Here is a 177084-nt window from a genome sequence, read left to right as displayed (position 1 = left end):
GGAACCCGGCGAAGGCGCCGACCTGCTGGCGCAGATCCTCACCCAGCGTGGGTGTGACGTGAAAGACACCGAAGTCGCTCCACCTGAGCCGCTGTTCCTGCCGATTGCCGAATTCGAGACCGAGCTGCTGCCACCCGCGCCGGCGCCGTTCCCTGACGAAGACATCATCGCCCAGCAACGCCAGCAGCATTTCGAAAGCGGCTGGGTACGGCCGATTGTCTTGAATGCGGGCCAACCCGTCGCTGAACCTGGCCCGGCGCCGCAGCCCCGCCCGCTGCATCTGCCGATTGCCGAGTTCGAGCTGGACTTGTTGCCACCGCCCGCGACCCCGTTCACCGAACAGGACCTGGTCGAACAACAGAAGGCCCTGGATTTCGACTACCACTGGGCGCGTCCGTTGATCGTCAACAACCTGCGCCTGGCCGCCTGACGCTTAGCGACACACCCACCAGCGTCCCATGTCCAGATGAAAATGGTTACGGTGTGCAGCGTTGTAGTCGGGGCTCAACACCCCGTTGAACGCGTTACACGCGCTGTCACGCACCTGACGCAGAAACCGTGCGTCAGCGTCGTCGCCCGGCCAATCCTTGAGCACACTGATACGGCGTCCATCGGCCAGGCGAAACCCGGCGATATCCAGGGCATTGGCCGAGGCGTGCTGACTGAGGCGGCCTTCGGCGCGGTTGTAGATATTGCGACAGGCAAAACTGCCCAGGTGATCGACCCGCGTCACCGCCTCGCCATAGATCGCCTGAGCCGCCGGCTGCAGGCTGTGCCGCTCGAACAACGCAAAGGCTACGGCCAACGGGCAACTGGCCAGAAAACTGCTGCTCAAGCCCACCTCCCCGCCCTGTACCCGCAATGTGTTGCGCAACGGGCAGGCGGCATCAGGGGCTGAGTCCGCCTGGCGGGTCACCCGCAACCCCGAGGTTTTCAGCACCTGGTCGCACAGCAACGGATCATCCTGCAACCGCCCCAGCTTGTAGCGCGTCAACAGGTTCGGACTGGCGCGTACATCCAGCGGCGCCCAGGGGTTCCACTCCTTCGGCACCGGCACCCAGCCCCGCCATGCGCCCACCGCAACAGCGCCGCCGAGCACCAGCAACGCGCCCATCCACCCGATCGACCGCACGGCTTAGCCCTTGAAGAATTGATTGGCCTGGTCGAACGGCATCTTGCGCTCGGTAAAGGTGAAGGTGCCCGATCCATAGATCTCCTGCGCCGCCCGATAAAACTCGCCATAGGCCGCCAGGGCCAGGGCCGAGCCCACGCTGATGCGCCGCACGCCCAACTCACTCAACTGCGCGACGCTGAGGTTCAAGCCACCGGACATCAACACGTTCACCGGCTTGGGCGCGACGGCCTTGACCACCGCCAACACCTCTTCGGCACTGCGCAGGCCCGGCGCATACAGCACATCGGCGCCCGCCTCGGCGTAGGCTTGCAGGCGGCGAATGGTGTCGGGCAAATCCAGGCGGCCATGCAGGAGGTTTTCTGCGCGAGCTGTCAGCGTGAAGGGAAAGGCCAGGCTGCGGGCAGCGGCAACGGCAGCCTCGATGCGCTCGACGGCCAGGTCGAAGGGGTAGATAGGGTCGGCGGCAACGCCCGTGGCGTCTTCGATGGAGCCACCGACGATACCGGTGGCGGCGGCTCGCAGAATGGTCTGGGCACAGCCTTCTGGAGTGTCGCTGAAACCGTTTTCCAAGTCGGCGGCGACCGGCAGCGCAGTCGCCCGGACGATGCTGCCGGCATTGCCCAGGGTGTCCTCCAGCGACAGCGCGCCTTCGGCATCCGGCCGCCCCAGGCTGAACGCAAAGCCAGCGCTGGTGGTGGCCAACGCTTCGAAGCCAAGGCTGGCAAGCATGATGGCGGAACCTGCGTCCCACGGATTGGGCATCACAAAGGCACGATCACGTGTGTGCAGGGCTTGGAAGGTTTCGGCGCGAAGGGTTTGGGCATCCATGACGGGCTCCTGGCGGGGAAAAGAGCCCTAGAGTAACCCCAGTTGCTCCGCCACGGGTTCTCGATGCAAGGTCGGCAGCGGTGCAAGCCCCGGCAGACGTGCCATCAACTGGTCATGGAAACGCAAGGCCAATTGGGCGGCGAGGCAGTTGTCCGAGGTGTGCAGGAACATGTAGGGGGTGCGCCCCTCTTCGATCCAACTGGCGATCTTTTCGACCCAGGGCATCAGGAACGGATCGTTGGCTTCAAGCTCGGGGTGCCCGATAAAACGCACTTGGGGACATTGAGTCAACGCCGCCGGGCGCGGTGGCACCCTGGGCTTTTTCGATTGGGCATGCAGGACGGCCGCCGAGGTGGAGGTGCAACTGAACAGTGCGCGCGAATCGAGGCACACGCGCTCGACGCCACGGTCACGCAACAAGCGGTTGAGCATGCGCTCGGCCTCGCCTTTGGCGAAGAACTCATCGTGACGCACCTCAACCGCCAGGGGACGATCAATGCCATCGAGGAATCCGGCCAGCTCTCCGAGACGCTGCGGTGTAAAGCCTTTCGACAGTTGCAACCACAACGGCGACACACGCTCGCCGAGGGGGCTCATCAAGCCGATAAAGCTTTCCGCCGCCGGCAGTTGTTCGCGCAAGTCACCGGCATGGCTGATATCACCCGGGAATTTGGCGGTGAAGCGAAAGTCATCGGGCATGATTTCAGCCCAGCGCTGCACGGTTGCGGCCGAGGGTCGAGCATAAAAAGTGGTGTTGCCTTCAACGGCGTTGAAGACCTGGGAATAGAGGCCGAGGTAATCGTTGGCGCGTGCATCGGCGGGGTACAGGTACTCGCGCCAGGCGTTTTCACTCCAGGACGGGCAGCCGATGTAGTAAGGCAGGCGCATCAGATGTGGATATCGAGACCCAGCACTTCCATATCCCATTCGACAAAACCGGCGGTGGTCAGGTAGCTGGCCAGGGCCGTCGCGACGCTTTTGCTCATGGAGCGGGGGAAGACCATGTCTTGCTGACGGGCGGGAAGACCGCTGATGCGTGCTTGAGTGCCGGCCTGCGCGTCGGACTGGACTTCGATGAAGTCCGGCGAGTCCTCGACGGAATCGTCCACCGTCGCGTTAGCCTTGCGCGGCTTACGCTTGATCGGGTACGACTGTGAGGAAAAGCCATCAATACGCATGGACGCGAACTCGCTATCAATAGTGGCATTTTAGTGGCGCAATCCGTAACGCGAAAATGCTCTGGTGATAACTAGAACACATAATTGGTAAAAGGTTTAAAAACCGCTGCAAATTCTGACGATTGGCGAAATTTGCCTCAAAATGCCATCATTTTTGGCGTCAAATAATCCCGCGTTCCGCCTTGGTTTGCGCAACCTTATCGCGCAAGTACACCGGCGCCGCCTGATCAGCGGCAATGGCCTCGCCACGCTCGAATGCAAAGCGCGCCAAGGTCAGCAAATCCTCTGCATGGGGCAGCATCGCAGGGTCCTGGCCGACCAACTGAACGCCGATCCGCTCGCCATACCCCCAGCCGGTACCGGCGCCGAACCAATCGCCGCTGGCATCTTGCGGCAACACCGATGACTCCGGTGCCTGCACGGCCTCAACGCCCACCAGGCGCATTTCACCGGCGCTCTCGCGATAGCACCCCCAATACACTTCATCCATCCGCGCATCGATCGCCGCCGCCACCTGGGAAGTACCGTGTTCACGCAGCGCACGTTGGGCCAGCACCGCGAGGTTGGACACCGGCAACACCGGACGCTCCAGCGCAAACGCCAGGCCCTGCACCACGCCAATGGCAATGCGCACGCCGGTAAACGCGCCAGGGCCACGGCCGAAAGCGATGGCATCCACGGCCGCCAGGCTGGTGCCGGCGTCTTCCAGCAGTTGCTTGATCATCGGCAACAGCTTCTGCGCGTGCAGGCGCGGGATCACCTCGTAGTGGCTGGTTACTTTGCCATCGTGCAGCAAGGCAACCGAGCAAGCTTCAGTCGCGGTGTCCAGGGCCAGCAGGGTGCTCATGGGTGTGGGTGTCCAAGTCGAAAAAAGTGCGCCAGTATAAACAACAACGGCCCGCAAGCGGGCCGTTGTCAATGCAGCCGATCAACGCATCAGCTCAGTGCTTGCAGCACCTTGGCTGTAATCGCCTCCACGGAGCCGACGCCAGGGATATGGCTGTACTTCGGCTTGCCCTGGGCAGCGGAGAGCTTCTGGTAGAAGTCCACCAGCGGCTTGGTCTGGGAATGGTAGACCGACAGGCGATGACGTACGGTTTCTTCGGTATCGTCCTTGCGCTGCACCAGGTCTTCACCGGTGACATCGTCCTTGCCTTCAACCTTCGGTGGGTTGTAGACGACGTGGTACACGCGGCCCGAGCCTTCGTGCACGCGACGACCGGCAATGCGCTGGACGATTTCTTCGTCCTCGACGGCGATTTCAACCACGGCGTCCAACTCGACACCGGCTTTGACCAGGGCTTCAGCCTGGGGAATGGTGCGCGGGAAGCCGTCAAACAGGAAACCGTTCTTGCAGTCTTCCTGGCTGATGCGTTCCTTGACCAGGTTGATGATCAGGTCATCGGAGACCAGGCCACCGCTGTCCATCACACTCTTGGCGATCAGGCCCAGCTCGGTGCCGGCCTTGACGGCCGCGCGCAGCATGTCGCCGGTGGAGATTTGTGGAATGCCGAATTTTTCAGTGATGAACTTTGCCTGAGTACCTTTACCGGCCCCGGGAGCTCCCAGCAGAATGACGCGCATCGATGTGCTCCTCAATTTTTTATAGAGATGACGCTCGGATTCGCCGCGTGGGGCCAATCTCGTAAAAATGTGGTTCCAGGCCGATCAAACGGCCAAAGGCTGATCAAGATACACAGCGGGCCCTTGCCACACAAGCCGCCCAAAGTAGGAGAAACCCGCGCCAGGCGTGCGTCGGCCAACGGGTTTGCCTGAGCGCAACCCCGCCCCTCAAACAACGACCGCCCTTTTCCGGGCGGTCGTCGCAGCTCATTCGCAAGCCGTTGAGAACACGCGAAAAACCTCAACCGGTGTTGCGCAAACCTGCGGCAATACCGGCTACGGACACCAGCAGCGCCTGTTCCAGAGGGCTGTCCTGCGCCGCTTCGCGTTGGCGCGAGCGGGCGAGCAATTCAGCCTGCAACAGATGCAGGGGGTCCAGGTAGGTGTTGCGCAGGCGGATGAACTCCAGGGTGTCCGGGCTGTGGGCCAACAGTTGCGACTGGCCGGTCAGGCCAAGCACCACCTCGCAGGCCTGCGACAATAGGTCGCGTAAATGCGCGCCCAATGGCAGCAAGTCAGGCTGCACCAGGCGCTCATCATAGAGCCGGGCGATATCGGCGTCGGCCTTGGCCAGCACCATTTCCAGCATATCGATGCGGGTGCGGAAGAACGGCCACTGTTCGCGCATCTGCCCAAGCAACTCACCCTCGCCGCGCTCCAGGGCCTTGCTCAATGCCGCTTCCCAGCCGAGCCAGGCGGGCAGCATCAAGCGGGTCTGGGTCCAGCCGAAGATCCATGGAATCGCGCGCAGGCTTTCAATACCGCCGGCACGCCGCTTGGCCGGGCGGCTGCCCAACGGCAAACGGCCCAGCTCCTGTTCCGGTGTGGACTGGCGGAAATACTCGACGAATTGCGGATTTTCCCGCACCACCGCGCGGTAGGCGCTGACGCCGTCGGCGGCCAATTCGTCCATCAAATGACGCCAGGCCGGTTCCGGCGGCGGTGGTGGCAACAGCGTGGCTTCGAGCACTGCGGCCAGGTAGAGGTTGAGGTTCTGCTCCGCAATGTCCGGCAGGCCGAACTTGAAGCGGATCATCTCGCCTTGTTCGGTGGTGCGGAACCGCCCCGCCACCGAGCCCGGCGGCTGCGACAGAATCGCCGCATGCGCCGGGCCACCGCCACGGCCGACGGTGCCACCGCGACCGTGGAACAACAGCAACTCCACTTGCTGCTCACGGCAGATGTCCACCAAACGCTCCTGCGCCCGGTACTGAGCCCAGGCGGCGGCGGTGGTGCCGGCGTCCTTGGCCGAGTCCGAATAGCCGATCATCACTTCCTGCGGGCCTTGCAACCGCGCGCGATAGCCCGGCAGCTGCAACAACCGCTCCATCACCGGCCCGGCGTTATCCAGGTCGGCCAGGGTCTCGAACAGCGGCACCACACGCATTGGCCGTTGCACGCCGGACTCTTTGAGCAGCAGTTGCACCGCCAGCACATCCGAAGCGGCACCGGCCATGGAAATCACATAGGAGCCCAGCGATGCGGCCGGTGCAGCGGCGATTTCCCGACAGGTGTTCAAGACTTCCGCCGTGTCTGCCGACGGCTTGAAGTAACCCGGCAGCAGCGGTCGACGATTGTCCAGTTCCTTGCTCAGGAAGTCGATGCGCGCTTCTTCGTCCCAGTCCTCATAACGTCCCAGGCCAAGGTAGTCGGTGATTTCAGTCATGGCCGACGCGTGGCGAGTGGAGTCCTGGCGCACATCCAGGCGTACCAGGAACAGGCCAAAGGTCACGGCGCGGCGCAGGCAATCGAGCAACGGGCCATCGGCGATCACGCCCATGCCGCACTCATGCAGCGACTGATAGCACAGTTGCAGCGGACCGAGCAGGTCGCGATTGTCCTGCAACACCTGCTCCGGTGCCGCTGCGGTGCCATTCAACGAGGCATGGGCCCACTGGCGCGTGGCGCGCAGACGTTCGCGCAACTGCTTGAGCACCGCACGGTAGGGTTCGACGCTGTCTCCCGCCTGGGCCTGCAATGCCGCGCTGGCCTGTTGCATGGACAACTCGGAGGCGAGTTGATCGATATCGCGAAGATACAAATCCGCCGCCATCCAGCGCGCCAGCAACAGCACTTCACGGGTGACCGGCGCGGTGACGTTCGGGTTGCCGTCACGGTCGCCGCCCATCCACGAGGCAAATCGAATCGGCGCCGCCTCAAGCGGCAGGCGCAAACCGGTTGCGGCATGCAAGGCCTGGTCGGCCTTGCGCAAATAATTCGGGATGGCCTGCCACAAGGAATGCTCGATGACGGCAAAGCCCCATTTGGCCTCATCCACCGGCGTAGGCCGCACGCGACGGATTTCCTCGGTGTGCCAGGCCTCGGCGATCAAGCGTTGCAAACGTTCACGGATGTGCTCGCGTTCGGCGCGGGTAAGGTCACGGTGATCCTGCAGCGCCAGCTGGGCGGCGATCGCGTCGTACTTCTGGATCAGGGTGCGACGTGCGACTTCGGTGGGGTGGGCGGTGAGCACCAGTTCGATTTCCAGCCGCGCCAATTGGCGCGCCAGGGATTCATCGCTGTGCCCTTCACGCTGCAGCCGGGCCAACAGTTCCGGCAACACGCGGGACTCGAAGGGCGCCGGTTGCGACTCATCGCGCCGGTGAATCAACTGGTACTGCTCGGCAATGTTGGCCAGGTTGAGGAACTGGTTGAAGGCCCGGGCTACGGGCAGCAGTTCGTCTTCCTGCAGTTGATTCAGGCTCGTGCTGAGTTCATCGCCCGCGCCGCGCCGGTCAGCCTTGGCGCCTTTACGGATCTGCTCGATCTTGTCGAGAAAATCACCGCCGTATTGCTCTGCAATGGTGTTGCCCAACAGTTCACCCAGCAGGTGAACATCCTCACGCAAGCGTGCATCGATATCACTCATCAGCCACTCTCCAGCCAGAAATCCGGGACGCGCAGGGGGTCCAGAGTGCCGTCGGCGCAGGTTTCTGACAAGACACTTTAAACCTTGCCGCTTCCCGCTAGTCTCAACATCAGGTCGCCGCGTTATGCACACCGGCGGCTGGACACTCATTATTGAGGTTGCCATGAAAATTCGAGACCTGCCCCAGCATTGGGAAGAGACCGCCAAGGGTCAACTGACCAAAACCGAATACGCCATTCATCTGGATGTGGAGGCCGCCGCGAGACTGGCCGCCCTGGCCGAGATGTACCCCAAGCGTCACGCCGAAGAACTGCTCGGCGAGCTGATCGGCGCCGCCCTTGAAGAATTGGAAGCCAGCTTTCCCTACGTCCAGGGGCAGCAGGTGATTGCCACCGATGAGGAAGGCGATCCGCTGTACGAAGACGTTGGGCCCACACCGCGATTTCTGACCTTGTCACGCCGCTATCTGCATGATTTGTCAGCCGGTAATGACGAACAGCAGCACTGATCACTGTTTTACCCCCCCCAATTTAACCCCTGTATTCCGGGCCTTTCAGCGGCCCGGAGTACCGTTGTGCGTGGTGAAAGTTCCAATTTTCTAGAGCTGACCAATCAGTCAGATATTTTTTTAGGCAAATCGCCATCTTCGCTGAACTTTTGAAAAAAGCCTCCGGTCACAGCCAGTAAGCCATCACTTGGAACGCTCGTTTGAACTGGCGTCATGTGCTTTACCGCCGGGCCCGCAAACGAACACCAAGATGGATTTTGATGTTTTTCAGGAGCTACCCAATGGAGTTGAAGACGATGAAGACCAGCACTGCCAAATCCTCGTTTAACCACCTGCGCGGGCTTAAATTGGCCGCGCTGGCAATCGGCACCAGCTTCGTTCTGGCAGGTTGCGCCGGTAACCCGCCGACAGAGCAGTACGCAGTGACCCAGTCTGCGGTCAACAGCGCGGTCAGCGCCGGTGGCACCGAGTTCGCAGCCGTGGAAATGAAGTCGGCCCAGGACAAGCTCAAAGAAGCTGAAATCGCCATGCACGACAAGAACTACGACAAAGCCCGTATGTTGGCTGAACAAGCCGAGTGGGATGCTCGTGTCGCTGAGCGTAAGGCCCAGGCTGCCAAGGCCGAGCAAGCGGTGAAGGATTCCCAGAAAGCAGTTGATGAGTTGCGTAAGGAAGGCATGCGCCCAGCTGCTATCCAGCAGAAGTAAGCCGCTGCCCCTTGATTGCATCGCACCTGATATCGAATTGAAAGGACGACACGACTATGCGTAAACAATTGATGATCCCTGCCCTGTTGGCGATGAGCGTTGCCCTGGCAGCCTGCTCCACTCCGCCGAACGCGAACCTGGAAAACGCACGGACCAACTTCACGGCCCTGCAAACCAACCCGCAGGCGACCAAGCTCGCAGCCCTTGAAACCAAAGACGCCAGCGAGTGGCTGGACAAGGCAGACAAGGCCTACCGCGACAAGGAAGACGAGAAGAAAGTCGACCAACTGGCTTACCTGACCAACCAGCGTGTAGAAGTGGCGAAAGACACCATTTCCCTGCGTGAGTCCGAAGCCAAGCTGAAAAACGCTGGCGACGAACGTGCCCGCGCCCTGCTGGACGCCCGTGACGCGCAGATCAAGCAACTGCAAAACAGCTTGAACGCCAAGCAAACCGATCGCGGCACCCTGGTGACTTTCGGTGACGTGCTGTTTGCCACCAACAAGTCCGACCTGAAATCCAGCGGCCTGGTCAACATCACCAAGCTGGCTCAGTTCCTGCGCGACAACCCGGACCGTAAAGTGATCGTCGAAGGCTACACCGACAGCACCGGTTCCGACTCGTACAACCAGAGCCTGTCCGAGCGCCGCGCCGCTTCCGTACAGCGCGCACTGGCCCAGCAAGGCGTGGACATTTCGCGCATCGTGACCCAGGGTTACGGCAAGGAATACCCGGTTGCCGACAACGGCAGCGTCTCCGGCCGTGCGATGAACCGTCGCGTCGAAGTGACCATTTCCAACGACAACCAGCCAGTCAAGCCACGCTCGTCCGTTGCTAACTGATTGATTGAAGCGGCATAAAAAAACCCACCTTATGGTGGGTTTTTTTTCGGCTCGTCGAACTGTACGGTTCGACCGGTATCTTCAGCCGGCATTTGAATCTGCGGGCCCGCCTGCTTGTCTGCCTGGCTCTCAAGCCTGTTGCGGCGAGCAGCTTCCTGTTCAATCGCCACATGCTGCCTTGCCATGATCAGCATATTTTCCAGCACTGGAATCTTGAATTCCATCCTCGCCTCAAACCGTGTGAGTGACACGCTTTGTGTGGTATCTGACGAAATAAGGTTCCAGGCATTCCTGCCCAGACCGACGACTGGCCATCCGATGCACGAAAAAAAACCGCCCCTGCAGGCTAATGCCGTTCAGTTAAGGCTTTTTGTAGGAGCGAGCTTGCTCGCGAAAAACCACAGGCGCCGCGTTCAACCAGGAAACACGCGTTATCGTTGACGTTTTTCGCGAGCAAGCTCGCTCCTACAGAGGGCGATGTACGCTTAACTGAACAGCATTAGCCCCTGCAGGCGGTTTTTCCATGAGGCTTGATCAGTTGCCGATTTGGCCTGAACCTTGATAGTCCGGCTGCTGGATCTGCCCCTGCCCCTGGCCCGCGCTCTGCCCACCGCTTTGGCCATCTTCGGCACCTTGACCGCCCTGGGCACCTGGAGCGCCCTGCGCACCGCCCGCCTTCTGCGCGAGCAACTTCTTCAGCAGCTCCTCCAATTCCTTGAGGGGATCTTCACCACCGGCACCACTATTTCCCTGGCTGCCTTGAGAACCTTTGGCTTCAATATCCTGGATCTGCTTTTGTACATCTTTAATCTGCTGGTCGAGGCCTTGCGAGCTTCCCTGGCCATTGCCAGCGCCGCCCACACCCCCCATGCCACCCATGCCACCCATGTTCCCGCCGCCCGAGATACCGTTGATTCCTGCCATAAATGCTAACTCCAACCTATGAATTAAGGGACCGATCAGCCTTGCCAATCAGTGAATAATCAGTGGTGGGTGAGTCAGGATGGTTCCGGCCTGTCGAGTGGCTGACATGCGTGAAATCAATAGTCTGTAAAGACTAGGGTGGTTTCCCACGGCTGGGAGGCAGAATTCACTGTTGCAGTTGTGGAGTTTCTTGCCCGATGCAACGCACTGCCTGTTTCTTGTTGTTCACCAGTACGCCGCTCAGGCCTTTCTGGTCGGTATCGAACATCACCAGCACACCGTCCACACACTGCGCCACTTGAGCGGCGGGGGTCAGTGAGACTTTGTAATCCTCCCCCGGCACGGTCTTGAGCATCGTGAATTCACTGAGCAGCAGCGCATCTTCCGGCTTGGCGAAGTGCAGGTAGCCGTAGTACCACAAACAACCGACCGTACCGATGATGGTGCCGATCCCTGTGAGAATCAGCGGGATCATGTTGCGCTCTTCACTCATTGCGGGCTCTCTGATGGGTCAACCTTGGAAAGGGGGTAATTCGGTATTTCGCCCAGACGCCGCAGGCCGTTGAAATGCTGCGGGTCATCCAGGTAACGCAACATGACGGTTTGCCAGGTCTTGTCGGCAAACGTCTGCACATGCCCGCCCCGCGTCAGCTGCAGCACCCTGGGCGGCGGCGCCGCTTGGTACAGGCGTATGCCGTTGGACACGGGCACGATCGGATCATCCAGGCTGTGAAACAGCAGTTTGGGAACGCCCTTGAGCTGGGGCATGGCGTTGATCGCGCTGTCGGCGTCAGGTACCAGCCAGGACAGAGGGACCTGAAACGGCCATGTTAACCAGGATGTGCTCAGGGCAAATTGTCCCACGTCACGATAACTGGCGGGCACACCGTCCAATACCAGGGCCTTGAGCCGGGACTGGCGCTCGGGGTGAGCCGCCAGATAATGCACCGCCAATGCGCCGCCCAGGCTTTGGCCAAGCACGACCAACGGCTGCCCCTGGGCTTCGGGCGCCTGATCCAGCCAACTGAAGGCTGCGTCCACGTCCTGGTAGATAGCCGGCAGTGACGGCTTGCCTTGCGAAAGCCCATAACCGCGATAGTCGAGCAACAGCACCTGGTAGCCCTGCTCCGGCAACCACCAACTGCCGCCCAGATGCCACGCCAGGTTGCCGCCGTTGCCGTGCAGGTGCAGCACCGTGCCTTTGAGGGGCACGCCAGGCTTGGCCGGCAGCCACCAGGCGTGCAGTTTCACGCCGTCGGCAGTGGTGAGGGTGACGTCGCGATACGCCAGGTGGGCTTTTTCCGGCGTGAACGGCAGGCCGGGCTCGGGGTAGAACAGCAGGGAGCTGCAGCCGTTCAATGTGAGTAGCAGGCACAGAATGCCGAGGATTCTCATCCGTTGAGCCTCGTGAGTGAGATGAAATGGGCGGACGTGGGAGATCCCAGGTGAGTCGACGTCCGGTCAAAGGATATTGGAATAGTCCGCCTCGATCCGGTCCAGGCTCAAATGGTTGAGGAAGTTGGAAAAGCACATCCAGGCCGCCAGTGCGTTCATGTCGCGAAACTGTTCGGGCAGGTACTTGGGCGGCACGACCAGGCCTTCGTCGACCAGTTGACGCAAGGTGCGCATATCTTCGAGGGTGGTCTTGCCGCAGAACAGCAACGGCACCTGTTCCAGCTTGCCCTTGCGCACGGCCAGCTGGATGTAGTTGTAGACCATGATAAAGCCCTTGAGGTAGGACAAATCCTTGGTGAACGGCAGACCGGTCGGTACCGAGCCACGGAACACCCGACTGGCGTTGCCGTAGCTTTCCGCCATTTCAAAGCCCTGCTCGCGGAAGAACTCGAACACCTGCAGGAAGTCGGCGCCCTCCTCCACCATATGGATGGCGCGGGTGCGGTTGGTCAGTTTGCGCAGCCGGCTGGGGTAGGAGGCAAACGTGATGATCTCCATCAGGATCGCCAGGCCTTCCTGGGTCACGGTGGACGAGGGTGGCCCCTTGGACAGGAACGTGCAGATCGGCTGGTTCTGGCCATTGAGGGTGGTGCCCACATGCACCAGGCCTTCGTGCACTTCCAGGGCGCGCACGTCACGGTCGTTGAACATCGCGTCGGCGCGGATCTTGATGTAGTCGGCGCCCGCGGCTGCGTCGGCGACGATGCCATCGGACTCGAATACGCGAATGGTCTCCTCGGCCTCGCCGAATACCTTGTTCAAGCGGGTCTGCAGCAGGCTCACCGCATCCTTGGCGGTCAGGGTCTTGGCTTCGTCCTTGAGGTCGCCCCGGCCATCGATGTTGTTCAGGTAGTCCGAAAGCATCAACCCCAGGTCCGCCAGCGTCGGGTCGCCGGCGTGGAAGGCGTCGGAAGCGGCGCCGTAGAGTTCCTGGGAAATCAGGCCGAAGTCCTCGGTGCCACGGGCTTCGAGCATCCGCACGACCATGCGGTACTCCCGGCACATGCGGCGCATGATCTGCCCCACCGGGCTGAACTGGCCGAGACGGCGGGTAATGTCGCGCTCGATGTTCTGGAACTCCAGCTTGACCGCGCTGGAATCGAACGACAACGGCCGGTTCAGGTAGTAATCGCGATCCACGGCGGGCATGGCCTTGCCCTTGGCCTTGAGAAAGCCCTGGCGAATGTTCTCGTCCCACTTCACCGCGTCGAGGACGCGGATCGGTGTTTGCGCCAGCACAATGCGATCGGACAAGCTGCGTATCGTCTGCTGGTAATCGTCCACCCGGTGCTTCCTCTTTGAACGTGGCCTTTCTGGTATCAGACTGAAGCCAATACCAGGTGCATGTAACGCTTGAGTATCTCCAGCATTTCTTCACCGGTCAGCGGCTCTGCGCCGCCCAACAGGCCCTGATATTCCATCCGACTGATAATCGCCGTCAACACCTTGGCATCCTGCTGCGGCTCGCGGGAGCCCAAGACCTGGAAAAACTGCCCGGTGCCTTGCAGCAGGATCTGTTGGTGGGAGCGTACCAGTTCGGCAAGGCGCGGATTGAGCAAGGCTTCCTGGCGGAAGGCCTGCTCGGCCATCAGGTATTCGCGACGGTTGATCAACTGGCGCTGCACATAGTCGGCGGTCAGCCGCGCAATGTCATCGGCCAACTGCGAGCGCGACGCCGGACTGCCGTCGCCGTAAGCGACCATCTCGCGCAGCAGGCCTTCGTTGCGCACCCACAGCTTGCCCATGAACGCGGCGCTGCGTTCGACGTATTGGGCGAAGGTGTCGGTGAGCAGGTCATCGATATCCTTGAAGTAGTAAGTGGTGGCCGACAACGGCACGCCGGCCTCCGCCGCCACGGCCCGGTGCCGCACGGCACGTACGCCATCGCGTACCACGATGCGCATGGCCGCATCGAGAATGTCCTGCCGGCGCTGTTCACTGCCCCGGCGGCTGGCCTTGCGGCCTTGGTACTGGACGCTATCGGCCACGGCAGCGGCAACGCCGGCGGCGCCTTCTTGAGCCATTACGCGGTTCACCACATTTCCCTCTTCTAAGTGTGACGCGCAGCGTCACAGGATGCATTCCCACGCAGAGCGTGGGAACGAGCAACCGATCAACAAAACCTGGCGCTATTTGTTTGACGCGAATTTACGCCACATAAAAAAGCCGCCTTATAAAAGGCGGCTTCGGATTTCGCTACGGTTACGCTTGTGGCCGCATGTGCGGGAACAAGATCACATCGCGGATCGACGGCGAGTTGGTCAACAGCATCACCAGCCGGTCGATGCCGATACCTTCACCGGCGGTGGGCGGCATGCCGTATTCCAGGGCCCTTACGAAGTCGGCATCGTAGTGCATGGCTTCGTCATCACCGGCGTCCTTGTCGGCCACCTGGGCCATGAAGCGCTCGGCCTGATCTTCCGCGTCGTTAAGCTCGGAATAGGCGTTGGCGATTTCACGGCCGCCAATGAACAATTCGAAACGGTCGGTAACGTTCGGGTTGTCGTCGTTACGACGCGCCAGCGGCGACACTTCGAACGGGTACTGGGTAATGAAGTGCGGCTGTTCCAGCTTGTGCTCCACCAACTCTTCGAAAATCATCACCTGCAACTTGCCCAGGCCTTCGAAGCCCAGCACTTTGGCGCCGGCCTTCTTGGCGATGGTGCGAGCCTTGTCGATGTCGTTCAGGTCGTCAGCGGTCAGCTCAGGGTTGTACTTGAGGATCGAGTCGAACACCGACAGACGCACGAACGGCTCGCCGAAGTGGAACACTTTGTCGCCATAAGGCACGTCAGTGCTGCCCAGCACCAGCTGCGCCAGTTCACGGAACAGTTCTTCGGTCAGGTCCATGTTGTCTTCGTAGTCGGCGTAGGCCTGGTAGAACTCCAACATGGTGAATTCAGGGTTGTGCCGAGTCGAGACGCCTTCGTTACGGAAGTTGCGGTTGATCTCGAACACCTTCTCGAAGCCGCCGACCACCAGGCGCTTGAGGTACAGCTCCGGCGCGATCCGCAGGAACATTGGCAGGTCCAGCGCATTGTGGTGGGTTTCGAACGGCTTGGCTGCGGCGCCACCGGGGATGGTCTGCAGCATCGGCGTTTCCACTTCCAGGAAGTCACGCTGGGCCAGGAAGCTGCGGATGTGGGCGATGACCTGCGAACGCACGCGGAAGGTCTGGCGCACGTCTTCGTTGACGATCAGGTCAACGTAGCGCTGGCGGTAGCGCTGCTCGGTGTCGGTCAGGCCGTGGTGCTTGTCCGGCAGCGGGCGCAGGGACTTGGTCAGCAGGCGCACGCTGGTCATCTCGACATACAGGTCGCCCTTGCCGGAACGGGCCAGGGTGCCCTCGGCGGCGATGATGTCGCCCATGTCCCAGGTTTTCACCGAGGCCAGGGTTTCTTCGGAAAGGGTCTTGCGGTTGACGTAGACCTGGATGCGCCCGGTCATGTCCTGGATCACCATGAACGAGCCACGGTTGAGCATGATGCGACCCGCCACCTTGACCGGGATCGCCGCTTCTGCCAGCTCTTCCTTGGTCTTGTCCGCGTACTCTTTCTGCAGGGCATCGCAGTAGTTGTCGCGGCGGAAGTCGTTGGGGAAGGCGTTACCCTTGGCGCGCTCGGCAGCAAGCTTTTCCTTGCGCAGGGCGATCAGGGAGTTTTCTTCCTGTTGCAGGGCTTGCGGGTCGAGTTGTTGGTCGCTCATGTCTTAAATTTTCCATCAGGTTCGTTGTCCCCGGCCAGTGGCCGGGGATCGCCTACAATCTTTACAGCCCCGATTTCAGGCTGGCTTCCAGGTATTCGTCGATATCGCCGTCGAGCACCTTGTCGCAGTCGCTGCGCTCGATGTTGGTGCGCAAATCCTTGATCCGCGACGCATCGAGCACGTAGGAACGGATCTGGTGCCCCCAGCCGATGTCCGACTTGGTGTCTTCCAGCGCCTGGGACGCGGCGTTGCGCTTCTGCATTTCCTGCTCGTACAACTTGGCCCGCAGCATTTTCATGGCGGTGTCCTTGTTGGCGTGCTGGGAGCGCTCGTTCTGGCAGCTGACCACGGTGTTGGTCGGTACGTGGGTGATACGCACGGCCGAGTCGGTGGTGTTTACGTGCTGGCCACCGGCACCGGAGGAACGGTAGGTGTCGATGCGCAGGTCGGCCGGGTTGATCTCGATTTCCACCTTGTCGTCGATCTCCGGGGAGACGAACACCGCCGAGAAGGACGTATGGCGACGGTTGCCGGAGTCGAACGGGCTCTTGCGCACCAGGCGGTGCACGCCGATCTCGGTACGCAACCAGCCAAAGGCGTATTCACCCTTGATGTGCACGGTCGCGCCCTTGATACCGGCCACTTCACCGGCGGACAGCTCCATGATGGTCGCGTCGAAACCGCGCTTGTCGGCCCAGCGCAGGTACATGCGCAGCAGGATGTTGGCCCAGTCCTGGGCCTCGGTGCCGCCGGAACCGGCCTGGATATCCAGGTAGGCGTTGTTCGGGTCCATTTCGTGGCTGAACATGCGACGAAATTCAAGCTTGGCGAGGTTTTCCTCGAGACGGGCCAGCTCGGCGACAACATCGCCCACGGCGCTTTCGTCATCTTCCTCGACGGCCATGTCCAGCAGGTCACGGCAGTCGGCCAGGCCGGTGTTCAGTTCGTCGAGCGTGTCGACGATCTGCGCCAGCGCAGCGCGCTCGCGCCCCAGTTCCTGGGCGTACTCAGGTTTGTTCCAGACACTCGGATCTTCAAGCTCGCGATTGACTTCGGTCAGACGCTCATGCTTTTGATCGTAGTCAAAGATACCCCCGAATAGTTTCGGAGCGCTCGGACAGGTCCTTGATGGTGTTAAGGATCGGGTTGATTTCCATGGCGGGCAGCACTCGTTGGCGAACTTTTGAAAGCCGGCGAGTATAACGGCAAACGCCTGGAAACGGCAGTCCACCCGGCCGAAAAGGCAGAGGTTTGTACACAATCCCAAGACCGATGAAGAGCCCCCTCCCACGGGTTGGCGATACCCCGCGTTAGAAAACCAGCACTACTACTAGCCAAAACTACTAGCCAAAACTGACCGTTCATCTGTTTATATAAATATTCTGAAAATCAAAATTAGGGACTGCTTGGAAGACCACAAACCAGCCCACTTCAACAAAAACAAACAATTAGGTTTCTTTCAAAATTATCCTAAGACTTGAACTGCAAACATACAGGAATACAAACACACCAGTTTCAGAACCGTCTTACAAAGCCTCCTACAGACATCAAGTCAAACCAAAACGCCATCAGTTTTTAATTCCGCCCCTCTCAAATAAGTTTGATCAAAGCAACTGAGATTTTTCTTCAGGACGAACAAACTTTCGAACCCGATCACGCTTACATACGGACGGAGAGACCCCATGGCACAACAAGGGTGGCAGCCAGGACAACCGTTACAACTCAAACCGACAATAATTACCGCCGGGAGACGAAATACTTATTGGGGTGGTGAAGGTGGAGGCTACGTAGGAAGTGGAGATGGGTGGGGCCTTCAAGAGGGGCCACGTCGAGGCGAAGGAGACCGTAGCCGCTTCAAGCATTTTGACTTCCCTAGCACCACCGCCGATTTCATTGGAGAGCAAAAGTACAACCAATCCTTGATTGACGCAGAGTACAGTGCACGGTTTGCGACGCTCGCCGCTGAAACTGAACGCGAACTCGCAGAAAAACAGCAAGCAGCGAAACTTTCACAGCCACTCACAGAAAGTGCCTCAGCCATTATCGATCAAAAAATCACATTTGAAATAATCGACGCAAAAAAAACCAAATACACACGTACTGCACCACTCATTTATGGGCTCTATGATCAAAGCCCTTTTTACCTGATGGAAAACCTAACCTATACAAAGCTACGTGAAACACTTGCCTCTTCTGACCCGATAACAAATCTGGGCGGCGCGTACGCACTTTACGACAACGTATGGAGGGCCGCACAGGAACTCAAGGCTCTCTCGCTCTCCATAGATATTCTGACTAAAAAACTTTCAGGGCTGGCAAAGACCAGGCAAGCGCTGGAGACCCACTTAGCCGAACATGATCCCGCCTGGACGAATTTACACATTGAGTATCTGAAGACCATTGCAGATGAATTGGACATTCACGTGCAGTTGCTGCCGGAATACCTGCAGGTGGAACTCGCTTCTCTTGCCGGTTCGGTCGTTGGATTGACACCCGACCAAACCCTCATGCTTTACAAAACCACGCTGGACAAAATGATCGAAGAAACGATGGCTGCGATCAAACCTATTGATCCACCGTTAGCCATAAACCAGAACGGGTTGATCATTTACTACGCCGCAGCCAACCCACTGGTTACACCGCCATTGAGCAAACCTGAGCTTGAAGGGCTGAAACAACTTATTTATCTGCAGCAGAACACCACGCTTGGCGTGAAATGGCTCAGTCATCATGATTTTGTGCTCAAGTCAGAGTCCGCGAGGTATCTGGCCAATGCCTCCAATGCAATCAGTGACCTCGCAGAACGTGCGCAGCAGGTAGCAACGGCGCAGGCGCGTATTGAAGCGGTACGAGTAGCCAATACCTATCGCCTGTCGGGCCCCGCTTCTGCGACTCAAGCGGTAGTCATGACCTCAGTTGGGACTATCGCTACAGCGGAAGGGATTACTGTCACGCTGCAAGCCGCCATTCGTGCAGCCGTGGCCGCATTGACGGAGTTGGTTGCCAGTACCTCCAGTGGCTTAATGGTAGGTGTTTCAGCTCTGATCTATTCCCCAAAACTCGCGAATGGAGAGCTTCCAGAGCGTTATGCGCTTGGCACACCGGTCTCAACCTTCGTAGCAGACCTTAACGAGTCAACGATAACCTCGGCAGTCAACGGCACAATTGACCTTCCGGTTCGCATGAGCTCGAAGACGGCTGCGGATGGGCGCTCACAAGTATTCGTGGTCAACGCCGACGGTACAAGCGTGCCTTCCAAGGTCAAGGTGGTTGCTGCGACCTATGATCCAGCGCAGAAGGTGTACACCGTTACTACGGGTGACGCTCCACCAAAATTCTTGATCTGGACACCTGTCGTCGTCCCTGGGAATAGCTCAACAACACTGCCCGCTAATCAGTCTGAGCCGTCCATTTATATTGGTGCTACGGTCACTCCGGTTGAAGGCAGAATTGATTCGTTTCCAGGAGTCAGTGAGGCGAGCTTTGATGACTTCATAACAGTCTTCCCTATAGATTCAGGACTACCTCCGCTCTACATAATGTTCAGGGATCGGCGGGAAGATCCCGGAATTGTGACAGGTGGCGGGCAAGCTGTAACGGGTTCTTGGCTAGGAGCGGCCTCACAAGGTGAAGGTGCCCCTATACCATCGCAAATTGCCGATAACTTAAGAGGCCAGGAATTTAAAAATTTCAGAGCGTTTCGCGAAGCCTTCTGGAAATCGATTGCGAACGACTCGGAACTGGCGAATCAGTTCAACCGTCAAAACCTACTAAGAATACTTAACGGCAAAGCCCCATATACGAGCAAACTTGAGCATGCAGGAAAATCTGGTAAATTCGAGCTCCACCATAAGATATTCATCTCCAAAGGCGGAGAAGTTTTCGACATAGACAACATCTACATAGTCACTCCAAAACTCCACAAACAAATTCATGGCAAAGGTGATTAGGATGAAAACTTCAATTTCCGAGTACACAGAAACCGAATTTTTAGAATTCGTAATTTCCCTTTGTGACGCGAGTGCTCGTACTGAGGAAGAAGATGACGAAATGCTATTAGAGTTCACGCGCCTTACAGAACATCCTGACGGATCAGATCTCGTCTACTATCCAAGAGCTGACAGAGAAGACAGCCCGGCGGGCATTGTAGAAGAAGTTAAACAGTGGCGTGTGGCTAATGGCAAGCCTGGATTTAAAATAGAATAATCTCTCTGCTACCTCCTGCCATCGACTCTACATAGATGGCGGGCTTCTTCGTCCAACCACGTTCATGTGCACTTAATTTGGATGAATACCAAGCTCACAATGTGGGAGGGAAGCCCCTCCCACATTTAATGGGTTACAGTCTGAACTCACTCGATGCCGACTTGATTACGCCCATTATGCTTGGCCATATACAGTCCCTTGTCCGCCGCCATGATCAACTGCCGGCAATCGGTGCCCTGTACGGGTGTCAACGTCGACAGGCCAATGCTGATGGTCAGGCTCGAACCTTCCGCCGGCGCGATATGCGGGATTTTCAGGGCGGCCACCGCCATGCGCAGTTTTTCCGCCACCAGCCGCGCACCGCCCGGCGAGGTGTTGGGCAGCACCAGCGCGAACTCTTCGCCGCCATAGCGTGCCGGCAGGTCCGAGGGACGGCTGCTGGCTTCGCGGATGGTATTGGCGACTTTGCGCAAGGCCTCATCACCCTCGACGTGGCCAAAGCTGTCGTTGTAGGTCTTGAAGAAGTCCACATCGATCATCAGCAAGGAGAGCTGGGTCTGGTCGCGCATGGCTCGGCGCCATTCCAGTTCCAGGTATTCGTCGAAGTGACGGCGATTGGACAGCCCGGTCAGTCCATCGGAGTTCATCAGCCGTTGCAGCACCAGGTTGGTGTCCAGCAACTGTTGCTGGCTGACCCGCAGCGCACGGTAAGCCGCGTCGCGCTGCAACAGGGTCATGTAGGAGCGCGAGTGATAGCGAATGCGCGCCACCAGTTCGATATTGTCCGGCAGCTTGACCAGGTAATCGTTGGCCCCGGCCGCAAACGCTGCGCTCTTGATCAGCGGGTCTTCCTTGGTGGAAAGCACGATGATCGGGATATTCGCCGTGGCCGGGTGATTGCGGTACTCGCGCACCAGGGTCAAGCCGTCGAGGCCGGGCATGACCAGGTCCTGCAGGATCACGGTCGGCTTGATGCGAATTGCCTGCGCGATCGCCTGGTGCGGGTCGGCGCAAAAGTGGAAATCGATGTTTTCTTCATGGGCCAGGCCGCGCCGCACAGCTTCGCCGATCATGGCCTGGTCGTCGACCAGCAGCACCATGGCGGCGTTTTCGTCGGTCTTGAAGTCGTCAAGTTGTAGATCATTCATGTGCGGTCACCTGAATTACGCCTGCAAACCAGCACGGCGGGAGATTGTCGATCATGTTGCAAAGACCTCCTGCAATCGCGGCGCAATTCTTTCCAGTGGGCGAATTTCAACAGCGGCGTCAATCGCCGCCGCTGCTTTGGGCATCCCATACACCGCCGAACTCGACTGGTCTTGGGCGATGGTCAAATATCCTTGTTCGCGCATCAACTTGAGGCCCTGGGCGCCGTCGCGCCCCATGCCGGTCAGCAGTACGCCGACGGCGTCACCGATCCAATAGCTGGCGACACTTTCGAAAAATACGTCGATGGACGGCCGGTAAATCTCGTTCACCGGCTCTGCGGTATAGGCTAGCGTGCCATTTTTCAACAAGCGAATATGGTGGTTGGTACCGGCCAGCAAGACCACGCCGCTCTGCGGTGGCTCACCCTCTCGCGCCAGGCGCACCGGCAGGCCGGACGCACTGCTCAACCACTCGGCCATGCCCGCGGCGAACACCTGGTCCACATGCTGGACCAGCACGATGGCGGCGGGAAAGTTGCGGGGCAAACCCTTGAGCAGGACTTCCAGAGCAGCCGGGCCGCCCGCCGAAGAACCGATCGCCACCAGGCTCTGGCGTTTGCCGGTGCTGCGCTCGGGCGCGGTTTCGGCGCGCACACGGCTACCGCGCTGGCCGATCAGCCAGCCGATATTGAGGATCTTGCGCAACAACGGCGCTGCCGCATCCCTGGGGTTGCCCACGCCAAGTGCCGGGGTGTCCACCACATCCAGGGCGCCGTGGCCCATGGCTTCGAACACCCGGCTCATATTGGCCTGGCGGTCGACGGTCACCAGCAGAATCGCGCAGGGCGTCTCGGCCATGATCTGCCGCGTGGCCTCCACGCCGTCCATTACCGGCATGATCAAGTCCATCAGGATCAGGTCCGGCAGCCGTTCGGCACAGCGCTGTACCGCTTCCAGGCCATTACTGGCCACCCATACCACCTCGTGCGCGGGTTCCAGGTTCAAGGCGCGCCGCAACGCCTCGACGGCCAGGGGCATGTCATTGACGATCGCAATCCTCATGCCCGGGCGCCCCCGATCAGCTCAACCACGGCGTCGAGCAAGGCATCGTCGTGGAAGCTGGCTTTGGCCAGGTAATAGTCGGCTCCGGCGTCGAGGCCTCGGCGTCGGTCTTCTTCCCGATCCTTGTAGGAAACCACCATCACCGGCAACGATTGCAGGCGACTGTCACGGCGCAAGAGTGTGACCAATTCAATACCGTCCATGCGAGGCATATCAATATCAGTGATAAGCAGGTCGAAATCCTCGGAACGCAATGCGTTCCAGCCATCCATGCCATCGACCGCAACGGCCACTTCATAACCGCGATTGAGTAATAACTTGCGTTGCAGCTCACGCACGGTCAGCGAGTCGTCCACCACCAGCACCCGCTTGCGCGGTGCTTCGGTGGCCTGCTGGGTGCGCCGGGCGATGCGTTCCAGGCGGCCGGTGTTGAGCAACTTGTCCACCGAACGCAGCATGTCCTCCACGTCGACGATCAGGACCACCGAGCCATCGTCGAGCAAGGCGCCGGCGGAAATATCCTGGACCTTGCCCAGGCGATCATCCAGCGGCAATACCACCAGGGTGCGCTCACCGATAAAGCGCTCGACGGCGATCCCATACACGGCATCGCGCTCGCGTATCACCACCACTTTCAAGGTATCGCCAGGGGTTTGCCCCGGTGGACGCTGCAACAGCTGACTGGCGGCGACCAGGCCGACATGCCGGCCCTCGTGCCAGAAATGCTGGCGACCTTCCAGTTGCACAATGTCCTCGGGCGCCAGGTCGCACATGCGTTCGATGTGTGCCAGCGGGAAGGCGTAGGCCTCTTCACCGACCTCCACCACCAGGCTGCGCACCACCGACAAGGTCAACGGCACCTCAAGATGAAAGCGACTGCCCTGCCCCGCCGTCTGCTCCAGCACCACGGCGCCGCGCAGTTGACGCACCATATGCTGCACCGCATCCAGGCCGACGCCGCGACCGGACACTTCGGTCACCTTGTCGCGCAGGCTGAACCCCGGCAGGAACAGGAACGTGAGCAGTTCTTCCTCGCTCAGGCGCAACGCGGTTTCCACGGGGGACAGGTGCCGGTCGACAATGGTGCCGCGCAGGCGCTCAAGGTCGACGCCGTTACCGTCATCGCTCAACTCCAGCACCAGCAAGCCGGCTTGATGGGATGCGCGCAGGCGAATCAAGCCTTCCGCCGGCTTGCCCGCCAGCAGCCGCTGCTCGGGCATTTCAATGCCATGATCGACGGCATTGCGTAATAAATGCGTGAGTGGCGCCTCGAGCTTTTCCAGCACATCGCGGTCGACCTGGGTCTTTTCGCCCTCGATCTCCAGGCGCACTTGCTTGCCCAGGCTGCGGCCGAGGTCACGCACCATGCGCACCTGCCCGGCCAGCACGTCGGCAAACGGGCGCATGCGACAGGCCAACGCGGTGTCGTAAAGCACCTGGGCGCGCTGGCCGGCCTGCCAACCATACTCATCCAGCTCGGCGTTCTTCTGCGCCAGCAGCGCCTGGGCCTCACTCAACAAGCGGCGGGTATCGGCCAGGGCTTCCTGGGCTTCAAGATTCAGGTCGATGACCTTGAGGTGGCCGTCCAGGGTATCCAAGGCGCGCAGGCTGTTGCTTTGCAGGCGCTTGAGGCGCTGCAGGCTGGCCAGGTAGGGCTTGAGTCGCTGGGTTTCCACCAATGACTTGCTGGACAGGTCCAACAGGCTGTTCAAGCGTTCGGCCGTGACCCGCAGCACGCGCTCACCGCCTTCGGTCATGCGTTTGCCGTGGCGCGGCGGCTCGCTGATGACGGCGGGCACCGGCTCAGGTTCGGGCGCCGGCGCTTCGATCACCGGCATGGGAGCCGGTTCGGGTTTCGGCGCGACCATGGCGCTGGGTTGCGACGGGTCCAGCAAGCGCTCCATCAGCGCCACATAGGCCTGGATATCCGCCGCCCCTACGTTATTGCCCGGGGTGGCGATGCGCATCAGCAAATCCGTACCCTGCAGCAACGCGTCGATATGTTCGGGCTGCAGGTACAAGCGCGCTTCCTGGGCGCTGACCAGGCAGTCTTCCATGACATGGGCCACGCTGACGCCGGCATCCACCCCGACAATCCGCGCCGCGCCCTTGAGCGAGTGCGCGGCGCGCATGCAGGCCTCAAGCTGGTCGGCCTGGGTCGGGTTGCGTTCCAGGGCCAGCAGGCCTGCACTGAGCACCTGGGTCTGCGCATCGGCTTCCAGGCTGAACAGTTCCAACAGCGAGGCATCGCGCATCTGGTCGGGGGTCATGCGAGGCTCCGGGTCACGGCGGACAACAATTGAGCCTCGTCCAGCCAACGCAGGCTGCGGCCTTTCCACTGCAATACGCCCTGGGTGAAGCGCGCGCTGGCCTGGGTACCGGAGGCCGACGCGGCGCTCAAGGTGCGCTCATCGATGGCATGGATGCCATCCACTTCGTCCACCGGCACGACCACCGGGCCATCCTGCGCGGCAATGATCAGCATGCGCGGCATGATTCGCCCGCCGGTGGCGCCGGTATTGGCGCTGTCCAGGCCGAGCAGTTCCACCAGCGACAGGCAGGCCACCAATGCGCCGCGTACGTTGGCCACGCCCAGCAAAGCCCGGGAGCGCTGGTGCGGCAAGGAGTGGATCGGTTGCAGGGGCGCGACTTCCACCAGGCAACGGGTCGCGATGCCCAGCCACTCCTCGCCGAGGCGGAACATCAGCAAGGAGCGGGTGACCACCTGGCTGTCGAGCTCGCCGGCGGCTTGTGCGGGACGCTCGTCCTGCGCCAGCGCATAGCGGTCGAGCAGGCGCGTGGCCGCGGCCGAATACACCGAGCAGTTACGGCAATGGATGTGCTCCACCAGCAAGGGGCAGGATTTGTCGCCATGGATGCCGATGCGGTTCCAGCAGTCGTCGATGGCTTGGGTGTCGGCCAGGGTCAGGTCCAGGCCAGCGGTATCCAGCGCGTCAGGGCTACTCATCGTTTGGACTCACTGTCAGCTCGCTCGCTACGCGCGGCGCGCGCCTGCAAACGACGCGCCCCCGCACTGTCGCCCTGGGACTCGAGCAACGCGGCCAGGTGCATCAAGGCCTGCGGATGCTGCGGTTCCAGGTATAAGGCTTTACGGTAATACCCTTGGGCTTGCGGGGCGTTGCCGGCTACATCGCTGAGCAAGCCCAGCCAGTAGAACACCTGGGCCACCGGCGGATGGCTGCCCAGATAGCGTTCGCACGCAGCGCGGGCCTCGGCACTCTTGCCCTCATTGGCCAAGGTGGCGATCTGGTTGAGCAGCTCGCCGGCCTCCGTATGCGCTGCCTTGACCGGCGCCGCCTGGGCGCCAACCGTACTGAACGGGCGCGGCTTGAGCGTAACAGGCGCCGCACTGCGCGGCGGCGTGGGTGCCGGTATCGGTGCAAACACCGGGGCTGGCGCGACCGACTCCGCGTGCCGGCTGAACGCAAAGGATTGCGGCACACCAATCGAACGCATGCCATGGCGTCCCAGCAGGCTGCCTTCGGCCGGGCCGATAAACAACACGCCGTCCACGTGGGTCAGTTCCTTGAGCACATCGAAGACTTGCTTCTGGGTGGGCTGATCGAAATAGATCAGCAGGTTGCGACAGAACACAAAATCATAACTGGACTCATTGGCCAACAGCGCCGGGTCGAGCAGGTTGCCGACTTGCAGGCGTACTTGCTCGCGCACCCGGTCGGCGATGCGGTAGGCGCCGCCGTCTTCAGTGAAATGACGGTCGCGAAATTCAAGGTCGGCACCGCGAAAGGAGTTCTTGCCGTACACACCGCGGCGGGCACGCTCCACGGACAACGGGCTGACGTCCATCCCTTGCACTTTGAACTGGTGCGGCGCCAGGCCGGCGTCGAGCAGGGCCATGGCAATCGAATAGGGCTCTTCGCCGGTGGAACACGGCAGGCTGAGAATGCGCAAGGCGCGCATCTGCTTGATCTCGGCCAGGCGTGCATGGGCCAGGCGGGCCAGGGTCGCAAAGGACTCGGGGTAGCGGAAAAACCAGGTCTCGGGAACGATCACCGCTTCGATCAGCGCCTGCTGCTCATCGTGGGAGCTTTGCAGGAGCTGCCAGTACGCGTCCGCTGTGGGCGCCTGGGACAGCTGGCAACGCTGGCGCACCGCACGCTCAATGATCGCCTCGCCCACCGACGCGACGTCCAGGCCGATACGTTCCTTCAGGAAGGCCGAGAAGCGCGGATCACTGCTCATAGGCTCAACTCGCTGGAAAACAGCAACGCACGCACGTCATCGCTCAACAACTCGGCCACGCCGATCCATTGCATCAAGCCCAGCGCATCTTCGCGCACCGGCCCCAGGTAGGGCGCCTGGCGGTTATCCAGGCCATAGGGCTGGAACTCGGCGGGGTCGCACCGCAGGGTGTCGGTGGCCTGCTCCAGGATCAGGCCCAGCCACCGCGCCTGGCTCCCGGCTTGTGGCTGATAATTGACCAGCACCAGCCGCGTACTCGTACGGGCCTGGGCCACGGTACCGAAGGTCAGCGCGCTCAGGTCGATCACCGGCACCAGCGCGCCGCGATGGGCAAAGATGCCCGCCACCCACACAGGTGCCTGGGCGATGGGTTTGAGCGGCAGGCGCGGCAGTACCTCGACCACTTCCGTGGCCTTGAGGGCAAAGCGCTCAGTGCCGATGTGGAACACCAGGAACAACGCCTTTTTCGCTGCCGTAACGGCGCCGCGTTTAGCCGCGAAGTCGCTCATCAGACTTTGAAACGCGACACGCCGCTGCGCAGACCCACCGCGACCTGGCTCAGTTCATCGATGGCAAAGCTGGCCTGGCGCAGGGACTCGACGGTCTGGCTGCTGGCATCCCCCAGCTGCACCAGCGCGTGGTTGATCTGCTCGGCGCCGGTGGCCTGGGCCTGCATGCCTTCATTGACCATCAACACCCGCGGCGCGAGGGCCTGCACCTGGTGGATGATTTGCGACAGTTGCTCGCCCACTTGCTGCACCTCGAACATGCCGCGGCGCACTTCCTCGGAGAACTTGTCCATGCCCATCACGCCCGCCGACACCGCCGACTGGATCTCACGCACCATCTGCTCGATGTCGTACGTCGCGACGGCGGTCTGGTCGGCCAGGCGGCGTACTTCGGTAGCGACCACGGCAAAACCGCGCCCGTACTCACCGGCTTTCTCGGCTTCGATGGCGGCGTTGAGGGACAGCAGGTTGGTCTGGTCAGCCACTTTGACGATGGTCACCACCACCTGATTGATGTTGCCGGCCTTTTCATTGAGGATCGCCAGCTTGGCGTTGACGAGGTCGGCGGCGCCCATGACCGAATGCATGGTTTCTTCCATGCGTGCCAGGCCCTGTTGACCGGACCCGGCGGCGACCGAAGCCTGGTCGGCGGCGGTCGACACTTCGGTCATGGTGCGCACCAGGTCCTTGGAGGTCGCGGCGATTTCACGCGATGTGGCGCCGATTTCAGTGGTGGTGGCGGCGGTTTCGGTGGCCGTGGCCTGTTGCTGCTTGGAGGTGGCGGCAATCTCGGTCACCGAGGTGGTGACCTGCACCGACGAACGCTGCGCCTGGGAGACCAGCGCGGTCAGCTCGGTCATCATGTCATTGAAGCCGGTTTCGACCATATTGAATTCGTCATTGCGCTCCAGGTTCAGGCGCTTGCTCAGGTCGCCCGTGCGCATGACTTCGAGGATATCGACGATACGTTTCATCGGCGCCATGATTGCGCGCATCAACAGCAGGCCACACAGCGCGGCGGCAAGCACCGCCAGCAGCAGCGAGACGCCCATGCTGATCTTCGCGGCCTCGACCGCGTCATCGATGGCGGCGGTGGCCTCGTCGGCGACCTGCTTGTTCTGTTGGATGATGTCATTGAGCTTCATGCGGCCTGCGACCCAGACGGGCGTCAGTTGCTCGCTGAACAACCTGACCGCCTCGGCGGCGTTGTTGCTCTGCTGAGCCTGGAGCACTTGGGCGAGGATCTGGTTGTAGTTCTGATGCATTTTTTCGAAGGCATCGAACTCGCTGCGGTCCTGGGTGAAATTGATCGTCTGGGCGTAGTCGGCCATGTATTTCTCAAGGCGAGCCTCGAAGGACTTGTAGTCCTGCTTGTCCTCCTCGGAAATGCCCTGGTTTTTGTGGATGCCCACCAATTCCTGGGTTTGCAGGTAGCTGTCGACCCAGGCGCTGCGAATCATCGAGCTGAAAAACACGCCAGGCACAGCGTCATCGCGCACGGAGCTCTCACTGGTTTCGATTTTCAACAGGCGCGAATACGAGAGCACGACCATCAGCAGCATGATCGCGATAATTACCGCAAAGCTCGCCAAAATCCGTTGGCGCAGGGTCCAGTTCTTCACAGTAATTCCTCGCAGATCCATTCAAATGGAGGGGAGTATAGCTGAGCGATGGCGTGTATTAACCAATGGTTTGCGGGGACACTGCAGGTGCCGTCGCCGCCTTGCGGCAGGCGCCCTGGCGCTTTGAACCAAGCCGGGTTTGAAGGTGGGAGCAGGCCCGCTCCCACCTGTGGACAGGTAGGCGGTTTTATTCGAGGTTAAGGCGCACCTGTTTCTCCAGCTCCGCCTTCAGGCCCGGCTCCAGCTTCAGCTGGCGCGCCAGTTCGTCCAGGTAGGCCTTCTCCATGAAGTTTTCCTCGTCCACCAGCATCACACTGGCGATGTACATCTCGGCGGCCATTTCCGGAGTACCGGCGGCGCGGGCGACATCGGCCGGGTCGAGGGGTTTGTTCAACTCGGCGTGCAGCCAGGCTTGCAGTTCGCGGTCATTGTCGAGCTTGGTGAACTCGCCTTCGATCAACGCCCGCTCACGCTCATCCACATGCCCGTCGGCCTTGGCGGCAGCGACCAGCGCCTTGAGAATGCCCTGGCTGTGTTGCTCGACCTGGGCCGGCGGCAGACGATCAATGGTTTGCGGCTCGCCCTGGGGCGCGCTGGCCTGTTGTGCCTGCCAGTTGCCGTAGGCTTTGTAGGCAATGACTCCCAACGCGGCCAGGCCTCCGTAGGTCAGGGCCTTGCCGCCGAACTTGCGCGCCTTCTTATTGCCCATCAGCAAGCCCATGGCTCCGGCCGCCAAGGCACCGCCGCCTGCGCCACCGAGCAGACTGCCGAGCCCGCCACTGCCAAGCAGCCCGCCAAGGGCGCCTTTGTCAGTTGATTGACGCTGGCCGCCGGCCTTGTTCTGCAACATATCCTGGCCAGACTTGAGCAACTGATCGAGCAATCCACGGGTATTCATTCGTAGCCTCCAGACACTTGGGTTCGTAGGACCAATAGGCCCTCAGCGTAAAACTAAGTGCCAAAAACGCTCTATCTAGAGTGCTTCCAGATGTAACGCCCTGCCCTGGCGTCGGAAATGTCTTGTTGCACAGCGGCGCCATCATGCTGCCATCAATGATTTTTCCTTCACCATCGAACCGCTTAAGCTATCCGGCGTCTGTTTATTGTCCGTTGCGTTTGGCCGAAGGCATGTCCGAACCGTTATTTCTGATCCGTTACGTGCCAGGAACGGCGCGGGATTCGCTCACGACAGGTTGTCTCTATGCACCGCAGGAATTTGCTCAAAGCGTCCATGGCCATTGCGGCCTACACCGGTTTGTCGGCCAGTGGCCTGCTGGCCGCGCAGGCCTGGGCCGGGAACCGTGCCGCCGACGGCAAGGCCGTGGCATTCGATTTCGACACGCTCAAGGCCCAGGCCAAACAGCTCGCCGGCGCCGCCTACAAAGACACCCGGCAGGTGCTGCCGCCCACGCTGGCAACCATGACCCCGCAGAACTTCAACGCCATTGGCTACGACGGCAACCATTCGCTGTGGAAGGAACTGAACGGGCAACTGGACGTGCAGTTTTTCCACGTCGGCATGGGCTTCAAGACGCCGGTGCGCATGCACAGTGTCGACCCCAAGACCCGCGAGGCCCGCGAAGTGCATTTCCGCCCTTCGCTGTTCAACTATGAAAAAACCACCGTTGACACCAAACAGCTGACCGGCGACCTGGGCTTCTCCGGGTTCAAACTGTTCAAGGCGCCGGAGCTTGACCGCCATGATGTGCTGTCGTTCCTGGGTGCCAGCTACTTCCGCGCCGTCGACTCCACCGGCCAGTACGGCCTGTCGGCGCGCGGCCTGGCGATCGACACCTACGCGAAAAAACGCGAGGAATTCCCCGACTTCACCCAGTTCTGGTTCGAAACCCCGGACAAGGACGCCACCCGCTTCGTGGTCTACGCCCTGCTCGATTCCCCCAGCGCCACCGGCGCCTATCGCTTCGATATCGACTGCCAGGCCAATCAAGTGGTGATGGCGATCGATGCCCATATCAATGCGCGCACCGCCATCGAACAATTGGGCATTGCGGCCATGACCAGCATGTTCAGTTGCGGAACCCACGAACGCCGGATGTGCGACACCATCCACCCGCAAATCCACGACTCGGACCGCCTGGCCATGTGGCGCGGCAACGGTGAGTGGATTTGCCGTCCGCTGAACAACCCGGCCAAGCTGCAGTTCAACGCCTTCGCCGACACCAACCCGAAAGGCTTCGGCCTGGTGCAGACCGACCACGAGTTCGCCAGCTATCAGGACACCGTGGACTGGTACAGCAAGCGCCCCAGCCTCTGGGTAGAACCCACCACCGCCTGGGGCGAAGGCTCGATCGACTTGCTGGAGATCCCCACCACCGGCGAGACCCTGGATAATATCGTGGCCTTCTGGACCCCGAAAAAGCCGGTGATGGCGGGCGATTCGCTTAACTACGGCTACAAGCTCTACTGGAGCGCCCTGCCGCCGGTGAGCACGCCGCTGGCCCAGGTCGACGCGACCCGTTCGGGCATGGGCGGATTTACCGAAGGCTGGGCCCCAGGCGAGCATTACCCCGAGGTGTGGGCACGTCGCTTTGCGGTGGACTTCAAGGGCGGCGGTCTGGATCGTTTGCCAGCCGGCACGGGCATCGAACCGGTGGTCACCTGCTCGCACGGCGAGGTGAAAGACTTCAGCGTGCTGGTGCTCGACAACATCAAGGGCTATCGCATTCTGTTCGACTGGTACCCCACCAGTGACAGCGTGGAGCCGGTAGAGCTGCGTCTGTTTATCCGCACCCAGGACCGTACTCTGAGTGAGACTTGGCTGTATCAGTATTTCCCGCCTGAGCCGGCGAAGCGTAAATACACCTGAGACGGCGGCCCACGCTGTGGGAGCAATGCGCTCCCACACGGTGTCCGCCCACCCTTCAAAACCGCGACACGGTTTTCATCGCCCCAATCAAATACCGCATCGCAACCTGATCGCTCTCGGTCAGGGTGCGATAATGCGCCAGCAGTTCGACTTCATCCGAACTCAACCTGCGGCCACGCAAGGACATCCTGCGGATCAGAAAAGACGCCATCACACCCGCTACACCATAGGACTTGGCCATGGACTGCTTCTCCTGATATCGATCCAATACTCCTGCTGCCCATTATCCGCGTGACGTGAAGCGGACTGACTTCCTGGGCCGAAAATCAGGCTTACCTTAAGCGTAGAAACAATCTGGTTACGTGTGGGATTTTTTTAGAGTATTCACTTAAATAATTGCGTCGGTAATAAATACCTACAACCCTTTCTCACGCCTTCACCGACCACTCAGATCGATCTGCGTCATCACCACGAGCAAAAAAAACCCACCGTGTCAGGGTGGGTTGTGTGGGCATACGCTAAGGGTCAATCCCTGAGATCCGATTCATGAATCGGCTGGTCGCGGTGCGTCGCCCGTTGATATTGCGCCGGCCAGATCGCCTTGCGCCCGCCCAGGTCATCGTCGGCATGCAGCGGCCAGTACGGGTCGCGCAACAATTCGCGGGCCAGGAAGATAATGTCGGCCTGGCAGGTGCGCAGGATGTGTTCGGCCTGGGCCGGTTCGGTGATCATGCCGACCGTGCCGGTGGCGATGCCCGACTCTTTGCGTACCCGCTCGGCAAAGCGCGTCTGGTAACCGGGGCCGGTAGGGATTTCGGCGTTGGCGGCGGTGCCGCCGGAGGACACGTCGATCAAGTCCACGCCCAGGTCCTTCAGGCGGCGCGCCAGTTCCACGGTTTCATCGGGGTTCCAGCCGTCTTCCACCCAGTCGGTGGCTGACACGCGCACAAACAGCGGCAGGTTCTGGGGCCAGACTTCGCGCACCGCGCGGGTCACCTCCAGGACCAGGCGGATGCGGTTTTCGAAGGAGCCGCCGTACTGGTCCTGACGCTGGTTACTGATGGGCGACAGGAACTGATGCAGCAGGTAACCGTGGGCGGCATGGATCTCCACCACTTCGAAACCTGCGGCCAGGGCACGCTTGGCGGCGGCGACAAAATCGGCGATCACTTGGCGGATCTGTGCCTCATCCAGCGGCTTGGGTTGCGTGTGCTGAGGGTCGAATGCGATAGGCGACGGGCCTACCGGCACCCAGCCACCGTCCTCTGGCTTGACGCTGCCATGCTTGCCGATCCACGGCCGATAAGTGCTGGCCTTGCGCCCGGCGTGCGCCAATTGAATACCGGCCACCGCGCCTTGCGCCGCGATAAAGCGTGTAATGCGTTGCAACGGTTCGATCTGTTCGTCTTTCCACAACCCCAGGTCCTGGGCGGTGATGCGGCCATCGGCGGTCACGGCGGTGGCTTCGGTGAAGATCAGCCCGGCGCCGCCCACGGCACGGCTGCCCAGATGCACCAGGTGCCAGTCGTTGGCCAGGCCATCATCGCTTGAGTATTGGCACATCGGTGATACCGCGATGCGGTTCAGCAGGGTGAGTTGACGCAGGGTATAGGGTTCGAGCAGCTGACTCATGGCGCACCTCTTCGGGTTCTGTGGGCAAGCTCCAAGGCTCTCTTTCATGGTGCTTAGAGCCTAGTCGACAACGAACAATCGCACAGGGTTCCAGAGGTAAAGGGCTCCAGAGGTAAACCGGGAGCCGATTGCCGGCCCCCGTGCTGCAGCGCCTTACATCTCGACCTGAGTGCCCAGCTCGATCACCCGATTGACCGGGAGTTTGAAGAAGCGCAGGTTGCCGTTGGCATTCTTCAACATGAACGCGAACAACGCTTCGCGCCAGCGCGCCATGCCTTTGATACGCGAGGCGATCACGGTTTCGCGGCTGAGGAAGTAAGTGGTGCGCATCGGGCTGAAATCCAGTTCGTCCAGATGGCACAGTTTCAGTGCCTCGGGCACGTCCGGCTCATCGGTAAAACCAAAGTGCAGGATCACCCGGAAGAACCCCTCGCCATAGGCGTCCACTTCGAAACGCCGCGTCGCGGGCACACGCGGGATGTCTTCGTAGACCACCGTCAGCAGCACCACCTGCTCGTGCAGCACCTGGTTATGCAGCAAGTTGTGCAGCAGCGCATGGGGCACGGCATCGGGCCGGGCTGTGAGGAAGACCGCCGTGCCCTGCACGCGATGGGGCGGCTGCACGCGGATACTGCCGATAAATATCGGCAGCGGCAGGCCGCCCTCGTCGAGGCGCTCGACGAGCAATTGCTTGCCGCGCTTCCAGGTGGTCATCAGCACGAACAGCACGATCCCCGCCAACACCGGAAAGGCGCCGCCCTGGATGATCTTCGGCACGTTGGCGGCAAAGTACAGCCCGTCCACCAACAGACAGCAGAGCAACACCGGCACCGCCAGCACCGGCGGCCATTTCCACAGCAGCAGCATCACCGCAGACACCAGGATCGTGGTCATCAGCATGGTGCCCGTCACCGCCACGCCATAGGCGGACGCCAGCGCACCGGAGGATTCAAAACCCAGCACCAGCAGGATCACGCCCACCATCAGCGACCAGTTCACCGCGCCAATATAGATCTGGCCCTGTTCGGCGCTGGAGGTATGTTGAATGTGCATGCGCGGGATATAACCCAGCTGGATGGCTTGGCGCGTCAGGGAGAACGCACCGGAAATCACCGCCTGGGAGGCAATCACGGTGGCCAGGGTCGACAGCACCACCAGCGGAATCAGCGCCCAGCTCGGCGCCAGCAGGTAGAACGGGTTGCGCGCCGCTTCCGGATCGCCCAGCAACATGGCGCCCTGGCCGAAATAGTTGAGCACCAGCGCCGGCAGCACCAAAATGAACCAGGCACGGGCGATGGGTTTGCGGCCGAAGTGGCCCATGTCGGCATACAACGCTTCGGCGCCGGTCAGTGCCAGCACCACCGCGCCGAGGATGGCCACGCCGATGCCGGGGTGAGCCTCGAAGAAGCGCACGGCCCACATCGGGTTCATGGCGCTGAGCACTTCAGGGTGCAGGGTGATGCCATACACGCCAAGGCCGCCCAGCACCAGGAACCAGGTCACCATCACCGGCCCGAACAGCTTGCCGATGCGGTCAGTGCCGTGTTTCTGGATCAGGAACAGCGCCACCAGGACCACCAGCGCGATGGGCACGACCCATCGTTCCAGGCCGTCGAACGCCAACTCAAGGCCCTCCACGGCCGACAACACCGAAATCGCCGGGGTGATCATGCTGTCGCCGTAGAACAGCGCCGCTCCACACAAGCCGCACACCACCAGGAAACTGCGCAATTTCCTGCGCTCCCCGGCCGCACGACGTGCCAGAGCGGTCAGCGCCATGATGCCGCCTTCGCCCTGGTTGTCGGCACGCAGCACGAACAGCATGTATTTGATCGACACGACCCAGATCAGCGACCAGAAGATCAGTGCCAGGATCCCCAACACCCCGTCATGATTGACCTGCACCCCATAACCGCCATTGAACACCTCTTTAAGGGTGTAGAGCGGGCTGGTCCCGATATCGCCATACACCACCCCGACCGCTGCTACCAGCATGCCAATCGGCTTGGCGTTCGAATGCTCGGCACCCGCTGCCTGACTACTTGCCTGACCCATCAACCACTCCTGCCCTTTGACCTGAGGTCGCTTATAAACAACGTGCTCAAACTGACCGTAGCATGCGCTGTTTTACTTCTCGTAACAGACGTTTTGTTGACCTTCGGATTTTACCTACGCGCAACGGCGCGAAGCATAGCGCAGCGCTGGTCGCATTTCTCTGCATTAAAACAGGCGTCTTTTTGCCTGCATTGACGTCACTGAGTACCAACGCTACGTTTTCGCGTGTTAAAGGCACCGTGATTCCGACGTATGGGGGGCCGGGCGTCACGCTTGGAGCAAAAAGCGTTTGCTCGGTTTTGACGGGTTGATCCATACTCAAGACGTAGCCACAACGTAGCTACATTTTTGATAGGGAGTCACGATATGTCTGCATTACTGAAAACCACTGATGTGCGTTGTCGCATAGACGAGGATTTGAAGGAGCGTGCCACTGCTGTGCTCAATGCCTGTGGGCTTAGCCTCAGTGACGCCATGCGTCTTTTCCTCCGTCAGGTAGTGACGACGCAAGGGCTGCCTTTCGAGGTACGCATCCCTTCGGAGAAAACCGCTCGCGCCATGAAGCAAGCGCATGCTATCCGTCGCCAGTTCGACTCGATCGATGACATGCTAAGGGACGCCGATGGCGAAGCAGGAGAAGAAGCAAAAACGCGCTGACATACCCAAGCAATGCGCACAGACACCTGAGTTTAAAAAATCCTGGGAGCGCTATAAACGCGCCGGGCGTCGAGACATGAGTGAGGTCAGGGTAGTGATGGTTTCGCTTTTTTTGGGCGAACAACTACCCGCCGAGTATCGAGACCATGCGCTTACCGGAAACTGGGACGGGTTCAGAGAATGCCATATTGGTGGTGATTTCCTGCTGATTTACGAACATTCACGGGCTGACCTGATCACCTTTGTAGACTTGGGGAGCCACGCTGAATTATTTGCTTAGGCATTGGGGTATTGAAGAGCACAGCGCTCGTCGCATTTCCCCGCATAAAGCTGGTCAAGCGCGCTGCCCGCCCTTCACGGTGGCGGCGTCATTCGATACCGAGGTTAGACATGTCCACCACCATCGAAAAAGCCAACCCCAAGGTTGGCTTTGTTTTCCTGGGTTGCCCCTAAGATCTTTACTCTACACTTCATTTTCTTGATCTTTAGTAACACCCCCTTAAAGGCAAGGCCATAGGCGGTTAGCAAAAATGGGATAGAATGAAGGCTGACGGAGGAATACAGAGTGAACAAAGCAGCTCAGCAAAAAAAACATACCCGAATTACGCACGGCAAAATGGTGTCAGTGACCATTCGTGGCCGGAACGGAAGCTTCAAGGCTCTCCTTTCAAGCGCGGACGATGTAGTTGAACGGCATGTCACGAAAAGCCTCTCGAGCAGCGTGTTGAATCAAAAAGACTCAACGCATCGTCCAATGCGTGCGCCCCACCTGTCGGGCCTTGAACGCGATCTGGAAGAGTTGAAGAAGGTTGTTGCAGCACTGGCCGTGCGCTCTGTCGCGCATGAAGAGAAGGCCGCTGATTTTGATGTCGAGGGCATAACCGTGCTTGACGCCAACACAGCGTACCAACTCCTAGATAATCCCCCTGAGCCCACTGACACACTCCGCAACCTGCTGGCCTTGCGCTAAGGGCTTTCAATGGATTTCATCACCGTCGACTTCGACAGGTCGATTGACCGCTCTGCATTTGATTGCGGGCCGCACCCAGCCTTGAACACGTACATTGCCCAGCACGCAGGGCAAGACCAAAAGCGAAACGTCTCCCGCACATTCATGTACGTCGAAGATGGGGCACTGCTGGGCTATTACACCCTAGCGAATGCCTCTGTAGCCCTGCAAGAGCTAAGCGATGACCAAAAAAAGAAAATGCCTCGGTATCCTATGCCGGCAGTGCTTTTGAGTCGTCTGGCGATCGACAAGGGCACTCAAAGCAAGGGGCTCGGCCAGAGATTGATGTCTGACTTCTTCCGTCGCGTGTACACGGTTTCCAAGCAGTCTGGTGTAGCGTTTGTGATCGTCGATGCAAAAGACCAAGATGCTGCGGATTACTACCAGCGTAAGTTAGGGTTTGTGCCATCCACGAATAACCCCCTTCGCTTGGTACTTTCTACCGCAACCTTCATCCAGACGTTAGAAAGTAACTTGCCGCAGGCATAGCTCGTACCTGGTCATCCACAGGCCAGCAATGTGCACATTTGTGCAAACCGGTGAACCTGGAACATTTGGCGATAGACCACGTAAACCGTGGTCTTCCTTCTCCCAAGCCATCTACCAAGCTTTGACTTAGAGCGCCTTTGCGCAAAGAGCTCGCCAGCAGTGCTTTGGCTTATGCGGTGAATAAAGCGTCTTGAAGAGTCAGGCAACGTTTAAGCGAGAGCTTTATGTGCATATGCTGGTCACACAGATGCGGTGCAAGGGCGTGCCGCTTACACCTCAAGAAAGGCGTCGTTACCCGCCCATAGCAGGAGACATGCGCGTAGACTCGGCGATATCCGGCGAGTTAGGGCGCAGCTCTAATATCCGATGCATGTACGGATAATTGCCGATCTAGCGCTCGTCGCATTTCCCCGCATAAAGCTGGTCAAGTGCGTTGCCCGCCGCTAGAATTGCGCACTTTTTGATCAGAGGCGCACCAAGCGCCCGTCCGCTGCCTGCCCTTCACGGTGGCGGCGTCATTCGATACCGAGGTTAGACATGTCCACCACCATCGCAAAAGCCAACCCCAAGGTTGGCTTTGTTTCCCTGGGTTGCCCGAAAGCTCTGGTCGACTCCGAGCGCATTCTCACGCAACTGCGTATGGAAGGTTATGACGTCGTCTCCACTTACCAGGACGCGGACGTGGTGGTGGTCAATACCTGTGGTTTCATCGACTCGGCCAAGGCGGAGTCCCTGGAAGTGATCGGCGAAGCCATCAAGGAAAACGGCAAGGTCATTGTGACCGGCTGCATGGGCGTGGAAGAAGGCAATATCCGCAACGTCCACCCAAGCGTGCTCGCCGTGACCGGCCCGCAGCAGTACGAACAGGTGGTCAACGCCGTGCACGCCGTGGTGCCACCGCGCCAGGACCACAACCCGTTGATCGACCTGGTGCCGCCGCAAGGCATCAAGCTGACGCCGCGTCACTACGCCTACCTGAAGATTTCCGAAGGCTGCAATCACAGCTGCAGCTTCTGCATCATCCCGTCGATGCGCGGCAAGCTGGTCAGCCGCCCGGTGGGCGATGTGCTGGACGAGGCCCAGCGCCTGGTCAAATCCGGCGTGAAAGAGCTGCTGGTGATCTCCCAGGACACCAGCGCCTACGGCGTCGACGTGAAGTACCGCACCGGTTTCTGGAATGGCGCGCCGGTGAAAACCCGCATGACCGAACTCTGCGAAGCGCTCAGCAGCCTGGGCGTGTGGGTGCGCCTGCACTACGTTTACCCGTACCCGCACGTGGACGAGCTGATTCCCTTGATGGCCGCCGGCAAGATCCTGCCGTACCTGGACATCCCGTTCCAGCACGCCAGCCCCAAAGTGCTCAAGGCCATGAAACGCCCGGCCTTCGAAGACAAGACCCTGGCGCGGATCAAGAACTGGCGCGAGATCTGCCCGGAACTGATCATCCGTTCGACCTTTATCGTCGGCTTCCCCGGTGAAACCGAAGAAGACTTCCAGTACCTGCTGGACTGGCTGACCGAAGCCCAGCTGGACCGCGTCGGCTGCTTCCAGTACTCGCCGGTCGAAGGCGCGCCGGCCAACCTGCTGGACCTGGCCGTGGTGCCGGACGACGTCAAGCAGGACCGTTGGGAGCGTTTTATGGCGCACCAGCAAGCGATCAGCTCGGCGCGCCTGCAACTGCGCATCGGCAAGGAAATCGAAGTGCTGATCGACGAAGTCGACGAGCAAGGCGCGGTCGGCCGTTGCTTCTTCGATGCGCCGGAAATCGACGGTAACGTGTTTATCGACGATGCCAGCGGTTTGAAGCCGGGCGACAAGGTCTGGTGCACCGTGACCGATGCCGACGAATACGACCTGTGGGCGCAAAAGCGCGACTAAAGCTGTAAAAAATTGAAAAAGCCCTGCTTCTGGACAAGATGCGGGGCTTTTTTAGGTCTATCGTTTTGCCCATTGTTACCTGATTAAAAAAGAGACCGCAGGCATGCGTGAGCATTCGGTTATCCACACCCCCAACAATAGCGATTACCCCGAGCTGGCGAGGATCTGGGAGGCCTCGGTGCGCGCCACTCATGACTTTTTGCCGGAAAGTTACATTGTGTTGCTCAAAGAGCTGGTGCTGACGCGCTATCTGGATTCAGTGATGCTCGTGTGTACCAAGGATTCGAGCCAGCGCATCACTGGGTTTGCCGGCGTAGCGGCGGGCAAGGTGGAAATGCTGTTTATCGACCCCCTGCACCGTGGCCAGGGCCTGGGGCAGCAATTGCTGCGCTACGCGATCAACTGCATGAATGCCGATGAGCTGGATGTGAATGAGCAGAATCCGCAGGCGCTGGGTTTTTACCTCAAGCAAGGCTTTGAGGTGATCGGACGCACGGAGCACGATGGCCTGGGCCAGCCCTATCCGTTGCTGCATCTGCGCCTGCGCCAGCAGCAAATACGCAGTGGCTGAAATGGGGCCGGGATTAACCGGCGCCAGGCAGGTACAATAGCCGCCCCCTTTTGTTACGGCCCTTGTCATGACTGACCCCATACGCCTCTCCAAACGCCTTATCGAACTGGTCGGTTGCTCCCGTCGGGAGGCTGAGCTGTTTATCGAAGGCGGCTGGGTCTCGGTGGACGGTGAAGTGATCGACGAACCGCAGTTCAAGGTCACCACCCAGAAGGTCGAGCTGGACCCCGACGCCAAGGCTACCGTGCCGGAACCGGTGACCATCCTGTTGCACGCCCCGGCGGGGATGGATGCCGAGACGGCCATGGCGTCGATCAGCGCCGAAACCTTGTCGGAAGAACACCGCTTCAGCAAGCGCCCGCTAAAAGGCCACTTCCTGCGCCTGACCGCCAGCGCCGATCTGCAAGCCAAGGCCAGCGGCCTGCTGGTGTTCACCCAGGACTGGAAAATCCTGCGCAAGTTGACCGCCGATGCGGCCAAGATCGAGCAGGAATACGTGGTGGAAGTCGAAGGCGACATGGTCGCCCACGGCCTCAACCGCCTGAACCACGGCCTGACCTACAAAGGCAAGGAGCTGCCGGCCGTGAAAGCCAGCTGGCAGAATGAAAACCGCCTGCGCTTTGCGCTGAAAAACCCGCAGCCAGGCGTTATCGCACTGTTCTGCGAAGCCGTTGGCCTGAAAGTCGTCGCCATCCGCCGCATCCGCATTGGCGGCGTGTCCATTGGCAAGGTGCCGGTGGGCCAATGGCGTTACTTGTCCGGCAAAGAGAAGTTTTAGGCCGTTACCCTTTTCCCGACACCGCCTGATTGGGCGGTGTCTACCCGCTGAAAACCAGGATTGCCCACCATGATTCACAACGACGTACTGCGCAGCGTGCGCTACATGCTCGACATCAGCGATAACAAGATGGTCGAGATCATCAAGCTCGGCGGCATGGACGTGACCAAGGAAGACCTGCTCACCTACCTCAAGAAAGATGAGGAAGAAGGCTTTGTGTTCTGCCCGGATGAGGTGATGGCGCATTTCCTCGACGGTTTGGTGATTTTCAAGCGCGGCAAGGATGAAAGCCGTCCGCCGCAGCCGATCGAAACCCCGGTGACCAACAATATCATCCTGAAAAAACTGCGCGTGGCCTTCGAATTGAAGGAAGACGACATGCACGCCATCCTCAAGGCCGCCGAGTTCCCGGTGTCCAAGCCCGAGCTGAGCGCGCTGTTCCGCAAGTTCGGCCACACCAACTACCGCACCTGTGGCGATCAGTTGTTGCGCAACTTCCTCAAGGGTCTGACGCTGCGGGTCCGTGCGTAAGCCATGAGTTATCAGGTCTCGCCCATCGGCTTCGTACGCTCCTGCTTCAAGGAGAAGTTCGCCATCCCGCGTCAACCGCAACTGGCCCCGGCCGCCCGCGGTGTGCTGGAGCTGGTGGCGCCGTTCGATGGCGGCGAGGCGGTGCAGGGACTGGAGCAGGTCAGCCATGTGTGGCTGCTGTTTCTGTTTCACCAGGCGCTCGAAGACACGCCACGCCTTAAAGTGCGACCGCCGCGCCTGGGCGGCAATACGTCCATGGGCGTGTTTGCGACCCGCGCCACCCATCGCCCCAACGGGATTGGCCAGTCAGTGGTCAAGCTGGACAAGGTGGAAGCGGGCCGGCTGTGGATTTCCGGGATCGATTTGCTCGATGGCACGCCGGTGCTTGATATCAAGCCGTATGTGCCGTACGCCGATATCGTCGACACGGCCACCAACAGCATCGCCAGCGGTGCGCCGCCCCTGATTGGCGTGCAGTGGCTCAAGACCGCGCTGCAACAGGCGCAGGGCCATGCCCAGCGTCTGGGTGAGCCGTTGGTGGAGTTGATTGACCAGTGCCTGGCGCAAGATCCACGGCCGGCGTACCAGACGCCCGGGCCGGAGCGCGAATACGGCGTGCAGTTCTGGGATGTAGATGTACGTTGGCACTATCCCGAGGCAGGGATGATTTGCGTATTGGAAGTGGTGCCTGCTGGATAAACCGGAACCCAAATGTGGGAGGGGGCTTGCCCACGATAGCAGTGTGTCAGTCAACTCATCTGTGACTGATCCACCGCAATCGGGGGCAAGCCCCCTCCCACATTTTTTTGATCGCGTTTATTTTTCGACGAACGCACGCTCAATCAGATAGTCACCGGGCTCACGCATGCGTGGCGAAACCTTCAGGCCGAAGCTGTTCAGCACTTCGCTGGTTTCGTCCAACATGCTCGGGCTGCCGCACAGCATGGCGCGGTCGTCCTCGGGGTTGATCGGTGGCAGGCCGATGTCGCTGAACAGCTTGCCGCTGCGCATCAGGTCGGTCAGGCGACCTTCGTTTTCGAACGGCTCGCGGGTCACGGTCGGGTAGTAGATCAACTTGTCACGCAACGCCTCGCCGAAGAATTCGTTCTGCGGCAGGTGCTCGGTGATGAACTCGCGGTAGGCGACTTCGTTGACGTAACGCACGCCGTGGCACAGGATCACTTTTTCGAAGCGCTCGTAGGTCTCCGGGTCCTGGATCACGCTCATGAATGGCGCCAGACCCGTACCGGTGCTGAGCAGGTACAGGTGCTTGCCCGGCTTCAAATCGTCAAGCACCAGGGTGCCTGTCGGTTTTTTGCTGATGATGATCTCGTCGCCTTCCTTCAAGTGCTGCAACTGGGAAGTCAGCGGGCCATCCGGCACCTTGATGCTGAAGAACTCCAGATGCTCTTCCCAGTTCGGGCTGGCAATGGAGTAAGCGCGCATGAGCGGGCGGCCATTGGGCTGTTGCAGGCCGATCATCACGAACTGACCGTTCTCGAAGCGCAAACCCGGATCGCGGGTGCACTTGAAGCTGAACAGAGTGTCGTTCCAGTGATGAACACTGAGGACACGCTCGTGGTTCATGTTGCTCATGTACGGGGGACTCCTGGAAATGGGTCTGCGCCAAATGTGAAGTGCGCAATTGCACAGCATTCTAATGGCGGCGACAATATCTGTTAACTGGATTATTAAGATAAGGGTTATCGGTTATATCGATATGCGATTTACTCTCCGTCAACTGCAAGTCTTCGTCGCCGTCGCCCAGCAGGAAAGCGTGTCCCGCGCTGCTGGCCTGCTGGCCTTATCTCAATCCGCCGCCAGCACCTCGATCACCGAGCTGGAGCGTCAATCCAGCTGCCAGTTATTCGACCGCGCCGGCAAACGCCTGAGCCTCAACGCCCTCGGTCATCAACTGTTGCCCCAGGCGGTGGCACTGCTGGACCAGGCCAAGGAGATCGAGGACCTGCTCAATGGCAAGTCCGGCTTCGGCTCACTGGCGGTGGGCGCCACCCTGACCATCGGCAATTACCTGGCGACCCTGTTGATCGGCAGCTTCATGCAGCAGCATCCCGAGAGCCAGGTGAAGCTGCATGTGCAAAACACTGCCCATATCGTGCATCAGGTGGCGCATTACGAAATTGACCTGGGTCTAATCGAAGGCGACTGCAGCCACCCGGACATCGAGGTGCAAACCTGGGTGGAGGATGAGTTGGTGGTGTTTTGCGCACCCCAGCATCATTTGGCCAAACGTGGCGTGGCCAGCATGGATGAGCTGACCCATGAAGCGTGGATCCTGCGCGAACAAGGCTCGGGCACGCGCCTGACGTTTGATCAGGCCATGCGCCATCATCGCAGCGCATTGAATATCCGCCTGGAGCTGGAGCACACCGAGGCGATCAAACGGGCAGTGGAATCAGGTCTGGGGATTGGCTGCATTTCGCGGCTGGCACTGCGCGATGCGTTCCGGCGTGGCAGCCTGGTGCCGGTAGAAACCCCGGATTTGGACCTGGCCCGGCAGTTCTACTTCATCTGGCATAAGCAGAAATACCAGACCTCGGCGATGCGCGAGTTCCTGGAGCTGTGCCGCGCGTTTACCGCCGGGGTTCAGCGCAGCGACGAAATCGTACTGCCGAGCATCGCCTGATCGTCAGATCAGAATCACCGCCCACACCAGCGTGATCATGGTCAAGGCCACGAATTGCGCGGCGCTGCCCATGTCCTTGGCGTTTTTCGACAGTGGGTGGCGGTCCAGGGAGATGCGGTCGATGGCCGCCTCCACTGCTGAATTGAGCAATTCGACGATCAGGGCCAACAGGCACACGGCAATCAGCAATGCGCGTTCGACGCGGCTGACCTGCAGGAAAAAACTCAACGGAATCAGGATGACGTTCAGCAGCACCAACTGACGGAACGCCGCCTCGCCGGTGAAAGCCGCGCGCAGGCCATCCAGGGAATAGCCCCCTGCGTTGAAAATACGTTTGATACCGGTTTGACCCTTGAAAGGCGACATAGATGTAGGCAACTGAACCAAAAGGAGTGGGAAAACTAGAGCACGCAAAGTCAAAAAAGCGTGAATCGGTAACAGCTTAATGCTGCGAAATTGACTCAAGTTGTTGCAGGAGTAACGCCGCCTGGGTGCGCGTGCGTACGCCCAACTTGCGGAAAATAGCGGTGACATGGGCCTTGATCGTCGCTTCCGACACGCTCAGCTCGTAGGCAATCTGCTTGTTCAACAGGCCTTCGCAGACCATGGTCAACACGCGAAACTGCTGAGGCGTCAAGCTGGCCAGGCCATCACGGGCCGCCTTGGCTTCCTCGGACACGTTGATTTCTTCAAATGCTTGCGGTGGCCAGGACACATCACCGTCCAATACCGTGCGCACAGCCTTCTGGATATCTTCCATCGCACTGGACTTGGGAATGAAGCCGCTGGCGCCGAACTCCTTGGAACGCACCACCACGTCAGCCTCTTCCTGCGCCGAGACCATCACCACGGGTATCTGCGGATATTGCCCGCGCAGCAGCACCAGCCCCGAAAAACCGTAGGCGCCGGGCATGTTCAGGTCGAGCAGCACCAGGTCCCAGTCGGATTTTTCGGTCAAGCGGGCTTCCAACTCGGCAATGCTGGCGACTTCGACCAGTCGCACATCCGGGCCAAGGCCCAGGGTTACGGCCTGATGCAGCGCACTGCGAAACAGCGGGTGGTCATCGGCTATCAGGATGTCGTATGTGGCCATTGATTAAATGATCCTGTTTTTACGGGAGCCCTGATGGGTTCAGGGTTCACCAGTACACAAGGCAACGGCCAGGCAGCCATCGCCACGGGGCACGCTCAACGTCAAAAACACGCAAAACAACGTCGAAAAACCAAGGTAGCGCCCCAATCGGCGCCCAGCATGCCCAGCGCAGCCTGGGGGGTCAAGCACTACGCCCATGGGGATTTTAGCGGGTTGCGTGATTAAGGTGCCATCATGCAAACGTCGATGGGTCATACCGCCGGGATATAGGGCGCCAAACGTGTGTGGACAATGTCCGTCTCATCCACAGGCAACTGAAACTTGGCGGCCAGGTAGTGCGTGCTGAAAACATCGAGGTAGGCGTCCAGCACTTCGCTGGCGGCCTGATCACCGGCCAACTCCAGGCACAACGCGGCCACCTCGGCGGTGCAGAAATGATCATCACGCTTGGAACGGCGCAACTTGTAACGTGACAACTGCTCCGGCGCCAGGCTCAGCACCGGCAGATGCTCCAGGTACGGGCTCTTGCGAAACATCTTGCGCGCTTCGCTCCACGTGCCGTCCAGCAAGATGAACAGTGGGCGCTTGCCCTCCTCTGCATCCACCACGCTGACCACCCGTTCAGGCGCCACAAATTCCCCGGGAAACACGATGTACGGTTGCCATTGCGGGTCGGCGAGCAGGGTGAGCAGAGCCGGGTCGACCTCGGTCCGCGACCAGGCAAACGCGCTGGTGTCGTCAATGACATCGGCGATCAGCCAGCCGGTGTTGCTGGGTTTCATCGGTTCGACGTCGTGCATCAACAGGCACATCGCCGATTTGGCTTGAACCGTTGGTCGCCACGCGCACAAGCAGTACTCGGGAATCACTCGGCAGCCGGTGCACCGCTCGGCGCGCGATCCCCGATTCAGGAACGGCCTGACGGCTCGGGCCAGACGCTGGGTGCGCAAGCGGGAGACAGCGTGGCTCATTGGATACGCCACAGAAACGGGTCAATCGACACTGGATAACTCGAAAGCAATTGGAGTGGGCGCAGTTTACCAGCGATACGCCTGGCTGTAGTGGCCGGCGCTCACCTATAATTGCGCGCCACTGAACGCACAGCGCAGTGGCTGGTCTATGCACCAGTAACCGAATCAGGAGAATTTGATGCTGCGTTCCATGCTGCGCCTCGTTGCCCCATCCGTCGCTATTGCGCTGGCCTTGCCCATGGGCGCCCACGCGGCCTCGCTGCTGGAGGCTCAAATGAACCGTAAGCTGCAAAGCGTCGCGACCGAAAGCAACAAGGACCTGCCCCGGGAAATCGATGAGAAAACCCTGGAAGTGGCCTACACCGTTGAAGGTATGCAACTGATCGATCATCTCAGCGTGCAGCCAGACCGCGCCGAGCAGATGCGCGCCAACCCCAAGGCCGTGTATTTCCAACTGGGCCGCAGTGTCTGCACCAACCCAGGCTACCGCGAGCTGATGGCGAAGGGCGCGGTCATGCGCTACGAAATCACCGAGAACAAGACCAACCGTCCTGTCGCATCGGTCAAGTTCGCCGAAGCCGACTGCCCGGCTCCGTCCAAGAAGAAAAAGTAACCCTGCCTTGCACCTTGCGCGTTGCTGCCCGGTGACGCGCCACTCCCCCGCTCCAGCGCCCGCCTGCACCTGAACGCCGTGATCAATCACCAATAAGCGGTTGCCAGCCAAGGGTTTTCCAGCCCATGATCAGCTCATCCCATGCGCCCGCCAGAGCAGTCTTCCCTGCTGTGCTGTAATACTTTCAGGGCAAAAGAGGCCTGCCCTCCTGCGGCAAGCAACGACACATGCAGTGTCGTGCCCCCCTGACGACACGCGTCGGCTGGCCAGGCCCTGTGAAGAAGGAGAAAGTCGAATGCCTCATGAATCCAACGCCCCCCTGCTCGATCTTTTTGAACACAACGGTACCGACCTCACGCAGCAGGTTGACGCGCAGCTCCAGCTGGTCGCGCCAAACAGCCCGAACATTCCCCTTTATCGCGACATGATTCTCACGGTCCTGCGCATGGCGCAGGACGACCGTGACCGCTGGAATGCCAAGATCACCCTGCGTGCGATCCGTGAGCTGGACCACGCTTTCCGCGTGCTCGAACAATTCAAGGGGCGACGCAAGGTGACGGTGTTCGGTTCCGCACGCACGCCCATCGAAAGCCCGCTGTATGCATTGGCTCGAGAAGTCGGCGCCGCATTGGCACGTTCCGACCTGATGGTCATCACCGGCGGCGGCGGCGGCATCATGGCGGCGGCGCACGAGGGTGCGGGCCTTGAGCACAGCCTGGGGTTCAACATCACCCTGCCGTTTGAACAGCATGCCAACCCGACCATCGATGGCACCGACAACCTGCTGTCCTTCCACTTCTTCTTTACCCGCAAACTGTTCTTCGTCAAGGAAGCCGACGCACTGATTCTGTGCCCGGGTGGTTTTGGCACCCTGGACGAAGCCCTGGAAGTGCTGACCCTGATCCAGACCGGTAAAAGCCCGCTGGTACCGGTAGTGCTGCTGGACGCTCCAGGCGGCGGGTTCTGGCAAGGCGCCCTGGACTTTATCCGCAGCCAGTTGGAGGCTAACCGCTACATCCTGCCGACCGACCTCAAGCTCATACGCCTGGTCTACAGCGCAGAAGAAGCCGTGGACGAGATCAACCGGTTTTATGCCAACTTCCATTCAACCCGCTGGCTCAAGCGTGAATTCGTGGTGCGTATGAACCATCCGCTCAGTGATCAAGCCCTGGCCCATTTGCAGGATGAGTTTGCCAGCCTTCGACTGAGCGGAGAATTCCAGCAGCTTGCCTACACAGGCCAAGAGCATGACGACCCCAGGTTCAGTCATTTGACGCGGCTGGTCTTCAACTTCAATGGCCGAGACCAGGGGCGTTTGCGCGAGTTGGTGGACTACATCAACTTGCCGGAAAATTGGGTGCAGCCTCAGGGTGAAGTGCAACAGCGAGGGATGCCACAGCCTGCGTGATTTTTTGCAGGCGAAAAAAAAGGCCCACTATTTTCATAGTGGGCCTTTTGTTTGATCGTTCCCACGCTCTGCGTGGGAATGCCACCTGGGACGCTCTGCGTCCTGCTTTCAGCGAAAAAAATCAGGCACCTGCGCAATGGTGACGCGGAGCGTCACGGGATGCATTCCCACGCAGAGCGTGGGAACGATCAGTCAGGCTTTCGTTTTGCGCTCAGTCGTCCATATCACGGCCGCTTAACAAGCGACTGATCATGTCCATCGAAAACCCACGATAACTCAGGAAGCGCCCCTGTTTCGCACGCTCCCTGGCGTCAATCGGCAGATGCCCAGCAAACTTGCGCCGCCAAGTCTCTTCCAACTGCGACTGCCAACTGATACCGCACTCGCGCAAAGCAAGGTCGATATCGGCACGTTGCAGGCCACGCTGGCTCAACTCTTCGCGAATCCGCGCTGGGCCATAACCGGACCGCGCGCGGTAGGACACAAAGCTTTCGAGGTATCGGGACTCCGACAACAGCCCCTCTTCCGTCAACCGGTCAAGGGCTGTTTCGATCATTTCAGGCTCTGCGCCGCGCTGACGCAATTTACGCGTCAGCTCGACTCGACCATGCTCGCGGCGAGCAAGCAGGTCCATTGCAGTGCGCCGAACGGCGACGAGTGTATCCAGTACAACAGTCATCGTTTGCTTCAGATGTCAGTGTCGGCTTCTTCCATCTCGTCAACCGGCTCGCGGTTGGCGGCGGCCTTGACGTCCGGTGCTGGGGTGAGCAGCTTGTCGCGAATCTGCTTCTCAAGCGTGGCAGCGATATCCGGGTTGTCTGCCAGGAACTTGGCCGAGTTGGCCTTACCCTGACCGATCTTGCTGCCGTTGTAGGCATACCAGGCACCGGACTTCTCGACAAAACCGTGCAGCACACCCAGGTCGATCATCTCGCCATTCAGGTAGATGCCTTTGCCATAAAGAATCTGGAACTCTGCCTGACGGAAAGGCGGGGCCACCTTGTTCTTCACGACTTTAACGCGGGTTTCGCTACCGACAACCTCGTCACCTTCCTTCACCGCGCCGGTACGACGGATATCCAGACGGACCGAAGCGTAGAACTTCAGCGCGTTACCACCAGTGGTGGTTTCCGGGCTGCCGAACATCACACCGATTTTCATACGGATCTGGTTGATGAAGATCACCAGGCAGTTGGCGTTCTTGATGTTGCCGGTGATTTTACGCAGCGCCTGGGACATCAGACGGGCTTGCAGGCCCACGTGCATGTCGCCCATTTCGCCTTCGATTTCTGCCTTCGGTACCAGCGCTGCCACGGAGTCGACCACGATCACGTCGATGGCGTTGGAACGCACCAGCATGTCGGTGATTTCCAGGGCTTGCTCACCGGTGTCCGGCTGCGAAACCAGCAGGTCGTCAACGTTGACGCCCAGTTTGCCGGCGTATTCAGGATCCAGGGCGTGCTCGGCGTCGACGAACGCGCACGTGGCGCCCATTTTCTGAGCCTGGGCAATCACCGACAGGGTCAGGGTGGTTTTACCGGAAGATTCAGGACCGTAGATCTCAACGATACGGCCTTTTGGCAGGCCGCCAATGCCGAGCGCGATATCCAGACCCAGAGAGCCAGTGGAAATAGCCGGGATCGCCTGACGGTCGTGATCGCCCATACGCATTACGGCACCCTTGCCGAATTGACGTTCGATCTGACCCAGGGCCGCAGCCAAGGCTTTCTTCTTGTTGTCGTCCATTAAAGTCCTCACGTAATCAATAAGGCCTGACGGCCAACACCTGTATAAGTAGACAGTATTGTTCCACAAAGATCGAAGATCGCCTACCCCTGATTGTCTATTTCTGCTGCAGCTCGTCGCAACAAGCCTTCGAGCGCGGCCTTTACCGTTTGTCGACGGACCTCGTCGCGGTTGCCGGGAAAGTGCGCACGTTCGGCCGTGACCTCATCGCCCACGCCAAACGCCAGCCATACCGTGCCCACCGGCTTGTCCGGCGAACCGCCGTCCGGGCCCGCCACGCCGCTGACCGCCACGGCAAAGCGCGCCAGGCTTTTTTCCTGCGCCCCTCGCGCCATGGCTTCCACCACTTCCTGGCTGACGGCGCCGACTTTGGCAAACAGCTTTTCCGACACATTCAGTTGCCGGGTCTTCTGGCGGTTGGAATAGGTGACATAGCCCGCCTCGAACCATGCCGAACTGCCCGGAATCCGCGTAATGGCTTCGGCAATACCGCCGCCGGTGCAGGACTCGGCGGTGGTGACATGGGCATTGAGCACCTGCAAACGGCGCCCCAGTTCAGCAGCCAGTTGAGTGATTTCCTTCACGGTCGTCTCCAGGATTGGGCGGGGGTTCGCCTACCCTACAGCAGCCCATCGGCCATGCAAGTTGCAGAGTGCATCAAAAGACTAACGCGTGACGGCTCGCACATAGGCCTGACAGGCACCCAAGGCGATCAAGGCGTTATCGCCGTCGTCGGTGATGCGGATAATTCGTTGAGCATGCGCCGGGTCAAGTCGGGCGCGTGGGGCTGCATGAACCACGCCGCCGGGGGTGGTGGCGGCTGGCACTGGCGTGCAGCCGGCGGTATCGGTGGCGTCGAGAAGGACTGACAGCCGCACATCAGCAGTGGCCAGGCGGTCGCGCAAAGCAGCTTGGTGACGTTGGGCATCGCTCAACTCCTGAGTGTGTTGTTGGTCGCTGGTAGTGAGTTGGCGCTCCAGGGCCAGGCGCTTTTGCTGTTCTGCCTGTTGCTGTTCGAACGCGGCCTGCTGTTGCTGGCTGAGCGCCAGCGCCTGCCCGGCCGCCTGACGCTCCAGCTGCGCGCCATAGCGCCAGGCCTGTACTTGCCACACCAGTGCAAGCAGCAGGCAAACGCCGACCCAACGCAACGTGCCTAGCCAACGCATAGCACCGCCTTCGCCCTCTCCCACAATTGCACGCGCGCCTGCAGGCCGTTAAGGCCGCCGTTGATACGCCGGGTAATGGTGGTGAATTGATCTTTATCCGCCAACTCGTTGAGGCCGTTGCTGTGCCAGAACCAGGCGGCGGACTCACACGCCCACTGCGGTTGTTCCAGCAATTGCGGTTGTTGCAACAGGCGCTCATCGCCAAACAGTGCCTGGCTGCATGCCAGGTAGTTGCGCCGCCCCGTGACCTGGATCAGCCCCCTGCCCCGGTATTTCTGGCCATCGCCATCCGCCTCGGGGGTATTGCCCAGGCGGGTGGCCAGGGTGCCGGTGTCGTACTTGCTGAGGTATTGATCGCTGCCCAGTTCGCGTACGTAGCGCAGTTCGGCGGATTCGTGACCGATTTGGGCGAGGAAGGCGGCAATGCGCCTGGCACTGTTGAGCTCGTACCGTACGAAAGCTGCATTTAACGGGGACAAAAAAATGCCCGCTCGAAGGCGGGCTCCCGGCATCACATCAAGAAGCTGGGTAAGGGTAATCTGCATGGGATCTACTCTGAAAAAATGTCTACACCGACAAACCACTGGCCTGGATCGTGCTTCGGTAGCCGCCGGTGCGTTTACCGCTGGCCGTCACCGTCTTGATCGACCAGCGTCCCTGCATGAAGCCCGGCCACGACTCGTCCAGCAGCAGCAACCCTTCAGCGGCCAGCGACGGGTTACCGGGGCACACCACATCGATCTGCAGTACTTCTCGGCCCACACGGCGCATCTCGCCCTGCGCCGCCGAGCGCGCTTCGTCCTCGCTTGGATAACGCTGCGCCACCACCTTGAACGGTGCGATCCCCAGCTCTACCACCTGCTTTTTGCCGCCCGCCGCATCCCACCAGGACGTCTGCACGCCTTTATATTTGGCGCGACTGGTTTCGGTAAGGGTGGCGCTGATGAAGGCGTGGTCGCCCGGGTGATTGTCACGGGTGACGGACAAGCGCACATCCGGCAGCGCCTTGCCCGACAAGGACTTGATCTGACCTTTGCGCCCGAGCACATAGAGCGCGTCCACAGGCTTGGCCACTGCATCGAAGCGTTTGGCCAGCCGGGTCAGAAATGCCATGTCACTTTCGTGGGTCTGGTCGATATGCGCGATCCGCTCGCCATCGAGCTCAGGCGCCACACGCGGGGAAAACCCGTAGCGACTGGTCAATTGACGAAACAGTGCGCCCAGGGTTGTCGGCCCATGGCTGGCGGTGCGGCGCTGTTTGAACCCATGCTCATCGAACGGCGCCGCCGTGGCCACCAGCACCAGGCGCATCGGGAACAGCGACGGCTTACGCTGAGTGATCTTGAACATGCCCTTATCCAGCAAGCCGGACTCCAGATAACCGACGCGCAAGCCGACTTTCCCGCCCAGATCGGGCAGGCCTTCAAGGCCCTCGATGTCGAGAGTCAACTTGAGTTGGTCGGACACAAATCCCGCCGTGTCAATATGCTCCCACTCCAATAGCCGCTCGTTGAACAAGGCGGCATTGGCGCCGTAAAGCTCCACCACCGGTGTGAATCCAAGTGCCATGATCGCTCCTTAATCCCAGGCTGAAACCGGCCGACTCGCGACAGGTTTTGCATCCAGTTCGGGCACCAGCACACTGACGCCGGCTGGCAATATTGCGCCCTTCTCCGCCAGCTCCGGATTCAAGCGCCACAGCGCCTCCTCCGCAGCATCATCACAGCGGCCGAGCTCTCGGTAGAGCAGCAGGTTTACCGAATCGCCCGCAATACTTCGCACTCTACGCATTGACGAACTCCTCCAATACCAGCAACCAGGTAATCGCCATGGCGGTGCCGTCGTCGATGACGCTGGTTTGTTTTTCGCTGATCGACTTGATGGTCCACAACCCCCAGTTGCGCCCCAGGCCGTCCACCAGAGGCAACGGCACGCGCAGGTCCTGCAGGGCCCGCAGTTCATCCAGGCGTTGCATGCCATTGGCCCGCGCGGCCTTGCCGCCCACTGCCAATGTTTCGAGGCCCTGCCCCACCTGGCTGGATTTGGGTTTGCCGGCGATGATGTCCAGGCTGACCCACCCACCACTGCTCCCACGATCAAGGCTGTCGTAGGCGAACCCGCGGGACAGCCCGAAAATAAACGTGCCCAACACCATCTGTTGTCGCATCACACAGCTCCATCGGTCAGTGCTGCGCCACGTCGCGTCGCCAGCAGGTTGTCCATCGACAGCGGCGTAAATTGCGCTTCGATCTGTTGCACCACGAGTGTCGCCAATTGCTGATAGCTGGCTTGTTCCGGCGCGTTGATAGTGATTTGCGGGGCAAAATTGATTTGACGGTTATCGGCTTGGGGGTTGTTGAGGTTGTGGCTGACATCCGTGGGAGACGGCAAGCGATCCCCGGAACCCATTACTTTCTCGGCAAGCCATGCCCCCACGTCACTGCCGACAAACGTACCGACGGCGCCGCCCACCACGTTGCCGATCGCGCCACCGGCGACGCCGCCCATAACCCCGCCCAGCACCGTACCGGCACCCGGCACCACCGAACCGATCACCGCTCCGGCAAGCGTGCCGACCGCTCGGCCAATCGCCATGCCGGCGAACTCACCGGCAACGCCACCGGCGACGGCGCCGCCTACCGAACCCACGCTGGAGCCCAGCGCTTGACCCGGATTCCCCGTCAGCGCGCCCTGTGTGACATCAACTCCGGCCTGTGCCAGCACCAACCCCAACGAAGCCTGTCCGGCGACTTTGCCGGCCTTCTCCGTTTTGCTTGGCCGGTCAGGACCGGACGCCGAACCCGGCGTGGGTTTACCTGTAGGGGTGTCGTCACTCCGGGTGTGCTGCGGGCGGGCGGAAGGGTCAGCGGCAGGCCCTTCGCGGAGAATTTTCCCCGCGACCTTTTCAAACACCTTGTCCTTCATGGCATCGAACACACCGGAAAGCACAGCCCCCAGTGCAGCCCCTGCCACCGTGACGGCGGCGGTGGTGTGAGGCAGCGCTTCAGCCAAGCCACTCACGCCGTTGACCAAACCGGTCATCGCTGTCAGCGAGGCATCCACGGCGGGCGCCAGGGCCACATCGGAGGCAGTTTGCAAGCGCGTGGTACTGGCCTCATAGGCCTGCCGTCGAGCCTGGGAGGAATCGGCGCGAATCGCTGCAACGCGCTGAACAGAGCCTTGATCGCCTAACGCCGAGGTGGCGTAGGTGGACGTTTCGGCCACCTGCGAAAAGGCGTGTTTAACGCTGTCAATAATCGGCACCAGGCTCAGAATCGACTGGTTACCGTCGAACAGTTGCGCCGCCAGCGCCGCCTGCTTTTCAGCCGGTTGCGACTTGAGTGCCTCCAGCACGGTAACCAGGGTCTGCGGGGCATCCTGTTTCATGCCACCGGCCAGCTCTTTGGGATCAAGCTTGAGCGCTGCCCAGGCACTGCGCTGCGCGGGAGAAGCGCTGTCGCCTTTGGCCAGGGCGAGACTGATTTTTTCCAGACCGAGCTCCGCAGCACCTTTGCTGTTACCGGCACTCAACAACACCGCCGAAAGCGCTGCCGCCTGCTCGGGAAGCATGCCCGCAGTCGTTGCGGCGGCGCCGCGACGTTGCACGATCGCTGCAATGTCCGCTGACTCGGCCTTGAGCGAGACATCGTTGCCCAGCACATTTGTCGCGTCAGCCAAATCCAGGGCTTGGGCGCGGTCAAGGTGCATAGACTCACGCCATCCGCCGATGAGTTCGCTGGCATGCTTCACATCGATTTTGAACGCCGTCGCCATGATCGCGGCGTCGCGGGCGAATTGCTGCAAGTCTGCCTGGCGCCCGGCTTGGTCGATATTGCCTGACGCGTCAACTCGCTCGCTGCCGATACCCGACTTGGCCGCAACGTACTCGACCTTCGCCAGGTCCACCGCGCTCGCGCCGCTGGCCGCCACCATGGGCTCGGTCGCCATGGCGAGGTTGGCTTCGCGCATTGACTTGCGCTCACGCCCGACGAAGTGCAGCAGTTGGTCCAGGTCGGTCATCGCGGCATCCAGTGCCTGCGATGGCGTACCCGCGGGGGCCGCCGTGCGGGTGCTCGTATCGCCCGTGCCCGCCGCCTCGATGGCGTCGGCTTGCCGGGCGTCCATCATCTTGAGCAATGAGGCGTTGAACAGCTCAAGCGTGTCCACAAGCCGCGCCTGGCCTTCGGCCAAATGGTTGATCTGCAGGCTGGCATCGGCCAATGCCAACACCAGGTTCGCGGCACCTCCCGGCACCGCCTCAGCCGGACTCGCCAGGGTTTGCGCGATGGGGTTGAGGCTGGCCTGTGCGCCGGCCATTTCGGGTGAGCGCTGAATCATCACGCCGTCCCTGGCGATGGCTGACTCAGCGCTTTTATTACTGTCTGCCATCCCGCTCTACTCCTGTTTAACGCCAAGGCGATTGATCGCGATGTCGTAGCGGCGCAATGCCTTGCCGGCGTCCCAGTCGAGGATTTCCGCTTCGGTTACTGAGTAAACCAGCGGTACTACATCGAGGATCACTTCGATGTCGCGTTCCGAAAGAAGTCCGCCGGTTTGTTTAAAAAATCGTCGATGCGCCCCTGCAGTTCGGTCCAGTCGGGCACGGTCAAGCCGGCGAGATCGGGAATCATCAGGCCGGCGCAATGAGCGGTGATGAACTCGGCACGTTCTTTGTTGGTGGGCAGTTTTTTCATCACTTTGGTGGCGCGCAGGGCGGGCATTTCCAGGGTGACGTGGGTGAGCGTGCGACCGCTTGCCTGAAGGGGAAGCAGCAGCGCGACCTGCTCGCTGGTCAGCGATTGGCGCGGCACATCGGCCTGATCGAGAAAAAACGATGCAGGCTGGGTCGACATCTCGTGTACGTATTGCGCAATGCTGACGTAGTCCGGGCGCTTGAGTTGGTCGAGTTCTTTTTCCGACAGGCCGGTGGCGAGCTTGGCCAGTTCGAAAAACTGCTCATCTTCATCGTCGCCAGCGCGCGCCAGGGCTTCTTTCTGTGGCGCGTAGAACAAGGGTTTGAGTTGAATCTGCTCGATCACGGCACCGGTGTCAGCGGTGATCGGGGACAGCAGGACGTGTAGCGCAGGCATCCAGGCCATGGGGTGATTCCTTGATCAGGTATGGGGGCGAGCGAACCCGCCCCCGGGGGGTTACGGCATCAGCACGGCGCGGCGGGCGTCGCCGAGAATGTCGACGCCGTTGAGCACGAACTTCTGGGTGCGCACGTCGATATCGATCACCGAAATGCCGTTTTCCAGACGGTTATAGGTACGGCAGGACAGTTCCAGGGTGGTGACGGGCTTGGCATTCATCGTCAGCGCGGTTTCGGTCAGCGTCTTCAACTTGCCGCCCACGGTGTGGTAGGTGAAGTAGGTCTTGCCATCCTGATCCTGCCCGGCTTCGCGCACGTTCAACAGGATGTCATCGCCTCGCGTGACGCCAAGCGCCAGCAACACTTCTGCACCCACCCCTTGCAGTACCAGGGTTGCGCCCATCACCTTGGCGCTTTTGGCCACCTCCTCGGCGATGAAGCGCCCGCCGGTCATCGGGTCCATTTCGAACTCGATCTTCGGCGGCGTAAAGGAATCGACCGTGGCCGACAACGGCAGGCCTTGGAGGGTGGCCGCAATGGCCTGTCTGACTCGGTTGGTAAACATTAGAGAACGTCCTCCAGGAACTGCTCGATGATTTCATCGCGGGCGTTGAGTTGATAAACCATGTGTTCGTTCGGCGCGTAGCGACCGTAGTCGATGACGATGAACCAGGTGCCGTTCTTGTACTTTTCGACGCTGTTCAACTCCGGGTGCAGGTAGACGCTGCCGCCAGGGATGGTTTCGTCGGCCACCAGGGTTTGCAGCCAGTCGTTGATGCGCTTGACCTCCTGGTCCATGAAGGATTTGGTGAGGTTCTTGGCCATGGCCTTCTGGCCGGCCTTGACCAGCTTGCGGCTGATGGCGTCTTCCAGGCCGACATAGCTCATGAACTTGCCGGTGATGGAACGGTTGCCCAGCAGCGAGAAACCGCCGAGCACCGTGCGGGCGTAGTAGCTCACGCCATAACGGTTGAGCAGGTCGCCTTCGGTGGAGGTGTCGAGGATGTTGTACTCGACGACGCGGGAAACGTCTTCGGCGAAGGTCACCTGGTTGCCCGGGCTTTCCCATTGCTTGACCTTGGCCAGCGCAGCGATGGCCAACGAGGACGGCGAGAGGAACACGTTCTTTTTCGCAGCCTTGGAATACACCGACGGCATGTTGTGCACCAGCAGGCAACGGTCGAAGCCCAGGTCTGCACCGCCCAGTTCGCCGCTGTAGGTCACTTGATCGGCGACCGAAGCGTCCTTGCCATCGAGTACCACACGGGCCTTGATGCGCTTGCCGAAGGAGGCGAACTCGCCGGCCACGGCCTTGGTGCCGGTGAAACCCGGGGCACCGATGATGGTCAGGTCTTCAGGCACGCTGCTCAGGGCAGCCAGGCCGAGTTTGCGACCGGTGACCGGGTCGTTGCCGCCGATCACATTGTTGAGCGTGTCGGCCGGGGTGGCGCCTTCTTCGACAATCACCACGTAGACCGGCACCTTGACCACTTTGAGGATCTGGTACACCGCCTGGAACAAGGTGCCCGACTCGGTACCGGTCGGGTCGAGCAGTGCCTGGGTGGTGAAGCTGTTGATACGAAACGGCGCGTTTTTCGGGATCGACGCATGGGCGTTGGGGGCAGTGCCCACCAGGCCGATGACGTTATCGCCCAGGCCACCCATGGCCTCGGGCGATTCGGTGGCATTGACGGTAATGCCGTTGTGCTCGAAGTTCAAAACCTCAGCCATGATTATTCAGCCTTCTTGGGGGTGGAATTGAGGACGCTGGTCAGTTCCAGACGGCCGGCGGTGCGCAGAGCGGATGCTTCGACGTCCAGCAGTTCAAGCTCCTCGCCAGCGGTGGACCAATGGCCGTTACCGATGGGAAAAGGGATGAGGACGGTGTAGGTTTGGCGCGTGGGCATGGGTAGGATTCTCCGGGTGAGAAATGCCAAAGCCCCTGCGGGAGGGGCTTTGGGGAGGCGAAAAAAAACCGCTTTCGCGGTGGGTTATTTCAGGAAGGTAGGCAGTACGGGCCACCGCAGTGCCGATGGTTCAGCTGCCTGCTCTGGAATATCGCGCAACGCTTTACGATAAGATGCAACTTCAGCTCGCTGCGCATCAGAGGCGGGATAATCGGGCAGTTGAGTGAAGTCAGTTGCCCTTAGTAACTGATCCCGACGCGCGCGAATGGCAGCCCATTCAATTTCAGGTGTCGGCGTAGCAACCTTCAATGTTGGATTTTCGACATTAGACATTTACCGTTTCCTTAACTAAAAATTACGGTGTCAGCCAAGGACACTTTGGTTTTGAGATCGCCGAGATTAAACAGACGCCCATTGCCGACACGCATGGTGTCGATACGGATAGTTGTATAATAAATATTTGGAATCAAAATCCGCATGACAATATTGCCGTTTGCATCTACGTAGACTGCCGGCGTCATATTTCCGAATGTTGACACATTGTGGAGAGTACGGTTCGGCTGGTAGCAATAACCAACGACCGTTTCATCGATGATTTTTGCCGTGCCATAACTGTAACCCTTGATGTTGAACCAGAACATCTCGGAGTTGACATTAATATTCAGAGGGATTTGGAAGTGAATATAAACATTGAGACTTGCCCCCAAGTCGGTCGCCTTGAAATCACCTATAGCCATAGACTCATAAACGCCGCCAGTGCCGTAGACATGGCCTTGGAGAATGCTACCACGTATGGTGCCTGGATAATTTGGATCACCTTCGACATCCTTTAGACTGCGCCATTCATTGAACTGAGATAGTGCACCGGCCATCGTCGCATTGATACTCCCAATTTTACCATTGACCGCAGCAGTCAAATTATTCGCCGCTGTCACCAGCGACGTGATAGTCGTTTCTAGACTCACGTTGTAACTCCTTAATTTGTCGATACCTTAACGGCCCGCTTCCAGCGTTATTACACGAAACAACAACTCGGTGTGCCGTGCCATATTGTCGATATTCGCAGTAGCGAGTACGGCAATATCGTTTCCCAGCAAAATATTCAGATTGTCACTTCCTACCACAATCGTCACGCTATCCGCCGGCAACGGCGAAATATCCAGCGTGAACTTCTGCAGTACCCGAGCCGCCGCCGCTTTATACGTCAGCAACTTCCCCGCTACGGAATACACCGCCAGCAAGGTCCCACTGGCGAGGTAAAAGCCGAACTCGCCAATTTCATACTCATCGTCGCCGTCAAACAGCGCGGCCATCCTGAGTTGGCGCTCGCCCAGGTCTTCGTAATCCACAATGGCGACCCGTTGGCGCTCATCGCGCAAGGCCACTTCCGTGCCATCGGGGTTGTAGCGGCCGGTACCGGCGCCGATGTGGGTGATTTCGCCTTTGAGGCCCTGGTTCCTGGCCTGCAGCACTTCATCCAAACCCTTGGAAGTGAAGCGCACCAGGCGCGTGATTTCATCTGTCATGGCTGCGCCCTGAGGTCGTAGTCGTTAATGGTGTAGTGCCGGGCAACCCCGGCACTGTTCAGCCGGGCGCCAAGCCCGAGTTCCGGCAGCACGCCTTCAAGCAGCAACTCGCCATCGTTGAACGGGGCGTGAGTGGCGCTGCTGAGGGAGAACGCACCGTGTACTTTCATTTCGGGCAAGGCGCCGGGCGGGCTGTCTTCGCCGATGCTCAAACCAGGATCAGCCGCGCCAGCCAGTCGCACACCCTGGGAGGTTTCATGCACGATGGTAATCGTGGCCTGATCCCGCTCGCTCTTGGCCGCGTTGACACGGCGGATCAGCCGGTTGTGGTCGCCACTGGACCAACTGCGCCCAATGATCGCCTGCACGTCAAAGGTGTAAGGCATACCGGTTGGCCGCTGCTGATACCAGGCGCTGATGTTGGGAGTAAACCCCAGTGACTCCACCGCATGGCTCAAGGCCTTGGGTGTGCCGGCCTGGCGCTGGATCTGCCAGGACAAGGCCACGGTCAGGCGCTTTTCCGATTCGCTGGCTTGGGCATCCCATTCGCTGACACCTCGGTCGGCGGCCAGGTAAGGCAGAAATTCGCTGGGGGTTTGCAGCGGGTTCATCAACGCTGGAAACGGCGGTGCGACCCGGTCAAGCAGCTTGCCGAACCCTGTATCCAGCGCTTTTTCCAGCGGTGAACTGTTGGCCGGCAATAAACTCGCTTTGGGTTCACTCATAGCGTACGCACCTCCACCTCGACACCTGTGCAATACGGGGCCTGGAACGCGCTGCTGACAATCGGCGCCAGCGGCTCCAGGATTTGCAGTTGCGCCGCCCCTGCACTGTGAATGGCGTAGTCGATCCAACTCGGGTCGACGCGCCCTTCCAGGCGATGGCAGGAGTCAGCGTAAGTCTGCAGCAGTTGCTGCGCCGCCATTTGGGTCAAACCCGAGTCTGGCCCGGCGTTGATCCTGGCGATGACGCGAATCTTGTAGGGTTGAATCTGTGCGCCCTGGACGGTGACGAGATCGGTTTCCGGGCGTACATCAGGCCGTGCGAAATGTCGGCGCACACCGTCAAGCAAATCGGCGGATGGGGTACCGTCGCCGTCACGCGACAGCACGGTGACCATCACTTCGCCGGGCGCGATGCGTCGGCCGTTACCGTCCTTGACCTGGGCCGCATAGCCGTCCGGATCGAAGGTGTAGTTGACGGTCACCACGCCCGGCGATGCGCTCTGGACCTTGACCGCCGGCCGCTCGCCGAGGGTGAACACTTCGCGGCGGTACTGCATCCGCGAACCCGCCGCCGGAGCATGGGGTGCCAGGTAGTAGCGCAGGCGGGCATCGTCGTCGCTTTCCAGGATCGGCGGCACCGGCGGGAAAGCCGCAGGGTCACCGGGGTCGAGTACCTGGCGTTCCAGGCCCATATCCGCCAGCCGTGCATCCAGGTTACTGCCGGTGGCCCACCACGCCAGCATCTGCTTGATGCGTGCATTGTATTTGCGCTCATGGGTTTGCAGGCGCACGCAGAAAGCTTCCAGCGCCAGGGTCAGCAGCTCGCTTTCGTTGTCGAGGCTGACCTTGAGTTTGGCCGCGCTCTGCGGCGCACTTGCTGCAACGTAGTCGACCACGAAGGCCTTGAACTCGGCCAACAAGGGTTCGAACTCGTCAACCGCGATAATCGCCGGCTCGGCCAGTTGGTTCTGGCCAGGGATCAGCATGCTCATGTCACGACCTCAAAGGTTTGTTGGCGGTTTTTCCAGGTGCCGGCAAAGCGCAGCAGCAGGCCGGCGCCCTGGCGGGTGGCGACGATGACCTGGGGCTGAAAGTCGCCGATGCCGTTCTGAGCGTTGTAGAACGCCTGGGCGGCATGGCTCTGGGCGAGCAGCAGCAGGTCGTCGCCCAGGTTTTGTCCGAGCAACTGCGGGATCAGCGAGCCATACAGCGGACGCTTCTGCCGTGTGCCAATGGGCGTGGTCAGCGCTCGGGTGGCGCGCTGGACGAATTGCAGCCAGTCATCGACGGCCGCCCCGGTGTTGCGATCGATGCCAATCATGGAGTGTCCTTGTCAGGGGCTGATGACCCGACCTTGGTGGTCTATCACCGGGCCGCTGAAGTGAGCACCGCCGGCATCCAGCAACAGTGCGGTGCCGCCGATTTGCAGGGTGATGCCCTGCGGGTTGAGGGTCAGGCTGGCGGCGCCGACCTTGAGGTCGACCTGTTCGCGAGAACCGGTGACCATCGTCGGCCCGTTGGCCCAGTTGAAGGTGTGGCTGGCGTCGTCGTAATCGCTTTGGGTACCGTCTTGATGGCGTCGTCGGGTCACCGAGGGAACCGTCGAGACTGGCGGAAAGAGACTACTGTTGAGGCCGAAAAGAGCCACGGACTGCGCCCCCCCTTCCCCACCGCCGTAGTTGAGCAACAGACATTGCTCGCCTACGGACGGAATACGGGTTTCGGTTTGCGCACCGGCGCTGGGGTTGAAAAAGCGGATGGCCGGCGTGAGCAACTCACCGTGGCTGACCCGGCAGGTATTGCTGGCGGCGTCGACCTGTTGGCAAACGCCAATCCGGCAGAAGCTTTCAGCGCGGCGGTACAAGTCCTCCAGCTGAGCCTCCATCTCCGCCAGCCGCTCGACGATTGGCCCCAGTTGCATGCGTAACAGCGCGTCGAACATGGGCTACTCCGCCAGTGGTCTGTATTGATCGGGGTCATCGATGTTCAAGACGTCCCAGGTGCAGGCAAATAGCGCTTGGCCCGTAGGATCGTTGAGTAATTCGGGCCCGAGATAGAGGGTTTGAGTGAAGGAAACAGTCCAGGTGTCGTAGTTCGTCGCTACGGTGGAAACCATAGAAGGAGCGGCGACCATATTCGTCGGCAAATCGCACTGGGACTGAGGCAGGTTCCAACGGTTGTCCAGCACCAGGTCCATCAGTTGGCTGGCCAGGTCACAGGCATCGAACGGCAATGCGCCGGGGGCAACCATGGCCCTGAGCGAAATGGCCAGGACATGGGCCTTGCGCCCTTCGCGGGAGCGAATGCCCGGACCGTTGCCTTCAACCGTGATCATGACGCCGGTATTCTCCAGGTCACTCTGGAAGTCCCGGTGGCTGCCGACCTTGAGGTCCGGGTAGGCCGCATGCAGCGCCGCGCCGATAGCCTGGGGTAGTTGGGATGGCTTTTCGATAAGGGTCATTTGGGTAGCGTCCTTGCGGTTACTGCGGGTCCTGACGAGACCCTTCATTGATCCCGATGCGCTTGGCTGCCCAGCGCTCATACAGGCCGATGGCCACGTCGGCGCCGGCCATGGCGGTCAGGCAACCAATGGCGCCGGCAGTCCAGATCGACATACCGGCGGCATAACACAGCATCAGGGCCGAAACCCCGCAGACCATGCACGCGCCGGACCTGAGCGCCAGACGGCGGATCAACGACCAGCCGCGGGCGCCCTCCTTGTCGGCGCGCCACATCTCTCCGGAAACGCCGCCGACCAAGGCCAATATGATCACCAGCCAGATAGGCATTTCCGCTAACGCTTGTTGTTCGTTTGTCATGTCACGCCTCCTGGCTGAGCACTGAATAGTCCGTTTTTCAATTACACACACTTCGATAGGTAGGCATTCCAAAAAGCCCGGTAGCCCGGGCTTTTCAGTAATGATGTCCTCGGACTTTCGGCGCTACTGGCGCGGTACGGTCCTTTCCTGAATGTTTTTCCGACCACGATCCCTGTCTGCCGGATAACTGCTTCTGGTGCTTTACGCTGCACACCCGGGTCAGTTGCCAACCCTCTGAACCGTTAAGGCCGGTTCATCGCTGCCTGTTTTTGAAGCTGGGTGAAACTAAAGAGCGTCGGCATCCTTGCCGGTGTTGCCTGGCATCCCTGCCACCGCTTCGATGGCGTCCTTGCCGATGTTGCGTGCCTTCCTTGTCTTCCTTGGCGGCATCCTTGCCGCCTCCACCAGGCCTTGTTGGCTGGCTTGAGATGAATAATATGCATGTATGCATATAAAGTCAATGCATCAATGCATTTATTTTTCCGGCAAATATGCATTGGCGCATTCAAAGTCTTATGTGCTCGGGGTTTGGAGGTGTTCTGCAGGCGAAAAAAAACCCGCTCATGGGCGGGTTTCGTCTTACGCGATGAGGTTAGCGGGCGTACATCCCCCACCAGAAAACATGACCGAGGATGCTGATCTGCTCATCCTGAATATCCTGGAAGCTATAGTCTTCATCCGGATGCTCATCACGGTTGAAGCTGCGCAGGCGAATCCCGGAAGGCAGACGGTAGAGCTGTTTCACCCGTAGCTGGCCATTATGATTGATGGCATACAGGTCACCATCGACGATGTCGCCAATCCCGCTCTTGCCGGCATTAACCCCCACCGTCGCGCCATCGCGCAGCACCGGCAACATACTGTTGCCGCGCACCGTCACGCATTTGGCCTGATCGAACTGCACGCCGTTATGCCGAAGGCTGCGCTTTCCAAAGCGCAGGCTGGCTTTCTCACTTTCCTCGATGACGAATCTTCCTGATCCAGCAGCCAATTCAACCTCGCGCAGAAAGGGGATCGACACCTCGTCATCATTAACGGGCGTGTCGTCGTCCCACAGGCTTATGTCCTTGAGCTCCGAATGCATCGGGTCGCGCCCATCATCTCGCAAAGCACCCATACCGGCACCGGCGCGCCCACGCAGGTGATCGGTGCTGACGCGGAAATACTCGGCGATGCGAGAGATGTGTTTGTCCGACGGGTCAACGATCTTGCCGCTGAGGATCCGGGACAGTGTGGATTGAGGCACACCGGTGCGTCGGTGAAGCTCCGTGGGGGAGATCCGATCGCGATCCAGCAGCTCTTTCAAGACGATAGAAACGTTGCGTTTTTGCATAACGCGGATATTGACGGGAGTCTTGAAGGTTGGCAAATGCTAATTTGCATATTTATGCATTAAACACACAATTTTGTTTAGATTGAAACAAAATACTGTATATGCAAACAGTTAATTGCTTTCTATCATTCAGAACCGCTTGATATCGCCGCAGGGTAGCCTGATGCCACACCGAGCGGATGGACAGGCGCCCTTGCTTATCGACAATTCAGGGCCTATGTATAAGACTCTGGAACAACATGGCCAGCAACGACGGAGGTGCTCATGGCTTATTCAGCGCTAGCTGTCGCTAACGCCTTCATTGAACGCGCGAAGGAAGGCAAGCTTTCGGGCCTGACGCCCATGAAGCTGCAAAAACTGCTGTTCTACACGCAGTCCTGGCATCTGCGTGAACGGGATCAGCCGCTCATGGATGACCACTTCGCCCGCTGGCAATATGGCCCGGTCATCCCGTCGCTGTACCATGAGTTGAAATCCTACGGCAGCCGTCCGGTCACTTCGCTGCTCAGCAATTTGAAGCCGGACGACGAAGACATCATCTTCGTAACACCGAGGATTCCCGACAGTGACACCTATGCCCACCGCCTGATTGATCGGATCATCAGCAAATACGGCAAATGGTCAGGCACCCAACTGTCCAACCTTTCCCACGAGAACGGCACAGCCTGGGCCCTCAAGGGCGCCGACGGTTCCGCCATCGACTGGCAAGACATGGCAGCACTCATTCATCCCAAGAGTCGCATCCGTGAGTGAAGAACTCGACAGTCTGGAACTCACCCTACCCCCCGAGGCAGGACCCGACCAGGACTCACAAGCCGGTGGCGAGCAAGCCATAGGCACCGATGATGAAAGAAACCAGAACCTCAAAGACCAGAAGGCCGAACGGCAACTGCGCAAGAAATATGCGGGGCGTGCGTTCTGGTTTGCTGCCTGCGGAGTGATCTTCTGGGCGGTGCTGCTGGTGTGGAATGGGTGGTCGACGTATTACTCGGGTAAGGCGCCGTTCTCGGATAACGTGCTGATTGCCATCACCACGGCGACTTCAATCAATTTGTTTGCGGCGTTTCTTGGGGTGATCAGAGGGTTGTTTCCGGCAAGTGGGCGTAGATCCAGATAGCCTGTTGAACCGCGCGGTAATTCCAACTTTGAAGGATTAATATGCTGCGAAAAAGCCAGATCATCACTCTCCCGGCATTGATCGCATCGGTACTTTTACTCACAGGCTGTCCGCCACCTGCTGAATTCACACAGTGGCGGCGTACCTCCACGAACGTCGATGATGTTAAGGCTGCGATGGCGGAATGTGGTGACCCTGTAGGCGGCTCATTGACTCAATTACCCATAAATGAACAGGTACTCCAGTTTCAATGCATGCAACTTCTGGGTTTTAAGCGTAAAGACGGTTTTGAGTTCTGTGATGTCATGAAAGACACTCCGGCCTGCGTTGAAGCAAAAAAAGGTCGTCCACTAAGCGTGTCCGAGCTTGAGGCTTTGCCGTTTAAAGATGATGACGGTTTCTACCCGATAAAACCCGATTCTGGCCGGTTTGAAGACATGCAGGTCACCTGGCGTAAAGTAGGCGCATCGACGCACCACTCCGTGCAACTGGTCAACGATAAAGAAGCGCTACCGGTCATGTACGCCTGCGGATACCCAAAACCGCTGGGGTCGAACCTGGCCGTCGCCAGCATCGTGCGCACAGCCAAGGCACAACGCTGCATGATTGATCATGGTTTTGAACCGAAGAATAAAATGATTCTGGTCTGCCTGCCTTATCCCACCGTGACGGGTTGTAAAAATGGCGCTGGAGAGAATGAGTGATCAGAGCGATAAATCGCTGAGTTTATGGCGGTGTTACTGCTTGGTGATTTGGCGCGTACTGCTTTCAGGGCGCCCGGTAGCTAATCATTCAGAAACGCAGAAATAGACTTAGCTGAAGTCAAGCGACTCGAAAACTCCTCCCGTAGCCTCACCCGAGGAGATGCAGACTTTGAACGGATACCAGCAATCGTCTACATACCATCCCTCCCCTGTAATAATCCCATCCGCGAGCGAGACTTGGATATTTCTAATCCCGTCCAAAGACAGGTGCTCAGAGCACCAGACCTCAGCCTCGCCTTTAACAAGCCTGAGCCACAACCCATTTGAAACAAGAACACTGTCTAATTCTGGAATGCTGACCAAATACTCGATATCCCCACCGAAATGCTTCAAGAGAACGCCGCTACGAATGTCCACGATATAACCCTGACCACCGGCAACTATCATCACATGGAAAGTTGAACCCAGCTCCAGAACGCAACTGAAGCGGCAAAAACCCGGTTGAAAATTCCCCACCCAAGAAGGCATCGCCTCCGGCGAGAACCTGATGACGACTCCTTCACTATGGTGCCCTTGGCCGGTAGCGCTGAACTGTAAAGGAAGAGGTCCTTCGCCTGGTAGCCCAGCAAGAATCTGATACTTCAGGGTACTCGTCATAAGTTTCCGGGTTGCGAAATTCAAACTAGTCGAATCATGACATTACCTGCCACATCGTTCTAGGAGGCGTGATTTGCCAATGGTGCCTACTGGAGAAAAGTGGACGCATCTATTTCCAGGACACAATTTTCCCAGTTGCACCCTCCCTATCACCACGCTACCCTTCCATTCGTCGCTGCCAATTCAGCGATCGGGCCTGAGAACCCGGCAAGATGCAGGCGCAAAGCGCCCCCAAACCCGATCTGCAGGCGTTTTTTTTCGCCCATCATTTCGTGCAATGGCGGCTGTGCGTGGGAGACCTTCGGGTCTGCCGGGTTCCTGTATCTCCGGTTTCTCAGCCTGCGCACAGCTGCCACCCATTCGCCTGAGAACGAACGTGGTAGCTCTCACTTGATATGGGAGTTTTACCGATGACTGCTACAAATCCGCCTGCGTTAACCACCCTCGGCGTCACCCCCTTCTCCTTTCACTCCGACCAGCCTCTATTCCGCGTCAACAGCGGTGTTTCCCTGCAGGAAGCCTTGCATCACGCCTCCGATCTTCTCCATGTCGCCAAGCTGCTCGCAGAAGATGCGGCGATGACCAAGGAGACGGACCGTTACGCATGGGCGTCGCATTACTTGCAGGAGATGGTCAAGGCGGTGATTGATGATGTGGTGAAGGTGTTGGATTCCCCCAACAACATTCCGTAAGGGCCGATAAAAAGAAGGGGGCGGTGTATTTGAATGAACGCGCTGCGCCCTTCTTCTATTTCTACCTGGCCGTTTGCAACCTGCGAACCCCCGACCTCGCGTGTTAACCTTGCGCCCATTGCAAAAAATGCTGGGCCAAGCGCCCCCTTTGCCCCATCACTTTCAACGAATTTGCCTACTACCCAATGAGTAAAAACACCTCCGATCTGTCCTCCCACACGCCAATGATGCAGCAGTATTGGCGCCTGAAAAACCAGCACCCTGATCAGTTGATGTTCTACCGCATGGGCGACTTCTACGAGATCTTCTACGAAGACGCGAAGAAGGCCGCCAAGCTGCTGGACATCACCCTGACCGCGCGCGGGCAGTCGGCGGGGCAGTCGATTCCGATGTGTGGGATTCCTTACCATTCGTTGGAAGGTTATCTGGTCAAGTTGGTGAAGCTGGGCGAGTCGGTGGTGATCTGTGAGCAGATCGGCGACCCGGCCACCAGTAAGGGGCCGGTGGAACGGCAGGTGGTGCGCATTATTACGCCGGGCACGGTGAGTGATGAGGCGCTGCTGGATGAGCGGCGCGATAACCTGATCGCTGCGGTGTTGGGCGATGAGCGTCTGTTCGGCCTGTCGGTGCTGGATATCACCAGCGGCAATTTCAGCGTGCTGGAGATCAAGGGCTGGGAGAACCTGCTGGCGGAGCTGGAGCGTATCAATCCGGTGGAGTTGTTGATTCCGGATGATTGGCCCAAGGACTTGCCGGCAGAGAAGCGCCGTGGGACTAAACGTCGTGCGCCGTGGGATTTTGAGCGTGATTCGGCGCTGAAAAGTCTGTGCCAGCAGTTCTCGGTGCAGGACCTTAAAGGCTTCGGTTGCGAAACCCTGACCCTGGCCATCGGCGCTGCCGGCTGCCTGCTCAGCTACGCCAAGGAAACCCAGCGCACGGCCCTGCCGCACTTGCGCAGCCTGCGGCATGAGCGGCTGGATGATACCGTGGTACTGGATGGCGCCAGCCGTCGCAACCTGGAACTGGATACCAACCTGGCGGGCGGGCGTGACAACACGCTGCAATCGGTGGTCGACCGCTGCCAGACGGCCATGGGCAGCCGCTTGCTGACCCGTTGGTTGAACCGTCCGCTGCGGGATTTGACCGTCCTCCAAGCACGTCAGACTTCCATTACCTGCCTGCTTGACGGCTATCGCTTTGAAAAGCTGCAGCCGCAACTGAAGGAAATCGGCGATATCGAGCGCATCCTCGCGCGGATCGGCCTGCGTAACGCGCGGCCTCGTGACCTGGCGCGCCTGCGTGATGCCTTGAGTGCCCTCCCCCAGTTGCAAGTCGCGATGACCGAACTGGACACGCCACACCTGCAACAGCTTGCAGTCACCGCCGGCACTTACCCGGACCTCGCGGCGCTGCTGGAAAAGGCCATCATCGACAACCCGCCAGCGATCATCCGTGATGGCGGTGTGCTGAAAACCGGCTATGACAGCGAGCTGGATGAGCTGCAATCGCTGAGCGAAAACGCCGGCCAGTTCCTGATCGACCTGGAGGCCCGCGAAAAAGCCCGCACCGGGCTGGCCAACCTGAAGGTCGGCTACAACCGCGTGCATGGCTATTTTATTGAGCTGCCGAGCAAGCAGGCGGAGTCGGCGCCTATCGACTATCAACGCCGCCAGACGCTCAAGGGCGCCGAGCGCTTTATCACCCCGGAGCTCAAAGCGTTCGAAGACAAGGCATTGTCGGCCAAAAGCCGCGCCCTGGCGCGGGAAAAAATGCTCTATGAAGCCTTGCTCGAGGACTTGATCAGCCGCCTGGCGCCGCTGCAGGACACCGCAGCCGCCCTGGCGGAACTGGACGTGCTGAGCAACCTGGCCGAACGTGCGCTGAACCTGGACCTCAACTGCCCGCGCTTTGTCAGCGAGCCGTGCATGCGCATCGTGCAAGGGCGCCACCCGGTGGTGGAGCAGGTGTTGACCACGCCATTCGTCGCCAACGACCTGTCGCTGGACGACGACACTCGCATGCTGGTGATTACCGGCCCGAACATGGGTGGTAAATCCACCTATATGCGCCAGACCGCGCTGATCGTGTTGCTGGCCCACATCGGCAGCTTCGTGCCGGCGGCCAGTTGCGAACTGTCCCTGGTGGACCGGATTTTCACCCGGATCGGTTCCAGCGACGACCTGGCCGGTGGGCGCTCGACGTTTATGGTGGAGATGAGCGAGACCGCGAACATCCTGCATAACGCCACCGACCGCAGCCTGGTGTTGATGGACGAAGTGGGTCGCGGCACCAGTACGTTTGACGGCCTGTCGCTGGCATGGGCGGCGGCCGAGCGTCTGGCACATTTGCGCGCCTATACGTTGTTTGCCACCCACTACTTCGAACTGACGGTGTTACCGGAAAGCGAGCCGCTGGTAGCCAACGTGCACCTCAATGCCACCGAGCACAACGAACGCATCGTGTTCCTGCACCACGTGCTGCCGGGCCCGGCCAGCCAGAGTTATGGCTTGGCGGTCGCGCAGTTGGCCGGCGTGCCCAATGATGTCATCACTCGCGCCCGCGAGCACCTGAGCCGCCTGGAAACCACGGCCCTGCCCCATGAAACCGTGGTCGCCAGCCCTGCCAAGGCCAGCAGGAAACCCGCCGCGCCGCACCAGAGCGACCTGTTCGCCAGCCTGCCCCATCCGGTACTCGATGAGCTGGCCAAGCTTGACCTGGACGACGTGACGCCGCGTAAAGCGCTCGAAATGTTATATGCACTGAAGACTCGGATATAACGCACACGCGTGCAAGCTGGTAGACTCTCGCGCGGTTTGGGATGCTGCGGGCTTTTAGCCTGGCCCGCAGACTATCGCTCCCGAACCTCGCGAGCCCTGCCACACAGGGTTTCGCTGCCGCCGCCTGAGGAGAAAATTAGAAATGACCTTCGTCGTCACCGACAACTGCATCAAGTGCAAGTACACCGACTGCGTAGAAGTGTGTCCGGTGGACTGCTTCTACGAAGGCCCGAACTTCCTGGTCATCCACCCGGACGAGTGCATTGACTGCGCCCTGTGTGAACCAGAATGCCCGGCTAACGCCATCTTCTCTGAGGATGAAGTACCTGCGGGTATGGAAAACTTCATTGAGTTGAATGCCGAGCTGGCGGATATCTGGCCGAACATCACGGAAAGAAAGGATGCTCTGCCCGATGCGGAAGAATGGGATGGCAAACCCGGCAAGATTGCAGACCTCGAACGCTGATAGCAGCGTCGTTGCCAAAAAAAAGGCCCCTTGCGGGCCTTTTTTGCGTTTTCGTGTAGCCGCTTTCACTTTTCTACAGGCGAAAAAAGGGGCGGTATGACCCGCCCACATTTTTTCCCTAGTCCCTTTAATCCTTTTCATCGTCCTGATGAATCGCATCCTGCGACATTCCTTCAAACCACCGTTCCCTGGTGGCTGTGCCAATCCGTGGACACAGGGCTGATGTTAGAGCCTCCCAAGATAAGTTCAACGGGATCCAAACGGATGGAGACCAATCGGCGATGCTCGAGTGACATTAAATAATTGTTTTATTTCAAAGAGTTAGAAATATCGCTCGTAGATTCGAGACGCTCATTCCCGGTAAAAAAACCGAATACCTACATGACGGTAAGCGAATGCTTACACGACTTATTGGGAAAAGAGCGTCACAAACCTGTGCGGTACTGTTCCTACATCGCGATTCAGTCGTCGCTGACGGTGATCGTCGGCATCGCGGGACTGCTTGCCTCCTGCAGGACTATCCGCGCGCCCACATGGCGGGCCAGTTCCTGATACACCATGGCAATCTGGCCATCGGGCTCGGCAGCCACGGTGGGCTTGCCGCCATCGGCCTGTTCGCGGATAGACATCGACAGCGGCAACGAGGCCAGCAGTTCGACGCCGTATTGAGTCGCCAGCTTCTCGCCACCGCCCTCGCCGAAGAGATGTTCGGCATGGCCACAGTTTGAGCAGATGTGCACCGCCATGTTTTCCACCACGCCCAGCACCGGAATGTTGACCTTACGGAACATCTCCACGCCTTTCTTCGCGTCCAGCAATGCCAGGTCCTGCGGCGTAGTGACGATCACCGAGCCGGCCACCGGGACTTTCTGCGCCAGGGTCAACTGGATATCGCCGGTACCGGGTGGCATGTCGATCACCAGGTAGTCCAGGTCGCCCCAGGCCGTCTGGGTGACCAATTGCAGCAGCGCCCCGGAAACCATCGGCCCGCGCCAGACCATGGGCGTGTTGTCATCGGTCAGGAACGCCATGGACATCACTTCCACGCCCAGGGACTCGATCGGCACAAACCACTTCTGGTCCTTGACCTTGGGTCGTGTGCCTTCGGCAATGCCGAACATCACACCCTGGCTCGGGCCATAGATATCGGCGTCGAGGATGCCCACGCGGGCACCTTCACGGGCCAGGGCCAGGGCCAGGTTGGCGGCGGTGGTGGATTTACCCACCCCGCCCTTGCCCGATGCCACGGCGATCACGTTCTTGACGTTGGCCAGGCCAGGGATCTGTGCCTGGGCCTTGTGCGAGGCGATCACACATCGGATGTCGACCTTGGCCGAGCGCACGCCGTCGAGGCCTTCGATGGCCATTTGCAGCATCTGCGCCCAGCCGTTTTTGAACAGGCCGGCGGCGTAGCCCAGCTCCAGCTGGACCGATACCTGGTCAGCCTGTACCTCGATGGCCCGCACACAGCCGGCACTGACCGGGTCCTGGTTCAAATAGGGGTCGGTGTACTGGCGAAGGACGGCTTCCACCGCTGCGCGATTGACGGCGCTCATGGGCAACTCCCGAAAAAGACTGACTGAAACAGGCGGCTATCCTAACCGTTCCAGGCCACCAGCGGCATGCTTTCGCAGGATCGGAAGATGCTGAAACAGCACCACGGGGTGAAATAAATTTCCCGGCGCTTTATAGTGGCCGACCTCCGTTTCATCAAGTAGCCGAGCCCCATGTCCGAGCCACGCAAGATCCTCGTCACCAGCGCCCTGCCCTATGCCAATGGTTCCATCCATCTTGGCCATATGCTTGAGTACATCCAGACCGATATGTGGGTGCGCTTCCAGAAGCATCGCGGCAATCAATGCATTTATGTCTGCGCGGACGACGCCCACGGTTCGGCCATCATGTTGCGCGCCGAAAAGGAAGGCATCACCCCGGAACAACTGATCGCCAATGTGCAGGCTGAACACAGCGCCGACTTTGCCGAGTTCCTGGTGGAGTTCGACAACTTCCATTCGACCCACTCCGACGAAAATCGTGAGCTTTCGAGCCAGATCTACCTGCGATTGAAAGACGCCGGGCACATTGCCACGCGCTCGATCACCCAGTATTTCGACCCGGAAAAGAAAATGTTCCTGGCCGATCGCTTCATCAAGGGCACCTGCCCGAAATGCGGCACCGACGACCAGTACGGCGACAACTGTGAGAAATGCGGTGCCACCTATGCACCCACCGACCTGAAGAACCCGAAGTCGGCCATCTCCGGCGCTACCCCGGTACTCAAGGATTCCCAGCACTTCTTCTTCAAGCTCCCGGATTTCCAGCAGATGCTGCAAACCTGGACCCGTAGCGGCGCCTTGCAGGATGCCGTGGCCAACAAGATCGCCGAATGGCTGGATGCCGGCCTGCAACAGTGGGACATTTCCCGCGATGCGCCGTACTTCGGCTTTGAAATTCCGGGCGAGCCGGGCAAGTACTTCTATGTCTGGCTGGACGCGCCGATCGGCTACATGGCCAGCTTCAAGAACCTCTGCGACCGCACACCGGCGCTGGACTTCGATGCGTTCTGGGGCAAGGATTCCACTGCCGAGCTGTACCACTTCATCGGCAAGGACATCGTCAACTTCCACGCGCTGTTCTGGCCGGCAATGCTCGAAGGTTCGGGCTACCGCAAGCCGACCGGCATTGCCGTGCACGGCTACCTGACGGTGAACGGGCAGAAGATGTCCAAGTCCCGCGGCACCTTCATCAAGGCGCGCACCTACCTGGACCATCTGTCGCCGGAATATTTGCGTTACTACTATGCGTCCAAGCTGGGCCGTGGCGTCGACGACCTCGACCTGAACCTGGAAGACTTCATTCAGAAGGTCAACTCGGACCTGGTCGGCAAAGTGGTCAATATCGCCAGCCGTTGTGCCGGTTTTATCCACAAGGGCAATGCGGGTGTGCTGGTCGCTGAAAACGCCGCGCCGGAACTGACCGATGCCTTCCTGGCCGCCGCGCCGAGTATCGCCGACGCCTATGAAGCCCGCGATTTTGCCCGCGCCATGCGCGAAATCATGGGCCTGGCCGACCGCGCCAACGCCTGGATTGCCGACAAGGCGCCATGGTCGCTGAACAAGCAGGAAGGCAAGGAAGCTGAGGTCCAGGCGATCTGCGCCACGGGCGTCAATCTGTTCCGTCAGTTGGTGATCTTCCTCAAGCCGGTGCTGCCGCTGCTGGCCGCCGATGCAGAGGCGTTCCTCAACGTCGCGCCGCTGACCTGGAACGACCACGCCACGCTGCTCGGCAACCATCAGTTGAACGCGTTCAAGCCATTGATGACCCGCATCGACCCGGTGAAAGTCCAGGCCATGACCGACGCTTCCAAAGAAGACCTCGTCGCCAGCCAGACCGATACCGGCTCGACCGCGCCAGCTGATTACAGCGAGTTGGCCAAAGACCCTATTTCCGAGGAAATCGAGTTCGACGCTTTCGCCGCCGTGGACCTGCGGGTTGCACTGATCGTCAAGGCCGAAGCCGTGGAAGGCGCCGACAAGCTGTTGCGCCTGACCCTGGATCTGGGCGGCGAGCAACGCAATGTGTTCTCCGGCATCAAGAGCGCTTACCCGGACCCGTCCAAGCTCGATGGTCGCCTGACCATGATGATCGCCAACCTCAAGCCACGAAAAATGAAATTCGGTATCTCTGAAGGCATGGTGATGGCGGCCGGTCCTGGCGGCGCAGAAATCTATCTGCTCAGCCCGGACAGCGGCGCCAAGCCAGGTCAACGCATCAAGTAACCCCTGCAGGATGCCCCGGCGTTTCGACGTTGGGGCTTTTCAGCCCGCCCACATCGGCGGGCCGGGCGTCAACGCAATGATCAAAGCATGAACCTGATTCAACGTATCGACGCGCTGCTACCGCAGACTCAATGCGGCAAGTGCGGGCACCCGGGCTGCAAGCCTTACGCCGAAGGCATTGCTAACGGCGAGGCGATCAACAAGTGCCCGCCCGGAGGCCAGGAAACCATCGCCGGGCTTGCGCAATTGCTGCGCGTGCCGGTGCCGGCCCTGGATACGAGCCGCGGCGACGCGCCGGCCCAGATCGCCTACATCCGTGAGGCTGAATGCATCGGTTGCACCAAATGCATCCAGGCTTGCCCGGTGGACGCCATCATTGGCGCCGCCAAGTTGATGCACACAGTCATCATCGACGAGTGCACCGGTTGCGACCTGTGCGTCGCGCCCTGCCCTGTCGACTGCATCGAGATGCGCCCACTTGCTGAAGTCCTGCCGATTGTGGGCGACCTGGCGCGCAGCGATGACGAGCGGCGCGAACGTGGCCTTAAACGCGACCGGGCACGTCGGCGTTTCGAACAGCGCACCGCACGCCTGCAACGTGAGCAAGCCTGCAAACACGCCGAACGCGTGGCGCGGGCCAAGCGCATTGCGCCCGTGGCAGCGGCATCAGCCGATAGCCATCAGGCCGCTCAGGATGCAGCAATCAAGCAAGCCAAAATCAGTGTCGCCATGAGCCGTGCGCAGTTGCACAAATCCCTGAAGGCGTTTGGCCACCCCCCGACCTTTGAGCAACAGTCACAATTGATTGTCCTGCAAAGGCAGTTCGAAGCCTCGGAGCAGGCGCTTGCCGCGCTGGAGGTCAACGTCCCGCCACCGCTGCCGACAAGCAAAAGCGCTGAACTCAAGCGCGCGAAGATCCAACTGGCAATGCGCCGGGCAGCATTGAAAAAGGCCCAGGATCAACAGGCTGACGAACAGCAACTGGCAAACTTGAGTGCCGCGCTGGACGCCGCCGAGCAGACGCTGCAGGACGCCCAGGCCACTTGCGACGCCAGCGCCAACGGTAACGCCTGACCCACAACCGACGCTGCGTTGTGTATTGCTACAATTACGTCGATAGCCTGCAAGGAAACGTCCCTCCCTATGAACGCTGCAAAACGCCTGGAAATTTTCCGCAGGTTTCACGAAGACAATCCGGAACCCAAGACCGAACTGGCCTACTCCTCGCCGTTCGAGCTGCTGATCGCCGTGATCCTGTCGGCCCAATCCACAGATGTCGGCGTCAATAAGGCCACGGCCAAGCTGTTTCCGGTGGCCAATACGCCGGAGACGATTTATGCCCTGGGTGTGGAAGGGTTATCGGCGTACATCAAGACCATCGGCTTGTACAACAGCAAGGCCAAGAACGTGATCGAGACGTGCCGCCTGCTCATGGAACTGCACGCCAGCGAAGTACCGCAAACCCGCGAAGCCCTCGAAGCGTTACCCGGCGTGGGCCGCAAGACCGCCAACGTTGTACTCAATACGGCGTTCCGGCAGCTCACCATGGCGGTGGATACGCATATTTTTCGCGTCAGCAACCGTACCGGCATCGCTCGCGGAAAAAATGTGGTGGAGGTCGAGAAACAGCTTATGAAGTTCGTGCCCAAGCCCTATCTGCTCGATTCCCATCACTGGCTGATTCTTCACGGGCGCTATGTTTGCCAGGCGCGCAAGCCTCGGTGCGGCAGTTGTCGGATCGAAGATCTATGTGAATACAAGGACAAGACCTCCGACGATTGAGGGTTGTCGGGTTTTGCCTATGAATCGATTGAAAAAATCTTTTTTACGCGTCCGTGGTTTATCGCTATAAGGAGCGCCAATGGCAGTCTTAGCCTGGAGTGAACCTTATGAGCACTGGCAAAGAACAACTGGAAGTAGATGACGAACCGGTGGAGCTGGAAGACGATGAGGCGCCAGCGCCTGTCCCGGAGGTGGCCAAGACCAATTTGAGCAAACGCCTGATTATCGACAACCTTCTGGAAGAGCGACGCTTGCAAAAACAATTGGCCGATTACGACTTCGACCTCTGACCATCCGACAGCCAGCCGGAAGCCTCCCTGACGGAGGCTTTTTTGTGCCGGATCTTACAGCGGTGTCAGAAGGGTGAACGCCCCCTCCTCCTCACACCAAGCCATTGCGCTGGGCCAGCTCTATCAGGTCGACGAGTGACCGGGCATTGAGCTTCAGCAGCAGGCGCGTCTTATAGGTGCTGACGGTCTTGTTGCTCAGGAACATACCGTCGGCAATCTCCTTGTTGGTTTTGCCACGGGCCAGCTGTTGCAGCACCATCATCTCCCGCCCCGATAAACGTTCGACCATGTCAGCCTCACTGGCGTTGCCCATGGTGGACCGCACCGAGTTGAGCGCCTGGTTCGGGAAGTAGCTGTAGCCGGAAAGCACCGCCTTGATGGCGCTCAACAACTCGGTCAGGTCCTGTTGCTTGCACACGTAGCCGGCGGCACCGGCCTGCATGCAACGCATGGAAAAATGACCAGGTGCCTGGGACGTCAGCACCAGCACCTTGAACGACACGGCTTGCTTGGTCGAGGCCAGCCGGCAAATAACTTCAAGGCCATCGAGTTTGGGGATTCCAATATCCAATATGACAATATCCGGCATATGTTCCCGCGCAAGTTGCAGCGCATCGACACCGTTATCAGTCTCGGCAACAACCTCATAACCATGACGCTCCATTAGCATGCGCACAGCTAGCCGAATGACGGGATGATCATCCACGATCAGCACTTTATTCATGAGAAAGTCCAATTTCGCTGTTCGAATTATTTAGAGAAAGCACAATAGCCTAGTCGCCTGCTAGTTGGCATAGCGTGCCCCCCCGAGCAACAGCAGGCAGAGACCCAACCCACAACAAGAAAGGAATTAGCCTACAAAAATTCGCCAACTTTAGTGTATTGGGCTTTATGGAACCCTTCAGACCTTTCCCTGCTCGTACATATTTTGAGTGAAATATCCTCATCCCGAGGCCTATGCCGTAAACGTTGCGCACAGCGCTCTCAGGAAATACCCCTTGCTTACCGTTGCGGCTTATACAAAGGGCTGAAAAAACCCCGTCAGCTTCAGTTCCATTTAACATATTTATATACATCCAATTTTCCTACAGAAAATTCCACAAATTACAGATCCTTTGCGCCTATATGAGTGAATTTTCTGTAAGACATGGTTCCTGTCTAGATGTAAAAAACCTTTCCGTAGGAGAGTAGATTTCTGAAACTGAAAAAATCTCGAAAGACTTGAATAAAACGCTTAAACACATACCAAACATTTTTAAACGTTGCTCACACCTGATTAATGTTTGTATGGGTATATTCAGAGCAAAAAAAAGCCCCTTGCATAAGGGGCCTTTTTCACAACAAGCAAACACTCAGAACAACTTGCGTCCCTTGTTGGCCGCGATGCGCATGCGCAAGGCGTTCAACTTGATGAAGCCGGCCGCGTCCGCCTGGTTGTAGGCACCGCCATCTTCCTCGAAGGTCGCGATGTTGGCGTCAAACAGTGACTCATCGGACTTGCGACCGGTCACGATCACATTGCCCTTGTACAGCTTCAGGCGCACCACGCCGTTCACGTGGGCCTGGGAGGCGTCGATCATCTGCTGCAGCATCAGGCGCTCAGGGCTCCACCAATAGCCGGTATAAATCAGGCTGGCATACTTGGGCATCAGCTCATCTTTGAGGTGGGCCACTTCACGGTCCAGGGTAATGGACTCGATGGCGCGGTGAGCACGCAACATGATGGTGCCGCCCGGTGTTTCGTAGCAGCCACGGGACTTCATGCCGACGTAACGGTTCTCGACGATGTCGAGACGACCGATGCCGTGTTCGCCCCCGATACGGTTCAGGGTCGCCAGCACGGTGGCGGGTGTCATCTCGACACCATCCAGCGCGACGATGTCACCGTTGCGGTAGGTCAGTTCCAGATACTGCGGCTTGTCTGGAGCATTCTCCGGGGAGACGGTCCATTTCCACATGTCTTCTTCGTGTTCGGTCCAGGTGTCTTCCAGCACGCCGCCTTCATAGGAAATGTGCAGCAAGTTGGCATCCATCGAGTACGGGGACTTCTTCTTGCCGTGACGCTCGATCGGGATCGCGTGCTTTTCAGCGTAATCCATCAGCTTTTCACGGGACAGCAGGTCCCATTCACGCCACGGCGCAATCACTTTCACGCCGGGCTTGAGGGCGTAGGCGCCCAGTTCGAAACGCACCTGGTCGTTGCCCTTGCCGGTGGCGCCATGGGAAATGGCATCGGCGCCGGTTTCGTTGGCGATTTCGATCAGGCGCTTGGCGATCAGCGGACGTGCAATGGAGGTGCCGAGCAGGTACTCGCCTTCATAGACGGTGTTGGCGCGAAACATCGGATAAACGAAATCGCGGACGAACTCTTCGCGCAGGTCGTCAATGTAGATCTCTTTCACGCCCATGGCTTGCGCCTTGGCACGTGCAGGTTCGACCTCTTCGCCCTGACCCAGGTCAGCGGTGAATGTCACCACTTCACAGTTATAAGTATCCTGCAGCCACTTGAGGATCACCGAAGTGTCCAGGCCGCCGGAATACGCGAGAACGACCTTGTTTACGTCGGCCATGCCATCACTCCACGGGGTTGTACGGAAAGGCAACGATTCTACCGATCAAAACCGCGAATTTACAGGGGCGCGACAGCAAATGAAGATAAAGCGACAGATTGTGTCGAACGAGCGACCGATGACCGCGCCTTACGAGGTCGCAGCAGGGTTGCTCGGAGTTGCGGCCTGGGGTGCCGGTTTCTCGGGCGCCGCCACGCGTTCGAGCTGCACGTTGACCCGACGGTTGCGCGCTCGATTGGCGGCGTTGGTGTTGGGCGCCAAGGGGTAGCTTTCACCATGGAAACGCATCGTGATCTGGGATTCCGGGATGCCGTTGGCCTTGAAGTAGTCCACTACCGCCAAGGCACGGCGTCGTGAAACATCACGGTTGGTCAGGCGGTTGCCGCTGTTATCCGAATGGCCGTTCAGCTCGATGTGGTTGACCGTAGGGTCGGCTTTCATGAACGCGACAATGACCGACAGTTTCTTCCGGGCCGCTGCATCCAGTTCGATGCCACCACCGGGGAAACCGACTTCCGTTTGTTTAACCTGATCGTAGTTCATCGGCAACAGCTTGGTAGTACACAACTGATAGTCGTTGTAGGCCTTGGAGAATTTCACCGGCAGCAGGCGAATTTCCGAATAACCGCCTTCGCGTCCGTAGTGCCGCACGGTCGGGCTGCGGCCTTCGAGCAAACCGGTGAACAGACGCCCGGCCTGGGCCTGGGAGCTGTTGAACAGTACATCACCACTGCCGACGCGTACCGCACCGAGGTTGATGTCACCGCGACCCGGTTGCCAGGGCGCGGCGGCGGCCAGCAACGTGGCGGAGCCGGCACCGAGCGAACCACTGTAGGCTTTCAGGCGAAAGGTCGCATGCTCGCCCGCCCGGCGCACAAACTCACCCGAGCCGAAATCAGTGATCGGCTGGGTCAGGCGGCACTCGAACTGATCGCCCTCCACTTTCCACTCAATATTCTCCAGGCGTGTCTGGAACGTGAGGGCCATCGCGGGCAGGCTGGCGAACACACTGAGCAGGGCTAGATAATGCTGGCGCACGGGAGGCTCCACTGGTTTCTACAACACTTCAAGGCGTCATACATCGTTAAGGCATACCCAGTGCTATCGGTTGCATCCTGCAAAACTTGATAGCGAGTGCCTGCACGAGTCTTTTCCGGTAGCATTCCCACCAGATTGACCCGCCTGGAATCCCCAATGTCCGACCGCCTGACCCTGCTGCGTCCCGACGACTGGCATATACATCTTCGTGATGGTGCTGTGTTACCCCACACCGTGGCCGATGTCGCGCGCACCTTTGGACGCGCCATCATCATGCCTAACCTGGTACCTCCGGTGCGTAACGCCGAGCAAGCCGATGCCTATCGCCAGCGTATCCTCGCTGCACGACCGGCCGGCAGCCGCTTCGAACCGCTGATGGTGCTCTACCTCACCGACCGCACCCAGCCTTCGGAGATTCGCGAGGCCAAGGCCAGCGGTTTCGTGCACGCCGCCAAGCTGTACCCGGCCGGCGCGACCACCAACTCCGACTCCGGCGTGACCAGCATCGACAAGATACTGCCGGCCATCGAAGCCATGGCCGATGTGGGCATGCCGCTGTTGATCCACGGTGAAGTCACCCGTGGCGATGTCGACGTGTTCGATCGCGAAAAGATCTTCATCGACGAACATATGCGCCGCGTGGTCGAGCTGTTCCCGACCCTCAAGGTGGTGTTCGAACACATCACCACCGCAGACGCCGTGCAGTTCGTCACCGAGGCTTCGGCCAACGTCGGCGCGACCATCACCGCACACCACCTGTTGTACAACCGCAATCACATGTTGGTGGGCGGTATTCGGCCGCACTTCTATTGCCTGCCGATCCTCAAGCGCAACACCCACCAGGTGGCGTTGCTGGATGCCGCGACCAGCGGCAACCCGAAGTTCTTCCTCGGCACCGATTCCGCGCCCCACGCCCAGCACGCCAAGGAAGCCGCCTGCGGTTGCGCGGGATGCTACACCGCGTTTGCCGCCATCGAGCTGTACGCTGAAGCGTTCGAACAACGCAACGCCCTGGACAAGCTTGAAGGTTTCGCCAGCCTCAACGGCCCGCGCTTCTATGGCCTGCCGGCCAATACCGACCGCATCACCCTGGTTCGTGAAGACTGGACCGCCCCCGCCAGCCTGCCGTTTGGCGAGCTGACCGTTATCCCGCTGCGCGCCGGTGAAACACTGCGCTGGCGCCTGCTGGAGGAAAGCAAGTGAGTGAAGACCATTACGATGAAGACCAGGAACATGGCGGTGGCGGCGGTTCGCGCCACCCGATGGCCGAGCGTTTCCGAGGCTACCTGCCTGTCGTTATCGATGTAGAAACCGGCGGTTTCAATTGCGCCACCGACGCGTTGCTGGAAATTGCCGCGACCACCATCGGCATGGACGAGCAGGGCTTCGTGTACCCGGATCACACCCACTTCTTCCGCGTCGAGCCGTTTGAAGGGGCCAACATCGAAGCAGCGGCCCTGGAGTTCACCGGCATCAAGCTTGATCACCCGCTGCGCATGGCGGTGAGTGAAGAAGCGGCGCTGACCGACATCTTCCGTGGCGTACGCAAGGCGCTGAAGGCCAACGGCTGCAAGCGCGCGATCCTGGTGGGGCACAACAGCAGTTTCGACCTGGGCTTCCTGAACGCCGCCGTGGCGCGGCTGGACATGAAACGCAACCCGTTTCATCCGTTCTCCAGTTTCGACACCGCCACGCTCGCCGGCCTGGCCTATGGCCAGACCGTGCTGGCGAAAGCCTGCCAGGCCGCCGGTATCGACTTTGACGGCCGCGAAGCTCATTCGGCGCGCTACGACACCGAAAAGACCGCCGAGCTGTTCTGCGGCATCGTCAATCGCTGGAAACAGATGGGTGGCTGGGAAGACTTCAGCGACTGAGACTCGTCCCGCCAGGTCTGTAGGAGCGAGCTTGCTCGCGAAAAACGTTAACGATAACGCGTGCTTGCTGAATGAACGCGGTGCCTGTGAGTTTTTCGCGAGCAAGCTCGCTCCTACATGGCATTAGGGCTTGCGGCGTGTCAGTGACGTATTTATGGACTGATACTGCGCAATCACGCGCAAGTCGAATCGTCGCACCGCCCCGCCCATAAAAAAACCGGCCCTCACAGGCCGGTTTTTTTCTACCTTGAATCCGGCTTACAGCTTGCCGGCGTTCTCGGTCAGGTAAGCCGCCACACCTTCGGTGGAAGCGGTCATGCCTTTGTCGCCTTTTTTCCAGTTGGCAGGGCAGACTTCGCCGTGCTCTTCGTGGAATTGCAGCGCGTCGACCAGACGAATCAGCTCTTCCATGTTACGGCCCAGCGGCAGGTCGTTGATGATCTGCGAGCGCACAACGCCCTTGTCGTCGATCAGGAATGCGCCACGGAAAGCCACACCGCCTTCGGACTCTACGTCGTAGGCCTTGGCGATATCGTGCTTCATATCGGCAGCCATGGTGTATTTGACTTTACCGATGCCGCCATCGTTGATGGCGGTGTTGCGCCAGGCATTGTGGGTGAAGTGGGAGTCGATGGAAACGGCGACCACTTCAACGTTGCGTGCCTTGAAATCGTCCATGCGGTGATCCAGAGCGATCAGCTCGGATGGGCAGACAAAGGTGAAGTCCAGCGGGTAGAAGAACACCAGGCCGTATTTGCCTTTGATGGCTTCAGACAGTTTGAAGCTGTCTACGATTTCGCCATTGCCGAGGACGGCAGGTACGTCGAAATCCGGGGCTTGTTTGCCGACGAGTACGCTCATTGGATATCTCCTGATGAAGGGGTGACGATTGAAGTAACAGGACCAGCGTCGAGTCTGCCGTGTAGTGGCGACAGACCTGTGACGCGGTCACGCTTCGTGAAGACCGACCATCATACACCGAAAAAACCGTTCGTCAGCGCGCAGGCAATACCCAAGGGACAGTCGACGAAACTATTTTGACAATCATTCTCGTTAACATTAAGATCCATCGCACTTAAGCCCTAAACCCGCGACGGTTCTCCTTATGTATGTGTGCCTCTGTACTGGCGTCACCGACGGACAAATCCGCGAAGCAATCTATGAAGGTTGCTGCAGCTACAAGGAAGTGCGTGAAACCACCGGCGTTGCCAGCCAGTGTGGAAAATGCGCATGCCTCGCCAAGCAAGTGGTGCGGGAAACCCTTACGCAGTTGCAGACAGCCCAGGCTGCGGCACCGTATTCAGCAGAATTTACACACGCTTAAATAGGCGTGTTTTAAAGAACCGGACCCTGTGTCCGGTTTTTTTATGCCTGAAATTCAATTAGTTAGCGTCAAGACGCGGAACACAAACATTCTTATTCCGATTAATTTTCATTTATTATTCAATAACTTAGGTTTGACACCGGGATTGTCGCCGCTCAAACTCCGCCCATACACAGCTATTACAGGGCAGGACCCCAGTCATGAAAGGCGACATCTCAGTCATCCAGCAACTCAACAAAATCCTTGCCAATGAACTGGTCGCGATCAATCAGTACTTTCTGCATGCACGCATGTACGACGATTGGGGCCTGGAAAAGCTGGGCAAGCGCGAATACAAAGAATCGATCAAGGCCATGAAAGACGCCGATGCGCTGATCAAACGCATCCTGTTCCTGGAAGGCCTGCCGAACGTGCAGGACCTGGGCAAGCTGAATATCGGCGAGCACACCCAGGAAATGATCAGCAGCGACCTGGGCTTTGAACGCAAGAGCCACAGCGACCTCAAGGCCGCCATCGCTCACTGCGAAGCCACGGGCGACTATGGCAGCCGCGAATTGCTGGAAGATATCCTTGAAGACCAGGAAGAACACATCGACTGGCTGGAAACCCAACTGGGCCTGATCGACAAAGTCAGCCTGGAAAACTACCTGCAATCGCAGATGGGCGAATAACCCCAAGCGTTCAGGTACAAAAAAGCCCCGCTCTCTGATGAGAAGCGGGGCTTTTTATTGCAAGCCAATCAAGCGTCGGTCTTGGCCGCCGCGTTTGCTGCTGCGTCTTTGATCAGCGCCTGCAACGAGCCATCAGCTGCCATTTCAGTGATGATGTCGCTACCGCCGACCAGTTCACCGGCTACCCACAGCTGCGGGAACGTCGGCCAGTTGGCGTACTTTGGCAGGTTCGCGCGGATTTCAGGGTTTTGCAGGATGTCCACGTAAGCGAACTTCTCGCCACACTGCATCACAGCCTGGGAAGCCTTCGCGGAAAAACCGCACTGGGGAGCGTTTGGCGCGCCTTTCATGTAAAGCAGAATGGTGTTGTTGGCAATCTGCTCTTTGATCGTTTCGATGATATCCATGGAACACCTCTGCAGGAACTTTGCGACTCACGGGTCGGCACGGTGGCGCATTGTAACGCAAAAAACCTGCTGGATGCTCGGGCGCGCCGACAGCCAACCTCAAGCTGCCGAAACGTTCACCGGTACGCCGTTGAGCGCCGCATTGCCCGACAGCTCGTCCAATTGCCGCTCGTCGGTCAAGTCGTTGGCACTCGCCCCGGGCTGGCCGCTGGCGATGCTCATCTGCACACCCGGGCGCCCGTGCCCCCAGCCGTGGGGCAGGCTGACCACGCCTGGCATCATGTCGGTGCTGGCCACCACCTCGATTTCGACCATGCCGATGCGCGAACTGACCCGCACCCGCTGACCGTCGCTCAATTGCCGACTGGCCAGGTCGTCGGGGTGCATCAACAGTTGGTGGCGCGGTTTGCCCTTCACCAGTCGGTGATAGTTATGCATCCAGGAATTATTACTGCGCACATGGCGACGGCCAATCAGCAGCAGTTCGTCAGCCGCCGGTTGCGGTTGCGCGGCAAAGCGCGCCAGGTCAGCCAGGATCACCGCCGGCGCCGCCTGCACCTTGCCGTCGACGGTTTTCAGCCGCTCGGCCAGGTTGGGCTTGAGCGGCCCCAGGTCAACACCATGGGGATGATCGGCCAGCATCGCCACTGACAGCTTGTGCGCAGAGGCATCGCCGTAAGTCCCGGCGCGCAGTCCAAAGTCGATCATCTGCGCGGGCGGCATCGTCGGTTTGAGCACCACGCCGGTATGCGCCGCAAACGCCTTGGCCAGGCCGACGAAAATTTCCCAGTCGTGCAGCGCACCGTCAGGCTTGGGCAGGATCGCGCGGTTGAAGCGCGTGACATTGCGCACCGCGAACATATTGAAGGTGGTGTCGTAGTGATCATTCTCCAATGCCGATGTGGACGGCAGGATCAGGTCGGCATAGCGCGTGGTCTCGTTGATGTAGAGGTCGACACTGACCATGAACTCCAACCCCTCCAGCGCCTGCTCCAGCTGACGGCCGTTGGGCGTCGACAGTACCGGGTTGCCGGCCACCGTCACCAGGGCGCGGATTTGCCCCTCACCTTCGGTGAGCATTTCCTCGGCCAAGGCAGACACCGGCAGCTCGCCGCCGTATTCAGGCCGCCCGGATACGCGGCTTTGCCAGCGGTTGAAATGCCCGCCTCCGGTCGACGCCACCAGGTCCACCGCCGGCGTGGTACACAAGGCGCCGCCCACGCGGTCCAGATTGCCGGTGACCAGATTGATCAACTGCACCAGCCAATGACACAGCGTGCCGAATGCCTGGGTCGAGACGCCCATGCGCCCGTAACACACCGCCTTGTCCGCTGCGGCGAAGTCACGCGCCAACTGGCGGATCTGTTCGGCAGGCACCGCGCACTGACGGCTCATGGCCTCGGCGGTGAACCCGGCGATCGCCTGGCGCACACTTTGCAGCCCCTCAACCGGCAAATGGCTGTCGCGGGTCAACCCTTCTGCAAACAGCGTGTTGAGCAGCCCGAACAACAAGGCCGCATCGCCGCCGGGGCGCACGAACAGATGCTGATCGGCAATCGCCGCCGTTTCACTGCGGCGCGGGTCGACGACCACCACTTTTCCACCCCGGGCCTGAATCGCCTTGAGGCGCTTCTCAACATCGGGCACGGTCATGATGCTGCCATTGGAGGCGAGCGGGTTACCACCCAGGATCAACATGAAGTCGGTGTGGTCGATGTCCGGAATGGGCAGCAACAGGCCATGGCCGTACATCAGGTGACTGGAGAGGTGATGGGGCAGTTGGTCCACCGAGGTTGCGGAGTAGCGGTTACGGGTCTTCAGCAGGCCAAGAAAGTAGTTGCTGTGGGTCATCAACCCGTAGTTGTGCACGCTGGGGTTGCCTTGATACACCGCCACCGCATTCTGCCCATGCCTGGCCTGGATGCCCGCAAGGCGTTCGGCGACCAGCGCAAACGCGTCTTCCCACGGGATCGGTTGCCACTCGCTGCCCACGCGCAACATGGGCTGGTGCAGGCGGTCCGGATCATTCTGGATATCCTGCAATGCCACGGCTTTGGGACAGATGTGCCCGCGACTGAACGTGTCCAGCGGGTCACCCTTGATTGAGGTGATCGACAGGCCGCCGTCGTCGTCTCGGGTGGTTTGCAGGGTCAGGCCGCAGATGGCTTCGCACAGGTGGCAGGCACGGTGATGGAGAGTCTTGGTCATGGCCAGTCTCTTTTATAAGGGCTTTGTTCAACTATGGGCCGCACCTACGCGGTGCGCCAGCAACGTTCGCGCGGTGAATCGGCGGCTATAGGCCAGGGCATGGCTAAACGTGAGCAAATGTTTCAGAAACCTCCTGCAAGCGCCGTAAACCGACGCAACACGCGCCACAGGCGCCCCTGCGCATTGCCAAAGGTCTCGGGGCCAGTGTACAAATGGGCCGCTGCTGTCAGGAAACCGTCTTCAAACGCGCTTCGGCGCCCTGCTTGAACACCTCTAAAAATCGTAGCCCTATTGGTAAGACGCGACATTTAATGTCAATATCGCGCCTTCCCCTATTTCGTCGCCCCGTGCGGCTTTCGCCGCAGGTCTCGCCCGTTGTCACAATAAACAAGGCTTTGAGTATCTGCGGTCTGTTGCAAAAAGGTAGTTAATGATGAGCGCAAGGCACTTTCTCTCCCTGATGGATTGCACGCCCGAAGAGCTGGTCAGCGTGATCCGTCGAGGCATTGAGCTTAAAGACCTGCGTAACCGCGGCGTACTGTTTGAGCCTTTGAAAAATCGCGTGCTCGGGATGATTTTCGAGAAGTCCTCGACCCGCACCCGCCTATCCTTCGAAGCCGGCATGATTCAGCTGGGTGGCCAGGCTATCTTCCTGTCGCCACGCGATACCCAATTGGGCCGTGGCGAGCCGATCAGCGATTGCGCCATCGTGATGTCGCGCATGCTCGACGCCGTGATGATCCGTACCTTCGCCCACAGCACCCTGACCGAATTTGCCGCCAACTCGCGCGTGCCGGTGATCAACGGCCTGTCCGATGACCTGCACCCGTGCCAGTTGCTGGCCGACATGCAAACCTTCCTCGAACACCGCGGCTCGATCCAGGGCAAGACCGTGGCCTGGGTCGGCGACGGCAACAATATGTGCAACAGCTATATAGAAGCGGCCATCCAGTTCGACTTCCACCTGCGCATCGCCTGCCCCGAGGGTTACGAACCCAGCGCCGAGTTCATGGCCAAGGCCGATGGCCGTGTGCAACTGCTGCGCGATCCGAAAGACGCGGTGGTCGGCGCCCATCTGGTCAGCACCGACGTTTGGACCTCCATGGGCCAGGAAGACGAAACCGCCAGGCGCCTGGCCCTGTTCGCGCCATTCCAGGTGACCCGCGCCCTGCTCGACCTGGCCGCGCCGGACGTGTTGTTCATGCACTGCCTGCCCGCCCACCGTGGCGAGGAAATCAGCCTGGACCTGCTCGACGACCCGCGCTCGGTCGCCTGGGACCAGGCCGAAAACCGCCTGCATGCGCAAAAGGCCCTGCTCGAATTCCTCGTGCCGCCGTCGTATCACCACGCATGAGCCAGCCATTACTGCTGAGCCTGCGCAACCTGGCATGCGGCTATCAAGATCAACGGGTGGTGCAGAACCTCAACCTGCACCTCAACGCGGGCGACATCGGCTGCCTGCTCGGCTCCTCGGGCTGCGGCAAGACCACCACCCTGCGCGCCATTGCCGGGTTCGAGCCGGTGCACGAAGGCGAAATCAGCCTGGCGGGCGAAGTGATCTCCAGTGCCGGTTTCACGCTGGCGCCGGAGAAACGTCGTATCGGCATGGTGTTCCAGGATTACGCGTTGTTTCCTCATCTGAGCGTGGCCGACAACATCGCCTTCGGCATCCGCAAGCACCCGCACAAAGAGCGTGTGGTCGCCGAGTTGCTGGAACTGGTCAACCTCAAAGACTTGGGCAAACGCTTCCCCCACGAGCTTTCCGGTGGCCAGCAACAACGCGTCGCCCTCGCCCGCGCCCTGGCGCCGGAACCGCAATTGCTGCTGCTGGACGAGCCGTTTTCCAACCTGGATGGCGAACTGCGGCGCAAGCTCAGCCATGAAGTGCGCGACATTCTCAAGGCGCGCGGCACCAGTGCGATCCTGGTCACCCATGATCAAGAGGAAGCCTTCGCCGTCAGCGACCATGTGGGCGTTTTCAAGGAGGGTCGTCTTGAGCAATGGGATACGCCCTACAACCTCTATCACGAGCCGCAGACGCCGTATGTGGCGAGCTTTATCGGCCAGGGCTATTTCATTCGCGGGCAATTGAGCTCGCCCGAGTCCGTCAGCACCGAGCTGGGCGAGCTGCGTGGCAACCGTGCCTATACCTGGCCGACCGGTGGCGCGGTGGATGTATTGCTGCGACCGGATGACATCGTCTACGCGCCGGACAGTGCGCTGAAAGCGCGGATTGTCGGCAAGACCTTCCTCGGCGCGTCAACGCTATACCGCCTGCAACTTGCGACGGGCGCGCAGTTGGAGTCGATTTTTCCCAGCCATGTCGATCAGCAGGTCGGGGCGGATGTGGGCATTCGAGTGGCTGCCGAGCATCTGGTGCTGTTCCAGGCGTAAGCAGCTACCTGAAAAAACTGGTTTAAACCTGTAGGAGCGAGCTTGCTCGCGAAAAACTCACAGGCACCGCGTTCATTCAGGAAGTACGCGTTATCGTTGACGTTTTTCGCGAGCAAGCTCGCTCCTACTGGCATTAGGGCGAGCCCATCAGGCCCGGCCAATCGGCGCGAACCTGGCTTGGGTATGTTCAGCCAACACCTCGGCCGGCAGCTCAACTTCCAGCCCGCGCCGGCCAGCACTGACAAAAATCGTTGCAAACGGCTGCGCGCTCACATCGATGAACGTGCGCAAACGCTTCTTTTGCCCCAAGGGGCTGATACCGCCCAATAGATACCCGGTGGAACGCTGCGCGGCCGCCGGGTCAGCCATTTCGACTTTCTTGACGCCTGCCGCATTCGCCAGGGCTTTGAGATCAAGACTTCCGACGACCGGCACCACCGCCACCAGCAATTCACCCTTCTCACTGCTGGCCAGCAACGTCTTGAACACCTGCGCCGGGTCGAGGCCCAATTTTTCCGCGGCCTCCAGGCCATATGACGCCGCCTTGGGATCATGTTCATAACTGTGGATACGATGTTCGGCGCGAACTTTTTTCAACAGGTCCAAGGCAGGCGTCATGTGGGCTCCGAAAGATCAAACTGACCGTCAATTCTAGGCCAAGCCTGCGCAAAACGCTCTAGTACAGTCGCTCAAGCGCATACACAGCTGACTCCTTCGATGATCATTCACCACACCAATAGTTAGGAAATGACCAACCGTTCACTTTCGACCTTTGACAGCGGTCATTCTTGTCTATATTTTTTCGTTTCCGAATGCTGTAGGAATAACTCCCCAGTACTCGAGCAGTAAGCCGTGACCAGGATGGGGATCCTCGCCACGGTGAAAATCGCGCAACCGCCCATTGAGGCAGTGCGCCAGACAAGAACAACAACTGAGGTTTTCCATGACAACTGCTCTTCAACAGCCCTCACTTTCGAGCCAATGCATGGCCGAATTCCTCGGCACTGCGCTGCTGATCTTCTTCGGTACCGGATGCGTCGCTGCGCTCAAGGTCGCGGGCGCCAGCTTTGGCTTGTGGGAAATCAGCATTATCTGGGGCGTCGGCGTCAGCATGGCGATCTACCTGAGTGCCGGTATTTCCGGGGCTCACCTCAATCCGGCGGTGAGTATCGCCCTGTGCATTTTCGCCGATTTCGAAAAGCGCAAACTGCCCTTCTATATCCTCGCCCAAATCGCCGGGGCCTTCTGTTCCGCTGCATTGGTGTACACGCTCTACAGCAATCTTTTTTTCGATTACGAACAAACTCACCACATGGTGCGTGGCTCCCAGGCCAGCCTGGAATTGGCCTCGGTGTTCTCCACTTATCCCCATGCACTGCTGAGTACGGCTCAGGCGTTCCTGGTGGAAATGGTCATCACCGCGATCCTGATGGGCGTGATCATGGCCCTGACGGACGATAACAATGGCCTGCCACGTGGCCCGTTGGCTCCACTGCTGATCGGCCTGCTGATCGCGGTGATTGGCAGCGCCATGGGCCCGCTGACCGGCTTTGCGATGAACCCGGCGCGGGATTTCGGGCCCAAGCTGATGACCTTTTTCGCCGGCTGGGGTGAAATGGCCTTCACTGGCGGCCGCGATATTCCTTACTTCCTGGTACCGATTTTCGCGCCGATTGTCGGCGCATGCCTTGGCGCTGCCGCGTATCGCGGGCTGATTGCCCGTCATCTGCCGAGCGCCGCACCTGCTATAGCTGAAACAACTGACACGGCTGTCAACGGCAAGACCCGTATTTCCTGAAAGCGCCAGCCAGGGTCCCTGCCCTTCGTGACCCCGGCTGATTTCTGACTTCCTTATTTCGTCCAAGGCAATTGACATGACCGACCTTCAGAATAAGAACTACATCATTGCCCTTGATCAGGGCACCACCAGTTCCCGGGCGATCATCTTCGATCGCGACGCCAACGTGGTCTGCACCGCCCAGCGTGAATTCACCCAGCATTACCCGCAAGCGGGCTGGGTCGAGCATGACCCGATGGAAATTTTCGCGACCCAGAGCGCGGTGATGGTCGAAGCGCTGGCGCAGGCCGGCCTGCACCATGACCAGGTCGCCGCCATCGGCATCACCAACCAGCGTGAAACCACCGTCGTGTGGGACAAAGTCACCGGCCGCCCGATCTACAACGCGATCGTCTGGCAATGCCGCCGCAGCACCGAGATCTGCCAGCAGCTCAAACGCGACGGCCACGAGCAGTACATCAATGACACCACCGGCCTGGTCACCGACCCGTACTTTTCCGGCACCAAGCTCAAGTGGATCCTCGACAACGTCGAAGGCAGCCGCGAGCGTGCGCGTAACGGCGAACTGCTGTTCGGCACCATCGACAGCTGGCTGATCTGGAAATTTACCGGCGGCAAGACCCACGTCACCGACTACACCAACGCCTCGCGCACCATGCTCTTCAACATCCACACGCTGGAGTGGGATGCGAAGATGCTGGAGATCCTCGACGTACCGCGCGAAATGCTGCCGCAAGTGAAGTCGTCGTCGGAAATCTACGGCCGTACCAAAAGCGGTATCGCCATCGGCGGCATCGCGGGTGACCAACAGGCTGCCCTGTTCGGCCAGATGTGCGTCGAAGCCGGCCAGGCCAAGAACACCTACGGCACCGGTTGCTTCCTGCTGATGAACACCGGCGACAAAGCGGTGAAATCCAAGCACGGCATGCTCACCACCATCGCCTGCGGCCCCCGTGGCGAAGTGGCGTATGCCCTGGAAGGCGCGGTATTCAACGGCGGCTCCACCGTACAGTGGTTGCGTGACGAGCTGAAGATCATCGCCGATGCCACCGACACCGAATACTTCGCCGGCAAGGTCAAGGACAGCAACGGCGTGTACCTGGTGCCCGCGTTCACCGGCCTGGGCGCGCCGTACTGGGACCCGTACGCCCGTGGCGCACTGTTCGGCCTGACCCGTGGCGTACGCGTGGATCACATCATTCGTGCTGCCCTGGAGTCGATTGCCTACCAGACCCGCGACGTGCTCGACGCCATGCAGCAGGACTCCGGCGAACGCCTCAAGGCCCTGCGCGTGGACGGCGGTGCGGTGGCCAACAACTTCCTCATGCAGTTCCAGGCCGACATCCTCGGCACCCAGGTCGAGCGCCCGCAGATGCGCGAGACCACCGCACTCGGCGCGGCCTACCTGGCCGGCCTGGCGTGCGGCTTCTGGAGCAGCCTGGATGAGTTGCGCGGCAAGGCGGTCATCGAGCGCGAGTTCGAACCGCAACTGGACGAGGGCGCCAAGGAAAAGCTCTACGCCGGCTGGCAAAAAGCGGTCAGCCGCACCCGTGACTGGGAGCCGCACGAAGGCGCTGAATAAGCCAACCGCAGGTTGTAACTGGCAGGGAGCGGATTCCTGCGTCATCATGGGCCACTTTTGTATGGCAGCCCAAAGGACGCCCCATGAATCTGCCTCCCCGCCAACAACAAATCCTCGAACTGGTCCGCGAACGCGGCTACGTCAGTATCGAGGAAATGGCGCAGTTGTTCGTTGTCACCCCGCAAACCATCCGCCGCGATATTAACCAGCTGGCGGACGCCAATCTGCTGCGCCGCTACCACGGCGGCGCGGCCTATGACTCCAGCGTCGAGAACACCGCGTACGCCATGCGTGCCGACCAGATGCGCGATGAAAAGCAGCGTATCGGCGAAGCCATCGCGGCGCAGATTCCCGATCACGCCTCGTTGTTCATCAATATCGGTACCACCACCGAATCCATCGCCCGTGCGTTGCTCAATCACCATCACCTGAAAATCATCACCAACAACCTCAACGTCGCCACCATGCTCAGTGCCAAGGACGACTTCGACGTGTTGCTGACCGGCGGCAATGTGCGGCGTGACGGCGGTGTGGTTGGCCAGGCAAGCGTCGATTTCATCAACCAGTTCAAGGTCGACTTTGCGCTGGTGGGTATCAGCGGCATCGATGAAGATGGCAGCCTGCTCGACTTCGATTATCAGGAAGTGCGGGTTTCCCAGGCGATCATCGCCAATGCGCGGCAAGTGATCCTGGCGGCGGACTCCAGCAAATTCGGGCGCAACGCCATGATTCGCTTGGGACCGATCAGCCTGGTGGACTGCCTGGTCACCGATCAGCAGCCGGTGCCGGCGCTGGTACAGGTGTTGAATGAGCATAAGGTTCGTCTGGAAGTCGTCTGACTTCTCGTTCCCACGCTCTGCGTCCGCTGTGACACAGAGCGTCATAGGCTGAATTCCCACGCGGAGCGTGGGAACTATCGGTTCACAAATTTTCCTTTCCCCGCCCTTCGATGAGTTTTTTCAATCGAAGTCGGCTGGCTGTGCCCGCATTTATCAGCTACCATTTTCGCAAATGAACATTAATGTTCGAATTCCAATACGAAAAGATCGCGAGGCCAAGCCGATGAACCCTTCTACCTTGCCTGCCCCACCGCTTGCCGAAGTCTATGATGTCGCCGTTATCGGCGGCGGGATCAATGGCGTCGGCATTGCAGCAGACGCAGCCGGTCGCGGTTTGTCGGTATTCCTTTGCGAAAAGGACGACTTGGCCAGCCACACCTCGTCAGCCAGCAGCAAACTGATCCACGGTGGCTTGCGCTACCTGGAGCACTACGAGTTCCGTCTGGTACGCGAGGCCCTGGCCGAGCGCGAAGTGCTGCTGGCGAAGGCGCCGCACATCGTCAAGCAGATGCGCTTCGTGCTGCCGCACCGTCCGCACCTGCGCCCGGCCTGGATGATTCGTGCCGGCCTGTTCCTGTATGACCACTTGGGCAAGCGCGAGAAACTGGCCGGTTCCAAAAGCCTCAAGTTCGGCGCCGACAGCCCGCTGAAAAGCGAAATCACCAAAGGCTTCGAATACTCCGACTGCTGGGTCGACGACGCCCGCCTGGTGGTGCTCAATGCCATGGCCGCACGCGAGAAAGGCGCCCATATCCACACCCAGACCCGCTGCATCAGTGCACACCGTAGCAACGGCCTGTGGGAAATGAACATGGAGCGCGCCGATGGCAGCCTGTTCTCGATCCGCGCCCGTGCGCTGGTAAACGCCGCAGGCCCGTGGGTCGCCAAGTTCATCAAGGAGGATCTGAAGCTGGATTCGCCTTACGGTATCCGCCTGATCCAGGGCAGCCACCTGATCGTGCCGAAACTCTACGAAGGGGCGCATGCGCACATCCTGCAGAACGAGGACCAGCGCATCGTCTTCACGATTCCGTACCTGAATCACCTGACCATCATCGGCACCACCGACCGTGAATACACCGGCGATCCGGCGAAAGTGGCTATCACTGAAGGTGAAACCGACTACATGCTCAAGGTGGTCAATGCGCACTTCAAGAAACAGCTGAGCCGTGACGACATCGTCCACACCTATTCGGGCGTACGTCCGTTGTGCAACGACGAATCGGATAACCCGTCGGCCATTACCCGCGACTACACCCTGTCGCTGTCCGGCGCTGCCGGCGAGGCACCGATCCTGTCGGTGTTCGGCGGCAAGCTGACCACGTATCGCAAGCTGGCTGAATCGGCCATGGCGCAACTGGCGCCGTACTTCACGCAAATGCGCCCAAGATGGACCGCCAAGGCCAGCCTGCCCGGCGGCGAAGACATGACCACGCCAGAAGCCCTGGCCGAGGCCATTCGCAGCAAGTTCGACTGGCTGCCAGGCGAAATCGCCCGTCGCTGGTCGACCACCTACGGCAGCCGCACCTGGCGCCTGCTGGAAGGTGTGCAGACCCAGGCCGACCTGGGTGAGCACCTGGGAGGCGGGCTCTACACCCGCGAAGTCGATTACCTGTGTGCTGAAGAATGGGTGACGCAGCCTCAGGACGTGCTGTGGCGCCGTACCAAGCTGGGCCTGTTCACCACGGCGGCGGAACAGGACAACCTGCAACGCTACCTGTCCCGGGTTGAACAGAACCGCAGCAAGATCGAAGCGGCCTGACCCCCTCCCTAGGCTGTAGAAGCGAGCTTGCTCGCGAAAAATCCGAGAGCGCCGCGTTTATCCAGAATAACCGCGGCGCTTTTGCGTTTTTCGCGAGCAAGCTCGCGCCTACCGGCAGCGGGTGTGACATTCGGTTTTCCGAACGTTATACGTCCTCTCTATTCGGTTAGCCGTACCTACGATGCAGACAGCGACTGTCACACAAAGTTAATTTCCATGTAATTCAATACGTTAAGCTTTTGTTTTCGGTATGGCACGACTCATGCTCTACACTTCCTGACGATTGCCCGAGACGCCTCAGGAGCCGTCAAGGCATTCGCTGTACAAGAGAGCCGTTTAGCTGGCTTCATAAAAAAAACAAATGTCGAGGAAGTATTGATGCGCATCGTTCCCCATATCCTGGGCGCAGCTATCGCTGCTGCTCTGATCAGCACTCCAGTTTTCGCCGCCGAACTCACCGGCACGCTGAAGAAAATCAACGACTCCGGCACTATCACTCTCGCTCACCGCGACAGCTCCATCCCGTTTTCCTACATTGCGGATGGTTCGGGCAAGCCTGTCGGCTACTCCCATGACATTCAACTGGCCGTCGTCGAAGCCCTGAAAAAAGACCTGAACAAGCCCGACCTGAAGGTCAAGTACAACCTGGTGACCTCGCAAACCCGCATTCCGCTGATCCAGAACGGCACTGCGGACCTTGAGTGCGGCTCCACCACCAACAACGCCGAACGCGCCCAGCAAGTTGATTTCACCACCAACATCTTCGAAATCGGCACCCGCCTGCTGGTCAAGAAAGACAAGGAAGGCAAGCCGTCCTACGCCGACTTTGCCGACCTGAAAGGCAAGAACGTCGTGACCACCGCCGGCACCACGTCCGAGCGCATCATCAAGGCGATGAACGCCGACAAGCAGATGGGCATGAACGTCATCTCCGCCAAAGACCATGGCGAATCCTTCCAGATGCTCGAAAGCGGCCGCGCCGTAGCGTTCATGATGGACGACGCCCTGCTGGCCGGTGAAGAAGCCAAGGCCAAGAAGCCGGACGACTGGGTCATCACCGGTACTCCGCAGTCCTTCGAAGCCTATGCCTGCATGGTTCGCAAAGGCGACCCGGACTTCAAGAAAGCCGTGGATGACGCCATTGTCAGCCTGTACAAATCCGGCGAAATCAACAAGATCTACGCCAAATGGTTCGAAAGCCCGATCCCACCGAAAGGCCTGAACCTCAACTTCCCGATGAGCGACAAGGTCAAGGAGCTGATCGCCAACCCAAGCGACAAACCAGCGCCAGAAGTAAAAATCTGATACCTGACTAAGCTTATCCCCTGAGGGAGCCACCCCTCCCTCAGGCGTCTGTTACTACCTGCTGGCTTTAACTTGGAACACTCGACCTGGCGGTTTTCGAGCCGATCGTGTGTGCCTGGCGTTCAACGTCAGGTGGGAAATGGCATTCCCCAAGCGGGTGCTTGTACATCGATCGATTTCGGGGGAGACCCTAATGAATTACAACTGGGACTGGAGCGTGTTCTTCAAGTCCACTGGCGTTGGCAGCGAGACTTATCTCGACTGGTACATCGCCGGCCTGGGCTGGACCATCGCCATCGCTGTCGTGGCATGGATTGTCGCCTTGCTGCTGGGCTCCATTCTGGGAGTCATGCGCACCGTGCCAAACCGCCTCGTAGCGGGCATCGCGACCTGCTACGTGGAACTGTTTCGAAACGTGCCGCTGCTGGTTCAGCTGTTTATCTGGTACTTCCTGGTACCCGACCTGCTGCCGCAGAACCTGCAGGACTGGTACAAGCAAGACCTCAACCCGACCACCTCGGCCTACCTGAGCGTCGTCGTGTGCCTGGGCCTGTTCACCGCCGCCCGTGTGTGTGAGCAAGTGCGCACCGGCATCCAGGCGCTGCCCCGTGGCCAGGAAGCCGCAGCTCGCGCCATGGGTTTCAAGCTGCCGCAGATATACTGGAACGTGCTGCTGCCCCAGGCCTACCGCATCATCATTCCGCCGCTTACCTCCGAATTCCTCAACGTGTTCAAGAACTCCTCCGTGGCGTCCCTGATCGGCTTGATGGAACTGCTGGCACAAACCAAGCAGACCGCCGAGTTTTCGGCCAACCTGTTTGAAGCCTTCACCCTGGCCACGCTGATCTACTTCACCCTGAACATGAGCCTGATGCTGCTGATGCGCGTGGTCGAGAAGAAAGTCGCAGTGCCCGGCCTGATCTCCGTGGGGGGTAAATAATGGACTTCGATTTCAGCGGGATCATCCCCGCGATCCCGGGCCTGTGGAACGGCATGGTCATGACCCTGCAACTGATGGTCATGGGCGTGGTCGGCGGCATCATCCTGGGCACGATCCTGGCGCTGATGCGCCTGTCGTCCAGCAAGCTGCTGTCCCGCGTGGCCGGCGCCTATGTGAACTACTTCCGTTCGATCCCGCTGCTGCTGGTCATCACCTGGTTCTACCTGGCGGTGCCCTTCGTGCTGCGCTGGATCACCGGCGAAGATACGCCGATCGGCGCGTTCACTTCGTGCGTCGTGGCGTTCATGATGTTCGAAGCGGCGTACTTCTGTGAAATCGTGCGGGCCGGCGTGCAGTCGATCCCCAAGGGACAGATGGCTGCCGCTCAGGCGATGGGCATGACCTACGGCCAGACCATGCGCCTGATCATCCTGCCCCAGGCGTTCCGCAAGATGACGCCGTTGCTGCTGCAACAGTCGATCATCCTGTTCCAGGACACCTCGCTGGTCTACACCGTGGGCCTGGTGGACTTCCTCAACTCCGCCCGCTCCAACGGCGACATCATCGGCCGCTCCAATGAGTTCCTGATCTTCGCCGGTGTCGTCTACTTCATCATCAGCTTTTCCGCCTCGCTGCTGGTCAAGCGTCTGCAAAAAAGGTTTGCCGTATGATCTCTATCAAGAACATCAACAAGTGGTATGGCGACTTCCAGGTGCTGACCGACTGCAGCACCGAGGTTAAAAAAGGCGAAGTGATCGTGGTGTGCGGGCCGTCCGGCTCGGGCAAATCCACGCTGATCAAGTGCGTCAACGCGCTGGAACCGTTCCAGAAGGGCGACGTTGTCGTGGACGGCACCTCGATTGCCGACCCGAAGACCAACCTGCCGAAACTGCGCTCGCGCGTGGGCATGGTGTTCCAGCACTTCGAGTTGTTCCCGCACCTGACCATCACCGAAAACCTGACCATCGCGCAGATCAAGGTGCTTGGTCGCAGCAAGGAAGAAGCCACCCAGAAGGGCCTGCAACTGCTTGAGCGCGTAGGCCTGTCGGCCCATGCCCACAAGCACCCGGGGCAACTGTCCGGTGGCCAGCAGCAACGTGTCGCGATTGCCCGCGCCCTGGCCATGGACCCGATCGTCATGCTGTTCGACGAACCGACCTCGGCGCTGGACCCGGAAATGGTCAACGAAGTGCTCGACGTGATGGTGCAACTGGCCCACGAAGGCATGACCATGATGTGCGTGACCCACGAAATGGGCTTTGCGCGCAAAGTGGCCGACCGCGTGATCTTCATGGACGCCGGCAAGATCATCGAAGACTGCCCGAAAGAAGAATTCTTCGGCGACATCAGCGCCCGCTCCGAACGTGCGCAGCACTTCCTTGAGAAAATCCTGCAGCACTAAAAGCAACTCGCTTCTCCCCTGTAGGAGCGAGCTTGCTCGCGAAAGACGACAACGTTAACGCGTGTATCCAGAATTAACGCGGTGCCTTTGAGTTTTTCGCGAGCAAGCTCGCTCCTACAGTTGGCAGGCGAGAAGTAGCTGACCCAAGGCATCTGTGATGAAATGCGACCCCACTCAATATCGCGCCGCGCCGCCATCACTTGCCGTGAAGCCTCGTCTGATACGCCAACTGTTCCTGCCACCGTTGATCATCGCCCTGATGATCGGCCTGGGTTTTATCGGCTTCTGGGTCAGTGAGTACTACGGCATCCGCACCCTCAGCGACAATAGCGGACGCCAGCTGGAGCTACATGCCCGCACCGTCGAAAGCGAACTGAGCAAATACACCTACCTGCCCAGCCTGCTCGAGCTCGAATCCAGCGTTTCGCTGCTCCTGGCCGATCCCAACCAGGAAACCCGCAAGACCGTCAACGATTACCTCGAAGGCCTGAACCGCCGCAGCCGCAGCCGGGCCATCTACGTCATGGACACCACCGGTCGGGTACTGGCCACCAGTAACTGGCGCGACGCCGACAGTTATCAGGGTGAAGACCTGTCCTTTCGCGCCTATTTCCAGAACGCCGTACGCGGCCAGCCCGGTCGTTTCTACGGCATTGGCAGCACCAATGGCGAACCCGGCTATTACCTGGCCCACGGCCTGGAAGAGCACGGCAAGATCATCGGCGTCGCCGTGGTCAAGGTGCGCCTGGAAGCGCTTGAGGAACGCTGGCAGCGCGCGCGCCTCGAAGCCTTCGTCAGTGACGAAAACGGCATCATTATCCTGTCCAGTGACCCGGCCCGCCGTCTCAAGGCGGTGCGCCCCCTGAGCGATGACACCAGGGACCGACTGGCGCACAGCCTGCAATATTACTGGGCGACCCTGAGTGCGCTGGAGCCCCTGGCCCGCGAGCGCTTGAACGAAGGCAGCGAAAAGCTGACCTTCCCGGCCAACAGCGAAGTGGTCAGCGACAAGCACGAAGTCAGCTACCTGGCGCAAACACGCCCGTTGAATGACACGCCGTGGAATTTCACCCTGCTCACCCCGCTAAATGACCTGCGCCGCGCCGCCATCAACCAGGGCATCCTGGTCGCCGTCGCGTTCGGCCTGGTCGCGTTTTTGTTGATTGCCTGGAACGAGCGGCGCAAGGTCATCGCCACCCGCCTCGCCGCGCGCGAAGCCCTGCAGGAAGCCAACAGCCAGTTGGAGCGACGGATTGCCGAACGCACCGCCGACCTGCGCGCCAGCAACGATCGCCTCAAGGGCCAGATCCGCGAACGGCGCCAGGCCGAAGAGACTTTGCGCCACGCCCAGGACGAGCTGGTGCAGGCCGGCAAACTTGCGGCAATCGGCCAGATGTCCACCAGCATCGCCCACGAACTGAATCAACCCCTGGCCGCGCTGCGCACCCTGTCCGGCAACACCGTGCGCTTCCTCGAACGCGGGGCCCTGGACACCGCGAGCGCCAACCTCAAGACCATCAACGAACTGATCGACCGCATGGGCCGCATCACCGCCAGCCTGCGCTCGTTTGCCCGGCGCGGTGACGACCAGGGCGAGGCGAGCCTGGCCAAGGCCGTGGACGCCGCGTTCCAGGTGCTCGGCGCGCGCCTGGACAGCGTGCCGCTGGCCGTGCACCGTGAGTTCGCCAATGTCCAGTTGCAGATCGATCAGACGCGCCTGGAGCAGATCCTGGTCAACCTGATCGGCAACGCCCTCGACGCGATGCAGGCGCAACCGGCGCCGCAGTTGTGGCTCGAAGGCCACAGTGCCGAGGGCAAGTATCGCCTGCGGGTGCGCGATAATGGCCACGGCATCGACCCCGAGGCGCGCAAGCATCTGTTCGAGCCGTTCTTTACCACCAAACCCGGCGAGCAAGGCCTGGGCCTGGGCCTGACCTTGTCTGCAAGCCTCGCGGCGGCCACCGGCGGCAGCCTGGCGGTGGAACATCCGGCCAGTGGTGGTACCGCGTTTGTCCTGAACCTGCCGTTGGCGGGCGCCGAAAAAGTTGAGTCGACATGAATATGCAAGCCCAAGCCCTCACTGTTCTGATCGTCGAAGATGACCCCCATGTGCTGCTCGGTTGCCAGCAAGCCCTGGCGCTGGAAGACATTCCCAGCGTTGGCGTGGGCAGCGCCGAAGAAGCCTTGACGCACATCGGCGAGAACTTCGCCGGGATTGTCATCAGCGATATCCGCCTGCCGGGCATCGATGGGCTGGAGTTGCTGACCCGCCTCAAGGCGCTGGATAAAAGCCTGCCGGTGGTGCTGATCACCGGGCATGGCGACATTTCCATGGCGGTCGGTGCCATGCGCAACGGCGCCTACGATTTCATGGAAAAGCCCTTCTCCCCCGAGCGCCTGGTGGACGTTGCCCGGCGCGCCCTGGAGCAGCGCGGGCTGGCGCGGGAAGTCTGGTCGCTGCGCCGCCAGCTGGCCGAACGCGACTCACTGGAGGGTCGCATCATCGGGCGCTCGCCGGCCATGCAGGCCCTGCGCGAACTGATCGCCAACGTCGCCGACACCTCGGCCAATGTGCTGATCGAAGGCGAAACCGGCACCGGCAAGGAGCTGGTCGCGCGTTGCCTGCATGACTTCAGCCGGCGCCATTCCCACCCGTTCGTCGCACTGAACTGCGGTGGGCTGCCGGAAAATCTGTTCGAAAGCGAGATATTCGGCCACGAAGCCAACGCCTTCACGGGCGCCGGCAAGCGCCGCATCGGCAAGATCGAGCACGCCCATGAGGGCACGCTGTTTCTCGATGAAGTGGAAAGCATGCCGATCAACCTGCAGATCAAACTGCTGCGGGTTCTGCAGGAACGCACTCTCGAACGCCTGGGTTCGAACCAGAGCGTGGCCGTGGACTGCCGGGTGATCGCCGCCACCAAGTCCGACCTCGACGAACTGAGCCGCGCCAGCCAATTCCGCAGCGACCTGTACTACCGGCTCAATGTGGTCACCCTGGAACTGCCGCCCCTGCGCGAGCGCCGTGAAGACATCCTGCAGTTGTTCGAACACTTCCTGCAGCAATCCTCGCTGCGCTTTGATCGTACCGCGCCGGAACTGGACAACCAGACGCTGTCGAGCCTGATGAGCCACAATTGGCCGGGCAACGTACGCGAACTGCGCAACGTCGCCGAACGCTTCGCCCTGGGCCTGCCCGCGTTCAAGAAAAGCGGCACGGGCGGCAGCACCCAGGGCCTGGCCTTTACCGAGGCGGTGGAAGCCTTCGAGCGCAACCTGCTCAACGATGCCCTGCAACGCAGCGGCGGCAACCTGACCCAGGCCAGCCAGGAACTGGGGATGGCCAAGACCACGCTGTTCGACAAGGTCAAGAAATACGGGTTGAGTCACTGATGGATCTATTTCTGAAAGCCGCGCTTGGCGCTGCGGTAGTGCTGATATTGGCGGCGCTGGCCAAGACCAAAAACTATTACATCGCAGGCCTGGTGCCGCTGTTTCCTACCTTTGCGCTGATCGCCCACTACATTGTCGGCAAGGGCCGCTCGGTGGAGGACCTGAAGACCACGATACTGTTCGGGATGTGGTCGATCATTCCGTACTTTGTGTACCTGGCCACGTTGTATGTGGTGGTGGATCGGATGCGGCTGGAGGCGTCGCTGGCAGTCGCCGCAGTCGCTTGGTTGATGGCCGCGACGATACTGGTCAGCATCTGGGTACGCGTCCACACCTGACACACCACAGTCCAACTGTGGGAGGGGGCTTGCCCCCGATTGCGGTGTGTCAGTCACCTTATCTTTAACTGACCCACCGCTATCGGGGGCAAGCCCCCTCCCACAGTTTCAATCACATTCGGTCAGCGGACTATTTTGTCGACCTGGATGCCAAGCTTCTTCAGGCGGTACCAGAAACTGCGCTCTGAAATCCCGATGCGCTGCGCCGCGGCGGCCTGTACCCCGTTGCTCTCCTGCAAGGCCGCCAGGATGTACGACTTCTCCACCTCCGCCAGCGCCGCATCCAGGTCCTGCGGTACACCCGGCCCATCGGCCAGGATTGTCGCCGCGCCGACATCGGCGGGCCTGGAGGCGAACAGGTAACCCGGCAAATCGATATCTTCGATCACCGACGACGCCGCCACGATGGTCGCCCGCTCCACGCAGTTTTGCAGCTCGCGGATATTGCCCGGCCAGTGGTACGCCGCCATGGCCTGCAAGGCTTCGGGGCTGAACCCGCTGATGCGTTTGCCGGTGGTCGCGCTGAGGGTGCGGGCGAAGTGCCGGGCCAGGGGCGTGATATCTTCCACACGCTCGCGCAGGGCCGGCAGCGGAATCGGGAAAACATTCAGGCGGTAATACAGGTCTTCGCGAAACTCCTTGTTGGCCACGGCGTCCAGCAGGTTCTTGTTGGTGGCGGCGATCACCCGCACGTCCACCTTGCGCTCGCGGGGGTCGCCCACCGGTTCGATAACCCGTTCCTGCAAGGCGCGCAGGATCTTGGCCTGCAAGGCCAACGGCATATCACCGACCTCATCGAGGAACAGCGTGCCCTTGTCGGCCTGCATGAAGCGCCCTACCCGATCAGCCACCGCGCCGGTGAACGCGCCTTTGCGATGACCGAACATCTCGCTTTCCAGCAAACCTTCAGGAATCGCCGCGCAATTGACCGCCACGAACGGCTGGTCGGCACGGCTGCCGTGCTTGTGAATGGCGCGGGCGACCATTTCCTTGCCGGTGCCGCTTTCGCCGGTCAGCAGGATGGTTGCGCTGCTGTCGCGCACCGAGTCCACCGCTTGCAGCACTTTGCGAAACGCCGGGCTGTCGCCCACCAGGCTGTCGAACTGGGCGTGCTCATCCAGCTCGGCGCGCAGCCGTGCGTTATCGCGCATGATGTCGCGAAATTGCAGGGCCTTGGCCACGGTGATATCGAGCTCGTCGATATCGAACGGCTTGGCAATGTAGTCGTAGGCGCCATTGCGCATCGATTGCACGGCATTTTTCACCGTGCTGTAGGCCGTCATCACGATCACCGGCACGTTTGGATAGCGCTGCTTGATCTCGGCCAGCAATGCCGGCCCGTCCATGCCCGGCATGCGCCAGTCGCTGATGACCAGGTCGATGTCCTCCTGCTCCAGCACTTTGAGCGCATGCAGGCCATTGCCGGCGGTAAACACCTGGATGCCGTTCTGGCTCAGTGCGGACGACAGCAGTTCACAGAGCTTGGGCTCGTCATCGACCACCAATACGTTATGCGTCATGCCCGTCCTCATCCTCGCCGTTGTCTTCACCGTTAGCCGGAATGTACAGGTTGAAGGTGGCGCCGGCATCTTTCTCGGTGACGCACTCGATGCTGCCGTCGTGACTTTCCATGATCGAATAGACCTTGGCCAGGCCCAGGCCTGTGCCCGAGGCCTTGGTGGTGACAAAGGGCGTGAAGATGCGCTCGACCATATCCGCCGGGATGCCCTCGCCGGTATCGGCGATGCTGATCACGGTATTGTCGCCTGCGCTGCGGATACCCAGGGTGAGGCGCCCGCCTTCGGGCATCGCGTCGATGGCGTTGAGAATCAGGTTGAGACAGGCCTGCTTGAGCTGCTTGGCGTCCGCGTAGATCGTGGCGTCGGGCGCCTGGTCGTCAATCTGGGCGTCGATGTTGTGGGTACTCAATTCCGGGGCGCAGAAACCGAGGATTTCCTCCACCAGCGAGCGTGCCGGTTGCAGGACGCGCATCGGCGGATTGGGCTTGGCGAAATCGAGGAATTCAGTGATCAGTTCGTTGATCCGGCTGACCTCGCTGATGACGTACTCCAGGTGGCGCTTGTCGGTGTCCGGCAGGTCGGCGCGACGATGCAGCAGTTGGGTGGCGGTCTTGATGATGCCCAGCGGGTTGCGGATTTCATGGGCCAGGCCCATGGCGACTTCACCCAGGGCATGCAGGCGGTCACGCCGGCGTAGCTGGGCTTCCAGATGATGCAATTCGCCCAGCCGTGCAGTCATGTGGTTGAACGTGCTGCTCAGTTGCGCCAGTTCGTCGCCGCCGCTGACCACGACGCGGTGCGTGTAGTTGCCGGAGATCACCGCGTTCACGCCCTGGGACAAGTCGCGCAGGGGCTGGGTCAGGCGTCGTGACACCCACATGCCTGCGGCCAGCGACAGCGCCGAGCTGACCAGGAAAATCAGCAGGAACAAATTGCTCTGGTTCACCAGCCCCACCAGGCTCGTGTGGCGCAGCAGGCCGCTGAAGATCACGCCTTGCAGCTCGCCGTCGTCGTTGAAGATCGGCCAGTACAAGCCGCTGTACTGAGTGGTGAACTGCTCGCTCGGCTGCCGGGTGCTGCGCAGCTCGGCTTCGACGTCTTTGGGAATGCGCGACGGGTGATTTTCGAAACGCTGAGTCGAGAATATCTCGGAAAAACCCGACGGGTTGGCCAGGTACAAGCGCAGGTCGAGGGAATGCACGTCGGCCACGCTGGTAAGGAAACTGCTGTCCAGGTAAGTCGCCACCAGCAGCAGATAATCGACCCCATCGCGGGTGGTCTCGAAGGTCGACACCACCAGGCCTGTGCTCAAACCGGCCACCTGTATGGTCTGCAACACCGCATTGCTGGTGAGGCTGATCTGCTTGACGATATCGTCGGCGGCGGTGCTGAACAGCACCTTGCGGTCGCTGGTACGAATCAGTGCCACCACATCGATGTCGGTGGCGCTGGCGATGTCGGCGGTGAGCTGGTCATGCCGTTCAGCCTGCCTGGATGAGGGTGGGCTGGCGTAGCGCAGGAACAGCTTGGCCATGCGCGCGTTATCGTGAAGGATATCGCCGATCTCGTCCTTGACGATCTTGGTCGACTCCTGCAGCCAGATGCGCACGTTACTGTCGAAAATCTGCGACAGCGTGGTGGCGGCCAGTTCCGCCGCGATCATGGTCGGGATCACGCTGACCAGCCAGAAGGCCAGCACCAGCTTGCGCTGCACGCTCCAGCGTGAAATGGCAAAGGGGCGGGCTTTCTGGCGGGTCTTGGTAATCATCAGGTTTCGCTTATCGCAGCAGCCATGGCAGGGTCGGAACGGTCCGGTCGGATAAACAGTTTTACAAGCGCGAGCAAGCCGTTGACCAGCCGATTGCGGTGGCGGAAAAACAGGCTGTTGCCCTGGAACTGGCAACCCAGGCGCAGTTTACTGGCATAACCGGCCTGGCCGCATTCGTACAGCGCAATATTGTGTTGAATACAGTAGTCGACATTGGTCAGCCAGCTGCGAAAGTACAGGTTGTACTCACGGCTGAACGTGATGTCATGCCCGAAAAACTTGTCGATCAGCCGATGCTCGTCAAGCAGCATCAGGTTGAACGCCACCAGGTGCTCGTCCACCCAGTAAAGAACACACACCGCACGCTCTTGCAGTTGCTCGAGAATCCCCGTGAAGTAACCGGCGGGCAGGCGTTCGAACTGCAAGTCCGCGCGTGTGAGTGTCGCTTCATAGAGGCGCATCACCTCGGGCAGCACGTCATCGATGTTGTGCCGCCACTCCACCCGTGGCCCCGGCGCGCGCAGTTTGCGCCGCAGGTCCTTGCGGGTGGATTTGCCCAGCGAGCCCAGGTAGGCATCCACCGAACCATAGGGTAGCGGCAACACGCCGGTGGGCAGGCTCGGCATGCTTTGAAAGCCTGCGGCGCGACAACTCTGGGCCCAGTGCGCATCGTGGGTCGGTGCGTCCTTGACCGCCAGCAGGCCGATGCCGAACCCGTCGGCATCGCGCCGCGCCGCGATGAGCAATTGCTCGAGCAACAGGGGCCTGCGCCCCTCGGGCACGTGGCTGGCGACACCCGCGTCACACCGTTCGGCCACCGGCGAGCCGATCGCGTACAGGGCCAACTGCAAGGCCCCCGGCCACAGGCGTTGCAAGCGCTCGGTCAAGCGTTTGCCGACCCCGGACACCGTGGTGTCGAGGCGATAATGGGTCATGAACGCGACCGCCACGGCCACCAGCGTTTGATCTTCGTAGACGGCCAGGTAACGCCACTGGAAGTCATCGATCGCGGCGTTTTCCACGGAGAGGTAATAGTCCCAGTCCTCCAGGGCACCGGGAAAACAGTCATTCCAGGCATCGCGCTGGATAGCCCGGATAGACGGGTAGGCTTGGGTGGTTATCACAGTTTTTCCTTATCAACACCGCCCCTGCTGCAGGAGCGAGCGTGCTCGCGAAAATCGCGCAGAGACCGCGTTCAGCCTGGCATTACGCGTTATCGTGAACGACCTTCGCGAGCAAGCTCGCTCCTACAGGTCAGCGAATCAGGCCACACGATTGAGATGCATCGAATGCCGCTCGACAAACTCGGCGCTCAACTCGATCACACGGCGGTATTGCAGGTCGACGGTAATCATGTGATAGCAGTTATCCAGCAGAATCTTGGTCACCGGGCCACCGAGGTGGCGCTCCACGTAATCGGCGTTCCAACGGCTGGTGATGTCGTCCTCGATGGAGTGCAACACCAGCGCCGGTGCCTTGATCGCCGGCATGCGCTTCTTGACCACGGCGTTGAGGCGATGCAACTCGCGCACGGTGACGCCTTCCATGGTCAACAACCCCGCCTCGCTGCTCTCGCCCTCCTTCATCTGCCGCTCGACGACGGCCCGCAGGCGTTCGTTCTTGATGCCATAGGGCGGCTTCTCCTCGAAGCTGCAGACGTGCACGCCGAACGGAATCTTCATCAGCAACGGCGTGAGAAAGGCCAGCTTGTTGATGCTCCAGCCGTCGTACTTCAACGTGGTGGAATACATCAGCAGCCCCGCGACCTGCCCCGGGTGCTCGGCCGCCACGTACATCGACATCACCGCGCCCATGGACAAGCCGCCGACGAACACCTGCGCGTGACGCCGCTTGACCTGTACGAAGGTCTTGCGCACCCCTTCGTACCAGTCGCGCCAGCCGGTGGCCTGCAGGTCGCTGTTATCGCCGCAGTGCCCGGCCAGGGTGGGCACGTACACCGTGCAATTGCCCGCCTTGACCAGCCCCCTGGCGACCTGGCGCAATTCCGTTGGAGTGCCGGTCAGGCCGTGAATCAACAGAATCCCGACCGGACCCTCACCGAGAACGAAGCCGGCACCGCCTTCACCGAGGTCGATCTCGCCGGTACTCACCGGTTGGTCGCTCGCACCAGCAGTTGCTCGAGCAGCTTCAGGCCCAGGTCGATTTCCGGGTAGCTGATTTCCAGGGACGGTGCCAGGGTGATCACGTTCTTGTAGTAACCGCCCACGTCGAGGATCAGGCCGAGTTTCTGGCCATCGACCACCATGTCGCCTTTCATGCCTTCCTCGACCATGTAGTCCAGGGTCGCCTTGTCCGGGGCGAAGCCATCCGGCCCGCAGATTTCGCAGCGCAGCGCCAGGCCCAGGCCGTCGACGTCACCGATGATCGGAAAACGTTTCTGCAAGTCCTGCAGGCCTTCGAGGAAGTATTTGCCCTTGGCCATGACCATTGCGCCGTAGTCGATTTCGCTGGTCATCTTGAACATTTCCAGGCCCACCGCCGTGCCCAACGGGTTGGAGGCGAAGGTGGAGTGGGTCGAGCCTGGCGGGAAGATCTTCGGGTTAATCAGCTCTTCTCGGGCCCAGATGCCGCCCAGCGGGTTGAGGCCGTTGGTCAGCGCCTTGCCGAACACGATCACGTCAGGCTGCACGTCGAAGTGCTCGATCGACCAGAGTTTGCCGGTGCGGTAGAAGCCCATCTGGATTTCATCCGAGACCATCAGGATGCCGTGCTGATCCAGGACGTGCTTGAGTTCGCGATAGAAGTTCATCGGCGGGATCACGTAGCCGCCGGTGCCCTGGATCGGCTCCACATAGAACGCCGCGTATTCGCACTGGTTGGTTTTCGGGTCCCAGACGCCGTTGTATTCGGTCTCGAACAAACGCGCGAATTGCTGCACGCACTGGCTGCCGTACTCTTCCTTGGTCATGCCTTTGGGGCCGCGGAAGTGATACGGGAACGGAATGAAGTTGGCGCGCTCGCCAAAGTGGCCGTAGCGACGACGGTAGCGGAAGCTCGACGTGATCGACGAGGCACCGAGCGTACGGCCGTGGTAGCCGCCTTCGAAGGCGAACATCAGGCTCTTGCCGTTGCTGGCGTTGCGCACCACCTTCAACGAGTCTTCAATCGACTGCGAACCGCCGACGTTGAAGTGCACGCGACCGTCGAGGCCGAATTTTTTCTTGGCGTCGACCGCGATCATTTCCGACAGCTCGATCTTGCCTTTGTGCAGGTACTGGCTGGCGATCTGCGGCAGCGTGTCGATCTGCTGTTTCAACGCATTGTTCAGGCGCGGGTTGGCATAACCGAAGTTGACGGCCGAGTACCACATCTGCAGGTCGAGGTAGGCCTGGTCTTCGGTGTCCCACACGTAGGAGCCTTCGCAGCGACTGAAAATACGCGGCGGCTCGATGTAGTGAACGGTGTCGCCGTAGGAACAGTACTTGGCTTCTTTATCCAGAAGGATCTGGTCTTCGGCGGTGGCGATGCGGATATCAGACATGATGGAAGAGGTCCTGAGTGTCGGAAGAGGTGTTGAAAGTCGCGGCGTTGGCGGCGATGCCTTGCGGCAGTTGCGCCAGCAGGGCAGGCACCTCGGCAAAGGTGTCAAAACGCGCATGAGGAATCTGGTGGGCGACGCAATACTCGGCGAGGCTGCCCTTGGCGAACACGAAGTCGGCGGTGGAGGCCACGCACATGTCGGATTTGCCGTCGCCGATCACCAGCACGCGCTTGTTGCCCGGCGTGGACTTGCACTTGCAGTTGCCGGAAGCGGCGCGGCAGGCATCGCTGGCGTACGGAAAGTCGATGCGCCAGCTGTTCTGGTCGATCTGGCGCAGCCGGTTGGCGAGGATCGGCAGCAAGGTCACGTAGTTGCGCGACAGAATGCGTGCGATGCCCTGCTCGATGCCGTCGCTGACCACTTCGATGGTCGCGCCCAGGCCCATGACGTGATCGACGAAATCCGGGAAGTCCGGGTCAATCTCGACGCTGTCGAAATACGCCAGCAGTTCACTGGGGGTGGCCTTGATCAGCGCCAGCTGGCGGCTCAGGCATTCGCGTGAACCGATATGTCCATCCAGCCATTGCTGTTCGATGGTTTCCCACTCGGGGCCGGCGAAGCGTTGGAGGACGTTGTCGATGACATCGGTGGGGGTGATGGTCCCGTCGAAGTCACACACGATATGCCATTGGATCATTGCGTCTACCTTTGGAAAGAGGCGCGCTGTATGCGCTTGCATAACCGGTAGAGCAGGGAGCGTGCCAACAGGCCAGGGCCCCGCGGGGCTGGGGTTTTCTCAGGGTTTGCAGAGGATGTGGGTTCGGCGAGCTACAATTTTTGTAGCTTGCTACAAACAAGATGAGTGCTTGCGCGCGAGGCGGCGTCTGCGCGTTCATGCGCGCATGAACTCATCAGGAAAGCGTGCCATGTCCACCTTCACGTCTGTCGTATGCGCAGGGTTTCTCGGGCTGTGTGGCCTCTCCAGTGCCGCCTGCGCGCAAGGCATCAGCGGCGACGTGGGCGCCGGCCTCAGCTACCAGCCCCATGACCCGACGGGCAGCCGCTACGAAACCCGCCCCGTGCCCTACCTGGACCTGGACTGGGGCGACGTCAGCCTGGGCACCGATGACGGCTTGACCTGGAGCGCGTTGAACGCCCATGGCATCACCGCAGGCCCGTATATCAATTACCTGTCGGGGCGTACGTCCAACGGCGCGCTGCAAGGTCTGCGCAATGTGTCGGACATGGCTGAGGTCGGCGGGTTCGTCCAATACGCCCCGGCCGATTTCTGGCGGGTCTACGCGCAGGTGGGCCAGGCCGTGGGCGGTGGGCATACGCAAAGTGGCGCGCTCGGCAAAGTCGGCGGCGAACTGGGCTATCCACTGGGTGGCGGGATGATCGGCAGCACCGGGCTGGTCGCGCATATTGCCGATGCACGCCAGGCCAATACCTTCTTCGGCGTGGACAACCACGAAGCCGCCGCCACGGGCTTTCGGCCCTACACCGCCAGCGGTGGCGTGCAGAACGTGACGCTGAGCCAGAGCTTCGCGTTCCCGGTGGCGACGCACTGGTCATTGCTGACCAGCGCCAGTTGGGTCCATCTGGTCGGTTCGGCAGCCAAGAGCAGCATCGTCAGGCAGGCCGGCAGCGTCAACCAGCGCCAGGTGCAGACGGCGATCAGCTACAGCTTCAATTAAAAGCCACCACCGATCTACCTGATGTATAGAGATCAACATGTGGGAGGGGGCTTGCCCCCGATGAGGGAGTGTCAGTGAGTGCATCTGCGACTGACCCACCGCCATCGGGGGCAAGCCCCCTCCCACATGTTGAACCGAGCTGGACACACCAGACCGGTCAGTTCTCTTCTCCCTCCGCCAACAGCGCAATCCCCGCCACAATCACCGCCACACCCACCCAGTGCAAAACGCTGATGTGCTCCCCCAGCCCCAGCCAGGACCCCAGCAGCACCGCCACAAACACCAGCGAACTCAGCGGAAAGGCCAAAGACAAACTGCTGCGCCGCAGGATCAGCATCCACACAAAAAAAGCGCCGAGATAACTGGCAATCGCCGCCAGAATCCCGGGGTTGCGCGCCACCTGTGTCAGCCACTGCCAGTTGAAATCCATCTGGCCCAATTGATCACCGGCCACCTTGGTAAACAGTTGCCCGGCACTTTCAGTGGCGATCAACAGCGCCCACAGCACCAACGTGCCAAGACGCCCATGCAGCCAGCCCGTATCGAGGGTTTGCGTACTCATGCCTGGCCTCCCGCAATCGCCACCAACATCACACCGAAAGTAATCACCAGCGTGCCCAGCCAACGCCGTCGGCTGACGGTTTCCTTGAGCACGACCCTGCCCGCCAGCACCACCAGGCAATAGGCCAACGCCGCCAGCGGAAACAGCAGGCTCAACGGCGCACGGGACAAAGCTTCGAGCCAGACGAAAAACTCGATCACATAAGCCCCGACGCCGGCCCAGAGCAGCGGCGCATTGAACACCTGGCCCCAGAACGCGCGCAGGCGAAAACCGCCCTCAAGTTGCGGTAAACGGTCCACGCCCAGCTTGAAACACAACTGGCCAATCACATCGAGAACAATCGAAAACGCCAGCAACAGCACCACGGTCAGGGTCACGGGAACAGCTCCTCAAACAGGTCGATCAAGGCTTCATTGGTCGCCGCATTGCGCTGCAAATCCTGCGCGCTCCACCGCTCGGGCGGTGGCTGGTCGGACTTGGCCTCCCAGCGCTTGAAGGCGTTGCTGAAGGCCGGCGGCGCAAACTCGCCGCACACGTCGATGCCAAGGATGCGTTTATCCGCCGCCAACGCCCGCAGGGCCTGGAGCAAGTGGCTCAGGCGCATGCCACCCTGGTCCCAATTGGTGGCGGCGTCTTCGCTGGCCAGTACGTCTTTGTCGATGGTGATCCAGATCGCGTCGGTGGGCAGGCTGGCGATCATCTCCTTGAGGAAGGCCGCCCAATCCAGTTCCGCCAGGTTGCGCCAGTGCAGGTGGTTTTCCTGCTGTTGGTGCCCGGCGCCATCGCCGATCCGGCCCCACACCTGCGACGGCGGGTGCTGCCAGGGAAACAGCTGCAATTGCCCGCGCTTGAGGGCGCCAAGGTTACCGCCGCGCAGTTGCGGGTTATGCAGGTCGTCACTGCAAGGCCCCAGGGTGACGATGCGTTTGATCGCCGGCATTTTCAGCGCGCGGTTGACCCACGAACCACAGTGACGCTTGGGCGCAAAGCGCACCCAGTCGGGGTGGTTGTCGAAGTGGATAAGGCTGACGGGCTCCTTCAGGTCGGCCAGGAACGCCGGCGTGAGGTGGTGGTAGTCGCCGGAGCCGACGAACAGGATTTCCGGGCGTGCATTGCTGGGCCGTGGCCGTTGGGCCAGGCGCTCTACAAAGCGCTTCCAGGTTTTTTCCGTGGACCATAGGCGCAGTTTCGGGCCCAGGTCCAGCAGGTCGAGGCGCGTCGCCCGGCCGCTGGCCAACCGCCGGGCAATCGGCGCCTGACCGGTGAGGCTGTGGTCGAGGTCAAGAATGTTCAAGGTAATGTTTCACCCCTAATGGCAGCGCCCAGCCGCAGACCGGGTGGGCTTTAGGGGGTCAATGCAAGGGGCGGGCCAGCTAAATATTCAAACCTGCACAGATCACAATGTGTGAGGGGGCTTGCTCCCGTGACGGCCGCATTAGCCAACGCGTGTCTACCTGACGCTCCGAGGTCCAAATGTGGGAGGGGCGGTGCGACGATTCGACTTGCCCCCGATGGCGGCCTCGGGGCCGACCAGGATGCTGGATTGGACCGGGTACATATCCGTTTCTGCGGTCACGGCTTCTTTGGGTTCCGCCCTTACGGCGGCTCACTTTTGAAAAGCGCAAAAGTAAGCAAAACGCTCTTGCCCCACCACTCGGCACCTCGCTTAGGCTCGGTGTGCCCGAACGCAGGCTTGAATCCGTGGGCCGCCGCAATGGGCCATCCATGGCCCAGTGCGGCTAACCCGGCGTCCTGCCGGGTTACCCACGGATTCAAGCCTGCGTTCGGCCAGCGTGGTTTAACGGGGCGCCTGAGATCAAGATCAAAAGCAGATCAAGATCAAGGGCGACTCGCTGCGCATCGTGGTTACGGTTGGGCGCTACAGCGTTGTGTGGAGACCTATGCTCATCGGGGGCAAGCCCCCTCCCACATTTTGATCGGTGTCTGGCTCTAGTTTTTGGACTCAGTGATGATCTGACGAATGGCGCCAACAAAGGCTTCGGCCGGCTGACCACCGCTGACCGCGTACTGGTCGTTGAACACGATGGTCGGCACCGAGGTCACGCCGCGGGTCAACCACAATTTCTCCTGCTCACGCACCTCGGCGGCATATTCGTCAGAGGCGAGAATTTCAGCGGTGCGCTGGGGGTCCAGGCCAAGGCTTTGGGCGATGATCGCCAGGGTTTTGTGGTCGGAAGGGTCCTGGCCGTCGGTGAAGTAGGCCTTGAACAGCGCTTCCTTGAGGTTGTACTGCAAACCTTCCAGCCCGGCCCAATGCAACAGGCGGTGCGCGTCGAAGGTGTTGTAGATGCGGCTTTGGCCGTCGGTACGAAAGGCAAAGCCCAGCTCGGCGCCCATGTCGCGGATGCGCGCGCGGTTGGCCTGGGACTCTTCGGCGCTGGAGCCGTATTTCTCGCTGATGTGCTCGACGATGTTCTGCCCTTCAGGGGGCATCTTCGGGTTCAGCTCGAACGGCTGGAAATGAATCTCGGCCTGCACCTCGGCGCCAAGCTGATCAAGTGCCTCGGTCAGGCCGCGCAGGCCGATGATGCACCAGGGGCAGGATACGTCGCTGATGAAATCGATTTTCAGGGGAGTACTCATGATGGACAACCTCGCTGGCATTAATGCGGCGCAAAGCGACACGATACACCACCTCTACAGCAGCTTCGAACGCGCCCCCACGTCAACCCGCGCCCAGTGCGCCGCATCGTCGCGATGGGCCTGCAGGTAAGGCAGCACCGCCGCCAGCAACGGCGCCTTGAATGCTTCCTGAAAACGATGGGCCAGGCCCGGAATCAATTTCAGCTGGCTGCCCTGGATATGCGCGGCCAGATGAACGCCGTGCATCACCGGCAACAGCGGGTCGGCGGTGCCGTGCACTACCAGGGTCGGCACGCGCAATTGGTTGAGCAACGGCACGCGGCTCGGTTCGGCGAGGATCGCCATGATCTGGCGCTTCACGCCTTCGGGGTTGAACGCGCGGTCATAGGCCAACGCCGCCTGATGCAGCAAGGCCTGGCGGTCATCCTTCACCGTCGGGCTGCCCAGCGCAGCAAGCAGATCGGCTTGCTGCTCCAGGGCGACTTCGCGATTGGGCGCGCTGCGCCGCGACAACAACTGCACCAGCGCCGCATTCGGAGCGGGCAGGCCCTCGGCGCCGGAGCTGGTCATGATCAGCGTCAGGCTCTCCACCCGTTGCGGCGCCATCGCCGCCAGGTGCTGGGCGATCATGCCGCCCATGCTTGCACCCAGTACGTGGAATTGCCGAATCTGCAACGCATCCATCAAGCCCAGGGCGTCGTCGGCCATGTCGGTCAGCGTGTAGGGTGCCGACACCGGCAGGCCGAGCTTGTAGCGCAGCACTTCGAAGGTCAGGTTGGCACTGGCCGGGGTCTGGCGCCAGGTTGACAGGCCCACATCGCGATTGTCATAGCGGATCACCCGGAAACCCTGCTCGCACAGGGCGACCACCACTTCATCCGGCCAATGGATCAACTGCCCACCCAGGCCCATCACCAACAGCAAGGCAGGGTCGGACGCACGCCCGATACTCTGGTAGGCGATGCTCACCTGAGCCAGGTCGACCGTTTGGGTCGGGACATTGACATCACATCGAGAAGCCGCAAAAGACGGCAGGCCGAACAACAGAGCGGCCAGTAAAAGCAACACGCGCATGAAAAACACCGAAACGCAGAACCCCAGTAGAGCGCGAGTCTGATGAACTTTGTTCAAGCGCGCTGCCACAGTTCGATGACAGTTTGATGAAGAGTGCCCGGCGGTCATGTCGATAGCTATATGCAGCCGACCGGTCGGCGCGTCGACCTCTAATAGGGCTTTGGCCTTCTAGAGCGAATCAGTCCCATGCTTGCTTCCATTGTCCTGCCTGCAGCGACGCACCCATTATTGCAACCGACCATCGACGCGCCTCTGTTCTCGGACGCCACGCAACGCCTGCAAGATTGCCGGTCCGAGCTGCTCACCCTGATGGCCGGTATTCCAACGCTGCGTAGCACGATCAACCTGATGCTCCACGAGCAGCTTCAACTGGACGGTGAACGCGTGACCCTGGTGTTCCCCGCCACCGAGCAACGGGGGCGTAGCCGGATAGCCCTGACCGATGCTTGCCTCTACATGCAACAACACCCGGCATTGGACACCACGCACATGCCGCAGGCCAGCGTGGTCAACCTGCCGCCGGCCCATGCACTGGCGCAGTACACGGTCGCCATGCTGCTCGACGAACTGAAAGTCCTCGATCTGGAGCAAAGCCTGGATGACCAGTGGCTGCGCTACTGGCGTACGCAGCGCGCGCCTCATTCGCCGGTCACTTGCTACAAGCGGGTCATAGAGCTGTACCGAATTCACATCGAAGCCAGCGCCGAGCGCGCGCTCGCCGAGGGGCAGGTCCACACCGAAGTCCTGGACCCCGTGTTCTCGCTGCTCTATCCAGGGCCGGCCACGGCGCAGGCGCCAACACGCTACACCGAGCACGTTTTTCTCAAACCCCACGGCGCCCACGCCATCGCCCTGTCCGGCGCCTGGGTATTGAGCCTGGATACAGAACCGCCGGTCAGCCAATTGCTGTACCTGCCGACACAGGTGCCGGCATGGCAGGCATTCAGCAGCCGTGGGGCCATGGAGCGCTCGGTGCTCGACCGCCAGCAAGCGCTGTTCGGCACCACCGAGGTCGATCCTTTGGCAAGGGTCGAATACAAGGTCAACAGCAACCCGCTGGAAATGGGCATCACCCTGTGGTTGAAGCAGTTGACCGAGGAGCAGTACCAGGACGCTATCCGCCCGCTCGCGAACGTGCCGCTGCACGACGCATTCCTGGCCCTTCAACACGTCGACGGGCTTGATGCCCAGCGTAAAACCCGATCGTTGTTTGCCGCGATGCCCGCACCGCCGGAATCGGCTGACGACACCGTGATCACTGCACACCTCCCTCAATTCGGCCTGCTGCACAACGGTGTCGATAGCCACCAGCGCAAGGCTTTAATGCAACACCACCGTCATGCGCTGGAAAACCTGCTGGGCAGCGACACGCCAACGAGTGAGCGCTGGCAGTCATTCAAGCAACAATTGGACGCCCTCAGGGTGCAACAGCACGCCGCTGAAACGGCGGCGCGCGCCATGCTCAATCGAGCACCGCTGGATCTCGACGCACTCAACAGGCACTACACAGCGCTGTACCAGGCTCGCGTGCAAGGTTTGCGGATCGAGGCGCACATCCAGCGCACCCTGGCGCAGATCAGTGAAGACGAACTGCACCTGATCGAAAGCGCTTTGGCCTCCCCCGCGCCTGACGTCGTCGCGCTGACACTGTCGGTTACTCGAACCGGCCATTCAACGCCAACCCGTACCGAACTCAGTGGGCCACTGGTATGGCTCCCACCCCGGACGGCATCGACGCCAGGGCCCCATGACGGCGTACATATCATTTATTGGCCTGGCAGCGACGGCGGTTTGCAGCGCTTCGATTCGCGCCAGGCCCTTGAAGAAAGCGTATTCGGCATACAACCCCAGGATAAGCAACTGGCCCTGCAGTTCACCACGCTCACCCGGAACCCGTTCGACCATAGCCTCAGCAGCCAACAGCTTGCCTTTGAAGACCAGGCCGCGCGTATACGTCAGGCATGGCCAGGCGATGAACACGCCTCACAACGTGCCGCAGCGCTTGAAAAGCTGCGTGCGCAAACGCTGCCGGGCCTGTTGATACCCGATAACTCGGCGCGCGAGGCAGCGTACTTGTTGCTCATCGAGCAGCACAATGCGCGACTGCTGGCCGAACAACTACCGTCATGGCTGGGCGCCCAAGCCGTGGAAAAACGCGAGGCCCTCAAAACGCTCCTGCGCGCCTACGTACCGGCGTTGAAACGTGCGCAAGCGTTGCTGCAGCGCTCCCTGCCGCCACGCGAGGTGTTCGTGAGGCGCAAGATCGACGCGCGTATACGCAAGGATTTCGCCATCCAAAAAGGCTTTACGCTCCAACTGGAGATGCCAGACTCGGTGGAGCAGCGACGCGACACCATCGCCGGCTCCGCGCCGGGTACTCCGGTCAAAGTCATTGACGTGCCCAGTGCCAGTCGCAGCAAGGTATCCCTGGACGATCTGGCGCTACGCAACCTCGATGCCGATCTGAGCCTGCGCCTGGGGTTCGTGAGCGTCGAAGTGACCGCCGACGCCGCCGAGGAACGTGACACCCTCAAGGCAGGCGTCACAAAACGCTATCTGGCGAATCTGGTCACCGACCTTGACCTGGCCAGGCAGTACGAAGTCCGTATCCTTGAAGCCTTCAAGGGTGCCCCCGGGGAATCCATCCATCAAAAGCGCTACCGCCGCGAATGCCTGGTGGAGCCGTGGCGCCTGATGCTCAACATACAAGGCCTGTTGGCGCGCATGCAGAACCACATCAGCGCCGACGCACTGCAACTGCTCCAGACCGCCATCGATGCCGACACCCAGGCCGCCTGGAACGCAGGCGGCAAACGCATCCGCCTGCTACCGGCCCACCTCAGTGCCGGCGGCGCGGATACGCGCCAGCAAAGCCAGATCACGCTGTCGGGCATCACCTTCATCGAAGAACAAAACTCGGGCAACACCCTGCTTTACCTGCCCGACGCACCTGACGAACGCTACCTGCGCAGTTATGCCAGCCTCGAGCAGGCGCGCATTGCCCTGTTCGAACTGTGCCGGCTCGACACCATGGTGCAATACGTGGCGGGACGTGCGGTCCAGGGCGATGTGCAGGCACACGTCCAGCGCATCGACCACGCCACCGTCAAAGGCTACGACGCGATGATTCAGGCAGGTTTTCCCTGGCCAACCACCACAACGCTGGCCACCCACCAGTTGGACGCCCACATGGGCCGTCTGCTGGAGGCCCATCGAAAGGAGGCGCGCTCTAACGACGACCTGGCCCACGAGAAATACGCGCTCCAGAGCGGCAAGGTATTGAACGGCATCAAAATCGCCCTGTCGTTCATCCCCTTTATCGGCACGGCAGTGTCCCTGGCTGACGCCACCACCAGCCTGTATCAAGCCGTCGCTGCATTCAGGCGCGGTGACACCGCGCATGGCATCGATCAATTGGCTTCGGTATTCGAATGCCTGGTGTATGCGGCCATGGATGCGCTGGCGATTGCCGCTGCACCCAACGCGCGTGGCAGCGCGGCGCGGCAACTGAATGCCGCCCACCAACTTAAACAGGGCGTCGGCCTCAGCGTCTGGCGAGCCTTGAAGTCACGCCAGGGCGCGACTGCCCGACAACGCTTTGCCGGCTATGAACACCCCGGCATCCTTGAGGCCGGCAGCCTGCAACCGGTCCAGACCGGGCCCTATCGCCACACCCTGCGCCATACCTCAGGCGAGCATTACATCCTCAGTGAAGGTCGCCCTTTCAAGGTCCGGTTCGACGCCACCACCCACGAAATGCGATTGGTTGCCCAGGGCAAGTATTACTCTCCGGCCATTGCCCTGGATCAGGCCCTGCAATGGGATACCTATGGGGCCCTGCATGGCGGCCACCTCACCGGTTATGGCGGCGGCAGCCGGCGTACACGACGTGGCGCGTCGCGGGCACAGGCGAACGTCCCGGCGGCTGTCGCCCGGCAACTGCCTGCAGCGGCACTTGAGGTCAACATGCAGCGCCTTGATCTGGGCCAGTCACTGCAAAACCAGGCGCGTGACTTTTATGGCCAGGTCACCACGACCACCCACCACCTCAAGAAATTCACCAGCGACTATCCGGACCAGTCCGCCATAGCCCCGCAAAAACTGGTGGACAGTAAAAACCTGGACATCGCGCTGACCAGGGACATTGATAACGGCAAGAAAATGCACGCGTCGTTCGAAACGGCCAAGCAACAGCACGTGCATATTCGCGACCTCGACTATGCCGAGGAACTGAACAGAACAGCGCACATCGTAGCGGACCGCTTGAACCATCTGATCCAAAACGCGAAAGACCGGGCCAGCGTTCTTATTGACCGGACAATCGAGATCACCGGCCAACTGAACGATTCATCTCATGCCCCAGGCGTACGTCAAGCACTGACCCGTGAAATCAGACAGTGTCGCCTGGACTCGCTGGACGAGTTGGACACGATAGAGCGCTCGATGAAAGACATGGGCCAGTGGGTCAAACACATCACCGTCAGACACACACGCACGGAGATCTCCTCCTACTTGAATGCCTGGAAACACCGGTTTACCGACTTGCGCCTGGCCAGCATGAGAAGCAGTAATCTCATGCAGGCGCTCACCCTGCGCACGGACACGATGACCATTGACTGGCTGTTCCAGGAGGTCGCCGTGCATCAATCCAGGAGCAGGTTCGACCGTGCGTTGACCACGCACATGACCCTCAACGAGGCCAATATCAGCCGGGTAGAACGCAACCGGGTATTGCATAACTGCATGAACGTCTACGAAGAACTGTCCCGTGACCTGAGCGCCTGGAACGCAAGCTCGCCGAAGCATTTTGACAAAAGCTTTCTCACGCGCCTGCAAGACGACCTTGAACGCCTGATTCGAAAAGCTCAACGTGCAATCAAGAAACCCGCCTCCGAGCCAAAGCCGACCGCCACGCACGCCATCTTCGAAACCGAAGACGGGCAATTATTGATCGGCACCGAAAAACCGGCGGGGCAACAGTCCCCCAGGCAGTTCATCATCAGCGACGCAGACGGCGCGCCCGTTGAAATCTGGGACAAGATAGGCGATGGCAACACCTATCGCTTAAACACGCTCCAGAGCCGCCCGGTAACCGCCCCGCTGCCGCTGCCGACCGACATCAACGGCGTCGTCGCAAATGCCCAGGCGCGCTTGAGGGCAGCGGACACCTTCGAAAACCATGTCCGAAGCTACAAGACCATGGAGCCGGTCAACCTCGAGCACAGGCTGGTCACCGAAGCCAAAGAGCTCAGGTCCCGCGCCGACAACGTGCAACGCCTGGCCGCCGAGCACCCGATTATCGAACAACTGCGTACCCGCGCCAGCGCACTTGAGCAGGCCGGGGAAGGCCTGAGGGTCCAGCGCAGCCTGGAAAGCAGAACCCCAACCGAAGGCTATCTGGATTACCTGATCAGCAAGGGCCGAGTCGTGATTCGAAAGAAAGGCCCCCGCCAGAAGCTCAGGGATAAACGCCCGGATGGGCAAGACGACTATCTGCAGGAGTATGAGGTGTACGACACCGGCAAACAGGGGCCGGCCGACAAACCGATCTGGTACGCGCATTTTCACTATGACGCGCAGCATTCACCTTTCGACGGTTTCTCCAAGGCACATTTGAAGCGCCACGATCAACAGTACCTGGGCATGAAATGGCAAGCCGCCAGGACGGGTGCCGGAGCGACCTTTGCGGACACGGCCATCTGGCGCGGCAATATTGACAAGCCCTTTGCACGCGCGCACTTCCAACCACTGGGGTGAACCGAATGGCGCGAGGGCCAACATGAATACGGCTCAATGTCTTATCATTGCGCATAAATTTAATTCATGGAGACCACCGTGCTCGAAATCCGCCACCTCAAGACCCTGCACGCCTTGCGCGAAGCCGACAGCCTGGTGGAGGCCGCCGAGCGCCTGCACCTGACCCAGTCCGCGCTGTCCCACCAATTCAAGGAGCTGGAAGAGCGCCTGGGCATGCAGTTGTTCGCGCGCAAGACCAAGCCCGTGCGCTTCACCAGCGCCGGCCTGCGCCTGCTGCAACTGGCGGACGCGACCCTGCCCTTGCTGCGCGGCGCCGAACGCGACATCGCGCGGCTGGCTGGCGGTACGGCTGGACGCCTGCACATGGCCATCGAATGCCACAGCTGCTTCCAGTGGTTGATGCCGACCATCGACCAGTTCCGCGATGCCTGGCCGGAGGTCGAGCTGGACCTCGCCTCCGGCTTTGCCTTCGCGCCATTGCCGGCACTGGCGCGTGGCGACCTGGACCTGGTAGTGACTTCCGACCCGCTGGAACTGCCGGGTATCTCCTATGTGCCGCTGTTCACCTACGAAGCCATGCTCGCCGTGGCCAACCAGCACGCGCTGGCAAACAAGGCGTACATCGTGCCCGAAGACCTGCTGACGGAAACCCTGATCACCTACCCGGTGGAACGTGACCGCCTGGACATCTTCACGCGCTTCCTGGAACCGGCCGACGTCGAGCCCGCCCAGGTGCGCACCTCGGAGCTGACGGTGATGATGATGCAATTGGTGGCCAGCGGCCGTGGCGTGTGCGGCATGCCGCACTGGGCGCTGCATGAATACAGCTCGCGCGGGTATGTGAAGGCCAAGCGGCTGGGCGAGAAAGGTTTGTTCGCCACGCTGTATGCGGGGATTCGGGAGGACATGCTGGATGCGCCGTACATGCGCGACTTTTTGCTGACGGCCAAGGACACGTCGTTTTCCACCCTGGATGGGGTCAGTGCAGTGCGCTGAGCGCCGCCGGCAAACAGGTGGGGCTTGCCCTGATGTTGTAGGAGCGAGCTTGCTCGCGAAAAACTCACAGGCACCGCGTTCATTCAGGAAGCACGCGTTATCGTTGAGGTTTTTCGCGAGCAAGCTCGCTCCTACAGTGGGTATCAGTGATCGGTCAATTCGCGCCACAGGTGGATCTTGTCGAAATACTCATCCCCCACCCGCACCGCCAGCGGCTCCAGGCCGTACTGGATGAAACCGCAGCGCTGGTAGAGCGCAAGCGCTGCCTCGTTGCCGGCAGTCACCGTCAGCTGGATCAACTTCAGGCGCGGATGCCGGCGCGCTTCCACCAGCGCCGCCTCTACCAGTTGCCGGCCCAGGCCTCTTTGCTGGTAAGCCTGGGTCACGTACATGCCGAACAGGGTCACTTTGTGCCGCGCCTTTTCCCGAGGCTCGAATGCCAACCCGACAATACCCGCCAGTTGATCGCCCTCGAAGGCGCCTAGCAGTCGATCCAGCGGGCTGTCGAGGCGCTTTTCCCACCAGCTCAACGGCATCGCTGCGCGCTCGGCAACGCTGGAGGTGAACGCCTGGGGATAAGTGTCGTAAGCCTCAAGCATCAACGCGCGATAGGCTTGCGCATCGTCGGCGTCCAGCGAGCGAATCATCACGCGCCAGCCAGCGAGTCGCGATAGAACGGCAGGATCAAATCGCGCGTCAGAGGCGCCAGGTGCAGACCACCGTCGCCTGCTGGATCGATCCAGCGTATTTCTTCAATTTCCGCGGCCGGAGTGACCGCCACGTCGATGTGCAACTGGAACAGCTCGGCCTGCACGGTGAAACCCGGCTCGTTGGCGGCGGGCGCCGAGAACTGGCCGAGGTACAGCGCTTGTGCCGGGTCGATGTGCAGGTTCAGTTCTTCATGCAGCTCACGAGCAAGCGCCTCCACGGCCTGCTCGCCAGGGTCGATCTTGCCGCCCGGTTGCATGAAGGCCAACGTCCCGCGCTTGCGCACCAGCAACGTTTGGCCCTCTTTATCGATCAGGACGGCGGCGGCGATGCGAATGGTTGAGTGGCTCATGTAGGAAGGGTTATCTCGTCAGGTTGCTTGATAAATACGCTGTATTTTGCCCCCTCCATCGCCTCGAATGCGATCAGTTTGTCCACCAGCGGCAGGTTCAGCACCTTGCCGGCGTTGAGCAATAACATGCCATTGTCGGCATTGAGGTTGCGCGCCAGCACCATACCGTCCTCCAGTTCGCGCGTGGTGAGGACTTTGACTGTGGGATCACCCAGTGTCACATCGCTGAGAAAGGTGGCGCAGGCCTGGACAAAATCCTCGACCAATTGCGGGTCATACAGGCGCCTGGCGTACCTGCGGATATACAGCAGCGCTTCGTCGCTGTTCAGGTGCCGCTCCAGGATCAGGCCCTTTTGCAGCTCGATGAAGTCCACGGCCAACTTCAACAGCCGCGAACCCGGCGGGATCGCGTCGCCCTTGAGGTGGTCGGGAAACCCCGAGCCGTCCCAACGCTCCTGGTGATGCCGAATGATGCGCGCCGCGTCCTTCATCGGCTCCAGGGTCATCAGCAACGACTCGCTCTGGGTCGGGTATTCGCGATACAGCTCACGGTCGGTGCTGTGCAGCCTGTCCGACGGCGCAACCATCATGCTGTCGTTCCAGCTCAACTTGCCGATGTTGTACAGCGCGGCGGCCATGGTCAGGTCGCGCGTGTCGGCTTCATCGATGGATTGGGTGGTGCAGTACACGCGGACCAATTCGATCAACGCGCGGTTGGTCTGCTTGTCCTTGGGCAAGCGCAGGTTGGCCAGCAGGGAAAACACTTCGGTACCGGTCACGTAGCTGCGCTTGAGCTCGTCGTAGGCCAGGTCGAGCATGTCGGCGGTCTGTTGCAACTCGGCGGTGCGCGCCGTCACGCGTTTTTCCAGCGTGGCGTTGAGCGCCTTGAGCTGGTCGTTCTGCGCATGGGTGAGACGCTCGAGCCGCTGGTGTTCGAGGGTTTGCTGCAGGATCAACTGCAACTCTTCGTCATTCCAGGGCTTGCTGATGTAGCGGTGAATCTGGCCGTCGTTGATCGCCTTGACGATGGTGCTCAAGTCGGCATAACCGGTGAGCAGAATGCGGCGGGTGCCCGGGTACAGACGGTGGACCTCGGCCAACAGTGTGGCCCCGTCCATACCGGGCATGCGCGCATCGCTCATCACCAGGTCGATGGGCCGGGTCGCCATGATCTCCAGCGCCTGGGCACCGCCGGTGGCCAGCACGACGTCATAGGGCTGGCTGCGCAACAGGCGGCGCAGGCTGTTGAGGATCGACTCTTCATCGTCAACCAGCAAAACGGCAGGCTTGGTAGCGAGTGGTTCATCCATGGCGACTCTGCCTTCAAATTAAATCAAATTAAGCTCGATGGAACCGGTGTGCCGGGCCTGTCCAGGCCGAGCGCGCGAAAGCGTTGTTGATTTGACGCCAACTCACCGTCGATATCAAGCGAGCTCGGCTATGCTGTCAGGGCAAGTCGCCAGCATGGGCGAAGGTGGGCAGCACGCTACCGACGCCAATCACCAGGCCCCGGGCCACAAGGAGTGCTCGCTTGAGCAACACGTGGCAGTTCGCCAATCTGCAACACGGCATCGATTCGACGCTGAACATCGTCGCCAGCGAACTCAAGTACAAGGCCGATGTGATCAAGCACTACACGCCACTGCCGGACATCGAATGCCTGGCCTCGCAGCTCAACCAGGTGGTGATGAACCTGGTGATCAACGCCGCCCAGGCCATGGGGCCGGAGCGCGGCACCATCACCATCAGCAACGGCGTGGACGGCGACACGGTCTGGCTGCAAGTGACGGACAACGGCTGCGGCATTGCCGCCGACACCGTACAGAAGATTTTCGACCCGTTCTTCACCACCAAGCCGGTGGGCGAAGGCACCGGGCTGGGGCTGTCACTGTCCTACGGCATCGTCAAGAAACACCGGGGGAATATCTCGGTCAGCAGTGAGCTGGGCAAGGGAACGACGTTTCGTGTGGTGCTGCCGATCCGGCAGACGGCGGCGTAGGGCACGCCGCCAAAAAACCGGACTGCTCACCGGTCTTGAATTGACACGGCTATCGCATCATGCGCAATGCGCAACTTTCTCGACTTCCTTGCAGATCTGAGCGCCCTTGGCAATTTCCGTAGTACGCAAATCATAGGCGGTCTGCAAGTTCAGCCAGAACTGCGCGGATGTTTCCAGTGCAGCCGCCAAACGCAACGCGACATCTGCGCTGATACTGCGACGCATCAATACGATGTCATTCACCGTGGGCGCGGATACGTGCAGCGCCCTCGCGAGCGCTGCCGCAGTCAGGCCCAGCGGCTCCAAGTATTCTTCCTTGAGAATTTCTCCAGGATGTACGGGACGCATGCCATTCTTAAACATGATTCACCTCAGTGGTAATCCACAATTTCAACGTTTTCCGGACCATGAGGCCCCCAAACGAAACAGACCCGGAACTGACCATTGATTCGGATACTGTGCTGCCCTTCTCTGTCACCATACAACTGTTCCAACCTGTTTCCTGGCGGTGACCGCAAATCGGCGAGGTCAACTGCAGCATCAAGCATGCTCAACTTTCGTTCCGCCACAGAAACGATGGCAGACCAACGCCGGGTTCGGCCGGTTTCAAAAAGGGTTCGTGTGTCAGCGCATTTGAAGCTTCTTATGATCGCTTAATGCTTAACGTTATTCGTTAATGACTGACTTTACATGGCTTTCTTGAATATTCAACTGACACGGATATACGGCGACGAGCGGTATGGAAAAACAGTCAAAAACAGCCGCTTTGGGAACCAGAGCGGCCTGTGAGGAGCGTCCCGCAGTGGCCGATAAAACCGTTGTCACGACTTTCCGGCGCGCAACGCGGTAGCCAGGCCCACGGCATCCGACACCTCGTGCAAGCCGGTTTTGACGGAGCCCGGCGTGGCCTCGTTCTTTCTCACCGCGTCGAAGTAGCCTTTGGCGACGGCCTTGTAGTCCCCAGTGGCCGCGCCGACCAGCGCCTGGTCAAAGCCATCTGTACAGGTCTTGTTGAACCCGGCCAGTGCGCCACTGACAGCGCTCTCGCCATTGGACTTGGCCTTTGCAATGCCCAGCAACACGTTACTCATACCAGGGATAAACCACAGGTTCTTGCCGGCCTCGGCGGCGAACCGCTGAAGCTTTCCCGGTTGAGTGCCGTCGCGGTTGACGTGGGAAGCCTCGTGCCGAGCGGGCCCGATCCGCTGCCCGGGCTGGGCGACAGGCTGTTCACGGCCGCCTGCGGGGGGCAGGCCTTGATTGATAATGGAATGGCCGGAAACAGCAGACGAGATCGGCATGAGCGATGACTCCAGAGGCAGGGGAAAGCGGGCGTCCTGCACCGATAGTGGCTACCTTTCAGCCAACGGTTCCATGGCGTGCGCCTGCCGCGACAGGGCCTTCAATCCTTGTCGCGTGTTTGGATACGGGCGCAGAATGCCGGATCGACCTGAAGAGTCCGAACCAAGGAAAAAACCGTATGAGCCTGTCGTTACTAAGCCGTTACGCGTTCTTTGCCGCATGCGTCATATTCACTCTGGGCAGCCTGCCCTTTATCCAACACGAATGGCTGTGGCCCGTCACGCTGGTCACCGGGCTCCTCAGCCTGATCGGCATTTTCGACCTGCTGCAAAGTCCCCACGCCGTGCGCCGCAACTACCCGATCCTGGGCAACATTCGTTATCTGGTGGAAGCCATCCGCCCGGAAATTCGCCAGTACCTGCTCGAATCCGACAGCGATGCCCTGCCCTTTTCCCGAGCACAGCGCTCGCTGGTGTATTCGCGCGCCAAGAACGAAACCGCCGACAAACCTTTCGGCACCTTGATCGATGTGTATCAGGCGGGCTTCGAGTTCATCGGCCACTCCATGCGGCCCGCACCGTTGAGCGACCCCAGCGCCTTTCGCGTGATGGTCGGTGGCCCGCAGTGCACACAGCCGTACTCGGCGTCGGTGTTCAATATTTCGGCGATGAGCTTCGGCTCGCTCAGTGCCAATGCGATCCGGGCGCTGAACCAGGGCGCCAAACTGGGCAATTTCGCCCATGACACCGGCGAAGGCAGCATCAGCCCCTACCACCGCGAAAACGGCGGCGACCTGACGTGGGAACTGGGCAGCGGCTACTTCGGCTGTCGCACCAGCGACGGCCGTTTCGACCCGCAACGCTTCGCCGTGCAAGCGCAGGACCCGCAAGTACGCATGATCGAAATCAAGATGAGTCAGGGCGCCAAGCCCGGTCATGGCGGGATTTTGCCCAAGCACAAAGTCACCCGGGAAATCGCCGACACCCGCGGCATCCTGATGGGCGAAGACTGTATTTCACCGTCGCGCCACAGTGCATTTTCCACGCCAATCGAGCTGATGCACTTCATCGCCCAACTGCGTGAGCTGTCCGGCGGCAAACCGGTGGGTTTCAAGTTCTGCCTGGGCCACCCGTGGGAATTCATGGGCATTGCCAAGGCCATGCTCGAAACCGGCATCCTGCCGGACTTTATCGTGGTCGACGGCAAGGAAGGCGGTACCGGCGCCGCACCCGTGGAGTTCACCGACCACATTGGCGTGCCGCTGCGCGAGGGCCTGCTGTTCGTGCACAACACGCTGGTGGGGCTGAACCTGCGCGACAAGATCAAGCTCGGCGCCAGCGGCAAGATCGTCAGTGCCTTCGACATTGCCAGTGTGCTGGCCATCGGCGCCGACTGGGCCAATTCGGCGCGCGGCTTCATGTTCGCCATCGGCTGCATCCAGTCGCAGTCCTGTCACACCAACAAATGCCCGACCGGCGTGGCGACCCAAGACCCGCTGCGCCAACGAGCGCTGGTGGTGCCGGACAAGGCCCAGCGGGTATTCAACTTCCACCGCAACACCCTCCATGCCCTGGCGGAAATGCTCGCCGCCGCCGGGCTTGATCATCCGTCGCAGCTGTCGGCCAAGCACTTGGTGCGCCGCATGTCGGCAACCGAGATCAAATTGTTCTCGCAGTTGCATGTGTTCCTCAAGCCGGGCGAGTTGCTCACCGGCGAGGTGAACGGCGAGTTCTATTCGCGGATGTGGCAGATGGCGCGGGCGGACAGCTTTGAGCCGCATGAGGTGGCCGCTGCCTGATTCCTCCAGTAAATGCCTGCCCGGACGCCGGGCAGGCCGTCGAGACATTCGGTAATACCCAGCCTTTGCAATTGCCTACAAATACCGCCAACCTGCGCCCGCCCGACGCGCGCATACGAAAACGCCCGCGCTCGCTAATCTACATTCAACAACTTGTTCAAGAGCCCGCAGCCATGCTGAACGGACGCGACCCGCGCATCGATTTTTTTCGGGGCCTGGCGTTGATCTTCATATTCTGGGATCACGTGCCCCACAACCCCTTGGCCAATGTCACCGTGCAGAACTTCGGGTTCAGTGACGCCGCCGAAATCTTCGTCTTCCTGGCCGGCTACGCGGCGGTGCTGGCGTACGGCAAGATCCTGCAGCGCGATGGCTACTTCATTGCCTGCCTGAAAATCCTGCGCCGGGTGTGGACGCTCTACGTGGTGCATATTTTTCTGCTGGCGCTGTTGATGGGCATCGTGATTTTCGCCAACAGCCATATCGAAACCCGTGACCTGGTGCAGGAGATGGGCCTGGAGTATTTCCTCAACAATACCCAGCAGGCCCTGGTCGATGAGTTGCTGCTGCGCTTCAAACCCAACCTGACCGACCCGTTGCCGCTGTATATCGTGCTGATTCTCAGCCTGCCCCTCACGCTGCCCTTGCTGTTGCGTGTGCCGAGGGTGGCGGTGGGCATTTCTGTGACGGTCTACCTGCTGGCGCCCTGGCAGGGCTGGAACCTGCCGGCCAGCAACGGCGGGGTGTGGTATTTCAACCCGATCACCTGGCAATGCCTGTTTATCCTTGGCGGCGCAGCGGCCCTGCGTGCGGCGCACCCGGCTGAACAGCGCCCGCTGCTGCGTCAACCGTTGTTCATCGCGGCGGCGGCTTATGTGGTGACGGCGTGCGTGATCACCCTGTCGTGGCGCTGGCCCGACGTGCACGATGCGTGGATGCCGCGCCTGATCGGCGAATGGCTGTACCCCATCAGCAAGACCGACCTGTCCCCCGTGCGCTTGCTGCACTTCCTGGCGCTGGCCTATGTCACCGCGAAATTGCTCCCCGGTGTCGGCTGGACGCAACAGTGGCTGGCACGGCAACTGGCGCGAATGGGGCGCTACTCCCTGGAAGTATTTTGCCTGGGCGTGGTCCTGGCGCCGTTGGCGGACATGGTCAACGCGCTGACCGGCGATACCTTCACCATGCAGGTATTCACCGCGCTGGTGGGGGCCGCCGTGATGAACTTGTTTGCCGCGTGGCTGGAGTTCAATCGGCAACTGGACCAGCGCAGGGCCGCTGCGCTCCAGCCGCCGGCGGTCTAGCACAACGCTGTAGCCTCAACCGTAACCACGATGCGAAGCGAGCCGCTCTTGCTCTTGCTCTTGATCTGCTTTTGATCTTGATCTCAGGCGCCCCGTTAAACCACGCTGGCCGAACGCAGGCTTGAATCCGTGGGCAACCCGGCAGGACGCCGGGTTAGCCGCACTGGGCCATGGATGGCCCATTGCGGCGGCCCACGGATTCAAGCCTGCGTTCGGGCACACCGAGCCTAGGCGAGGTGCCGAGTGGTGGGGCAAGAGCCCTTTGGTTACTTTGGGGCTTTTCCAAAGTGACCCGCCGTCAGGGCGGAACCCTAAGTGGCCGTTACCGCAGAAACGGATATGTACGCGATCTGATCCAACATCCTGATCGGCTCAGAGGCCGTCATCGGGGGCAAGCCCCCTCCCACATTTGGACCGGGATCGACACCAACATCCTGGTCGGCTCTGAGGTCGCCATCGGGAGCAAGCCCCCTCCCACATTTGAGCCAGGATCGACACAAAATCCTGGTCGGCTCTGAGGCCGCCATCGGGAGCAAGCCCCCTCCCACAGTTGGGCCAGGATCGACCCAAAATCCTGGTCGGTCCTGAGGCCGCCATCGGGGGCAAGCCCCCTCCCACAGTTGGGCCAGGATCGACCCAAAATCCTGGTCGGATCTGAGGCCGCCATCGGGGGCAAGCCCCTCCTACATTTGGACCGGGGTCGGCCCAACATCCTGGTCGGTCCTGAGGCCGCCATCGGGGGCAAGCCCCCTCCCACAGGGGATCTGCGTTAACTGATCGGCATCAGGGCAAGCCTGCTCCCCTATTTCCCGGCTCCGGTTCAGCCTAAGGGTTCAGGCTGCGGAGCGCGCCGCCGCATTGGTCGGCTGCAACTTGAACACGTAATACAGCACCGTCAACAGCACCAGAAACGCAGGCCCCACATACAACGCCACCCGTGTGTCCGGGAAGTACGCCATCAAGCCCACCACCAACAGCAAAAACGCCAGCGCCAGGTAGGAACTGACCGGGTACAGCCACATGCGGTACTGCAGACCGGCACGCTCGGCAGGGCTCAGGCCCTTACGGAATTTGAGCTGCGCCAGCAGGATCATCAGCCAGGTCCAGATCGCGCCGAAGGTGGCGATGGAGGTCACCCAGACAAACACCTGGTCGGGCACCAGGTAGTTGAGCAGCACGCCCAACAGCAAGGCGAAAATCGACAGCAGCAACGCCTTGCGTGGCACGCCATTGCTGGATGTGGTGCCGAACGCGGCCGGGGCCTGGCCATTCTGCGCAAGGCTGTAGAGCATGCGCCCGGTACTGAAGATGCCGCCGTTGCAGGATGACAACGCGGCGGTAATCACCACGAAGTTGATGATACCCGCGGCGGTCTTGATGCCCAGGCGTTCAAAGGTCATCACGAACGGGCTGCCCTGGGTGCCGATTTCATTCCACGGGTAGATCGACAGGATCACGAACAGCGCGCCCACGTAGAACAGCAGGATGCGCCAGAACACCGAACCGATGGCGCTGGGGATGGTTTTCTGCGGGTTGCGCGCTTCACCGGCGGTAAGGCCGATCATCTCCACGCCCAGGTAGGCGAACATCACCATCTGCAACGACATCAAGACGCCCTGTACGCCGTTGGGCATGAAGCCGCCATGGGCCCACAGGTTGGAAATGCCCAGCGCCACGCCGTCATTGCCGAAGCCGAAGGCAATAATGCCGACGCCGCCGATCACCATGGCAATGATGGTGACGATCTTGATCAATGCGAACCAGAACTCGAACTCACCGAACGCCTTGACCGCGATCAGGTTGATGGTGCCCATGCTGATCAGCGCCGCCAGGGCCCAGATCCAGCGCGGTGTGTCGGGGAACCAGACGCCCATGTACACCGCCACGGCAGTGATTTCCGCGACGCAGGTCACCAGCCACAGGAACCAATAGTTCCACCCGGTGAGAAAGCCCGCCAATGGGCCCAGATAATCCTGGGCATAACGGCTGAACGAACCGGCCACAGGATTGTGCACGGCCATTTCGCCGAGGGCGCGCATGATCACCAGAATGGCCAGGCCACCGATGACGTACGAGAGCATGATCGCCGGGCCGGCCATTTCGATGGCCTTGGCCGAGCCGAGAAACAGGCCGACGCCGATGCAGGCGCCGAGCGCCATCAGGCGAATATGCCGTTCACCGAGTTCGCGTTTGAGCGGGCCGCCTTGAACGGTCTCGCCAGGGGGCAGGGGTTTGCCGACAGGCATAGGGATACAACCTCATTTTGTTATTGGATTTGACCACCGAGCGTCGGCGTATCTGCAGGTAGGCAAATACACCGCCTTGACCGGGCCTGCCTCGTGGGCAAACCCGCCTGGCATGTGTCAGCGGCCAGGTCAGCGGGCATGCAGTATAAAAAGCGCGCGCCAGGGTATTTCACTCTATAAACAGGCAAATTTGGCGATATGCCCCGAGAAAAAGCGCTTGGACGGAGCAAGCACCAAGCGTCTGGAACGGCCTTCTGCGCGCAAAACGGCGCAGAGTATTGCATAACGGGCCGGGATCCAGACACCTCGGACAAACCCGTGGCATGCGGGCCATCGACAAACTTCGTAGATCAGACAATTCGCGTCTACGCTTCAGACAAGTCCGATCAATCTGTAGGAATGGATCAATCGACTATGGGCGCACTGTGGCAGACCGACCCGCATCAGGCTGAAGCCGACAGCCCGTCACCCGCCCCATTGCCGAAAAAATCCAGACCGCCTCGGCCATGGCGTCGACTGTTCTGGCTGATCCTGCTGCTGGCGCTGGCCGCCCTGGGGTTCGCCGCGTTACGCGAGATGCACAGCGCCCGCTGGCAGGCGCGCATGCTCAGCCAATGGGCGTCACACTTGACCTATCGCGTGGAGCCCGGTGCCAGCGATGCCATCGTGTATCCCGGTGCCGGGCCGTTCGATCGGCGCCTGGGCTACAGCGCCCTGGGCGAATTCCTGCCGCGCTTGCTCAAGCGCAACTACGTGATCCAGTCTCAGGCGCGTTTCTCCACGGCATTGATGAACTACAGCGGTCACGGCCTGTTTATCCCCTATGCAGAAAAAATCCAGGCCGGGCTGAACATCACCGATTGCCGTGCCGCGCCGTTGTACCAATTCAACTACCCGACGCAGCTTTACGCGCAGTTCAGCGATGTGCCGCCGTTGATGGTGCGCAGCCTGTTGTTCATCGAAAACCGGGCGCTGCTCGACCCCGAACCGGCCCAGGCCAACCCGGCGGTGGACTGGCCGCGTTTTGCCAAGGCCGCCTGGTCGCAGGTGGCGCGCCAGTTGCACCTGCCGGGGCAGACGGCAGGGGGCAGCACCCTGGCGACGCAGTTGGAAAAGTACCGTCATTCACCGGACGGCCTGACCCTGTCGAGCAGCGAAAAACTGCGTCAGATGCTGTCGGCCAGCGTGCGCGCCTATCAACACGGTACCGACACGCTGCCGGCCCGGCAAAATATAGTGCGCGACTACCTCAACAGCGTGCCGCTGTCGGCAGTGCCGGGCCACGGTGAAGTGCACGGCATGGCCGAGGGGTTGCGGGTGTGGTACGGCGCAGACTTCGCCCAGGTCAACCAGGCCCTGGCCGACACCGCGAACACCCCGGCCGGTCTGGCGTCACGGGGTCTGGCGTTGCGCCAAGTGCTGTCGCTGATGATCGCCCAGCGCCGTCCTTCGCATTACCTGAGCAAGGGCCGCGACGAGCTCGCGCAATTGACCGACAGTCACCTGCGGCTGCTGGCGCAGGAGGGGCTGCTGGAACCTGGTTTATTGAAAGCGGCGCTGGCCAGCCAGGCCAGCTATCGCGACTGGCAGCAGCAACCGACCACGCAGAAAATCGAGGCCAACAAAGGCATCGGCATGGCCCGCAGCCGCCTGGGCGCACTGCTCGATCGCCCGCTCTACGACCTTGATCGCCTGGACCTGTCAGCCACCAGCACGCTGCAGGGCGATTTGCAGGAACAGGTCACCGCCTACCTCAAGCAACTGGCGGACCCCGCCTACGCCCAACAGATCGGGCTGTTAGGCGAGCGTCTGCTCACCCCTGCCAGCACGCCGCAGGTGCGCTACAGCTTCACCTTGTTCGAGCGCACTACCGACAGCGCCCGCGTGCGCGTGCAGACCGACAATACCGACCAACCGTTCGACATCAACGAGGGCAGCAAGCTGGAATTGGGCTCCACCGCCAAGCTGCGAGTGCTGACCACCTACCTGCAAATCATCGCCGAGCTGCATGAGCGCTATGTCAACGTCGCGCCCGCGGCCTTGAGAAAAGTCCAGATCGCCGAACAAGACCGCCTCAGTCGCTGGGCCGTGGACTACCTGCTGCAAAATCCCGGCAAACCCCTGGCGCAGATGCTCGACGCCGCCCTTGACCGCACCTATTCCGCCAGCCCCGGCGAACGCTTTTTCACCGGCGGCGGCCTGCACCGCTTCCACAACTTTCGCAACGAAGACAACGGCCGCAACCCGACCCTGCGCGACGCCCTGCGTGAGTCGATCAACCTGCCGTTTATTCGCCTGATGCGCGATCTGGTGCGCTACACCACCTACACCGGCGCCGACAACAGCGCGCAACTGCTCAAGGACGACAACGAGCCCCGTCGCCAGGAATACCTGGCGCAATTTGCCGACCGTGAAGGCACCACGTTCCTGCTCAAGTTCTGGAAGAAATACCAGAAGAAAGACACCCAGGCGCGCCTGGAAACCTTTCTCGACAGCCTGCATCCCACGGCGATCCGCCTGGCTGCGGTGCACCGTTATCTGCTGCCCGAGGCCAGCCGTGACAGCTTCAACAGTTTCGTACGCGCCCGCCTGGCCGGCACCAAGGCCCAGCAGACGCTGACCGACAAGCGTCTCGACGCGCTCTACGACAGCTACGGCCCCGGCGCCTACGACCTGCCCGACCAGGGCTATATCGCCAAAGTGCACCCGTTGGACCTGTGGTTGCTGGGCTACCTGATCAACCACCCGCAGGCGACGTTCAGCGAAATCGTCAAGGCCAGCCAGTTCGAGCGCCAGGAGGTCTACAGTTGGCTGTTCAAGAGCCGTCACCAGAGTGCGCGCGACAGCCGTATCCGCACCATGCTGGAGATCGAAGCGTTCCTGGAGATCCATCAGCGCTGGAAGGCCGTGGGTTATCCCTTCGATCATCTGGTGCCGTCCCTGGCGACCGCCATCGGCAGCTCCGGCGACCGCCCCGCCGCCCTGGCCGAGTTGATGGGCATCATCCTCAACGACGGCGTGCGCCTGCCTGTATTGCGCATCGACAGCCTGCACTTTGCCGCCGGTACACCGTATGACACGCGCGTGATCAACGACCCCGGCCGGGCGCGACGAGTGATGCCCTCTGAAGTGGCGACCGCCTTGCGCGGCGCGTTATCCCAGGTGGTGGACGCCGGCACCGCAAAACGCGTCGCCGGCAGTTTCAAACAGGCCGACGGCACACCGCTGCCCATGGGCGGCAAGACCGGCACCGGCGATAACCGCATCGAAGCCATCGGTTCGGGCGGGCGCATCCTCAGTTCCAAGGCGATCAACCGTACCGCCACGTTTGTGTTCTACATCGGCGAACGCCATTTCGGCACGCTCACCGCATTCGTACCGGGCAGCTCGGCGCAGGGGTTCAAGTTCACCTCGGCGTTGCCGGTGCAAGTGCTCAAAGGCATGGCACCGATAGTGATGCCTTATCTGCAAGGCGAAAGCCGGAGCGCATGCCTGCCTCAATGACGCCCTGCCAGGGCGGTAACCGGCTGTTGATTACTCTTGATTAATTGATCCGAAGCGCCGGTTTGCCAGGGCCTTGCCTTGATTTTTCAAACTTATTTTCAAGCATTCGGCTGAATAGACTCGAACGTCTTTTAAAGGACTATTCAGGTTGAAAGAAATGCCCATTTTGCTCGCCCCTGCAACGCCGGACAGTTTTCAGGGCCGCCACATCGAACACCTCAGGAACGCCCTGCCCGACTGGCTGACAGGCACCAGCCCGGCGCGCATCAGCGCGCTTGAAAGCGCAGCGTTGCCCACTGCGCAACCTTATCCACATGCCACCCCCCAGGCTCATCTGCCCCTCAGGCAAGCCATCGCCGAGCATTGGCGTGCGCAAAACACTCTGGACAAACGCCTGGGGGATATCAACGACCTCTACACCTTCGCCGAGCCGTTGCTCAAAGCGGCATTGTTCACTGACTACGGCGACATCGACGTCAAAAACACCTTTGTGCGCCTCTATACCGACGCCGTCCTGGCCTGGTGGACTGTCAACGTCAAAAAAGGCGTACAGAGCAAAACCCTGTCATTACTGGACGCTGCCCTGGGTAATTTTTCCGCTACCGACCGTTTTGTCGACTTCGCCTTTCTCAGCGCGCAAGACCCGCGCGGGCAACAGGACATCCTGCACTTCCCCCATCGCCGCACGGGCGTGCGCCTTGGCGCAGAGACCTTCAAGAACATCTGCCGAAACCTCGACATCGGCGCTCGTTACCAGGCCCGTCTCAGGCAGCGGCTGGGGTTCGACAACCCGCCCGTTGCGGTCGTGGTGCGCGATGAGGCTATCACCACCCACAAGGCCGCCCTCAACAGCGCCGCCCATCTGGCGCAACTCAAAGGCGACCTGCGCGCCGATGCATTGACGGCCGTGCAGGGCTTGATCGAACAACGCGCCGACGTGAGGCTCGATGGCCTGCCGATCAACAGTTACAACCTGAGCCTGCTGGACTGCCAACTGACCGGCATCCTGCTGTTCATGGCACAACCGGCCAATGGCCGGGTCATTGCCTATGTACCGGGAGACCCTGAACACCCCGTCAAGGAATACCCCGACCCCACTGCATTCGTCCGAGAACTGACCCGCCAGTTGAAGGGCGGCCCCGCGCAAACCACTGGCACCTACCCGCGTTTTTTCAGCCAGTTCGTGCCTCATCAACTGCGCGGCCGGTTTTTCGCGCAGCTCAGCGCGCGACTGAGCGCAGAGGCCGACCGGCCCAACCTGCAATTTCGCCTGCAAAACATCACCGAGGATTATCAAAACCGCGCGGACGACCCGGGCACCGATAATCTGTGGCGTTACCTCTACCGTGTCCACCTGAACAAGGTCGTCAATGACGCCAGGGACATGGCGGTGTCCACCGCCTACGTCGACCACCTGGCCCGGTGGGCCTGGTGGGATAACTTGCAGCAGGCGCTGTCGGACCTGCTCAATGCCGGCCTGTTGCTGATCACACCCTTTGTGCCCCTGTTGGGAGAACTGATGCTGGCCTACACCGCCTATCAAGTGCTCGATGAGGTGTTCGAAGGCATTGTCGACTGGTCCCAGGGCCAGCGCACGGAGGCTGCGCAGCACCTGCTCGGGGTGGCGCAGAACCTGATCCAGGCGGCGCTCTTTGCCGGCGCAGGAAAACTCGGTGAAATCCTCCCACTCGCGCCTTCCTCCTTTGTCGACGGCCTGCACCCGGTGCGAATGCCCAATGGTGGAGTCAAATTATGGAACCCTGACCTGCACCCCTACGCGCGACAGGAGCATGGCCTGCCTGCCGACGCGCTGCCGTCGCCGTCGGGCCTGCATGAGCATCAAGGCAAGCACCTGCTGGCACTGCACGGCGAACACTATGAGGTGCTCCCCGACGCGGATACCGGCGAGCATCGGATCAGCCACCCGACACGCGCGGATGCCTATCGCCCGCAGGTATTTTTCAACGGCGACGGCGCGGTATTGCACGAAGGGGAGCAGCCGCAGACCTGGGACAGCACCACCCTCATGCGTCGCCTCGGGCATCGGGTCGAAGGGTTCACCGATCGGCAACTGGCACAGATGCGCCAGGCCAGCGGCACCGAAGAGGCCGCGCTGCGCGCCATGCACCTGTACCATGAGCCCATGCCGCCACTGTTGGCGGGCGCCCTCAGGCGCTTTGAAGCGCAGGCTTATCCGGCCATCGCCAGCGAAAAAATTCGCAGCGGCCGGCCGCTGGCGTCGGACCCTTCATCAGACTGGTTCATACAGACGGTCACCGAGCTGGACGGCTGGCCCGCTGATAAAGCCATCGAAGTGTTCCTCAACCCTGACTTGTCCGGACGCAGCATCAAGGTGGGCAACCCGCACGCTGCGTCGGCAGATACCTTGCCCCTCAGTTTCGCGCAAATGATGTCAGGTCAACTGCCCGAACATGTCCTGGGTTTTCTCGATGAAGCGGCGACCCGCCAACTGCTGGGCGGCGACATCGCCCAAGCGCAACGGGTGCAGCACCTGCGCGATCAACTGGCCGATCACGTGTTGCGCTGGCGCCGGGATTTCGCCGATAACGTGTACCGCCAGGTATGGGAAATGACCGACGACCCGGAGCACTTGCTGTTGCGCCACGCCTTTCCCCACCTGGATATGGCCCTGCAGACGCGCCTGCTCGGCACCGCCAGCGGCCAGGAACACCTCACCATGGCCGCGCAACGCCTGCCCTTGCGCCTGCATAACCAGGCCCGTGAACTGGATGTGGCCGCGCAATCGGTGCAGGCCTTCGAAGGGTTTTATGCCGCGCCGCCCTTACCGGTCGCCACCGAGCGGATGGCCCTGAACACCCTCAAGGTGCACAGCGACAGCTTTGCCGACCTGCGCATTCAAGTCCGCGAACAGACGCCCACCGGGTCCTTGCGTTGTGAGGCCGGCCCTGTCGAAGCGACAACTCGGCGGACGCTGGTGCCAAGCGCGCGTGGCTATGACCTGTTCGATGAAGCCGGCATGCGGCTGTCCTCCCACTCAGACCTGTATGAGGCGATCCTTGGCGCATTGCCCGCCGATAAAGCCCTGGCGCTGGGCTACCACCCCGGCCAGGGCGCGCCCTTCAAACAATGGCTGATGGACCGGCTGGCATCACTGGCCGAACGGCGCGCGGTGCTGGCCGAGCCACCGACCTACCGCCGGGCCGACCGGCAAACCGTGCAACTGCTGGGCGGCGCCGGTGTAGGCCGCTGCGCCGAGCCCCCCGCCGAGACCTCCGCTGACCATGCCCGGCAAACCTTGCAACTGCTGTTTCCCACACTCAATCAACAGCGCATGGAACTGTTTATCGACAGCGTTCCGCCTCGACAAATGCGCGGTCTGCTCAATGAGCTGACCGAAGAAAAACAACGCTTGCACGTCGAGCTGCACGCCTGGAAAGCCAGCCCGACCCAGCATGCCCGAGGCAGTCGGGAGGATCGTGCGGAACGGGCCAGGAGAACGCACCTGGGCGTTGCCGTCGAACGCTGCTGGGGCGACCGATTTGCAGAACACACCGATGCCTACGGCCATGTTCAAAGCGGTGCCCGCCTGGATCTGCACGACTGGACGTTGCCGTCGCCACTGCCTCGGCTGACGGCCAACTTCGAACATACGACCGCCCTGAACCTGAGCAACACCGAATTTGGCCCGCCGCACAGTGACTTCCTCAGGCACTTCCCCACCCTGCGCAGCCTGGACCTGCACGCCAACAGACTCATCGATGTTCCGCCGGCGCTGGCGCACATGCGCTGGCTTAAAGACCTCGACTTGAGCAGCAATGACCTGACGCTCAGCCCCGACGATGTACGTACCCTGAGAAAAGTCCGCCGCCTGGAACACCTCGACCTGAGCAACAACCCGCTGGTGCTCACACCCGATATCAGCCTGATGCCTAACCTGCGCCACTTGGGCTTGAGCCGCACGGCAATCACCCAGTGGCCGGGCGGACTGTTTGCTCACCCTCGCGCCGACGATTTTGTGCTCGATCTGCGCGCCAACCCCATCGACACGCTACCGGATGCCACCGCCGGTACACCCAACGCCCGGGTGATTGCCCGCACGCGCCTGGATCGAAACGCCCTGACGGCCCAGGCGCTTACCCACTACGAACACTACCGGACCGCCGCTGGACTGGACCCCAACCGCACCTATGAACCCATAGGCAACAGCGGCCCCTGGCTGCTGGAGGCTGACGCGCAAACCCGCCCCATCGCCGAGCAGGTGTGGAATGCGGTCGAACGGGAAAACGGCTCCCAGGGCTTTTTCGAAGTGATCCGCTACCTTGAGCCTCCCGAGTTTGTTGAACAGGCCGAGGACCGCCTGCGCTATGAAGACAATCGCCGGGCCATGACGCAAAGGCTCTGGCGGCTGGTACGCGCCGCCCATGAAGACACCCCGTTGCGCGAACGCCTGTTCAAAATGTCCGGTTTCCCTGGCCTGTGCGCCGACGCGGGCGCGCAGATTTTCAATGAGATGGGGATCGAGGTCATGGCCAGCGAAGCCTTGCGTTACTCACAAGACGCCGCCGAATGCGAAGACAAACTCGTCACCCTGGCCAAGGGCGGCGCCCGCCTCAAGCTGTTGGGCAAGGTTGTGGGCGAAGACATTGCCCTACGCGTAAGACCGGTGGCCGAAGGCGGGCTGGGCCAACGGTTCAGGTCCGACATGCGCGATGGCGTGCCCGGAGAGGTCGACGAAGTGGACGTGCACCTTGCCTACCAGACCGACCTGGCGACCAGGCTGGATTTGCCCTGGATATCCAACCACATGCTGTACCGCACAACGGCCAACGTCAGCGAGGAGCAGATCAACCAGGCCTACACCCGGGTGCTGGCGCTGGGCGAAGGCGACGGGCTCGTCAATCAAATGTTGCTGGAGCCCTATTGGGAACAGTACCTGCGCGACAGCCACGATCAGGCCTACCGCGACAATGAACAGCTGTACTCCACACGCTTCCTGCAACTCGATGACTTGCAGACCGCGCAGGCACAGTGGGCGCGATCTGACACCCTGACATCGGCACAAAAAGCCGTCCTGCGCGACACATTGCGCACTCTGGGCGAAGCGCTCCAACTCCCGGACAGTGTGGTATTTGCCGACGCGCCCATGTCCGATGACGTGTACAACGGGCTGCTCAACGATCTGGGATACAAGGAAAAGGAATGCTTACGCCAACTGACACGTCAGGCCCTCGCCCGTGACACGGGGCGCCGCAACCGCGCGTCGTGAGTGGGTACAACGCGGGCCTGGCCGCTTGAACCCTGACCCGCACCTTCAATAGTTACCGCCGCGCTCACTCGCCCTCGCCGCATGCTGATGGATCATTCCATCAGCATGAGGACAGTGCCAATGAGCACACCGACGCCCCCTTCGCCCTCACCCAAGCTTCAAGAAATACACACCCAGCTGCTTGAAATCGACCCGCAGTTGCGCACTCAAACCCGGCAGCCTCCCGTCTTACCCCCTGAACTGCTTGCGCTGGAAAAGCTCAATACCACCCTGATCAACGCCAACAACGCCCTGCTGGAGAGGTCACGCAGTTTGTTTGAGGCATTGACGCGGGCAGACCTCACCCAAGCCGCCGGAAAAACACTGCTCGCCCAGCTCAAAACCGACCTGAACACACACCTGCTGGGCCTTGACGAAGCCAGCACCGTCAATGGTCTGGGCCGCAAGAGCTATCTCGCCCAGACGGCGGGTCTTGGCGCGCTGGAGCAGCAGGCCAGGCTTGATGTGCGCGATTACCTGCTGGCCCCGGCAGAACAACGCATGGTTGAAGACTGCTCCCGGGGCGCGGATTATCGGCCGGGGATGTACTCGCTCAACTTCAGCTACCAGGACAAAACCGTGGAGTTTGCCGGGGCCTTTGTGCTTACGCGCAAATCCAGCCCGGTTGTGGATAACCTGACCTCGGGAGAGGACCTCGGCCAGGTGCTGTTGTTCACCCCAAACCGAGGCCTGGAGTCCTTCGATTCGCTGGCGCAACTCGACCAGCGACTCAAGCCGACGCTAGCGTTGCCGGCAGGCCACGAGGAGTTCTGCCAACACCTGCCGGTGCGTTATCAGGCGCTGGACGTCGACGATATCTGGCCACTGCAATTGCTGCCCATCAGCGGCGAGCCCTTGTTCGAACATACCTACAACGCGATCATCGACAAGCGCAGCCAGGACATCGAATGGGCATTGAGCCTGGTCGAAAACCCGCTGCACGAGGCAACACAGCTCCAGTCAGCACTGGACGACGCGGTGAAGGCCGCACTGCCGGATTTGTCCTCACGCCTGGCGTTCAGGCGCCAACGACTGCTGGAGCGCAGCGTGTACAACGGCCTGCCGGACTGGTATCGCCACGCGGCTGCGACGGACCAGCAAACCCTGAGTCGTTGCCTGCAGGATTACAATCAGGCCCGGGCGACCTATATCGAGCTGCTGGGGCCTGCCGCTTCGCCTCAGGCGCTGGCGCATTTCCAGCTGACCGAGTACCTGGACGAAGCGCTGGAAATCCACGACCTGAACCCGCTCCACCTGAACATCACCACCCGACGCCATGTCGCCCATGTCGGCACCTATGAGCAAACGCGCAGTCTGGCGCAATTAAGCCATGACGGGCTGCATGCGGGCGACGAGCTGCCCGGCTCTGATTTTTTGACCAACACCACCCTGACGTACGCGGGGGCGGCACTGCAAGGCGAGCATGCCGTGCTGAATGCGCAGAGCCTGCTCGAGATACTCCGCGAATCCGGCCTGCAACCGCGCCTGGACTTCGCCGCGCTGCAAAAACAAATGCAGACCGAAACCCGCTTCAGACAGGCGACTCGCGACCTGTTTGATCATCGCCTGGTGCTGCTGGCCTTTATCGCCCGCTTGCGAGGCGACCTGAGCCACGCGGACCATGCCTTGTTCGACACCTTGCGCGCCGGTACCAACCCGCTCCTGTGCGCACGCACCGTGCTGTTGCACGGCGCGCAACTCAAAGACCTGTGGCTATTGCGCGAGGTGGACGCCACCGGCCAAGTCCGGCGCTTGTTGCTGTGCACCCCGAACTCGCCGCGCGAGCGACAGTTCCAGGCATTCGCCACCGAGCGCGAATGCCAGGCGCATATCATCCGTTGGGCTGATGACCACACCCGCTCAAAGGGTCGCACCCTGCGCGACTACCTGTTGGAGCAATGCCCGCTGCGGTTTCGCCCGAAGATGGGCACGTTCCTGGCAGGGCTGGGCTTCAAGCCCGACGCAAGGGAACACGAAGAGGTGACATTCGGCCCGGTGTGCTCGCACACGGTCTGCCTGGACGCCATGGTCGTGCATTCGCAAAGCGCAGCGCAGGACGACTACGAATACAGCACCCCGCTCTGGTATCGCTCGGCCCAGCCGGCAGACCGAACCCGTTTGACCCGCCTTGCCGACGATGCCGCAGGTGCCCTGCGCACCTACGACGCCATGCCCGATTCGCACGCCAACTTCATCACCTTCGATGCCTATCTGCATGCCAAGGCCACACTCAGCCTGAACACGCTGCTGGGCCGTCCTCAGAATGATGTCGACCCTGACAGCGTGTTCGTGTCGGCGCCCTGGCCGCTGCTGGGCGGCAAGCCGAAGCCCATTACCTATACGAGGCTGTACCGCGACGGTTACACGGACAACGTCGGCTTCATCGATCCGAAATTCTCTACCTCGGCCACGTTCAGCGGGCCGGCGGGCGTCGACCTGAGCCGCCTGACCCCGCAGAACGTGTCAAGGTCGGTGACCGGTGTCTGGATCGGTCGACGCTACACCGACGAAGTGCGCGCCAAATTGCAAAGCGCGAACAGCCCCGGATATGCCAGACGGCGCGACGCCACGCTGGCCATCACACAACTGCAGATGAAATACGCGGCGCTCGACTGCTGCCTGCGTGGCCATATCGCCCGGCTCGACCTGACCTGGCTGGAGCGAGCCATCGACAGCCTTGGCGACACGGCGGCTGCGACTCGCTCCACTTATCAGGTACACCGCCTGACGATTGACGGCGATTGGGTAATGGGCAACTACCTGTTCAGCCATGCAAACAACCCGGTGTTGCTCTACACCCCCAACGCACCCGACGGCATCGGCTTTCGTGAGGCGAAGCTGTTCAACTACTGGCTGAAAAAAGTCAACGGTGTGTCGGCTTACCTGCACGGTCGGGTGCCGGTCCAATCCCAGGCGCGGATCACCACGTTCCTGACGACTGCCCGCGATGGACTGCCCGAAACGATTGACCGCACCACCCCCAGCCTGGCGCGCTATGACAGGACAACGCCTGACACCACCCTGACCGACCTGCGCAACGATGTCTACAACATGGTGCTGCAACGAAAAATAGACGATGTGACTGCCACCACGGTCAATCGCACAGAGATGATCATGGGGATTGTCTGGACGTGCGTCGAACTGGTCACCACCATCGCCACCATTCCATTCCCCGTGTTGAGCCTGGGCCTGGGTGGCTTGTTGGCCTTCAAGGACGCGATGCTCGCCATCACCGCCTACCAACAGGGCGACATGGCCGGCGCCTTGAGACACTACATCGGCTACCTGGCCAATGTGGGCGGTGCTGTGTTGTTTGACGTTCGCCAGGCCCTTAAAGGCCCCTTCAATACATTGTCGATCAGACCGGTGACCAAAGCGCTGACACAGTCCACGCTGATCAACGATATCGACCCTGGTATTGCTGCCGGCATGAAACCCGTGATGTTCGATACCCATCAGTTCTGGGTCAAAAACACACCGGATCCTCTGGGGCGATATCTGCTGTTTCGCCATGACCCCGTCACCGGCCAAATGCAGTCGACTGCACGCCTGGTCAACCAGAACGCCGATGGCCATTGGGTTCGTTCCGGGGTTGCGGGAGGTGGCCGTAGAAAGACCTATACGCTACTCCAGGAGGAGGCCAACCAGTCCCTGGCGCGCTATGAAATTGCACCCGAGCAAGGCAAGTACTTCAGATCAGCGCTCAACCTTGAGTACGTGCGCACCATCACCAGTCATCCGGATGACACCATTGCGCAGGGCGCACGTGAAGGGGCCTATCTGGATTTGAAGCCTCTACGTGACAGCTACCGCAATCAGGTGAAACACCTGACTGAAGATACGCAGGCACTTTACGCCTCGCCTCCAGCACGCCCGGACCGCACCGGCTTGCCGGTACTGGCAGCCGATTCCAGCCCGCCTACCGTACTGGCCGGCCTGTTCCCACTCAAGAAGCGGCTGATCATTGGCGCTTCCAACACCAGCGTTGCCAGCAAGCAGTTACTGATCGAAAACCTGCCGGCCCTGGCAGCGCAAGGACTCAAGCGCTTGCACATCGAAAACCTGCCGGCCGATGTTTTCCGCACCAAACTCAAAATCATCAATGGCGAAACCAAGGGCAACCTTGCGCACGCCTTGAAACAGGTCGAGGACCACTTGGCGCGCGTCGATGCGAGTTTGGGCTGGGGCGCGGATGCGCCGTTTACCTTCCGTAAACTGATGCTCGAAGCCCACAGGCACAAGGTCGCAATCGACGGCGTGGACGCCTCGAGTTCTTATCATCTGGAACACGCGCTGGAGCTGTCTGACAAAGAGCGGTTTATCCCGCGCAACAGCCAGCTCAGAAATTTCTATTCCCACAAAGCCCTCGCGCAAAACGATCCCGATGATGGCTGGATCGCCCTGGTAGATCACAGTCGCATAGGCAGTACCGACGAGGTGCCGGGCCTGGCTGACTTGCAGAATGTCATTGCCTTGCGTGTGGATGATGCTACCCCTGGCCAGGCAGTGGGCCTCCTGCCTGATACATCCGCCGCCGCGCTGTCGCGGGGTGATTACAGGCTGACAATGGCCACAACCGCCCAAACCTTGCCGACGGCCGGCCCCTCAAGAGCGGTACCGGGCCCCCCATCACCGTCTCATTACCATGAGTTTGATCTGCCCGCGTCGTTCAAACCGGACCTGGACGAGATGGTGCATAGGCATGACAGCTTTGACCCCATCTACGGGCCTCGAACGGGAGACCCGTACCATCCGGCGCACCAGGCGTTCAAGCAAACACGCAGTCGCCTGGATGAAACCGCCAAACAGGCGTTGGCCGCCTACACGCCACTGCCACGCCCGGATTTCGCCGACCTTGCCACGGCGACCAGCGAGGAGGCGTTCATCACGCAGTTGTTTAAAAAGATACGGGGACTGGTTATCGGCGAGTCCCATCTTGATACCTACAGCAAACGGTTCCTGATCAAACACATGAAGCTGTTGAAGCAGGAGGGCGTGGAGACCTTGTACCTGGAGCACCTGCTCACCGATCTGCATCAGGCAGAGCTGGAGGATTTCTTGCGCATCAGCGAAATGCCGAAAAACCTCAAACGCTACCTGAGCGCGCAGGATGCCGGCCATATGCGCGGTTATACCGGGCCCGACACTTACACCAATGTGGTCAAAGCCGCGAACAAGGCGGGCATTCGGGTGCGGGCGCTCGACTGCACAGCCAGCTATCACGTCAAGCGCATGTACGGGGACAAGGCCCGCATGAACCTGTTCAGCTATTTCGCCAATGAGGTGATCAAGGCTGACCAACTGGCACAGGGCCCGCATCGATGGGTCGCGCTCATCGGGGATGCCCACTGTGACCTGCACCTGGGTGTCCCGGGCCTTGCGCAATTGCAGGATGGGGTCAGCTTGAAGATACGCGATGTTCACCCCACCCAGGCATTGCCGCTGCAGCGGGGCGGATGGGAGTTCGTCGAAGGTCAGATCGGCTCCCCCGGAACAAAAACCCTGCGCAGTGACTTCACGTTGCACGTCGGTATTGCCGGTAAGCCCATGCCGTTTCCCAAGGCGGTGCCGGACCGCGCATGGCTGAGGAACATCAACGAGTTCCTGATCGAGCAGCCTTCAGCCGCCCACGCCAATGTGCTGCACCGTTCCGAGAGCGGAGCGATTGTGTCCACCCCCATTCAAATTAACGATACCGGGGAATTTTTTGTCGAGCGTTGGCCGCAGTTGCAAGGCAGGTCCTATACGACCCTGGAAAACCTGGCAGCGCAGCTTAAGACAGAGGTGAAGCTGTCGCCTGTCTCCAGGGCGGCCCAGCCAGGCGAGCCACTGCGACAGGTGAAGGGGACGTTGCCTGCCTTCTGATCGCTAGCCGACGCCTGTCGGCTGAAGCACCACTCACTGTCAACTTTTCACGTTTATTCCTGCCCGGCCCAAGTGCCGGGCAGCCCTTGACTGTTCCTTAAAAAGGCAACCTGACCATGCTATTGGAGTCTCCTTATCAACACGCTGCACGCTATGCAGAAACGGGTATTCACTTTGACTTGATCAAGCGTGCACTCCCCGCTTGGCTCAGCTCGACAACGCTGGCCCGCGTTCGCGCGGTGCAGGCCGCGAGCCCCTGGGTCTACACACGAATCACGTCTATCGACAGGCCCCTGAACACGGCTTCGACAGAGGCCATGGCCGAGCATTGGACAGCCCGGAACACGGTGGACGAAACATTCAAATACGTAAAAGACGTTTATACATTCGCTGAACCCCTGCTCAAAAAAGCCTTACGTGAATACGGCAACATTGATGTAAAAAACACCTTTATTCGTCTTTATGCCCCCGCTAAAAACAGCTGGTGGGCCATTGGCATACGCAAAGGCGTGACCAGCCGGACCGTATCGTTACTGGACGCAGCCCTGCATAATTTTTCTGCCGGCGAGCAATTTGCCGACTTTGCGTTCTTGTCCAGGGCGGACGCTCAAGGCCAGCAGAACATTCTCCAGCTCACCTCGCGAACCACTGGCCAGGCCTTGACCGCACTGGGCTTCAAAAACCTGTGCCGCAGCCTGAATATCGGCCTGCAATACCAGACGCGACTATTGAAAGTTTTGGGGTTCAACAATCAGGTGCAGGCCGATAAATTACGCCGCAAGGTGATTGCCTGCGATAAGGCGGCGCTGAAAAACGCCGCCTGTATCGCCCTGTCGCAAGGGCATATCCAAGACGATGCCCGGCAATTGCTCTTGGATATCGCCGAGGGCAAGCCGGCCCCGGCCCTGGGTGGCATTGCGGTGCAGTACTACAACCTGAGCCTGCTGGATGCCCAACTGAGCGGTATTGTGCTGATTGCCGCGCCACAAGGCAGCGACAAACACATCGAGCGCTTGCTGGCCTTCATCCCCGAAGACCCCGAGCACCCGTTGAAGGAGTACGCCTCGCCGGTCGAGTTCATGAACGAACTGACACGCCAACTGCGCGACAGCACCGCGACCCTCGATGAAAAGGGCCAGGCACTTTCCAAAGCCACCTACCGGCAATTCTTCAGTCAATTTGTGGACCATAAACAACGCGGATATTTTTTCGCCGAGCTGCAAAACCGCCTGTTCAAGGTGCAATGGCATCAGAAGAAACGCACCGACAGCGGCCCCAGCTGGCAAACCATCCCGGTTGACACGCCGCAGTTGCATTTCAGCGTGCAAAACATCTTTGACGATTACCAGAACCGCCCTCCGGCCGGCCATTCCGAACCCGATACGCTGTGGCATTACCTGTACCGGGTCAAACTCAACAAGATCGTCAACGATACCCGGGAAATTGCCATCACCACCGCCTATGCAGACCTGATGGCCCGCTGGGCCTGGTGGGACAACCTGGGCAAGATGCTCTCGGACATCCTTAATGCCGCGCTACTGGTGGTCACGCCATTCGTACCGTTCCTGGGGGAGTTGATGCTCGCCTACACCGCCTACCAGGTGGCCAACGAGGTATTCGAAGGCATCGTTGACTGGGCACAGGGTGACGGGCTGCAAGCGATTGCTCATGCCATGGAGGTGGCGCAGGCGGTGGTGCAACTGGGGGTTTGGGCGGCGGCCGGCACGGTAGGCCAGACGCTTGCACTCACGCCGTCGCCCTTCGTCGAAGGGTTGCACCCGGTGGAACTGGCCGGCGGCGAAAAACGCTTGTGGAACCCGGACCTTTCGCCGTACCAGCAGAGCATCAGCCTGCCCAAAGGCACCCTGCCTGACGCACAAGGCTTATATCAGCATGCTCAAAAACACTGGCTGGCACACGCAGACAACCACTATCAGATCGAACGCGACCCACACCTGCCTCACCAGCGCATCGTGCATCCCCGCCGGCCACACGCCTATCAACCGAAGATACGCTTCAATGGCAGCGGTGCCTGGGTGCATGAAGGTGAACAACCCCGCAGTTGGGACGATCACACGCTGATGCGCCGGATCAGTCCTGCCACCCAGGCGCTGAGTACCGAGCAGCTCGAACAGATCCGGGTCATCAGTGGCAGCGAGCCGGACCATCTGCGCCACATGTACGTGCGCAACCGCCCCTCCGCACCGCTGTTGGCCGACAGCCTTGAACGCTTTCAAGCAGGCCGGTTTGCCGAAGAGTCAGCCCGCAGGATGCGCACAGGCCAAACGCTCGAGCCATATACCTATTGGTTCGAACAGGCCGTCACAGAGCTTCCCGGCTGGCCGCCAGACAAAGCCCTGGAGGTGTTTCACAACAGCGACCTGAGCGGCGAGTCGCGTAAATACGGGAATGCCGACGCCGCGTCGGCGGATACCTTGACCATCAGCCTGGCCGACGTGATGGCTGCCAGGCTGCCGGAGCGCGTGCTGGGTTTTTTCGACGAACAACAGATCACTGCGTTACTGGGCGACAGCTTGCCCCCGGCCGAACAGGTGCAGGCGTTGCGCAATCGACTGGCGGACTACGTCGACGGCTTTGGCGGTCATATCGCCAACAGCCATTATCAATTGGGCCAAGTCAGCAGCGACCCGCACGTGGCCCTGCTGCGCCAGAGCGCTCCCGAGCTGCCAGTGAGCTGTGCCAACGCCCTGCTCAGGCAGGCCTGGCCAGAAGAGTCCACGGTGATGACGCACGAGCAGCGCCTGCCCTTGCGTCTCAAAAGCCTGGCACGCGAGCTGGACGTCGACAGCCAGGCCTGCCGCGCTGTCGAAGGGCTCTACCCGCAACATCAACCTTCGGTGCAAAGCGAACGGTTGGTGCTCAACACCTTGCGTCTGCACAGCGATGCGTTCGGCAACCTGAAAGTCGACCTGCGCGACGGCAGCCCCGGCGGCCCTTTGCGCTGCAGCGTCGGCGATGCCAATGCGCCCCAGACCCGCACCCTGGTGCGCAGCACAGACGGGCACTATGCGGTGTTCGACGCCGATGCCAAGCCGCTGACCGCTGCCGCCACGCTGTACGAGTCCCTGCTCTGGACCCTGGCACAGGACCCGCAACGCGCGCCTCTCTTCGCCGTCGGCGAAGGTGAGCAACTGCGCCAATGGGTGATCGAACGCAATCAGACGCCCGCCGAGCGGCGCCTGGCCCTGGCCGACCCCACCGTGAGCAGGCGACCTGCGCCCGAGACCGAAGTGCTGCTGGGCGGCGGTGCCTCGTGCAAAATGTCCCGCGTCGACAGCTATGACATGCAGCCCAAAACCATTGAAGAGCGCATCAAGCTGTTACTTCCCGCAATGAGCAAAGACAGCGTTCGACGCCTGTCTATCACGCTGGGCACAGCCGAAGGCGAGCAAACGCTGACGCAGATGGAATCGCAAAAACAGCAGCTGTTCCATCAGCTCGATACCTATATAAAAAGTCCGACGCGCTGGGAAAGCACCCTGCTGGAGGCGCAAGTGCGCAAGCGTCGAGCGGAAGTCGCGACCCGCCTCTATGACGGCTGGAGCAACGGCCTGACGGTGCATCTGGACGACAGCTTCGAACACCGTGGCGGTATCGCCCTGGACTTGTTCAATACCCCTCTACCCGACGAACTGCCCACCCTCAATGTGCCACTGAACCACATCAGCGACCTGGACCTGCGCGGTTGTGAATTTTCCGATAGCCATGCCGCCTTTCTCGACAATTTCCCGCATCTGCGCGACCTCGACCTGAGTCGCAACACACTCACCAGGCTGCCTGAGACCCTCGGCAAGCTCAAACGCCTGCGCCGTTTGTACCTGGAAGGAAATGCCATCGTGCTGGATGAGGCGGCCATGTCGACACTCGCCCGGCTCAAGCGCCTCAAACAGCTTGAAATGGCCGGTAACCCGCTGGGGCAGGCACCGGACATCCGCCAGATGCCGGCCCTGACCCTGCTGAACCTGCGCGATACACAGATACACGACTGGCCCGCCGGGCTCATCGGCCAATCCCGCGCGCGCGGATTCCAACTGGACCTGAGCGAGAACCCGATCACCCGGTTGCCCCATGTCGCCCCAGGCTCGGATGATGCCGACATCATCGCCCGCACACGGCTGGACCAAAGCAGGCTCACCTCGGACTTTCAGGACTTGCTCGCCGAATACCGCGAGTCAGTGGGGCTGGACGCGCTGCGCACCTATGCACCCAAAGGCCAGAGCGAACCCTGGCTGACCTGCATCAAGCCGGCAGAGCGCGAGCGCCATCGGCAACTGTGGGAGGAGATTGAAAAGGAACCGGGCTCCCAGGGCCTGTTTGAAGTGATCGGATCGCTTGAGGAACCCGATGAGTTTCAAGCCGAGGAGGACCGCCTGGCCTACCAGAGCAATCGGCCGGAATTGAGCCAGCGGGTGTGGCGCCTGCTGCGGGCGGTCGAAACCGACAGCGACCTGCGCGAACGCGTGTTCAAGGATACCCGCTACCCCGGACTGTGCCCCGACGCGGGCGCGTTGATCTTTCAGAAGCTGGGGGTCGAAGTGCTTGCCAGTGAAGCCCATCGCACCAGCACATCACCAGAGGAACTTGAAGCCAGGCTGGTGGTGCTGGCCCGCGGCGCCGCGCGCGACGCGTATATGGGCAAAGCCATCGGCGAAGATATCGCCCACCGCCTCAAACCCAAAGACCAGGGCGGGCTGGGGCAACGGCTATGGTCGCAAGTCATCGACGGCGAGCATGGCGAGGTCGACGAAGCGGGCATTCATCTGGCCTATCGCAGCAGCCTGGCGGACCGACTGGACCTGCCCTGGCTCTCGTCGCATATGACTTACCGCACACTGGCTGACGTGACCCCCGCACAGATCGACAAGGTCGCCGCGGCGGTCGAAAGGCTCGAAGAAGGTGACGGCCTGGTCAATCAGATGCTGCTGGACAAAGGTTGGGAGCGTTACCTTGAGCAGCACCACCCCACCGCCAAATGGAACAATGACACCGCCTTTGACCGCAAGTACCTCCAGCTCGATGAACTACAGGCGCTGCAAGCGCAATACGCTCAGTCGCAGGACCTGCCGCAGACCGATCGGCAAGCCCTGCAGACGAAACTGCGCGACCTGGCGCAGGCCCTGGAACTGGATGAAGCCGGCGTATTATCCGGCAACCCGATGAGTGCGGCGCAGTACGATACAACCCTGAACGAGCTGGGATACCGTCACAATCAGTGGCTGCGAGACCTGACCCGCGAAGCGCTGAACCGGGCAGGCCCACGCAAGAACCGCGCTTGATGGAACCGAACGGTCAGGGTGCCAGAAAATCAAACATCAGGTGCACCGTGCCGTAGTAGGCCCCGCCCTGGTAGCCCCCCTCGGGCTCGATTGGAGCAATCTCCAGCTCGACGCGCCGGCCCATGCCCGCCTCGTCGGCGCTGAGTACCCGGGTCGAGTCCAGGGTCAGGGGCACCCGGTTGAACAGCACGCGCAAATCAATACGGTCGCGGCCGCTCACCAGATAGGGCGTGTCCCCCAGGCGCGCGGCCACGCCGCCATTGAGGTTCTTCACGTCGAAGTTCTTGCGCAGGCGCCCGAGCCTGGAGGTGGCCAGGTCCCATGCCAGCACCTGGTCCTGCCCCATCCAGTCGGGTTCGGAGGGCAACACGTAGGCCTCATGAACAGGGATAGTCACCGACACCTCAAAACTGTGGCGCTCCTGAAACGCCTGTGCCTGCCCGCCGATGGACAACGTTGCGATCAACGCCGCCCATACCGTCAGTTGCTTGAACATTGTCATCACCCGTTGCTGTTGACCGTCATCGGTTTTTTGTCGCGGCCTTCAATCATCTGGAAGCGGTACTCACGGCCGGGTTTCTTCTCCAGCATCCACTGACGGCCCGGCAGGATGTGGTGCTTGGTGGTGGCTTCGCAGTCGGTTTTTTGCGTCACCGAACAGTCCCGGAATTCGTCGAGCACCACCACACTGTTTCCGGCATTGCGCAGGGTGTACTGGCTGGCTGTCTCGACAACCTTCGTATCGAAGCGGGTGTCCTTGGGTCGCACGAAAAACACGGTGCCGTAGCCGGCCATGATGTTGACCCCGGCCGCCAAGTCCTTTCTGTACGCGTCACGCTCGACGTCGGTGACGGCAAAGTCGTCGTCCTTTTCCGGTATTACCGGGATGAAGCGCACCCGGAAGTAACGCTCTTTGTCGCGCTGGCCCATGTACAGCAGACGGGTGCCCTGGCGCCCGCCCGCCGGGACGATCAGCCGCGCCGGGCTGGCCATCAGACCGTCGCGGCTGGTGGCGCCACCCTTGTCGTCGGTCAGGGAGGCGACCGGGACTTCCCTGGACGTGCCGTCGGCGCTGTAGACGATCTCCAGCACATTGACCTTGATAAAGGCGGTGCTGGTGCCCCCATTGAACACTCGCTTGAGATAAGAACTGCGGTCGCCTTCCAGGTAGTCGTACACCACGCCGACATTGATCGCCGGCCCGGCCTGCGCCGCCCACGACATGAGCAACAGCCCAGCCCCTAACACTGCATGTTTCATGTTTGCTTACGCCTCATTGATTGAACGCGGCTCACCGCCCGCTGCGGGAGCCGATATGCGGGTAATGCCCGCTAGACTTCCGAATCCCAGATCACCGTGGCCACGCCGGAATAGGTACTGCCGGGCTTTTTGAGCATGTCGGCGACGTCATCCCTGGCCACTTCGAAATGCAACTTGCCCTCGCGGTTGTTCAAGTATTGCGTTGGCTGGAACAGTTCGGTGCCCACGCCGTCGAGGCGCAGGGGCAGCTTGTTGACGCCTTGGTCGTGCTGGTCACGCAAGCCATAGGGCAGGCTCACGGCCACTTGCAGCGGCACTTCGTCACCGTCGCTGTTGCGCAGGCCGCAGGTGTTGCCGATGACCAGGCCACACTCAAGGGTCATCTTGAAACGTGAGCTGGCGGAAATCGCAAAGGTCTGGTCGCGCCACAATCGCGACGGGCGCCGCCCCTGGTTGAGCCAGGCTTGCCAGCCGCCCTCGGGGAGCAGCTCGACGCGATTGGCGCCGGCCGGCAGGTCGACCTTGAGCACGTGTTCCACCGACAGGATGAAATTGAAGGTCAGGGCCGTTTCGTCGGGGATCATGGCGTTGCCGAAATCCATATCACCGCCCGGCCCCATGGTGTAGGTGATGGAGCCTTCATAGGTACCGGCGTCCATGCCCAACGGGTTTGGCGTCTTGAGTTCATAACCGTACTCAAGCGAGCTGTAGCTCAACCGCGGAATCTCCACACCGTTGGTGACGCTGCAGGCGCCGGCGTTCTCCGGGACGATCCAGAAAAACAACGCGAACGCGGCTCCTGCCGCAATGTAATTGATCGGCATACACGGTGCGGGCGCCCCTCGCCAATAAGTGCTCCAACCCACACCTGGCGTCGCCCAGCCGGACACGCCCGGAGGGTAGGAAACATTCCACCGGCCACCGATACCGGCAATACGCATCTGCACCGTCTCCGTGCGACCGGTAACGGCGTGTTTCACTTGCAGGTCGCGAAAGGCCGACGGCACCTTGAAATAAGCACTCTGGCGTGGATCCTCGGGGAACGCCGGTATTGGCCCATTGGAATAGGCCCGGAACGCAGTGTTACGAATACTGAAGGTATTGACCGCCTCGCACTTGGCTGGAACGTGCCAGGGACATAAGCCACTTTGCGGCGTGGTGTTGACGAATTTGTTGTTCGTCGGGTTGGCCGGATCGGGGCGAAACACCGCCGTGATCTGCTCGACAATAGCCAGCGCCGGCAGGCTGTAAGCGCCTAGAGCCAGCGCTAACGCACACAGGCCCAGGCGTTTTTTGGTTGCGGTAATCAAGGTCATGAACTCCAGTTTCAACCGCCGTCAACCGGCGGTTTCGGCGTGATAGGTCGCTTCGGCCAAGGTGTCCGGCGTGCAGCGCAAGTCACCAATCATCAACACGTCGTTTTCGTTCGGCGCATTGCTTGGGTCCAAACGAAACTGGCAAAGCAGCTGGTTTTGGTAGCGCACTTGCAAGGTGGGCGCGCTGGAACTCATTTCCATCGAGAAAAATCCGTCCACCTCGCTGACCCCACGGCTGGCGTGATTGATCACGTGATGCCCCTTGAGCGGTGTACCGCGTTCGTCCAGCAACCGGCCAAGCACAGTGACGGTTTTCATCACGGTAATCTTTCGATAGTCCACACCGCCCTTGTTCAGGTGATAGCTGGCGCGGGTTGGTTGAATATTGGCCGCCGGCGGGTGGTTGCCTTCAAAGTCGAAACTCACGCTGCTGCTCTTGTAGGCCGAGACCGGCACGTAGTTGCGCCCCGGCCGCAGGATCGCACCGCCACCACCGAGGTCGTCGGCGCGCAGTTCGATTGCGTCAAGGTCGGTTTCAACGTCGATGATCATCCCCGCACCGTTACCCTGGTACTGGCTGCTCAGCAACATCTTGCCGGCACCGGCAACGAAGGTGCTGTTGAGGTTCAAGCCACCACTGAGGTCACCGTTGAAGGAGCTGCGCTGCACAAAGCCGTCACCGCTGACCGCGCTGGTATTGAAGCTGGCCATGCCCGACAGGCCAACGCCGTAGGTATCGGTGATGGCGGTCGCGGAGACGCTTTGCAGCATGTGGTCGGTGAGGTCCTGGCGCACCGTCACCGAGGCATTGTTGTCGCGCCCGCCGTCTCGGGCCGTGCGGGTGCCGATGCTGCCGGAAATCTGCCGGCCTTCAGTGCCCAGGTTGACACTCACGCTCACATCCACGCCACGATTGCGCGCGTCGTTGGTGCCGGCGCTGCCGGGCCGGTCGAACACCGAGAATCGCCAGTTGGCGTCGCTGCCGAACAGGTTGTCGTGGCGACTCCAGCCCAGGTCCAGCCCGGCCCCCTCGATATTGCCCTCACTGTGGGACAGGCGCATGTTCAGGGTGTTTTTCGCGTCGAGCCGGTGGTTGACCGACAACGCGGTGTTGCTGGCCTCGCCCACGAAGGTATTGCGGCGCAGGCGCGTACCATCCGGTAGGGTTTCGTACGTGTCACGGGTGTCCAGCCAGCTGCGGTTATGGCTGAACACCAGGTTGGTCGAGCCCAGGGTGTAGAGCCCTTGCAGGTCCAGGCCGGTGCCATGTTCCTGGGTCTGGTACAGGTTGGCATAGACGCTGGTGTTGTTGGCCACCGTCCAGTCCATCGACCCGCCGTATTGCAGCTGCTCGCGCACCTGGCGGGCCGACAGGCCGAGGATCACGCGCGGGTGCACCAGGTAATTGAGCGACGCTCCGGCCGTCACCGCGCCCGAGGCCTGCTCATCCCAGTTGCTGAGGAGCTTGGTCTCGCGTCCGGCAAATACGTTGTAGCGCCAGCGGTCTTCGGCGTTGCGCCAGTTGCTGGGTTTGTACACCAGTTCCTGGGTGGTGCTGGTCGTCAGGCCGTCCTCCACCAGGCGCACTTCAACCTCATAGATGCCGCCGGGCAGTGGCCGGGTATCCAGGGTTTGCAGCCCGGCCGCCACGGCCTGGGTGTTGATCAACAAGCCGTTGCGGTAGATCTCAACCGCTGCCTGGCGGTTGGCGGTTACGTAGATCGGATACACGCTGGGTTTGGAGTTGTTGATGGCCAGGCTGTCGGAACTGCCATACATCAGGCCCACCGCCGTATCGGGGCTGGCACCGAAGCTGCGCAGTTGACGGGTCAGGCCATCGGAATTGGGGGTGAAGTGGCCGAGGCGGAAAAACTGCCCTTCCAGTTCACGCTGGGTATACAGCTCATGGATCGCATGGCGTACTTGTTCCTCATCGCCACTTTGCCGCGCCAGTTGCAGGTTGAGCACCTGGCTCCAGTTGCCGAGGCTTGAACTGGCTTGCAAGCCGTAGCGTCCGCCCAGGCTGTCTTCCTGGCTGCCGTTGAGGTTGAGCTGGTTGTTGATGATCAACCCGAGGCTGCCGCCTTGCGGCTGGTCGTAGAAGCGCGGGGTGTCATCACTGCGTTCGACGTCCTGGGTGAGGATCGCGAGCTGGGAGTTTTCCAGGTTGTAGAACGCCGAGATCATCTTCTCCGGGCAGGTCTGGGTGCAGGCGCCCAATGCCACGCCGTTCTCCAGCAGCGCCTGCCAGGTATCACGGGTGGCGGCCGGGACTTTGCTGTCGCCGGTATCGGTAAATTCGAGCAGGGTCACACGGTCATCCCGCGACAAGACGATCAGCGCCTCGCCCAGCAGTTGCCGATCGAGATCCACGCGCACCGCCAGCGGCACGTCGAAAAAGTGATCGCTGAACCCCGCGGGCAGGCCTTGGGCCTGGGCGATCAAACTGCCGGGGGTTGCAGCGCCGGAAGCAGCAGGTGCCGCCAACGCACTCGTACACATCAGCAGCACAAGCGCAGCCGCGATAGGCGTCATCGGAAACATGAACGGATACCCTGAATGCCAAGAGAGAAAAAATCAGGTCGGCGGACAGAGAAGGAAATCAGCCGACCTGCAAGCAAATGCCCGTGGTCAACGGGCATGCATTGGCATCAAAGCGTCGGCAATACGGCGTCGAATACCACCGGCATCACTGCGGTGTAGGAGCCGCGTTGAGTGGCGGTAGGCTTGGCCGCGACGATGCGCATTTCGGCGCCCACGCCTGGGGTGGAGTCGGCTTCGTTGACCACTTCCTGAGGCGTGCCGGTCAGGGTGACGCCGTTGAGGCTGGTGGTGAGCGCGATGTTCTGCGCAGCGTCACCATTGAACAGTACAGCCGGGCCGCCTTCGATGTAGGCGTGTACCGAACCGTTGGTGTTCTTGATGTCGTAGATCGCGCTCAGGGGCGCCAGCTCGCCGCTGACCAGGTTATAGGTCATGGTTTCATCACGACCCCAGTTCGGGTCACGCGGTTGTGCGTGGAAAACGGTGGTCGGGATAGTCGCCTTGATGTTGACGGTATGGCTGGCTTCTCCGGCAGCAAAGGCTGTTACCGAGGAAGACAGGGCCAGAATAGCCAGAGGGGCAGCAACAGCAAACTTTTTGAACATGGAGTCAATACCTGTAGTTGGAAAACTTATTGATTTTTTCGTCGCCAAGAGCATCCTCGAACAACGAACAACCGCGCCGGTTAGTTGCACCGTACGCTGCCAGGCAATAATCGACCCAAACTAAAAGCAGGTATGCAGGCGCATTCCAATATACGCGTAGCCCTTGTAAACAGGCGCCGCGTGAAAAAGATGGCATTTTGCCAAAACTTTAAAAGTGTCCGTAGGAATTGAACTACATGCGCATAATACAGAGTGCGTTAATCCTCGAACGAACGTGCACTACACAAATAACTAAATGTCAGATACTCAGGTGTATCGGCGCATATTCGAGCACCAACTCTAATTAAAGTTATAACTCTAATTTGATTATCCTCCAAGCAGCTTTCAACTAAAGGCCGTTGCAGGCCGTGCGCCAACCTGGCCCTGACCGCTGGTCGGCAGAGGCTGGCGCACGCCACAAGATATATCTTAAGTTATATCTAACAGAGGAGGACCATCATGAAGCCTGAACATCGCGGTGACTTTGAAAAACGCGGCGGTCGCGGCCCACGGGTTTTCGCCCCAGGCGACCTGAAGCTGTTGCTGCTGGCGCTGATCGCCGAGCAACCCTGCCATGGCTACGACCTGATCCGCCGCATCGAAAACCTCTTCGACGGTGCGTACAGCCCCAGTCCCGGCGTGATCTATCCCACCCTGACCTTCCTCGAAGAGAGCGAGTTGATCAGCGGTGACGCCCAGGGCGGGAAAAAACACTACACAATCACCGACGCCGGTCGTCTCTTTCTTAACGAGCAAGCCGTTGCCCTGGACGGCGTGCGCATGCGCATCGACGTCAGCAAACGCTCGCTGCGCGGCCACGACCGCCCACCGGAAATTCACGAGGCGGTGCACAACCTGCGCCATGCCCTGCATTCGCACCACGGGCGCTGGAGCCCGGAAGAAATCGTTCGTGTCGCGGCGCTGCTCAATCGCACCGCTCAAGCCATTGCCGACGGGAGAGATCAATGAACACACACACCATCCATCGCGTCACCCACGAGATCAAACGCCGCCGCCTGCAGGTACTGCGAGTAGTGGATATCACCCCACGCATGCGCCGCATTACGCTGGGTGGGCCGGAACTGGCAGGGTTTGTCAGCCTGGGCAGTGATGATCACATCAAGCTGCTGTTCCCGCAGAACGCCGCCGAGCAAGCCGCGCTGGAAAGCCCGACCTTCAGCATCAAGGGCGACGGCCCGCAACCTGCAATGCGCGATTACACGCCACGGCGTTTCGACCTGGGCATTGGCGAACTGGATATCGACTTCGTGCTGCACGGCGACGGCCCGGCGTCGACCTGGGCCGAGCAGGCGCAAGTCGGCCAGCACCTGCATATCGGTGGGCCACGGGGCTCGATGATCGTGCCGGATATCTTCGACAGCTACCTGCTGATCGGCGATGAAACCGCCCTGCCCGCCATTGGGCGACGCCTGGAAGAATTACCCGCCGGGCGCAAGGTGCTGGCGGTGATTGAAATTGCCGATGCCGCCGAGCAACAGACACTGGAAAGTGCGGCGGATGTTGAAATCATTTGGGTGCTGCGTGGCCAGGACGACCTGCTCGACGTGGTACGCAACCTGACGCTGCCCGGCGGCACGCTGTACAGCTTTGTCGCGACCGAAACCAAGGTGTCGCGCCAGGTGCGGCGGGTATTGCTGGAGACGCACAAGGTCAACGAGGAATACCTCAAGGCCGTGGGCTACTGGCGCGCGGAAGGCAGCGACGAAGATTAACCTGTGGGAGGCGGCTTGCCCTGATGCCAGTCAGTTAAGCGTACACCGCCCTCTGTAGGAGCGAGCTTGCTCGCGAAAAACGTCAACGATAACGCGTACTTTCTGAATGAGCGCGGTGCCTGTGACTGTTTCGCGAGCAAGCTCGCTCCTACAGACATTGATCGTGCCCACTTTAAATCGAGCGTGGTTTGAGGCGTTTATCCAGCCCCACTAACGCCAGCGCAATGACGATGAACCCCAGCAAAATCCCCCCGGCATTCACGAACACCTGTGGATAACCCAGGCTGTCCACGTCCATGAACGGGTACTGATACTGCCCAAGCAAATGCCCGCGCAGCAGCACATAACCAAAATACGCCACGGGGTAAATCACCCACCCGGCGATGTGCTTGAGCTGCAAGGTGCCTTTGGGCACGCAGCGCCACCAGTAGATCAGAAACAGCAGCGGCATCACGTCATGCAGCAATTCATCGGCGATGAACTGAAAGCCTTCGGGGCTCCATAAATGCCGTAGCAGCAGGTTGTAGGCCAGGCTCACCACCACGATGCTGGTGGCAATCGCGCCGCAGATGCCGGGCTTGAGGAAGAACCGTCTGGCGGCGGATTCGCGGGTGACCAGCGCGTAGCTCAGCACCACGACCACCAGCGTATTGGTCAGCACCGTGAAGAAACTGAAGAAGCTGATCAACCCGCCCAGCAGGCTCGCGCCGCTGGACCAGCGCGAATACAAAATCAGGTATTGCTGGATCGCCAGTCCCACCCAACCGGCGAGCGCGGCCGCTGCGACATAACGCTTCATGGGCTCAGTCCAACGGGCGTTTGGTGCGCATCAGCTTGACGTACAACCCTTCGACTTTTTCACGGGCCCAAGGGGTCTTGCGCAGGAAGGTCAGGCTCGACTTGATGCTGGGATCGCTCTTGAAGCAGCGGATATCAATACGCTCGGCCAGGCCGCTCCATTCGTAATGCGCCACCAGCGTGGTGAGGACATGTTGCAGGGTCACGCCGTGGAGTGGGTCGTTGCTTGTCGCGGTCATGCCGGGCCTTTTGCAGGAGAGGAAACACAGCCGCGCACCTTAGCCGACGGGGCGTATCGGTGGAAGCACTGCATTGAATATAGCCGCTTGGCAAAAGTTCCCCTTCGCAGCCTAAAAAGAGATGTTATATTGTAACATCTCTTATCAAAATCCTGCCAAGGAATGTCCGATGTCCGTCTCCTGTTTCTGGCGTTTGTCCCCGCTCGCCGCCGCCCTGCTGATCTGCTCCGAAGGCCACGCCCTGGAGCTGCAACCGCAAATCATCACCGCCAATCCCCTGGGCAACGAACAGCTCGCCTCGCCCACCACCGTACTGGAAGGCGATGAGCTGACCCTGCAGCAAAAAGGCAGCCTTGGCGAAACCCTGAACAAGCAGCCGGGGGTGTCGTCTTCCTACTTTGGCCCGGGCGCCAGCCGGCCGATCATTCGTGGCCAGGACGGTGACCGGATTCGCCTCCTGCGCAATGGCGTCGGTGCGCTGGATGCATCGTCGCTGTCCTATGACCATGCCGTGCCGCTGGACCCGATCAACGTCGAACGCATTGAAATCGTGCGCGGCCCGGCGGCCTTGCTGTACGGCGGCAGCGCCATCGGCGGCGTGGTCAATACCTTTGACAACCGCATCCCCACCGCCGCCATCGAAGGCATCCACGGTGCCGGTGAACTGCGCTACGGCGGCGCCGACACCACCCGCAGCAGCGCGGGCAAGCTGGAGGCCGGCGACGGCACCTTCGCCTTGCACCTGGACGCCAACGCGCGGGAATTCAACGACCTGAAAATCCCGGGCTCTGCGCGTAGCCGCCATGCCCCCGACACCGAGGATGGCCCCGGCAAGAACGGCCGCCTGGGCAACAGCGACGGGCGCCAGGATGGCGGTGCCGTAGGCGGTTCCTACACCTGGGATGACGGCTACGCGGGGCTGTCCTACAGCAACTACGACAGTAACTACGGCTCCCCGGCCGAGCAGGATGTGCGCATCCGCATGCAGCAGGAGCACTACGCCTTCGCATCCGAGATCCGTAACCTGCAAGGGCCGTTCACCTCGGTGAAACTCGACGCGGGCTATACCGACTACGAACACCGCGAAATCGAAGGTGGCGAAACCGGTACAACCTTCAAGAACAAAGGCTATGAAGCCCGCGTTGAAGCCCGTCACCAGCCTGTCGGCCCATTCGATGGCGTGGTCGGCGCCCAGGTGACCCGCAACGAGTTCTCGGCCCTGGGCGAAGAAGCCTTCGTGCCCCAGACCGACACCAACGCCGGTGCACTGTTTATCCTTGAAGAGATGCAAGCCAGCGAACGCCTGAAGCTCAGCCTCGGCGGGCGCCTGGAACACACCAGCGTCGACCCGGATGCCAAGGGCAACGCGCGCTTCGCCAATGCCGACAAGGCCAGTGACTTCACCGCAGGCAGCCTGTCCTCCGGCGCGGTTTACAGCCTGACGCCGATCTGGTCACTGGCTGCAACGTTGGGCTACACCGAGCGTGCGCCCACGTTCTACGAGCTGTACGCCAATGGTGCCCACGTCGCCACCGGCACCTACGAATTGGGCGATGCCAACCTGTCCAAGGAAAAAGCCGTGTCCAGCGACCTGGCCCTGCGCTTCGACAACGGCACCCATAAAGGCAGCTTCGGCGTGTTCTACAGCCGCTTCTCCAATTACATCGGCCTGCTCGGCACTGGCCGTACGTTGAACGACGAAGGTGAAGAGGACGCCGGCGGTATTCCCGAGTACAGCTATTCCGGCGTACGCGCGCGTTTCGCCGGTTTCGAAGCCCAGGATCACTGGAAACTCGGCGAAGGCGCCTACGGCAAGTTCGCCCTGGAGCTGTCGGGCGACTACACCCGCGCGACCAACCTGGACACGGGCGAAGCCCTGCCGCGCATTGCGCCGCTGCGCTTGAACAGCGGGTTGCTCTGGGAACTGGACCGTTGGCAGGCGCGTATCGATGTGGAACACGCTGCCGGCCAGGGGCGCGTGCCGAGCAATGAAAGCGGCACCGATGGCTATACCACCCTCGGCGCAAGCGCGGGTTACCACTTCAACGTCGGCAGCAGCCAGTGGCTGGCGTTCGTCAACGGTGAAAACCTGACCAACCAGACGGTGCGCTATGCCAGCTCGATCCTGCGCGACATCGCGCCGGCACCGGGGCGCAGTGTGCAGTTCGGCATCCGCACCACCTTCTAACCCACACCACAAATCCCCCTGTAGGAGCGAGCTTGCTCGCGAAAACCGTCAACGATAACGCGTGCTTCCTGAACACACGCGGCGCCAGTGGGTTTTTCGCGAGCAAGCTCGCTCCTACAAAGGCTATTCAGGCAGCGACTATCTGTCACTGTTACCAAATCTGAAATGATGCATCTTGCGATTCACCCTTTCTCAAAATGCCCCGCCGCATTATCCTTCGCAACAATCTGAAACGCCTCACCTCCCGGTCGACCCATTTTGCCGAATCTCCCTGTACGCAAAGACAGCGCTGTCTGAAATAGACCTGCGCATGGGGTGTTATTGCTTGCCTGTGGATAACCCGATTATCCACAGAAAAAACCAAAAAAAACGATGAACCAAGCCCGTGCCGAATCGTCATCTACAGTGAGTGAAGCACGGGGTTACATAATTCCAACGTAACGGAGAAACACACTATGAGCACTGATGGTGCCTCAAGCCCAAGCCGCCTGCTGCCCAGGTTGCTGGGCGTCTTGCTGCTGATCATGGGGCTGGCCTTGCTGGCCGGTGGGGTCAAGCTGAGCATGCTCGGCGGCTCGCTGTATTACCTGCTGGCCGGTATCGGCATCGCCCTGACCGGCGTATTGCTGCTGGCCACCCGCCGTGCTGCGCTGGGCCTGTACGCATTGGTGCTGTTCGCCAGCACCGTGTGGGCACTGTGGGAAGTGGGCCTTGACTGGTGGCAACTGGTGCCGCGCCTGGCCCTGCTGTTCGCCCTGGGCATCGTCATGTTGCTGCCGTGGTTTCGCCGTCCGTTGCTGCGTGGTCAGGCCGCGCCGCTGGGCACGGGCGCGCTGAGCGTAGCCGTGGTGCTGGCGGGCGCTACCGCTCTGGCCAGCCAGTTCACTAATCCAGGTGAAATGGTCAAGACCGGCCAACTCGACCGCGACGCGGTGCCTGGTATGGCCAGCGCTGCGCCGACCCAGGCCGACGGTGACTGGAATTCCTATGGCCGCTCGGCCTTCGGTGACCGTTACTCGCCACTGGCGCAGATCACCCCGGAAAACGCGCACAAGCTGGTGCCGGCATGGACCTTCCGTACCGGTGACATTCCCGGCGCGGGCGATCCCGGTGAAACCACCGCGGAAAACACCCCGCTGAAAGTCAACGGCATGCTGTACGTGTGCACCCCGCACAGCCAAGTGATTGCCCTGGACCCGGACACCGGCAAGGAAATCTGGCGTTTCGACCCGAAGATCACCACCCAGGGTGCTGAAAACTTCAAGGGTTGGGCACACATGACTTGCCGTGGCGTGTCGTACCACGACGACGCCGCCTATGCCTCCGAGCAGAGCCCGACCGGCAGCGCCAACCTCGCCGCCGCGCCGAACGCCTGCCCGAAACGCATCTTCGTGCCGACCGCCGACACCCGTCTGATCGCCCTGAACGCCGACACCGGCAAGATGTGCGAAGACTTCGGTGACAAAGGCCAGGTCGACCTGCGTGCTAACATCGGCAGCTTCGCCCCAGGCGGCTACTACTCCACCTCGCCACCGGCCGTGACCAAAAACCTGGTGGTCATCGGCGGTCACGTGACCGACAACGTTTCCACCGACGAGCCAAGCGGCGTGATCCGTGCGTTCGACGTGCACACCGGCAAGCTGGTGTGGAACTGGGACAGCGGCAACCCGGACGACACCACCCCGTTGGCCGAAGGCAAGACCTACACCCGCAACTCGCCGAACATGTGGTCCATGTTCGCCGTGGATGAAAAACTCGGCATGCTCTACCTGCCGATGGGCAACCAGATGCCCGATCAATACGGCGGCGACCGTACTGACGACTCGGAAAAATACGCTGCCGGCCTGACCGCCCTGGACATCGACAGCGGCCATGTGAAGTGGACCTTCCAGTTCACCCATCATGACCTGTGGGACATGGACGTGGGCGGCCAGCCGTCGCTGATCGATATCAAGACTGCTGACGGCGTCAAGCAAGCAGTGATGGCATCGACCAAGCAAGGCAGCATCTACGTGCTGGACCGCGCTACCGGCCAACCGGTCGTACCGATCAATGAAATCCCGGTGCCGCAGGGCGCTGTCGCGGGTGATCGTACATCGCCAACCCAGCCCAAGTCCGACCTGAACTTCATGCCACCGCCCCTCAAGGAGCGTGACATGTGGGGCGTGACGCCGTTCGACCAACTGATCTGCCGGATCGACTTCAAGTCGCTGCGCTACGACGGCCCGTTCACCCCGCCGTCGCTGCAAGGCTCGATCGTGTACCCAGGCAACTTCGGCGTGTTCGACTGGGGCGGCATTTCGGTTGACCCGGTGCGCCAGATCGCCTTCGTGAACCCGAGCTACATGGCGTTCAAATCGAAACTGATCCCGGCTGTCGACATCGCCAAGCAAGGCCCGCGCGTCAGCGAAACCCAAGGCGTACAGCCAAACAAAGGCGCGCCGTACGGCGTGATCCTCGAAGCGCTGCTGTCGCCAATGGGCCTGCCGTGCCAGGCACCCGCGTGGGGTTATTTGGCAGCGGTCGACCTGACCACCCACCAGACCATCTGGATGCACAAGAACGGCACCGTGCGTGACAGCTCGCCGATTCCGATCCCGTTGACCATGGGCGTGCCGAGCCTGGGCGGTACGTTCACCACCGCCGGTGGCGTTGCGTTCCTCAGCGGCACCCTGGACCAGTACCTGCGTGCCTATGACGTGAAAAACGGCAAGCAACTGTGGGAAGGCCGCCTGCCTGCAGGCGCGCAAACCACCCCGATGACCTACACCGGCAAGGACGGCAAGCAATACGTGCTGGTCGTGGCCGGCGGTCATGGCTCCCTGGGCACCAAGCAGGGTGACTACGTGATGGCGTTCAAACTGCCGGAATAAGCAAGACTGGCGGTATTAAAAAGGCGGTTACCTTCAACAGGTAACCGCCTTTTCTTTGCGCCGCTGAAGGCTCGTTCCCTTGCTCCGCGTGGGAATGCATCCCGTGACGCTGCGCGTCAGCCTCGCCGGGCCCGCATGAAATCCCCCCAGCGCCGCACAAGGTAGTTGTGCTCATCCATGACCGAATTCCATACCGCAATATGCCCCATGCGCTGTTCATAGGAGCCGCCGTCGCGCACTTCGCCAATATCGATCAGCGGCAGACCATCGCTTCCCGGCAGTTGCTCTCGCGCAGGCTTGCCCGCGTACCAGTAATCCCACTCCGCACGGTTCAAGTGATCGCGACTGCGCGCCGGATTACCGATGTAATAGCCCTGCCGAGCCATCACCGCCCCGGGCCAGCCCGACAGCCACCAATTCAAGTAAGCATAGGCCGCATCCAGCACCGCGCCCTGGGCATGGCGCGATAATGACAACCCACCAAACCAGGCCCGATAGCCTTCACGTGGCACCGCCAGGCGGTATTTCACCCCGGCGCGGTGCAGGCGCATCAAGGTCGGCGACCACAGGCTCTGGATATCGATGCTGGGGCTGAGCATCAATTGCGCGGCTTCTTCGTCATCGGACCAGAACGCCGCAAAGTGGCCTTCCTTCTGCTTGCGCACCAGGACGTCGGCCAGCAAATCGATCTCTTCGATGCTCATGTTGCCGATGTCCTTGAAGCTGGCCAGCCCTGCCCCCTGCACCGCCAAGGCGGCGTCCAGGGCGCCGATGGCGGCGTCGCTTTGCAAGGCCGTGCGCGCACGCCACGCGGGGTCCAACAGCCAGCCCCAGCTTTCATTGCCGTGGCAAAACCCGTCGGGCATACGCTCGGGACGGTAGGCAAAGCTGTCGGCATTGTGGGTCAGGGGCAGCATGCTGATGCGCTCGGTAACCGTGCTGCCCAGGCTGCCATCGTGCTGCACGAACAACCGCTCGCTGGGCACGCTGCCGCTGCCCAGGCGATCATCGGGCGACAGGCGTCCGCGCTTGGGCAGGTCATTGATCTCGTGCCACAACGCGACGCGCCGGGTGTCGATGGGTTGGATCGCCCGGGCCGGCCACACGAAATCGACATTGTGAAACCACTGGTCGTACAGGTCGTAGCTTTCGGGCTGCATCACCGCGATGCGCTGGGCCTGTTCGACGTCGTGCACCTGATACACCAGGCGGATACCCAGTTCCTGCTCGGCCCGCACGCGCAGGCATTCGAGCAAGGTGACCGACGTGCCGAGGACCCTCAACGTGATCATGCTGCGAACCGCCGCGAGAACACATCGAAGGAGCGGCGCAACAGCGCAGGGTCGAGGCCGCGCAGGATAAACACCAGGCGCGATTGCCGGTCGCTGCCCGGCCACGCAGGCAGATGCACCGGCGCATGCAGGCAGTGCTGCACGCCATGAATGACGATGGGGGTGTTACTGGCGTTCACGTTGAGCAGTCCTTTGACACGAAGGATTCGTTCGCCGTGGCATCTTAACAGCATCGACAACCACACCCCGAAACCGACCCAATCCAAAGGCTGGTCGAAGGTCAGGCTGCACACTTGCGCGGTGCCGTGGCTGGCCGTGGTGGCCTGATGCAACTGCCAGCGGCTGACTTCAATGGCCGGTTCGGCGCTGCGCAGGCCTTCGCCAAGCAGCAGTTGGTCGCCGCTGTGAATGGCATGGGTATCGAGGATCGGCGTGCCGGCATTGAGTGCCCGCAAATGTGCGCGCAGTGCCGTGCAGTCGCCCGCCAGATCGGTCTTGCTCACCAACACACGATCCGCCGCCGCCACCTGGGCCAGCCATTCCGGGTGCAGGCGTTCCTGCAGGACGGCGTGGCTGGCGTCCACCAGGGTAATCACCAGGCCGATGTGCAAACGCCCGCGCAGTTGCACGTCGTTATTCAAGGTGGCGAGGATGGGCGCCGGGTCGGCCAGGCCGGTGGTTTCCAGGATCACCCGCTTGAATGCCGGGATTTCACCGCGCTCGCGACGTTGCAGCAAGGTCAGCAGCGCCTCCTTCAGCTCGCCACGGATCGAGCAGCACACGCAACCGCTGGGCAGCAGCACCGTGTCCGGCGCGATGTCTTCCACCAGCAGATGGTCGATGCCGACGTCGCCGAATTCGTTGATCAGCAACGCGGTGTCGCCCAGGCTTTCATCCTGCAGCAGGCGCTTGAGCAAGGTGGTCTTGCCGCTGCCGAGAAAACCGGTGATGACGTTGAGAGCGATGCTCATTTCTTATACCTCCGCCCCTTGCAGGAGCGAGCTTGCTCGCGATGAACTCATGGACACCGCGCTTATCCAGGATGCACGCGTTATCGTTGACGTTTTTCGCGGGCAAGCCCGCTCCTACAGTGGGTTGCATTCCAAATGGTCGAGCAGTTTGGGATCGAGGGGATCCAACGGACGACCGAGCATGTCCTGGGCCGCCTGCCACAGCTGATCCAGGCCGCTGGCCAGGGCCTGTTTGCCGGTGGCGCCCAACAACAGATAGGACGCGCCCTGGAAGTCTTCGACCTTGAGCCGGAACACCGCCAGCACCTGGTTGATCGCCGCGATCCGGCGCAGGCGTTCGCGGCGGCTGGGCAGCTCGTCGCCCAGGGGGTCGCTCCAGTGCAGGTCTTCGCCGAGCAATCCGCAGAGTCCGCACATGACTACACCCCGCTCATGGCATGACATCGCCGGAATTCGGGCCCAGGGTCTGGCCGACAAACAGGTTGCCGCCGGGCTCGCTGGCCAGCAGCACCGCCGTCGGCGCCACTTCGTCAGCCAGCCCGAAGCGGCCCAGGGGCAGTTCCCTGGCCTTGGCACGCTTCCAGTCATCGCTGATGCCGCTGACCAATGGCGTCTCAATGGGGCCGGGGGCGATGGCGTTGACCAGCACATTGTCCTTGGCGACTTCCAGCGCCAGGGACTTGGTAAAGCCAATCACGCCGGCCTTGGCGGCGGCGTAATGCGTCAGTTCGGCGCCGCCCTTGATCCCCAGTTGCGAGGCGACATTGATGATCCGCCCCCAACGCTGCGCAACCATGTGCGGCAAGGCGCGCTGGCTGGCGACGAAGACGCTGGTGAGGTCGACGCGCAGCATGTCGTTCCACATCGCGATGGACACGTCGACGCAGCGCGCCTGGGTGAGCATGCCTGCGTTGTTGACCAGGATATCGATACCGCCCAAGTGCTCGACGCAACAGTCGACACTGGCCTGGGCGCCTTCGACGGTGCCGACGTCAGCCAGGCATTCGAACACCTCGGCACCGAGGTTGCGGCAGGTGATCGCGGTTTCGGCGAGGCTGGCGGCGTTGCGGTCGGCCAGCACCAGGCGTGCGCCTTCAGCGGCGTAGGCGCGGGCGATAGCGGCACCGATGCCGCTGCCGGCGCCGGTGATCACGGCGCGGCGGTGGGCGAGTTGGTTCATGTAGACGATCTCCCGAATAAACACAGTTCCAATGTGGGAGGGGGCTTGCCCCCGATGGCGATGGCTCAGAAAAACAACTGTGGCTGACCCACCGTCATCGGGGGCAAGCCCCCTCCCACATTTTTGAGCCAGTACAGTCAGTCAGGCCAGCGTACGGTCAGGCCACCATCAATTACGATGCTCTGCCCGGTCAGGTAACTCGATGCATCACTGGTTAAAAACTGCACCAATGAAGCCACTTCATCCGCGCGCCCTACCCGCCCCAGCGGAATCGCACGCGCTGCTTTCGCCAGGCCCTGCGGCCCCAGCGAGTTCTTCGCATCCAGCGACTGCGGCGTCTCGATCAACCCTGGAATTACCGCATTACAGCGTATGCCCTTTGCCGCCAACTCTACCGCCAACGAGCGGCACAACCCCGGCACGCCGGCCTTGGCGGCCGCGTAATGCGAATGCTCTTGCCAGCCATACACGCCTCCGGCAATCGACGAAATCGCCACCAACGCGCCGCCTTCGTGCATGTGCCGCGTCGCAGCGCGAAAGGTGCGCATGACCCCCGTCAGGTCGACATTGAGCATCTCGTCCCACAGCGCATCGGTCATCTCCAGCAACGGCGCGCGACGCAGCAACCCGGCGTTGGCCACGGCGTAATCCAGCCGACCAAAATGCTGCACGCCCTGCGCGGCCAGGGCATCCACCGAGGCGGTATCGCCCACGTCCAACGGCAACATCAGGCATTCGCCGCCGGCGGCCTGCACCAGGCTGACGGTGGCCTGCGGGTCATGGGGGTCCGCCGGGTAGTACCCGCCGACCACCGCCACACCGTGGCGCGCATAGGCCACGGCGAGGGCTTGGCCGATGCCGCTGGCGGCACCGGTAATCAAGGCAACTTTACGGCTCATCATTGACTCCTTACTGAACGGTTTCCGGACGCACATGGCGTGCGGCAAACATCAACAGGCCGGACAAGAAGCACGGCACGGCACCGAACCACAGTGCGGCGGTCTGCCAGTCACTGCCGGCGGACAGCACCTGGGTTGCACCAAAGCCTGCGACCACCGCACCAATCGGGCCCATGGCATGGATGATCGCGCCGCCGGTGGCGCGGATGCTGGTAGGGAAACTCTCGCTGATAAAGAACAGCGCCGCCGAATACGGCCCGATCAGGAAGAACAGGCCCAGGCTGTACAGCCCGACCACCATCGCCATATTGCTCGGGCCGAACAGCATCCCGGCGAACGACAGACCACCGAGCATCCAACCCAGGCCGATCACGTTGCGACGGCCGATCTTGTCGCCCATCCAGCCATGGCTCAAATAGCCGCAATAACCCACCAGGTTCGACAGCACGAGGATGATCAGCGAGTTCTCGAACGAGATGTGGTGCACGCTGACGATCACCGAAGTCCCCAGCACGCTGAACACCTGGATCGCCGCCCAGTTGAGCAACAACGCGGCGCCGATCACCAACGTGGCACGGCGAGCCGGCCCACGGAACGCGGCCTTGAGACCGGCCTTGCTGTGCTCGTCATAGTCCACGCCATAGGTCTGCGCTACGTTCTGCGCGTCGCTCACCGCGCCGCTTTTACGCAGCCGGCTGATGCGTTTGTGGATCTGGAACTGCGGGCTCTCCTTGAGCTTGCGCGCCATGATCGCGATCACGACAGCCGGGATCGCCGCAAAAACGAAGCAGCCCTGCCAGCCGATGATCGGCAGCAACAGCGCGGTCAACCCGGCGGCGATCAACGCGCCGACCGGCCAGCCGCCCTGCACCAGGCTGTAGATAAAGCCGCGACGCTTGGTCAACCGCGGATCTTCCGAGGCGCCGTACAGCTCGGTCAGATAGGTGGCGTTGACGGTTTCCTCGGCATAGCCCAGGCCGCCCAGCGAACGGATCAGGATCAGCGGCGATTTGCCCCACGCCCCGCCTATCGCAGTCAGCGCCGAGCACAACGCGGAACCGGCTACGGTGAAGATAATCCCTTTGCGTCGCCCCAGCTTGTCCACGATCGGTCCGATGGCCAGGGCGACCACGGCGGTGCCGACCGCCACCCAGGTCGCGATCTCGGCCTGCTCCACTTCACCCCATCCAAAGTGCCGGCCAATCTCCGGTAGCAGGGTGCCGAACAGGATGAAGTCGTACACCGCAAACACCCAGGCGAAAAACGCGATCCAGGTGGCGAAGCGCACCTCCCGGGAAGTCAGCTGCCGGGGTTTCCAGCCAGTCAGGTCAAGCTTGTTGTAGATGGACATAGATCGCGCCTCAAGGGGATGGGTGGACCCTGTAGGAGCGAGCTTGCTCGCGAAAATCGTCAACGATGACGCGGGCATCCTGGATGCACGCGGCGCTCTCTGGTTCTTCGCGAGCAAGCTCGCTCCTGCAGGGTGACGCTGGTTCAGGTACGCGGCTGGCGGCGGATGAAGTCATCGGCAATTTCGTCAAAGGTGACGAAGCGCACGCCGGCATGGCTCTGGATGTGTTCGATCAGACGCTCGAGCATCAGCAGCACTTGCGGGCGGCCGGACACGTCGGGGTGGATGGTCATGGTGAACACGGCGTGTTCGTGTTCGCGGTAGACCCAGTCGAACTGGTCGCGCCACATTTCTTCCAGGTGACGCGGGTTGACGAACCCGTGGCTGTTGGGGGCTTTCTTGATGAACATCATCGGCGGCAGGTCGTCGAGGTACCAGTTGGCCGGGATCTCCACCAGGTCGGTTTCTTCGCCGCGCACCAGGGGCTTCATCCAGGTATCGGGGTGCTGGCTGTAGTCGATCCTGGTCCAGGTATCGCCCTTGCGCACGTAGTAAGGGTGAAAGTCGTTGTGCATCAGGCTGTGGTCGTACTTGATGCCTTTTTTCAGCAGCAGTTCGTTGGTGACCTTGCTGAACTCCCACCACGGCGCCACGTAGCCGGTGGGGCGCTTGCCGGTGACCTGGGTGATCAGTTCGATGGACTTGTCGAGAACGATTTCTTCCTGCTCGGCGGTCATCGCGATCGGGTTTTCGTGGCTGTAGCCGTGCACGCCGATCTCGTGGCCGGCGTCGGCCACGGCCTTCATCTGCTCGGGGAAGGTTTCCATCGAGTGACCGGGGATAAACCAGGTGGTGCGCAGGCCGTAGCGTTCGAACAGTTTGAGCAGGCGTGGCGCGCCGATTTCACCGGCGAACAGGCCGCGGGAGATGTCGTCCGGCGAGTCTTCACCGCCGTAGGAACCGAGCCAGCCGGCCACGGCGTCAACGTCGACGCCAAATGCACAGAGGATGTCTTTAGCCATGGTGTGTCTCCTTAAATTGTCATTACGGATTCAACGCACAACGCTGCGCGCAGCAGGCGTGCGTCTTCTCCCGTCGGGACGCTGAGCAGCAACCCGGTGGGCAGCCCCTGGGCATCGCAGCCGCTGGGCAGGGTCACGCCCGGCATGTCGAGCAAACTGCCGGGCATGGTCAAGCGCAGGGTGGCGAGGTTGGTTTGAACGAACAGGTCATCGTCAGCTTCAAGCGCGGCTAACGGCGGGGCCACGTGGGCAACGGTCGGCGTAATCAGGACGGCGCCGTCGAGGTCTTCGATCAGTTGCTGTTGCAGGCGGCGGCGGGTGTCGGTCAGGTGAATCAGTTGGCTGGCCGGCAGTGAGCGCGCGGCTTCAAGGCGGCGGCGCACGCGAGGGTCGAGCCGGTCGGCGTCGGGGCTGTCGAGCAACGCCTGGTGCAGGGCGAAGGCTTCGAAGGCGCCGAGCCAGCCATGGTCTTTGATCAGCTCCAGCGTCGCCTGGAAGGCCGGGCATTCGCGCTCTTCGACCAGCGCGCCGTGGGCCTTGAGCTGCTCCACCGCGCGCAGCAGGTTGTTGCGCACGGCGGGTTCGACCTTCTGCTGCGCCAGCACGAAACGCTGGCCCTTGAGGCTGCGGGCGACGTGGCTGTGGCTGCGGCCATGCAGCAAGTCGTCGATGGCCAGGGCGTCACGCACGCTGCGGCTTATCGGGCCGAGGCTGTCGAGGCTGTGGGCCAGTGGAAACACGCCGTCGCGGCTGTAGCGCCGGCTGCTGCTGCGGTAACCCACCAGGCCGTTGAACGCCGAGGGGACGCGGATGGACCCGGCGGTGTCGGTGCCCATGGCGATGGGCACGATGCCGGCGGCAACGGCCACGGCCGACCCCGAGGAAGATCCGCCGGGGATGCGCGGTTGATCCTTGCCATGGGGATTGTGCGGCGTGCCGAAATGGGGGTTCAGGCCCAGGCCGGAATAGGCCAGTTCGCTGAGGTTGGTCTTGCCGACGCTGACCATTCCGGCACGACACAGCAGGCCGACGGTGGGTGCATCGAGCAACGCGACGGGCGCATGGCGGCGGTAGGCGGCGCCCGCCGTGGTGATGCTGCCGGCCACGTCGAACAGGTCCTTCCAGGCCAGCGGCACGCCATCGAATATGCTCAGCGGCTGGCCGGCGCGCCAACGTGCGGCAGAGGCTTGGGCTTCACGACGGGCGCGCTCGGGCGTCAGGCTGATGAATACCGACGGGACCTGGCTGGCTTTGTCGAGTGCCTGTTCGAGGGCTTGCACCGGGTCGCTGCGACCACTGGCGAAGTCCTCGGCCATTGAAGTGGCGTCTGACATCAGGATGACCCTCGCAAACGTACATATTAATAAAATGTACATTTTATAAAGGCAGCTTTCGTGCCAGTCTGTGCTCAACGAATTTTGCGCAGACAGCTTTTTTCGGCCAGAACCGCGAGGTAGAGGGTATTTGACGAGGTAAAAAATCTGGGCAGGCGGTAACTCATGCGTTTCAACGAAATAATGTACTTTTTATTAATAAGTACATTTTGGTGCAGAAAAGTAACAGGTCAACTTTCTAAGCCCCAAAAACGTGCCGCCGACGTGGCGCAGAGTGACAGGCGCATCTATGAGAGAATCCCCGGTCAACGGTCCCTCCACCTCTGAGAACGCAATGAAAGCAGTGTCCGCCTCGGCCTCCCGTTACGCGATGATTCACAAAGTGATGCGCGACGCGATCGTCAACGGCACCGCCCGCCATGGGCTGGTGTTGCTCGAAGCGCCGCTGGCCGAGTTGTTCGGCACCAGCCGCGTGCCGGTGCGCAAGGCCCTCGACCTGCTGCATGACGAAGGCTTGATCTGCCGCTTCAACGGCCGGGGCTACCTGATCAATCCGCAAGGCCTGGCCATGGAGCCGTTGCGCCTGCCCCTGAGCCATGCCCACCTGGGTCTTAACGGCGAGGACGAGTTGGTGGACACGCGGCCGCTGGGCGAACGCATCGTCGAGGAAATCGGCGCGGCGTTGTCCACCTGCATTGCCTTCGGCCACTACCGCCTGGACGAGCAAGCCGCCGCCGACCACTACGGCGTCAGCCGCGCGGTAGTGCGTGAAGCGCTGATGCGCCTGCGCGACCGTGGCCTGGTGGAAAAAGAGCCCTACTCCCAATGGCTGGCCGGGCCTTTGACCGCGCGGGAAGTCACCGAAGACTACGAACTGCGCGCCTGCCTTGAGCCCGAAGCCCTGCGCCAGAGCGCGCCCAACCTCGATCGCGAGCTGCTTGAAGCCATGCTGCAACGCGTGCTGGACGCCCAGGACAGTGCGCAGTGCAGCCTGGAGGCCATCGAGCAGATCGAGGAAGACCTGCACCAACGCTGCCTGGCCGGCCTGCAGAATCGCAAGATCGCGGCGCTGATTCGACAGGGGCAGAGCCCGATGATCATCAGTCGGATTTTTTATCGGTTGCTGGGGATTGGCGCCGACCCGGCGATGTTGGCCGAACATCGACTGATTCTGGAGTTGCTGCTGCACGGTGCGTTTGATGCGGCGGCGCTGAATCTGCGTGAGCATTTGCAAAGGGCCAGTCAAAGGATGTTGCAGCGGTTGAAAGTGTTGTCGGTGCTGCCCGAACAACCGCTGCCCGCCTACCTGCACAAAATCAGCTGACCCAACACAGACCAAATGTGGCAGGGGGCTCCCCCTCCCACACGACGCCAGCGTCGTTCTAAAAATTTCATGCAATATGTTGCTATCTCACCCCCACCATTGAAACCACCACTGCCCTGCCCCATCTAAGCACCATACTTCCTGATGCAGGTGCCCCATGAGCGACCAGCAAGACATCCCTGATTACGACCTGAACGACTACGCCGACCCAGAAAACGCTGAATCCTCGTCCAACACCGGCCTGGCCCTGCCCGGGCAGAACCTGCCGGACAAGGTCTACATCATCCCGATCCACAACCGGCCGTTTTTCCCGGCGCAAGTGTTGCCGGTGATCGTCAACGAAGAGCCCTGGGCCGAAACCCTGGAACTGGTGAGCAAATCCGACCACCACTCCCTCGCCCTGTTTTTCATGGACACACCGCCCGAAGACCCGCGCCACTTCGACACCTCGGCGCTGCCGCTGTACGGCACGCTGGTCAAGGTGCACCACGCCAGCCGCGAGAACGGCAAACTGCAATTCGTGGCCCAGGGCCTGACCCGCGTGCGCATCAAGACCTGGCTCAAGCATCACCGCCCGCCGTACCTGGTGGAAGTGGAATACCCGCACCAGCCGAGCGAGCCGACCGACGAGGTCAAGGCCTACGGCATGGCGCTGATCAATGCGATCAAGGAACTGTTGCCGCTCAACCCGCTGTACAGCGAAGAGTTGAAGAACTACCTCAACCGCTTCAGCCCCAACGACCCGTCGCCGCTCACCGACTTCGCCGCCGCGCTGACCTCGGCCACCGGTAACGAGTTGCAGGAAGTGCTCGATTGCGTGCCCATGCTCAAGCGCATGGAGAAAGTGCTGCCGATGCTGCGCAAAGAGGTCGAAGTCGCGCGCCTGCAGAAAGAGCTGTCCGCCGAAGTGAACCGCAAGATCGGCGAGCACCAGCGCGAGTTTTTCCTCAAGGAACAGCTCAAGGTCATCCAGCAGGAGCTGGGCCTGACTAAGGACGACCGCAGCGCCGACGTCGAACAGTTCGAGCAGCGCCTGGAAGGCAAGGTGCTGCCGGCCCAGGCGAAAAAACGCATCGACGAAGAACTCAACAAGCTGTCGATCCTCGAGACCGGTTCGCCGGAATACGCAGTGACGCGCAATTACCTGGACTGGGCCACCTCGGTACCCTGGGGCGTGTATGGCGAAGACAAACTCGACCTGAAACACGCGCGCAAGGTGCTGGACAAGCATCATGCGGGCCTGGACGACATCAAGAGCCGTATCCTCGAATTCCTCGCGGTGGGCGCCTATAAAGGCGAAGTCGCCGGTTCCATCGTGCTGCTGGTGGGCCCGCCGGGCGTGGGCAAGACCAGCGTGGGTAAATCCATCGCCGAATCCCTGGGCCGGCCGTTCTACCGCTTCAGTGTCGGCGGCATGCGTGATGAGGCCGAGATCAAGGGCCATCGCCGCACCTACATCGGCGCCCTGCCCGGCAAGCTGGTGCAGGCGCTCAAGGACGTGGAGGTGATGAATCCGGTAATCATGCTCGACGAGATCGACAAGATGGGCCAGAGCTTCCAGGGCGACCCGGCGTCGGCACTGCTCGAAACCCTCGACCCGGAACAGAACGTCGAATTCCTCGACCACTACCTGGACCTGCGCCTGGACCTGTCCAAGGTACTGTTCGTGTGCACCGCCAACACCCTGGACTCGATTCCCGGCCCGCTGCTCGACCGTATGGAAGTGATTCGCCTGTCGGGCTATATCACCGAAGAAAAAGTCGCCATCGCCAAGCGCCACCTGTGGCCCAAGCAACTGGAAAAAGCCGGCGTCTCGAAAAACAGCCTGAGCATCAGCGACGGCGCCTTGCGTGCGCTGATCGACGGCTATGCGCGGGAAGCCGGTGTGCGCCAGTTGGAAAAGCAACTGGGCAAACTGGTGCGCAAGGCGGTGGTCAAGCTGCTGGATGAGCCGAACTCGGTGATCAAGATCGGCAACAAGGACCTGGAAAACTCCCTGGGCATGCCGGTATTTCGCAATGAACAAGTGCTGTCCGGCACCGGCGTGATTACCGGCCTGGCCTGGACCAGCATGGGCGGCGCTACCTTGCCGATCGAAGCGACGCGCATCCACACGCTCAATCGCGGCTTCAAACTCACCGGGCAGTTGGGTGAAGTGATGAAGGAGTCCGCAGAAATCGCCTACAGCTTCATCAGCTCGAACCTGAAGTCGTTTGGCGGTGACCCGAAGTTCTTCGACGAAGCCTTCGTCCACCTGCACGTGCCGGAAGGTGCCACGCCCAAAGACGGCCCGAGCGCCGGTGTGACCATGGCCAGCGCGTTGCTGTCACTGGCACGCAACCAGCCGCCAAAGAAAGGCGTAGCCATGACCGGCGAACTGACCCTGACCGGGCATGTGCTGCCGATTGGCGGAGTACGCGAAAAAGTCATCGCGGCGCGGCGCCAGAAGATTCACGAACTGATCCTGCCGGAGCCCAACCGTGGCAGCTTTGAAGAGCTGCCGGAGTACCTGAAGGAAGGCATGACCGTGCACTTTGCCAAGCGCTTTGCGGATGTGGCGAAGGTGCTCTTCTGACAGTTATGCAGTGCCTGAGCGGGCCTCATCGGGGGCAAGCCCCCTCCCACATTTTGACCGGATTTCAAAGGATGTACTCGGTCAAGTGTGGGAGGGGGCTTGCTCCCGATGAGCATAGGTATCTACAACTCTGCAGCGCCCAAACGTAACCACGATGCGAAGCGAGTCGCTCTTGATCTTGATCTTAGGCGCCCCGTTAAACCACGCTGGCCGAACGCAGGCTTGAATCCGTGGGCAACCCGGCAGGACGCCGGGTTAGCCGCCCCGCGCCA

At 60.7% G+C, this 177084-nt stretch carries 157 protein-coding genes and 1 pseudogene; 62 read left to right on the top strand and 96 right to left on the bottom strand.

All coding sequences use genetic code 11. The annotated features are described in order from the left end of the window. On the top strand, positions 1-430 hold a 430-nt coding region (locus BFP96_RS25645), incomplete at its 5' end, for an energy transducer TonB (protein WP_065937249.1). Between the two features lie 3 nt (positions 431-433). Here the strand turns inward: BFP96_RS25645 and BFP96_RS25640 are convergent. The 7 genes from BFP96_RS25640 to ppc all read right to left on the bottom strand — a co-directional run bounded on the left by BFP96_RS25640 (position 434) and on the right by ppc (position 7633). After that, on the bottom strand, positions 434-1114 hold the full coding sequence (locus tag BFP96_RS25640) for an extensin-like domain-containing protein (protein WP_065937248.1): 681 nt from the start codon (positions 1112-1114) through the stop codon (positions 434-436). A gap of 21 nt (positions 1115-1135) precedes the next feature. Beyond that, positions 1136-1963: an isocitrate lyase/PEP mutase family protein gene (locus tag BFP96_RS25635; RefSeq protein ID WP_065937247.1), complete on the bottom strand. Its 828-nt coding sequence runs from the start codon at positions 1961-1963 to the stop codon at positions 1136-1138. A 27-nt stretch (positions 1964-1990) separates the two neighbouring features. Then, positions 1991-2851, bottom strand: coding sequence for a DUF72 domain-containing protein (locus BFP96_RS25630; RefSeq protein WP_065937246.1), 861 nt, complete (start codon positions 2849-2851; stop codon positions 1991-1993). Further along, positions 2851-3141, bottom strand: a complete 291-nt coding sequence (locus tag BFP96_RS25625; protein ID WP_065891953.1) for a hypothetical protein — start codon at positions 3139-3141, stop codon at positions 2851-2853. Before BFP96_RS25625 ends, BFP96_RS25630 begins: the two co-directional genes overlap by 1 nt. 160 nt (positions 3142-3301) lie before the next feature. Further along, entirely contained in the window at positions 3302-3988 is a 687-nt protein-coding gene (gene tsaB / locus BFP96_RS25620) for a tRNA (adenosine(37)-N6)-threonylcarbamoyltransferase complex dimerization subunit type 1 TsaB (protein WP_065891952.1), read from the bottom strand. A gap of 89 nt (positions 3989-4077) precedes the next feature. Beyond that, on the bottom strand, positions 4078-4725 hold the full coding sequence (adk, locus tag BFP96_RS25615; protein ID WP_003172225.1) for an adenylate kinase: 648 nt from the start codon (positions 4723-4725) through the stop codon (positions 4078-4080). A 280-nt stretch (positions 4726-5005) separates the two neighbouring features. Continuing rightward, positions 5006-7633 (bottom strand): phosphoenolpyruvate carboxylase, encoded by a 2628-nt coding sequence (ppc, locus tag BFP96_RS25610; RefSeq protein WP_065886059.1) that lies wholly within the window; start codon positions 7631-7633, stop codon positions 5006-5008. 163 nt (positions 7634-7796) lie between these two features. Here ppc and BFP96_RS25605 point away from each other — a divergent pair, with 163 nt between their 5' ends. The 3 genes from BFP96_RS25605 (at position 7797) to BFP96_RS25595 (ending at position 9690) form a co-directional block, all read left to right on the top strand. Next, positions 7797-8141 carry a pilin assembly protein gene (locus tag BFP96_RS25605; RefSeq protein WP_065891951.1) on the top strand — a complete coding sequence of 115 codons (345 nt, stop codon included), beginning with the start codon at positions 7797-7799 and terminating at the stop codon, positions 8139-8141. 281 nt (positions 8142-8422) lie between these two features. Beyond that, positions 8423-8848, top strand: a complete 426-nt coding sequence (locus BFP96_RS25600; RefSeq protein ID WP_065886057.1) for a DUF4398 domain-containing protein — start codon at positions 8423-8425, stop codon at positions 8846-8848. A 56-nt stretch (positions 8849-8904) separates the two neighbouring features. Then, positions 8905-9690, top strand: a complete 786-nt coding sequence (locus BFP96_RS25595) for an OmpA family protein (protein WP_065886056.1) — start codon at positions 8905-8907, stop codon at positions 9688-9690. 29 nt (positions 9691-9719) lie between these two features. On the opposite strand, the gene BFP96_RS25590 is transcribed toward BFP96_RS25595, so the two are convergent. The 8 genes from BFP96_RS25590 to prfB all read right to left on the bottom strand — a co-directional run bounded on the left by BFP96_RS25590 (position 9720) and on the right by prfB (position 16931). Beyond that, complete coding sequence (locus BFP96_RS25590; RefSeq protein WP_065886055.1) at positions 9720-9914, bottom strand: hypothetical protein; 195 nt, start codon at positions 9912-9914, stop codon at positions 9720-9722. A gap of 310 nt (positions 9915-10224) precedes the next feature. Continuing rightward, positions 10225-10614 (bottom strand): type III secretion protein, encoded by a 390-nt coding sequence (locus tag BFP96_RS25585; RefSeq protein WP_139113448.1) that lies wholly within the window; start codon positions 10612-10614, stop codon positions 10225-10227. Positions 10615-10780: 166 nt separating this feature from the next. Continuing rightward, positions 10781-11107: a hypothetical protein gene (locus tag BFP96_RS25580; protein ID WP_065886054.1), complete on the bottom strand. Its 327-nt coding sequence runs from the start codon at positions 11105-11107 to the stop codon at positions 10781-10783. After that, on the bottom strand, positions 11104-12009 hold the full coding sequence (locus BFP96_RS25575; RefSeq protein WP_065891950.1) for an alpha/beta hydrolase: 906 nt from the start codon (positions 12007-12009) through the stop codon (positions 11104-11106). The genes BFP96_RS25580 and BFP96_RS25575 overlap by 4 nt, the downstream gene beginning before the upstream one ends. Before the next feature lie 66 nt (positions 12010-12075). Beyond that, on the bottom strand, positions 12076-13353 hold the full coding sequence (locus BFP96_RS25570) for a flavohemoglobin expression-modulating QEGLA motif protein (protein ID WP_005785511.1): 1278 nt from the start codon (positions 13351-13353) through the stop codon (positions 12076-12078). Positions 13354-13388: 35 nt separating this feature from the next. Next, positions 13389-14105: a TetR/AcrR family transcriptional regulator gene (locus BFP96_RS25565; protein WP_083203333.1), complete on the bottom strand. Its 717-nt coding sequence runs from the start codon at positions 14103-14105 to the stop codon at positions 13389-13391. Positions 14106-14271: 166 nt separating this feature from the next. After that, positions 14272-15774 carry a lysine--tRNA ligase gene (gene lysS, locus BFP96_RS25560; RefSeq protein ID WP_065891949.1) on the bottom strand — a complete coding sequence of 501 codons (1503 nt, stop codon included), beginning with the start codon at positions 15772-15774 and terminating at the stop codon, positions 14272-14274. 61 nt (positions 15775-15835) lie between these two features. Further along, a protein-coding gene (prfB, locus tag BFP96_RS25555; protein WP_104501908.1) for a peptide chain release factor 2 occupies positions 15836-16931 on the bottom strand; the annotation gives its coding sequence in 2 pieces (ribosomal slippage) (positions 15836-16858 and positions 16860-16931; 1095 coding nt in all). A gap of 525 nt (positions 16932-17456) precedes the next feature. Between prfB and BFP96_RS25545 the strand changes: the two genes are divergently transcribed. Together BFP96_RS25545 and BFP96_RS25540 are read left to right on the top strand one after the other, a co-directional pair. Next, entirely contained in the window at positions 17457-19724 is a 2268-nt protein-coding gene (locus tag BFP96_RS25545) for an S-type pyocin domain-containing protein (RefSeq protein ID WP_065898181.1), read from the top strand. Position 19725: 1 nt separating this feature from the next. Next, the gene (locus tag BFP96_RS25540; protein ID WP_065891947.1) at positions 19726-19980 is read left to right on the top strand and encodes a bacteriocin immunity protein; all 255 of its coding nucleotides are present in this window, start codon (positions 19726-19728) and stop codon (positions 19978-19980) included. 146 nt (positions 19981-20126) lie between these two features. Here the strand turns inward: BFP96_RS25540 and BFP96_RS25535 are convergent, their stop codons facing one another. The 8 genes from BFP96_RS25535 to BFP96_RS25500 form a co-directional block, all read right to left on the bottom strand. Beyond that, the gene (locus BFP96_RS25535) at positions 20127-21128 is read right to left on the bottom strand and encodes a response regulator (RefSeq protein WP_065891946.1); all 1002 of its coding nucleotides are present in this window, start codon (positions 21126-21128) and stop codon (positions 20127-20129) included. A gap of 51 nt (positions 21129-21179) precedes the next feature. Beyond that, positions 21180-22190: a chemotaxis response regulator protein-glutamate methylesterase gene (locus BFP96_RS25530; RefSeq protein ID WP_065886049.1), complete on the bottom strand. Its 1011-nt coding sequence runs from the start codon at positions 22188-22190 to the stop codon at positions 21180-21182. Continuing rightward, positions 22187-24460, bottom strand: coding sequence for a hybrid sensor histidine kinase/response regulator (locus BFP96_RS25525; protein WP_065937245.1), 2274 nt, complete (start codon positions 24458-24460; stop codon positions 22187-22189). Before BFP96_RS25525 ends, BFP96_RS25530 begins: the two co-directional genes overlap by 4 nt. Beyond that, entirely contained in the window at positions 24457-25158 is a 702-nt protein-coding gene (locus tag BFP96_RS25520; RefSeq protein ID WP_065937244.1) for a chemotaxis protein CheW, read from the bottom strand. The genes BFP96_RS25525 and BFP96_RS25520 overlap by 4 nt, the downstream gene beginning before the upstream one ends. Continuing rightward, the gene (locus BFP96_RS25515) at positions 25155-26414 is read right to left on the bottom strand and encodes a CheR family methyltransferase (protein WP_065937243.1); all 1260 of its coding nucleotides are present in this window, start codon (positions 26412-26414) and stop codon (positions 25155-25157) included. The genes BFP96_RS25520 and BFP96_RS25515 overlap by 4 nt, the downstream gene beginning before the upstream one ends. Then, on the bottom strand, positions 26411-26923 hold the full coding sequence (locus BFP96_RS25510) for a chemotaxis protein CheW (protein ID WP_065886045.1): 513 nt from the start codon (positions 26921-26923) through the stop codon (positions 26411-26413). Before BFP96_RS25510 ends, BFP96_RS25515 begins: the two co-directional genes overlap by 4 nt. Further along, entirely contained in the window at positions 26923-28545 is a 1623-nt protein-coding gene (locus tag BFP96_RS25505) for a methyl-accepting chemotaxis protein (RefSeq protein WP_065891941.1), read from the bottom strand. Before BFP96_RS25505 ends, BFP96_RS25510 begins: the two co-directional genes overlap by 1 nt. A 187-nt stretch (positions 28546-28732) precedes the next feature. Next, a complete protein-coding gene (locus BFP96_RS25500; RefSeq protein WP_065891940.1) occupies positions 28733-29443 on the bottom strand; it encodes a tellurite resistance TerB family protein in 711 nt (236 codons plus the stop codon). A 303-nt stretch (positions 29444-29746) separates the two neighbouring features. On the opposite strand from BFP96_RS25500, the gene BFP96_RS25495 reads away from it, so the two are divergent. Then, on the top strand, positions 29747-31372 hold the full coding sequence (locus BFP96_RS25495; RefSeq protein ID WP_065891939.1) for a glucan biosynthesis protein D: 1626 nt from the start codon (positions 29747-29749) through the stop codon (positions 31370-31372). Positions 31373-31427: 55 nt separating this feature from the next. Here BFP96_RS25495 and BFP96_RS25490 read toward each other — a convergent pair whose 3' ends face one another. The 3 genes from BFP96_RS25490 to BFP96_RS25480 form a co-directional block, all read right to left on the bottom strand. Continuing rightward, the gene (locus BFP96_RS25490) at positions 31428-31613 is read right to left on the bottom strand and encodes a hypothetical protein (protein ID WP_065886041.1); all 186 of its coding nucleotides are present in this window, start codon (positions 31611-31613) and stop codon (positions 31428-31430) included. A gap of 284 nt (positions 31614-31897) precedes the next feature. After that, positions 31898-33004, bottom strand: coding sequence for an NADH:flavin oxidoreductase/NADH oxidase (locus tag BFP96_RS25485; protein WP_065898185.1), 1107 nt, complete (start codon positions 33002-33004; stop codon positions 31898-31900). 153 nt (positions 33005-33157) lie between these two features. Beyond that, the gene (locus BFP96_RS25480; RefSeq protein ID WP_065898186.1) at positions 33158-35059 is read right to left on the bottom strand and encodes a potassium transporter Kup; all 1902 of its coding nucleotides are present in this window, start codon (positions 35057-35059) and stop codon (positions 33158-33160) included. A 366-nt stretch (positions 35060-35425) separates the two neighbouring features. Between BFP96_RS25480 and BFP96_RS25475 the strand changes: the two genes are divergently transcribed. The 9 genes from BFP96_RS25475 to tsaA all read left to right on the top strand — a co-directional run bounded on the left by BFP96_RS25475 (position 35426) and on the right by tsaA (position 41671). Further along, entirely contained in the window at positions 35426-35716 is a 291-nt protein-coding gene (locus tag BFP96_RS25475) for a type II toxin-antitoxin system RelB/DinJ family antitoxin (RefSeq protein ID WP_057723256.1), read from the top strand. Next, positions 35682-35996, top strand: coding sequence for a type II toxin-antitoxin system YafQ family toxin (locus BFP96_RS25470; RefSeq protein ID WP_065898188.1), 315 nt, complete (start codon positions 35682-35684; stop codon positions 35994-35996). Before BFP96_RS25475 ends, BFP96_RS25470 begins: the two co-directional genes overlap by 35 nt. A gap of 285 nt (positions 35997-36281) precedes the next feature. Beyond that, positions 36282-36686 (top strand): hypothetical protein, encoded by a 405-nt coding sequence (locus BFP96_RS25465; protein ID WP_065937242.1) that lies wholly within the window; start codon positions 36282-36284, stop codon positions 36684-36686. 9 nt (positions 36687-36695) lie between these two features. Beyond that, positions 36696-37214: a GNAT family N-acetyltransferase gene (locus tag BFP96_RS25460; RefSeq protein WP_065898190.1), complete on the top strand. Its 519-nt coding sequence runs from the start codon at positions 36696-36698 to the stop codon at positions 37212-37214. Positions 37215-37751: 537 nt separating this feature from the next. Continuing rightward, the gene (rimO, locus tag BFP96_RS25455; RefSeq protein WP_065886038.1) at positions 37752-39092 is read left to right on the top strand and encodes a 30S ribosomal protein S12 methylthiotransferase RimO; all 1341 of its coding nucleotides are present in this window, start codon (positions 37752-37754) and stop codon (positions 39090-39092) included. A 103-nt stretch (positions 39093-39195) separates the two neighbouring features. Next, positions 39196-39663, top strand: a complete 468-nt coding sequence (locus BFP96_RS25450) for a GNAT family N-acetyltransferase (protein WP_065891933.1) — start codon at positions 39196-39198, stop codon at positions 39661-39663. 67 nt (positions 39664-39730) lie between these two features. Next, positions 39731-40441: an rRNA pseudouridine synthase gene (locus tag BFP96_RS25445; RefSeq protein WP_065886036.1), complete on the top strand. Its 711-nt coding sequence runs from the start codon at positions 39731-39733 to the stop codon at positions 40439-40441. A gap of 69 nt (positions 40442-40510) precedes the next feature. Continuing rightward, positions 40511-40972, top strand: coding sequence for a DUF1456 family protein (locus BFP96_RS25440; RefSeq protein WP_005785469.1), 462 nt, complete (start codon positions 40511-40513; stop codon positions 40970-40972). Between the two features lie 3 nt (positions 40973-40975). After that, positions 40976-41671, top strand: coding sequence for a tRNA (N6-threonylcarbamoyladenosine(37)-N6)-methyltransferase TrmO (gene tsaA / locus BFP96_RS25435; RefSeq protein ID WP_065886035.1), 696 nt, complete (start codon positions 40976-40978; stop codon positions 41669-41671). A gap of 117 nt (positions 41672-41788) precedes the next feature. On the opposite strand, the gene fpr is transcribed toward tsaA, so the two are convergent. Further along, entirely contained in the window at positions 41789-42568 is a 780-nt protein-coding gene (gene fpr / locus BFP96_RS25430) for a ferredoxin-NADP reductase (RefSeq protein ID WP_003189055.1), read from the bottom strand. A 124-nt stretch (positions 42569-42692) separates the two neighbouring features. On the opposite strand from fpr, the gene BFP96_RS25425 reads away from it, so the two are divergent. Continuing rightward, entirely contained in the window at positions 42693-43619 is a 927-nt protein-coding gene (locus tag BFP96_RS25425) for a LysR family transcriptional regulator (RefSeq protein WP_010212678.1), read from the top strand. Between the two features lie 3 nt (positions 43620-43622). Here the strand turns inward: BFP96_RS25425 and BFP96_RS25420 are convergent, their stop codons facing one another. The 3 genes from BFP96_RS25420 to BFP96_RS25410 form a co-directional block, all read right to left on the bottom strand. Then, positions 43623-43985 carry a diacylglycerol kinase gene (locus BFP96_RS25420; protein ID WP_003189051.1) on the bottom strand — a complete coding sequence of 121 codons (363 nt, stop codon included), beginning with the start codon at positions 43983-43985 and terminating at the stop codon, positions 43623-43625. Positions 43986-44061: 76 nt separating this feature from the next. Then, complete coding sequence (erdR, locus tag BFP96_RS25415; protein ID WP_065891931.1) at positions 44062-44712, bottom strand: response regulator transcription factor ErdR; 651 nt, start codon at positions 44710-44712, stop codon at positions 44062-44064. Between the two features lie 251 nt (positions 44713-44963). After that, a complete protein-coding gene (locus tag BFP96_RS25410; protein ID WP_065891930.1) occupies positions 44964-45683 on the bottom strand; it encodes a tRNA-uridine aminocarboxypropyltransferase in 720 nt (239 codons plus the stop codon). Positions 45684-45861: 178 nt separating this feature from the next. On the opposite strand from BFP96_RS25410, the gene BFP96_RS25405 reads away from it, so the two are divergent. Both BFP96_RS25405 and BFP96_RS25400 read left to right on the top strand, forming a co-directional pair. Continuing rightward, positions 45862-46296, top strand: coding sequence for a PA3611 family quorum-sensing-regulated virulence factor (locus tag BFP96_RS25405; protein ID WP_065886032.1), 435 nt, complete (start codon positions 45862-45864; stop codon positions 46294-46296). A gap of 295 nt (positions 46297-46591) precedes the next feature. Continuing rightward, positions 46592-47704 (top strand): LOG family protein, encoded by a 1113-nt coding sequence (locus tag BFP96_RS25400; RefSeq protein ID WP_065937241.1) that lies wholly within the window; start codon positions 46592-46594, stop codon positions 47702-47704. Positions 47705-47915: 211 nt separating this feature from the next. Here BFP96_RS25400 and recX read toward each other — a convergent pair whose 3' ends face one another. From recX to BFP96_RS25295, 24 genes are all read right to left on the bottom strand, one after another. Beyond that, positions 47916-48383, bottom strand: coding sequence for a recombination regulator RecX (recX, locus tag BFP96_RS25395; RefSeq protein WP_065886030.1), 468 nt, complete (start codon positions 48381-48383; stop codon positions 47916-47918). Between the two features lie 8 nt (positions 48384-48391). After that, positions 48392-49450, bottom strand: coding sequence for a recombinase RecA (gene recA, locus BFP96_RS25390; protein ID WP_005785454.1), 1059 nt, complete (start codon positions 49448-49450; stop codon positions 48392-48394). Between the two features lie 83 nt (positions 49451-49533). After that, positions 49534-50034: a CinA family protein gene (locus BFP96_RS25385; RefSeq protein WP_065891928.1), complete on the bottom strand. Its 501-nt coding sequence runs from the start codon at positions 50032-50034 to the stop codon at positions 49534-49536. A gap of 81 nt (positions 50035-50115) precedes the next feature. Beyond that, on the bottom strand, positions 50116-50616 hold the full coding sequence (locus BFP96_RS25380; RefSeq protein ID WP_065937240.1) for a lysis system i-spanin subunit Rz: 501 nt from the start codon (positions 50614-50616) through the stop codon (positions 50116-50118). Further along, entirely contained in the window at positions 50604-51161 is a 558-nt protein-coding gene (locus tag BFP96_RS25375; protein ID WP_065886027.1) for a glycoside hydrolase family 19 protein, read from the bottom strand. The genes BFP96_RS25380 and BFP96_RS25375 overlap by 13 nt, the downstream gene beginning before the upstream one ends. Before the next feature lie 22 nt (positions 51162-51183). Further along, positions 51184-52185 carry a contractile injection system protein, VgrG/Pvc8 family gene (locus BFP96_RS25370; protein WP_065891926.1) on the bottom strand — a complete coding sequence of 334 codons (1002 nt, stop codon included), beginning with the start codon at positions 52183-52185 and terminating at the stop codon, positions 51184-51186. A gap of 9 nt (positions 52186-52194) precedes the next feature. Continuing rightward, on the bottom strand, positions 52195-52407 hold the full coding sequence (locus BFP96_RS25365) for a tail protein X (protein ID WP_065886025.1): 213 nt from the start codon (positions 52405-52407) through the stop codon (positions 52195-52197). Further along, positions 52400-52783 carry a phage tail protein gene (locus tag BFP96_RS25360; protein WP_065891925.1) on the bottom strand — a complete coding sequence of 128 codons (384 nt, stop codon included), beginning with the start codon at positions 52781-52783 and terminating at the stop codon, positions 52400-52402. Before BFP96_RS25360 ends, BFP96_RS25365 begins: the two co-directional genes overlap by 8 nt. Next, positions 52783-55005: a phage tail tape measure protein gene (locus BFP96_RS25355; protein WP_065937239.1), complete on the bottom strand. Its 2223-nt coding sequence runs from the start codon at positions 55003-55005 to the stop codon at positions 52783-52785. Before BFP96_RS25355 ends, BFP96_RS25360 begins: the two co-directional genes overlap by 1 nt. Positions 55006-55011: 6 nt before the next feature. Then, the gene (locus BFP96_RS31480; RefSeq protein WP_256095160.1) at positions 55012-55137 is read right to left on the bottom strand and encodes a hypothetical protein; all 126 of its coding nucleotides are present in this window, start codon (positions 55135-55137) and stop codon (positions 55012-55014) included. Then, positions 55134-55715, bottom strand: a complete 582-nt coding sequence (locus tag BFP96_RS25350; RefSeq protein ID WP_065891923.1) for a phage tail assembly protein — start codon at positions 55713-55715, stop codon at positions 55134-55136. Before BFP96_RS25350 ends, BFP96_RS31480 begins: the two co-directional genes overlap by 4 nt. A 51-nt stretch (positions 55716-55766) precedes the next feature. Further along, positions 55767-56273: a phage major tail tube protein gene (locus BFP96_RS25345; protein ID WP_065937238.1), complete on the bottom strand. Its 507-nt coding sequence runs from the start codon at positions 56271-56273 to the stop codon at positions 55767-55769. After that, complete coding sequence (locus tag BFP96_RS25340; protein ID WP_065937237.1) at positions 56273-57439, bottom strand: phage tail protein; 1167 nt, start codon at positions 57437-57439, stop codon at positions 56273-56275. Before BFP96_RS25340 ends, BFP96_RS25345 begins: the two co-directional genes overlap by 1 nt. Before the next feature lie 2 nt (positions 57440-57441). Further along, positions 57442-57615: a hypothetical protein gene (locus BFP96_RS30980; protein WP_003189022.1), complete on the bottom strand. Its 174-nt coding sequence runs from the start codon at positions 57613-57615 to the stop codon at positions 57442-57444. Between the two features lie 84 nt (positions 57616-57699). Next, on the bottom strand, positions 57700-57948 hold the full coding sequence (locus tag BFP96_RS29725; RefSeq protein WP_083216688.1) for a tail fiber assembly protein: 249 nt from the start codon (positions 57946-57948) through the stop codon (positions 57700-57702). An 11-nt stretch (positions 57949-57959) separates the two neighbouring features. Continuing rightward, positions 57960-58580, bottom strand: a complete 621-nt coding sequence (locus tag BFP96_RS25335) for a hypothetical protein (RefSeq protein WP_065937236.1) — start codon at positions 58578-58580, stop codon at positions 57960-57962. A gap of 27 nt (positions 58581-58607) precedes the next feature. Further along, positions 58608-59141: a phage tail protein gene (locus tag BFP96_RS25330; RefSeq protein WP_065937235.1), complete on the bottom strand. Its 534-nt coding sequence runs from the start codon at positions 59139-59141 to the stop codon at positions 58608-58610. After that, positions 59138-59866 (bottom strand): phage tail protein I, encoded by a 729-nt coding sequence (locus BFP96_RS25325; protein ID WP_065898199.1) that lies wholly within the window; start codon positions 59864-59866, stop codon positions 59138-59140. The genes BFP96_RS25330 and BFP96_RS25325 overlap by 4 nt, the downstream gene beginning before the upstream one ends. After that, positions 59863-60858, bottom strand: a complete 996-nt coding sequence (locus BFP96_RS25320) for a baseplate J/gp47 family protein (RefSeq protein ID WP_065886016.1) — start codon at positions 60856-60858, stop codon at positions 59863-59865. Before BFP96_RS25320 ends, BFP96_RS25325 begins: the two co-directional genes overlap by 4 nt. Next, a complete protein-coding gene (locus BFP96_RS25315) occupies positions 60855-61187 on the bottom strand; it encodes a phage baseplate protein (RefSeq protein ID WP_065886015.1) in 333 nt (110 codons plus the stop codon). Before BFP96_RS25315 ends, BFP96_RS25320 begins: the two co-directional genes overlap by 4 nt. A 12-nt stretch (positions 61188-61199) precedes the next feature. Further along, on the bottom strand, positions 61200-61808 hold the full coding sequence (locus BFP96_RS25310) for a phage baseplate assembly protein V (RefSeq protein ID WP_065886014.1): 609 nt from the start codon (positions 61806-61808) through the stop codon (positions 61200-61202). Positions 61809-61811: 3 nt separating this feature from the next. Further along, positions 61812-62327 (bottom strand): hypothetical protein, encoded by a 516-nt coding sequence (locus BFP96_RS25305; protein WP_065937234.1) that lies wholly within the window; start codon positions 62325-62327, stop codon positions 61812-61814. A gap of 19 nt (positions 62328-62346) precedes the next feature. Further along, positions 62347-62685: a phage holin family protein gene (locus BFP96_RS25300; protein ID WP_065886012.1), complete on the bottom strand. Its 339-nt coding sequence runs from the start codon at positions 62683-62685 to the stop codon at positions 62347-62349. Between the two features lie 592 nt (positions 62686-63277). Then, positions 63278-64027, bottom strand: a complete 750-nt coding sequence (locus BFP96_RS25295; RefSeq protein ID WP_170876040.1) for a LexA family transcriptional regulator — start codon at positions 64025-64027, stop codon at positions 63278-63280. Between the two features lie 255 nt (positions 64028-64282). Between BFP96_RS25295 and BFP96_RS25290 the strand changes: the two genes are divergently transcribed. The 3 genes from BFP96_RS25290 to BFP96_RS25280 are packed head-to-tail and all read left to right on the top strand — an operon-like array spanning position 64283 to position 65839. Next, entirely contained in the window at positions 64283-64771 is a 489-nt protein-coding gene (locus BFP96_RS25290) for a Panacea domain-containing protein (RefSeq protein ID WP_065886011.1), read from the top strand. After that, positions 64764-65135, top strand: coding sequence for a hypothetical protein (locus tag BFP96_RS25285; protein ID WP_065886010.1), 372 nt, complete (start codon positions 64764-64766; stop codon positions 65133-65135). Before BFP96_RS25290 ends, BFP96_RS25285 begins: the two co-directional genes overlap by 8 nt. Before the next feature lie 41 nt (positions 65136-65176). After that, a complete protein-coding gene (locus BFP96_RS25280) occupies positions 65177-65839 on the top strand; it encodes a hypothetical protein (RefSeq protein WP_065937233.1) in 663 nt (220 codons plus the stop codon). Positions 65840-65947: 108 nt separating this feature from the next. On the opposite strand, the gene BFP96_RS25275 is transcribed toward BFP96_RS25280, so the two are convergent. Continuing rightward, positions 65948-66496 (bottom strand): hypothetical protein, encoded by a 549-nt coding sequence (locus BFP96_RS25275; RefSeq protein ID WP_065937232.1) that lies wholly within the window; start codon positions 66494-66496, stop codon positions 65948-65950. Between the two features lie 410 nt (positions 66497-66906). On the opposite strand from BFP96_RS25275, the gene BFP96_RS25270 reads away from it, so the two are divergent. The 3 genes from BFP96_RS25270 (at position 66907) to fdxA (ending at position 70431) form a co-directional block, all read left to right on the top strand. Further along, the gene (locus BFP96_RS25270) at positions 66907-67188 is read left to right on the top strand and encodes a DUF3077 domain-containing protein (RefSeq protein WP_065891914.1); all 282 of its coding nucleotides are present in this window, start codon (positions 66907-66909) and stop codon (positions 67186-67188) included. Positions 67189-67373: 185 nt separating this feature from the next. After that, positions 67374-69965 (top strand): DNA mismatch repair protein MutS, encoded by a 2592-nt coding sequence (gene mutS / locus BFP96_RS25265; protein WP_057724799.1) that lies wholly within the window; start codon positions 67374-67376, stop codon positions 69963-69965. 142 nt (positions 69966-70107) lie between these two features. Next, complete coding sequence (gene fdxA, locus BFP96_RS25260) at positions 70108-70431, top strand: ferredoxin FdxA (protein WP_065886008.1); 324 nt, start codon at positions 70108-70110, stop codon at positions 70429-70431. A gap of 461 nt (positions 70432-70892) precedes the next feature. Here the strand turns inward: fdxA and apbC are convergent, their stop codons facing one another. After that, the gene (gene apbC, locus BFP96_RS25255) at positions 70893-71987 is read right to left on the bottom strand and encodes an iron-sulfur cluster carrier protein ApbC (RefSeq protein WP_065898205.1); all 1095 of its coding nucleotides are present in this window, start codon (positions 71985-71987) and stop codon (positions 70893-70895) included. Positions 71988-72158: 171 nt separating this feature from the next. Between apbC and metG the strand changes: the two genes are divergently transcribed. From metG to BFP96_RS25235, 4 genes are all read left to right on the top strand, one after another. Then, complete coding sequence (metG, locus tag BFP96_RS25250) at positions 72159-74210, top strand: methionine--tRNA ligase (RefSeq protein ID WP_065937231.1); 2052 nt, start codon at positions 72159-72161, stop codon at positions 74208-74210. A gap of 87 nt (positions 74211-74297) precedes the next feature. Beyond that, a complete protein-coding gene (gene rsxB / locus BFP96_RS25245) occupies positions 74298-75284 on the top strand; it encodes an electron transport complex subunit RsxB (RefSeq protein ID WP_065937230.1) in 987 nt (328 codons plus the stop codon). A gap of 69 nt (positions 75285-75353) precedes the next feature. Continuing rightward, the gene (gene nth / locus BFP96_RS25240) at positions 75354-75992 is read left to right on the top strand and encodes an endonuclease III (protein WP_065891910.1); all 639 of its coding nucleotides are present in this window, start codon (positions 75354-75356) and stop codon (positions 75990-75992) included. 107 nt (positions 75993-76099) lie between these two features. Then, positions 76100-76282 (top strand): PA3496 family putative envelope integrity protein, encoded by a 183-nt coding sequence (locus BFP96_RS25235; protein WP_065898208.1) that lies wholly within the window; start codon positions 76100-76102, stop codon positions 76280-76282. 91 nt (positions 76283-76373) lie between these two features. On the opposite strand, the gene BFP96_RS25230 is transcribed toward BFP96_RS25235, so the two are convergent. The 3 genes from BFP96_RS25230 to BFP96_RS25220 form a co-directional block, all read right to left on the bottom strand. Continuing rightward, the gene (locus BFP96_RS25230; RefSeq protein ID WP_003188986.1) at positions 76374-77006 is read right to left on the bottom strand and encodes a response regulator transcription factor; all 633 of its coding nucleotides are present in this window, start codon (positions 77004-77006) and stop codon (positions 76374-76376) included. A 628-nt stretch (positions 77007-77634) separates the two neighbouring features. After that, positions 77635-78852, bottom strand: coding sequence for an argininosuccinate synthase (locus tag BFP96_RS25225; protein ID WP_065886002.1), 1218 nt, complete (start codon positions 78850-78852; stop codon positions 77635-77637). A 129-nt stretch (positions 78853-78981) separates the two neighbouring features. Beyond that, entirely contained in the window at positions 78982-79890 is a 909-nt protein-coding gene (locus BFP96_RS25220; protein ID WP_065891909.1) for a flagellar protein MotY, read from the bottom strand. 156 nt (positions 79891-80046) lie between these two features. Here BFP96_RS25220 and pyrC point away from each other — a divergent pair, with 156 nt between their 5' ends. Further along, a complete protein-coding gene (gene pyrC / locus BFP96_RS25215; protein WP_065886000.1) occupies positions 80047-81093 on the top strand; it encodes a dihydroorotase in 1047 nt (348 codons plus the stop codon). Beyond that, positions 81090-81764 (top strand): ribonuclease T, encoded by a 675-nt coding sequence (gene rnt / locus BFP96_RS25210; RefSeq protein WP_065885999.1) that lies wholly within the window; start codon positions 81090-81092, stop codon positions 81762-81764. The genes pyrC and rnt overlap by 4 nt, the downstream gene beginning before the upstream one ends. Before the next feature lie 258 nt (positions 81765-82022). On the opposite strand, the gene BFP96_RS25205 is transcribed toward rnt, so the two are convergent. Beyond that, entirely contained in the window at positions 82023-82625 is a 603-nt protein-coding gene (locus tag BFP96_RS25205; RefSeq protein WP_057724790.1) for a peroxiredoxin, read from the bottom strand. 244 nt (positions 82626-82869) lie between these two features. On the opposite strand from BFP96_RS25205, the gene BFP96_RS29720 reads away from it, so the two are divergent. Together BFP96_RS29720 and bfr are read left to right on the top strand one after the other, a co-directional pair. Beyond that, positions 82870-83088: a bacterioferritin-associated ferredoxin gene (locus BFP96_RS29720; protein ID WP_083216687.1), complete on the top strand. Its 219-nt coding sequence runs from the start codon at positions 82870-82872 to the stop codon at positions 83086-83088. A 200-nt stretch (positions 83089-83288) separates the two neighbouring features. Then, on the top strand, positions 83289-83759 hold the full coding sequence (bfr, locus tag BFP96_RS25200; protein WP_065891908.1) for a bacterioferritin: 471 nt from the start codon (positions 83289-83291) through the stop codon (positions 83757-83759). Between the two features lie 68 nt (positions 83760-83827). On the opposite strand, the gene grxD is transcribed toward bfr, so the two are convergent. Further along, on the bottom strand, positions 83828-84166 hold the full coding sequence (gene grxD / locus BFP96_RS25195; RefSeq protein ID WP_027604591.1) for a Grx4 family monothiol glutaredoxin: 339 nt from the start codon (positions 84164-84166) through the stop codon (positions 83828-83830). A gap of 99 nt (positions 84167-84265) precedes the next feature. Then, positions 84266-86374 (bottom strand): molybdopterin oxidoreductase family protein, encoded by a 2109-nt coding sequence (locus tag BFP96_RS25190; RefSeq protein WP_065937229.1) that lies wholly within the window; start codon positions 86372-86374, stop codon positions 84266-84268. Positions 86375-86807: 433 nt separating this feature from the next. Here BFP96_RS25190 and argF point away from each other — a divergent pair, with 433 nt between their 5' ends. Continuing rightward, positions 86808-87728 (top strand): ornithine carbamoyltransferase, encoded by a 921-nt coding sequence (argF, locus tag BFP96_RS25185; protein WP_065885995.1) that lies wholly within the window; start codon positions 86808-86810, stop codon positions 87726-87728. Beyond that, positions 87725-88768 (top strand): ABC transporter ATP-binding protein, encoded by a 1044-nt coding sequence (locus BFP96_RS25180; RefSeq protein ID WP_065891905.1) that lies wholly within the window; start codon positions 87725-87727, stop codon positions 88766-88768. The genes argF and BFP96_RS25180 overlap by 4 nt, the downstream gene beginning before the upstream one ends. Positions 88769-88915: 147 nt before the next feature. Here BFP96_RS25180 and ybaK read toward each other — a convergent pair whose 3' ends face one another. Further along, positions 88916-89386, bottom strand: coding sequence for a Cys-tRNA(Pro) deacylase (ybaK, locus tag BFP96_RS25175; protein ID WP_065891904.1), 471 nt, complete (start codon positions 89384-89386; stop codon positions 88916-88918). Between the two features lie 325 nt (positions 89387-89711). On the opposite strand from ybaK, the gene BFP96_RS25170 reads away from it, so the two are divergent. The 11 genes from BFP96_RS25170 (at position 89712) to BFP96_RS25120 (ending at position 102127) form a co-directional block, all read left to right on the top strand. Further along, a complete protein-coding gene (locus tag BFP96_RS25170) occupies positions 89712-90566 on the top strand; it encodes an MIP/aquaporin family protein (RefSeq protein WP_065934519.1) in 855 nt (284 codons plus the stop codon). Between the two features lie 76 nt (positions 90567-90642). Continuing rightward, entirely contained in the window at positions 90643-92148 is a 1506-nt protein-coding gene (gene glpK, locus BFP96_RS25165; protein ID WP_065891902.1) for a glycerol kinase GlpK, read from the top strand. Positions 92149-92231: 83 nt separating this feature from the next. Continuing rightward, positions 92232-92987 carry a DeoR/GlpR family transcriptional regulator gene (locus BFP96_RS25160; RefSeq protein ID WP_057724781.1) on the top strand — a complete coding sequence of 252 codons (756 nt, stop codon included), beginning with the start codon at positions 92232-92234 and terminating at the stop codon, positions 92985-92987. A gap of 223 nt (positions 92988-93210) precedes the next feature. Next, positions 93211-94749 carry a glycerol-3-phosphate dehydrogenase gene (gene glpD / locus BFP96_RS25155; protein ID WP_065937228.1) on the top strand — a complete coding sequence of 513 codons (1539 nt, stop codon included), beginning with the start codon at positions 93211-93213 and terminating at the stop codon, positions 94747-94749. Between the two features lie 378 nt (positions 94750-95127). Next, positions 95128-96054, top strand: coding sequence for a glutamate/aspartate ABC transporter substrate-binding protein (locus BFP96_RS25150; protein WP_065885989.1), 927 nt, complete (start codon positions 95128-95130; stop codon positions 96052-96054). Positions 96055-96247: 193 nt separating this feature from the next. After that, on the top strand, positions 96248-96994 hold the full coding sequence (locus BFP96_RS25145) for an amino acid ABC transporter permease (protein WP_065885988.1): 747 nt from the start codon (positions 96248-96250) through the stop codon (positions 96992-96994). After that, positions 96994-97665, top strand: a complete 672-nt coding sequence (locus BFP96_RS25140) for an amino acid ABC transporter permease (protein ID WP_046071144.1) — start codon at positions 96994-96996, stop codon at positions 97663-97665. The genes BFP96_RS25145 and BFP96_RS25140 overlap by 1 nt, the downstream gene beginning before the upstream one ends. Next, positions 97662-98396, top strand: a complete 735-nt coding sequence (locus BFP96_RS25135) for an amino acid ABC transporter ATP-binding protein (RefSeq protein ID WP_065885987.1) — start codon at positions 97662-97664, stop codon at positions 98394-98396. Before BFP96_RS25140 ends, BFP96_RS25135 begins: the two co-directional genes overlap by 4 nt. Positions 98397-98553: 157 nt before the next feature. Next, positions 98554-100455 carry a sensor histidine kinase gene (locus tag BFP96_RS25130; protein WP_065937227.1) on the top strand — a complete coding sequence of 634 codons (1902 nt, stop codon included), beginning with the start codon at positions 98554-98556 and terminating at the stop codon, positions 100453-100455. Then, positions 100452-101789: a sigma-54-dependent transcriptional regulator gene (locus tag BFP96_RS25125; protein ID WP_065937226.1), complete on the top strand. Its 1338-nt coding sequence runs from the start codon at positions 100452-100454 to the stop codon at positions 101787-101789. The genes BFP96_RS25130 and BFP96_RS25125 overlap by 4 nt, the downstream gene beginning before the upstream one ends. After that, complete coding sequence (locus tag BFP96_RS25120; protein ID WP_065891898.1) at positions 101789-102127, top strand: GlpM family protein; 339 nt, start codon at positions 101789-101791, stop codon at positions 102125-102127. Before BFP96_RS25125 ends, BFP96_RS25120 begins: the two co-directional genes overlap by 1 nt. Positions 102128-102249: 122 nt before the next feature. Here BFP96_RS25120 and BFP96_RS25115 read toward each other — a convergent pair whose 3' ends face one another. The 6 genes from BFP96_RS25115 to BFP96_RS25090 form a co-directional block, all read right to left on the bottom strand. Then, positions 102250-103647, bottom strand: a complete 1398-nt coding sequence (locus BFP96_RS25115) for a sigma-54-dependent transcriptional regulator (protein WP_065898213.1) — start codon at positions 103645-103647, stop codon at positions 102250-102252. Beyond that, positions 103637-105415, bottom strand: a complete 1779-nt coding sequence (locus tag BFP96_RS25110) for a sensor histidine kinase (protein ID WP_065898214.1) — start codon at positions 105413-105415, stop codon at positions 103637-103639. The genes BFP96_RS25115 and BFP96_RS25110 overlap by 11 nt, the downstream gene beginning before the upstream one ends. Next, a complete protein-coding gene (locus BFP96_RS25105) occupies positions 105415-106539 on the bottom strand; it encodes a GNAT family N-acetyltransferase (RefSeq protein WP_065937225.1) in 1125 nt (374 codons plus the stop codon). Before BFP96_RS25105 ends, BFP96_RS25110 begins: the two co-directional genes overlap by 1 nt. A gap of 138 nt (positions 106540-106677) precedes the next feature. After that, complete coding sequence (locus tag BFP96_RS25100) at positions 106678-107526, bottom strand: alpha/beta hydrolase (protein WP_065898216.1); 849 nt, start codon at positions 107524-107526, stop codon at positions 106678-106680. Then, positions 107523-108917, bottom strand: a complete 1395-nt coding sequence (locus BFP96_RS25095) for an aspartate aminotransferase family protein (RefSeq protein ID WP_065885979.1) — start codon at positions 108915-108917, stop codon at positions 107523-107525. The genes BFP96_RS25100 and BFP96_RS25095 overlap by 4 nt, the downstream gene beginning before the upstream one ends. Then, positions 108910-109614, bottom strand: coding sequence for an HAD-IB family phosphatase (locus tag BFP96_RS25090; RefSeq protein WP_065885978.1), 705 nt, complete (start codon positions 109612-109614; stop codon positions 108910-108912). The genes BFP96_RS25095 and BFP96_RS25090 overlap by 8 nt, the downstream gene beginning before the upstream one ends. Positions 109615-109843: 229 nt before the next feature. Between BFP96_RS25090 and BFP96_RS25085 the strand changes: the two genes are divergently transcribed. Continuing rightward, positions 109844-110614: a MipA/OmpV family protein gene (locus tag BFP96_RS25085; RefSeq protein ID WP_065937224.1), complete on the top strand. Its 771-nt coding sequence runs from the start codon at positions 109844-109846 to the stop codon at positions 110612-110614. 157 nt (positions 110615-110771) lie between these two features. Here BFP96_RS25085 and BFP96_RS25080 read toward each other — a convergent pair whose 3' ends face one another. From BFP96_RS25080 to BFP96_RS25060, 5 genes are all read right to left on the bottom strand, one after another. Then, the gene (locus tag BFP96_RS25080; RefSeq protein WP_065885976.1) at positions 110772-111176 is read right to left on the bottom strand and encodes an EamA family transporter; all 405 of its coding nucleotides are present in this window, start codon (positions 111174-111176) and stop codon (positions 110772-110774) included. Beyond that, complete coding sequence (locus BFP96_RS25075) at positions 111173-111553, bottom strand: EamA family transporter (RefSeq protein ID WP_065885975.1); 381 nt, start codon at positions 111551-111553, stop codon at positions 111173-111175. The genes BFP96_RS25080 and BFP96_RS25075 overlap by 4 nt, the downstream gene beginning before the upstream one ends. After that, complete coding sequence (locus tag BFP96_RS25070) at positions 111550-112470, bottom strand: arginase family protein (RefSeq protein WP_065937223.1); 921 nt, start codon at positions 112468-112470, stop codon at positions 111550-111552. Before BFP96_RS25070 ends, BFP96_RS25075 begins: the two co-directional genes overlap by 4 nt. 656 nt (positions 112471-113126) lie before the next feature. Further along, the gene (locus tag BFP96_RS25065; RefSeq protein ID WP_065937222.1) at positions 113127-113780 is read right to left on the bottom strand and encodes a DsbA family oxidoreductase; all 654 of its coding nucleotides are present in this window, start codon (positions 113778-113780) and stop codon (positions 113127-113129) included. A 54-nt stretch (positions 113781-113834) separates the two neighbouring features. Then, on the bottom strand, positions 113835-114854 hold the full coding sequence (locus BFP96_RS25060; protein ID WP_065937221.1) for an alpha/beta fold hydrolase: 1020 nt from the start codon (positions 114852-114854) through the stop codon (positions 113835-113837). A gap of 186 nt (positions 114855-115040) precedes the next feature. On the opposite strand from BFP96_RS25060, the gene BFP96_RS25055 reads away from it, so the two are divergent. Beyond that, positions 115041-120611 carry a dermonecrotic toxin domain-containing protein gene (locus BFP96_RS25055; protein ID WP_256549191.1) on the top strand — a complete coding sequence of 1857 codons (5571 nt, stop codon included), beginning with the start codon at positions 115041-115043 and terminating at the stop codon, positions 120609-120611. A 78-nt stretch (positions 120612-120689) separates the two neighbouring features. Further along, complete coding sequence (gene metR / locus BFP96_RS25050) at positions 120690-121607, top strand: transcriptional regulator MetR (protein ID WP_065886448.1); 918 nt, start codon at positions 120690-120692, stop codon at positions 121605-121607. Between the two features lie 143 nt (positions 121608-121750). Here the strand turns inward: metR and BFP96_RS25045 are convergent, their stop codons facing one another. The 3 genes from BFP96_RS25045 to BFP96_RS25035 are packed head-to-tail and all read right to left on the bottom strand — an operon-like array spanning position 121751 to position 123977. Continuing rightward, positions 121751-122257, bottom strand: a complete 507-nt coding sequence (locus tag BFP96_RS25045; protein ID WP_065937220.1) for a GNAT family N-acetyltransferase — start codon at positions 122255-122257, stop codon at positions 121751-121753. After that, positions 122254-122667 carry an NUDIX hydrolase gene (locus tag BFP96_RS25040; protein WP_065885970.1) on the bottom strand — a complete coding sequence of 138 codons (414 nt, stop codon included), beginning with the start codon at positions 122665-122667 and terminating at the stop codon, positions 122254-122256. The genes BFP96_RS25045 and BFP96_RS25040 overlap by 4 nt, the downstream gene beginning before the upstream one ends. Further along, positions 122664-123977: an HD domain-containing phosphohydrolase gene (locus BFP96_RS25035; protein WP_065937219.1), complete on the bottom strand. Its 1314-nt coding sequence runs from the start codon at positions 123975-123977 to the stop codon at positions 122664-122666. Before BFP96_RS25035 ends, BFP96_RS25040 begins: the two co-directional genes overlap by 4 nt. 230 nt (positions 123978-124207) lie before the next feature. Between BFP96_RS25035 and BFP96_RS25030 the strand changes: the two are divergent. Continuing rightward, positions 124208-124666: pseudogene (locus tag BFP96_RS25030) on the top strand (sensor histidine kinase); the annotation flags it as partial. A gap of 57 nt (positions 124667-124723) precedes the next feature. Here BFP96_RS25030 and BFP96_RS25025 read toward each other — a convergent pair. The 3 genes from BFP96_RS25025 to BFP96_RS25020 form a co-directional block, all read right to left on the bottom strand. Then, positions 124724-125029, bottom strand: a complete 306-nt coding sequence (locus BFP96_RS25025) for a HigA family addiction module antitoxin (protein ID WP_065898223.1) — start codon at positions 125027-125029, stop codon at positions 124724-124726. 8 nt (positions 125030-125037) lie between these two features. After that, the gene (locus BFP96_RS29700) at positions 125038-125316 is read right to left on the bottom strand and encodes a type II toxin-antitoxin system RelE/ParE family toxin (protein ID WP_083216686.1); all 279 of its coding nucleotides are present in this window, start codon (positions 125314-125316) and stop codon (positions 125038-125040) included. Between the two features lie 171 nt (positions 125317-125487). Further along, on the bottom strand, positions 125488-125967 hold the full coding sequence (locus tag BFP96_RS25020; protein WP_065937217.1) for a hypothetical protein: 480 nt from the start codon (positions 125965-125967) through the stop codon (positions 125488-125490). A gap of 179 nt (positions 125968-126146) precedes the next feature. Here BFP96_RS25020 and BFP96_RS25015 point away from each other — a divergent pair, with 179 nt between their 5' ends. After that, positions 126147-127766, top strand: a complete 1620-nt coding sequence (locus BFP96_RS25015) for an FMN-binding glutamate synthase family protein (protein ID WP_065898225.1) — start codon at positions 126147-126149, stop codon at positions 127764-127766. A gap of 173 nt (positions 127767-127939) precedes the next feature. Continuing rightward, positions 127940-129070 (top strand): OpgC family protein, encoded by a 1131-nt coding sequence (locus tag BFP96_RS25010; RefSeq protein WP_065937216.1) that lies wholly within the window; start codon positions 127940-127942, stop codon positions 129068-129070. Positions 129071-129903: 833 nt separating this feature from the next. Here the strand turns inward: BFP96_RS25010 and BFP96_RS25005 are convergent. Further along, on the bottom strand, positions 129904-131316 hold the full coding sequence (locus tag BFP96_RS25005) for an amino acid permease (protein ID WP_065898227.1): 1413 nt from the start codon (positions 131314-131316) through the stop codon (positions 129904-129906). A 414-nt stretch (positions 131317-131730) separates the two neighbouring features. Here BFP96_RS25005 and BFP96_RS25000 point away from each other — a divergent pair, with 414 nt between their 5' ends. The 4 genes from BFP96_RS25000 (at position 131731) to BFP96_RS24985 (ending at position 151269) form a co-directional block, all read left to right on the top strand. Continuing rightward, positions 131731-134820 (top strand): transglycosylase domain-containing protein, encoded by a 3090-nt coding sequence (locus BFP96_RS25000; protein WP_065937215.1) that lies wholly within the window; start codon positions 131731-131733, stop codon positions 134818-134820. Between the two features lie 157 nt (positions 134821-134977). Beyond that, entirely contained in the window at positions 134978-140068 is a 5091-nt protein-coding gene (locus BFP96_RS24995) for a dermonecrotic toxin domain-containing protein (RefSeq protein ID WP_065937250.1), read from the top strand. 120 nt (positions 140069-140188) lie between these two features. After that, a complete protein-coding gene (locus tag BFP96_RS24990) occupies positions 140189-145972 on the top strand; it encodes a membrane-targeted effector domain-containing toxin (RefSeq protein WP_065937214.1) in 5784 nt (1927 codons plus the stop codon). Between the two features lie 347 nt (positions 145973-146319). After that, positions 146320-151269 carry an NEL-type E3 ubiquitin ligase domain-containing protein gene (locus tag BFP96_RS24985; protein ID WP_256549190.1) on the top strand — a complete coding sequence of 1650 codons (4950 nt, stop codon included), beginning with the start codon at positions 146320-146322 and terminating at the stop codon, positions 151267-151269. 13 nt (positions 151270-151282) lie between these two features. On the opposite strand, the gene BFP96_RS24980 is transcribed toward BFP96_RS24985, so the two are convergent. The 5 genes from BFP96_RS24980 to BFP96_RS24960 all read right to left on the bottom strand — a co-directional run bounded on the left by BFP96_RS24980 (position 151283) and on the right by BFP96_RS24960 (position 156994). Next, positions 151283-151765, bottom strand: coding sequence for a CS1 type fimbrial major subunit (locus BFP96_RS24980; RefSeq protein ID WP_065898235.1), 483 nt, complete (start codon positions 151763-151765; stop codon positions 151283-151285). A 5-nt stretch (positions 151766-151770) separates the two neighbouring features. After that, positions 151771-152529 carry a pilus assembly protein gene (locus BFP96_RS24975; protein ID WP_065894868.1) on the bottom strand — a complete coding sequence of 253 codons (759 nt, stop codon included), beginning with the start codon at positions 152527-152529 and terminating at the stop codon, positions 151771-151773. 71 nt (positions 152530-152600) lie between these two features. Continuing rightward, positions 152601-153845, bottom strand: coding sequence for a hypothetical protein (locus BFP96_RS24970; protein WP_065937212.1), 1245 nt, complete (start codon positions 153843-153845; stop codon positions 152601-152603). 21 nt (positions 153846-153866) lie between these two features. After that, positions 153867-156389, bottom strand: coding sequence for a CS1-pili formation C-terminal domain-containing protein (locus tag BFP96_RS24965; RefSeq protein WP_065895710.1), 2523 nt, complete (start codon positions 156387-156389; stop codon positions 153867-153869). A gap of 107 nt (positions 156390-156496) precedes the next feature. Next, entirely contained in the window at positions 156497-156994 is a 498-nt protein-coding gene (locus BFP96_RS24960; protein WP_065895711.1) for a CS1 type fimbrial major subunit, read from the bottom strand. Positions 156995-157492: 498 nt separating this feature from the next. Between BFP96_RS24960 and BFP96_RS24955 the strand changes: the two genes are divergently transcribed. After that, positions 157493-158002: a PadR family transcriptional regulator gene (locus BFP96_RS24955; RefSeq protein ID WP_065895712.1), complete on the top strand. Its 510-nt coding sequence runs from the start codon at positions 157493-157495 to the stop codon at positions 158000-158002. After that, positions 157999-158766: a siderophore-interacting protein gene (locus tag BFP96_RS24950; RefSeq protein ID WP_065937211.1), complete on the top strand. Its 768-nt coding sequence runs from the start codon at positions 157999-158001 to the stop codon at positions 158764-158766. Before BFP96_RS24955 ends, BFP96_RS24950 begins: the two co-directional genes overlap by 4 nt. A gap of 172 nt (positions 158767-158938) precedes the next feature. Here the strand turns inward: BFP96_RS24950 and BFP96_RS24945 are convergent, their stop codons facing one another. Further along, positions 158939-159565 (bottom strand): Pr6Pr family membrane protein, encoded by a 627-nt coding sequence (locus BFP96_RS24945; RefSeq protein ID WP_065937210.1) that lies wholly within the window; start codon positions 159563-159565, stop codon positions 158939-158941. Positions 159566-159569: 4 nt separating this feature from the next. Then, positions 159570-159803, bottom strand: coding sequence for a VF530 family protein (locus BFP96_RS24940; RefSeq protein WP_065885949.1), 234 nt, complete (start codon positions 159801-159803; stop codon positions 159570-159572). 169 nt (positions 159804-159972) lie between these two features. On the opposite strand from BFP96_RS24940, the gene BFP96_RS24935 reads away from it, so the two are divergent. Further along, positions 159973-161991 (top strand): TonB-dependent receptor, encoded by a 2019-nt coding sequence (locus BFP96_RS24935; protein WP_065937209.1) that lies wholly within the window; start codon positions 159973-159975, stop codon positions 161989-161991. A 455-nt stretch (positions 161992-162446) separates the two neighbouring features. Further along, positions 162447-164864: a glucose/quinate/shikimate family membrane-bound PQQ-dependent dehydrogenase gene (locus BFP96_RS24930; RefSeq protein WP_065937208.1), complete on the top strand. Its 2418-nt coding sequence runs from the start codon at positions 162447-162449 to the stop codon at positions 164862-164864. 116 nt (positions 164865-164980) lie between these two features. On the opposite strand, the gene BFP96_RS24925 is transcribed toward BFP96_RS24930, so the two are convergent. The 8 genes from BFP96_RS24925 to BFP96_RS24890 all read right to left on the bottom strand — a co-directional run bounded on the left by BFP96_RS24925 (position 164981) and on the right by BFP96_RS24890 (position 172913). Further along, on the bottom strand, positions 164981-166156 hold the full coding sequence (locus BFP96_RS24925) for an ABC transporter substrate-binding protein (protein WP_065895717.1): 1176 nt from the start codon (positions 166154-166156) through the stop codon (positions 164981-164983). Next, on the bottom strand, positions 166153-167127 hold the full coding sequence (locus tag BFP96_RS24920; protein ID WP_065937207.1) for a CobW family GTP-binding protein: 975 nt from the start codon (positions 167125-167127) through the stop codon (positions 166153-166155). Before BFP96_RS24920 ends, BFP96_RS24925 begins: the two co-directional genes overlap by 4 nt. Positions 167128-167241: 114 nt before the next feature. Continuing rightward, a complete protein-coding gene (locus tag BFP96_RS24915) occupies positions 167242-167544 on the bottom strand; it encodes a hypothetical protein (RefSeq protein ID WP_065937206.1) in 303 nt (100 codons plus the stop codon). Positions 167545-167557: 13 nt separating this feature from the next. Continuing rightward, a complete protein-coding gene (locus BFP96_RS24910) occupies positions 167558-168307 on the bottom strand; it encodes an SDR family NAD(P)-dependent oxidoreductase (RefSeq protein WP_065894858.1) in 750 nt (249 codons plus the stop codon). A gap of 137 nt (positions 168308-168444) precedes the next feature. Beyond that, entirely contained in the window at positions 168445-169206 is a 762-nt protein-coding gene (locus BFP96_RS24905) for an SDR family NAD(P)-dependent oxidoreductase (protein WP_065885942.1), read from the bottom strand. 10 nt (positions 169207-169216) lie between these two features. Beyond that, positions 169217-170557: an MFS transporter gene (locus tag BFP96_RS24900; protein ID WP_065937205.1), complete on the bottom strand. Its 1341-nt coding sequence runs from the start codon at positions 170555-170557 to the stop codon at positions 169217-169219. A 143-nt stretch (positions 170558-170700) separates the two neighbouring features. Then, entirely contained in the window at positions 170701-171579 is an 879-nt protein-coding gene (locus tag BFP96_RS24895) for a polysaccharide deacetylase family protein (protein ID WP_065894856.1), read from the bottom strand. Positions 171580-171590: 11 nt separating this feature from the next. Next, positions 171591-172913: an amidase gene (locus tag BFP96_RS24890; RefSeq protein ID WP_065937204.1), complete on the bottom strand. Its 1323-nt coding sequence runs from the start codon at positions 172911-172913 to the stop codon at positions 171591-171593. Between the two features lie 334 nt (positions 172914-173247). On the opposite strand from BFP96_RS24890, the gene BFP96_RS24885 reads away from it, so the two are divergent. Then, positions 173248-174237 (top strand): GntR family transcriptional regulator, encoded by a 990-nt coding sequence (locus tag BFP96_RS24885; protein ID WP_065937203.1) that lies wholly within the window; start codon positions 173248-173250, stop codon positions 174235-174237. A gap of 157 nt (positions 174238-174394) precedes the next feature. Further along, positions 174395-176812, top strand: coding sequence for an endopeptidase La (gene lon, locus BFP96_RS24880; RefSeq protein WP_065894853.1), 2418 nt, complete (start codon positions 174395-174397; stop codon positions 176810-176812). The last annotated feature ends 272 nt before the right edge of the window (positions 176813-177084 follow it).

This window comes from Pseudomonas sp. 34 E 7, from assembly GCF_900005715.1.
GTDB lineage: Bacteria > Pseudomonadota > Gammaproteobacteria > Pseudomonadales > Pseudomonadaceae > Aquipseudomonas > Aquipseudomonas orientalis_A.
This window is presented reverse-complemented; position numbering and strand designations above follow the sequence as displayed.

Bases quoted from the DNA above. Each gene is read 5' to 3' on its own strand.
- BFP96_RS25640 (WP_065937248.1), bottom strand. From the start codon at position 1,114: ATGGGCGCGTTGCTGGTGCTCGGCGGCGCTGTTGCGGTGGGCGCATGG.
- BFP96_RS25635 (WP_065937247.1), bottom strand. From the start codon at position 1,963: ATGGATGCCCAAACCCTTCGCGCCGAAACCTTCCAAGCCCTGCACACA.
- BFP96_RS25630 (WP_065937246.1), bottom strand. From the start codon at position 2,851: ATGCGCCTGCCTTACTACATCGGCTGCCCGTCCTGGAGTGAAAACGCC.
- BFP96_RS25625 (WP_065891953.1), bottom strand. From the start codon at position 3,141: ATGCGTATTGATGGCTTTTCCTCACAGTCGTACCCGATCAAGCGTAAG.
- tsaB (WP_065891952.1), bottom strand. From the start codon at position 3,988: ATGAGCACCCTGCTGGCCCTGGACACCGCGACTGAAGCTTGCTCGGTT.
- adk (WP_003172225.1), bottom strand. From the start codon at position 4,725: ATGCGCGTCATTCTGCTGGGAGCTCCCGGGGCCGGTAAAGGTACTCAG.
- ppc (WP_065886059.1), bottom strand. From the start codon at position 7,633: ATGAGTGATATCGATGCACGCTTGCGTGAGGATGTTCACCTGCTGGGT.
- BFP96_RS25605 (WP_065891951.1), top strand. From the start codon at position 7,797: ATGAAAATTCGAGACCTGCCCCAGCATTGGGAAGAGACCGCCAAGGGT.
- BFP96_RS25600 (WP_065886057.1), top strand. From the start codon at position 8,423: ATGGAGTTGAAGACGATGAAGACCAGCACTGCCAAATCCTCGTTTAAC.
- BFP96_RS25595 (WP_065886056.1), top strand. From the start codon at position 8,905: ATGCGTAAACAATTGATGATCCCTGCCCTGTTGGCGATGAGCGTTGCC.
- BFP96_RS25590 (WP_065886055.1), bottom strand. From the start codon at position 9,914: ATGGAATTCAAGATTCCAGTGCTGGAAAATATGCTGATCATGGCAAGG.
- BFP96_RS25585 (WP_139113448.1), bottom strand. From the start codon at position 10,614: ATGGCAGGAATCAACGGTATCTCGGGCGGCGGGAACATGGGTGGCATG.
- BFP96_RS25580 (WP_065886054.1), bottom strand. From the start codon at position 11,107: ATGAGTGAAGAGCGCAACATGATCCCGCTGATTCTCACAGGGATCGGC.
- BFP96_RS25575 (WP_065891950.1), bottom strand. From the start codon at position 12,009: ATGAGAATCCTCGGCATTCTGTGCCTGCTACTCACATTGAACGGCTGC.
- lysS (WP_065891949.1), bottom strand. From the start codon at position 15,774: ATGAGCGACCAACAACTCGACCCGCAAGCCCTGCAACAGGAAGAAAAC.
- BFP96_RS25545 (WP_065898181.1), top strand. From the start codon at position 17,457: ATGGCACAACAAGGGTGGCAGCCAGGACAACCGTTACAACTCAAACCG.
- BFP96_RS25540 (WP_065891947.1), top strand. From the start codon at position 19,726: ATGAAAACTTCAATTTCCGAGTACACAGAAACCGAATTTTTAGAATTC.
- BFP96_RS25535 (WP_065891946.1), bottom strand. From the start codon at position 21,128: ATGAATGATCTACAACTTGACGACTTCAAGACCGACGAAAACGCCGCC.
- BFP96_RS25530 (WP_065886049.1), bottom strand. From the start codon at position 22,190: ATGAGGATTGCGATCGTCAATGACATGCCCCTGGCCGTCGAGGCGTTG.
- BFP96_RS25525 (WP_065937245.1), bottom strand. From the start codon at position 24,460: ATGACCCCCGACCAGATGCGCGATGCCTCGCTGTTGGAACTGTTCAGC.
- BFP96_RS25520 (WP_065937244.1), bottom strand. From the start codon at position 25,158: ATGAGTAGCCCTGACGCGCTGGATACCGCTGGCCTGGACCTGACCCTG.
- BFP96_RS25515 (WP_065937243.1), bottom strand. From the start codon at position 26,414: ATGAGCAGTGATCCGCGCTTCTCGGCCTTCCTGAAGGAACGTATCGGC.
- BFP96_RS25510 (WP_065886045.1), bottom strand. From the start codon at position 26,923: ATGAGCGACTTCGCGGCTAAACGCGGCGCCGTTACGGCAGCGAAAAAG.
- BFP96_RS25500 (WP_065891940.1), bottom strand. From the start codon at position 29,443: ATGAATACCCGTGGATTGCTCGATCAGTTGCTCAAGTCTGGCCAGGAT.
- BFP96_RS25495 (WP_065891939.1), top strand. From the start codon at position 29,747: ATGCACCGCAGGAATTTGCTCAAAGCGTCCATGGCCATTGCGGCCTAC.
- BFP96_RS25490 (WP_065886041.1), bottom strand. From the start codon at position 31,613: ATGGCCAAGTCCTATGGTGTAGCGGGTGTGATGGCGTCTTTTCTGATC.
- BFP96_RS25485 (WP_065898185.1), bottom strand. From the start codon at position 33,004: ATGAGTCAGCTGCTCGAACCCTATACCCTGCGTCAACTCACCCTGCTG.
- BFP96_RS25480 (WP_065898186.1), bottom strand. From the start codon at position 35,059: ATGGGTCAGGCAAGTAGTCAGGCAGCGGGTGCCGAGCATTCGAACGCC.
- BFP96_RS25475 (WP_057723256.1), top strand. From the start codon at position 35,426: ATGTCTGCATTACTGAAAACCACTGATGTGCGTTGTCGCATAGACGAG.
- BFP96_RS25470 (WP_065898188.1), top strand. From the start codon at position 35,682: ATGGCGAAGCAGGAGAAGAAGCAAAAACGCGCTGACATACCCAAGCAA.
- BFP96_RS25460 (WP_065898190.1), top strand. From the start codon at position 36,696: ATGGATTTCATCACCGTCGACTTCGACAGGTCGATTGACCGCTCTGCA.
- rimO (WP_065886038.1), top strand. From the start codon at position 37,752: ATGTCCACCACCATCGCAAAAGCCAACCCCAAGGTTGGCTTTGTTTCC.
- BFP96_RS25450 (WP_065891933.1), top strand. From the start codon at position 39,196: ATGCGTGAGCATTCGGTTATCCACACCCCCAACAATAGCGATTACCCC.
- BFP96_RS25445 (WP_065886036.1), top strand. From the start codon at position 39,731: ATGACTGACCCCATACGCCTCTCCAAACGCCTTATCGAACTGGTCGGT.
- BFP96_RS25440 (WP_005785469.1), top strand. From the start codon at position 40,511: ATGATTCACAACGACGTACTGCGCAGCGTGCGCTACATGCTCGACATC.
- tsaA (WP_065886035.1), top strand. From the start codon at position 40,976: ATGAGTTATCAGGTCTCGCCCATCGGCTTCGTACGCTCCTGCTTCAAG.
- fpr (WP_003189055.1), bottom strand. From the start codon at position 42,568: ATGAGCAACATGAACCACGAGCGTGTCCTCAGTGTTCATCACTGGAAC.
- BFP96_RS25425 (WP_010212678.1), top strand. From the start codon at position 42,693: ATGCGATTTACTCTCCGTCAACTGCAAGTCTTCGTCGCCGTCGCCCAG.
- BFP96_RS25420 (WP_003189051.1), bottom strand. From the start codon at position 43,985: ATGTCGCCTTTCAAGGGTCAAACCGGTATCAAACGTATTTTCAACGCA.
- erdR (WP_065891931.1), bottom strand. From the start codon at position 44,712: ATGGCCACATACGACATCCTGATAGCCGATGACCACCCGCTGTTTCGC.
- BFP96_RS25410 (WP_065891930.1), bottom strand. From the start codon at position 45,683: ATGAGCCACGCTGTCTCCCGCTTGCGCACCCAGCGTCTGGCCCGAGCC.
- BFP96_RS25405 (WP_065886032.1), top strand. From the start codon at position 45,862: ATGCTGCGTTCCATGCTGCGCCTCGTTGCCCCATCCGTCGCTATTGCG.
- BFP96_RS25400 (WP_065937241.1), top strand. From the start codon at position 46,592: ATGCCTCATGAATCCAACGCCCCCCTGCTCGATCTTTTTGAACACAAC.
- recX (WP_065886030.1), bottom strand. From the start codon at position 48,383: ATGACTGTTGTACTGGATACACTCGTCGCCGTTCGGCGCACTGCAATG.
- recA (WP_005785454.1), bottom strand. From the start codon at position 49,450: ATGGACGACAACAAGAAGAAAGCCTTGGCTGCGGCCCTGGGTCAGATC.
- BFP96_RS25380 (WP_065937240.1), bottom strand. From the start codon at position 50,616: ATGCGTTGGCTAGGCACGTTGCGTTGGGTCGGCGTTTGCCTGCTGCTT.
- BFP96_RS25375 (WP_065886027.1), bottom strand. From the start codon at position 51,161: ATGCAGATTACCCTTACCCAGCTTCTTGATGTGATGCCGGGAGCCCGC.
- BFP96_RS25370 (WP_065891926.1), bottom strand. From the start codon at position 52,185: ATGGCACTTGGATTCACACCGGTGGTGGAGCTTTACGGCGCCAATGCC.
- BFP96_RS25365 (WP_065886025.1), bottom strand. From the start codon at position 52,407: ATGCGTAGAGTGCGAAGTATTGCGGGCGATTCGGTAAACCTGCTGCTC.
- BFP96_RS25360 (WP_065891925.1), bottom strand. From the start codon at position 52,783: ATGCGACAACAGATGGTGTTGGGCACGTTTATTTTCGGGCTGTCCCGC.
- BFP96_RS25355 (WP_065937239.1), bottom strand. From the start codon at position 55,005: ATGGCAGACAGTAATAAAAGCGCTGAGTCAGCCATCGCCAGGGACGGC.
- BFP96_RS25350 (WP_065891923.1), bottom strand. From the start codon at position 55,715: ATGGCCTGGATGCCTGCGCTACACGTCCTGCTGTCCCCGATCACCGCT.
- BFP96_RS25345 (WP_065937238.1), bottom strand. From the start codon at position 56,273: ATGTTTACCAACCGAGTCAGACAGGCCATTGCGGCCACCCTCCAAGGC.
- BFP96_RS25340 (WP_065937237.1), bottom strand. From the start codon at position 57,439: ATGGCTGAGGTTTTGAACTTCGAGCACAACGGCATTACCGTCAATGCC.
- BFP96_RS30980 (WP_003189022.1), bottom strand. From the start codon at position 57,615: ATGCCCACGCGCCAAACCTACACCGTCCTCATCCCTTTTCCCATCGGT.
- BFP96_RS29725 (WP_083216688.1), bottom strand. From the start codon at position 57,948: ATGTCTAATGTCGAAAATCCAACATTGAAGGTTGCTACGCCGACACCT.
- BFP96_RS25330 (WP_065937235.1), bottom strand. From the start codon at position 59,141: ATGACAGATGAAATCACGCGCCTGGTGCGCTTCACTTCCAAGGGTTTG.
- BFP96_RS25325 (WP_065898199.1), bottom strand. From the start codon at position 59,866: ATGAGTGAACCCAAAGCGAGTTTATTGCCGGCCAACAGTTCACCGCTG.
- BFP96_RS25320 (WP_065886016.1), bottom strand. From the start codon at position 60,858: ATGAGCATGCTGATCCCTGGCCAGAACCAACTGGCCGAGCCGGCGATT.
- BFP96_RS25315 (WP_065886015.1), bottom strand. From the start codon at position 61,187: ATGATTGGCATCGATCGCAACACCGGGGCGGCCGTCGATGACTGGCTG.
- BFP96_RS25310 (WP_065886014.1), bottom strand. From the start codon at position 61,808: ATGTTCGACGCGCTGTTACGCATGCAACTGGGGCCAATCGTCGAGCGG.
- BFP96_RS25305 (WP_065937234.1), bottom strand. From the start codon at position 62,327: ATGACCCTTATCGAAAAGCCATCCCAACTACCCCAGGCTATCGGCGCG.
- BFP96_RS25300 (WP_065886012.1), bottom strand. From the start codon at position 62,685: ATGACAAACGAACAACAAGCGTTAGCGGAAATGCCTATCTGGCTGGTG.
- BFP96_RS25290 (WP_065886011.1), top strand. From the start codon at position 64,283: ATGGCTTATTCAGCGCTAGCTGTCGCTAACGCCTTCATTGAACGCGCG.
- BFP96_RS25280 (WP_065937233.1), top strand. From the start codon at position 65,177: ATGCTGCGAAAAAGCCAGATCATCACTCTCCCGGCATTGATCGCATCG.
- BFP96_RS25275 (WP_065937232.1), bottom strand. From the start codon at position 66,496: ATGACGAGTACCCTGAAGTATCAGATTCTTGCTGGGCTACCAGGCGAA.
- BFP96_RS25270 (WP_065891914.1), top strand. From the start codon at position 66,907: ATGACTGCTACAAATCCGCCTGCGTTAACCACCCTCGGCGTCACCCCC.
- mutS (WP_057724799.1), top strand. From the start codon at position 67,374: ATGAGTAAAAACACCTCCGATCTGTCCTCCCACACGCCAATGATGCAG.
- fdxA (WP_065886008.1), top strand. From the start codon at position 70,108: ATGACCTTCGTCGTCACCGACAACTGCATCAAGTGCAAGTACACCGAC.
- apbC (WP_065898205.1), bottom strand. From the start codon at position 71,987: ATGAGCGCCGTCAATCGCGCAGCGGTGGAAGCCGTCCTTCGCCAGTAC.
- metG (WP_065937231.1), top strand. From the start codon at position 72,159: ATGTCCGAGCCACGCAAGATCCTCGTCACCAGCGCCCTGCCCTATGCC.
- rsxB (WP_065937230.1), top strand. From the start codon at position 74,298: ATGAACCTGATTCAACGTATCGACGCGCTGCTACCGCAGACTCAATGC.
- nth (WP_065891910.1), top strand. From the start codon at position 75,354: ATGAACGCTGCAAAACGCCTGGAAATTTTCCGCAGGTTTCACGAAGAC.
- BFP96_RS25235 (WP_065898208.1), top strand. From the start codon at position 76,100: ATGAGCACTGGCAAAGAACAACTGGAAGTAGATGACGAACCGGTGGAG.
- BFP96_RS25230 (WP_003188986.1), bottom strand. From the start codon at position 77,006: ATGAATAAAGTGCTGATCGTGGATGATCATCCCGTCATTCGGCTAGCT.
- BFP96_RS25225 (WP_065886002.1), bottom strand. From the start codon at position 78,852: ATGGCCGACGTAAACAAGGTCGTTCTCGCGTATTCCGGCGGCCTGGAC.
- pyrC (WP_065886000.1), top strand. From the start codon at position 80,047: ATGTCCGACCGCCTGACCCTGCTGCGTCCCGACGACTGGCATATACAT.
- BFP96_RS25205 (WP_057724790.1), bottom strand. From the start codon at position 82,625: ATGAGCGTACTCGTCGGCAAACAAGCCCCGGATTTCGACGTACCTGCC.
- BFP96_RS29720 (WP_083216687.1), top strand. From the start codon at position 82,870: ATGTATGTGTGCCTCTGTACTGGCGTCACCGACGGACAAATCCGCGAA.
- bfr (WP_065891908.1), top strand. From the start codon at position 83,289: ATGAAAGGCGACATCTCAGTCATCCAGCAACTCAACAAAATCCTTGCC.
- grxD (WP_027604591.1), bottom strand. From the start codon at position 84,166: ATGGATATCATCGAAACGATCAAAGAGCAGATTGCCAACAACACCATT.
- BFP96_RS25190 (WP_065937229.1), bottom strand. From the start codon at position 86,374: ATGACCAAGACTCTCCATCACCGTGCCTGCCACCTGTGCGAAGCCATC.
- argF (WP_065885995.1), top strand. From the start codon at position 86,808: ATGAGCGCAAGGCACTTTCTCTCCCTGATGGATTGCACGCCCGAAGAG.
- BFP96_RS25180 (WP_065891905.1), top strand. From the start codon at position 87,725: ATGAGCCAGCCATTACTGCTGAGCCTGCGCAACCTGGCATGCGGCTAT.
- ybaK (WP_065891904.1), bottom strand. From the start codon at position 89,386: ATGACGCCTGCCTTGGACCTGTTGAAAAAAGTTCGCGCCGAACATCGT.
- BFP96_RS25170 (WP_065934519.1), top strand. From the start codon at position 89,712: ATGACAACTGCTCTTCAACAGCCCTCACTTTCGAGCCAATGCATGGCC.
- glpK (WP_065891902.1), top strand. From the start codon at position 90,643: ATGACCGACCTTCAGAATAAGAACTACATCATTGCCCTTGATCAGGGC.
- BFP96_RS25160 (WP_057724781.1), top strand. From the start codon at position 92,232: ATGAATCTGCCTCCCCGCCAACAACAAATCCTCGAACTGGTCCGCGAA.
- glpD (WP_065937228.1), top strand. From the start codon at position 93,211: ATGAACCCTTCTACCTTGCCTGCCCCACCGCTTGCCGAAGTCTATGAT.
- BFP96_RS25150 (WP_065885989.1), top strand. From the start codon at position 95,128: ATGCGCATCGTTCCCCATATCCTGGGCGCAGCTATCGCTGCTGCTCTG.
- BFP96_RS25145 (WP_065885988.1), top strand. From the start codon at position 96,248: ATGAATTACAACTGGGACTGGAGCGTGTTCTTCAAGTCCACTGGCGTT.
- BFP96_RS25140 (WP_046071144.1), top strand. From the start codon at position 96,994: ATGGACTTCGATTTCAGCGGGATCATCCCCGCGATCCCGGGCCTGTGG.
- BFP96_RS25135 (WP_065885987.1), top strand. From the start codon at position 97,662: ATGATCTCTATCAAGAACATCAACAAGTGGTATGGCGACTTCCAGGTG.
- BFP96_RS25130 (WP_065937227.1), top strand. From the start codon at position 98,554: ATGAAATGCGACCCCACTCAATATCGCGCCGCGCCGCCATCACTTGCC.
- BFP96_RS25125 (WP_065937226.1), top strand. From the start codon at position 100,452: ATGAATATGCAAGCCCAAGCCCTCACTGTTCTGATCGTCGAAGATGAC.
- BFP96_RS25120 (WP_065891898.1), top strand. From the start codon at position 101,789: ATGGATCTATTTCTGAAAGCCGCGCTTGGCGCTGCGGTAGTGCTGATA.
- BFP96_RS25115 (WP_065898213.1), bottom strand. From the start codon at position 103,647: ATGACGCATAACGTATTGGTGGTCGATGACGAGCCCAAGCTCTGTGAA.
- BFP96_RS25110 (WP_065898214.1), bottom strand. From the start codon at position 105,415: ATGATTACCAAGACCCGCCAGAAAGCCCGCCCCTTTGCCATTTCACGC.
- BFP96_RS25095 (WP_065885979.1), bottom strand. From the start codon at position 108,917: ATGTCTGATATCCGCATCGCCACCGCCGAAGACCAGATCCTTCTGGAT.
- BFP96_RS25090 (WP_065885978.1), bottom strand. From the start codon at position 109,614: ATGATCCAATGGCATATCGTGTGTGACTTCGACGGGACCATCACCCCC.
- BFP96_RS25085 (WP_065937224.1), top strand. From the start codon at position 109,844: ATGTCCACCTTCACGTCTGTCGTATGCGCAGGGTTTCTCGGGCTGTGT.
- BFP96_RS25080 (WP_065885976.1), bottom strand. From the start codon at position 111,176: ATGAGTACGCAAACCCTCGATACGGGCTGGCTGCATGGGCGTCTTGGC.
- BFP96_RS25065 (WP_065937222.1), bottom strand. From the start codon at position 113,780: ATGAGTACTCCCCTGAAAATCGATTTCATCAGCGACGTATCCTGCCCC.
- BFP96_RS25060 (WP_065937221.1), bottom strand. From the start codon at position 114,854: ATGCGCGTGTTGCTTTTACTGGCCGCTCTGTTGTTCGGCCTGCCGTCT.
- BFP96_RS25055 (WP_256549191.1), top strand. From the start codon at position 115,041: ATGCTTGCTTCCATTGTCCTGCCTGCAGCGACGCACCCATTATTGCAA.
- BFP96_RS25040 (WP_065885970.1), bottom strand. From the start codon at position 122,667: ATGAGCCACTCAACCATTCGCATCGCCGCCGCCGTCCTGATCGATAAA.
- BFP96_RS25035 (WP_065937219.1), bottom strand. From the start codon at position 123,977: ATGGATGAACCACTCGCTACCAAGCCTGCCGTTTTGCTGGTTGACGAT.
- BFP96_RS25025 (WP_065898223.1), bottom strand. From the start codon at position 125,029: ATGTTTAAGAATGGCATGCGTCCCGTACATCCTGGAGAAATTCTCAAG.
- BFP96_RS25020 (WP_065937217.1), bottom strand. From the start codon at position 125,967: ATGCCGATCTCGTCTGCTGTTTCCGGCCATTCCATTATCAATCAAGGC.
- BFP96_RS25015 (WP_065898225.1), top strand. From the start codon at position 126,147: ATGAGCCTGTCGTTACTAAGCCGTTACGCGTTCTTTGCCGCATGCGTC.
- BFP96_RS25010 (WP_065937216.1), top strand. From the start codon at position 127,940: ATGCTGAACGGACGCGACCCGCGCATCGATTTTTTTCGGGGCCTGGCG.
- BFP96_RS25005 (WP_065898227.1), bottom strand. From the start codon at position 131,316: ATGCCTGTCGGCAAACCCCTGCCCCCTGGCGAGACCGTTCAAGGCGGC.
- BFP96_RS25000 (WP_065937215.1), top strand. From the start codon at position 131,731: ATGGGCGCACTGTGGCAGACCGACCCGCATCAGGCTGAAGCCGACAGC.
- BFP96_RS24995 (WP_065937250.1), top strand. From the start codon at position 134,978: ATGCCCATTTTGCTCGCCCCTGCAACGCCGGACAGTTTTCAGGGCCGC.
- BFP96_RS24990 (WP_065937214.1), top strand. From the start codon at position 140,189: ATGAGCACACCGACGCCCCCTTCGCCCTCACCCAAGCTTCAAGAAATA.
- BFP96_RS24980 (WP_065898235.1), bottom strand. From the start codon at position 151,765: ATGTTCAAGCAACTGACGGTATGGGCGGCGTTGATCGCAACGTTGTCC.
- BFP96_RS24975 (WP_065894868.1), bottom strand. From the start codon at position 152,529: ATGAAACATGCAGTGTTAGGGGCTGGGCTGTTGCTCATGTCGTGGGCG.
- BFP96_RS24970 (WP_065937212.1), bottom strand. From the start codon at position 153,845: ATGACCTTGATTACCGCAACCAAAAAACGCCTGGGCCTGTGTGCGTTA.
- BFP96_RS24965 (WP_065895710.1), bottom strand. From the start codon at position 156,389: ATGTTTCCGATGACGCCTATCGCGGCTGCGCTTGTGCTGCTGATGTGT.
- BFP96_RS24960 (WP_065895711.1), bottom strand. From the start codon at position 156,994: ATGTTCAAAAAGTTTGCTGTTGCTGCCCCTCTGGCTATTCTGGCCCTG.
- BFP96_RS24955 (WP_065895712.1), top strand. From the start codon at position 157,493: ATGAAGCCTGAACATCGCGGTGACTTTGAAAAACGCGGCGGTCGCGGC.
- BFP96_RS24950 (WP_065937211.1), top strand. From the start codon at position 157,999: ATGAACACACACACCATCCATCGCGTCACCCACGAGATCAAACGCCGC.
- BFP96_RS24945 (WP_065937210.1), bottom strand. From the start codon at position 159,565: ATGAAGCGTTATGTCGCAGCGGCCGCGCTCGCCGGTTGGGTGGGACTG.
- BFP96_RS24940 (WP_065885949.1), bottom strand. From the start codon at position 159,803: ATGACCGCGACAAGCAACGACCCACTCCACGGCGTGACCCTGCAACAT.
- BFP96_RS24935 (WP_065937209.1), top strand. From the start codon at position 159,973: ATGTCCGTCTCCTGTTTCTGGCGTTTGTCCCCGCTCGCCGCCGCCCTG.
- BFP96_RS24930 (WP_065937208.1), top strand. From the start codon at position 162,447: ATGAGCACTGATGGTGCCTCAAGCCCAAGCCGCCTGCTGCCCAGGTTG.
- BFP96_RS24925 (WP_065895717.1), bottom strand. From the start codon at position 166,156: ATGATCACGTTGAGGGTCCTCGGCACGTCGGTCACCTTGCTCGAATGC.
- BFP96_RS24920 (WP_065937207.1), bottom strand. From the start codon at position 167,127: ATGAGCATCGCTCTCAACGTCATCACCGGTTTTCTCGGCAGCGGCAAG.
- BFP96_RS24915 (WP_065937206.1), bottom strand. From the start codon at position 167,544: ATGTGCGGACTCTGCGGATTGCTCGGCGAAGACCTGCACTGGAGCGAC.
- BFP96_RS24910 (WP_065894858.1), bottom strand. From the start codon at position 168,307: ATGAACCAACTCGCCCACCGCCGCGCCGTGATCACCGGCGCCGGCAGC.
- BFP96_RS24905 (WP_065885942.1), bottom strand. From the start codon at position 169,206: ATGAGCCGTAAAGTTGCCTTGATTACCGGTGCCGCCAGCGGCATCGGC.
- BFP96_RS24900 (WP_065937205.1), bottom strand. From the start codon at position 170,557: ATGTCCATCTACAACAAGCTTGACCTGACTGGCTGGAAACCCCGGCAG.
- BFP96_RS24895 (WP_065894856.1), bottom strand. From the start codon at position 171,579: ATGGCTAAAGACATCCTCTGTGCATTTGGCGTCGACGTTGACGCCGTG.
- BFP96_RS24890 (WP_065937204.1), bottom strand. From the start codon at position 172,913: ATGTCAGACGCCACTTCAATGGCCGAGGACTTCGCCAGTGGTCGCAGC.
- BFP96_RS24885 (WP_065937203.1), top strand. From the start codon at position 173,248: ATGAAAGCAGTGTCCGCCTCGGCCTCCCGTTACGCGATGATTCACAAA.
- lon (WP_065894853.1), top strand. From the start codon at position 174,395: ATGAGCGACCAGCAAGACATCCCTGATTACGACCTGAACGACTACGCC.